Raw genomic sequence first — 228,206 nt, 5'->3', positions numbered from 1 at the left:
TATCATGTCGAGCTACATTCTCCAATGATAAAATCTGGATCATTACTGAAGCTGATCGATCAGTGACCACGATATTACTGCCTAGTGACTATTGATCAAAGCTAGTATTGCAAATGAACCGTAAAGCCTAAAAACTTTACGGTATTTTTTATTGATTAATTTATGGATTAATATCTATTTATCATAATGAATACTTTTTTAGTTATCTGTAAAATTTGCTTTTTAGGATACTTATAAAGATGCAGCTAATATGTTTTAACTTTAAAAAATCTAGGGGAAATTGATGATTAATTCTTGGCATGTAGCAACAGCAGCAGAAGCAATAGCGGCTGCCCAATTTGCCCGTTGTGGATGGGATGTGTCTGTTCAATATGGAGCTAATCAACCAGAATATGATTTATTAATCGATAATAAAAAGTATGAAAATTCTTTAAAAATCTCTGTAAAGGGAAGTAAAGATGGCAGTTGGGGATTAACACAATCATTTCTTAAAGAAGCAAACTATCATGCAGCAGTAGACGCATGGTCAGCAAAGCACTCTACTCGAACTATTTTTTGTTTAGTCCAGTTTAAAGGCACTGATTTAACTGATATGCCAAGAATTTACTTAGCTACTCCAGAGCAAATAGCCGCTAGATTAAAAGCAACCGCAAATAATAGAGGAGATACTATTCTTTATGAAAATCATGTGTGGACTAAAAGAGCACACGGTTGGGGATCAACAGAAGTGATTCCTGATGAATGGAAGTTTACTGAAGAACGTCTAGACTGGATTGCTAAATATATCGATCAATTAAAAGAAAACCATACGGCAGAAAACTCATAATCTTAGTTATAAAATGTAAGACCACAACTAGTACCGCAAAATGAACCGTAAAGCTTTTGGGCTTTACGGTTATTTTTTGCTTTTTTAAGGGTGGGTAAGGTTTAATGCTTTTCCCTTATAGAGTTTTTCAGGGTCTACTAGTCCGAATGAATTCACATAAAAAGATAAAAAATAAATTAAAAAAACAATTGAACTGCTCTTTATAATTATTAATTCTAATAAAAGTGATTATTTTTTACTCTTATTGTTTTTAGATATTTCAAGAATTCTGTTGATCTGTTACTTCACTTTTAAATTTTTCACTAAAACTCCTGGGCCAAATAGGTTTAAATTATTTTCTCCTAGATGTCCTTGCTTAAGCTATGTTTTAAAAAAATAATCTTTAAAAATCATTTATATATAAAAGTCAACACCCCCCATTTTGATTAAATTTTATTCGCCTTTTAATTTGAAAATAAATTAAGTAAGCTCTGCCTCATCCTTACAGAAACCTGAATTCTTCGAAATAAATTGGAGCCTAAAAATGCTTAATTATGGTAGTACAAATCGAACAAAATTTACTGATTCTAATATGGAACAATTACTAGATTTTAACGGATGTTTAGCTAAAAGCTTTATTTATGGAGTTGATGGATATACAGATCCAGAAAAAACCCCAATTGGAGCATATAAAATTTTTACTATTTCTGAAGTAGATGAAATAAGCCAACCTAGAGGAATATTGTTCGATCCTGAAAAATATAGTTTGGATGAACTTAATAAAAATTTTGCTTTTCAGATGAAAATATTTTCAGAGGCTTATAACTTCGATATGGGATATTACTATTCGAAAAAAAATGGATTGTGGAGAAATTTTGAGCAAATTAATGATTGGCAGAATTCAGATTGTATGGACTATCTGCATGATATTTTCTCTACTCTAGAAATTAATACAGTGCTTTTAGTTTTTTCTAAAAAATTAGAAAAGAACAAGTACTCTGATTTAGGTTTTTATGTATTAGATAAGCAAGGAAAAACGATTGGATATTATGCTCTTAGAGTAGTTACTGCTAAAACCCCGAAAGAAGATGATGAAGATATTATTTTAACTACATTAAATGAAATATCTTCATTAGATGATTAATTACTAATGATCTAAATCACTTAATCTATGGCCAGCATGCACCCATAGAAATTTGAATTTATATCAAGACTATATTCTTAAATTAAACCCTGATCTTAAATTAATTTCAGGTAAATATTATATTTCTTGAAATACTCAATCGCATAAATCCTATTTAATTTCAAATAAATTTTATATTTGAAAAGGTTTTTTGCGCCCAAAATTTTATGGAGCAGACATGAAAACACACCATCGGCTAGTTACCCCGAACTATGCTTTGCTAAACCCTAATGAAATTTCCATTCCTGAAGGAAAGTCAAAAGTTGAATTATCTATTCCTGAAGCAAAAGGGCTGAAACTAGTTAAATCCAGGCAGAGTTTAACCTATTTCTTAAGGTACGTTTTTAAAGGGAAAAAGGAATCTAAAGTACTTGGTAAACATCCTGATCTTTCAATAGATGAGGCTATTCTGTTAGCACAGCGTTATCAAGCGCAGCTTTCAAAAGGTATCAATCCTTTTCTAGAAATGCAAAAGAAGGCTGCATTACCTACATTTCATGAGTTCTTTGAAAAGTACTATTTACCATATGCAAAACAGAATAAAAAGTCTTGGAAAGATGATCAGTCAAGATTTATGAATCATCTTCTATCGATTTTAGGTGCAGTCAAAATTGACCAAGTGACATCGGCAATGCTTACTGATGCTCTAACACAGGTTAAGGAAAGTGGCTGCAAAAATGCAACAGTCAATCGGACACGTGCACTCATGAGCTCAATCTTAAAGATGGCAGTTGAGCGCGAATTGATTGATCAAAATCCCATGATGCGTGTCAAAAAATATGTCGAGAAAAATCAGATTGAGCGTTATTTAAGTGAGGAGGAACTCAAACGCCTAATGCTTGTTCTCGCAAATGCTAATAAGTATGGAATTCAGAATCACATCATCATAGGAATTGTCGAAATGCTTTTATTGACTGGTGCACGCAAGAGTGAGGTTCTTCATCTCAAATGGACTGAACTTGATCAAAGCAATTGGATCTGGAAGCTGAATGAGAATAAATCTGGCAGACCCCGCGTGATTCAACTGAATACAGAAGCTCAGCGGATTATTCGCAGAATGCCACGAAAATATGAATATGTATTTGCCAATCCACAAACAGGTTTGTCTTATAACGACATTCGTAAAACTTTCCAAAAGATTTTGGATGCAGCAGATATTCAGGAATTTCGGATTCATGATTTACGCCATAACTTTGCAAGTATGGCGGTTAACAATGGATGTGATATCTATGTTATACAACATTTATTGGGTCATGCCTCACCGATCACAACACAACGCTATGCTCACTTACGGCAGGATACATTGCGTAATGCTTCTGAACTCCTAGCCAATCGCATTAATAGTGCTCGTCCAGACTCAACAATCTAACACTATCTAATTCAACACTTTCTAAAAAGGCATATGTATTTGCATATGCCTAGGACTTTGTCATGCAAAAAAATCAACTTTTACTTCAAAATGATCAATATTTATCAGATATCAAACTTCAGATTGCGGCCAATCAAACGACTTTAATTATTGCACCTACAGGAGTTGGTAAAACAACTTTTACAATGGAGGATTTACATCGACAGTTTGACATGGTTTTAATGGTGGTACCTACTCAAGCGAAAGTCGCTGAACTTCAGAACGAATACAGCGACTCATCTAACAAAAAGCTATACCAATTTTTCTTTGCCAATCAGAACCCTGATGAATCGATTCGTACCCACAAGGGTGTCATCGTAGCGACATACGATAAATTTGAAAAAATTTATAAATTAATGAGTCAACAGCACAAAGATAAAACTCTTGTAGTACTTGATGAATGTCATAAGGCCTATTCAATCGGCAGCTTCCGTGATGAAGCCATTAACCCGATTATTTTTTCATTACAGAAACGAGAAATACCAAATATTTTATTATTAACAGCGACTTTTACAGATGAGTTGTTTGCACCACTGAATATTCATCTTGATCATATCGTGCAGATTGAACGTACAAAAGCTATCCAACGCCATATTTCGGTAAGGTATTTAAAGAATGGAGATCACTATAGCCATATTGCATTTCTGGAAAAGAAAATCTTGCAGGTCAGAAAGCACAATAAAGACTTTTGTGGACCTATTAAACCTAAAACGATTTTGGTCAGAATTAATTCACGAGAGAAATGTGAACGAGCAAAACGCTATTTTTCAACGAAGCACGGCTGTAAATGCTTAGTAGTCCATAGCAAGAGCAAAAATAACCAAGAGATCAGTGATATCTTTGAAAATCAGAAAATTCCTGCTGGTATTGATATTGTATTCACAACATCAATTATGGATGAAGCTGTAAACCTCAATAATCCTGACTTTGAAATGGATAGTGTTTGTATTATAGGTAAACAAGCGCATGTCGAAGAACTAGTACAATTTTTAGGGAGATTGCGCACAGCTAATGTACCCTGTGAATTGTTACTGCATACAGAAATGAATAATGCAGCAATTGATATCAAGAAATGTCATAGTAAGCACTTAAAAAGAATGCAAAATTATATTCTACGTGTTTCAAAAGTTGCCGAATCAATGTCAGCTTTGATGCATGACTTTTCACTTGATTTCCTTGGTCAAATAGAGAACAAGGAAAAGCAAAGTATTTATGACAAAATCAAGAAACTGAATGAGAGCTTTAATGATTTTATTGGCTGTAAATTATTTACGGCCTATCGAGGCAAAGCTGAACAGAATATCGCGAGTTTGGTTGCTACTTTGTACCGAATGGATGCTGCATACTGCTATTCTAATTATAGTTACTTCGCAAAAAGGATTCGGGATTTTTTACCGAATTGTATTCTAAAATTCGTGATTGATACGATGACAGTAACTCCACCTTATATCAAGGAGTTTTGTGATGATGAAAAAGAGAGTGATCAAAAGGCATATGATGAGAGTATTGATGAAGGGTTAGCTTTTTTTCTAAATCACTTTAGAACATTTCATAACGCTGATATCAGTACGCTTAAAGACATCTCAGATAAGTTCATTAAGGAAAAATCCAATACGGAAGACTATTTAGAATCAGCCGTTTTATGTGAATCTCCTCAATACCCTGACCAAATGGTGACAGTTGTTGAGGATACTATTTACTTGGCTCAGCATATTTCTAATTTGCATGATATAAAGGCGATTTTGCAAGCTAGAGACACAAGACGAGTTATCGTTGCTGGTGATGCTTACGCAGGTAATGTATTTATTCAAACTTTGGTGCAAAACTTTTATACACGAAAGTCGGACAAGTGTTTTTCTGGTAAGTATCGATTAAAAGGAGCACAAGCCGCTTCACTTTTGCAAAGTACTATCAAAAAAGTGCATAAGTGCACACATATCCCGATGCAAAGTATTATCAAACAATATTTGATAAAAGGGATGAAATACAATGATGAAACTGATAAGTATGAAATTGCCGAAAGTAAGGCACTGAATTATTTGTCCAATTATTTTGAGGTACAGGATAAGAACAGAAATAAGCCTGAACGACGTTATCTAGAGTTTCATGGTATTGCTGTAGGTGGATATGAATATATTTCTCTTAAGTATTGGCAGACAGATTCCGTGCAAAAAAAGAGTGTTTTTACATTAGGTAAGGATAAGTACGATAGTTACACTGGCAAAAAGAAACCCCTGGAAGTCAGTATAGAAAAGATTTTTGCAGCATAAATTGCTCGCCCATAACGTGCTCACAATTCCCATTTTCTCAGCTTTCGTGGTTTCTTTTATGACTCAATCTGAAAAAATGGGAAGTTCTTATCACTATAGAATTGTGATGGGGGAAAACTTCACTAGTGAGGCAGAATCATGGACTGTGTTACGCAGCATGGGTTAGTTGTAACTTCTAGAGGGGGAGTTTTCTTTTTTTTGGAAAATTTAGTGGGGTGTACTATTAACTAGCTATAGATGATTCATTGATTTTAGCTGAGCCTAATAGGGAATATTAGGGAGCCATTCAAGTCTTTTTATAGAATTAAATTCCATCGAAAAGCATTATAAAACAGGGTGTTATTTAGTATAATAATTGTGCTATTCAAAAATAGTCATCTTATTCATTTATCGTAGAAGAATATTCATGAAGAAAACGATTGTAATAATTTCAGCAGTTTTAGCTCTTATTATTGTTGCTTGTGTGGCCTTTTATTTAGGTAAATCTAGCGATCAAAATGATGGAAAAAATGCGAAAAAAGATTTAATACCTTATGTGATATCAAGAGATGGGCGATTGGTCGTATATGGGTTTAATTATGACCCAACAAAATCCAAATCGGAACAAGAAAAAAATTCAAAATTAATAGTTGAATTAAAGGAGATAGATCTAGTAGTTGATTGTACAGATCCTAATTTAATCAAAGATGAAAAAAGTAGTACTTCAAATTGCCAAGCTGGCTATAAGCTTAAGATGAAAGGTTCTTTAGGGGTGGATTCTATCGAGTTTTTAGATAAAGATGGAAAAGTAATCTTCGATGGGGCTACTGAATTATCTCCAGAACTGAAGGCATTAATGACTTTATCATTAGCTAATCAAATTAAAGAGGAACAAGCTGCTCAAGATCAGACTTCAAAAAATGAAAAAGTTGTAGAAACACCAAAGAATGAAAAAGTTATTGAATCTACAAAAGACGAAAGCTCAAATTATGGAGATCTTTTATTCTCAGATAATTCAAAACAATTAAGTCTTTATAAAAATTCAAAAGGTTATACGATCGTTAGTAAGAGTCTTTCAAAGGGAGCTGTGAATTGCGGTACAGTGAGTGGAGTGCGTGCTTCAGGTGGAATAGAGATTTCTTGTGAAGATGATAAGTTTACGTTTATTCAAATTGATCCTGATGGTCAATACTTCTTGAGCAATGATAGCGGCCTAGATTTGCAAGGAAAGTTTCCTAATTACGATGATTCAAAGATTGATTTTTAATACTCGCAATTGAATTGCTCGTAGCTAATACAGATAGATTTCCTACTTTCAGTAGTAGGGAATCTTTATTTCCTATTTTCAGTATTTCCTTTACCAACTTCAAACCTTGCGGTCAGTTCCTTTGTTCACAAAGCTATCAAGGTCTTTGCGGTCTATTAAAAACTTATTACATTTCTGCGGTCTATTTTTGCGGTACTTGCCGCAGTTGCGGTACATTTGCGGTTTTCACCTGTTTTTTTGTTAGATGTACACTTTATTTTTCTTATACTTAGAAATGAATGATAATTGTTATCTTGATATAGAGTTTTAGTATTTAATCATTTTTCAAATACTTAGGTGATTTATGGGCGGTCTTATTGATTTTATTGATGTTTTGTTATGGGTAGAAATATAAAATATTGATATTTAATAATAAAAAATCTACTGTTGTTTTCCCTCATAATCCGTTGGTCCCGTGTTCAAGTCACGGTGGGCCCACCATATATATCAACCACTTAGGTGTATTAATCCTAAGTGGTTTTTTTATAGTTAATTTCTTGTAAGCACTATGTAAGCAATAAAAAAATCAGAAAGCTTACATACTTATAATGTTGTCTTGTCATTGAATTTCATTTCGAAGGTTTTAATTCTGACTTATGACCATCTGAATCAATTTCATATTTCCTAAATGTCTTTTTAATATAGAGATTGGCTAAGGCAAGTTTGGTCTCTATGAGGGCTTATTTGGTGAATCCGTTACTCATTTTTTTTCTCGTTTATAATTGGCGGGCTTGTAATATTAGTGTTCTGGAAAATATTATTAAAAGATATTTACTATAAGATCTGTAGGTCTATAGGAGGTAAAGAGACAGAGGCTGAAATTGTTTATTACTTAGACTCTCTTATTAAAGTTCAATATCAACCGCTATTTTTTATGCAATTGCGTTTCAACATCGATGGAAATGAAACTATTACTGATAAATTTAAAGTTATCATGAGAAAAGGTGATGCTGCAAAATATGCTGTTGGAAAAAGAGTAAAAATCAAATATGACCTTAAAAATATTGAAAATGTCATAATACTAAATGTAATTGAAGATCTATAAATAAGCTTATGTCTAAAATTTCAGTGACTATTCATCATTATTTAAATTTTTCAAGTTATAAATTCATGTTAAAAACTAACGGAGATTTATGCAATTTATCGCATAAAGCCTCGTTTTATCTAGTATAAGTAGTTGAATATTATAAAGAATTTATAAATTAGCAGATTTCACTTTATCTGGTAAAGCTCGCCAAACAAAGACAGAGAGAATTAAAAACATCACACCTGAAATAGTGAGCACTTTACTATGTGAATGAATAAAAGCGTCTGAAGCTGCTTGTTTAAGCTCTTGCATCAACGCTGGGTCCAAATGTCGAAGCAGTGAGATCGCTTCACCAATTGAAGAGCTTGCTTCAGTAAGCATATTTGCAGGTAGCGTCTCTGGTAAAACAATGGATTGTGCATAGAATAATGATAGTAATAATCCAAAAATAGCAACTCCCAAACCAACCCCGAGCTCATAAGCCATACCCTCAATCGCCCCAGCTGCGGTTGCTTTTTCAGGGGAAACTGCAGACATAATGGCTGCTGTAGAAGACAATAATGCAATTTCAACACTGATACCCATCAACACCATCCATACCCAAGCTTGAATATAATGTGTACCAAAATCGGTCATGGCTAAACCAAAGAAACATACAGCACACATCAACATGCCTACTGTCGCTACAGGACGTAAACCGTAATGATTCATCAGAACACTGGTGAAAGGCCCACCAATACTGATAGCAATCATAAACGGTAAAATAAAGAGACCCGCTTCAAGCGGTGTATAGCCATACACAAACTGTAATTCTTGAGAAAGCAATAATTCAAAACCTACCAGTGCAATCATGGCGACCATTGCCATCACAATACTGGTTGAGATGACAGGATTCTTAAACAAGCTAAAGTCAATCATCGGTTGAACTGCACGGAGTTGATGCCGAACGAAGCCTACCAATAAGCATAATCCAACAGCAAAAACCAACACTATCCAAAAACTAAAAGCGTAGATCGAGGTTTTAATCGAATAGATCAGCATTAAAATAGCGATCACTAAGATCAGTGCTTGTAACAGGTTCAAAGGCTGTTTGGTTTGTACTGTTTGTTTTGGGACCAGCCATAAAGTCAATATGAGTACAAGAATAATAATAGGAACATTAATGAGGAATACCGTACCCCATGAAAAGTGTTCCAATATAAAGCCACCTAAAAGCGGACCAAAAGCAGCACCACCACCGCCAACGGTTCCCCAAACTCCTAAAGCGTAATTTCGCTGTTTTTCATCTAAGAAGGTGTTTCGAACACCAGCCAAAGTTGCAGGTAAAATCATGGCTGCCCCGACACCTAAAAAGGCTCTGGCTGCAATCAACATATAGGCTGAATTTGCACAGGCCGCCATCAATGACGCTACACCAAAAATACTTGCGCCAATTAACATCAGACGTTTAAAGCCAATTCGATCTCCCAACGCGCCCATTGGCAGAATTAGTCCAGCCATAATCAGCGAATAAATATCGATGACCCATAACATTTCACTGGCAGACAAAGAGAGGGTTGAACTCAATGTCGGGATCGCAACGTGGAGTACTGTTGCATCAATCGAAACAGGTAAATAAATGAGTACGATGATTGCCAAAATCACCCATTTGCGAGACATAAAACACCTAATTAAAGTTGGACACTTGTTCAAGTTTGCTTATTATAAACATACTTGAACAAGTGTCCAACTTTGTTTAAGATCTGTTTTGTAAACTCTGTTGAATGCAAATTAATGAACTATTTAAACCGTGAACAGCGTCGTACGATGATTTTGGATGCAGCAAAACGCGTGGCACTACTAGATGGACTTAATGGTTTGACTGTGCGTAGGATTGCCGCTGAAGCCCAAGTTTCGACAGGGCAAGTGCATCATCATTTTCAATCAAGCTCACACTTAAAAGCTGAAGTATTTATTGAGTTGATGAATCAGCTCGATCAAGTGGAAGATCAAATCACAACCAATAGTAGCCTTGAACGCCTATTTTTATTGCTCGGCATTGAAAATATTGAACAAACACAACCTTATTTACGTTTATGGAATGAGGCTGAGATTTTAATTGATCAAGATCTGGAAATTAAAAAAGCTTATAACGTGACAATGGAACAATGGCATAACTCTTTAGTGACTACGATTGAGCAGGGAATTACTCAGCAAGAATTTAAAGTTTCTACAGCAAGTTCTAGTCAAGACATTGCATGGCGTTTGATTGCTTTTGTCTGCGGTTTAGAAGGGATCTATCAACTCGGTTTAAAGGGCTTAGATCAGCATTCCTTTAAGCACCATGTTGAAATGGTACTTAAAATGGAACTGTTTCAATAAAAGAAAGTTCCAGCGCGATGTTTCATTGTTTAAGACATTTAGTCTTCGTATCCCATGAGCTTTTGTTTAATCCACATTAGTCCAGCACGTGGGAGAATATGTACCTCGTGCTTTGTCGAGAGAGTCATACCTGCTAAATCATCTAATTCGTATCTCTATTTTTAGTATCGGGCTCTAAGATAGTTTGAAAATAAAAAGTCACGGGACGTTCAGTGGTGACTTGCCGTTGCTCAAATTCGGTAAGCTGCTGGATACTTTAAAGTGCAGCATGAGTTACTCAATTTTTTCTACAAAGCTTTCATTTCAAATGTAACCATATAAGTATTTAAATACATAATGATTATAATGAAAATTATTGATTTTAAATAATTTATATGTGGAAGGCTTTAAGCGGTTTGGATAGTCTAACTGCATTATGATGTCGTAAAATGCTAAGTGAATGTCGTCTTATGTAAAGTGTCGTTCTATTGAGTGTTGTAGTTTTGATGTGTGATTAATCACTGAATAAAAATATAGCATGGATAGAAAAATGACGTCGAATAAAGCAATACGATTCTATGGATCGGGTGTTCCTGAAGTAATGCGCTACGAAGATATAGAAGTAGGAAAGCCAGCCGCAGGGCAAGTTCTTCTACGTCATGTGGCAGTAGGACTAAATTATGCTGACACCTATTTCCGTGATGGTACATACCAAATTCCACTGCCAAATGGTATGGGCGTAGAGGCTTCTGGTGTGATTGAGGCTGTAGGTGAGGGGGTTACCGACTTTCAAGTGGGCGACCGTGTCACTTATACCGGCTTTTTAAATACCTTAGGTGCTTACAGCACGTCACGATTAATTGACGCAAATGTTCTTATCAAACTTCCTGAAGGTATCTCATGTGAAACTGCGGCTGCAATGACCATGCGTGGTTTGACGTCTGCCTATCTCATGCGTCGTATTTATGATTTTAAAAAGGATGACACAATTTTATTGCATGCCGCGGCAGGTGGTGTGGGTCTAATCGTTTCACAGTGGGCGAAGTTACTGGGTTTAACCGTAATTGGTACAACGTCATCTGACAAAAAAGCGGCGATTGCAAAAGCTTATGGTTGTGACCATGTCATTAACTATAGCCATGAAAATGTGGCGGAGCGCGTGCGCGAATTAACGCATGGCGTTGGTGTCAATGTGGTTTTTGACAGCGTAGGTAAAGACACCTTTATGTCGTCATTAGATTCGTTAAAGCGTTGCGGTTTAATGGTGTGCGTGGGTACGGCATCAGGGCCGATTCCAGACTTCAATCCAGTGCTGCTTGCTATGAAAGGCTCGCTTTATATCACCCGCCCAGCGCTAGCAGATTACATTGCTGACCCTGCTGAAAAGCAAGCTTTGGCCAATGAGCTGTTTGACCATGTCGCAAGTGGTCGAATCAAAATTGAAATTAATCAACGTTATGAACTTAAAGATGCCGTACAAGCACACCGTGATTTAGAGGCACGTAAAACAACGGGTTCATCTATTTTCGTTATTTAAGTTTGTTATTAGAAAGGATTTCTTATGCAAATTGAACAATTAAGCTGCAATATTGGCGCAGAGCTCAGCGGCATAAATTTGGCAGATGCGATTCACGATCAAGATTTATTTACTGAAATTCGCTCACATCTGCTTAAGCATCGAGTGTTGTTTTTACGAGATCAAAATTTAACCCGTGCGGAACATGTAGCATTTGCAGAACGTTTTGGGCAGTTGGAAGACCATCCAGCGGTAGGGAGTCACCCAGACCACCCAGGTTTGGTGCAAATTTATAAAAGCCCAGATAGTCCGATCGATCGCTATGAAAATGCGTGGCATAGCGATGCCAGCTGGCGTGAAATTCCCCCAATGGGTTGCGTATTACGTTGTGTCGAAGCGCCACAGGTCGGTGGAGACACCATGTGGACCAATATGATTTTGGCTTATGAAAACTTACCCGAAGAGATCAAAGCTAAAATTGATGGTTTACGTGCACGTCATAGTATCGAAGCCAGCTTCGGTGCAGCAATGCCAATTGAAAAGCGTTTAGCTTTGAAAGCGCAGTTCCCCGATGCCGAGCATCCAGTAGTACGTACTCACCCAGAAACAGGTGAAAAAATCCTGTATGTGAATGCATTTACCACTCATTTTACCAACTACCACACCAAAGAGCGCGTTCGTTTTGGGCAAGATGCCAATCCAGGTGCAGCGGATTTACTACGCTATCTCATTTCACAGGCCTCCATTCCAGAGTATCAAGTTCGTTGGCGCTGGAAGCCTAACAGCATTGCCATTTGGGATAACCGTAGCACACAGCATTATGCCGTGATGGACTATCCTGCATGCCACCGTAAAATGGAACGCGCGGGTATTATTGGCGACCAGACTTACTAAGTCTGAACATTAAAACATTTAATTAAATTCACAATTTGAACAATATAAAGGGAGATGCACATGCAATTCTTTGATGATTCTTTGCACCCAGAAAACATGGATAAAGTGGTTATTACAGTTGCGCCTTATGGCCCAGAGTGGATGCCAGAGGATTTTCCAGAAGATATTCCTGTCACGATGGACGAACAAATTCAAAAAGCAGTGGAGTGCTATGAGGCGGGTGCAACCGTGCTGCACTTGCATGTACGTGAACTGGATGGCAAAGGCTCAAAGCGTTTGTCTAAGTTTAATGAGCTAATTGCAGGCGTGCGTGAAGCGGTACCTGACATGATTATTCAGGTTGGTGGTTCAATTTCATTTGCACCTGAAAGCGATGGTGAAGCTGCACTTTGGCTCAGTGATGATACGCGTCATATGTTGGCAGAACTGACCCCAAAACCTGATCAGGTGACGGTTGCAGTGAACACCACGCAAATGAATATTATGGAGCTTTTGTACCCAGAGTATTTAAAAGGTACGTCACTTGAGCATCCTGCCATTCAAGAAGCCTATGCAGAAATGACCGTACCTGCGGGACCTGCATGGTTGACTGAACACTTAAAGCGTCTAACTCAAAATGGCATTCAGCCGCACTTCCAGTTAACCGGTATGCACGGCTTAGAAACCTTAGAGCGTATGGTGCGTAAAGGCTTATACATGGGGCCGCTGAACCTGACGTGGATTGGCATTGGTGGTGGTTTTGATGGCCCGAATCCATTTAACTTCTTCAACTTCATTCACCGTGTTCCAGATGGCTGCACCTTAACCTCAGAGTCATTACTGAAAAATGTTCTGCCATTTAACACCATGTCTATGGCTATGGGTTTGCATGCACGTGTGGGGAATGAAGATACGATTATTGATCACCGTGGTCAGCGTTTTGGTTCAGTGCAGCAAATTGAGCAAACCGTTCGTATTGCCCATGAGCTTGGTCGTGAAGTGGCTTCAGGCAAAGAAGCGCGTGAGATTTACCGCATTGGTGTGCAGTACAACAGTATTGAAGAAACCTTACTGGCCAATGGTATGGCACCGAACCGTAAAGCGGGCCAAAAAGGTGTTCCGCAACGTATTCATGAAGTGGCATCTGACCAAGATTCATACGAAATGAATCGTAAAGTCGGTTAATAAGTCACGATTAAAACAAGTAAATGAACATAAGCCGAGTCAAATGGAATGTTGACTCGGACTGAGTAAAAAGATGATTGTGCTGCGGATCAAGTACAATTTTTATGAAGAATGAGAATTAGAACGTATAAGAAACACAAGGAGGTCGTATGGGCGCGCATCAATATGCCAGTTCTACAGATGGTTTAGATACATCGATTGACGTACCACGTAAGTATGCGTGGTTGGTTTTTGCTTTAACTTTTGGCTTGCTCATCTCTGACTATATGTCACGCCAAGTGCTGAATGCGGTCTTTCCTTTGATCAAAAGTGAGTGGACGCTGAGCGATAGCCAGCTGGGTTTACTCAGTGGCATTGTGGCTTTAATGGTGGGCTTATTGACGTTGCCTTTATCCATTTTGGCAGACCGATTTGGCAAGGTGAAAAGCTTAACACTTATGGCCGTGCTATGGAGTTTAGCCACTTTAGGTTGCGCTGTTGCGGAAAACTATGAACAAATGTTCATGGCTCGTTTTATGGTCGGCGTGGGTGAAGCAGCGTATGGCAGTGTCGGTATTGCAGTCGTGGTTGCGGTTTTCCCACGCGATATGCGTGCCACTTTAGCCAGTGCTTTTATGGCGGGTGGCGTGTTCGGTTCATTTCTAGGCATGGCACTGGGTGGTGTGATGGCCGAGCATTTTGGTTGGCGCTGGGCATTTGCAGGCATGGCTGTATTTGGGCTGATTTTGGCCTTTTTATATCCAGTCATTGTGAAAGAAACAAAAATTGGCAAGACTTGCCGTCAACTTCGCGCAGAACAAAAACACGATAAATCGACCAACCCATTACGTTCTATTTATTCCAGTCGCTCAGTCATTGCGACTTATATTGGCAGTGGTTTGCAGTTGTTTGTGGGTGGCACGGTGATCGTTTGGTTCCCGAGTTATCTCAACCGTTACTACGGTATGAGCACTGACAAAGCTGGCTTAATTGCAGCACTTATCGTACTCAGTAGTGCGGTTGGCACCATTCTTTGCGGTATGTTATGTGACCGCTTAGGTCGAGATCGCCCCGTTCGCAAAGTCACTCTAGCCATCGCATTTTGCTTGATTGGCTGTGTGTTGTTATCCATTGCATTTGCAATGCCCGCGGGCAATTCACAGTTACTGATGATCTGCCTTGGGATGTTCATTGCGCTTGGCACCAATGGTCCATCGAGCGCTATGGTCGCAAACCTCACACATAACTCGGTTCATAGTACTGCTTTTGCGACATTAACCTTAGCCAACAATTTCCTAGGTCTAGCTTTGGGGCCTTTAGTGGTCGGCAAAGTTTCAGACCTGATTGGACTACATAGTGCGTTTCAACTCATGCCGCTGATGAGCATTGCAGCTGCGGCGGTATTTTTCTACGCAAAACAACATTATGTACGCGATGTTGCCCGTTTTAATGCGCAGGCAATACCGCGGAATATTCAACACAACCCAGCATTAGATACGGATGATAAGTGATGACTCATGAAATCAATATTGAAGTTTTTTTTGATTTTATTTGCCCGTGGTGCATGATCGGGAAACGTCAGTTACAGGTCGCAATAGAAAAATTACGATATAGCCATCCCGACGTCATTGTGAAACTTCAGTGGAAGGGTGTGCAGCTTTTGCCACATATTCCTGTGGATGGCATTCCTTTTAATGCATTTTATTTACAAAGATTGGGCAGTATGACTGCTGTCCGCATGCGCCAATCACAAGTTCGTGAGGCGGCTAAAGCGGTTTCAATTGATCTCGACTTTGACCGTATTCCACGTATGCCAAATACAGCCAAAGCACATAGTTTTTATGCAAATGCAAACAAAATATGTGATGCAGCCCAGAGTGATCGACTGCTCGAAGGGCTATATTCAGCCTATTTTCATCATTCAGAAAATATTAGTGACACTGAGGTGTTGCGTAAAATTGCCACTTATTGTGGTTTTTCTGAAGAGCTGATTGATGCACTTTTACAGAAACCGCATATGCCATTTTTTAATGGTGATACGGGAGGGAAAGGCGTGCCGTATTTTGTTTTTGATCGTAGCTTTGCTATGGTCGGTGCCCGTCCTGCGCATGAACTTTATAAAGCCATGCTTGATGCTCTGGTCGAACGGAGAGAAATAGCATGACAACACATTTTGAAGTCCCTCAAGCCAAAGTTCCTGCTTTAGGGGAACGCTGCTTCTTGCAAGTTGGTGCTAAAACATTGGCTTTGTTTAACGTTGCGCATCAGCTATATGCCATTGATGACAGTTGCCCACACCAAGGTGCGTCCTTATGTGGCGGCAAGTTAGAAGGAAAAGTCATCCAATGTTGTGCGCACGGGCTGCGTTTTGACTTGGCCAGTGGCTATCTACTCAATTCCACGAAACTCCGTGTTGCGTCTTATCCTGTACAGAAGGTTGGTGATCAGGTGTTGATCATGCTAGATAGCGGAGAACAGTATGAATAGTTCAAGCCAATTTAGCCTCAGCTATGCAGATAATATTCGTCAAAAAGTCCAAACTTTGGCACCTGGTTTTAGTATCAGCTTGGTGGCAGCGGCAGCGGCAAGTTTTTTATCGGAACACTATGGTGCTCCTGTCATGCTGTTTGCCTTATTACTGGGTATGGGGCTGAGTTTTTTGTCGGTTGAAGGCCGTTGTAAAGCAGGCATTGAGTTCACCGCACGAACGGTAATGCGCATCGGTATTGCGCTGCTCGGAATGCGGATTACTTTAGCGCAAATCACCGCATTGGGTTGGCAGCCTATTGCACTAGTGATTACCTTAATTATTGTCACGATTTCAGTTTCAATTGTCGTTGCCAAGTTAATAGGCTTTCAAAAACTATTTGGTATGCTGACAGGCGGAGCAACGGCCATTTGTGGTGCTTCGGCTGCACTGGCTTTATCGGTTGCTTTACCGAACCATCCACAAAAAGAAAAGGCGACATTATTTACGGTGATTGGCGTTTCGGCGCTGTCGACCATTGCCATGATTGTGTATCCGATGATTGCAGAATGGTTGGCTTTATCACCAACCGAAGCAGGGGTGTTCTTAGGCGCAACCATTCATGATGTTGCTCAGGTGGTCGGTGCGGGCTATAGCATGTCGACTGAAACTGGCGATACCGCAACGGTGGTAAAACTAATGCGTGTAGCGATGTTATTGCCTGTAATTATTTGTGCAGCCATGATTACACGCATGCAAGGTGTAGAGTCTACGGGACCGCGTCCGCCATTATTACCATGGTTTGCTGTTGGATTTTTAATTTTGGCCTGTGTAAACAGTACAGGCTGGGTGCCTGTGGTGGTTCAAGGTGGTATGAATGAGTTGTCGCGCTGGTGTTTGATTATTTCCATCAGTGCGTTGGGTATGAAAACACAGTTTAAAGAACTCGCGACAGTGGGTATCAAACCGATCTTATTGATGGTGGGAGAGAGTATTTTCCTTGTGGTCTTGGTACTTTTGTTGATGCATTGGATGTTCTAATGACGTTATAACATTGAGCTACTCCGTACGTTATTTGCCAGTCAGTGATTGCAGCGCACTGACTGGCAAAATGCTATGTATTACACGGACTTTTAAATGATTAAAGCTGATTCATTCAAATAGAATGAATCAGCTTTAATTTGAAATAGATCTATTTCATGCATTTATTAATGCGTAGCGCCCTTATGGTCATTTCTCCAAGCTAGGGGTGAAACGCCAAACTGACCAATAAACCAACGGGTGAAAGAGCTTGGCATAGAATAGCCCAAGATGTCTGAGACTTGTCCAAGGGAGTAGTTCATATTTTGCAGATAGCGGAAAACTAAAGCCCGACGCACATCGTTGGTTAAAATACTAAAACTGGTTTGAGAGGCTTCTAATCTGCGCTGTAAGGTCCGGACATTGATCCCATGTAAATTCGCCACTTGATCAATGGTGGCACGCCCCATAGGTAAAAGGAGATAAATACTTTTTCGAATATCGAAAATGATGGAGGATTCATTTTCATTTTGCAGCAGATCAATATCAAGATAGCGCTTCGCATGATCTGCCATGGCTGTATTGGCTTGCGGGTTGGCTTTATCTAGCTCTGCTACAGTACAAACAATGCCATTAAATTCACTGCCAAACTCTAAAGCACAACCAAAAACACGCTGGTGAATAGCCAAGTTTTGTGGTGCGCTATGGGTGAAATGTACACCCAGAGGTCGCCACTTTTGAGAAAGCAACATGGCACAAAAACGATGGGTCACACCCAAAGCCAATTCAATGGCTTGGCGGCTGTATTCGGTCGATGCGCCAACAACTTCCAAATGAATAATCACCGTATTCCCAGCTTCTTCAATATACATCTCGAGCGCATTATTGATGAAGTTTCTATACATAACAATGGTTTGTAGAGCATCGCGTAAAGTGTGCTGATAACTTAACAGTAGACTCAATTCACCAAAGTCGGCAATTTGACGCTGTTCCGCCATAAGCAGCCCGAATACTTCACAGCCGCTTATTTCAGCAGATTGTTCTAACAGAGCGATAGCTTTGTCGACAGGGATACGTTGTTTCGGGTCATTGAGCTGCGCAGGATTAAGCCCTGCATTAGAAAGCAAATAATAAGGATTGAAATTGAATTGTTGGCTAACATTCAAATAATTTTTGAGTACAGCCGTATGGGCAAGTGGAATCACTTTAAGCTCCCTATTTTTACTTCAGTCATCCTGACTGAACTTATTTTTAAGCAATATCCAGTACTATAAAAGTATCAGTTTCCGCACTTAAATAGTGCATTATTTTGATTAAAATAGGCTTTATTTTATCAAGAAACCATTCAGATTTAAAAATGACTAATTCCTATATCGAATAAGAATTAGCCTTTAAATAAAATGCGATAGCTTGAGCCTCAAACGAGAGCATTTTCAGAGATTGATTTGGGTAGGCAAAATGACCTGCCTGAGATGATCAAAATCTGAATGCGATGTTTCATTTGAGGTGTTCAGTATTTTCTACCACTTAGAAACGATAGCCAACTCCGACATAAGTCACTAATGGGTCGAGATCAATCTTGGTGGTGGACTTAATTAATTGTCGGCCTGTAGAGGTGTCGGTGACAGTCACAGTTGCGACGTTATTAAAGTTAGGCATATAGCTGAGTGAACCTGTACTAAACCAACGGTCGGTAAAGTCATAGGTAAAACCTGCAGTCAGCACAGGTGCAAAGGCATCACTGGTTTTGACTTTCACCTCAGGAGTAGCCGTAGAGCTGCCTTTGCCGCCATGTAGTGCTTCACCTGCGCGGTCATTCAAAATATTGTCAATCATGTAGCCCGCTTGGATGAGATCTTCTTCGACACCACCGTTGAGCTTTAATTTATTGAAATGTCCATATACCACGCCCGCGCCTACAAATGGGCGGAATTTATTTTTCCCCGAAGTGCCGAAGTGATATTTTGCTGTCACTGCAGGTGTCCACGCAGTTACTTCAGCTACCGTGCCATGTGCACCAAGGTCTGTAATTAAAGTGTCTTTGAGCAGCTCTAAACCATCAAAATAGGTAGGTGGTGTATGTGCAGGTAGGTGAGATGAATTCGAAGTGGATAAAGCCGTTGCACGAATTTCACCTACACCTTTGACATCGACTTTAGGAGGAATTCCTCCCACTAGCTCTAAAGAGACATTGTCATTAACAAAATAGCTTAAAGTTAGACCCAAGGTATCGGTATCATCAATTTCCATACCACCATCAGCGGTATAGTCCGAAATGCCCGTGATATCAGCTCTAGCACCATTCATAAAACCATCAGGCACTTTATAGTTTGGATCTTTCTGACTATTTCTGACAAAGGCATCAAACATGATTTTGCCCATTCCTGTCAGCTCTTTGCTGTTGATTGCATATTTGGCAAGATCAGTCCCATATAAAGATCCAACCCCATAACTGCCGCCTTCTTCAACGTTAGTGGTAACATGGGTAGAATTGGCCTTCCCCTGAGGCATGACATGCATCCAGCCTGCACTGACTGCCCAGCGTTTAAAGTTTGTAGAATCCGCATAAGCAAAATTTACTGACAATAGGCATGCAAAAGGCACGACTATTTTACAGATTTGACTCATTTTAATTTCCTTTTCATTTGCTATTTTTTTTATGGTTTCAGCGGATCCTTTCTGAAACGCAAGCGTATTATTGAGGCAGTTATTTTTTTAAGCAATCGGCAAAATTTGAAGAAAAACATGAAATGTGTTGCATAAATTAAACTAAAATCTTTACTTATATTATTAAAATCAAATATTTAAAATGTTTATGTGGTGTATTCTAAAATGTTATAGATTTGATGATTTGTCATCAAATGAAAAGCAAATGTCGCCCTATGTATATCGAAATGGCGACCATCCCTCTATGTTGGATATAACAATGCGCCGCATTGCTTAAAAAGCATTAGGCTTAAATAGGTGTATCCATGGAAAAAATATTTACACAGGCAACAGTCCTCATTATTCCGGGTTTGCGTGATCATGTTGCTGCACATTGGCAAACATTGCTTGAGGCGAAACTCGTAAAAGTTCGCGCCGTCCCGCCAGCAGAAACGGATAAATTGAATTGCGCAAACCGCGTTGCTCGCATTGAAGCAGAGCTGAAAAAAATCGATGGACCGGTTATTTTGGTGGCACATAGTGCAGGTGTGTTGATGACTGTGCATTGGGCTGCGTTGCATCAGCATGATATTCAAGGGGCTTTGCTGGTTACACCACCTGACTTAGCGGAAAGCTGGCCTGAGCATTATCCAAGTCCTGAGATTCTTAAAAGCGAAGGATGGAGTCCATTACCGACGCAGAAACTGCCATTTCCAAGCATTGTGGTGGCGAGTACCAATGACCATTTAGCGCAATATCAAGCCGTTGAAGCAATGGCAGAAACATGGGGCAGTCAGTTGGTCAATGCAGGTGCTGTAGGGCATTTGAACCCAGCAGCAGGTTTTGGCGATTGGCCGCAGGCGGAACAATTAATCTTGCAGTTGGATGCTTTGTCCATAGAGCAAGTTTCCTAGTCGAGAGACAGACTTCACCTTTGAATTTCAATCTCGAAAACTCAATCCATGCAAATGACCTAAAGACTAATTTGCATGACCAAAAGACAAATTTGAACATTTTAAAACAGTTAATTTAAATCCCGAGCCAAAGGATGGCTTTACAGAATAAATAGAGATATGGAGAGAAGATGTTGAATTTAGTGAAACGTTATTTGTGGCATATGAAGGTGTAATCGCCAGTAATTTTTAGCGTTTGTATTGAAATAAATCACAGTATTTAAAAATAAATCATATCGATATGGAGATGATATGGTCGGTCAATTTGTGTCTTTAAACAGACAAAATCATCATATTTCATTGATGAAAAAAACGGTTCTTTGTTTAAGCCTTGCTTTGGTGATCTCGGAAGTTTCAGCGGCGAGTTTTGAATTAAACGATGAATGGAAGTTTGAAACCAAAACCGCACTTAGCTTTGGGACAAACTGGAGTACCCAAGAGGCGTCTAGTTCACTGGTGTATAAACCCGATGCAAATCATATTGGAAAAGAGGGTTCCAGTATCGATGTTAATGGTGATGATGGGCACGTCAACTTTAATAAAGGCGATGTAATTTCACAAGTGGTGAAAGGCTTTACCGAGCTGAACTTAAAAGGAAAACAGCAGGGTGCAGTGGTCAGTGCGAAGTATTGGTATGACCATGCTTATGAAACAGGTGAAGGCGATTTAAAAGCTTTTGATGATTCAGCATGGCCCCGACTAGCGAAATTCAAAGGCATCGACCTGTGGGATGCCTATGTTTGGAAAAACTTTGCTTTAGATAATGGGCAAAGTGCCAATATTAAACTGGGCAAACATACCTTGCAGTGGGGCAAATCACAGTTCTTCCAAAATGGACTTAATAGTGTCAGTGCTTTTGATTATGCTGCGATGAATCGTCCCGGTGGTGATGCAAGAGAACGCGTGATTCCAACCGAAATGTTTTCCTTTGAAGCTGGGATCAATGAAAACTTAAAATTTGGCGGTTTCTACCAGTTTAGGTTTAGACCATCTGTAGTCGATGGCTGTGGGACATTCTTTGCCATTTCAGACTTTGTGCCAGAAAACTGTGGGCCGATCGTCATTACTGTGATGCCGGGCGATAAACTTACCGATACGGCTTTAGATGCCAAATCTTATATCCCGCGTAGTGAAAGTCGTTATGCCAAAGACAGCGGACAGTATGGTTTTTCCTTAAAGCAAACGTTGCCCAAGTTAAACAATGCTGAGCTTGGGCTGTATTTTGCAAATTATCATAATCGAACCGCGAATTTTGACGGGACGGCTGTCACTGCGGCAGGGCCAGCAAACTTTAGTACTGCGCAGTTTTTCTCGATCTATCCTGAAGACATCAAAATGTATGGACTTAGCTTAGCAGGCAAAATCGGTACGACCTCTGTGTTTAGTGAGTTAACTCATAAACCCAACCAGCCTTTGCAGTTTAATGGTACAGATATTGTCTATGCACAAGTCTTAGACAAAAATACGCCACTAACAGATGCAGGAACATCGGCAGAGTTTGGGCAATATTTACAAGGTTATGCCCGTGCGCCCGTGACCCAATTTTCACTTGGTGCTGGTAATAGTCTAGCAAATGTCCTCGGAGCCAATACCTTTACTTGGGCTGCCGAATTGGCGGTGAATCATATTGGTGAGATTGGAAATCACCGTTTTGGTCGTGTCGGCGCTTTTGGACGTAGCGAGTTGTCATCGGGTGCGTATGATCCAGAAACCAAAGCCAACCAATGTACTCCTTATGGAACAGCACATCTGTCGAATGATGAAATTGACCGTTTAAATGAACGCTTTTGTAATACAGAAGGCTTTTTTACAGAATGGTCATATGGATACCGTTTGCGCGGTGCTTTAGTCTATAAAGATTTGCTGCCTGCAACCGTGATTACGCCGAGTGTGTTGTTCCGCCATGATGTCGATGGTTTTAGCCAAAACTTTCAGGAAGGTCAAATGAGTGTTGCCGCAGCGGTTTCTGCCACATACCGCCAACGATATACCGCAGAAATGGCCTATACCAGTTTCTTTGGTTCAAATGACTTCAGTACCATCGATGACCGAGATTTTGCTTCGCTCGCATTCAAAGTAAATTTTTAAAAAGAGCTAGGATGTTTATTTGAAAGTGAATATTTGGCTCATCTGAAGCATGGTCTAAACAGGCCATGCTTTCGTTGTATTTGCACCGGATTGCATTGCAATCCAAATTTTGAAAGCATGTTTGAAGTATTAAATATTCAAAATGAAGAGGCATATCAGACAGTCATGTGCTGAATATATCGACATATATAGAGGGAACGATGCACAGCATTGATTTAACACGACAACCACAGTCCAATCCCATTGGTATTTTGAACCTGATTGCCAACTATTTAGAAGAACATAGTTTCGATGCACGTACTGTATTTGAACATTTTGGGATTCAGCGAGAAGATTTAAAGAACAATTTATTGCCAATTTCTCTACAAACACAGGGCAGTATTTTTCAAGCCGTTGAAGCATTAACAGGCTGTGATCATTTGGGTTTAGTGATTGGGAAAAAAGCACAATTTTCAAATATTGGGCCATTACGTTTTCTGGTGCTGAATGCCGCGACCATGCGGGATGCTATGCAGAGCCTCTTTCAATACGGCAGTATGTGGTACAGAGGGCAAAAGTTAGATTTGAAAGAAGATGATGGCTATGCACGTATTTGCATGCATATCGATGGTGATATTCCTGGAAAAGAACAATATCAAACTGCTTATTTGGTTGCGATGGTGTCTATTATCGAACTGATTTTGGGGAAATCTTGGCGTCCAGCCTTGGTACGTATTTCATATCCAAAGCCGAAGTGTGCGCACTTGTATGAAAAAGCATTTGGCTGCCCTGTGTGGTTCAGTCAGTCACAGCACGAAATTTTATTTCCGCAGGAACAACTGGATCAAAAAAGAGCAGGGCATGACCATCAGTTAGATCAATTTTTGCGTCAGCATTTGTCTGAACTACAAAGCTATGATCGTGTCGATATGATTGGTCAGATTTGTAAAATTATTGAGGAATTATTGCCGCATCGAAGTTGTAATGTCGAACGTGTGGCTGAATATTTTTCGATTCACCGTTTTACTTTGTACCGTTATTTAAATAAACATCAGACCAGTTTTGAAGCCTTGCTTGAAGCGACACGCAAGAAAATTGCAGCGGAGTTACTTAAAAACAAAAAACTCATGATTATTGAAGTGGCCAATCAAGTGGGGTATGACGATCAAGCCAATTTCACTCGCGCATTTAAGCGTTGGTATGGCATTACCCCCGGACGTTGGAGACGGATGAATCTGCATGCTTAAAGTGTGCAGATAAAACTCAGCCTGTATATCTCAAACCATGTCTTTGTCATTTGATCAGTGTTTAAAATCATTCAATCTGTCCACATTTGCATTATCTCATTAAATTCCTCATAAGACGTCTTTTCTTGAATTCTCTAGAGTGTACCTCTATTCCAACTTGACCTTACGCAACGTATTTTTCATTCAAGCTTTAAAAAATTATATGAAATCAGGTGCATGTCTCTCAGATTCGTTTTGAGTTAATTATCACTTTTTATAATATTGAATATTTGTATAAATAATTAATTAAAACAATAAATTAGAAGATTTAAGTTTTTTGTGCATAAGTGACCAAATGACTAAATAACGCAACCAAATGACAAAATGAAGATGGAAAAAGACAGTATTTTAAAAAACAAATGACCAAGACCGATCATATGCGGATCTTAAAAAATAAGTCTAAAAAAGATTTTTAAAAAGGAAGTTTCTGATGATTGGAAATATGATGTTTCAACCTTTGTTGATTAGCAGCCTGATTGAACATGCTGCTCGTTATCATGCAGATACAGCCATTATCTCCAAAAATACTGATGGGTCGATGCTGCATACAGACTGGGGACAAATTGCTAAAAACTCAAAGCGCTTTGCCAATGTATTACAGTCATTTGGTTTTGCGGTCAGCGACCGTGTGGCCACCATTGCATGGAATAATCATCGTCACTTAGAAACATGGTACGGCATATCCGGCAGTGGGTTGGTTTGTCACACCATTAACCCACGACTTTTTCCTGAGCAGCTCAGTTATATTATCAATGATGCAAATGATAGGGCTTTGATTTTTGATAAAACCTTTCTAAATCTAGTGTTATCAATTAAATCATCCATTCCTTATGTAGAGCATTTTATCTGCCTCGATGCTTATGATGAAGACATTCAAAAAGCTTTACCTGAAGTGCTGTTTTATGATGAGTTAATTGCACATCAAAGTGAACATTTTGAGTGGCCTGAACTGGATGAAACTAAAGCCAGTTCACTGTGTTATACCTCGGGTACGACAGGAAATCCCAAAGGTGTTTTATACAGTCATCGTTCTACTATTTTGCATAGTTACGCAACCTGTTTGCCCGATTCATTTAATTTTTCAGCACAAGATTGCATTTTGCCTGTTGTTCCTATGTTCCATGTCAACGCATGGGGGACACCGTATGCAGCGGCTATGGTCGGTTGCAGTATGGTGCTACCGGGGCCAATGTTAGATGGCGCAAGTTTGGTTCAGCTGATTGATCAATACAAAGTGACAACAGCTTTAGGTGTACCAACTATTTGGCAAGGACTGCTTACAGCAGCAAAACAATCAGGCAGCAAGTTAGACAGCTTAAAACGTAATGTGGTCGGCGGCGCGGCTTGCCCACCGTCAATGCTCAAAACGTTTAAAGATGATTTTCAGTGCGAAACCATTCACGCATGGGGCATGACGGAAACCAGTCCTTTGGGTGTGGTAAATCAACTCAAGGCCAAACATTTGCAGTTGGATGACTCGGCGCAATCGAGCTTACGTTATGCACAAGGCCGGCCACCGTTTGGGGTCAGCATTCGAATTTGTGATGCTGAAAAGGGTAGTACCGAATTGGCTACTGATGGACAAACTACAGGGCATTTGCAAATTAAAGGGCACTGGATTGTAGAGTCTTATTTTGATCAATTTAGCAATGCACTCACCGCAGATGGCTGGTTCGATACGGGTGATATGGCAACCATTAATCCAGATGGCTATATGGTCATCAGTGACCGTTCTAAAGATTTGATCAAATCGGGCGGAGAGTGGATTTCCTCAGTTGAACTGGAAAATATTGCCATCGCACACCCTGAAATCGACATGGTGGCAGTCATTGCTGCAACCCATCCAAAATGGGATGAAAGACCTATTCTCATCGCGAAAAAGACCGCAGTCAGTCAGGTATCAGAAGCTGAACTTTTAGATTATTACACGGGCAAAATTGCAAAATGGCAAATCCCCGATCGCGTGGTTTTTGTCGATAGCATACCTGTTGGCGGCACAGGAAAAGTCCTGAAAAAAGATTTACGAGCAAGTTATGGCTCAATTTTACTCGCAGTGGAATAAACAACACTTCACATTCATTCATAATGCTTCAAGGAAAGGAAGATGACAGAACAAAGATCTGCAGGCTTAAGATTTAGACAAGCACTGGAAGTGGAAAAACCATTACAAATTATCGGTACAGTCAATGCTTATGCAGCAATGATGGCGAAACAGGTGGGCTACAAGGCCATCTACCTTTCGGGTGCTGGTGTAGCCAACTACTCTTATGGATTGCCTGACTTAGGCATGACCAGTCTGGATAATGTTTTGGAAGATGTACGCCGCATTACCGAACGAGTAGACACCCCGTTACTGGTCGATATCGACACGGGTTGGGGTGGGGCATTTAACATTGCCCGCACTGTGAAACAAATGATTGCCGCAGGTGCAGCCGCAGTTCACATCGAAGACCAAGTGGCACAAAAACGCTGTGGCCACCGTCCAAACAAAGAAATCGTCACCCAACAAGAAATGGTCGACCGCGTAAAAGCCGCAGTTGATGCCAAAACTGATGCAAACTTTGTGGTGATGGCACGTACTGATGCCCTACAAAAAGAAGGCCTACAAGCGGTAATTGATCGTGCCTGTGCTTGTGTAGAAGCCGGTGCCGATGCGATCTTTGCTGAAGCAATGACTGACATTACCATGTACAAAACCGTCTGTGATGCAGTCGGTGTCCCTGTACTAGCCAACATCACTGAATTTGGCGATACCCCATACTACACCAAAGAACAACTGGCAGAACAAGGCATCTCGATGGTGCTGTACCCACTGTCACCGACCCGTGCCATGCAAAAGGCAGCACTGGAAGTCATGCATGCCATTCGCAATGATGGTACCCAAGTTAACGTCCTCGACAAAATGCAACAGCGCAAAGAACTCTACGAATTTCTGGATTATCACACCTTTGAAAACACATTAGACAAGCTGTTTAAACAGGAGAATTAAAAATGGCTGAAGGAAAAGTCCTCACAGGCGCAGGATTGCGCGGACAAGTCGCAGGAAAGACAGCACTATCAACCGTAGGCAAAAGCGGGGCAGGTTTAACCTACCGTGGTTATGACGTCCAAGACCTCGCTGAAAACTGCCAATTCGAAGAAGTGGCTTACCTGATCTTCTTTGGTGAACTACCCACAGCAGAACAGCTCACCGCCTATAAAGCTAAACTTAAATCACTGCGCCAACTGCCACAAGCACTCAAAGAAGTACTTGAGCGTATCCCAGCAGATTCACACCCAATGGATGTGATGCGCACGGGCGTATCGATGCTGGGCAACCTAGAAACAGAACAATCTTTTGCCGAACAACAAGATGTTGCAGACCGCATTCTTGCAACCCTTCCAGCAATCATTTGCTACTGGTACCGTTTTAGCCATGATGGCGTACGCATTGAAGAAAACACCGATGACGATTCAATCGGTGCTCAATTCCTACACCTGCTTCGTGGTGAAAAGCCAAATGAACTGCATGAACAAGTGATGAACGTATCACTGATCCTGTATGCAGAGCATGAATTCAACGCATCGACCTTCACCGCACGTGTATGCGCATCAACCTTATCGGATATGCATTCATGCATTACCGGTGCAATTGGTTCACTGCGTGGTCCATTACACGGTGGAGCAAACGAAGCAGCGATGGAAATGATTGAAAACTGGACGTCACCTGAAGAAGCTGAGCGAGAAATGCTGGGCAAACTGGAACGTAAAGAAAAGATCATGGGCTTTGGACATGCAATCTACAAAGACAATGATCCACGTAATGGCATCATCAAAATTTGGTCAGAGCGCTTAGCGAAAGATGTCGGTGACACGGTTCTTTATCCAGTTTCAGTACGTTGTGAAGAAGTGATGTGGCGTGAAAAGAAATTATTCTGTAACGCAGACTTCTTCCATGCATCGGCTTACCACTTCATGGATATTGCGACCAAACTCTTCACACCAATCTTCGTGATGAGCCGTGTGACAGGTTGGGCAGCGCATGTGATGGAACAACGTGCGGACAACCGTATTATTCGCCCAAGTGCGGACTATACGGGGCCTGAGCTACGTAAAGTAGTGCCGATTGAGGAGCGTGCTGCCGCATAACGCGATAACACATGATCTAAATAAGGTCTCATTTTTATAATTTGAGATCTTATTTTTTATCGGGTGAGAAGTATCGGATCTTCAATGCTATAACCTGTTTCAAAAGGAATCCCGAGATATTGAACAGTCACCAGCGCTTTTTGTTGATTAGGAACTTTATAACTTTGCGAAATGCGCAGCCCATTTTTATAGTCCACCGCCTTGTGTACGGGACTTTTCAAATTGCTGTATTTCACTTGATATTGATAGCTAAACTTCGGGATGGAGATTTTAGGATCATACCAAGAGGGTTCTTTTGAAGTCTTTTTACTAATGACTTGAATTTTAACCTGTTTGGGTGGAACCGGCGTTAAAGCTTTGAGTCGTTTTTTTATTTTTGCAATGTCACGGTCAAACTTTTGACTGTCTTGATCATAGTCAATTTTTTGAGTTTTTGGATTGATATATAAAGACTTTACTTCAATCAGTTTGGAGGGTGTTTTGCTGTTGAGTTGATAATAATACAATTGTGGCAAACGACCACGACCATCTAAATAATGTCGCATCACATAAATTTTTTGATCAGCTTGGTCGAGTCCTAAAATTTCAATATTTTGTGGTCCACCTACAGTTGCAAAACTGTGGCTTGAAAAAAATAAGGTGCTGAAAAGTAGAGGATGGATTATTTTCATCATCATGAGGCGCTTCACATTTTTATTGATTATGGTTCAGTTTAAAGGTTCTAAATGTAGAAAAATCAAATTTAGTGTAAAGATTTAAGCATTTTGAACACGTTCAATGACCATTTGAGCTACGTTTTTCGTAAGTTGATCAAGTCGCTCGAGCGCACTGCCCAGTAGTAAATAATGGTAAGTACTTAAACTGTTTTGATAATGAATGGCAATATAAAAGGTGCCTTCAGGTTTTTCAGGCGTCGCACTTCCACCAGGTTTGAGTAGCCCCGTACAAGAGACAATAATATCGGCATAACGAAATAGTTGATGACCGTGAAGCGCCATAGCTTCAGTGACTTCAATTGACTCCGCTGTATATTGCTGAATAAGTGCAGGATCAATCTTTAAAATTTCACATTTGATACTGGGGTCATAACTCACCAGTCCACCGAGTAAAATGTCAGCTCCGCTATGCTTATAAATCGAAAATTGACTGGATAGATAACCTGAACTGGCACTTTCGATAAAGGCAATGGTCAATTTTTTCTGTTCTAGGAGGTTGCAGCATTGCTTGAGTACTTGCACGACTTTAGCCTCCCGATGTCCATTATTTTGATTTGTTTGACAGCTTAGTCATAAACACGGTACACACCGACAAAACGATTACATGCTTTACTTTCACTTTTTACAGAAAGAATGGCTTTTTGAAAGTTGAACTGGTAGTGACAGTTGTTTTCATTATCGGTAATTTTTTGTTTCTGATCGGGTGTGGTATAGGCCAAAAAAGAAATGGTTTGGGTTTCTATGCGGTTATTGGGGCTACGATATGCAATACCTTCGATCTTAATTTTATCTTTAGAGAGCTGATGCACTTGTAGGTGCACAGGTTGTTTGGCAATGACCCCATGTTCAAACTTTAAATAGTGTTGCGTCAAACTTTGATTTAATGATGTGTAGAAGTTCAGATCATCAATTCGGAAGTCCATCTGCTGCTGATAGCATGCTAAGGATTTACACTGCTGTAGGCGGCTTAGCCATAGCTGATGGGTATCGACCAATAAACGCTGAGGCGCATCACTGATTAAAAAAGCAGTCATGGATTGCGTGTCTAATTTTTGTCGAATATCTTTGAATTGATCGCTACAGATCTTTTTAAGGCTAGATGAAGTCGGATCATCACAGTCAATGACTTGAGCATAACTAAAGCTGGTACAAAGACAACTTAGACACACTAAAATACTAAATTTTTTCATAAGTTTTATGTCGGTTTTCAACAGCATGATCGCTTATACTTTCACTATGTTGCGCTGCTTGTAACTATAGCGAAAGAGAAAGCGTGAATACAAGATTTCAATCATTTATTTCTTAAAGGAAACTGAGCATGGTTGCACATATTCGAATTGGACAGGGACTTGATGTACATGCTTTTGAAGAGGGTGAATTTGTCACACTGGCAGGTATTCAAATTCCACATACACACGGCTTAAAAGCACATTCAGATGGTGATGTGGTTTTGCATGCTTTAACAGATGCATTATTGGGTGCGTTGGCTTTAGGCGATATTGGTCAGCATTTTCCCGATACCGATCCTCGCTTTAAAGGAGCAGACAGTCGAGTATTACTCAAACATGTCTATCAGCTTATTTTAGATCGTGGTTATCAGTTGAATAATGCCGATATTACTGTGGCATGTGAACGTCCGAAGTTGGCGCCGCATAATTTAGCGATGCGCCAAAGCATTGCAGACGTTCTCGATGTTGAAATCACGCAGATTAGCATCAAAGCAACGACCACGGAAAAACTGGGCTTTACGGGTCGTCAGGAAGGTATTTTATCTACAGCGACAGTGCTGATTTCTCACGCAAAATGATCAGGATTGATCATAGCCAGCTTTAATTCTTGTGTTGCTTTACGACCTTGAAGTTGTAAGGCAACAGCATGCGTCAAACCTGTCCATGTGTCATTTGGTTCCCAAATTTGATGCATGGCCTCATGTGCGGTTGGCATATCAATATTCATATAATATTGACGATATAAATACATCAAACTACTGACGCGATAATTTTCTGAACAATGAACCCAAATAGTTTGTTCTTGTACCAAATGATCAATCATATCTAAGACCAATAAGCATTGATCATCAGAGGGTGTATCCCATGAAATCGGCACATGTATATAGTTTAAACCGAGCTCTAAACAGATTTGATCTTCATTCGCTAAATAGTTATTGCTATTACTGAGCGCAAGATTGATGACTGTGTTTACGCCATATTCTTTAATTTGCTGTAATTGCTCAGCAGTCGGTTGTCCAGAAGTAAACAAATGCTCGTGGATAAATTGAAAGTTAAGTGTTTGGCTTAAGTGTGTTTCAATAGCGTTCATAATTATTTCTTAATCTTAGAATGAAAAACGCCATCCGAAGATGGCGTTTTAAAAACTTAACGGTTCGGTAAAACGTCTTTGAGTGCTTCGTGCATCTCTAGTAATACCTTTTCTGTGGTATCCCAGTCAATACAACCATCGGTTACTGACTTGCCGTATTCAAGATCGCATAGGTTTTCAGGAATTTCCTGACGACCACCTTTAAGGTGACTTTCAACCATAATGCCGATAATAGATTTATTTCCATCAATAATTTGTTCGGTAATATTTTTCAGAACAAGCGGTTGAAGGAACGGGTCTTTGTTCGAGTTTGCATGACTGGTGTCAATCATGATTTTGGTGCTGACTTTCGCTTTAGCCAATGCTGCTTCTGCTTCTGCTACAGAACCAGCGTCGTAGTTTGGCTTGCCATTACCACCACGAAGTACCACGTGTGCATACGGGTTACCCGAAGTACGAATCACAGACACTTGGCCTTGGTTGTTTAAGCCCAAGAAGTGGTGACCATGTTTCACCGACTGCATGGCATTGGTTGCAACAGTTAAACCACCATCTGTACCATTTTTGAAACCTACAGGTGAAGAAAGACCAGAAGACATTTCACGGTGTGTTTGGCTTTCAGTGGTACGTGCACCAATCGCTGACCAAGAGATTAAGTCTTGGTAGTATTGTGGTGAGTTTGGATCAAGGGCTTCGGTCGCGCACGGTAAGCCTTTTTCATTTAACTCAACCAAAAGTTTACGGCCAATGCGTAAACCTTTTTCAATATTGAATGAGTCATTCATGTCAGGGTCATTGATCAGACCTTTCCAACCCACAGTGGTACGTGGTTTTTCAAAATAAACACGCATTACGACATAGATTGAGTCTTTAATTTTATCGCTTAAAACTTTTAAACGGTCTGCGTATTCGTGAGCAGCAACTGGGTCATGAATTGAACATGGGCCAATCACCACAAAAATGCGTTTGTCTTTACCATCTAAAATATTGCGAATCGTTTCACGACCGTGAAGTACAGTTTGATATGCAGACTCAGTGAGAGGCAATTCAGTTTTTAATTCCGCTGGGGTAACTAGCGGATGAATGCTTTGTAAATTCACGTCATCGATGTCGTTTTGGGTAATAGAGTTTGACTGTAGAGTATTCATTGCCGTCACTGGTTCGATCGTATTAAGTTGCTTTATGAGCTGAATATAACACGGTTTAGCTGATAAAAGGTTATAAAAAAGTCGAATGAATCTTTGAAAAAAAAGTGATGAATCTTAGGTTTATTTTAAATCAGAATGCCTACACAGAGGCATTCTTAACTGTTGAAATTTGAACGACTTGAGCAGTTTCGGCTGGCTTCACAGGTTTAGCTTTGATCGGATTCAACATGAAGTTCACACCCAGCGCAAACAGGGTAATACCCAACACTTTACGAATGATTTTTTCAGGAAGGCGTGAACTAATCAGTGTTCCAATAATAATTGCTGGAATAGACCCCACCAATAACCACATAAGGAGGTTGAAGTCGACATTGCCTGAAGTCATGTGACCCATACCTGCAACGAACGTAAGTAACACCGCATGCACAACATCAGAACCAATAATACGAATCATTGGTAGGTTGGGGAACATAATGACCAAAGCCATGATTCCGAAAGCACCTGCACCAACTGATGACAGTGTCACGAAGACCCCAAGAACCACACCCATCATCACAATGTACTTACGTTTATTGCTGGTTTGAAGCTGAACTTTTTCTAAGTCTTCAGTCATGTCTGGGAGTTCATCTTTACGTAATTTGTTGAAAAATTTTTCAATTTGATTACGGAAGACAATCGATAAACCTGTAATGGTCAACATGAAGCCTAAAACCATGGTGAGCACGGCTTTGTAGTGGGTAGATTGGCTCAAATAGTTGTCGAGTACCCAGTGTGTTGCAAAGGAAGCAGGAATACTGCCAATTGCAAGCCAAAGCACAATCGGCCACACAATATTTAGTTTTTTGGCATGTACAAATGAACCACAGAATTTTGAAATTGCGGCATAGAGCAAGTCTGTACCAATGGCAATGTGAGGTTCAATTCTGAAAAGGCTGATGAGGATCGGCGTCATTAATGAACCACCACCCACGCCAGTAATTCCCACACAAAAACCGACTAAAACACCTGCGAGAATAAATTCGAGTGGACCAAACATTGTTATATGCCAAAATATCAAAAAACGTGCATATCTTATGACGTTTTCATATAAGTCGTTGTCTTGATTGTTGATTTACTTATTCCAAAAAGAGATATAGGAGTTATTATTTGAGCTGTATACGTGCTTTTATTTTTAAGCCTACAATTGTCAGCAACCACCATAGATTGAGACCTATGAGTGTTCGTAGAACATAAAGAGGGGCTAGCTGATGCTTTTTCCATTGCTCAAAATTCGCTGCGGTCGAGCCATAGGTCATATCTAATTGCTGCTGACGTGGATCAGCTAATGTGATCTGATGAATAAACACCTCCTTTTTTGCATTTTTTAGATTCCAAAAAATACGCTCCAAATAGTAAAGTTCGACCTGCTTTGCCGTAAATTGGTGACGATGTGAGGACTGGTCACATAATGTTTGAATAGGTTCTCCCATCAATGCGCAGTTTGCGATCCATAAATGATGTTGTTGTTTAAATTTCAACGTGCTGATTCGTCCTTTACCAACTTCAACGGTCATTTGAACAAAGGTTTTACTTTGAGTCTGAGAGGGGATCCAACTGCTCGGGAAATAAATACAAGTAGGTTGAAAATGAGGGAGATATAAAGTGTCCAGCCAAAATGATGCTTCGACCAACTGCAGAGCTGTTGAAAGGGGGATGATTTCTTGTTGTAACCAATCTAAAGTTGAGCGCAATGTTTGTACCGTGAAAAGAGGTTTAAAAGTGCTTATTATTGAGCGTGTTATAACTAAAAAATCACGATGCTTCAACTTAAATGATTTTGATTAGGCTCTAAAATTCTGTTGCAATGGTTCTGGTTCATATATTTATATACACCTTTATATTTGGCTCATGAACCAAATATAAAGGCATGTGAGTTGAAGTGTAAGTTGTTATTTAAATTGAGTTTTTTTTGGTTTTAAGTCGTTGATGCTCAGAATCAGTATAAAAAGTATCGGGGTTGCAAATACAAATAAGCTGACACTCCCCACACCGCGGCCCGTGAATTGAATCAATAAAGTTAATGCCGTGGCCAGTACACCAAAAGCCAGATATCGGCAGATTTGATAATGTTCCGCACACTTGGCCCAACGTGACTTTTGAGTTTTAGGGCGCTGCTTATCGCTCACCAGAAATAACACATAGCACGCGAAAGTGATGAGAAGTCCTACAATCAGGTAGATCATGAGTTGGACTCCTGAATCGTAGGGTTGACATATTTTTTCTGAATTTTTTGTACAGCTTTTTGTTGAATGGGCTGAACTTTTTGATGTAAGAAAATAGCCAATATCGCAAGGATGAAGACCATAAGATCAACTCGCAAGAATAACCAATATTCATTTAAGTCATGCACATATTGGTGACTGATTAAATAGTAAAGATTGAAAATAGGCAAAGATACAGCCAGTAAAATGAAGACCTTCAATTGAGTTTTCCAAAGGTGTTGCTGTGGAGTGAGCAATGCAATGACTAAACTAAGTAACCAAGTGCCGAAAAATGCGTAAATTTCGTAGTTGGGTTGACCAGCTTCTAACTGAAGTAAACGGTTTGCACAAAGATAACTGAGCATAGCAATCGGCAAGCCAATGATGGCAGCCGTATTTAGGCGGTTAACCACATAATGTCCAAAGTGGAAACTTTGTTTCTTATTTTGCAGCTGACGTTTTAAGCTCCAGAGTAAAAGCCCAGATGCAATCATGGCACAGCCTGAAAGCCCTGAGAAAAATAACGCAAAGCGTAATAGAGGCTGCGCAAAGTGTGCCATATGTAAACCATACACTCCATTATTGAGCGTGGCAATTGCACTATTATTCCGAGTGTCACCGAGCAGGGCACCAGATTCGCCGTTAAAGCTGAGTTGGGCTTGGTTTCGCGTGATGCTTCGGTCAGTTGACTCAACCAAGTTCACTTGAGCGATATTGGTATTGGGGTGTTTGACCGTAATATTGCCAATTTCTGTTTTACCCCAACGCTGCTCAGATTGTTGTATGAAGTATTCAATTGGTCGCATCGTAGCAGGTGTCGGTTTAGCCTCAGAGCTGATGCTAATATTTCTAATTTCATCAAAATATTGGAACGGTTGCTCTGGGTAAAGTTTCTTCATGCCATTGGGAAGAATGAGATAAAAGAAAATGGCTAAACCAGTGAATGTAATGGTCAGAAAAAAGGGTAAAGCAATGACAGAGGTAACATTGTGAAAGTCTAGATACGAGCGTTGACCCTTGAAGGCTCTAAGGGTAAAGAATTCGGTGAATATCTTTTTGTGTGTGATGATGCCTGAAATGAGGATGATTAACATTAAGAAGGCAGCAATCGTGACTAATAGCCTACCGATAAAATAGGGCACACCATACAGCTGATAGTGAAAGCCATAGAAAAACTCACCGCCTTGGGTTGCAGATAAGGTGACTTCTTTACCCGTGTTCGCATCCAAAGTCTTATTTTCGTAGCCACCATCGGCCTTTTGCCAGTAGATTTTATTAACAGGTGAACTCGGACTAGCCACGCCGATATACCAACTTTGCGCATCTGCGGCATTTTTTTGTAAGTATTGATATGCCGACTCCATCGCTGTGTCTTGTTTGAGTTGCATGGTGGCAAATTGAGGTTGCATCCACAAATTTATTTCATGACGATAATAGGTCGCAGCACCTGTTAAAAATATGGCAAATAATAACCACCCCAGTGTTAGTCCAAGCCAAGAGTGTAGCCATGCCATTGATTGGCGAACAGATTTTTGCATGGTTTAACCTACGAACTTCAGCAATAGAAAAAAGCAAAGGGAAAGCGAAATGGTTGAAGCGCTTAACTTTTTCAGGGATTGAACACAAAAGCTTACAATGACAAAAATGGTAAAGAAAATAAGAGATAGAAAAGCCGCCAAATAAATGGATTCTGCTTTAGCTAAGTGAGGGTAAAAACTGAGTGTAAGCAGTTCTGATAACATGAATGTACATAAATAGCCTAAGCCAAATGCGATCAAAAACCGGAACATAACGGTTATAGGGTATTTAAGCTGACTTAGGGGCATAAAGATCACATGAATGAAGTCATAAAGGGGGCTTAACGTTGTACTCACTAAGCATTGAACCTAAATTTAATATTTAAGCAAAACACAATCATCTCTATTATGCGTATGAGCAATCTACGTAGCCAAAATACTAGTATGAAGCAGCGTAAGTTGAGCAACAGAGTGCACATAAATTAACGATAATGATTCTCAGTAATTTTATGTTCTAATAGGCATCTTATGCAATATTTAAATGATCGAAAATTGAAATTAACTCGACTTTTTTTGTGCTCTTCATATGAATCAAATAGGTCACTCATTTTATATCTAGACCATAAAATAGAAAGACTCGACCAATACCCATCCCAAAAGACGCTATGTTATGATGCATGGGTTGAGAAATAAGGAATAATGCTTTGCAAAATCGGAAACTTAAAATTGGAATCGTAGTGGGTGAAGTATCGGGTGATACTTTAGGTGCTAAACTTATTCGCAGTTTTCGTGAGCAAGGAATTGATGCAGAATTTGAGGGTATTGGTGGCCCGCAAATGATTGCAGAGGGTTTCAAGAGCTTTTATCCGATGGATATTTTGTCTGTCATGGGGCTAGTTGAGGTTCTTAAAGACATTAAAAAGCTTTTTGCTGTGCGTGATGGACTGGTAGAGAAGTGGACAGCCCATCCTGTCGATGTGTTTATTGGGATTGATGCGCCAGACTTTAATCTGCGCCTTTCAAAAAGTTTAAAGCAAAAACAACTGCCAATAAAAACCGTGCAGTATGTTAGTCCTTCCGTTTGGGCATGGCGTCAGGGACGGGTTCATGGCATCAAAGCTTCTATTGATTTGGTACTGTGTTTATTTCCGTTTGAAAAAGCATTTTATAAAAAATGGGATGTTCCTGCTGCTTTTGTAGGACACCCCCTGGCGAGCCAATTGCCTTTGGAAAACCCAATTTTACAAGCCAAAGAAGAACTGGGTTTAGATCTGACCCAAAAGCATATTGCCTTATTGCCGGGAAGTCGACGTGGTGAAATTGAAAAGCTCGGTCCACTGGTTTTAGATGCTGCAAAATTGCTCTACGCCAAATATCCAAACTATCGCTTTGTGATACCTGCTATCAACGATGCACGTAAGCAACAAATCGAAGCTTTGCTTGCCCAGTATCCAAAAGAACTGGTCGATCAAATTGACTTACTTGAAAACTCAGGTACTGAGTCGAAGATCGGGCGCCAAGTTATGAATGCAGCCAATATTGTAGCTTTGGCTTCAGGTACAGCAACTTTAGAAGCTATGCTGTTACACCGACCAATGGTGACCTTCTATAAGTTGAACTGGCTCACTTATCATGTGGTGAAATTCTTGATCAAGATTCAATATTATTCATTGCCGAATATTATTGCAGGCAAGAAAGTGATACAAGAATTAATCCAAAAAGATGCAACACCTGAGAAATTGGCAGCTGAAATTGAAAAATTAATGAATATAGAAACAGCACAGATTCAAGCCATGCAGCACATTACCATGCATAAACAGTTACTTGCAGGCAATAGTGAAAACCCTGTTGAGGTGATTTTAAATATTTTAGATTAATTTTTTTAAAACATAGTAAAAGTGCAGTGAGAAACAACCCAAACGTATTTGGGTTGTTTCTCTTTACTTTAAGGTTTTAGTCCAACAGCTTTGGCACGTGCAGCATGTAACTTTTTATAACTGTCAATTAAACGTAAGTGACGGTCTAAACCTTCAAGCTTCATACTGGTTTCTGTTAAACCATAGAAACGAATACGACCTTCAACTGTGCCTATTACCGCATCCATACGTTCATCACCGAACATACGGCGGAAGTTGGCTTCATACTCTTCCAGTTCCATGTCGTCATCCAACATTACTTCGAGTACGACATTCATGCATTGGTAGAACAGACCACGTTCAACGGTATTGGTGTTGTATTGTAAGAATGCTTCAACCAAGTCTTTCACTTCCTCAAACTGCTCTAATGCAAGATAGATCAATAGTTTAAGTTCAAGCAGAGTCAATTGCCCCCATTCGGTATTGTCATCAAACTCAATCCCGATCAAAGTCTTGATTTCAGTATAGTCGTCTAGCTCACATTCTTCCAAACGTTCAACCAGCGCTTCGAGTTGTTCGTTGTCTAAACGGTGTAAGTTGAGGATGTCTTCACGGTAAAGCAGTGCTTTGTTGGTGTTATCCCAAACCAAGTCTTCAACCAAGTAAATTTCTGAGTAACCCGGTACCAAGATACGGCACGCCGTTGCACCTAAATGTTGGTAAATGGCCATATAGACTTCTTTGCCCATATTTTCCAAAATACCGAACAGTGCATCAGCTTCATCAGCATTTGAGTTTTGACCTTGATTGGTAAAGTCCCACTCGACAAAGTCATAGTCCGATTTGGCACTAAAGAAACGCCATGAAACCACACCACTTGAGTCAATGAAGTGCTCAACAAAGTTATTGGGTTCAGTGACCGCATTTGAGCTAAATGTTGGGCGAGGTAAGTCGTTCAGACCTTCAAAACTACGACCTTGCAGTAGCTCAGTTAAGCTACGCTCAAGCGCAACTTCAAAGCTTGGGTGTGCACCGAAAGAGGCGAATACACCGCCTGTACGTGGGTTCATTAAAGTCACACACATTACAGGGTATTGACCGCCTAGAGAGGCATCTTTCACCAGTACAGGGAAACCTTGCTCTTCTAAACCTTGAATACCTGCTAAAATGCTAGGATATTTCGCTAAAACCTCTTGTGGTACATCTGGCAGGGTCAGTTCACCTTCCAAAATTTCACGTTTTACCGCACGCTCAAAAATTTCAGACAAACACTGTACTTGTGCTTCAGCTAAGGTGTTTCCTGCACTCATCCCGTTACTAAGGTATAAGTTTTCAATCAAGTTTGATGGGAAGTAAACCACCTCAGCATCAGACTGGCGAACAAAAGGTAAAGCGCAAATACCGCGCTCAGTTTTCCCTGAGTTGGTGTCGTATAAATGCGTACCTAACAGTTCTTCTTCAGGGTCATAAATTTCAAGGGTGTACTCATCCAGAACGCCTTCTGGCATTTCACCATTTGGGCCTGGCATGAACCATTTTTCATCTGGATAGTGCACAAACTCGGCATTGGCAATGTCTTCACCCCAGAACTGGTCGTTATAGAAGAAGTTACAGTTCAGACGTTCAATGAACTCACCCAGCGCAGAAGCTAAAGCACTTTCTTTGCTTGACCCTTTACCGTTGGTAAAACACATTGGCGATTGAGCATCACGAATATGTAAAGACCATACATTCGGTACAATGTTACGCCAAGAGGCAATCTCAATTTTCATGCCTAGACCAGCCAAAATACCTGACATATTGGCAATGGTTTCTTCTAAAGGCAGGTCTTTACCCGCAATGATGGTACTGGTTTCGGATGCAAGGCTTGGAATAAGCAGGGCTTGAGCGTCAGCATCAATGCTTTCTACTTCTTCAATAATAAACTCAGGGCCTGTTTGAATTACTTTCTTAACCGTACAACGGTCGATAGAGCGCAAAATACCTTGGCGATCTTTTTCTGAAATGTCTGCAGGGAGTTCAACTTGAATTTTGAAAATTTGTTTATAGCGGTTTTCAGGGTCAACAATGTTGTTTTGAGACAAGCGAATGTTGTCGGTTGGAATGTCACGTGCTAAACAATACACTTTGACAAAATAAGCTGCGCAAAGCGCAGAAGATGCTAAAAAATAGTCAAATGGACCGGGTGCAGAGCCATCACCTTTGTAGCGAATCGGTTGATCGGCAATGACTGTAAAATCGTCGAACTTCGCTTCTTGGCGAAGATTATCGAGATAATTAACCTTGATTTCCATGCTGGCACCTAAATTTTCTTATATGTCAGCATGGACATACAAGAGATAAAATATTGAAAAATAAGCCGAATCACGGATGAATATTGGACTTAAAAAAGTGTGGCTAGAGCGAAAAAGAACAAACAAGCAGTGGTTTGAAGCCATCTCTAGCAAGGATGCGGGATATTATAGTGTGATTTTCACAAGATGCTAATCTTTGTCTGCAAGTTCAGGGTATTTATCTCGACGGACAAAGACATAAGCTGAGAGAAGATTGCTATTAAACCATTACGGATGAGTATTTTCAGTTGGGTTTGGATTATTTCTATATTGGCTTGGGCTCATTTGATACTGTCGTTTAAAGCTTTGGCTAAAAGCCGTTTCTGAGTTGTATCCGACCCGATGTGCAATTTGCTGAATGGTTCCTTGTCCATTACGTAAGTATTGGGCAGCTAAACGCAGACGATGTTGTTGCAAATAAGCCAAAGGGCTAGTGCCTAAAATTTGGCTAAACAATGTGGCAAATTTAGAACGTGACATACAACACTGTTCTGCAAGGGACTCAACTGTCCAAGGCTGTGAAGGTTCCGCATGAATTTTTGCAAGTGCATTGGATAGTTCAGGATGAGATAAAGCACTCAGCCAATTGTTCGAGTCTTGCAGCGCATCAATATAATCACGCACACATTCAATTAATAAAATACTCACCAAATGATCCAAAATTTTGTCACGACCCGGGCGTATGCGTTGGACTTCTAGAGCGAGAAACTGCAGCCCAATTTGCAACCATTCAGGAACCGTGCTGAGATCTTTGTGTTGAAGGTGAATAAACGCGGGTAAGGCCTGTACCAACGGACGCGCCATAATAGGGTCCATATGTGCATGTAAGGCCAAGATCACGGTTTCTTGTTGTGTCGCATCACTACCAAAAGAGACTTCTTTGTGTTGGTTTTGGGCAAATAAGTCAGAAATATCGAATACTTCCAATAGTTGGTCGGTGGTTGAGGATCGACACTCATGACTTGGCCCTGAAGGGAGTAAGATCAAGTCTCCGACTTCAGCAACAATAATTTGTTTAGAATCTAAACAAATGGTGAATTGTCCTTGAAGTACCGCATAGGCCATCATGGTGGATTGTTCTGTGTAGCGAAAAGCCCACTCACCATGCGGTTTAAGGTAGAGGTACTCAGATTGGTTGAGGTGTATATCTTCAAAAATTTTACTTAAAGCATCCATACTTTACGGTTTCTAGTCTTTATTTCTTAGGCTTAATATTTGATTTAGGGTCAATTTTAGTCATTTCAGGCCAAGGACGATTACACTGTTTTCTTGGACGTTAGCAACTGTTCTTTATGACCCATTTCTAGAAATATAAAGGCATAACAAGAAAATTGGAAGAATGGTAATGAATGCATCAGTGAAAATGACGAATTCTAGCGTGGTCGTCAAAAATGCAGCAGGGATCGATAAAAAGCGTTTTGGCTGGTTATTGAGTCCTGGGCTTCCTGTGATTGGCATGGGCATTTTAGCGGGCTATCATTTTGGTCCGAAACCCACCAAGAAAATATTCGCTTTGGGTGGGCCGCTGTTACTGCATGTCATTATTCCAGCGGTAGATGGTCTGGTCGGTGCGGATGAAAACAACCCTTCAGATGATGAAATTAAGGTCTTGGTGAATGACCCGTACTATGATCGTATTGTGAAATTGTTCATTCCGCTACAAATGGCAGCCAATTTGTTTGCAGGTTATGTGGTGACTCGCCAAAATGTATCGATGCTCGACCAAATATTATTGGGCATTTCCATGGGGGCAATTAATGGAGTAGCGGTAAATACAGCACATGAGCTGTGCCATCGTCCTAAAAAATCAGATCATTATTGGTCACATATGACTTTAGCGCCGTTGGTCTACAACCATTTCCGCATTGAGCACCCTTATGGGCATCATAAACGTGCTGCAACGCCAGAAGATCCTGCTTCATCGAAAATGGGCGAGACTTTTTATGAGTTTTGGCCGCGTACCGTTTTCGGTGGGTTGAAGTCGGCTGTTGAAATTGAACATAAACGCCTAAAACGAAAAGGACTGTCTTTCTTCTCCAAAGAAAATGAACTGTTTCATGGGTGGGCAATGAGTGCTGGCTTTCATGCAACCATGTTGAAGTTGTTTGGTAAAAAAGTGATGCCATATCTGGCGACACAAGCATTTTATGGCGTGAGTCTGTTTGAAATTATTAATTATATCGAACACTATGGTTTAAAGCGTAGCCAAAAAGAAGATGGCAGCTATGCGCGAACCATGCCAGAACACAGCTGGAATAATAACAACATTGTGACTAACTTATTCTTATACCAGTTACAACGCCATTCAGATCATCATGCCTATCCAACCCGCCCATTTCAGGCCTTAAGGCATTTTGATGAAGCCCCTGAGCTACCGAGTGGTTATGCCACCATGTTAATTCCAGCATTAATTCCAAAGCTGTGGTTTAAAATGATGGATCAACGAGTGTTTGATCACTACGAAGGTGATTTGACCAAAGCCAATATTTTGCCAAAGCGCCGTGCTCAAATCTTTAAGAAATTTGGATTAGGTGCTGACTAAACTGTGATATTTCAGCGATAACAAGCTGAATACATAGTTGACATCGAACTTACAGTCATTGATTCGTTGAGTGCCTGTAAGTTCGATGATCATGATAGGCGTACCGCTAAACTTTCTTTTTGAATAGGCATATAATGCCGAGTATGTAGTGAAAATATTGAACAGAAATGACACCTGCAACCAAACTTTTAAAAGCCAATAAAATCGATTTTTCTATTCATGAATATGAACATGATGCCAATGCAAAAAGCTTCGGGCTTGAAGCTGCGGAAAAATTAAATCTACGTGTCGAAGAAGTATTTAAAACACTGTTGGTGACCGATGAAAAAAACTATTTTGTTGCGATTCTTCCTGTACACCATCAGTTAAACTTGAAAAAAGTTGCACATGCAGTGGGCGCAAAAAAACTAAAAATGTCCGACCCTAAAGATGCAGAACGACTGACAGGTTATTTGGTCGGTGGGATTAGTCCTGTTGGACAGAAAAAAAGGTTAAAAACCGTGATAGACCAAAGCGCAGTACAGTTGGAAAAACTCTATGTCAGTGGGGGGAAGCGCGGCTTAGATATCGGTTTAAAACCACAGGATTTAGCAAAAGTACTTTCAGCCACTTTTGCAGATGTACTGGATGAATAAAGAACAGTGATGTCTTCACTGCTTCATCCCTATTTGATTTAAGCGTTGAGCTCTTTTGAGTATTAATTCGAGCACAAATGAAAGCCCATTCAGGGGACTGAATGGGCTTTTCCTTATGAAATATAGGGAAATTTTATAGTTCGAATCAATTATAAATTCATAAACTATCATTTAAAGCTATGGTGTAATTTCGTATAGGCTTTATTAGAAAAACTGATTAAATTTTTAAAAGTATTAAAAAACAATAATATATGTTGGTGTAGTGCGTATATTTCCAAAACTAAACAAAATTGCAAAGATAAATGATAATAATTACCATTAATATGCTTTTGCAGCGTTGGCCAACGTGAACACCTTTAAGAAACATAATTACATGAAATGAGCTTGGAATAAGCTTTAAAAAGAGGAAATGGTCAGATGAAAGAGCTAGCCAATCGCTTGGCGATGCAGCATCTTGTCAATGCATACTCACAAGAAACAAGCAAGGCGAGCTTGTTTGAGAAGTATCAACAAAATTCAACTCAACTCGCGTTTAGCCAAGGTTTGACGCTGTTATCTTTGCCGCTTAGTTTAATCCAAGCACAGCTTTTTGTTCCATTAAGCTATGTCAGTCGTGTTGGGCGACATCGTATTGCGGCTTTACCGCAAATTTTTCAAAAAGGCCAAAAGCTTAACTTTAGCGCAGCAGCCATGGTCAGTTTGCTACTAGAAGAGTTAGTGCAACAATCCGAAGGCCATGTCGATGCAGCATCCTTGGTTGAGCGTTGGATTCAAAGTCGTGATGCATTACAACAGTTTTTAAATATTCGGGCAGAAGATTTTGATGCGCTCGTACAGGTTGAGCAAGGTTTCATAGAGTCTGAACAGGCATTGATTTTAGGTCATAGCATGCATCCTGCACCGAAAAGCCGAACAGGTTTTGTCCATGAGGACTGGCAAAAATATTCACCAGAAGCTTGTGGTCAGACCCAGCTGCATTATTGGCTGGTGGCACCGGAATATATTGCAGAAGGAACAGCGCTTGAGCAGGCTTTTTCAATACAACTTAAACAAGAAATCAAATGGCATTTGTCTGAATCGGAACTTGAAACCTTAGCTGCATATGCACATTACAAACTGCTACCACTGCATCCATGGCAAGCCCGCTATTTACAAAGCAAAGTATGGTTTAAAAGTTTAAAGGCTAAACTAAAAATCATCGATTTGGGCGAAAAAGCATGGATATTTTCACCAACCACTTCTGTACGTACTTTGGCGAGTTTTAACGCGTCGTGGATGCTGAAACCATCGCTTTCAGTGATGATTACCAACTCTATCCGCGTCAATTTAGCAAAAGAATGTCACCGCGGTGAAATGACGCATCGGCTTTGGCACAGTGAGTTAGGGCAAAGTATTTTAAAACAATGTCCAAGCCTAAAAGCGGTGAATGATCCGGCGTGGATTGCTCTTCAGTTGGATGGTGAAATCATCGATGAAACGATTTGTATTGTGCGTGATCAGCCTTTTATTCCCGAACAGCAAGTCACGTGTATTGCTTCATTGTGTCAGGATCATCCCGTAGAAGAACGTAATCGTTTTAATGCATTATTTGATCAAATTGCTTCTCAACAAAAGTTAAATGATAAAGCACAAATCGCTCATGATTGGTTTAAGACCTTTTTAAACATCAGTCTGAGCCCACTCATGTACGTCTACCATCGTTATGGTATGGCCTTTGAGTCACATCAGCAAAATGTCTTGGTTGAATTGAAAGATGGCTGGCCACAGTGGCTATGGCTACGGGACAATCAAGGTTTTTATTATATCGAAGAATTCGCAGATGAAATTTTACAACAATTTCCAGAACTGAATGATAAAGCCCATGCGGTAGGTTCAAAGGCTTTTGTCGATGAGCGCTTTAGTTATTATTTCTTTGGCAATACCTTGTTTGGCATCATCAATGCCATCGGTGCAACAGGTTTTGTTAGTGAGCAAGATTTACTGTCTGTTTTACAGCAACACCTCTTTGACCTGTTGAAGCAATATCCAGAGAGTAGTTTGATTCAAAGTCTGTTGTATCAACCGACGCTGCCTTATAAGGGTAACTTACTGACCCGTTTATATGAACTGGATGAATTGATTGCACCCGTTGAAAATCAGTCTGTCTATATTCAGTTAGCCAATCCGCTGTATATCAAACAAGAGGATGCTCTCTATGCTTGATTTTATTGCGATTGGCCTTGGGCCATTTAACTTAAGCCTAGCCAGTTTGTTACATGAAAAGACTGAACTGCACTATTTGTTTTTTGAAAAAAAAGCGCAGTTCGACTGGCATGCAGGTATGCAACTTCCCAATACGGTCTTACAAGTTCCATTCATGGCGGATTTGGTGTCGATGGTCGATCCGACCAGTCCGTTAAGTTTTTTGAATTACCTAAAATCACAGCAGCGCTTATATAAGTTCTACTTCCTTGAGCAGCCTCATATTCCGCGCCGTGAATATAACCATTATTGCCAATGGGTGGCGGATCAACTGGGTCATATACAGTACCAATCGACGGTGAAGGCCATTTATGCCAAAAGCGAAGGTTTTGAGGTGGTGGTTGAGCAAGGCGGGCGTTTTATTCGTTACTTGTGTCGAAACTTGGTGATTGGTTCGGGAAACCAGCCTTATCTACCTGAATGTCTGCGTAAGTTACAACAGCAAGTCCCTGAAAAATGTATTCATTCGGCAGATTACTTAACCCATAAAAAAGACAAGCTCAAAGGTAATGTCGTAGTTTTAGGTTCAGGTCAGTCTTCTGCTGAAGTCTTTTTAGATTTGTTCGATCAGCAGTATCAACATGACTGTGTAGCAACGGCTAACTTTAAGTTGCATTGGCTGACGCGTTCCAATGGCTTTTTCCCGATGGAATATGCACCTTTGGGCTTGGAACATTTTAGTCCGAACTATACCCAACATTTTTATAGACTTTCAGAAACACAAAAAGCAGCGCAGTTGAAAGATCAAAGCTTGCTGTACAAAGGTATTAGTGCCAAAACCATACGTGAGATTTACCAAAAACTTTACCACCGTAGTATTGCCTCTGCTGCACAAGCAACACATTTGCATGCACAAATTCAGTTGCTTGATGCTGAGTTACTGGAAAGTCAGCAGATTCGCTTGAGCCTTGAACATACCGTAACCGAGCAACGTTTTTATATGGATGTTGATTTTGTAGTGGCATCTACAGGTTATTACAGCCCTGAGTTTTCATTTTTAAAATACTTAAAGCCCTTGATTACAACAGATCAAGCGGGGCGTTGGAAAGTGAGCCAAGACTATCGCTTGCAGCATACAGGAATGGGTGAAATTTATGTGCAAAACCAAGAAATGCACAGTCATGGCGTAGGTACACCAGATTTAGGTTTAGGCGCTTTTCGTGCTGCGACCATTGCCAATCAACTACTGGGTTATCAGCTTTATGAGCTGGACAGTAATGAACAGACCTTTCAGCATTTCAGCGCTGAGCAGAACCCTGAAATGTATGTGCAGAATGACACATCTATTACACGAACAGCAGTTTTAGCACCATCGATTCCCAAATCAAAAAATATTGAGCAGCGCAAAATACAAACAGGGTCACATCCCTCTATGCAGCCTTATACATTCGAGAAAATCATATGAGCTTTGCACAACTTCAAGTGAATCAGAAACAGTGGCGCTTGGCAGGACAGCGTTTAATTGAAATGGCGATTGCTGAATTTTTATATGAAGAAATTATTCAAGTAAGCCATTTAAAGGACAATCGTTATCAGCTCATGTTGGATGATCAAACCTATACTTTTAAAGCACAAAACTATTTATTGGGACATTGGCAGATTGAGGAGGGTTCAGTACGCGAATTGAGCACGGTTGAAGACCAGCCTGCATGGAACTTACATACTTTTATTCGCGCCTTTTCAAATCAAACTGAAGTTAAGCCTTTTACTAAGGCGTATTTGATCAAAGAAATGAACAATACATGGTTAGCTGAGGCACATTTATTTGATGAAAGTCGTTTAAGCAGTGAAGCAGCATTGACGGCATCGCATCATGAAATTGAAGGTATGCTCCGTGGTCATCCGTGGTTGATTATGAGCAAAGGTCGTATGGGTTTTGGTTATGACGACTACTTAAGTGCCGCTCCAGAACTTTCGCCAACGGTCAAAGTGCTGTGGCTCGCGGTGCATCGTGATTTGGCAGAGTTCCGTTCTACCGAGGAGTGGCAAGCAGGGAGACTTTATCAATATGAGTTGGATGCAGAAGAGTTAGAGAGTTTTGAACAACAGTTACATGAGAGAGGCTGCTCTTGTCATGACTATTTCCTTATTCCAGTACATGCATGGCAGTGGCATCAATGGTTAGTGCCAACCTATGCCAATGAAATCGTGGATCAGCGCATTATTGAACTAGGCGTTGGGCAAGATGACTATGTACCTATGCAGTCGATTCGCACACTTTGCAATATCAGTCAGCCTGAGCGTCATTATGTCAAATTACCTGTCAGTATCTTCAATACTGCGGTGTATCGTGGGTTGCCGTCTAAACGAAACTTAGCAGCTCCAGCCGTCACAGCTTGGTTAAAGCAGATTCAATCTCAAGATTCAGACTTGAAACAGTCAGGCGTTGCATTCTTAGGTGAAGTTGCAACTTTGACTATTCATCAGCCTTGTTTTGATCAGATTGAAGGTGCGCCGTATCAGTTTAAAGAACTGTTTGGATGTTTGTGGCGTGAAAGTGTAGATCCAGTGATTGGAACAGGTGAACAGGCACTTTCTCAAGCGGCTTTATTACATCGAGATATCAATGGCCAGTCAATATTAGCTGTGTTGATTCAGGCGTCGGGTTTGAGTCCATTACAGTGGTTAAAACGCTTTGCCGAAGTATCTGTTACTCCACTCTTAATCTGCTTGTACAAATATGGCTTGGCTTTTTCTCCACATGGGGAAAATACCATGCTTATTCATGCCAATGGCGTACCGCAGAAAATGGTGCTGAAAGACTTTATTGATGATGTCAATTTGGTTGATGAAGACTTTCCAGAATTGGCCAGTTTACCTATTGAAGGGCAAATTTTACTGCGTCATCCTGCGCATGAACTCAGCCATTTTATTTTCACTGGGCTATTTATGGTGCATTACCGTTATATCTGTAATGTATTTTTACAAGACTACCCTGAGCATAGCGAAGTTGAATTTTGGCAAACCATTTCATCGGTCATTGATGCTTTTCATCAGGCGCATCCAGAGTTGGCAGAACGCATTGAAAAATTTGCCATGTTTAGAGCCGAATTTGAAAAAATTTGTTTAAACCGAGTGCGCCTATTTACCACCAGTTATAACGATGAGGCAGAACGTCCTGTCCCTGTATTTTTAGATCCAATTGCCAATCCTGTCAGCCCTGAAACTTTAAAACGATGGTTAGAGCAGGTATCTAAGTCAACTGACGATACAACCACAAAGCGTATTGCATCATAAAAAACCAAAAAATTTAGCAGACTACCACATGAAAACACTTTCACAGCAACTTCCCGATTTTTACGAATATTATGAGAATGAGACGCAATTTTACTTGCGCCAAGTACAGTATCCGCAGGACTTAGTACAGTTACATAAATGGATGCATGAACCTCATGTTATTCCACAGTGGCAGCTGAATAAGTCTGAAATTGATCTCGCGGTGTATTTTGAAAAAATGCTGGCCGATGATCATCACCGTTTGTTGATCGTTGGGGTGGATGGACAGGATGTAGGCTATACCGAAATCTATGAAGGTAAGCGTGACCGTCTAGGACGTTATTACGATGGTCATGATTTAGATCTCGGTTGGCACTTACTGTTTGGTGAAAAGTCGGCTTTTGGCAAAGGCTACTTGCGTCCAGTAATGCGGCTATTAGGTTTCTATATTTTTGAAAATGCACCCTCCGACAAAATTGTCGGGGAGCCTGACCATACGGTTAAACCCTATGCCGCAGTGGTCGAAGAAATGTGCTATGAGGCGCAGCGCTTGATCCCGATGCCTGAAAAAACGGCCATGTTGTATTACTGCTTTAAACAAAAATTCTATGAAAAATTTGGAGGGTATTTAACTGATTCAAATGCATTTATGCAAAACCATAACCCACTCAATAGGACTGAGGAACTTACATGAGCTATAGCTCAGAACATATACAAATCATGGACATGCGCTTTTCAGCGCATGTTACTGTCGCCGAATTTGAACAATGGCTCAGCCAAGTCGAACGTTTTTTCTTAAAAAAACAGCACTTTGTTTTGGTCATGCAAACCGATATCGGTACGGAATTTCCTGAGGAATACCGTCAACTGCAAGCGGTTTGGTACAAAAAATACAAACAACTTTTTTTTCAATATTGCTTGGGTCTGGTTCGAATTGCACAAGACCCAACCGATCAACAACGACTGAATACACCTTCACTGCATGCTGCATGGCGGGTGCCTTACTACGTCACACTTGATCATTCTGATGCACTGCAATGGGCAGTGCAGAGGTGGATATGCAAAACCTAAATATACAAAGAGCAACACGCCAAATCTCAGCTTTGAGCTTAGCCGTTGTCATTGTTTTATATCTGGCACATGCCTTGCCTTTGTATTTTTACAATGTGGCATTGCCCGCTATTTTGCGACATCAGGGGGTAGATTTACGTTGGATTGGAATGCTGTCGCTGCTTTATATTCCATGGGCGTTTAAGTTTTTATGGGCACCACTCATCGACCGGCTTTATATCAAAAAGTTAGGTAAACGAAAAACATGGTTGCTCTTTACACAAGTAGCACTGGTACTTGGAGTATTGGCCTTGGCCTTTACCCAGTTCTCTTACGGGCTGGTGGTGTTTGTTGTGATTGGTTTGTGGATTTCAAGCTTTGCGGCGACCCAAGACATTGCCATAGATGGTTATACCGTAGAAACTTTTTCAGCGTCTGATTACCGCCTAGGCAGTATGGCTCAGAGTATAGGAGTCGCTTTGGGGAGTATGTTGGGGGGCGCAGCTACACTGTGGCTCTACCAGTACTATGGCTGGGAAAGTGCATTGGTATGTTTAGCACTTATGACCGCTTTAACGATGTTTGCTGTTTTTTATATTCAAGAAAATACAAACGAACAGACAAATATTGCCAAACAAGCTCCAAGCTTAGTCCGTGCTTTTAAACGCCCTGAAATTTTATCTGCCTTGGCACTGATCCTGTGTTATCGCGTGGTAGAAGCACCGGCAATGGCGATGCTCAATCCAATGCTGATTGACCAAAAATGGACGCTTGCCCAAATTGGGCTACTGATGTCTGTGATTGGAGCAGGTGTTGGTTTGTTGGCTGCTGTGAGTGCCGCATTTTTACTGAAAAAAATTCAGGCTACACAGTTGCTCATTTGGGCGGGGTGGTGCCGAACAGCATTGTATGGGGTGATTGGCGCAGCCATTATTTTGGGTTGGTTAAACCATTGGTATTTGCTCTTGGGGGGATTTGTCATTGTTATGCTTGCGATTCGTTATGTCGCGATGACTTCGTTATATGCCTATTTCATGCAAAGCAGTTCCAAAGAACAGGCAGGCACCGACTTCACCATCTTGGTGTGTTTTGAACTGTTGGTTTATTTCATCGGGGGAGCCGCATCGGGCTTTTTAGCCAAATCACTTGGCTATGGCAATTTTTATGTGGTGTTGGCGGTTGCGTCTGTAGTCAGTGTACTACTGAGCCAATACATCATTGCACGTCATCAAAAAACTCAACAAAAACTGTTGAATCAAGAAATTTAATAAAAGGAAAAAGAAATGAACCGTTTTATGTTACCTATGCAGTTGACTTGTTTAACACTGGCTGTATGTACACAGTTATATGCTCAAGATAACGTTGTAACAAATTCAGCAAGTCAGACGAGCAGTGTTGAGGCCCAACAAAAAGAAACCACACAACTTGCACCGATTGTAGTGACAGCAACCCGCTCTGCAAAGAGTATTGCAGACATTGCGGGGACAGTTTACAGCATTGACCAAGCTGAAATTGAAAAACAGGCCAATGCTGGCAAGAGCATTGCAGATATTTTGGGAACACTGGTTCCATCCCTTACACCGAGTAGCGGAACAACCTCAAACTATGGCATGACCATGCGTGGTCGTGTGGTGCAGTACATGATTGATGGTGTGCCACAAACGGGTTATCGCGATGGTTCGCGCCAATTAAATAGCATTCAACCGTCTATGATTGAACGTATTGAGGTGGTTTCAGGGGCGACCAGTATTTATGGCTCTGGAGCAACAGGCGGGATTATTAATATTATTACTAAACGTGATGGTCAAGACCCAATTAGCTTTGAAACTAAAGTTGGGGTGACGGCGGGTAATAACTTTAAATCAGATGCTATGGCTTATGAAGCATCACAAAGTGTCTTATTTAATCAAGGTGCATTGCAAGGAGCTTTCGGTGCAAGTTATACCACACGCGGTGAAATTCAGGACAGCCATGGTAACCGCATAGGACCTGAGGTTGCGCAGACTGACCGCCAAGATACGGACACATTAGACCTCAATGGTCGTTTGACGTGGAATATTTCAGATGAACAAAGTTTAAGTTTTGGTGCACAATATTTTAAAGATGAACAAGACAGTGAGTATGGACCTGACTATGGTCCAAATTTAGCTTATGTAAAACGAGACCCGACCTATACAGCCAGCCTTGCAGCAGTTAAAGGCATGCAACTTGAGACTCAACCTCAAACTGAACGCTATGCGTTTAATACACAATATGAAAATCAAAATGTATTGGGTCATACCTTAAATGCCGAAGCGTATTATCGTAACGAACAGGCGCGTTGGTTTCCTTCAGCACAAGCCATGGGTGGCGGTTTATACCTCGTTTATCAATCGGAAACAGATATTGATGTGTACGGTGCGCGTGTTGCTTTGCAGAAACAGTTTGATTTAAATGGTCGCAATTTGGGACTCAGCTACGGCATTGATTATGAAAATGAACAAGATGAACAAAATATTCAAATGTATGATAGTGCTGCATTTGTTGCCAGCAACGGTCTAAATTATAAACCTTTTAATTATTATGCTTTTGGACCTGATGTAGAAACAGAAAAGTTGGGTACTTTTGTGCAAACGGACTTTGATGTAACGGATCGTTTAGGTTTAAAAGCAGGGGTACGTTATGAGCGTGTAGAAAGCCAAGTAGAGGAGTCGACGCCGTATATGGAGGCAATTACAGCGGACTTGCAGCCAGGCTACCAAGCCAAAACTTTAAATGGCGGTAAGGTAAAGCATGATGCGGCATTATTTAATTTGGGCGCGGTTTATCACTTAACAGATGCTCAACAAATTTTTGCAAACTTTTCTCAAGGAGCAAATTTACCTGATATTCAACGTATGCTTCGTGATGTACCAGCAAGTTTTACTGTGAATAGTCAAACCATTGATCCAATTAAAGTCAATAACTATGAGCTGGGCTGGCGTGTACAAGCTGCAAATGGTTTAAATGCGAGTGTCACCACTTTCTATAATGACTCAGATAAAAGTCTAAAATTTGGACGTCCCAACTACACGATTGAAGTTCTAGATACGGATGAACGCGTTTATGGTGTTGAAGGAAATCTGTCATATCGACTACAGCCAAATTGGACAGTGGGTGGAACCATGGCCTACACCCGCGGACAATTTAAAAATACCGTAGGAAAGTGGCAAGAGCTAGACGCAATTCGTGTTGCACCACTGAAAGGTACAGCATTTTCTGAGTGGCAGTTTAACAATGACATGAGCCTGCGCGTTCAAGCTCTTGCTATCGGTGGTACAGATAAAGCCAAAAAAGATGCTGAAAAATACGGTTCAACGGTTCCTGCTGAAATTAAAGGCTTTGCAACGATGGATGTGATTGCCAATGCAAAAGCTGGTCCTGGTACTGTGGGCTTTGGTGTGTATAACGTTTGGAATACGGACTACAAATCAGTCTATAGTCAATCGGTGGAGTCAGTTTATGGTGCTATTTCAAGCTTAGCTGCTCAAGGTCGAACCTATGGTTTGAGCTACACATTAAAATATTAATTGCATAACCAGAAGAGGTAGCGTTCAGCTACCTCTTTGCTTTGTAATCTCGCCTTAAGAAATGGTTTAAATAATAAAATGAATAGCAATAACAAAATCTTTATTGCAGGCAGCCTTGCCAATGGCGCTTGTTTTTCGATGATTTTACCTTTACTTGCACCGTTTATTCGGCAACTGGCGCTGACGGAACTGCAAGGTGGAGCGTTGGTTTCGGCTGGTGCTTTGGTGATGGCCATCTCAGCTATTTATATTTCTAAACAAACTCAAAAATTCAGCATTTATCAATTGTTAAGTATCGGTTTTATCGGTATGGCGATCACTTGGGGCTTATTTGCGGCGGTACTCAGCTATGGACTGAGTTATGCCATTTCATTTGCTGTTTTGTTTAGTTTACTCATATTGACACGTGCCAGCACTGGCTTTTTTATGGCGATGCCACAGATTGCGCTGCAAAGTTATGTCATGACGGCTTTTCAAAGTGAGCAGGAACGTAGTCAGAATATGGCGAAGTTTGGCGCGCTGAACAGCTTAGGCGTGGTGATTGGTCCTTTAGCGACGACATTATTACTGACATGGAGTATGTTGACACCGTTATGGGGCGCAGTGGCTATTTTAACGGGTATGGCGGCTTGGATTGTACTGGCCTTTCAAGGGAAGCAAGCATCACAGACACAAGAACGGGATGAAACCACGGCTAAATTACAAGACGTGTCTACAGAAAAGCTGCAATGGTCAAAGTTAGGGATTTGGTTATTGCTGGGCTTTAGCTTATATGTCGCTATTGTCACCCTGAATTTAACCGCTGGTTTTTATATCCAAGATCGATTCCATTTCGATACCTACCAGAGTGCAATGTATTTTTCTCAGTGTTCATTGATTGTGGGGATAGCGCTCGTTTTGATGCAATTAGCGATTTCAAAATGGTTTAAGTGGTCGATTAAACAATTGCTTTGGGTCGGTCTTGTGACTATGGTTTTGGGTTTAATACTTTCACTGAGCGCCAGTCAGATTTGGACTTTCCAAGCGGCTTATATTTTTTACGGAATCGCCGTGGCTTGTTTAATCCCAGCTTTTACGACGGGGGCAGCCCAAACCGCACCAACCACGCTACAAACTAAAATTGCCAGTTTATGTACAGCTACGCAAGCACTGAGTTTCGTTTTTGCACCGTTGTTAAGTACAGGCTTATATCAGTGGAATCAACATTTACCCTATTATTTTTTATTGGCATTGATGATGGGGCTAATACTGTACTTTAGCTTTAAACACATACAAGTCAACAAGGATCTCAGTAGTGTGGCATGAGATCCTTATCCAGGATGTTTAACCAAGAAGATAAACGACAGCGTGAATTAAACTTGGGCCAAACAGCACCATGAAAATACCTGCCAAAACCATACTGAGACAGGCCGCGACACCTTCTTCTTTATGACGTCTGAAAGCAGTGCTGGTACCAAAACCATGTGCGGCACTACCCAATGATGCACCTTGAGCAAATTTAGAATCCAGTTTTAGAACAAGTAATACGGTGTTAGCCAAGAGCCCACCAACAATACCCGTAATCACAGTAAATAAAATCACCAGCTCGACTGAGCCTCCGACGGCTTGCGTGACTTCCATGGCAAAAGGGGTAGAGATAGAGCGGCTCATCAGACTGTAACTGGTCACAGCATCAAAATGGAATAAACGTGCCAAGTAAAAAGAGCTGACTACGCCAACCAACATACCCACGATAATGCCTAAAGCAATCGAAAAAGCATGCTGCTGAATGACTTTGCGATATTCATAGATCGGGATGGCAAATGCGACCGTTGCAGGACCTAACATCCAGACTAACCATTTGCTGTAGTACATATAGTTGTCATATTGGATGTTGAAAAACACCAGACACAAAATAATCAGACAGGGAATAAAAACCGCTGGTGAGAGCAATACATAAGGATGTTTTTGATAAAACTTTTTACCCCAAAGATAGGCCAGTACAGTCCCGATAAAACAGATCAAGGCAACGAAATGAATATGCATGATTGTTCCTTAAATTTGACTTTTCAACTGATGTGACTGCTTGGGCTTTTTTTGAAACTTGGCTTCAATCTTAAAGCCCAAGAAAACACAGTATGCAGTGCAGGTCATCACGCAAATGGTCCCAAGGACAATAGATAAAACGAGTTGCCAACCTTGGGTAAGAAAAAGATGTTTATATTTGATTAAGCCAATAATACAAGGAATAAAAAACAACAACAGTTCAGCTAAAAGTAAATCCGAACCCGACTTAATCCAGTCCAGCTTAAATAGACCCGCTAACAGAGAAATAAGTAAAAGCGTTAGACCCACGACCCCACCTGATATCGGTAAAGACAGGGCGACTTGTATCAGCGTTCCGATATACCAAATCCCAATCAGTAAACCTACTTGAAGAGTAGAACGATAAGGCAATTTGAACGAACGCATTGGAAGGCCACAGAGTATAAGTTGTTGGTGTTATTTTAAGTTTGACCTGATCGTGTAATTATGAATAATAAAATAATAATTATGCTTAATTGGAATAATTTTGGATTTTAAAGCGCTAAAAATATTTGTGCAACTGGTGAAAAGTCACAGTTTTAGTCTTGCTGCGGAGGAACTATCTGTGACTCAACCCACTATTAGTAAATCTTTAAAACAATTAGAAGACGAGATAGGACTGCCTCTATTTCATAAAGGTGAAGCAGGGCGAAAGCGAGAAGTCAAACTGACCTATATGGGAGAACAAGTCTATCTGCATGCCCTGCAGATTTTGCAGCAGGAGCAACAGATCTTTGAAGCAGCAGACCAAATTCGTGGGTTGAAACAAGGTGTGTTGAGATTGGGTTTGCCACCTTTAGGCTCAGTATTGTTGAGTTCCTTAATCGTTAAATTTCACAAATTGTATCCCAACATTGAATTGAACTTTTTAGAAGTCGGTGCGACAGGCATTGAAGAAGCCATTTTGGCCAAAAAAATCGACGTTGGGATTCTATTGGGCGAGTTAAAACCCAGCATTCAAGGCATTCAAATTATCGATTCACCGTTGTGTTTGCTTTCCAACTACGATTCACAGTGGAGAAAGCGCGATGTGGTGCAGTTTGCTGAACTTAAAGAAGAATCCTTTTTACTGTATGCAGACACCTTTACTTTAAACCATGTGATTCTAGATGCGGCGATGGCGGCTGGTTTTGAACCCAAAGTGTTATGCAAAAGTAGCCAGTGGGACTTTATTGCCAAAATGGTCGAGTCAGGTGTCGGTATTGCTTTATTGCCGCAAATTTATTGTGAGCAGTTAGATCGCGCAAAATTCAGTGTCAGTTTAGTGGAACAACCTAGCTTACGTTGGAACTTAAATATGGCATGGAATTCAACCGTGGTGATGAATCCTGCAACACGTGCGTGGTTATCGATCATTGATGAATATAAAGATCAAATTCATTTTTAGAAGTTTCATCTTCAGACACGCTTTATTAAAAAATGATCACTTTGGTTACGTTTTGATTATCTAAAATTACCTTTTGATTACAAAAAAATGTCTAAATACCAATTTATTGATCAATAATTAAACAAATATGTTTCATAAAATCAGATCAGAGTCTCTGTGCCCGATTTTTGTATAGTCTAAGTGCAAACATAAAAACGGAGGCTAAATGTTTAAATTTAAGAATGATATTGTGCATGGTGCGCTTTTTGACATGGATGGAACAATGTTTGATACCGAACGTTTACGGTTTCAAACCTTGAAACAGGCATCCAAAGAGCTGATTGGGGTTGAGTTTTCAGATGCCTACCTTATGGCATGTTTAGGCTTAAGTGCAAGAAGTGCGGAGGCCTTGGCGCAAAAGCAATATGGACAGGAAGTTCCTTATGCCGAGATTCGTAAGCGGGCAGATGAATTAGAATTAGAAACAGTGCGCCAATATGGTGTGCCGATTAAAAAAGGTTTGGTACAAGTTCTAGAACGCTTACGTAAAGCAGGATTACGTATGGCTGTGGCGACCTCTAGTCGAAGAGCGATTGCTGAAGAGTATTTAATCAATGCCAATGTTTATAAGTTTTTTGATGTTTTGGTCTGTGGTGATGAGGTTGAAAAGGGGAAACCACATCCTGAAATTTTCTTAAGTGCAGCGCAAAAACTAAATCTTGAACCAGCGCAGTGTTTTATGTTTGAAGACTCTGAAAATGGTATCCGCTCGGCACGTGATGCTGGGGGCATCTGTGTACTGTTTAAAGATATTAAAGAACCCAATGCAAGCATGTTGGCACATACCAATTATTATTTTGAAAATATGTATGACTATCTAACGGAATTAGATATCTACAGCTCACATCTGGAAATGCCTAATTTACAAGAAAGCTTTCCCCAAACTTTAAATCAACTGACCGTGGGAATTCATGGATTTGGTGCCATTGGCGGAGGCTATATTGCACAAATCCTGTCGCATTGGGATGGCTATACGCGTCCTAAAAAAATCTATGCATCTACCCGAAACAGTTTATACCGTTCAGCTGTAAACGCTTTTGGGGCGTATTGTATTCGCTATGGGCAAGTGTCTTATGATGAGCGTATTGAAAATATGCATATTATTGATGCTGAAGACTTACAGCAGATGCATGCCATGTATGTCGAGTCGAGTTTAATTGCGATTTGTCTAGCTGAAAATGCTTTAGCCAGTGAAGCAGCGACCATTGCACAGGGCCTCTATGCACGCTATCTGGCGCAAGATGAGCAAGTTCAAACTCCACTGACGCTGTTAATTATCTTAAATAAAATTGGTGCCAAGCAGTTGGTTCTAGAGCAGGTACGTAAAGCATTGGTAGAGTTAACAGACCATGCTGTTGCCGACTTTATTTTAGAGCAGCACTATTTCTGCGATACGGTAGTCAACCGTATGGTGTCTAAGCTGAGCGATAAAAATCTATATCGTCAACTGTGCATTAAATACAATATTTTTAAGCAATATCAACTTGATGATGAGAGTAATCAAATTGAAGTTGAAGATGTTAGTAAACTCAGTGCAGAACAAGAACGCCGTGCCAGTGAGTATGTAGAAGATTTAAGACAAAATTTTCAACCGAGTCATATTTTACAGCATATGGATTTAATCCTTTTCAATGCTGAAATGGATATGCCGGTCTACGTGGAAAACAAAAGTCCCTTACTCAGTAAAATGCGTCAAATGATCTTGGTAGATCAAATTTCAGATATTCAGCTCATTAAAAACCGTTTATGGAATGGCGTACATGCCATGACTGCGTGGTATGCGAGCCTACTCGGGCATCAGACCATTGGCGTAGCGATGGGCGACCCGCGAGTGCAGTATTATGTTGAAAAACTGCTTGCAGAAGTGACGCAAGGTCTGGCGCATTATCTGCCAAAACGCAAAAATGATTTAACGCGTTTAGCCCGAAGTTTTGATCAATCTTGCCAGTATGCCTATAAAGACCCATGTAGTCGGGTTGGGCGTGATCCACTGCGTAAGTTGAGTGCATTTGAACGTGTATTTTCATCGGTAGCGTATAATGTCTCGCATGGATTTTCTTTTGAAGCGCTATTAAGTGGTGCGATCTTTGGCTATTTGTATTTGATGGAAGAAGAGGAACAGCCCATAGATGTGTTGTTAGGGCATTTGAAGCAACAACTTCAACAGATGAACCTGTCAAAAGCGCACAAAAAAGCGCTGTATTATGTCATTCAAAAACGTCTCAATGAATATCAAAAAGGTGAGCTGGGAATGGAAGATTTTATGATCCCTGACCAACCCCAAAATACTGAAATGAGCTGTGCTTAAGCCTTCATGACGTTCAGATGTCTTTGAGCCGACTAAAATGTGAAAACATCATAAGAAAAGCTGGGTAAAAAGAGCTTTTCTTATGGTCTTAAATCTTTTAACGTTAGACCTAAGAGAGACTTGGTTTTTTTTACAATGAAATGGGATGAGATCGGGGAACAACCGTGTTCAATTGCACGAACGCTGTCGGTGATTGGCGATCGGTGGACGATGTTGATTTTACGAAATGCATTCTTGGGTGCACGCCGTTTTGAAAGTTTTCAACAAAACTTAGGTGTCACTCGTCATGTGCTTTCTGAGCGTTTAAAGCGTTTGGTTGAACATGATATTTTGGAGAAAAGACCCTATACAGATCGCCAAGAGCGCTTTGAATATTGTCTGACTGAAAAAGGTTTGGCTTTATACCCAGTACTGATGTCCATGGCAATATGGGCCGATCAATGGATGGACGAAGGCTTAGGTCGTCCCGTGCAATTTATTCATAAAACCTGTGGGCATAGCATTCAGCCACATTTGGTTTGTAACGAATGTGGTGATACTATACATGCCAAAGACATCAAAGCGATACCGACACAGGTTTATGTCGATGCTTTTGCTGTTCAATCAGACGTTAAACAAGCTTAAGTTTATAAACAGTTTGCAGGTTTTGGCACGCCTGCCAAACGACTCAGATGGCGCGCTACAAGCCCAGTATTAAACTTTTCTTGCAGTATGGCATTATTGATGTCTGCACTGACTGTTTTCATTAAAAACTTAATCAGCGGACGTGTTGCAGGTGAGTGTCCAAACTGTTGGTAAAACTGACGTACTGCCATGAGGATTTCAAAGTGCCAATCGGTCAATTCAAGCTCTAAAGATTTTGCTAACTCTTTTGCAACCTCTTGATTCCAAATGGTGTAATCAACCAAATGACCATCTTGGTCTAATTCTAAATTCATCTAAACACTCAAAATTATTTTAAACTGATACAACGACTATGGTTTAAGCATAGCTCAGCAAACCTAGCATAGCTGATGGTTTCTAGGTTACTCGAATGGATAGCAGCAATATTTTCAGCATCCTGTTCAAGCACAAATACACAAGCTAGCTGCTGAATAAAAGTATGCTGTATATACAGGGCTGCATCACCCATTAAAACCACATCATCCCCTGATTGATATAGGTTTTGTAATTTACTCAGCGCTTGTTCCGTCGCGGAAAATGGAGACTGCACGAGATAAAGTGTTTTGCTCATAGTTGTTTCCTTACCAATATAATACATGGGCAAACTGTTGTATTAAATTGGCATTAAGTTCAACACATTCAATTTCTTGCTCTGTTTGTTGAACAAAGGCAGAAGCTTGATTCTTAGTTTCAATCCAAATTGGGCTCAGGTCATAAAACTCAAAGCTATCAACCATGTTGGAAGCCAGTTTAAAAGCATGCTTTAAGGGTTCAAATGACTGAGCATTGTTTAATAAGCTGAGTGCCGCATCTTGTAATAAGACTTTGACTTCACAGCCAAAAGTCGCAAGAACCATCGTTGCAGACAGGCTTTCATGCACCTGCAAAGAGTTCAAATTGGCTTGGGTTAAAATAACCAGTACAGATTTCACACAATATACCTTTTAAAAGCAACAAATTCTTGAAAACTTAGCACTTAGAATTGAATTAAGCGCTCTGCAGACTGAACGGCATCGGCCAGTTCCCCTAGGCCTACCAAGTCAAAACCTGTAGCAAGATTATGCTGTGCTAACTGATGACGCTGTGCATTTTCGGCATCGGTAATTCCTCGGGCCAAAGCTGCACTTACACAAACAGGCAGGCGAATGGCGAGTTTTTGCCACTCAGAACATAGATTCCGTTGGTCGTCAGGTACCCATTGCAGGGCATTGGCAACTTGAACAGCATCTTGGTAGAAAAACACTCGAAAGGGTTCATTTTTCGTATGCAGTGCTTGCGCTAAACCTAGAGCATGCCATGCATGAATTGAACTCGGTGCGGAGGTAATTAGTAATAAAGTACTCATCAAACTTCACTAGAGGAATGTCCAAACCTTGCTTGGTACATTCGGACTTCATAATAAAAAGGTAGTATACAATGATTTTAGGTGGTATCTATAAAATTTCACATCAAATACAAAAACAAATCAATAATAAGTAATTAAAAAACAGTATCTTACGAATAGATTAAAACATACGTCAGATGGAATCACATTTTAAAAACGCACAAAATACCCCGTATTTTCTTTCCTTTTACTACATTCTCGATAGAATAAAAGGCAATCTGCACCAAATCTACACCAAGAAAAATGAAGCTTCCGAAACCAATACAACGTGGGTCAACTTGGCGTATCACTGTTACTTTTGATAAGCAGCGATACTCAGTGACCAGAGATACTGCAAAAGAATGCGAGCACTGGGCATCAATTAAACTGCTGGAGCTTAAAACAGGTAAGGCTGATTTAGAACAAGGAATAAAGCCAGCATACCCATTTCGGCAATTATGCGATAAGTACTATCAAGAGCATGGCAGACACATGCGATCTGCTAGAACAATTATGCTCAAGATTAAAAACCTTGATCGCATTGCACCCAATGTTGCCGATAAGTCTATCTATGATTTTAAACCCAGCGATATTGTTGAGTGGCGAAATAAACGAAAAAAAGAAGTCAAAGTATCAACTTTAAGAAATGAGCATGCTATCTATTCGGCTGTTTTCACTTATGCCTTGAAAGAGCTTTTTTTAATTGAGTCGAATGTTTGGCAAACTGTGCCGATGCCAAGTAAGGAAAAATCACGAAATCAGCGGATTATGCCTGAACAGCAAGAAGTATTGCTTAAAGCGCTGGATTGGGATGGTGTATCTACACCTGAGAAGTCAAAGCACTATGTAGCATGGGCATTTCTATTTGCGCTTGAAACAGCAATGCGACAAGGCGAAATACTGGCAATGCGTAGGTCCGACTTGAGAGATGGTTTTGTACATCTGCCAATGACTAAAAATGGCGAGTCTCGAAACGTACCGTTATCGAAAGAAGCAAAGCGCCTGCTTTCATTATTACCTTTGGATAGCAATGTTCTGGTACCGATCGACAAGGATATATGTTGTGCAACTTGGGTGAGGGCTAAAAAAAGAGCGAATCTACCTCACATCAATTTCCACGATTCACGACATGAAGCAATCACAAGAATGGTTAAGGTTCGGAAATTACCAGTTGAGGTTTTAGCAAAGATCACCGGGCATAAAACGATTGGGATATTAATTAACACTTACTACAATCCAGACGCTCAGGACCTAGTTGAAATGTTTAATGACAGCGAGAGCTAATTAGCTCTCGGTCTGCCTCTTTTATTTTTTGTTGTGAGTATGCCGTGTGCTAGGCGAGGGTTGTACAAGCATTTGCCTTGTGTGCCTTGATTAATAGATGCAAGGCGCTCACGGATAGTTGTCGTTGATAGATTATATTTTTCCGCTAATTTAGCAGCAGATACTAATTCCATCTCAACTTCTTTCAGTTCTTTGACAATGCCACCACCGATGTTTTGTCCAAGCATAACTTGTGGTGGGGAATCTGACTCAATAGTGATTGTGTATTTTAAAGCTCCCATCATGATTCCCCTTTGGGTGGCTCTGGTAATAACGCCCAGTGTGTAATTAACTCTTGAACAAAAGCGCAGCCATCAATTGGGCAAGCAAAGCCAAAAGGGTGTTTATATTCAGCAGTTAGCTGTTCACTCGCAATAAAGATTTGATAACGACCATCAATGCGAGGTGATTGTTTCGTGTAATCAATCCATTCAATCATTTTCACCACCTAATTGGCCGCACTAAGTACGGCCTTATCTGATTAATTACCGAAAAGCTCTGATTCGCGTTTTTGCGCAGCATTAGTAATGCGTTGCTGGTCAGGATCAGACTGTTCCTCATACATTGGATCAATAAAGATGTTGTTAATTTCATCTTGGTTTTTAGCAGCTTCAATTTCAGCAATCGCTTTATCTACCCAAGGGGTATCGTCTGTATCAAACATGGATAGTTGATTTTCTAAAAACTGTTTACGTGCTGCATAAACGTTAAGCACATCGTTCATGTGATCGGGTGTAAGGTTCGGCTTATTGTCTCGAATGGTCTTTGCAACAGCTTCCAGTTCAGTAATATTTTGTGCATTACCGATTTGGATTTTTAAACCGCCAATGATCTGATCTGACTTAATCTCGTTTACTGCTGGAGCTTGTTGAGCTTCTTTTTTTTGAGCAACTAATTTTTCAGCTTCTTTTTGCAGTCTTTGCAATTCGCTAACACTTAAGTTTTCTTCCGATTGAGTTGGTTCAGGCTCATTTGTTTTAAATTCTGCTAGACGTTTAGCTATTGCCTCATGAAGCGGGGCACGCTGTTCGGCAGACCAAGCATTTGTATATTTAACTAATGCACTAACCTCATTTGCTGTCTTTGCTACTTTAGAGCGTTCGATAAGATCTGCGAGCAGTGTCTGATACTTTTCATCCTCTTCCGTAATTACAGCTTTTCTAGTTTGTGCGCGTGGTTTTTTCTCTTGTGCCGGTTCGTCTACTGGTGGTGCTTCTTCCTTTTCAGGCTCAGGCTTTTTTGCAGGAACATCAACATCAGTAACTTTGTATTTATCAGCATTGGCTTTCCATAGCTTGATCAATTCATTGCGTTCTGATTCATCAGATAAGGCATAAATGCTGCTTTCCAGTTCTTCTAGGCTATCCAACGACTTAGCTTTTAAAATTAATCCTTTAATGTGCTTAAAGTCAGATGCATTAATTACTTTTGATTCCGCTTCTGGTGTTACATCAATAATGCGGTCCTGTTCTTCCTCAGCTGAGCGCAAACCCATCAGCAATTCAGGTGCATAGACACGGCCAAAGAATGAAGCAGCACGGTAGCGAAGCATTTGCTCTGACATTGTTTGCCATTTGCTACCTTCTTTGGTGTACCAACCCTCCTTAACAGCCATCTCAATTGTGATTTTTGATGACTCTAAGCGTTCACCAGTTTCACGTTCGATAGCCCAGGCTACACAGCTAAAATCATGAATTTTGACAGTTTTAGATATTTTCTTTGGTTTGCGGTTTTCCCAAACAGTTTCCACGCATTCAACTTCTTTTTCGCCCAAATCTTCCAATTCAAAACGAAGGGCAGAGAAACGTCCGCTGCTATTAATACCAGCCATAATGAACTGAGATGACCAAGATGGGCGACCATTCACCAGATAAAGGTTTTGCATAACCATGAGTGGATCAGCACCCATGCGATTAGACATATTTAGAGCGATTACACAGTTAGATAAACCATTTGGGTTTGGTTCTTCGCGCCATAACTGGTTGCCATATTCATCTTTACCAGCTTTCTTTTGAATTGTTGCGCGGTACTGTTCCGGCACCAGTGTTGAGCTGGACAGCATTTTTGCAATACGTTGAGACAGTTCAAAAGCCTCAAGGTTTAAAAGGCCAACTGATTGGTTTGAGTTCGACATTTGAGTTTGAGCAGTCATTTTTAAAATTCCTAATTAGTTAAAATCGTTTTCTAAAGCTTGTTTAGTCATGTATTGCGGGAGGAATAAATCTTCCATTTCGAGTGAGTAGCCGTCCCATTCATTGATAAGAAGAGACTCAGCCAGTAATTCTTTTGATTTGTTGTATCGAGACTCACCAACACTTAAAAATAGGTCTGCTGCCTTGTACTGCTTGACGTTATGCGGAATTGAACTTTCAGCAACTAACAGGATAAAAGGCGGTTTATCTTCTGTTTGGTAGTACTGCTGGAAGCCTTCACGGTACATAACTGCAGAAAGGTCATAACCAAAGTCAGAACACTTTTTAGAGAAAGCATGTGCACGTGCATCGGTTGTAGTCTTTAAATCCAAGATCAAGCCATTTGGAAAAGCCTTACAGGGTGCAATGTGCCAATCAGGACGAATACGAAGTTCTAAGCCATAGATTGGATCGGTAAAGAATATGCTTGCTTCAGGCATACCGTAGTTGTTCTGCATGTCTGCATAAGAACTGAGTTTCTGTAGGTTGGCCACAATACGTTTTGCACCTTCAACCTGTTCAGCATCAACTAAAATTTTGCCTTGATTGGCCTGTTCCCAAGCTAAAGCCTCTTCTTTACCAACCTTTGTACGACGGTCAAACTTAGGCGCGATGATGAACTCATGTTCAAACTGTTCAGGCTCTAAAAACAGGGTGTGTGCCAGTGTTCCAAAGCTCATAGCTGTTTTAGTTTCGCGTTCAACTTCTTTCGCAATGTTGTTTGAGTAGAAGTGAGCACTAGAACGCAGCATGTCTTTTAACTGGCTAGAGCTAAACTCAGGGCGTGAGTGGTATTCCTCATTGCTCATTTTTTCAATGAGTGATGCAGTCGGTAAGTCTACAAATGCATTCATCTGATTAGCTCCTTAAAACGGCTTGCCAGTTGTGAGTTTGAAAATTAAGTGTTCTGCTGTACAAGCGGTGCTAGGCATTAAACCAGGATGCTTTTCATTAATTGCATCAACTAGCATCTGCTTGATTTTGTCTTTAGTTTCGACATCATCCTTTTCACGCTCTGCAATCATTGCATCAGCAAATCGGTATGTAGCTTCAGCAATTACAAAGTCCGCGTTACCTGTTTTCATTCCAAGGTTTGCAAGTAGGCCTTGTAAGGCTGCCATTGCAAATTGATCTCTTAAATCCATGAGCTCAGCCTCCAAAAACCAATGAAACAAATAGTGAAATACCCAACCAACCTAAGAGGACAAGCACAAAGAAGATGAAAGCTTCAATAGCATTCGCCTTGATAATGGCTAAACGAGGGGTACGCATTTCTGCAGGAGTGGGGTGCTGGTAAAGCACAGGCTTTGTATTGCTTTCGTTTTTAACGAAAGTCGGTGTTTGACTATGGGATGCTGTTTGTTTCATACTTATCTCGCTCTTTGAGTAAGCTCGCTAGATTTCCAGTCCCTGCGGGCTTTTTTGTGGGTACGAGACAAATATCGCATTAACGATAGTTTTATGTCAATAGAGATAATTATAAATATCGCAAAAAAGATAAATATGATTTAATAGATAAAATAAAACCCACCGTAGTGGTGGGTTGGGTGGAGTTTGTTATGAGTGAAAAAAAAGAAATTGCGATTATCCCAAAAGGCTCTTATGTAAGCATTATGGGTTGTCGGTTCACATTGCTTGAAGATACTCAAGTGGAGGCGAACCAAACCAACTTAGACTACATACTCAAAGATCAGGAAAACTTTGACAAAGGCATAGGCGTTGTTGGTGATATGCCTAGTTCCCAACATTCGTAGCTTTCTGCAACCAATTAGGAACAGTCTCTGGCAAATTTACATATGACCATTCTCTAATATCTAACTTCAAAACAAGTATGGAGTCGTCATTGTCGGCAAAACCGTGTAAAGCCATTCGAATCTGCGTTGCAGTCAAAGAGGATTGAATAACATATTGAGATAACGTACATTTTACATAGCGGTTGCTCGATACTTTTACAATCCCTTCTTGAAACTTCGCATAATCTTTCTTCTTATTTAAGTCATATGTAACTGTATAAAAAGCCATATTTTCCTCCACCCGATCTGTACTAAAGGACTGCGTCGGGTTCGCAGTTTTTTTACTAGTAAGACTTACAAAGTGCACCTGTATATCTGTAGTTGGTTACAAATCCATTAATTAGTTTAAATTCGAGTTTGCAATCAACTCCATAAGAACCACCAGTAGTATTGGTGTAAACAGTATTGCCTGATACCGTTGAAACACTGTTTCTCGGCAATGTAATTGTGTCACTCTGGTAATATTCTAAAATCTCAAAAGATTCGGATTTATATTCTTTGGCTGGTATACCCATTTCATCAATAAGTTGTTCTTTTGATAAACCTTTTTTGGCTTCCATTCTTTTCTCAAAATTCCCTGTAGTCGCACAGCCCGCAAACAATGCAGAAAATATAAGGGCGAATAATGTTTTTTTGTTCACTACCAACTCTCCATGGATTGCCAAGACCATGCCCAACCGATAACTTCAAACTGCTGGTCTATGATTTCTTGTGCTGTTAATCGTTCTTCTGGGTATTCAACGGTATTGTCACTCACAATTCGGACACCGCCTAAAGGTAACTGGTAAAGTCTTTTAAACTTAAATAGACCACCATGACAGATAGCAAATACTTTCCCATCTTTAATTTGAGTTCGACCTAGATCCACATAGACAATGTCTTTATCTTTTATTGTTGGAAGCATTGAATGGCCGCTTGCAGGGAATGCAGCGCAATTACTTCTACTAATATTGCGTTCTAATAGAGGCTGTTTTTTGACTTTAAGTGTTTTGGCATCTCTTTCAAGCACTTCACCAAATGAACCAAACCCACAAGATATTGGAAGTTCATCATAAAACTTAATTTCTATTTCATCTTCACTCGTTTCTGAGTTTTTGCCCACTTTATCTAGAATAGGCAGAGCATCTTCACCCAAAAGTAAATATTGGGGATTCGTGCCTAATGCAGATGCAATTGCCTGCATATTTGCAGCAGAAGTGCTTTTTTTATCATTCTCTAAATCTGAAATCGTAGATTGACCAACGCTAGCTTTTTTAGCTAATGCAGGCTGCGACATTCCTAGTGATCTACGCAATGCTCGTATGCGATTTCCTACCGACATAAAGATGACCTCTTTTTATTTATCGCTATTGTGATGCAAAACAATATCGCAATGGCGGTTGATTTTTGTTGATTAAATATCGCAATAAAGATAAATTATCAGAACTACGATATTTTAAAGGTTATGGCTATGACTAACTGGAGCCAATTAATTAGTGATCTTCAAGACAAGAAAAAAGGAAATATGACGCAAATGGAAATTGCTAAACGAGTTCCATGTTCTCAGAACTACATTAGCGACCTTAAAACAGGTAAGAAGGGCAAGCGCATCTCGCATGACATAGCAGAAGGTTTGAAGAAGTTGCATGAACAAATCATTCATCCAGCAGCGTAACGGTGAGTCCATGTCTGAAAAACTCACCGAGAGCATCACTTTTAAATGCACGCATGAAGAAAAGCGTAATTTAGAAGCTATCGCTAAGTCTGAAAACAAAACCTTATCTGAGCATTTAAGGGGTTTAGGCATATCGAATATCTCTGCAATTCGGGAACGCTTAAATAATCTCGCATCACTCATGCGTCTGACCACAGATACCGTAGACACATCTTTTGAACTTCAAGCCCCTCCACGCTTTATCGATGTCACACCAAAACCACAGGCACAAAAAAAAGCCCAATTGCTCGAACAATTGGACTTTCTTGCCGTTCACTCCGAAAAGTAAACGAGGTTGGAAACCGATGTTGAATTTAACACGAAGAGTGGGGGCTGTGAAGATATGAATACTGCACAAGTTATTCCATTTCAAAAGCCACCACAGCCAAAGCAAGAGGCTGGAAAAAGCATGTATAGCGATAAGTTTGTACAAGGCTATGTAATGTCTAGCCGATTGTACCGAAAGGAGGTCTGGCCGTTTCTAAGTGATGCGGCTAGAAATGTATATGAGCAGCTTGAAAACTGGATCAATGGACAGTTAAAGGAAACTGACCACATAAGTCACAGACAAATCCAAGGTGGGGAGCTAAAAGGCTCTAACAAGCTCAGTTCCGCTACAGTCTCATCTGGATTAAAGGAACTAATTTGGTTTGAAGTAGTAACTGTTATTGAGAAAAATAATCGGATTGGCAATAAATATAGAATTAATGAAGTATCACTGGTTGAGTATTTTGAGCAGTTCAGTGCTTTAGAAATTAAAGCACTGCGCTTTAGTAATGAAAGCGCTTCAATTAGTGAAGCGCTTCAATTAGTGAAGCGCCAGCCCATCAGTAACGAAAGCGCCAGCGCTTCAGGTAGTGGTGCATCAATAGATATTCCTTTAGATTCTTTAGAATTTAAAAAAAGAACTTCCTCTGTGGATAACTCAGAAACAGAAATCTTTAACGATTCTGTCGAATACCACGAGGACAATAAAAATCTGTACAGCTTGAGAGAGCTTGCAGGTGTCTACACGATTCAAACTGATCTTGCTGACCAAGCAAAACGGATCAATCCAAAACTTGATGATTCAAAAATTCTGAGTGAGTTAAAAAACTTTGCACAGTGGTCTACCAGTCGAGAAAAAACCACGGCGCAAGGTTGGATGAATTATTGGATTTACCGTATTCAAAAACTTTCAACGACCAAAGCGAAATCTTCAAAACCGAAAAGCAAAGGCTTGTCAGATGCACAACTGAATTACTTCGTTTCAGAGCTGTGCAATTACCAAAGCTTCAAATCAAAGCACTCAAACGTCGGTGAATCTCAAAAAGCATTCGAAACCCGGATTAGCTCAAACATCCGTAAACCTGAATACGCAGATACCTATGGTCCATATCTGCATGAGCTTGGTTTTGTGGTTGATCTAGGGGCAAGCCTATGAACTCTCAAAGCAAACCTGTAGGGGCAACTCACTACGAAGCAGACGGCACAGTTTGGAAAAACGAAAAAGGACTTTGGATGTTTTGGCGTGAGGGCTGGGGATGGTGTCAGTACGTTGGTAAGGCCAGTCATGCATTCCTGAATAAATTAACTGAAATCGGGGCTTAATCATGAGAATGAGCGAAAGAGAGCTAGAACTTCATTTAAAACGCCATGAAAAGCGAAAAAATCAAGCCTTGTTGCGATTTAAAACCGAAAATGATGCAAAGGTACGTGAAGCAAACAAACAAGTCTTAGACGCGATTACAGAGCCAAATACGAAAGGAGAGGGAAAAGTAATTTTAAAGTGTGAAATTCCATCTACACCACCATCGGTAAACAATTATTGGGTGGGTACTGGACGTACATGCAAAGTTAGTGACCGTGGTCGTGATTTTCATGACCTCGTCGCTATGACTATCCCTCAATTAAACACCATGGCACGTCTAAAACTAGATGTGACTTTTCACTTTCCCAATAAACAACGCCGTGACATCGACAATTTCTTAAAAGCGACCATCGATAGCCTAGTGAAATGCGGCTTGTGCGTAGACGACGAACAATTCGATGAATTAAGCGTAAAGCGCGGTGAAGTCATCAAAGGCGGTCTTATAAAAATTATAGTTTTGGAGCTTCAAAAATGAGTGATTTAGTTGTTGATTCTATAGTGTTTGCACAGTCTCCTCGCGCGCGCACGCGTTTCATCAATCAGCGTACGAAAAAGAAGGTCAAAGAATTTCTAGTCAAACGCCGTGGATATAAGCGTCCAGACTTCAACCGAATGATCTTGGATTTAGGCCGTTTGAAATGGACACACGAGAAGATTGCAGACGTGTTGCCAGTGTCTAGCGCTTCTACCGTCTCAGAATGGGCTAGAGGCGGTATTCCGAACTATGACAATGGGGATGCACTGATTGAGCTTTGGCGTTCAGAGACAGGTATTCAGCGCTTTCCACGTGATGGAGAGTGGGCAACGTACAAGTACAAGATCGGGCAGTTGGATATGTTTGATGATTGGGACGAGTTGGACGGTGTTATTGAGCAGTTGGATAACAGCTAAAAAATCCAATACGTTTGTATGTTGATGATTTTTTGAGTATAAAGCTTTTAATAATTTAAAAAGGTATTCCATTTCATGAATCAAATAGACGTACTCTTAACCAATTTGAATATTGCTAAGGAATATAGATTAACCTCTCCTGGTAATATATCTGCCCAAGCAGGTTGGGCAAAAGTTACGGGTATAAAAGAAAATATTCCATTGCTAAGAAGAATGAATGAGCTAACAAATATTGCTTTAAAACTTGACGCTGATTTTAAATTAGAAAATGAAATTGATGGTGAGGAGCATGAGAGTGATTGGGTAAGTGAAGTAATTAGCGGTCTTAGTTTGTATGGAAGTTTTGTAAGTAACATTGATCAAATACACAATCATACTTTCACTATTATTCGAAAGAGTGTCCGAAACTGGAACCATGGCTATACAGTACAATCTAAATTAGATGAAGCAAAAATTAAGGAGTTTCTTAGTACGTTAATTGAGGAACGAAATTCAATTCTTTTTGATGATACGTTAACATACGAATTAAAAAAAATCCTATTGAAAGAAATAGATAAATTAATATATTCATTAGAAAATTTTTCAATTATGGGTGAAGAGTTTTTAAAAGAAGCTGTTACTGATTTTTACTCAGAAGCATTTTTTAATAAAGATGTACAGCAGTTTTATCGGGACAGACCAAGTTTTAAAGATGTAATTGATGCAATTTCAGCGTGCATTACAATTGGTCCTTTTGCAGCTCAAACTGGTATTTTATTACTGGGTCTAGCTTCAGATGTTGTTACAAAAATTAGTTTATGAAATTTGTCATAAGTTTAGCTCAGTTTAGAACAACTGAGCTTTTTTAATATAATTAAATTTAGATCTAGGCTGCATAAATATATGTTTGAGTATTTTGTTAATTTTTCGACATGGGCTGAGGGTAACTCAGGGCAGATTCAGATTGTGATTGCTGCGGTTGCTATTTGGTATGTACTCAAACAAATAAAAATATCCAACAATCAGACTAATTTATCGTTAGATCAGACCAAAATATCAATTGCACAAATGGATAAGTTGAATAATGAGAGGCTATTCGAGCTTAGGTTAAGATTAAAAATAAGAATAGGCGATCATTCTAAGACTTTAATGGAGTTGCAAGATGCTACTAATGATCTAAGCTCACGACTCCTAGCTCTTTCAATAGATACAAAGGAAAATCACCCTGAAAGTTTTGATGTTATAGAAGATATGATTAAGTGTTGGAGAGAATCTTCAATACAATCAGCGTGGGATATCATTAAAGAAAAGATGCAGGAAAATAGAGAATATTTAAAGAAGATTGCCACAACAAAAGATATATCTTTAATGGAAGAAATTTTAGATAAAGTTGAACAAAACCAAGTGATTTATCAATCTAAAATGCATGAAATTAGGAGTCTTGATGCGCATGTAACCAAAGTTTGGATGCCAATGAATATGGGGATATCTGAAGCGTTGAGACGCATGTATAATTTTGAGTAAATCACCCAACAAACCGATACACGAAACCCCGCACATTAGCCCTATCAACCAATGATGGGGCTTTTTTATGGCTACTACACCACGCAAGACACAAACACCAGGTGCAAAAAAAGAAACAACGACCACGGCGCAGACCTCAACAGATGAAGTAATGGATGCTGTGCTGGGGAAAGCTGATGCTGTTAAAGAAGCACCAGAGAAGCCTCAAACCGCAGAAGATGTACTTGCAGAAATCCTCAGCGGTGAGGATTTAGGCGAAACCCAAGAGGGTCAAGATCCAACAGTTGAAGCACCTGAGGGTTTCATTTCTTTAGAGCAATTTGATGCTGTTGCTGCACAACTTGCCATTAAAGAAGAAGAACTAAAAGGCGTAACGGCTGAGCTTGTTGCTGCACGTAAGCAAGTCGTCAAGCTTACTGGCGGTCAAACACAGCAACCAACAACCCAAGCAGTAACACCAGTCCGTAAAAAGCCTGTACTTACCGCTAAAGGCTGGTCAGTGGAGGATTAACCATGTGCGGAAAACCAAAAATCGTTCAACAAGATCCTGAGGGTGATGCACTTAAAGCTGCTGAAAAAGCGACTGCTGAAGCAAATGCTAAACGTGCTGGTCGACGTACTGCAAATACAGACAGCCGAAGTGTTCTTGGTTCCAAAACTGAAAGCAAAACAACTCTAGGCGGTGGTGGCTAATGGAAAATGACGCTCGTATTTATTGTGCTCGCTTAGGTCAGCTTAAATCTGCGCGTGCGTTACATGAATCACATTGGGCAGAATGCTACCGATACGGAGCACCTGAGCGTCAACAAAGCTTTAGTGGTTCAGATGTGAAGAATCAGCGCGAGACTGAACGTGCTGATCTGTACGATTCAACAGCGGCAGACTCGGTTCAAGTGCTTGTTTCAATGATCATGAACGGCGTAACACCTGCGAACTCTATTTGGTTCAAAGCTCAACCTGATGGCATTGACGATCTTGCAGAGCTTACAGAGGGTGAACGCTGGCTAGAGGATGTCTGCCAATTTATGTGGCGCAATATCCATGCATCAAACTTTGACAGCGAGAACTTCGATACGCTCACAGACGTTGTAACGGCTGGTTGGGGCGTGATGTATGTCGATATTGACCGTGTGGCGCAGGGCGGTTATGTCTTTGAATCATGGCCTATAGGTTCGTGCTTCATTGGTTCAACTCGCGCAGATGGCTTGATTGATACGATTTATCGTGAACATGAAATGACGGCTCAAACCATGGTGAATACATACGGTGAGAGCAATTGTCATCACTCAGTCGTATCAGTAGCAACAGAGAGTCCAGACACAAAGTTCAAGTTATTACACGTCATTCAACCACGTAAACAAACAGGTGCAGGGCAGATCAATAAAGCTATGCCTTTTGCCTCGTATCACATCGATATCAGCAATAAGCAGATGTTAAAAGAATCGGGGTATCACGAGTTCCCTTGTTCTGTACCACGTTTGCGTAAATTGCCAGGTTCTGTTTATGGCAATGGTCAAATGTCTTTGGCTTTACCTGACGCCAAAACAGCAAATGAACTTGTCAAAAACACTGTACGTGCTGCTGATCTACAAATCGGTGGATTGTGGATAGCACAAGATGATGGCGTCTTAAATCCTCATACGGTTCGCATTGGTCCACGTAAAGTTATTGTTGCTAATAGTGTTGATTCTATGAAGCGCTTGGATGATGGAACAAATTTCCAAATTGCAGATTACCTTCTGACCAGTCTACAAGGCGGTATTCGTCGCAAGCTCATGGCTGATCAATTGCCACCAATCGGCACCAGTCAAATGACGGCAACAGAGATTAATACCCGTGTTGAAATGATCCGCCAGTTGTTAGGACCTATGTATGGTCGTCTACAAGCTGAGTATCTACGCAGTATTTTAGATCGCTGTTTCGGACTGGCATTGCGTGATAACGCTTTAGGTGATGCACCTGAAGAACTTTGGGGTCGCAATCTTTCATTCAAGTTTGTGTCACCACTGGCACGTAGTCAGCGCATGGAAGAAGTCTACGCAACTGAGCAATACATTATGAGTCTTTCAAGCATTGCTCAAGTCGATCAAACCATTCTCGATAACGTCGATTTTGATGCTGTTGCGGTGCTCACAGGAACAGGGCGCGGCGTCCCTCAAACCATTATGCGTACAGCTGATGAAGTTCAACAGCTACGCCAAGCACGTCAAAAAGCACAGGAAGAACAAGCACAGGCACAACAGCAGGCGGCAATGATGGATAAGGCTGGTGATGCTATTGCAAAGGGTATGGGTAATCAAATGGCTCAGATGCCAACTGAGGTGATGCAATGATCTTAATTATCGCCGTGTTAGCCATTTTTTTATTGATTGCATGCGTAGCGCTTTGGTCATCCTACCAAGAGCGAAACATGCTCAAACAGCAGCTTAGAGATGAACAAGAAGCTAAAGCTAAGTTACTTCCAAAAGATGAGTCTAAAGATCCTGAAGTTGAAACAGGTATCCAGGTCAAACGGCGCTATTACCGTCCAGTGACAGCGGAAACCTACCGTAATTTATTTGATCTAGATGTAAATGGGGTGCGAGTTTTAGAGCATCTGACATCACTTTTCTGCAAATCAACATACGTGCGCGGTGGTCAAGACGCTGAGCGCGAGTCTTGCTTTAGAGCAGGCGAACGAAATGTTGTGGAATTCATTATTAAGCAAGTCAATCGTGCGAACGATCCGAACTATAAGGAAGAAACCCAGAGTAGCGAATGGGTTGAACAGTTTAATAAACGCACTAATCCAAACAACTATTGATCAAAGGAATAACACATGACTGAACAAGCAAACCAAGCTGAGACGAATCAAGAGCAGCAAAATCAAAACTCTATGATGGGTGGTCAAGACCATCATCAAGAAAATAACACTGCTGCAGATGATCAAAATCAAGGTGGTCAAGAAAATCTGCAAATCGGTGCACCTGAAACAATCGATGGTTATGAGGTCAATGTAGAAGGCTTTAATTATGACGATTTTAAAGCCATTCCTGAAAACCAAGAGTTCTTAGAGCGTGCGCGTGAAGCTGGTCTAAGTAGTGAGCATTTAGGCTTTCTACTTGAGGAGTATAACCAACTTATTCCAAGCCTTATGGAAGGTAATGCAGCACTAGACAATGAAGCGTGTATTACAGCAATGAAAGAAACGTGGGGTGGGGAAACAGATGCTAATTTTGGATTTGCACGAGCAGCTGCAAACAATGCAATTCAGAACGGCATTTTGACAGCGGAAGAAGTGAATAGCCCTGAGTTTGGTAACAATCCACTTGTCTTGAAAATGGCGGCTTATTTCGGCTCACAGCTCCAAGAAGATTCACCCCCTGCTAACACCCAACAAAGCGGTGCATTAGATGTTCAATCATTGATTGCATCAGAGGCATACATGAATGAACGTCATCCTGACCACAAGCGCGTATATGCCCAAGTTGAAAAACACTTTGCAAAGGCAAACACATAAGGGGTATAGCTAATGGCTACAGTGAACCAAAATAAAATTACAGCAGCGTTTGTACAGCAGTTTCATAACACTTATGAAGTTGCTGCAATGCAAAACGAATCACGCTTGCTTAAGACTTCGGTAAATCGCGGAGCGATTGAGGGTGAATCATTCACCATTAATGATATGGGGCAAGTTGAAATGCAGCCTTCTGGTGAGCGTTTCGGAGACACTAATTGGCAAATTCCAGATACTGGTGTTCGTACTGCCTTAATGTCTGATTTTGACTGCTTCATTCCAATTGAAAATCGTGATTTACCTAAGCTTAAAGCAACACCAAATGATAAATACATGAAGAACTTAATCAGTGCGCGTAACCGTAAAACTGATGACATTATTTATCAAGCCTTGGTTGGTGGTGTAACACGCACTACGGTCAATGATGCGGGTGTGAAATCTGTTGCAACGGTTAATTTACCAGTAGGTCAAATCATTCTTTCAGCGTTCGGCACATTGAAAGAAAAACTTGCCAAAGCTAAATCGCTTTTTCGTAAGAATGAAGTTGATGAGCATAACGGCGAGACACTTTACATCCTCTACACATCAACAATGTTGGAAGATATTTTGGGTGATACCACTTTAACTTCGGCCGACTACATGGCGGGTAAGATGCTGCAAGAAGGTGGTGTAGGTGGAAAATGGATGGGCTTCAACTGGATTCCATACGAAAAGTTAAACCAAGGTGCTACTGCAGGTGAATTGCGTACAGTGGCTTATTGTGGATCAGCTGTCCATTTTGGTGATGCTCCAATTACTGGGTTTGATATTTCGACTCGTCCAGACAAGAAAAACATCAAACAAGTTGGTGGCGTCCATTCATTTGGTGCAGGCCGTGCAAACGAATTAAAAGTAGTCGCAATTGACTTTACTGCATAAGTCGTAGCTTTGGCCTCACGCTTTACGAGCAGGGCGTGAGGTCTTTTTTAATAACTTAGAATGAGAAAATGACCATGAGTAATACAGAGCATCAAATTGAAAAAGAAATTCAAGACAAAGGATTAAATGCGCCACGCTTAACCCCTGAGATCATTGATTCAAAAATTGTAGGCGTTGAATATATTTTAACTCGTGATGTTTGTAAGCGTGATAATGGTGTTGAAATTTTTGATGCACCCGAACCACTTCAAACTTTAACTTTTTGCATTTTGACTTTAGAAAATGGCTTTACTGTTACAGGTGAGTCGGCATGTGCAAGCCCTGAAAATTTCGATGCTGAAATTGGTAAAAAGGTTGCCTACCAAAATGCACGTGAAAAGATTTGGCTGCTTGAAGGTTATTTACTTAAACAGCGCTTAAAAGAACAGTCTGATTCAATTTAAATCGAACTCTAACACCCAACAAACCCACTCTTAAAAGCCCTCAAGATCATTAAAACTTGAGGGCTTTTTCTATGACAACAACATCAATATCCATCTGCAATGAAGCGCTGAGCATGATTGGTGCTAAAGCAATTCAATCCTTTGAGGACAATACAGAAAACGCACGGCGTTGTGCTTCGATTTATGACTCTACACGCCGTGGTTTATTGCGTATGCATCCTTGGTCATTCGCCAAGAAACGTGCACAGCTTGCACCAGTGAGCACCCATCCTGCGTTTGGATACAGCAATGCATTCCCGTTGCCTAAAGATTTTTTGCGTCTATACGATTCAGGCCAGCATGAATACGAAATGGAAGGTCGCCACATTCTGGCCAACACACATCTAATCAACTTGGTTTATGTCCGTGATGAAGATAACGAAGAGCTTTGGGATTCTTTATTTTCTGAGTGCATGGCGCTGTATTTGGTAAGCAAGCTGGCAAAGCCCATTACGGGAAGCAATGCAGAAGCTGATAGCGCATGGCAGAAACTACAGAATATGCTGAAACAAGCACGTGCTATCAATGGTCAAGAACGACCTGCGCAAGACTTTGCAGCAGAGTACACGCCCCATTTGATAGGGGTACGCTACTAATGAAACAGGTCATCACTAAAAATAACTTTAGTGCTGGGGAGCTATCACCAACACTGTATACACGCACAGACATTCAACAGTATGGCAATGGTGTTAAGACCTTAAAAAATGTGATTCCACTTGTTGAAGGTGGTGTGCGTAAAAGACCAGGCACACTGTTTTTATCGGAACAGTTAAATGCAGTACGACTCATTCCATTTGTGGTCAATTCAGACAATGCATTTCTAATTGTTTTTAAGCCGAATTTAGTCGAGATTGTTAATCCGAAAACACTAGAAGTACTTGAAAGTATTGTTTCTCCATACACAGAGACACAGATACATGACATCCAGTTTGTACAATACCGGTATGAAATGTATCTCACGCATAGTGAAGTGCCTGTACATCGACTGCTATGTGATACAGCCTTTGATAACTGGCAGTTAAATCAGTTTGTTTACACCCATTTGCCGACCGACTCTGAAAATGCACGGTTTCCATTCCGAAAAGGAAAGCCCTCAGGTAAAGACATTGGTGCACTGGTATCTTTCACACTGAGCTCATATAACAACTGGGTGAGTACACAGGCTTATTTAGCAGCAGATGTAGTTATTTATGCTGGTAATTACTATCAGGCATTACGTGACAATACAGACAAGCAACCGAATGAAAGTGAACTAGATTGGGCACAGGTTACTGGTGAAGTCGGGGCTACATTCACGGCTGCTGATATTGGCAATTTGATTGAAGTGAATGGAGGGATTATTAAGATCACTCAATTTATTAATGCCGATCATGTAAACGGAGAAATCCTTAAAAAATTAGATGCTGACATCACAGCAATTGAACGTTCTTGGGCAATTTTGCCGCCAGCATTTAACGCTATGAATGGGTATCCAAGATGTTGCACATTCTTTAAACAGCGCTTAGTTCTATCGAACACTAAAAAAGCACCGAATAAGGTGTGGTTTAGTGCTGTCGGTGGCAATGGTAATTTTCTCGAGACTACAGAAGATGGGGATGCATTCAGCATTGTGTCTGCATCTGGCCTATCAAACAGTATCTTATTCTTAGAAGCTCAGCGCGGGGTAGTGTGTTTAACCTCAGGTGGTGAGTACATGATCGACTCGGACGGCGCATTAACTCCTACCACAGTAAACATCAATGAACACAGTGCATACGGTGCGTATCCTGTAACCCGACCTGAACGTGTGGGCAATGAGCTGCTATTTGTACAGCGTGGTGGTGAACGTGTACGGGCTTTAACCTATCGCTATGAAGTGGATGGTTTGGTATCACCTGAAGTCAGCTCCCTTTCTTCGCATATTGGAGAACAGCACGGCGGGGTCAATGAAATCTCCTACATGCAAGAACCTGAAAGTTTAGTGTGGCTTGTATTAGGCGATGGCAAAGTGGCCACAATTACTTTTAACCGTGATCAAGAGGTTTTGGCATGGGCACAGCACGACTTTAGCGGTGAAGTGATTAGCATGTGTTCTATCCCTACACAACTTGGTTCAGACCGTACATTTATGTTGGTGAAGCGATCAGATACCACGTGTCTTGAGGAAGTGTCTTTTAGTGCTTATGTGGACTCAGAACGCACATTGGTCGTGGATAGCGGACAAGTCGAAAAACCTAATCTACTTGATGAGGTTGTGGCATATCACCAAGGGGATGACTTTATTTATCAGACCAACTTTGAGGAGGATGGGGAACACTTAGTTGTGGGTGATGAACTAAACGGTGAAGGCATCAAAGTCGGTCAGCCGATTCACTGCAAAGTTGAGCTATTCCCACCTGAATTGAATCAAGCACCACTGTCTAGCATGTTGCATAAAGCTAAGGTCGACCGTACAGCATTCTTTTTTAACAACACCATTGCACCCGAGCTCAACGGTGAAATGATTGAGATTTTCACCTATGACGATAACCCACTTGCACCACGAAAGCCGCATACAGGCTATCACTTGGAAGAAGGTGGATCATGGGAGGATCTTCATAGAATCCCTTTAGTAATAACACACAACAAACCGCTGCCGTTTCACTTGCAAGCTATCACTATGCAGTTATCAATTAACGAGAAATAACCATGCGAGTGCGTACAGCTAAGCTTCCCGATGTGCCTGCTTTGGTTGCATTGGGGCAAGAATTTATTAAAGAAGCGCCCAACTATCATAATCGTCCATACATGGCCGATAAGGCAGCAGAGCATTTCACTCATTTAATTAATGGCGGCGGTGTGATTTTCATCGTTGAGCAAGATCTAGAAATCATGGGCGGTTTTGCAGGGCGTATCGGTGGTGACTGGTTCAATAACACCAAAATTGCCTTTGATGATGTGATGTATGTAAAGCCTGAATTTCGCAAAACAAGCGCAGCTTATGTACTCACTCAAACGTTCATTGGTTGGGCGGCTGCTATGGGTGTGAACCGAATCCAGTGCGGTACCACGACTGGTGTTGAATCTCGTGCTTGTATTCGACTCTATGAGCATTTCGGTTTTACACAATACGGCACTGTTTTGGATATGGAGCTATAAGCATGAATGATGTTATTCCAGTAGAAGAAAATATCTTAAAGCGAATTTTGGAAAACCGTGAACATCGAACTTACATCGAGGTTGTAAAGAGCATCCAAAATGTGATGCTAAAAGGTATTAGTGAAAACCATATTGATGAAGTAAAGCCACCAGTAATTCATCACTTTGGACCAGATATTTACATGCGACAAATGGATGCCAAAGCAGGTACTTTAGTGGTTAGTAAGATGCATAGTACCGAGCATTTTAATATTTTGCTTAAAGGTGCGGTTTCCTTAATCACAGAAGATGGGATTAAGGATGTCTACGCAGGTCAAATTATGCTTTCAAAGGCAGGGACTAAACGTATTGGCTATTTTCATGAAGATAGTTCGTGGCTCACGATTCATCCGACTAATGAGACAGACGTAGACCAGTTGGAAAAAGATATAACAATTCCAGAGGAAGAAATTGACGAATTTCTTGAGAGTATCGGCTACTCACATAAGGAGTTTATCGCATGAGTGTTGCTTATGTCGCTGCTGCGGCAGCAGTCGCAAGTGCCGCAATTACAGGTTATTCGAGTTATCAGAATAACAAAGCTGCAGGTGAACAAGCCGAAGCGGATGCGGATGCGCAAAAAGCTCGTGGTCGTTTGGAAGCAGAGCGCATCCGAAAGGAGAAAGAAAAAACCCAATCCGCTGCACGTGCTGCTTTGGCTCAGAATGGACTGGATGTGAATGAAGGCACTGCACTTGTGATCAATGATGAAATTGAACAGGCAGCAAATTACGATGCAAATATGGCTGAAGTTACAGGCTATAACTCCTCACAGCGATTGAAAGCACAAGCCAGCCAATTTAAAAACAATGCGAATACGGCAGCCGCTACAGGTGTTTTAAATACCGTTTCTGCGGGTGCTAGTGGCTACAGTGCTCTTACCCAGCAGACAAATAAAACGCAAGGTTCGACAAGTGGGGGGTGGAAATAATGCCAAGAATCCCGATGGGTAATTTTGGTAAAGCAATGCCAGAAGTTCAACGTATTGCTGTACCTCAAAACAACTTAGATCAGCTTGGTTCTGCAATTGGTAATCTTGGAAGTTCTGTACATGGTGCAGCTCAGGAAATCGATAAGCAAAAACAAGAGGCTGAGCTCAGTGCCAAACGCCTCGAGCTGTTCAACAACGACTTAGCCAAGCAAGAAGCGAAAGTTAAGCTTGATGACATCATGACCACTGAAATGAATGAGCAAGTTACGCTTGTGAAAAACGGTGTATCTAATGGTGATTACAATGCCAAGGCTGGGCAAGATGCTTTAAACAAATGGTCAGAAGATCGATACAAGCAAATTGAATCGGAACTCCCTGAGTTTGCGCGTCCAGATTTAAACAATTATTGGCGTGACAATGTGAACCGTCAGGCTTCAGGTTTATTGCCGTTGCAACTTCGTGCCGACCTGCAAAAGGGTGTTGTTCTAGCAGATCGCTACGGTGACATAGCTTCACGTTATGACCGTAAGCAAGGACGTGCATATTTAGAAACCAATCTCGCAAGTTTGAATCTACCTGCAGCGGATGTACAAGCACGGGTAAATGCCTTTGAATCAGGTCAAGACATTCTCGAAATTGAGGGTGCTATTTCCAGTGCTGTAGAGAATAAAGATACCAATTCATTGCACCAGTTGATTACCAAAATGGATAACGGTGGCTTTGGTTATACCGATGGTCAGACATTACAGCAAAAGAAAAATCAGGTTTTAAGCCGTATTGATGCAATTGATACCCAAGTACGAGTTGAAGAAAACAAGCGCAATTCAGAAGCAACCAAGCTTTTGAATGACTATAAAGCCAACGTACTAACAGGCCGTGCTCAAGATTCAGAATATGAGAGTAATGTGAGTAAGGCTGTAGCGGGAACGGAAAGCGAAACTGAGTTTAAATTTCTTCAACAGCAGTCAGTAAATTTTCAGCGTTTTGCCAATAAATCTACATCTGAACAGCAAAGATTGATTAACGAACAAAAAGCCAAAATGAAAAATACACCATCTGCTAATGCTGCAGATGAAGAGAAGATTTTGAATGCCTATGAGGATATTTATAAATCCAAGCTACAGACGGCTAAAACCAACCCTAATCAGGTTGTTCGTGAAGCGGGCTTGCAAGTGCATAGCTTAGGTGGGAACACGCTTAAAACGAATCCTAGTGAATGGATTGATGGTGCGGTGGATAACGGTATTAGTCAGTTATCTTTAAAAGATGCCAATATCACTTTAAAGCCCATTTCTGAGGAAGATTTGCCCGAAGCAAAGAAAGCCTTTGATGGTATGGGGGTCAATGAAAAGCTTAATTTTATTAGTGGTCTAATCTCTAAATCCAAAGGACATCCAAGAGGCGCAAGCATTTGGGGTTCGGTGTTGGGTCAGTTAGGTTCAGGGGATCAAAACTATGTAGCTGCTGGCCTTGCTGATATGAATAAATTTCAAAGTACTGAGGGACGTAAGCTTTCAACCTCCATCGTCAACGGCACACAAATTCTAAAAAACAAACAGCTCATCATGCCTAAGGATGCAGACTTAAAATCAGCATTTAACAACTATGTGGGCAATACCGTATCAGGTACGAGTGCTAATAATGCTTATAACGTATTCCGTGCAGTGTATGCCGATACCATGGAGGCACGAAATTTACAGCATGACAAAGCAGACGAGCTGCCGAATAAAGAGGTGCTGAAATTTGCTTTAAGTTTTGCAACAGGCGGTGTTCATCAACAGTCAGGAACACTTAAAAATTATATGGGTGGAAAGCTAGAGGATTGGAAAGTAGCTATGCCTTACGGAATGACCGATGACGCTTTTGAAAGTCGTCTCGATGCTGGTTATGCATCATTGGCCAAGCACACAGGCATGACCGAGGCAGAGCTTAAAACCTTACGTTTACGACAATCACCAGTGCGTAGCAAAAAGGGTGAAATTCAATACGATTTACTTAATGAGCGTGGAAACCCGTTGCAGATTGATGGTGTTAATTGGCGAATCATGATTAATGGAGCGACTAAATAATGAACTGGCTCAGTGAAATCGATGATAGCGAACAGCAATCTATCAATCAAATGAATGCAGGCGGTTTGGGTAAAGCACCAAAGCAACCTAAAAAAGAAGTAGGCTTATTTGATGGTGCTGCAACTGCTATTCCTCGTGGTGTGGCTGCGGGTGCGGTCAAGGTCTATGACACGGCTAAGAAACCTTTTGAGCGTGTTGCTGATCATTTGCAGTACTCCATTGATGATGTGCGAAATGGCGGCCTAGATGGGGCATTAGATGTACGTGAAAAATCATTTTCAGATGTACATGAAGAAAAGAACAAAGACCGCCGTGATGCTTTAGTGATGCAAGTTGAAGAACTTCAAGATGCGCCGAACTCAGGATTGGTCGGTAATATGCTTTTTGGTATTTCTGATATGGGTACACGTGTTTTGGCAGGTGCTCCACTTGGACCAGTGGGGGCAGCGCTGACAACTGGTGTAACCGAGGTGAATTACAGCCGTGAAGATTTAATTCAAAAAGGTGTTGATGAAGATACCGCAACTACAGCAGCCCTGATCGATGGTGGAGTTGCAGCGGCATCCACAGTACTTCCTTTAAGCTATGGTTTTAAAGGCACGGGTGGCGTTATTAAGGACGCAGCTCTATCAGTGGGTGGTGCAACAGCATTATCAACTGCGGGCCAATACGCAAGCGGTCAGGTGCTTGAGTCTGAGGGCTATGATAAACAGGCCAAAAAGTATGAAATCACTGGTGAATCAGTTGCTACCGATGTGGTTTTGAATACGCTTATGTTTGGTGGTGCACGTGGGGCAAGTCATTATTTAAATCGTACACCTGAGCAAGTGGAAGCTGACACAACGAAGGTGCAATCTGCTTTGGTTGCGAATGAGGTTGAATTTGATAATGCAGCTTCACCTGTTAAGCCATCGAATCCAGTGCAGACCAATAATCATTTCAAGAATATGGATGAGGCGCAAACCAATTTGCGTTTAGGTCGACCAGTCAACGTACAGCACAGCGTTAAGGGTGAGGAAAAGCAAAAGCCTGTTAATTATGATTCTATGGCTTTACCAAGTAACGCTAAGACTATTGCCCGCAAAGCCCAACAAGAGGGAGTGGATCCATCTGTAGCGCTAACCATTAGTCATATAGAAACTGGTGGCTCATTTAGTCATACAGCTAAAAATCCTACATCTTCAGCTCATGGATTGTTTCAGGTCATCGACAAGACGTGGAAAGGTCAGGGCGGTGGTGATCGAAATAATGTTGATGAGCAGATTCGAATGGGGTTGAAGCATATAAAAAATGCTAATGCATCTATGCGCAAAAGCTTAGGCCGTGAACCTGTAGCACATGAGCAATATTTAGGTCATTTACTTGGTGCGGGTGGAGCATCTACCGTATTAAAATCTGATCCAAATGCAAAGCTGATAGACGTTGTGCGTCAGTACGATTCAAAAAATGCAAATGCAATTGTAAATAACAACGGCATGAAAGGGCTAACGGTAGGTGAAGCCATTGGAAAATGGCGTAATAAATGGAATAGCTTAAGCTCTCGTTATGGTGGTAATGGTACAAGTACTGCAATGGGCATGGATGGTTCAAGTTATGACTTTGCATACGAGGTTAAATCTTTAGGTGAGTTGATTGCGTCTAATGATGCGGCTTATGGAGTAAACCCACTTTACCCAGCCGATCTACAACCACGTGACCGAACCCGCGAAGCATCACGCCAACAGATTGAGAATATGGCAGATGACTTAAAGCCTGAGTGGTTGGGAGAATCTGCAAAGCTTTCAGACGGTGCACCAATTATCGGCGTGGACAATGTTGTTGAATCAGGCAATGGTCGTACGCTGGCAATCAATCGTGCATATGAAACAGGCAAGGCAGACAACTATCGAGCTTATATTGAAAAGTATGCTGCTGAAAAAGGTTGGGATATTTCAGGGATTGATCGGCCTGTATTAGTCCGTACACGCTTAACAGATACTGACCGTGTGCAATTCACCAAGTTAGCAAATGAAGCCGATGTGGCGCAGTACAGTGCGTCTGAGCGTGCAACCAGTGACGTAGATCGTTTGCCTGATGCTTCATTACTGAAGATCAATAATGACGGTTCTATCAACTTAGATGGTTCGATGGACTTTATTCGCGGATTTGTAAATTCACTCCCGGAGTCCGAAAAGCCCAATATTTTGACCGATGATGGACGTTTGTCACAGGGCGGGAAACAACGGATTGAATCGGCAATTATGCAGAGTGCTTACGATGATTCTAGTCTTGTTACGAGACTATATGAAAACATCGACGATGATAGCAAAACCGTTTTAAATGCATTGCTTCGTGCGGCTCCCCAGTTGGCACAATTGGGTTCTTTGGTGAAACAAGGTGGGCGACATGCCAACACACTGGCAAAGGATTTATCACAAGCAGCTCAAAAGCTCAGTGACTTAAAGGCCAATGGTCAAACTGTAGATGATTATTTAAACCAAATTCAGCTCATCGATGATGGACTAAGTAATGGAGCGAAACAGTTTTTAAATGTGTTTGATACCAATAAACGCAGTTCTAAAGCCATTTCGGACAATATCCAAGGTGAGATTGATCACATCGATTCACTTGGTGATCCGCGTCAAGGCTCATTATTTGGTGATGGTCCTGAAGAGTCAGCGGCACTTGATATCATCATGCAAAACCCTGATCAGCATATCAGTGTGACCCGTTATGATCCTGACGGTAATCCCGAAGAAATCACTATGACTTTACGTGAAAGGCTGGATGAATTGGAAGCTGAAGCTAAACAAGCGCAGCAAGATACTTTAGCGGCTCAGACGGCTATTAGTTGTGCTTTACAGTTTGGAGAGTAAGTAGGATTTATTTTTCAATTGCATATGACTTTTATCCGCTAAAACTTCATGTATATTTGGTGAATGTTTAAAAAAGAAATTAAGGTAAATATGAGCAAAGAATTAAATTTTGATTGGGATAAGTGGGTATCTAAAGCTAGCTATGAAGAGGTAATTAAGGAAAGACCATATCCTGTATTGACTAGGCTTGTGCCTACATCTTTGTGCCCAGCAGATGAGGATTTCTTGTACATTAATTCAATTGATGAAGTTTTAAATCTAAACGATAAAGATACAGCTAAACGTTGCTTGAAAACTATTGTGAGCAGTTATTTAAGTCGATTGGACCACAATAATGGCTTTGGAATTGATGCCCTTGTGCTAACCCAGAGGGAGTATGATTTTGAAGTGTTATGTTTACTCTTAACAGATCGGTTTGATGATATCCATGAATATTTTGATGGCGATTATGAACAAACTATTTTTGAGCCTAAAGAGTTATTCAAAGAAATATTAAATAAGATTAAAGCTTAAAAATAATACACAACAAAACAAACCTTAAAAAATGCTCAGATGGTGAAAAATTATCTGGGCATTTTTTATGAAAGACCAATGCAAAGCAGCCGTAGCAAAAGCCTTAGGCAAAGAATCATTAAACCAACAAGAAGCACAATTGATCGAACAGCGCATCATTGATGCTAAAAAAGCTATAGCGCGCAAAGACATTCAGGCGTGGCGCAATTTATCTGATTCTGAAAAGCTCACTAAAGCAGGTGAGTTCGTTGCTCAGGATATTCAAGACCAACTCAAACGAAAGCACGCCATAGCAGCGCGTGACATCCTGACTCAAAGTAAAAACCTTTCTGCTTTGGATCACCCAACACTGTCATCCAGTGAAGTTGTAGACCGTCTGGTTGCACCGCATGGTGACATGTCGGGTATTCAATCTATCGACTCAAAAGCACGCGGCATTGCAGCTATTTATCGCGGTGAACTTGTAGATTTTTACACCAATATTAAAGGTGGAATAGGTGTATTCACCGATAAAGAATTAGTAGGCAATATCGTACGTGAGCGTTTTGGTGACAACACAGGTGATCCAGTTGCTAAAAAGATTAGTGATAAAATGGGTAATGTTTTTGAAGATATGCGTCAGCGTTTTAATCGGTCAGGTGGAGATATTGGAAATTTAGGTGATAAATTTGGATTACCGCAAACACATGATCTTGCCAAGATTGTAAAAGCAGGTAAAGAAGAGTGGTTAAAAGACGTTCTTCCTGATCAGGATAGAAGCATGTTTGTACATGAAGACGGCCGTTTATATTCTGATGAAGAGATTAAGGCACTTTTAGATTATTCATATGACTCACTTGCAAGCAATGGTGCCAATAAAACGGAAATTGGTCGTCAATCTGCTGGTGGTGTTTCAAGCAAAGTAACATCTAAGCATAACGAAAGCCGGGTACTGCATTTTAAGGATGCAGATGCGTGGTTGAGATATCAAAATAAATATGGTGGTCTGCCATTGGTTGACCTTGTAGAAACCCATATTAATGGCCTTTCTAAAGATATTGCCTTGGTAGAAAATTTAGGCAGTAATCCAAAAAATGCCATGCGTATTTTGATGGATGCAGCAGAACAAAAAGACTGGCTAAAAGGTGTTGATGCGAGCACCACAGGAAAGACACGTAAACGCGCACAGACGATGTTTGATGAGTTTATGGGTGCGAATACACCTGAAAGTGAAGTACTTGCTAATTTAGGCTTAGCATATCGATCTATGAACGTGGCATCGATGCTTGGCGGTACAACTTTATCAAGCTTCACTGATCAGGCCATGATTAAGAAAACTGCAAATATTCATAATATTGCTTGGCGTAAGACTTTTGGTGAGTTAATTAGTCAGATAAACCCTAAAAATAAAGAAGATCGAGAGCTAGCACATAGCTTAGGTTTAGCAACAGAGGAAATGCTAGGTTCAATCGCACGGTGGTCGGATGATGGTCTAACTTCTGTCAGCGGCAAGAGCCAAAAGCTTGCACGGGTATCGAGCGCCGTAGCATCTCAAGTTATGCGTGTGTCTGGTCTCAATGCACTTACAGCCGCTTCAAAAGTTGGTTTTACTAAAATGCTCATGGAAAAATACGGACGTTTGAGCCGATCTAAAGCATGGGCAGAGCTGAGCGAGTTAGATAGGGAACTCATGCAAAAAACAGGACTGAGTGAGCGCGTTTGGGATGTTATGCGTTTAGCTGAACCTGTTGTCGATCGCAAAGGCAATCAGTTGATGTCTGCACGCTCTATCTATGAAATACCTGATGAAAAGTTATTGGCCTTTGGTGATCCGCAAAGGGTGCGTGATGAAGTGGCTTCAAGCTTTCAAGCACACTTACTGGATGAACAAGGCATGGCAGTTGTTGAGGCTGGATTGCGTGAAAGAACGTTCATGAGCGCAGGACAAAAGAAAGGAACTGTTACAGGCGAAATCTTTAAATCTATGCTGCAGTTTAAATCGTTCCCAGCAGCATTTCTTATGCGCCATGGTAGCCGTGCTATGAGTCAACCAACCAAAATGAGTAAGGCAGGCTATGGGATTTCAATTTTTGCTATGACTACATTGTTAGGTGCTTTGGTTGTCCAACTTAAAGAACTAGCAAATGGTAATGACCCACAAACGATGTGGGATAGTGATGATCCGCAGAAGACAATGAACTTTTTAACTCGATCAGCAGTGCAAGGCGGTGGCTTATCAATACTTGGCGATATCCTTGTGGCGGGTACTGACACCAGTGGGCGTAGCGCTTCTGATTTTATGGTTGGTCCTTTTGGCTCAGATGCTAAAGCAGTGCTTGGTCTTACAGTAGGTAACTTCACTCAGTATTACGAGGGTAAGGATACGAATGCAGCCAATGAAGCTTTCAAACTTTTTAAAAACAAAATACCGGCACAAAACCTTTGGTACACCAAAGCCGCTACTAACCGAATGATTTTTGATGAAATGCAAGATATGATTGCACCCGGTTATAGAGAAAAGCTTTTGCGAAAAGCTGAGCGTGAACAAGATCGTACGCGCTTTTGGGGAGACGATTTAGGTGATATTCAAGCACCTGATTTTGAGAGGGTCGTAGAGTGAAAAAAGAACTACTAATATTTGTTTTGACATCAATGATTTCATCATATTCATTTTCAAATGAGACAATACTTATTCCACCCGAATATAAGGATTCTTGGAGAGATGGAGTACAGGCTTATAAAATAGATAGGGATTTTTTTAACAATACTGCGCAAGTAGTTTTTATGTACGTTCCCAGTCTAAATATTAGAGAAGATTCATGGTTTACAAATTGTTTTTATAGTGACTACATGGGAATTAACTTATTTTCTTGTGTAACTCAAAATAAAAAATTTACTGTTTTAACTAATGACAACGGGACATCTGTAGTATTTAATTTAGATGAGTCTCGATCAAAATCAAGAGATTATAAAATTAATTATAAAATAGATAACTCACCTATTCAAACCTTTGACAATCCATCATTGTTACCGGGCAATAGTACAGATCATTTAATCTCAAACTTAATTGCAGGAAAAAAACTTACATATTCATGGAAAAATCCAACTGGTTTCTCTAGCGAAACGATAAATTTATTAGGGTTTAAAGAGTCTATGGAATTTGCTACTAAAATGTTAAAACTTAATAGTAAATAACTTACCCAACAAACCACAATTTATCCCCCTGTATATATCACTTATATAGGGGGATTTTTTATGCGTGATGATCAAGTAGAACGAATTAAACTGCTTTCAGAGGAAATAGCAGATGACATGGTGAAAACTGCTGTCATGGCAATGGGTATTGGTCTTGGCTCAAATCAGGAGCGCGGGAATAAGGGGTTTATGTATAAGATCGTTAAGGATCAGGCGGGTGTCATGGCTACGCTTCAGCGAATTTTGGACATTAAATCAGGAGCAATTCCACCAATTAGTGCAACAAAAGCAACTCAGGAAAAGCACGAACAAAATTTAATTAAAAAAGCAGAAGCTGATGCCGCGAAACTTAAACAGCGTATGAGCTAATGACTAAACCGAAGATCAGCTTTTTAGCGTTCTTCCTACTTTGGGCTGAGCTACAGGGTTGGAAGATACCCACTTTTCATATTCAAGTCTGTATTTTCCTTGAGGAGTTTTATCTCAATGGGCGTACAGGCTTGCTCATGCTTCCGCGTGGACACTCCAAATCGTCCATATTGGACGTATTTAATGCGTGGGTGATTTACTGCTGGCCTAGCACTCAAATCTTGCATCAAGGCACTACGGATGCAGATGCTTATAAGTGTTCAAAAGGTACACGTGATGTTCTTGAAAGACATCCTTTATGTATTGGGAATCCTAATGTTGCTATTCGCCAAGGCGAGGTTGAACGTTGGTTTGTAGAAGGCACTCCAGACGTTCGTTACGGCACCATGCTGGCAAAAGGCATCTTGTCGGGTGTTACAGGACATCGTGCGCACTTCATCCAAAACGATGACGTTGAGACACCACAGACCACGGCAAACCCTGAGCAAAGAGAGAAGCTACCTAAAAAGCTATCTGAACAAACGCACATTGCTATTCCTGGTGCAAAACGGCTTTGGATCGGCACACCACACACCCATGATTCGCTTTATGAAAAAATTAAGAAGCAGCGAAAAGTTAGTAAGCTGATTCTTAAAATGTTTGAGCATGAGAAACGTGTTGGGGACAGTGTCAAAGGTCAAAAGGTATTACTCGACTTTGAACCAGTGCATGCATTCTCAGGCATTGGTGTAGGTGCGAAATATCTAAGAAAGGGTGAAAACTACGAATGTAGAAAATTAAAGAATGCTTGGGAAGTAACCTTTTTAGAATCAAATTACATTGTCGATTTTTATTCAAAGGGGATTTGGGAGGAACGTTTCACACCTGAAGAAATGGAATTTCGGCGTGAGGAATGTAAAACCCTAAATGAATGGGATTCACAGTATCAGATGCATGCCAAGCCGATTGGTGATGTTCGTCTTGATCCTGACAAAATCCTTGCCTATGACTGTGAGCCAGTGCTGAGACGTGCGAATGGTCAATACCTCATGATGTTGGGTGAACGTCGTATCGTGGGTATGTCGGCGAAATGGGACCCATCTAGCGGCAAGCTTAAATCTGATATTTCATCTGTAGCTTTATTCTTACATGACGATTTAGGTACGAAGTATTGGCATCGATCAATTGCTTTAACTGGTCCCGATATTATTACAAATGATGATGGTGAAATAGTCGGGGGGCAAGTTTGGCAACTTTGTGATCTCGTTGAAAAATACTATGTTCCTAAAATTGTGATTGAAACCAATGGTATCGGTGGTTTTGCTGGATCTTCACTCAAGGCAGCTTTGAAGAAGAGAAAGCTGCGTTGTGCTGTCGAAGAAAGGCCTTCAACATTGAATAAAAATAAACGAATTCTAGATGCTCTTGAGGGTCCATTAATGTCTGGGCTTTTATGGGCGCATATATCAGTACTTGTTACGACTGGTGTGAACGGTGACGAAGAAGATTCTGCAGTTGCGAAGCAAATGCGGGAATGGAACCCTGCGGTTTCAAGCCAACCTGATGACTACTTAGACTCAGCAGCGGGTGCAATTACTGATCAACCTGAACGTGTCGGAAAAATACACAGAACTAATGAAGTGAATGAGCGTCCTAATTGGAGAACAGACGGTGGTGTTGCAGAAGCCACCTTAGATTTTAACGATTAGGGGGCAACTATGGCAGTCCAAGAACAAACGCCATATATCGAACACGTTGCAAATGGTGTAACTACATCATTTGCTTTGGGTTTTGTGTGCGATTCAGCAGATAATCTGGTAGTTACTATAAATGATTTACCAACAAATGTTGGTGATTGGTCTTTTAGTGATGGGAATGTCGTTTTTCAATACCCTCCATTATTAGATTCATTAATTAAAATTTGGCGTAATTCTCCGTTGGCCAGAAGTACGACATTTAAAACTTATGACAACTCACTTAATCCCAATTCGCTGAATTTTGACTTAGACAAGATTTGGCTAGTGATGCAGGAATTGAATAGTAATCGAGAACTATTAAAAAAAATAATCCTCGAACAGATTGAGTTACAAGGTTTAACACTAGATCAGCTTTTAGAGTTGAATGAAGATTTCTTTCAACGACTATCTAATCTGAATTCTGATAAAAATTGGGATGCTGCATTTATTGCATATGATGGTGGAAACCAAGAACAATTTAATGATACTCAAAAATCAAAAAATGAAACTTTCGAAAACAGTATTGAAAGCATGGCTACATTAGAAATAACAAAAGATATAGCGCAAAAAAAACTCATTCCAGATTTGTTTTTACCAAATTTTGGCAATTCAAAAAAAGCCATGGTTCGTCGTGCTCAATATACTATTACTGATGGCTCTACAGTTGGTTCTCGTTATTGGATTGTTGTTTCTAAAGCAGGAAGCCCAAATAATCACTTATTGTTTGAGTTAAGACGCGGTGTACTTACTTCTACAGGATCATTGGGTGGAGCTGCGGAGTTTCTGCGAGTGACATCAATTTATGATGGCGGGCCGGCATGGGTAGGGAAACATGCGAATAGTGCTGTTAGCGATCCAACTCATTGGGCCGAAGTTGAATATACTCCATCTGGCTATACAGAACGATTATCGCATTCAGTCACTCCGAATGTTGATCTTCACAAATATTATGCTGTGCAAGGCGTAGCGCTTAATGAATTTATTTCATTTAACGCACAATTTGATAGTGCGGGAAAAGCCAATCTGCAATTCCTATGTACTGCGGGTTCAAGCGGTCAAGTTGAGCTTTATATTGATGATGTACTGAAAGAAACAATCTCTCTTACTGCTGCAACTGCTGCAATTTATAGACATGCACTTAAAGCCGCTCCGGGCTTTCATACAATAAAAGTTGTTCGGAAAGCTCTTGGTTCAGTAAGTGTTTTTGGATGCAACTATTCGTCTATTACAGATGGTGAGTTTACCTCTGCTGCTGATGGCCTTGTTTTTTGGCATAACAATCAATTATATACTTCATCTGAAGGTGCAAGTGATTATGCGATCGTCGAAGAAACTACAGGTCTACTGGGTGGCTCTCTACATGGTGGTGAAACCTTACAGAAGCAAATATTTAATATTGATGGTGTCTATGGCGATCCTCTTGCAGCTATTCGTGTTTTTAGCAATCTGGAAATTCGCCAAGAAACAACTATTGATTGGGGTTCAGGAAAAATTCTGAAAAATGTAAATAGCCATATCTTCAATCAAAATGGAGGGTATCAGTTTGATAATACATTTATTAATAAAGTAAGTAGTAAGACATTCTATACTGCAATGCATACAACTCCCGAATCATTCACAAAAGTAATTTCACCTAATTTCGTGAACTTATCATTAGAAGCGGATGGGTTTAAATATTTAAATCGCTCTAACACTGTTGTTCAAGAAGACTCTACAACAAGCAAGCGCATCTATACTCAGACGACAATTTTCAATGAAGAAAACAATGTCTATGGTGCTCCGACAGTACGAAAAGTCACAGGGAGCTACAATAAACTTTATTATGGTGCGGCAATTTCAAACCCCGTAGCACTTGAATTAGGTGATTTCTCAGTAAGCACAAGAAAGATATTCACTTAACACTCAACAAACTTCTATTACCCCTGACCTTTAATTAGATCAGGGGTTTTTTATTACCAAAAATTAGGGGGCGAAATGTCTGAAACAACAGGGCAAGCAATTGCCGAAGCGAGTGCGGGAGTTACGTCGATTTCAACCAAAGCGACAGTTGGGGGATCAATAGCGGGGTTATCGGGGAAGTTTTTGGGATTAGACCCTGTTACCGCCTTTGGTTTGGCAATAGCCCTTATTGGTCTATTGGTCAGCTTCATGAGTTTTTTAGTTACCTGGTACTACAAGCGCCAAGAAAATAAGCGTGCAGATCAACTCCATCAAATTGCGCTACGAAAAGCGAATGGTGAATGCAATGTCGAATAAAACCAAGATAGCTGTAACCATGGCAACCGTGATTAGTTTGGGCGGTGTGGCGTGGACACAAAGCCGTGAAGGGACTGTACTCAAGCCTTATTACGATAGTGTCAAAGTAGCAACCATCGGAACTGGGACAACGGTCTATCCAAACGGCAAAACTGTCAAAATCACTGATCCGCCAATTACCAAGAAACAAGCAGCTGAATATCTACAATTCCACATGAACAAGGACGCCAAGATTTTCAACAAAACGCTTGTTGGTATTCCGCTTTCTCAAGCTGAGTATGACTTATATATGGACTTCACATACCAGTTTGGCACTGGCGCATGGTCGCAGTCTTCCATGCTTCGTAACTTGAAATCACGCAACTATGTGCAAGCCTGTAAGTCGTTATTGAAGTGGAAGTATGCAGCAAAGCGCGATTGTTCAATCCGTTCAAATAACTGCTATGGCGTTTGGACACGACAGCAAGCGCGCTATGACAAATGCATGGGAGAAAACTAGATGCCCTTACTTTTACTGATTTGGAATAACAAGCGCTGGACTTTAATCATTGTGCTTTTGATCTATGGATTCTTTCAAACATGGCAATCCAATTCACTGGCTGGTGATTTGAACAAGGCTAAGGCTGATTGCAAAACTAAGGTGCAGCAAGAAGTCGATAAGGCCGTGAAGCCTTATAAGGACGCAGAGCAGAAAGCACAAGAACGAGCACAGAAAGCAGGTGAGGACTATGAACAAACCAAAGAAACCGAACGAGTCAAAACAGAAACGATTACACGTGAAGTGCAAAAGATCATTGAGCGTCCTGTTTATCTCAACACTTGTTTCGATGCTGCTGGGGTGTCAGCAGTCAATGCCGCTGGTAATACCGCCGAACCTGAAAGCGCGATGCCCTGATTTGCAAACACTTGAATCGGGGCAGGGAAAAGACATTCTGCCGATTATGATCGATGATCGCCGCAAGTATGTAGATTGCCAACAGCGCCACTCAGCAGTAATTTCGATAGTTGATAAAAAGCCCTCTAAGTGAGGGCTCTTATTACAATCCTTTAAAAAGTCGACTTCTTATTAAGGCCGCTCCTGCAGCCCCGATCATGTCTTGGAATGTTGAATATTCAGATATACTAGCAATGAATGTATTTAATTCTTCGTCAGGAATAGCCTCAAATTCCTCAAGCGTTTCAAATTTGAAACCGCCTTTTTCAAACAATTCATTTAAGTCATTAAAGGGGGTATTGCTCTGTATAAATGAATCATTCAAAATCTCAGTTAGAGAAACACCACCAGAACCCTGTAAAGCTTTAGCATTATTAGTTAATTTCTTTAAACCACTTAAATCTGATTCTATTTTCATTCTCGTTTTTAAACCTTTTAATATAAAATGAATGATTAATATCGCTCATTAATTAATCTTTTTAAAGACCTAGAATTGATAACATCGAAATAAAGAAGCAGTCATTTATTTTCTAACAACCTTAGCACCTTTCCAAAACTCCCCACGTCGACGCACTAAAAATGAACTTGCAATACTTTCAGCATGAAATACTTTGGCATCGTCCTTATCATCGACCCAAAACCATTCAGGTTGATAAACTTGTTGGATATCTGAAAAGTCATCGTATTCCAGTATTTCTTGTGTTGCATCTCTATAGGCAAGCCACTTGCCATCTTTTGTGATGTAGGCCATTGCATACCCCTCAAAGCACAAACTTCATAATTTATTCAATAATCTTTTTCTTTTCATAAACAATATACAGTACATAGGTATAACTGTAACACATGCAATATTCCGAACCTATAATATGGTGGTATAGTGCTCTTGCAGATTGACCGACTCAAGAGAATTTTGAGTCGGTTTTTGCGTTTAATATCTGTGGATAACTCATTTGTAACACCAAAAATACACCAATGAGATGCAACTTTCTGATTATTATAAGGAGTATCTATACAATGATTTTAGTGACTGGTGGTTTAGGCTTTATAGGCTCTCATATTGCTTTGAGCTTTATGGCGCATGGGCAAGAGGTCATTATTGTAGACAATTTATCCAATGCGAACTTACAAACTCTTGAACGATTAGAATTTATTAGTGGCATGTACTTGCCTTTTGTCAAAATTGATATACGAAATACGCCTGCTTTAAACAAAGTTTTTGAGCAGTATTCCATCGATGCGGTGGTGCATGCTGCAAGTTTTAAATCGCTTGAAGAATCTGTACTGAAGCCTTTGGAATACTATAACGATAATGTCAGTTGTATCATGAGTTTACTGCGTGCCATGCAGCGCACAGGTGTCCGAACTTTGGTTCATCTTTCAAGTCTTGCGGTCTATGGTGAATCCAGCCTACATTTAGAAGAAGATTTAGAACTGAATTACGGCTATCCAAACCCGTATATCAAATCGCAGCAAATGGTCGAAGAAATTATTCGAGATACAGCAAAAACGGATAATGAATGGAAAATTGCAATTTTAAGAATGGGCAATGTTGCTGGTGCATTTGAAAATGCGATGCTCGGAGAACTGTTCCCGCCTTTACCGAAAAATATTATTCCACTGTTGATGCAAGTCGCTGCAAAACAGCGTGATCATATTGAACTTAGAAAAAGTGCACAAACCACAGATCATACCGTAGAGCGTAGTTTTTTACATATACTCGATGCCTGTGATGCGATTGCTGCTTCGTTACAATGGTTAAGTACTCAACAGTTTGCTTGTGATGCTTTTAATATTGCAGGTCAAAGTGTGTCGATACAGCAGTTGGTTGAAAAAGTTGAAAATGTGACGCAAAGTGATATTGCTACAGTCGATGTGAAGGATTCGAACATCGTGGAATTAGATCAGGTCGCAGCCGAGTGTAGTAAAGCGAAAAACGTTTTACACTGGCAAGCGAAGCGCAGTTTAGAACAAACCCTTGAAGATGGATGGCGTTTCTACCGACAAAGTCTAGATGGTCGTTAATTAATTTAATGATAACAATTATCATTTACATATTTTTGCTTAATCATTAAGATAAGGAAAACAAGCGCAAAATAATCATTTTGCAATTCACTTAAAAAGGAAGAGGTTAAAATGCAAACACGTATTGAACATGACACGATGGGCGAAGTTGAAGTACCGAGTGAAGCACTTTGGGGTGCTCAAACTCAGCGTAGTTTGCAAAACTTTAAAATTGGTAGTGAACGTCTACCACGTCCAATGATTCGTGCCATGGGCTTAGTGAAAAAAGCAGCAGCATTGACCAATGCTGAGCTCAACCAAATTCCACAAGAATTGGCGCAATACATCGTCGGTGCTGCGGATGAAGTGATTGCAGGGCAGTGGGATAGTCAGTTTCCTTTGGTGGTATGGCAAACTGGTTCAGGCACACAAAGCAACATGAACTGTAATGAAGTGATTGCCAATATCGCCAATCAGAAACTTGGCAATCCCTTAGGTGCACAAAAACCTGTACACCCGAACGATCACGTGAACCGTGCTCAGTCGACCAATGACTCCTTCCCAACGGCGATTCATGTCGCAGCAAGTATTCAGATCAATGAATTACTGATTCCTGCGGTGACACAGCTTCGAGATACTTTAGAGGCAAAGTCTCAAGCATTTGCTGACATCGTCAAAATTGGCCGAACTCATTTACAAGATGCGACACCCTTAACCTTAGGCCAAGAATTTAGCGGGTATGTTTCTCAGCTCGATCACGGCTTAAAGCGTTTACAACAAGCACTTTCAGGCTTGTATGAGCTGCCTTTAGGTGGAACCGCTGTAGGTACAGGATTGAATGCTCATCCTGATTATGCAGAAAAATCAGCGGAGCAACTGGCACAGTTGACAGGACTGCCTTTTGTGACTGCACCAAATAAATTTGAAGCATTGGCTGGGCGTGATGCAGCAGTGTTTGCTTCAGGCGCATTAAAAACGCTTGCGGTAAGCTTGAACAAAATAGCCAATGACATTCGCTGGTTGGCAAGTGGTCCACGTTGTGGTTTTGGCGAGTTACGTATTCCTGAAAATGAGCCAGGCTCAAGTATTATGCCGGGGAAAGTGAACCCGACTCAAAGTGAAGCGATGACCATGGTGGTGGCTCAAGTCTTAGGCAATGACACCACGATTAATGTTGCGGGTGCATCGGGTAACTTTGAGTTGAATGTATTCATGCCAGTGATTGCGTTTAATTTGTTGCAGTCGATTCAGCTTTTGGGTGACGCATGTAATAGCTTTAATGATCACTGTGCAGTGGGTATTGAGCCAAACCGCGAAAAAATTGACCACTTCTTACATGACTCATTGATGTTAGTTACGGCTTTAAACCCAGTGATTGGCTATGAAAATGCAGCGAAAGTTGCCAAAACAGCGTATAAAGAAGGCAAAACCCTAAAACAAGTGGCTGTGGAGTTGAACTTGGTCACTGCTGAGCAGTTTGATGAAGTGGTACGTCCAGAGCAAATGATTTCCCCAAATGTAAAATAGCCCTTGACCCAGATGCTCAACTAAAGAGCAAATGAAAATCAGCGGTTTTTATCTTTGGGCGAAGTCGGTACAATGGTCGACTAAAGATAAACTGCTGATGAGTTACCATGCTTGATATTTATTTGACAGATGTTCAGAAAAACGTGCAATTTAACGATTATCCGGGTGAACATCCAGTTAAATTTGTTTTAAATTTCAAAAAGATTTTCCCAAGTGTTATGGAGTTATTGCTTCCTGTACTACCTGAAAATGAAAATCTTGAAGAAATGACATGGGAATCAACCACGACTGACTTTGAACTTTTCAAACTGTTGTTGAGTGGTTGGGGCGTGATTGAATTACGCTTAAACGCGATCAAACAGTTTAAAGATAAAGATTTTGCAGATGCTCTAGTGAAACGTGCACAACAAAAGCGCAAAGACTTTGCAAAAGCACAGCAACAGTTGAAAACAGTTGAACTTGATTATTTATTTATGCATGAGATTCATGCATTGATCGATGCAGAATTGGTTGAACTGGGTGAAAAGTTCTATTTACCCGTTCTTCGTGACTTATGGAAAAATAAAATTCCAACTCAAGTCTTAGAAGCCAAATTTTAAGTCATTCAAAAAATCCTCCAAATGGAGGATTTTTTATATCGATAGCAAAACTATGTATTTGCGAGCATAAGAAAGTATTTAAACTGCATCTAAAGCACTAAATTTTATTATTTGGTCAAATATTGGAATTAATATTGCTTGATACATTGCGTCATCATTCACCGTATAGTCTTAAGGATTTTATAATATGTCAAATCAGTTCATCGACTTAATCACAAAGCGTCGTACCATTTATGCCATTGGTAAAAAGGTCGAGCACAGCCCTGAATTTTTAACTGATTTGATTCAAACTGCCATTAAACAAAGCCCATCATCGTTCAATTCACAGTCATCTCGGGCGGTAATTTTATTTAATGCGGAACATGAAAAGTTCTGGACTTTTGTGGCTGAAAAACTGAAGTCTTATGCTAAAGATGCAGAAAGCGAGGCTAAAACAACGACAAAAATGGCCAGTTTTGCAGCAGGTATAGGTACAGTTTTATTTTTTGAAGATTTAGATGTAATTCAGAACCTACAAGAGCAATTTCCATCTTATGCTGAAAATTTCCCAGTATGGGCAGAGCATTCAACTGCAATAGCACAGTTTGCAACTTGGACTGCATTACATACCTTAGGTTTAGGTGCATCTTTACAGCATTACAATCCAATTGTAGATGAAGAAGTCCATGCTGAGTGGAATGTGCCTGCAAGTTGGAAACTGCGTGCACAACTGGTCTTCGGCTCGGTTGAGGGGGAAGCTAAAGAAAAAGGCTTTGTGGATGATGCTGTACGCTTTAAAGTCTTCAAATAATCAATCAAAAAGCTGCTTCATATGGAGCGGCTTTTTAGACTTAGTTTTTACAGATCGGCTACTTCTTCATTTTTCGGTAGTCACTCGGGCGAATAGGGCGAGTGCCGCGCCATAAACCTTTCTTATGTTTTTTCGCATGACTTTGTAAAGCATTCATATGTTTCAAATGCTTTTTATCCTTAATATAGTCCTCATAGACCCATGCTGCACCACGTTTGACCATTTCTTCATTCATACTTCTCCGAAAACGGTAGATTTCACCTACACAGCGACCATAACGGTCAATGTCTGTAATGCGAACACGAACCACTTTCCGATAAACCATTTTTTTGATTAAGCGTTTTGATTCAGGCCCATAGCTTTGAGTCGACTCAGGCGCATCAATATAGGCAAAGCGTAATTTGGTTTCAGAGCGTCGAAAGTTAAAGCGATAACATGTCAGTGTATCACCATCACTTATAGCCGTAATTCGACACCAATAGGTTTTACCTTTTTTAAAAGGATGGAGAAATTGGCTGAGAGCATTTTGTATTTTATAAAAAGTAAATACCAGTATCAGGCAAAGGACGAAGCCAATACCGATGAGCCAGCTATTGGACAGGTGATCAAACATAGAGGAGATCAATAGAAAATAAAAATATCAAAAAGACATTGTATGGCAGATACGCTATTTAAAATGCTTTAAGTGATCTCAAGTGTTTATTTTTCATAAGAAAGTAGATGTTTAATTAAACAAGTAAACAGGAACAAAGTTCTGGCGAAATAAAAAAAGCAAATAGCTAGTTTATTTAGAAATAGCCTAAGCAAATTTATGAGATATAAAAATAGCCTAAGCAAAAATTTTATAAATTTCACTCCTTAAAAAATGGTGTCTTTTATTTTCCATTAAATTTTTATGCCAATAAATTCCAATATTCATTTGCGGCAGTTTCACAGGAACATCAAAAATATTGAGTAAAGGGGAAACATGTAAATGGCTCAAAATATTTTGAGGAATCGTTAAAATTGCATTTGGATATTGCTCTAAAATTTGTAGCGCAGTGGAATAGTGCTGACAACGCAAAAAAACCTGTCTAGACAGTTGCTTACGATTTAAATGAACATCTTCAACCAAAACACCAGTACGCCGCGAAGATACACCAATATGCGGTGCAGCCAAATACAATTCAGCATTGATTTGCTCGAGCTGAGTACAAGCCACAAACTGGTCTTTGACTAAGCTCTCAAATTGAATTTTATCGCCAAAATTTTGTTCCAAATCAATCACAAAATCAATTTGTTGAGAAACTAAATCGGCATCTACTGTTTTACGGTCCAGCTTACTACTCATGAACTGAATACTTAATCCAAGTTTCTGAAAGTGAGCGACTAACTTTGGGAAAACAATTGGTTCGATTTCATCATGAATCGCAATTTTTAGGCTTTGAACCATGTTCGGGTCGAAGCTTTGCTGCTGCATAGAAATACTTTGGATTGCAATTAAAGCATTTTTAATAATCAGATAATTTTGTTCTGCAAAAGGTGTTGGAAGCATTTGGCTGCCAGAGCGAACAAATAAATCATCCTTTAAATGGCTACGTAGACGCTGCAAGGCATGACTGGCAGCAGACTGCGTAATCGACAAGATTTGAGCTGCTTTTGAAATACTTTTTTGCTCATAAATTGCAATAAAAAGCGGGTATAAATTGATATCGATGCGATGAAAAAGGCCCATATCAATGGGTGACTTACTATGAATGTTGTTCATGCTGATCTATAAAATAAAATCATTTTGTTCATATTAGTTTTCAGGTTATGTTGATGTAAAGCGAAAATATCAAAATAGATCGAAGGAAGTAGCCATGTTTGAACTCTCAGCACGTGCTCAAGATTATGTAGAACGTACCAAACAATTTATTCAAAACGAAATTGAGCCTATCGAAACTGACTTTTGGCATGAGGTACATGAACTGAACCAAGGTGGTGACTGGACCAAATGGCGGTGGCCCGCACAACTTGAAACGCTAAAAGCCAAAGCAAAAGCTGCGGGTTTATGGAATATGTTTTTGCCTTGTCCTGAATTGGGTCAAGGTCTATCGGTTCAAGAGTATGCTCATATTGCAGAACTCACAGGTCGTAGTCTTCTTGCGCCGACCGTATTTAACTCTAATGCGCCTGACAGTGGGAACATGGAAGTATTGTGGCGTTATGGCTCTGAAGCTCAAAAGCAAGAGTGGCTTACGCAGCTTTTAGATGGAAAAATTCGCTCTGTTTTCTGCATGACAGAACCAGCTGTTGCTTCATCCGATGCGACCAATATGCAAGCAACAGCCGTGATCGAAGGCGATGAAATTGTGTTAAATGGCCGTAAATGGTGGTCTTCAGGCTTAGGTGACCCCAATGCCAAAATTATTATTTTTATGGCACATACACCAGATGAAACCAAAGATCGCCACCATCAACACTCGATGGTTTTAGTGCCTGTTGAAACGGCTGGAGTCAAAATAGAACGAATGTTACCAGTCTTTGGTGACTACGATGCACCCCATGGTCACGGTGAAATTAGCTTTAGTAATGTTCGTGTTCCTGTTTCCAACTTTATTGGTGGTGCAGGTCAAGGTTTTGAAATTGCCCAAGGTCGTTTAGGCCCGGGTCGTATTCATCACTGTATGCGCTGCATTGGTGCTGCGGAAAAATCTTTAGAGTTGATGATCGATCGTGGTATGAGTCGTACTGCATTTGGCAAAGAAATTTTAAAATTAGGTGGGAACCTAGAGCGCGTGGCTGATGCACGTGTTGCAATTGATCAAGCACGTTTATTAACCTTGTATGCTGCGTATAAAATGGATACTTTAGGGAATATGGCAGCGTTAACTGAAATCTCTGCCATTAAAGTCGTTGCGCCAAGTGTGCTTGAAAAAGTGGTCGATATGGCGATTCAAATTCACGGCGGAGCAGGTGTGTCGCGTGATACGCCTTTGACAGGTTTCTTCGCTCAAGCACGTTCACTACGATTGGCCGATGGGCCAGATGAAGTCCATAAAGGCATGATTGCAAAACTAGAACTGGCAAAACGCGGCTATAGTACGCGTCGTAAAAAATAATAGAGGAGAAGATCATCTCTTTAATTCATCGTGTTGAAATAAGAATAGATGATCTTCTAAGTTATAAAGAAAAGATTGATAGTTTGGGAAAAAAGAATGTCAGCGATTGATGTAGGTGGAACAGTTCGGGCGGGTGAAGAACTGGATGCTGTAGCCGTAGAAAACTGGCTCAAAGCACAAGGTGTCGATCTACAAGGGCAGGTTGAAGTCACGCAATACTCAGGCGGTGCGTCTAACTGGACGTATAGATTGAAATACGACAATGTCGATCTAATTCTACGCCGCCCCCCCAAAGGTACCAAAGCTAAATCTGCACATGACATGGCACGTGAATATCATGTGCAAAAGAATTTAACCCCTTTTTATCCTGTACTTCCCGAAATGGTTGCATTGTGTCAGGACGAATCGGTTCTTGGCTGTGACTTCTACGTGATGAAACGTGTAGAAGGCATTATTCCACGTGCCAACTTACCGAGAGAGCTAGATTTTAAAGAAGCCCAAGTTCGTGAGTTGTGTATCAATGTGATTGATAAACTGATCGAACTTCATCAAGTGCCATACCAAGGCACAGAACTTGAGAACCTTGGTAAAGGTGATGGTTACTGTCGTCGTCAAGTGGAAGGTTGGGACGCTCGTTTTGAAAAAGCCAAAACCATTAATGTCCCTTCATTTAAATATGTGCGAAAGTGGCTGAAAGATAATATTCCAGCAGACTCAAAAACCTGTGTAATTCATAACGATTGGCGGTTTGATAATGTCATTTTAGATCCGAATCATCCGACGCAAATTATTGGCGTTTTAGATTGGGAAATGGCAACGCTTGGCGATCCACTGATGGACTTAGGTTCGGCTTTGGCATATTGGGTTGAAGAATCGGATAGTGCACTTTTTAAAGCCACACGTCGTCAACCGACAAATCTTAAAGGCATGTTCACACGTAAAGAAGTGGTCGATTATTATTTAGAAAAAACGGGTTTAGACGTCGAGAATTGGACCTTTTATGAAGTCTTTGGCATTTTCCGTTTAGCCGTGATTGCCCAACAAATTTATTATCGCTATCACCATAAACAGACCAATAACCCTGCCTTCAAAGATTTTTGGATTTTGATTCATGCTCTCCATATTCGCGCACTTAAATTGATTGGTTTACAGAAAATTGAAGCCAATGAAGTTGCTCAAAAATACATTGTTAAAATGAAGGAAATATTAGGCAAATGACCACTATTTATTTCATTCGCCACGGGCAAGCATCTTTTGGTGCAGAAAGTTATGATCAACTCTCTCACAATGGTGAACTCCAAGCCAAAATTTTGGGTCAATATTTTGATCAGATCTTAAAAGAAGCGCCTATGGTGGTGTCAGGCTCCATGCAGCGACATCAGCAAACGGCATGTATTTCTTTGGCTGAATGCTTTCCTGAAGTAGATGTCTTAACAAATTCTGCATGGAATGAGTTCAATCATCAGCAAGTCTTTGCTCATTACGAACCGCGTTTTAACGAGCCACATTTACTCAAAGCCGATGTGGCTAAAGAGTCGAACCCACGTGCATATTTGGCCAAGATATTTGAAGGGGCAATTGAACGCTGGACAGGTGGCGACTATCACCATGAATACGATGAATCATGGCCTGAGTTTAAAAGTCGAATTGAAGTCGCTTTACAAGATTTGTGTGATGAATTGGCTCAAAGCAAACCGCGCTATGCTGTGGTGTTTACTTCAGGCGGTGTAATTTCAGTGGTTGCAGGTAAGCTGTTAGGTTTAAGTCCAAATAAAACTTTTGCGCTAAATTGGGCTATTGCCAATAGCAGCATGACCACATTACGACTGGTGGGGAATGAACCGCAGCTTTTAAGTCTCAATGAACATCATTTTATTAAAGCCGAAAACTCAAACTTACTGACATGGATCTAAGGACAGGATTAAGACATGGCTAAAACAATTTTAATTACAGGGGCAAGTTCTGGCATTGGTGCAGGTATGGCGCGCGAATTTGCACAAAAAGGCTATAACTTGGCAATTTGTGCAAGACGCATAGATCGCCTTGAAAGCCTAAAAGAGGAACTTGAGAGCAAGTACGGCATAAAAGTCATCCCTAAAGTTTTAGATGTGACCAATTACGATCAAGTGTTTGAAGTCTTTCGTGCATTTAAACAAGAATTTGGCCATTTAGACCGTGTGATTGTAAATGCTGGAATTGGAGATGGACGTCGAATTGGTAAAGGCAGTTTTGCGATTAATAAAGCCACGGTTGAAACCAACTTTATTTCAGCTCTAGCGCAGTGTGAAGCTGCAGTTGAAATTTTCCGTGAGAAAAATGCAGGGCATTTGGTTGTTATCTCGTCTATGAGTGCAGTCCGCGGTATGCCAAAACATTTGACAGCGTACGGTGCAAGTAAAGCGGGTGTTGCACATTTGGCCGAAGGTATTCGTGCAGAACTTCTCAATACCCCAATCAAAGTTACCACGATTTTCCCTGGCTATATTCGTACAGAAATCAATGAGGGTGCAAAACCACTACCTTTTGAAGTGGATGAAAAAACAGGTTCACGACTGTTGGCAGCAGAAATTGAAAAAGCCCCTGTAAAAGCCTATGTCCCTAAATGGCCGTGGTTACCACTAGGTTTAGCAATGAAAATTTTACCGCTGAAATTGGTCAATAAACTGGGCTAATGATTGAAATAAAAAGACTATCAATCAGCCTTTTTATTTTTAACTATGTGAGTGCCTTCTAAACATACGTTGCTGTTTACAGATGATTATTTGAGTGCATTCATGAGTTGGTCATAAACCCGAGGTAGCATTGAAGAAAAAGGTGATTAAGATGTCCACACAATTCGACTTTGTTTCAGTTAGAAAAAAGCCCAATGTCCATTTTGGTGGGCGCTCAATTAGCCATGTTATTCAATGTGAAGATGGTTCACAAAAGACCCTTGGCGTTATTTTGCCTACAGATCAACCACTGACTTTTGAAACGCATGTCGCGGAGCATATTGAAATTGTTTCAGGTCAATGCCAAGTTAAAATTGGGCTACAGACTGAAATGAGGCTGTATCATGCAGGTGAAAGTTTTGATGTTCCTGCCAACAGCCGCTTTAGTATGATGGCAAGTGAAGTCGTAGATTATATTTGTCACTTGGAAAAATAGCCGAAGACAAAGACTAAAAATGGCTAGAATAACATTAACTCTTGTAACTTTATGATTATATGTATTTTTTATCATTAACTTTGAAGCAATATTTCTGAAGACTATTTAAGTCAGTGTATAGACGCAATTCAACGTATACTATTTTCATCTCTCAGCTAGCTTAGACCCAGTCACTGAATATGCGATTAAAAATTTATACGCTGGCTTTGATTCCAGTCATTCTTTTTCAAGGTTATGCCGTCAAAAAAAATACACCAAGATTGGCTGAACCCGAAGGAGAGCGCATTGGACAAAAGGGCGTGGGTAAGTCGCTTGCTTTGCTCATTTTGGGGGATTCAGCAGCGGCAGGTGTCGGTGTAAATGCTCAAGATGATGCGTTATTGGGTTCAATTTTAAAAGAACTGTCATCTGAATTTAGTATTCAATTTTATTTACACGCAACGACGGGATTCACCACAGATCAGGTCATTCAGTCCATCCAAATGCTTGAGACACAGCATTTTGATGTCATCATTACTTCTGTGGGCGTAAATGACATTACAAAATTCACATCGCCGCAGGCTTGGATCGCAAAACAGAAGCAGCTTTATGACATACTCAAACATAAGTTTAGTCCACAACTAACGATTGCATCTGGTGTCCCCCCGATGGATCAGTTTCCCGCACTTCCAAACCCACTTGCATGGTTGTTCGGTCAATATGCTAAAGCGATGAACTTAGAATTAGGCCAATTTGTCGCACAGCACAATCAGATGGAGTGGATAGAGTACGATCTAAAGAAGTTTTTGGCTTTAAACTTAGCTATGGCCAAAGACGGTTTCCACCCCAGCAAAGAAATTTATCAGTATTGGGGTAAACAAGTGGCTGAAAAAATACGCCAATCTTTTTAAAATGCAATAAAGACAAATTTTTTATAGCTTATGACACATTCAGTTGAAATTGAAAAACATCCACTTGAACCGTTCCTGCCATCTAATGCCAAATTATTGATGCTGGGCAGCTTTCCACCGCCCAAGGCCCGCTGGAAAATGGACTTTTACTATCCAAATTTTCAAAATGATATGTGGAAAATATTTGGCTTGTGTTTTTTCCAAGATAAAAATTATTTTCTCAATATCGAGCAGAAGACATTTAAAGAACAACAGATCCGTACATTTTTAAATGAACGGGGCATTGCGATTTTTGATACGGCCTATGAAGTGATTCGCCAAAAGGGCAATGCTTCAGATAAGTTTTTGCACATTATTACCCCAACCAATGTGCAACATTTACTTGAACAAATGCCCAGATGTCATAGTGTGATGACCACGGGCGATAAAGCCACTGATACGCTTATGCTGTCTATGCCTACAGGTACGTTAAAACCACAAATTGGCATGAAGTCCGAGACACATTTTGCTGGGCGAGACCTGAGGCTTTATCGGATGCCATCTTCTTCTCGTGCCTATCCTTTGGCTTTAGAGAAAAAAGCCGAAGCTTATTACAACTTATTTTCTGAAATAGGCTTACTTTAGGTTACTATTTGGATTATCCACATGACTGAATATTCCAGCCATTCGTAGATGGTTGGTCTGCTTTAGTCTTCGTACTCAACATAGTCCCAGAGATTAAGCCGCGCTTTAATCTGTTTACGTAGTTGTGGCAGCATAGGAAATAATGTTCCATCAATCCATAGGCTGAGTGCACCTGCCGAAAGTGGCTGTTGCGATTCATCGATCAATTGTGCACCTTTCACCAAAACAAAAGTCTCTTCGCTTGCAGCTGTTTCGATCCCTTTAAACTGAACCAAAAGTTCATGGCCTGTATCTTGGATTAGCCACTCCAGTTCAATTTGGATATTTTGATTGGATTTTAAAACGACTTGCCCTTCAACCATGTCATTGTCACTCAAGCAGTCATGCTCAACACGCACTTTACTTAGAAACCATTCTTGTCGAGCAAGATCTTCTAGTGTTTTGTAAGGGGTTAAAATATTACTGAGATTAAACTGACGACTTAAATCAAAAAATTGCATTACTAAACTTTGTAAAGGGGAAATAAAAAAGAAGGGCTGCATGTTAAATCAAAGTGTCTACTGAGTAAAACCTTTCAAGCCCTTGAATGAATTTAGGTATCAGATCCAATTATTCTGTTCGAGTCTTATATTCAACGGTGTTTATTAAAAATAGCAATAGATAAAGTATTTTTAAGCTGAGCCTAAAAAACAAAGCACTCAGCCTAAACAGAAAGCTATCATACATTAGAGAATATGGATAACGTCATTCACCTGTAATTACATCATCCATTCAATGGGTAGGTATGACACGGCTTTCATCATAAAACGCTGAAATTTTGTAGTTTCGGGTTCTTTTTGATGTTCAATGACAGTTCCATCTTTTTGATGTTCAAGCCAAATGATATCGCCTTGAGGATTAAGCTTTAACTCATATGCAATATGCGGGAGAAATTCATCTAACTTGTGTGAGATTGCATTTTGCAATTGATCTGACTCCACCACTAAGCCGACTTCTGTATTTAAATGGGCTGAGCGTGGGTCAAAGTTAAACGAACCGACAAAGACTTTTCCGTCTATATCAAAAAATTTGGCATGGAGCCGTGAGGAACTTCGACCTTTAGCTGGAATCACATGCCCAGTTGCTACTTCATACCATGTGTATTTTTCTCGTTCGATATAGGGTTTAAATTCATATAATTTGACGCCATTTTCGAGTAAGCCACGGCGATATTTTTTATAAAATGCATGCACAATGGCAACATCATTAGCTAATAACGAATTGGTTAAGACCCGAACTCGAGTTCCATTTTTTGCCAAATTGGAAAGGTAGTCAGCACCTGCTGTGGTTGGAACAAAATATGCGGAGACCAACTCCATATGCTTTTCAGGCTTGCCCATCAAATCGAACATTTGTTTGACAATGATTTCATCAGGCTTTGCTTCGCCGCGAATTTTATTGGGAGAATCGGCAATGAAATGAGCCTTTGCCCAGTTAACAGGATGTTTAGTTAGTTCTGAATCGACTTGTATCCGAGCCAAATCAATTTTCCGTTCAATCACATTTTTATCTAAGGCATCCGCTTCATAGTGCTGTTTTAATTGAGCCAGTTCTTCTTTTGTTCCACGACCCACTAATTGGGGAATTGTATAACTGAGATCATCATTCCAGAATTTTAGAAATACACTGTTAGCATGTTCTACAGCTTTCCCATAAAACAAAATGTCCAAATCGGTAAATTGGAATTTTTCACTGGCATCAAAGTATTCACTGCTGATGTTACGACCACCAGTTACCGCAATTGCACCATCAGCAATGATCAGTTTGTTATGCATACGATGGTTAATATGATTGAAGCGAAAAGCATAATCAATCACACGTAAATGACGGTATTTGTAAGGGTTAAATAATTTGATTTCAAAATTGGGGTGAGCGCTCAGTTTTTTGAGAGTTTCATCAAGTGCCGTGCCGTTTTGGTCATCAATTAATAAACGTACTTTCACCCCACGATCCGCAGCATTCAGCAGTTCGTGCAACATCATATGGCCTATAAAGTCATCTCCCCAAATATAGTATTGGACATCTAGACTGTGCTTGGCCTCTCGTATCAAGTGTAAGCGTGAGGCAATGCTCATAAATGCTTCGTCCAACGCCAAATAAGCCGTAAGTCCCTGTTTTTGCTGTGCAGATACATCTTGACCCTTGAGCCAATGTTCTGCATATACCTCTACAGGGGCTGAAGGCTTAGCCTGATTGGGGGCGAGCTGGCATCCCGCGAGTGTTAAAACGGTGCTCAGCAAAATCAGGGGTCGACAATGAGTTGGTATCGCCATATTTCTTTTAAAGACCTAATTTTTATAAGTTATATATTTCACATGTTATAGGTTGAAACAGAGAATAAAAAGCGGTTACTGTAGCGCATCTGTTAAAGACCTGTTAAGGATAGCGAAAATGAAATCACGTGCAGCTGTTGCCTTTGGACCTGGACAACCTCTGGAAATTGTAGAAATTGATGTTGCTCCACCGCAAAAAGGTGAAGTTTTAGTCAAGATTACCCATACAGGTGTATGCCATACCGACGCATTTACTTTATCTGGTGATGATCCTGAAGGTGTTTTTCCAGCAGTTTTAGGTCATGAAGGTGCGGGTATCGTAGTTCAGGTCGGTGAAGGTGTAACCAGCGTTCAGCCGGGTGATCATGTTATTCCACTGTATACGGCTGAGTGTGGCGAGTGTTTATTCTGCCAGTCAGGCAAGACCAATCTATGTGTTGCAGTTCGAGCTACGCAGGGCAAAGGTCTGATGCCAGATGGTACAACGCGTTTTTCTTATAATGGACAACCGATTTATCACTACATGGGCTGTTCAACCTTTTCTGAATATACCGTTGTCGCAGAAGTGTCTTTGGCTAAAATCAATCCAGAGGCTAACCCTGAACACGTCTGTCTATTGGGTTGCGGCGTGACCACTGGTTTAGGTGCAGTCAAAAATACAGCTAAAGTACAAGAGGGTGATACCGTTGCAGTCTTTGGTTTAGGCGGTATTGGTCTAGCTGTTGTACAAGGTGCAAAAAAAGCCAAAGCCAGCCGTATTATTGCGGTTGATACGAACCCTGACAAATATAAATTAGCAGCAGAATTCGGAGCAACTGATTTTGTAAACCCAAAAGATCATGACCGTCCTGTACAAGAAGTCATTGTTGAAATGACTGGTTGGGGGGTTGATCACTCATTTGAATGTATTGGTAACACCAATGTCATGCGCTCAGCACTTGAATGTGCACACCGTGGTTGGGGGCAGTCGGTGATTATTGGTGTGGCAGGTGCAGGCCAAGAGATTTCAACGCGTCCATTCCAACTGGTCACTGGCCGTACCTGGAAAGGGACAGCTTTTGGCGGTGTAAAAGGTCGTTCACAACTGCCAGGTATGGTTGAAGAAGCAATGACTGGCGACATTCGTTTAGCTCCATTTGTTACGCATACCATGGGTCTCGACAAAATCAATGAAGCCTTTGACTTAATGCATGATGGGAAATCAATCCGTACTGTGATTCATTTTGAAGACTAATTCGCTGTAATATGTTTAAAAAACCAAGCTGCGGCTTGGTTTTTTGTTTTTGATTAGAAGAAAAGTGAATTGGCAAAACCGTTCATGTTGTTAAACAAAAATGATAAAAAATGTCAATTCGTTAGATTTTGTCCTTTTATGACATAGTCGAAAATAGGTTCTCACCTTATCTTGATGTCTCAATAATGCACACTTGTATAAAAATAAACTAAAGCAGAGGGTGACTATGGGAAAGCATGTTGAATACCGTCCTGAATGGGTGCGTGAAGATTTCATCGATTTTCTGGCTGAAAAAGTCAATCCGCTATGGGCATGGAAAAAAGCCAAAGCGCGGATTGTTGCAAAACATCACTTGTCAGATGACTTCCTGTACATGCAGTTACAGCCAAATCATCATTTTAAAGCAACCGACTATCAAGCTGGGCAAAGTATCTTAGTGACAGTACTCATTGCTGGTGTACGTTGGCAGCGCAGCTATTCGATTGTCGAGATTTTAGAAAATGGCAATCTTGTGATTGCTGTCAAACAACAGGGCAAAGTCTCAAATGCGCTCACTCAACAGCCTGTAAAAAGTGTAGTTGAAATTTCCCAAACGCAGGGCGAATTTGTTTTGAAAACTCAGCCTCACTCTGCACTGATGATTGCCTCGGGAAGTGGTATTACCGCAATTTACGCATTGATTAAGGCTGTATTAAAACGCCCACAAACAGTTTCCAATATCGATTTAATTTACTTTACGCGGGATGATAGCTTTCATGCAGAACTGCAACAACTTACTGAACATTATCCGCAGTTTAAATACCATCATGTCAATACACGGACTCATAAACAACATCTGAGCCAAGAGTTGCTTAGCCAAAAGATTGAAGGTTTTGAACAACGTGAATGCTATGCTTGTGGTGCTACCAATATGATGCAAAGCCTGACAGAAATTTATCAGGCTTTAGACCTAGTTGACCATCTCCATACCGAATACTTTCAAATTGTTGTCGATCATACTCAGAGCGCTCAACTGGTCACGTTTCAACGTTCGCAGCAACAGTTTCAAGCTCAAAGTAATTTATTAGACAGTGCAGAACAGGCGGGTTTACGTCCCGCGCATGGCTGCCGTATGGGCATTTGTAATACTTGTTCATGTACCAAAGTTCAGGGTGTGGTGCGGAATCTGCTCACAGGCGAGCTTGATCAAAACAATAACACACAAATTAAATTATGCATTTCACAGGCGGTTAGTCCTGTTGTGATCAACCTTTAAGAAGGTATAGATATGAATCTTCCCGTTTATTTTAGTGAAAGCAGTAAATCCAAATATTTAAGTGCTGCACAAATTGAAGAGTTTGGTGCGAAAGTTGAAGCGATCCGTCGTGAAGTGATGGAAAACCTCAATGAAAAAGATGCTCAGTATATTTACAAAATCCGAAATTTTGTGCGTTATAGCGAAATAAGCGCACGTGCAATGCTGATGTTTGCAGGATGGCTGCCTCCAGTATGGCTTTTGGGCACAGGTTTATTAGGGGTATCTAAAATCGTAGAAAATATGGAGCTTGGGCATAATGTCATGCATGGTCAGTTTGACTGGTTAAATGACCCGAGTCTCAATGGGACAAATTATGACTGGGATACTATGGCCACAGGCCCCGACTGGAAACATACGCATAATTATATCCACCATACCTACACCAATATTGTTGGTATGGATCATGATGTCGGCTATGGCTTAGTCCGTGTGAGCAATGCACAGGTCTGGGAACCTCGCTTTTTGTTGAATCTACCTTTAGCTGCACAATTGATGGTGTTTTTTGAGTGGTATGTTGGTATACAAAATCTGCATATAGAGGATGTGGTCGCCTATAAAACAAAAACTTGGCGCGAAGTTTGGGCAGAGTCATATGATTTTAGGCAGAAAATGAAACGCCAAGTGATTAAGGACTATGTCTTTTTCCCAATCATTGCTGGGCCAAATGCACTGCCAGTTTTTGCAGGAAATGCGGTAGCCAATGTTATTCGTAGTTTATGGGCATCCGCGGTGATTTTTAATGGTCACTTTACCGAAGACGCTGAAAACTTTGAAATGGACAATATCGACAATGAAAAACGGGCCGAGTGGTATCTGCGCCAAATTAGAGGCTCAAGTAATTTTAGTGGGACACAGGGCTTACATATTTTAAGCGGGAACTTGAGTCATCAAATCGAACATCATCTTTTCCCAGACATGCCAGCCAATCGCTATGCACAAGTCGCGCCCAAAATTAAAGCATTGTGTGCAGAGTATGGAATTCATTACAATGAAGCGAGTTTTATCAAACAGTTTTCATCTGTTTGGGTGAAATTGGCTAAATACTCGCTGCCAAATGAATGTTATGAAAAAAGTGACCCTACACAGTCTTTTCTGAAACACAATCTGAGTTTATTGAAAAAAAGAATCTTTAAATCATAGCTCACTAGTATGTACCAGAGCAGAAACATTATTGGATAATATTTACCAATCAGGCTTCTGCTTTTTTTTGCACAAAAGTAGGGCGTAAACCCCCTCTATATGATGTCTTTGTGTAAGTATGATTAAATTTAATCATTATGTGAATAGTCGGTATTTACTTAAAATAAATTATTGTTAATATTAGTTTTTCACTGAAAGTTGTTTAGCTTTGCAGTGTTGCTCAAATGAATGCTCATTTGCTATTAAAAACAGCTCTCAGTTATTTGTCTAATTTGTGTAATAGTTGCAATTTTTCATTGGTATACGCTTATATAAGTTGTATATGATGCATATTGTGATGGTAATCACGCAACGTCATTATACTTATTATTTACTTTTTGTTTTTTTATTGTTTTTCATGACTTTGCTTGATTTCTTTTTTAAACAATATGTCTGGTTATGGACTAAACCAGCAAGTTTAAGTTGCAGATAATTATTATGTCGCGAATCCATTCACAGCCTAAGAATAAATCTAAAAATATTGCTTATGATCAACAGGCAGGAAAGCGTTCTACTTTAAAAAAAGACCACCATCTGATTGATACTATTCCTCAGCTTTTTTGGATTCATAATGACGTCTGCAAATATATAAATTTACCCTTACGTCAGTATGTGGGAGGAATGGATTTATCCGCAGATAGCTTCAATTTGGTCGAATATATTCATCCAGAAGATGTGCCAGCATTAGATGAATTTTTGCATCAACCGATAATTGCCGAGCTCACATTTGAAAAAACCTGCCGTATTCGTAATCATCAGGGCCAGTATCATTGGTTCTTAGTCCAAGGTGAAATGGATCGCTCTACGGCTGGATTTCAACTGAGTTGCACTGATATTCATCAGGGCATGAAAATTTATATCGAGTCTTTGGCGCTGTTACGTGCCCATTCGGATATGTTAAATGCCAGTGTAGACTGCATTATTGTGGTTGAGCCAGATGGTACGGTCACACATATGAATAAGTCTGCATGTGTCATGTTATTAGGAAGTGCAGATGTTAAAGACTTTGGTATGTCTTGGGTCGAACTTTTGCCTCCTGCTGTGCGTAAAAAAGCCAAAAAAGCATTGCATGATGCGGGCCAAGGCCAAATTTCGCGTTTTAATGGCACGAGTTTATCGGACGGTAAAGTTTATTATTGGGATAATGTTCTGACACCTGTACTTGATGTTGACGGAAAAACCCAGAGTATTTTATGTGTTTCACGTGATATCACGCTGCAATATCTGACCGAAAAAAAATTAAAACAAGGCAGTGAACGTGATGAATTAACCGGTTTAAATAACCGGCGTGCGTTTAAAGAAAAAATCAGAAAACTGTATAACAGCGCACGTGATAAAAAACAAAAGTTAGCCGTCATGCTGATGGATTTAGATCACTTTAAAACTATCAATGACACACTGGGTTATGCTGCAGGCGACCACCTTCTGAGAATTTTATCGAAACGCTTAAAACAAATTCTAGAAGGACGTGCTTTCTTGGCTCGTCTTGGTGGGGATGAGTTTGGTGTGATTGTTCCGCATGTGCAAGATATAGGTGAGCTCAATCAAATTGCCCAGCAGATTTTGCAACAGCTCGAGATTCCCATCACATTTTCAGGGAACTACATCAATGGTGGCATGAGCATTGGATGTGGCCTCTATCCAGATGATGCTAATGACCTCAGTGAGCTACTCAAGTGTGCCGACACAGCCCTTAATGATGTTAAAGCACAAGGGCGCGGTGGTATGCGCATGTTTGATCAGGATATGTTTAATGCGGTACGGGAGCAATCGGAACAACTTAATTGTGCACATCAAATTATCCGTAATGTTGCCATCGAGGCTTTCTTTCAACCGAAAGTCTGTTTAGATTCAGAAAGAATTATCGGTTATGAAGCGCTATTACGCTGGCGTGATGATCAAAATAACATTCAAAGCCCTGCACGAATCGCAGCAGCTTTTAATGATTATGAGTTATCCAGCCGTATTGGTGAGATTATGCAGCATCAGGTTTTCAAGCAGATTACTGAATGGCGGGCAAAAGGCTTACAGATTGTACCCATTTCAATTAATGCAGCACCTGTTGAGTTTATGCGTGATAATTTTGCAGAGATCTTTTTAAAACGTCTCAAAGCCTACCGCATCCCCTCGAAATTTGTTGAAATCGAGGTTACTGAATATCATTTGGCTGAACGCGGCTATGAATACGTGGTTCGCGCCTTAAAAAAACTCAAAGCAAATGGTGTGCGAATAGCACTGGATGATTTTGGTACAGGGCATTCTTCTCTGACTCATTTACGTGACTATCCTGTTGATATTATTAAAGTTGACTGCTCTTTTGTACAACGTTTAAGTGATGATAAATCGATTTATGCCATTGTCGAAGGGTTAGCCAAACTTGGCCCGATTTTATCAATGGATATCGTTGCTGAAGGGATTGAAACTGAAACGCAATTGCAACTTTTAAGAGATATGGGCTGTCATATTGGGCAAGGCTATCTGTTTAGTCCGCCTGTTTGTGCTCAGCAGGCAGAAATGCAGTTGCTAAAATTACACTAGGTATGGCTCTATAGAGTGTTCGTTCTCATGAACTCAAATATGATGAGGCAATTGAGCTAAAGGCGAAGACAGCAACTTAAACAGGGTGGAACTGAATTTTTGCATAAAAAAGTGTTGTAAAAGCAAAAAAATCAGCGTATTTTAAATTTCAGATAACATATTTTTGAAGATATAAAAATGTTAAAGCAACCTGTAATTTCTAACGCAAATTATTACTTTTGGCAATTTAGATAATTGCCTGAACGCGTTCGGGCATCAAAAGGTTGCCCACCTAGTTAATACCTGATCGGCAACCCTGGTCAGGTTTTTTTATATCTGCTGTTTTAATAAATTTTGGAGTACTTCATGAAAACAACTAACTATTCATACTTTAGCAACTTTTATTGGTTTTACTTTAGTCAATTTATGACTTTAGCCCAGCAATCCATTAGACCCATAACGCTCAAATAAAAGATCGGACTGAAGACCACAGTCCAAAGGATACAAACCAATGAATGCTCTAAATACTGCACTACAAAGTCCTCAAACGACAGTTCAAGAAACACTTTTAAGTTTGCCACAGCAACTCAAAGCACAGTTGCCACTTTCAGCGCCATTAAAACTACAAATTGCTGAACAGCGTCAAACCATTCAAAATATATTAGAAGGCAAAGACCATCGTTTAATGGTCATTACTGGCCCGTGTTCCATTCATGACCCTATTGCGGTTTTAGAATACGCTGAAAAATTAAAACAACTACAAGCCAAAGTTTCAGATCAGATTTTCTTCGTGATGCGTGCTTATATTGAAAAACCACGGACTACAGTGGGTTGGAAAGGTTTTCTATACGATCCTCTACTCGATGGATCCTCCAATATGCAGTTGGGATTAGAGCAGTCTCGAGCATTGTATTTAGCGATTCTTGACATGGGCCTACCGATTGCTACAGAAATTTTAAGCCCAATGGCGACTGCTTATTTCGATGATCTGTTGGCATGGGGAGCCATCGGTGCGCGTACCAGCGAGTCGCAGATTCACCGTGAAATTTCGAGTCATATGCCGTTCAGCATTGGTTTCAAAAATGGTACAGATGGTTCAATTCAAATTGCACTGGATGCGATTCAGTCTGCATCAAACCCTCACCAGTTCATGGGAATTGGGCAGCAAGGCATGGCATGTATGCTTCAGTCGCAAGGAAATCCAAAGCCACACTTGATTTTACGTGGTGCAAACTCAGGGCCTAACTATGCTTTAGCAGATATTCGTCATATGCAAGGTAAAGTCAAAGGTGAATTACCCGCGTTGGTTATAGACTGTAGTCATGGTAACAGTAGTAAAAATCCACTTAATCAACCCGATGTACTGCGTAGCATTGTTGCAGAACGTACGCAAAGCAATGTGTGTGGTGTCATGCTTGAAAGTCACTTGGTTGATGGTAATCAGAAAATTTCAGATGACATGGTCTATGGTCAGTCTGTTACCGATGGCTGTTTAGGGTGGGAAAAAACCGAGCAAGTACTTTTAGAGGTTGCCGATACATTACGCAGCCACGCTGTTCAACGTAGTGCTTAATCAACGCAGCCAAAAAGACCTTTCAATGAAAGGTCTTTTTTTGTGATGCAGTTCAATAAATGAAGATAATAAATTGAAAAATAAGCTAAAAGTTATTTATCAAACGATAAATTAGGTTGAGCTAGAGCATAAACTTATGCAAAATCAGAAGCCTGAAACAACACGATAAAAATTGTATTTTGAATAAAAGAAATGCTTTTTAAAATCAGCTATTTGCACTAATTTTTAGAGAACACTATGTATTCTGCAGAACTTTTAGAAGAAGCCCGTCGGATGATGTTTCACATGCTCAGCAAAGTGGTTGAGTATGGTGGCTCAGACTTATTTATATCTGCAGACTTTCCGCCAAGTATTAAGCATCAGGGCCTTATGAAGCCATTGGGTCAACAAAATTTGCCATCTGATCAGACTAAGCTCTTTGCTTATAGCTTAATGAACGAAAAGCAACGATTGGAGTTCGAAACTGAGCTGGAGTGTAATTTTGCAATTAGCGTTCCCAATGTTTCGCGTTTTCGTGTCAATGTTTTTCAGCAGCAACTGCATGTGGGGATGGTGATTCGTACGATTACCGCGGAAATTCCTAACTTCACTAAGCTACAACTTCCAACGTCTTTAAAAGACGTGATTATGGAAAAACGTGGTTTAGTATTGGTCGTTGGGGGTACAGGGTCGGGTAAATCTACGTCTTTGGCGGCCATGATTGATCATCGAAATGAAAACTCGGCAGGGCATATTATTACGGTTGAAGATCCTGTGGAGTATGTACATAAACATAAGAAATCGATGATTACTCATCGGGAAGTGGGTGTGGACTGTCATTCTTGGCACAATGCTTTGAAAAATACTCTGCGCCAAGCACCCGATGTCATTTTAATTGGTGAGATTCGTGACACGGAGACTATGGAGCATGCTATAGCTTTTGCAGAAACAGGCCACTTATGCCTCGGGACACTGCATGCCAATAATGCAAATCAGGCTTTAGATCGTATTATTAACTTTTTCCCAGATGAACGTCGCAATCAACTTTTGATGGACTTATCTTCTAATATGAAGGCGATTATTTCACAGCGTTTGGTGCGAACTGAAGATGGGCGTGGTCGCCGAGCAGCAGTAGAAATCATGCTCAATACACCCTTGATGTCAGACTTGATACTTAAAGGGAATTTCCACGAACTTAAAGAAGTGATGTCGAAGTCACGAGAGTTAGGCATGCAGACTTTTGATCAGGCTTTGTTTGATTTATACAATCAAGGTGCAATTGCTTATGAAGAGGCGCTACGAAATGCAGACTCGGTCAATGAATTACGTCTACAGATTAAGTTAAAGAGTAGTCGTGCCAACCCGCAGTTAAGCTCAAATAGTGCTTTGTCTTTTGATCAAGCGGTTGCTGAAAAAGCCAAAGACGCTGAAGAAGAGAAGGCCGACGCCTAATTTTCTGAGTCCGTATGTTCATTGCTATGCGCATACGGACTGATATTTTAAGCGGTTTTCTTTCTATTCGCGATAACGGCATAGAACAATAAACTTAAAATGGTTGTCAGTGCACAGAATAAATAGGTGAAGCTATAACCTTGCTTAGAAATGAGTAGACCCAACAATACAGAGCCAAGAGCAATACCTAAGTCATACATGGTAAAGAACGTGGAGGTCGCATGGCCAATCCGATGCTTTTCCGCACCTTGAATAGCTAAAGTTTGTAGACAAGGCTGTGCAGAACCAAAGCCCATGCCAACGCATACTGCCGCAACCAATAAACCCGTCAGAGATTGAATCTGACTGAGACTCACAAGTCCTAAGCTAAATAATATAATCGCTGGGTAAATCACATAGCTCGCTCCGCGACGGTCATAAATTTTGCCTGTAATCGGGCGTAGACTCATCATGGAAATCGCAAAGACGATAAAAAACAAGCTCGCGTAGTTCAGCAGATGTTTAGACTCTGCATAAGTTGAAATGAACGACATAATACTGGCATAGGAAAAAGAAACGATCATACCCATAATTGAAATATTCAAGGCTTTAGTTTCAACAAAGTCATGGATACTGAGCTTGCGCTTCACGGGTGGTGTCAATTTTTGAGTGGTCTGCTGAATTGGGATAAAGAAGCAAAACAAGAAACCGAGACAGACACTAAACGCTAAAATTCCTGCGACCATTGGATAGGATACAGACTGGATCAGGGTTAAACCGAGGAATGGCCCAAGTACAATCCCCAGATTAATCGACATGACAAAATAGCTCATGCCTTCGCCTTTACGTTTTTCTGGAATAAACTCATTGACGATAGGTACGGCAACTGTGGTGACGATACTGAACCAAATGCCATGTAGAAAACGAATCAGTAACAACAGGTGTAAATTATCAGCAAACAAATAAGCCAAGGAAAACAAACAAAATAGGGCTTCCGCGATAAAAAGCGTTTTCTTATTTCCCAGTTTTTCAATAATGAGTCCGCTAAAAGGGCGAACTGCGATAGACGATGCCATGAACAAAGTCATGGCTAAGCCTGCTTGTGCAAGGCTTCCACCCAAATCATTCAAAATATAGATTGGGAGGATTGAGGTCTGCGCAAAGTAAAAGATGAACAAAAACAGATTGTTCGCTAAACAAAGAATAAAAGACTTATTCCATAGCGAAGATGTATTAAGAGCAGACATGCAGAACCTTTGGTCCGAAGATGAGGCCACAGGGCGTGAGCTGTTGCTATTATTTTATGTAGAAGCTAGGTCACGGCTGTGAAATTAGAACAATCAAATTATAAGATAATGCACGTGAAAAGTATAATTATAGTAATAAATGCTGATATTTAAGCGATTTGAAAATAAAAATATTAAGTTAATTTATCAAAATAAGAGAATAATTGCAAAAAAAAAATCAGTCCGCAGACTGATTTTTTGAGCCGTAAATATGAATACTAGGCTTATAGACCTGCTTCATAGGCTGTGCTTGAAAGGAGTTGTTCTACATCTGCGATATTGTCTGGTTTGATTTTATAAATCCAACCTTTGCCGTAGGGGTCATCATTGACGAAGTCAGGATCATCTTCCAGATTGGCATTGATTTCTACCACGGTGCCAGAAACCGGTGCATGAATATCAGAAGCCGTTTTTACAGATTCAACCACACCCGCTTGTTCGCCCGCAGTGATTTGTTGACCAACTTCTGGTGTTTCAACATAGACTAAATCGCCTAAAGCATCCTGTGCATGGTCTGAAATACCAGTTACAACAAGATCACCTTCAATACGCACCCATTCATGTGTACTTGCATACTTCAATTCTGAAGGATGATTCATGAATAACTCCTTAAAATACAAAAATCATTTTTCGCATGATTTATACATGCTTTTCTATCAAAACAAAAGATCTATAAATACGGATCTTTACGCCAATTACTCGGGCTGCGTCCACTCCAACGCTTAAATGCTCGGCTGAAATTTGCCACATCACTATATCCCAGTTCATCCGCGATTTGCTCTAAGCTATAGTCTGTACGTGACAAAAGTGACGTGGCATGACGGTAACGCACTTCATCCACAATGGTTGAAAAAGACGTGCTTTCAGCAGCCAATTGGCGCTTCAGTGTTCGATCAGACATGTGTAAGAGGTCAGCCACATGCTCGATGCTTAAATAGTGTTGTTCTGAGCGCGTTAAAATGTCACGAACACGCATCGATAATCTTCGGCGTTCGCCCATAGCTGAGAGCTCAGCTTCACATTGATTAATGGCTATTTGGCTTGCAAGTGGGTCAGCATTGACCATTTTAAAGCCGAGATAATGCTTATCAAAACTCAAAAGTAAATGTGGTTGATCAAAGCGAACACTATGGTTAGGTAGCTTTGCACGATAGCGATCAAAGCCTTCGGGTTCTGGAAAATCGAAATCAATTTCCCCAGCCAGATTTTCAATGCCAGTGAGCGCCTTACTCATCGAAACAATGCCAAAAATAATACTGATCGCAATATCGGTACGCAACGGTTCTATATCGACATCACAGCGTAATTGTAAAGTCGCTTTTTCGCCAAAGGTGGAAAAGAAAAGCTGCAAAAAAGGCATGCGCAGTTGAATAAAGCGGTTAGCAAGTACCAAGGCTTCGCCAATATCATGAGTTGTCATAATGGCATAGCCAATGAAGCCATGAATTGAAATACGCATTTGCGTGCCTAGATGGTAGCCAAGCGTGGGCTCACCAGTGAGACGGCTGGCCAACTTCACAAGTTCATTGGCAGTATGAACAGGTATGCGAAAGTCAGGCTCTGCGAGTTGTTCGCTCGTGAGTTGAAAAGGGGAAAATAGGGTCTCTGCGTTATAGCCCCAACGAGAGACAACATCTAACAACAATAAGCCATAAACACCAGGAATTCCTTGATCTTGGCGAAGTGAAACTGTTTTCATGCGCGATCCATTGCATTTTTCTTTCTTTTCTGACTGAAGTTATATTGGCATGAATATTTCAAATTCATGGAGCATATTGTTGGACAATATGTTCCGAGCCTATAGCAATTCAGTATCCTTTACATTTTTGATTTAGTGGAACGATATTATAAATATCATAAATTTCTGAGCAAAAATATAAGACTCTCGATAAAAATCAAGGCTCAGCAAATGATGCTAAAAGTTAAGTAAAATCTTTTCAAAATCAGCACGCTAAAATCATTGATGATAATGATCTAAGCGTGCTGAGGACGGGAAGTAAAATTAGGCTTCTTTCTTTTTAATTGGATGTTGTTCCGTTAAAAATCCACCTGTTTGACGCTGCCAAAGGTGCGCATAGATACCATTTTTTTGAATCAGCTCTTCATGTGTCCCTTGTTCTGCAATACGACCTTCATCAAGCACAATCAAACGATCCATTTGAGCAATGGTTGAAAGACGGTGAGCAATCGCAATCACCGTTTTATCTTGCATTAAGTCATCAAGGCTAGATTGAATTGCAGCTTCAACTTCTGAGTCTAGGGCACTGGTGGCTTCATCTAAAATTAAGATTGGTGCATCTTTCAAGAACACACGAGCAATGGCGATACGCTGGCGTTGGCCACCTGAAAGTTTCACTCCACGTTCACCAACATAGGCTTCATAACCTGATTTACCACGTAAGTCAGTCAGCTGAGGAATAAACTCTTCGGCTTTGGCTTTACGTACAGCAGCATACATTTCTTCATCACTGGCATTGGGACGGCCATATTTGATATTTTCTGCGACACTACGGTGTAGCAGGGAGGTGTCTTGAGTCACTAAGGCAATATTACGACGTAAACTGTCTTGGGTGACATCTTCAATATTCTGTCCATCAATTAAAATTTCACCCTGTTTCAATTGATAAAAATGCAGCAATAGTTGAATCAGTGTTGATTTCCCTGCACCAGAGCGACCAACGATCCCAATTTTTTCACCAGCTCGGATGCGTAGGTTTAAATTGTCGATGACATTTTTACTGTTGTACGCAAAAGTTACGTCTTTAAATTCAATCATGCCTTGTTTAACTTCAAGGTCTTTGGCATCAGGTTTGTCTTGAATCGTGATCGAACGACCGAGGGTTTTCATGCCGTCTTGAATGGTGCCGACACTTTCAAAAAGTGCTGAGGTTTGCCACATGATAAATTCAGCAATACTGCTCAGTTTTAAAATCATAGCCGTTGCAGCAGCAATAACACCGAGTTCAACTCGCCCATTCATCCATAACCAAACTGCAGTGCCCAATACACCCGCGTAAAGCACTATGTTTAAAAATAGGATGCTGATTTCATATTTAGCACCTAAACGCATTTGTTTATAGACGGTGACCATGAACTCTTGCATCGAGGCTTTGGCATATAAAGTTTCACGTCCTGCATGAGCAAAAAGTTTCACTGTTTGAATATTGGTATAGGCATCGGTAACGCGGCCAGTCATTACAGCTCGGGCATCAGCCTGTTCATTTGAAACTTTGCTCAAACGTGGGATGAAGTAATACGCTGCGCAGATAAACAAAGCCAACCAAACTAGTAAAGGTAATATGAGGAGCGGAGAAATAGCGGCGAGCACCAGATTGACCGTGACAAAATAAATTAGCACATAAGCCAACATGTCACCCAAAATAACCCAAAACTCACGTATTGCCAGTGCGGTTTGCATGACTTTTGCGGAGAGTCGTCCTGCAAAATCATTGTGAAAAAAGTCGAGACTTTGCTTCAGCAGTAAATTATGAAAGCGCCAGCGCAGACGCATCGGAAAAGTGCTAAATAATATTTGATGTTTAATAATCGACTGTAAACTGGCAAATAAAATATTGGCCAATAAAATACAGAATAACAGGACTAAATTTGAACCATGTTCTGCTAAAAATGTTTCTGGCTGGCTTTTACTGAGCCAGTTTACTAAGTCACCAATTTTGGCATAAAACAAGGCTTCAAAGCTGGCAGCACCGGCCGTGAATAAAATCAAAATCAGCAAATAGCCACGCACACCTTTAGCGGCCTGCCATACAAACGGAAAGAACGTGGTCGGTAAAGGTTGGTTTAAACCTTCTTCTGGATAGGGATCAACACGTTTTTCAAACCATTTGAACATGAATAAAACCTTCTAAAAATAAGTCATTTATGAGGTAATGACTTGTTTTATAAATAAGTAGAATTTGAAAATTTTAGCATGAAAAGACCTTAGTGGTCTGTGTAAATTGAGAGAGACTAAACGTTGTTGTAGCAGTATTGATAGCAAGAAATGCAGATGAATAGATATAAAAGTCTGATATAGAGAAGAGTGATAAAAGGGAATCCAAGCAAATGAATCCCCCAAGATGCTTAAAGCATTAGTTTGCTTGAGTTTCTGATGTCGCAACCGCATCAGATGCAGCAGCTTCTGAAGCAGGTGTTGCATTTTCAGTTGCAACAGCAGCTTGAGTGGTTTCTACAGCTTGAGTTTCTGCTGCAAAAGAAGATGTCGCTGCTACAGCTAAAAGGGCAGCACATAAAGATTTATTTAAAGTATTCATTTTAGAAAGTCTTACAAAGTGAAAAGGAGTGGCTAATTTAATGAAGAGAAAAGGTTGATATTGTGATATTGCGGTATGTTTCATGTAAATAATCACATAATTAACTTACATAATACACAACGTAAATAACACAGTTGTTGAGAAACTAATGTTATGTATTTTTATAATTTTTATTCTAGAGTGGGTAATTTAGAACGTATATTAAAATGCCTATTCTGCGTTTTTAAGACCTTAGTATGCTAAAACTAGAGTGGTTTTAGCATACCAAAGTGAAAAAATTACGGGTTTGATAGTGCGATTTGCATGTCATACCCCGATGGTGCTTGGTAAACTTTGAGACCAAATTCGGGAAGAATGGCGATTAAATGATCGAAAATATCCGACTGAATCGCTTCATAGTCTTTCCATGCAATTTGATTGCTAAATGCATAAATTTCCAGTGGCAAACCTTTTTCAGTCGGTTGTAGCTGACGCACGATTAAAGACTGATGTTTTGAAATGTTCGGATGCTGATTAAGGTACAGCTCAACATACGCACGGAAGGTCCCAATATTGGTTAAACGTCGCTGATTACAAGGAGATGTATTGCTCAATTTCTGATTAAACTCAACCAGCTCTGTACTTTTGTGATCCAGATATTGGTCTAATAATAAGAACTCTTTAAGTTTGCTTTGTTCTGCTTCAGACATAAAGTGAACGCTACTTTGGTCAATATAAAGTGAGCGTTTGATACGACGTACGCCTGCCTGTGACATACCACGCCAGTTTTTAAAAGTATCAGTGACCAATTTGTTGGTTGGAATCGTGGTAAAGGTTTTATCAAAGTTTTGTACGGTGATGGTATGTAATGACATATCAATGACATCACCGTCTGCATTCAGGGATGGCATTTCAATCCAATCTCCAATACGGACCATGTCATAGGATGAAATCTGAACAGAAGCCACCAAAGACAAAATGGTGTTTTGGAAGACCAACATCAGCACTGCTGCCATAGCACCGAAGCCCGCTAGCAAGGTGAAGACATCTTTTTTCAGGAAAGTTCCTAAGATCATCAAACCACAAACGATGAAAATAATCAGTTTGATTAGCTGTAAATAGCCTTTAATGGGTTTATTTCTAGACTTCGGATTGCGTTGATAAACCAAATTGAAGATATTCAGTAATTCACCAATCGCGAGCGCAATGGTTAAGAAAATAAAGGCCTGTGCCGCCATTTGGACAAAGCTGACCATTTTCGCAGACAGGTGAGGAACGGTAACGATACCATTCATAATGACGATTGCTGGGACAATGTTCGCAATTCGACGAATCACACTATGCTGCGACATGATGTCGTGATTGGCAAATTTTAGCTTAGTGATGAGATGCCGAATACCACGAACGACAACATGCTTGGCAATAATATACGCTAGTATAGCCACTAAAATGAGTATGCAGAATCCTGTCAGCATTTCGATCCAAGGATACTGATCTGACCAGTCTTTTAAACTCTGTATGAAATGAAAATTATCCAAAATGCGATCTTCTTTTGATTAAAACACTGCAAATAGTGTAATCAGCTATACGAATTAAGCAAATTGTGTCACTAAGTTTATACATGTTATCAACGACTTGTTTATTTACTCTCTTAGATTCAGCTTTTAAATCATTATTTGGATGTCGTGAAGTATAGCTCGTTGATGGTCGCGGGATATGTCAGATCAGTGGAATGGTAAATTAGTTTTATAATGAACTAGGAAAAAAGAAGCTTCCTATATGGAAGCTTCTGATGGTTCAAATTACCACATGAGATCATCAGGGATCACATACGCAGCGTATGGATCTTCCTCATCGGTGACTGCTTCATTTTTCTCTGAGGTATTTACGATAATAAAGCCTTCAAGTTTGGCATTAATACGATCAGCTAAAGCTTTAGGTAAGAAGGCATAACTTTCATGATCACGTGCAATCACGAGGCTACCAGCAACCAAGGCATTATAAATTTGTTGATTGATATATTGTTTTTTGATTTTGCCATCGTCAATAAACTGATAGGCCACGTCACCATCGGTATCCCTAATTTTATGCTGCGTGATCATTTGAATGATCGTCGCTTTGAGCTCTTTTTCTTGCAATATCGCTTTCTTTTCAAGTTCAATGGCTTGATCTTTGGCCTGTTTTTGCTCTTTGTCTTGTGCAATTTTTGCCTTGATCTCAGCTTCACTGCTTTGACCTGTTCTTTGCTCATGCACTGCTTGTTTAGAAAGTTTTTTGGCCTTTTTGTTGTCAACTAAACCGGCTTTGAGTAACTGAGCCTGTAATGCATTTTTTACCATAGCGAATTCCACAACTGCGTTTAAAAACGACGATAACGAAAGTAAATGATCCAATATACAACACTAAGGATCAAGCTTAATGCTGTTGGAACTAAAAAAGAATTGAGTTTTAAATAGGGATACATCCAACTTGCACAGAGTCCGCCGATCAAAAAGCCACTTAAAATCAAAAGATGTAAAACTACACGTCGACGCTCAACCACAAGTCCGCGCACACGATAACCAAGCGCTAAACCGAGATCGGTAAGGACACCTGATAAATGTGTAGTGCGAATGATGGTGCCTTTATAATGGCTCACCATGGCATTTTGGACACCCATTGCGACGCAGGCCCAGAGTAAAGCATAACGTGGAAAATAAGGCAGAAAGAACCAACACAGAAAAATAAAAAAAGCCACTAAACTAAGTGGTACGCCATAGCGGCGTCCCAATCGAAAGTGACTATTTCCCAGAATTACACCGCTATAAAATGAACCGATGACATAGCAGACAGTTACTAATAGCAAATATAAAATGCTTTCGGGTTGCCAATGTACAAGCGACATCGCCAAAACACTTACATTTCCAGTCATATGAGAGACGGACTGGTGTAAAACAGTCACCAGTCCTAAGACATTAATCATTCCTGCATTGACTGCAAGAAAGAATGCCCCCAGTTGAATCCAAAGTGGTAAGTGTTGAAATGGCATAACTTAAAAAAAGAAATAATATACTGATTCTACAATATATTATTTTGAAGCGCGGTCAACTGCTGCAGTAAATAATACGTCAGTTGATGAGTTCAATGCGGTTTCAGTAGAGTCCTGTAGTACGCTAATCACCATACCAATTGCAACGACTTGCATTGAAATATCAGATGAAATACCAAATAGGCCACACGCCACTGGAATCAAGAGTAGAGAACCACCCGCAACACCTGAAGCACCACATGCTGAAACTGTTGCAAGCACAGATAAAATCATCATGGTGGTAAAGTCAACATTAAGACCTAGCGTATTCACTGCTGCCAGTGTAAGCACAGTAATAGTCACTGAGGCGCCGGCCATGTTAATGGTCGCACCGAGTGGAATGGCTACACTCGCTGTAGATTCAGCAACACCCAAACGTTTTGCAAGATCTAAGTTCACAGGAATGTTCGCAGCAGAACTACGCGTGAAGAAAGCAGTGATACCACTTTCACGTAAACATTGAAATACCAATGGATACGGATTGCTACGTGTTACCACAGCAACCATAAGCGGGTTGATGACTAAGGCAACGAAAGCCATTGTGCCGAGTAAGACGGCCAATAAATGTGCATAGCTTGCTAATGTGCTTAAACCTGTTTCTGCAAAGGTTACCGCCACTAGACCGAAAATACCGATAGGTGCAAAGTTAATCACCAAACGAATCACGCTATTTACTGCGTGTGCAGTATCATTGAGTAAGTCTTTGGTTGAGTCTTTGGCATGACGGAATGCAGCACCCAAGGCCACAGCCCACGCTAAAATACCAATGAAGTTTGCTTCACTAATGGCAGTTACAGGGTTAGCAATAAAGCTCAACAGCAGGTTCTTAAAGATTTCAATCAAGCTACTTGGTGGTTGTAAGTCAGTATTTGCAGGTAAATTTAAGAACAACGTACTTGGGAAAGCGATGCTGACAGCAACTGCTGAAAAAGCAGCCAGTAGCATACCCACGGCATACATGATGATGATAGGACGTAGATTCGCACTATGACCTACTTTAAAATTTGCAATAGAAGCAAGAACCAAGACAAATACAAGTACAGGCGCGACAGATTTTAACGCTTTAATAAATAAGTCGCCTAGCAGGCTCAAATAAGGTGCAACGCCTGGGAAAACAAGGGCTACACCAATACCCAAAATAATGGCAATAATAATTCGAGTAACTAGACTCATTCGCGCTAAAACAGAAAACATAGAGGCGCCTTGTTGAAATTACGAGGACAAAATACGGATTTTAAGTGCGCCATTTTATACCTAATTTGCTAACTGACTGAAAAATATTTAAATATAAAAATTAAGTTATTGTAATTCCAGTTTTTATTATTCATTTTAATTCATAAAAACGACATATTTAATGGATTTTTATCATAAATGCCTGCTTGATATTTCTCACTATATTGAAAAAGTGCAAGCAGACATTCGGTCTCTTATGAAGTTTTAAGCAGCTGAGGTGAAAGGGTCTGAATGGCTTGATAATGGGTTAAAAAGACATTCCCACTCAAATGTTTCAATAGTTTTGAGCTTTGCAGTCGATCCATCACAGGGCCTTTAACTTCGGACAAATGCAGCTGAATGTTTTGCTTGGCCAATTCTAGATTAATATCTTCCAGCATTTCTAAAGCACTCAAGTCGATACTACTCACACTGGAGCAATTAATCACCACATGGGCTAACTCAGGTTGTTGGCTCACGGCATTGATCAGTTCACCTTTCAATATGTTGGCATTTAAGAAGGTTAGGCTTTCATCTATACGCATTGACAGTACTTGTGCCGTCGTCTGAACTTGATGGCGTTCAACATTGCGAAAATGTTGCGTCCCCTCGACCAAGCCAATCACAGCAATATGTGGCCGGCTAATCCGCCAAAGCAACAAAATAAAGGTTGAGATCATGCCAATGATCAGGCCAGTTGAAATATCGATACAGACAACACCAAAAAAGGTAATCCACATCGCGATACCATCTGCTTTGGAATACTTCCATGCTTCGATGAAGGGTTTAAAGTCTACAAGTTTCCATATCGAGACGATAATCGTTGCAGCCAGAATGGCTAAAGGAAGGTCCTGAAAGAAACCTGTAAAGTATAAGCTCACTACAATAATCAACAGCGAAGAGAGCACACCAGCCATAGGGGTCTGAGCGCCTGCATCTGCATTAACGACAGTACGAGAAAGGCTGCCTGTTACAGGAAAGGCCGAACTGAAACCTGCACTGATATTGGCTAACCCCAAAGCGATAAGTTCTTGGTTGCTGTTGAGTTGACTTCGGTTTTGTAAAGCAGTGGCTTGAGCAATGGAAAGTGATTCAACAAAACTGATCATCGCGATCATGGTTGCACCTGGCAAAAGTTGCAGAACTAAAGTCCAGTTCCAATACGGCATATCGAGTGGAGGCATACCAGATGGAATGATTCCGACGGTTTTGATTCCAAGCGTTTGCAGCTGGAAAAAATAGACCAAGGCAATCGAGGCAACCACTAAAAATAAAGGAATAGTACGCGAAAGTAATACGGTCGATCCGAACCAACCTTTTAAGGCATTAGTATTCAGCAACTTTGGTACATAAATTAAAAATGCAATTGCACACAGTCCGAACAGAAGTGTACCTATGTGAGTCAAACTGATGTATTGCCAAACACTAACCACAAACTCTGGGATGTTATTGGCTTTTAAGGGCAGATCGACAATAAACTTCAACTGACCCAACGCAATCAGCAAAGCAGATGCAATAATGAAACTTTTGATGACGGGGTGGCTAATCAGTTGGATGAGGAAACCAAACCGAAATAAACCCAACAGCAGGGAAATGATACCGACCATTAGGGCTAATAAACATGCCGCTTGTATATAAACAGGTGAACCAACTTCAAACATCGAGTTCAAAGTCGCAAAGGTCATCATCGAAATGATGGCAACAGGGCCAATAGAAAGAGTCGGGCTGCCACCAATGATGGCATAAATAATCATTGGGATAATGCTGGCATATAACCCAGTGATTGGCGGTAAGCCTGCCAACATGGCATAGGCCATGCCTTGAGGAACCAACATGGCAATGACGATAAAAGATGCAAGTAAATCTGACTTAAACGTAGGCGTGTCATAGTGCTTGAGCCATTGCCATGCGGGTAGATAATGGCTTAGACGACGATTCCAATCAGACATAAAAAAATCTAAATCACAAATATAGATATATTATGCATAAAAAATGCTAAGAAGTCTTAGCATTCATTTTCATAGTACAGAAAATATAGTAGTGATTTGGTTTAGAGACGTGGTTTTGGGCAGTACAAGCTATACAAAGTATTTAAAACTTCAATCATGCGTTCATCTTTAATGGAGTAATAAATTTGCTTACCATCACGGCGCGTATTTACCACATCACTTTTACGTAACATCATTAATTGTTGCGAAAGAGTCGGCTGTTTGATGTCGGTAATTTCTTCAATTTGAGAAACATTAAGTTCTTGTTGCGACAAATGACACAAAATTAATAAACGATCAGTATTGGCTAGAGATTTTAAAATACTTACAACAACTTCAGCAGAGTCGCGCATAGACGTTATTTCAAGTCCTGTGTTCATTTAAAACCTACTCATAAAACAAAACAACTGTGCGCTTAGTATAAAACCAAGCCGTTCATAATGCTGTCTTTTCAAGTCCAATATGCATGGCTTTTAGTGAAATAAAATATTAGATAAAGTTATATATACTGAATATTTACATCAAAATTAGTTATTCAAAATATCACTTAAGTTCTCGATATTTATATAATTTAAGCCGATTTTTTAAATCAAAAACTCATTCTTTATGATTATTTATAATAAGCTTTGAATATTTTATCATATAGAGAGCATTAAAATCATAATTACAGAGTTTTTTAAAAATATCATTATAAATTTAAAAAATACAAACATTTATTAAAAGGCATAATTATTGCTTGATAATATTTTTGACCAAAAAGTAAACTTTGAGATGAATGTACAAATTTTTCCATCCCATATAGAAGATGCTGAATATGTGGTTTTGTCATCAGGTTTAGGTGGACATGCGCAGTTTTGGCAGCCACAAATTCAAGACATACAAACCAAATTTCATGTCCTAACTTACGATCAAGAAGGTTGCCATGGCGACAGTACATTATTAAAACCAGATTATTGCATACGCGATTTGGGGCAGCAGCTTTTGCTGATTTTAAAGCAACAACATATTCAACGCTTTCATTTTATCGGTCATGCACTAGGTGGTTTTATTGGTGCGGAGTTGGCATCCTTATGCCAATCGACCGAGTATCAGATGTTATCAATCTCGATTTTAAATGGTTGGGACACGTTAGATGCGCATACCTATAAATGCTTTGAAACCCGAATTAATCTTTTAACATGTGCAGGCACTGAGGCTTATGTCAAAGCACAGGCCTTGTTTTTATATCCGCCAGCTTGGATTTCAGCAAATATAGAAAGTATTCAAAAGCAAGAACAGTTTCAAATTCAAAACTTTCCACCGCATGAAAATGTATTGCGACGGCTGAGTGCTTTAATGAACTTTCAACTGAGCGAGGAGATACGAGCCGCTTTGCAGAATATACCGATGCATTTGATTGCAAACCAAGATGATTTCCTTGTGCCTTACCAACGCTCACAAAACCTAAAACAGTTGTTTCCGCATGCACAGTTGACTCTTTTAAAGCAGGGCGCTCATGCAGCGACTGTAACCGAAACAGTACTGATGAATAAGGAAATGTTGGGCTTTTTAACCGTACAGGAAAGTTCAGTTTAGATTATCGATTGTTTAATTTGGCTTTATAAAGTGAAGGTGTATAGGTTTTAAAATCTATACACCTTTTTTATTTAGGCTAAAAATATAAAAACTCTAGTTTGGATCATTTACCGCACAATCATTGATCACGCCTCACAGAGATAGTGCATAAAATAATAAATAATTTTACTTTTTGGTAAAAAATAAAATTAAGTAAAATTATTTAATATATTGAAAAATAATAATAAATAATAGTTGGCATGGCTTGTGCAAATATATTTTTATCAAACTAAAGGTTAAAAGTCTTGCTGTATTTAGCCTTTGATGTTCTGCAAATAATGAAATAAGTGTAGAGGATGAACGAGATGAAAATAGGTGTATTTTGCCCGATTGGAAATAATGGCTGGCTGCTTTCTGAAACCGCGCCACAGTACATGCCTTCATTTGAACTAAATAAAAAAATTGTTCAACGTGCTGAGTATTATGGTTTTGACTTTGCTTTGTCGATGATCAAACTGCGTGGCTTTGGCGGGAAAACAGAGTTTTGGGATCATAACCTAGAAACATTTACCTTGATGGCTGGGCTCGCTGCGGTGACCAGTAAAATCCAAATCTATGCAACAGCAGCGACGTTGGTGATGCCGCCTGCAATTGTGGCACGTATGGCATCAACGATTGATTCCATTTCAAATGGTCGTTTTGGTTTAAATGTCGTGACAGGCTGGCAAGCACCCGAATATACGCAAATGGGGATGTGGCCAGGAGATGAGTATTTTGCACAGCGCTATGAATATCTTTCTGAATATGTGGAAATTTTGCGTGAACTCTGGGCGACAGGTCGTTCAGATTTTAAAGGAGAGCATTTTACTATGCAGGACTGCCGTGTGAGCCCACGTCCACAAGCAGATATGAAAATTATTTGTGCGGGCCAGTCTGATACAGGGCTTGAGTTTTCTGCCAAATATGCCGATTACAACTTTGTTTTCGGTAAAGGGCTGAATACACCGACAGCTTATGCAGAAATCAATGAGCGCTTAAAACAGCAAACCGATAAAACAGGGCGTGATGTACAAACTTATGTGTTGTTTATGGTGATTGCTGCAGAAACTGATGAAGAGGCGCATGCGAAATGGCAAACATATAATGCTGGTGCGGATATGGAGGCGATTAATTGGCTAATGAACCAAGGGGGTAAAGATACCAAATCTGGAACAGATACTAATATTCGCCAAATGGCATCTTCGGTTTCGCCTGTGAATATCAATATGGGGACTTTAGTCGGTTCTTTTGAACATGTTGCACAAATGTTGGATGAAATTGGTGAAATTCAGGGGACTGAAGGTATTTTGCTTACCTTTGATGATTTTGTACAAGGGGTCGAAGACTTTGGTCAGCGTATACAACCTTTGATGAAATGCCGTGAACATATCGTGGTTGAAGCGGATGCACCACGCGTTGTTTTGGAGAAAAGCGCATGAATGACTCTATAGTCTGTACAGAATTTACTAAACAAAGTCTGCAAGCAAAAACATTAAAAGCAGAACCTGAACATATTGCTTTAGCACCTGAGCACACGGCATTGATTGTGATTGATATGCAAAATGCCTATACCTCAGTAGGAGGCTATTTGGACTTGGCCGGGTTTGATGTATCTAAAACCAAACCTGTGGTTGAAAACATTCAAAAAACCATTACTGCTGCACATGCAGCTGGCATTCAGGTGATTTACTTTAAAAATGGTTGGGATGACCAGTACCGTGAAGCAGGAGGGAGTGATTCACCAAACTTCCATAAGTCGAATGCTTTAAAAACCATGCGCAAAAATCCAGAGCTGCAGGGAAAACTACTGGCAAAAGGTGGTTGGGATTTTGAGTTGATTGATGCACTCAAGCCTGAGCCACAAGATTTAGTCATAGAAAAGCCTCGCTATAGTGGATTCTTTAATACTGCGTTGGACAGTATGTTGCGGGTGCGAGGAATCCGAAATTTAGTTTTTGTCGGTATTGCGACCAATGTCTGTGTCGAGTCGACTTTAAGGGATGGTTTTTTCTTGGAGTATTTTGGGGTCGCTCTTAAGGATGCGTGCTATCAAGCTGGGCCTATCGAGGTGCAAGAAGCAAGTCTCTATAACATCAAAACCTTTTTTGGTTGGGTGTCTGATACACAAAGTTTTGTGAATACCTTTCAAACTTCAAGCAGTCAAACACTGGCAAAAACAGCATAAGTCATACATACGAAAGATAGAGGAAACCTCATGCCTAAAGAAATTATTGTGCCTGAAGGCACAGCGAAACCACTTGCACCATTTGTACCTGCAACTAAGGCTGACAATATCGTTTATGTATCAGGCACCTTGGCCTTTGATGAACACAACAACGTTGTTCACGTTGGTGATGCAGCAGCACAGACTCGACATATTTTAGAAACCATTAAACGAGTCCTTGCAACCGCAGGTGGCACAATGGATGACGTCACTTTTAATCATGTTTTTGTGAAAGATTGGGCCGATTATGGCGCGATTAATGCTGTATATGCCGAGTATTTTCCAAACGATAAACCTGCACGCTATTGCGTACAGACTGGACTGGTCAAGCCAGAGGCTTTGGTTGAAATCGCTTCGGTTGCACATGTGGCTTAAGTGGAATAATCAAATTTTAATGCTCTGATATACGATTTTTTTAGGGCATGGAGAATACGATGAATGCAAAACTGATGAATCAAGATCAAGTTGAAACCTTGCTGAATCATAAAGCACCAGAGGCAATGGGTGAGGCAATGTTGGATCAACACACATTTCGTCAAGGTATGGCGAATCTAGGAGCTGCTGTCAATGTGATTACAACAGATGGGGGGGCGGGTCAGGCAGGCTTTACTGCATCGGCAGTATGCAGTGTGACCGATACACCGCCAACGTTGTTGGTGTGTTTAAACCGTTCAGCCTCTGTGTTTGAGACATTTAAAAGCAATCAAGTGTTATGTGTAAACACGTTGTCGAGTCAGCAACAACATTTATCTAATTTGTTTGGGGGGAAAACTCCAATGCCTGAACGTTTTGCTCAGGGCACATGGTCCACACTTTTGACCAATGCACCTGTATTGGAGGATGCCTTGGTGAGCTTTGATTGTGAAGTGGTACAAACTATGTCTGTAGGCAGTCACGATGTGTTGTTTTGTCAAGTCAAAGCCATGAAGCAAAGTTATGGACTAAATGCGCTGATGTATTTTAACCGTGGTTATTGTGAGCCATTACCAATGTGCTAATTCAAAAAATCCTACTTTTACAAGGAGGGGAAACCCATGCAAACAAAAGAATCGTGGTTTCCAAAATTTAAGCCTTATCAAGGTGATTTAGATACAACGCCTGTGCAAACAGATGAATACTTACCCGCAGGAAAAAGCATTATTTTGGGGTTGCAACATGCTTTTGCCATGTTCGGCGCAACCGTACTCGCCCCATTGTTGATGGGCTTTGATCCGAATCTAACGATCTTCATTACAGGCATTGGTACGATACTCTTCTTCCTCATGACCGGTGGACGTATGCCAAGTTATTTGGGGTCCAGCTTTGCCTTCATTGGAGCAGTGGTTGCAGTTACGGGTTATACAGGTGTTGGAGCAAACCCAAATCTTTCTTTAGCACTGGGTGGAACCATTGCATGTGGGGTGCTGTACGCGTTAATCGGTTTAGTTGTGATACGTACTGGTACGGCATGGATTGAAAAGTTGATGCCACCTATTGTGACAGGTGCCATCGTGATGATTATTGGTCTACACCTTGCACCAGTTGCGATCAAAAGTGTGTCAGCCAATCAGTTTGACTCTTGGATGGCATTAATCACGATTATTTGTATCAGTGTCATTGCTGTATTTACCAAAGGTATGGTGCGCCGTTTACTGCTACTTTTAGGCTTAGTTGCATCGTATTTTATTTATTTTTTACTCACTAATGTCATGGGTTTTGGCACTGCAATTGACTTTGCAAAAGTCGGTCAAGCAGCATGGTTTGGTTTACCAACTTTCCACAGCCCAACCTTTGATATAAACGCCATGATGTTGATTGCACCCGTTGCGATTATTTTGGTGGCTGAAAACTTAGGACATTTCAAAGCTGTGTCGGCGATGACTGGGAAAAATTTGTCTCCTTATATGGGACGCGGTTTCTTTGCAGATGGGGTATGTACCACACTGTCTGCTTCAGTTGGTGGCACAGGGATGACCACCTATGCTGAAAACATTGGGGTGATGGCAGTTACTAAAGTTTATTCAACCACAATCTTTGTTTTTGCAGGTGTATTTGCGATTTTACTGGGGCTTTCGCCTAAGTTTGGCGCAGTGATTAGTACAATTCCCGTTGCACTTTTGGGTGGTGCATCCATTGTGGTTTTTGGTTTGATTACCGTTGCTGGCGCAAAAATTTGGGTCGATAACAAAATTGATTTCACTAAGAACAGTACTTTAATGATTGGGGCCGTGTGTCTGATTATGGGAACTGGTAATTACAGCTTACAAATAGGAAGTTTTGACCTTGGTGGTATTGGCACTGCCACACTAGCAGCCATTCTGCTTAATCTTTTCTTGAACCGAGGCAGTGAAAAAGAGCAAGTCGTAGAAAAGTCGGACGATCAAATCAATAGCACTATTGCTCACAGTTAGGAGTACGTTTTGAGTCTGAATATTGCATTTATAGGACTTGGGGCAATGGGTTGGCACATGGCCTCCCATTTGCCAAAACTGGGTCATCCTGTTTGGGTGTGGAATCGCACAGCGGAAAAAGCGTCTGCACATGCGGAAACTTTTGGTACTTTGCAGGTTGAACTTCAACAAGCGATGCAAGCCGATGTGATATTTTCATGCTTACCGACCAGTGCAGATGTTGAAGTGTTAATTGCGTTACATCCACCCAAATTTGGAAGTTTATGGGTGGATTGTACCAGTGGAGTGCCTGAGTCTGCGCAGCGAATTTCCACTGATTTGGCAGCACGTGGTGTAACTTACTTAGATGCACCTGTTTCGGGTCAAACCATTGGTGCTGAACGCGGTACTTTGACGGTTATGGTGGGTGGTAATATCGCTGGATTTGAAAGGGCAAAACCTATTATTCAGGCATTTGCAGGGCTGATTGAATACGTTGGGGAAAGTGGTGCAGGCTTTGCGGTTAAGGCGGTGAACAATACGCTCATGGCAACGCATTTATGGGCACTGTCTGAAGGCATGTCTATTTTGAAGCATCAAGGCGTTGACTTAGCTGGCGCATTGAGTTGTATTAATCAGTCCAGTGGTAACAGTACCATGTCTGAAACGGTGATGGCGCAAAAAGTTTTGAGCCGCACTTTTCAAAAAACATTTGCTTTAAACCTGTTGCAAAAAGACATTGGTATTGCGATGGATCTGGCCGAAGAAGGACAGATGAAAACACCTGTTTTTCAAGTGACACAAGAACTGTTCTTAAAAATAGATCGAGAACAGGCTGCACAAGTAGATTTTAGCGCGGCCGTTACACAGTTAGAAAAGTGGAATAGTGTAAGGCTCGTTTAAGCTGGTCGCGTGGTAGAAAAGCATGGGAAAACTCATGCTTTTCTGTTTAAGTGATTTATTTATCAAATAAAAACATAAGCCCGACCAAATGTCAGTTTGCATTTAAAAATCAGGGTATGATAATGAGTGGATCATTAAAAACAACATAGGAAACATTGGTATGAGTACTGACTCAGCTTTTCCAACGCCTAATAATTTAGGGATAGCGGTTTATAGTAATAATGCAGAAGCGATTGGTAACACACCATTGGTTCGTATTAACCGAATTATACAAAGTCCAGCCACCGTTTTAGCCAAAGTTGAAAGCCGTAACCCTGCATTTTCAGTAAAATGTCGTATTGGGGCTGCGCTGATTGCGGATGGGGAAGCACGCGGTGTGCTGAAAGCGGGAATGCACATTGTCGAACCAACCAGTGGCAATACAGGCATTGCTTTGGCATTTGTTGCTGCTGCAAAAGGTTATGCGTTAACCCTGACTATGCCATCAAGCATGAGTATCGAACGTCGTAAAGTGATGAAAGCTTTGGGCGCGAACTTGGTTCTCACCGACCCTGCAAAAGGGATGCGCGGTGCGGTAGAAGAAGCACAGCGTTTGTTGGATGAAAATCCAGACACTTATTTTTTGCCACAACAGTTTGAAAACCCAGCAAACCCAGCTATTCATGAAGCAACCACTGGCCCAGAAATTTGGGACGCAACAGGTGGTAAAGTTGATATTTTAGTTGCAGGTGTTGGGACGGGCGGTACGATTTCAGGGATTTCAAGTTATTTTGAAAAAGTAAAAAAACAAGCCCTGTATTCAGTTGCGGTAGAACCTGCTGAATCGCCGATTATTGGTCAAACCAAACGTGGCGAAGCTTTGACGCCTGGACCACATAAAATTCAGGGCATTGGCGCTAACTTTATTCCTAAAAACTTAGACCTCGACTTGGTCGATGAAGTGATGCCAATTGATGCTGCTACAGCAATTGATTGGGCGCGTAAAACAGCAAGCCAAGAAGGTATTTTGGTGGGTATTTCAAGTGGTGCCGCGATGGCAGCAGCAGCTGAACTTGCTGCACGCCCTGAAAATGCAGGTAAAACCATTGTAGTGATTTTACCTGATGGTGGTGAACGTTATTTATCTTCAGTCTTGTTTGAAGATATTTCCGCAGACTAATTAAATATATGAAAAAAAGCTAAACATAAAATGTTTAGCTTTTTTTATACCGTTTAGAAGCTTAAAGGTCTGCGTGTGAAATTTTATCAGGTGTCATGAGGGCTTGGTTGACGTACAGTTTAATCAGACGCTCACGAGAACCGATTGATTTTTGATAATGCGTTGAATTGAGTAACAATGACGCACCGTAGGTCACTGTCCATACATAAGATAAATAGTCACGAATGGACATTGCGCTGTCTAAAGACTTTAAGTAGTCAGAAGTCATGTCTTTAATTTCGATAATACGTTGCTCACGTATTTGATAGAGCTTCTCAAAAAGTTCTTTGAGTTTACGTTCGTTATTGGTTAAACGTTCTTCAATAACGTGCAGTAAAATCGTACGGTTCGAGTTCAACATATTATAAAGCATGTATTCGGAAACATACGTTTTAATATCATTGTTATGCTTTTGAGAAATTTCTAGCAGGCGAGTTTCATTCAAGATAATCAGCTCTAAATAAAGTTGATTTTTACTTTTGAAATGCTTGTAGATCGTACCCTTCGCAATATCGAGTTCCGTTGCTAATTCGCTTAAGGTGATGTCTTGATTATTGTCTAATAATAAAGTCTCAGCCATGGCTAAAATTTTCTCTTTGCGTAATAGAAAATTTTGTTGGCGTACTGAAGTCATTGGCTTATTCCAGTGTATTCCATGAGAACTATAGAGAGGCTATTGAACTTGGTTGAAAATGAAAATTCAACTAAGGTCTTGGATATTACTACAATCGTTTTAAAAATATCCACTTGTTCAACAATAGAAATAAATTCAGGAACATTTTCGAATTTCGTTGTCAATAAATTTGATCTCTAGAGATCAAATTTGGTCCATTGCATTCCTTTTTCGTGATTTTTACACTATTGTCAGTATAGCCACTGTGTTCTTAGAGACGAGAACCTTTAGTGCTAAAGCCTCGAATGCAGTGTGGGTTGATAAATGGATCATCTATCGTATGGATCGATGTCTTATTCACGTGTGTTTGTTTTAATGTCTTTATAGATGACTCGCTTTGAGACGGTAGCACTATGAAAAACATTAAAATAAGATCTGAAACGATTAACCCCTTTGTAATATGAAAAAATAGATAGGGAATGTTTTTAAGTCACTTATTTGGCTTAAAGCAAATAAACCGCAAAAAAGGATGAGATAGAAAATGATTGTTATTGTAGACGGTGTACGTACAGCGATGGGTGGTTTTCAAGGTTCACTGGCGAGCTGTACCGCACCTGAACTTGGTGCGGTGACAATTAAAGAAGTGTTAAACCGTTCTGGCTTACAGCCGACCGATGTGGATGAAGTGATCTTTGGTTGTGTACTTCCAGCAGGTTTAAAACAAGGCCCTGCACGTCAAGCAATGCGTATGGCAGGTCTACCTGACTCAACGGGTGCAACAACCATCAATAAAATTTGTGGCTCTGGTATGAAAGCCGTCATGCAAGCGGCTGATGCGATTAAAGCGGGTTCAGCTGAGATTGTAGTGGCAGGTGGTATGGAGTCGATGTCAAATGCGCCGTACTTACTTGAAAAAGCACGCGCGGGTTACCGTATAGGGCATGGTAAAACAACCGATCACATGTTCCAAGAAGGTTTAGAGGATGCGGAAACAGGTCTGTCGATGGGTGTACTTGCTCAAGAAATGGCAGATAAAAAAGGCTATACCCGTGAGCAGCAGGATCAGTATGCCATTGGCTCTTTAAATAAAGCCGTTGCTGCGATTCAAGGTGGTTTTTTTAAAGATGAAATCGTGCCTGTGACGGTGAGTAGCCGTAAAGGCGATGTTGTGGTTGATCAGGATGAACAACCGCTCAATGCCAAAGTGGATAAAATTCCAACTTTACGTCCGGCATTTAAAAAAGATGGCACGATTACCGCGGCAAATTCGAGTTCTATTTCGGATGGTGCTTCGGCATTGGTTGTAACTTCATCCGAAGTTGCTGACGCACGTGGTCTTAAGCCATTGGCAAAAGTTGTGGCTTATGCAAGTAATTCCCAGCATCCATCTGAGTTCACCATTGCCCCTGTAGGTGCCATTGAGAAAGTTTTAGCTAAAGCAGGCTGGTCTGCGAGTGATGTGGATCTGTGGGAAGTTAATGAAGCGTTTGCGATGGTCACAATGCTTGCAATTGATGGTTTTCATTTAGACCCTGCAAAAGTCAATGTGAATGGTGGCGCTTGTGCACTTGGTCATCCATTGGGTTCATCTGGTTCACGTATTATCGTGACTTTACTGCATGCCTTGAAACGTACTGGTGGGAAAAAGGGTGTAGCTGCTTTATGTATTGGTGGTGGTGAGGCGACTGCTATTGCCGTCGAGCTGCTGGACTAAAACTGTAAATATTCTTAGCTATGCCTGTGAAGAAAATGATTTAAATAGCTATAATTCGGCATGGTTGATTTCATCAAAGGTTCGATTGATTCGGGCCTTTTTTGTTGTGTAAAATACATCAAGATCATGCGACATAACTTTTCAGGGAAAGCATCGATTGTTCAGTACAGCTAAAGGTCTAATTAATGTGCTTTGATTGCTGAAACGTCTGATATTAGACCTAGAGGTTTATAAAAGTAAGTTTTGAGCATTGGATCATCGCTATAATGAGTAGATGATGGATCGTCTACCATCACCATACATATAAGGAACATTTTTTTCGTGTTTGAACTGGACTGTAAATTACTCAGTATCTTTTTTTACGTTTATAAGTTTAAAAGTGTGTCACTGGCGGCTGATCATTTAGAAATGAGTCAACCGACGGTGAGTAACATTCTGAATAAAATTCGCCAACATTATAATGATCCGCTATTTTTGCGGATTGGCAATGAAATGGTACCAACTGAACTGTCGAAACAGTTATTTCCATTGGTCAGTGAGGCTTTAAACAAGGTTGAAATCATCAATAACTTTACAATTGATTTCGACCAAGCCACTTCACAGCAACAGTTTTCTTTGGCCATGACCGATGTTTCGCATTTGGTGCTGTTGCCGAAAATTTCGCAATACTTAAAGAAACATGCGCCGCATATTCGTCTGAATATTCGTCCAATCACCTCTGAAACCAGTTATCAGATGGCAAATGGTGAGATTGATTTGGCGCTGGGTTTTTTACCACAATTGGAAAATGGCTTTTATCAACAGCAACTGTTCGAACAGTATTATGTGGTGATTGCCGCCAAAGATCATCCGCGTTTGACAGGTGACAGTATCAGCACAGCGCAGTACTTGGCTGAGTCACATATCGATATTGATGCGGGCATGGGGCATTACCATATTGAAAACGAACTGCTTAATTTAGAACTAAAACGTGACATTTTAATGCGTTTACCGAGCTATTTGGGCGTCGGCTTGGTGGTACAAGAAACCGATGCGATTGCGACAGTTCCGTATTATTTGAGTGAAGTGCTGCTTTCACGTGGCAATTTAAAAATCTTTAATGCACCAATTGCCTTCCCAAGTTATGGGGTGAAGCAGTATTGGCATATGTCTTGTCATCACAAAACCAGTCATCAGTGGCTGCGTCACATGTTCCATGAAATTTTAATGAAGTAATTCTTAAAGTTTGATGCTTTTTAGTGCGCATAGCAAAAATATGCGTGCTTGAAATCTAAAGTGCCCATTTATTGCTCATAAATAGTATTACGAAGTTTAAAAATCGTAATACTAAATTGGCACAGCCTTTGCATCGTCTAATCTGAAAGAGTGATCTAGGGTTCCGATACATATCTATTTTATGTATGTCAGCGACCGAGAGTTCACGGTTCGAAAGAGCTACACGGAGGGATAAAAGCCCGGGAGGTAAACAGTTACGATTTAGGCAGAGGCGCATGAGCACAATAACTTATCACGACGATAACGCACTATGGACTGAACTTTTACCGGGTGGGCATCACTGGTCTGGGCGTATTCAACGCGGCACTGTTTTACAGTTTAAAGCCTTGGGGGCACAAGCCAACGTTTCACTTTTCTGTGTCAACAGCGAAGACAAGGTTGAACGCTTTAATATGCCCGATAGCTTAAAGGCACAGCATACGGCATTTTTAAGTACAGGACATGTGTTGTATTCGGACTTAGGTCGGGTTATGGCCTCAATTGTTCACGATGATCATGGTTGGAATGATGCCCTGTGTGGTCCAAGTCGCACAGAACAGATCCAAAAACAATTTGGCACTCAAACTTTCCAAGATACACGAAATGAGATGTTTCGAAGTGGACGCGACAGCCTGTTACTTGAAATGACCAAGTTCTCATTAGGTCAAGCCGACCTGTCAGCTACGGTCAACCTATTCTCTAAAGTTCGCCCTGATGATGCAGGCAACTTATCTTATATCGATGTAGACAATACCCATCAAACTATTGAACTGCGTTTTGAGATGGACTGTCTGGTGTTCTTATCTGCTGCGCCACATGGTTTGAGTCAAGCAACAAAGTATCAACCTGCCGATATTCAAATGCGCTTATTCAAAGCCTCCGCTTTAGCAGTACACGATGTCTGTCGTGATTCATGCCCACAAAACCAACGCGGTTTTCAAAACAACGCACGTTATTACGCATTTGATGCTGCTTAAGCCCGAGGAGAATACGCATGACCAGTTTACAAGCATTTAATCAAACCATTTTAAATGAAGTCTGTCCAGCGGGTGAGGCATGGATGTGTGAAGTCCAGAAAGGGCAGTATTTCCGCATTATTGACCTCGAAGGCAACCAAGCAGTCGATACTTTATTGATTTCTGCGAGCAATCCTGAAGAACGTTACAGCGCAACCGATACTCTAGCCATTAATCAGCAGATTTATTTAGAAAAAGGCACAGCTCTATATACCAACTATGGCAACAAAATCGCCACGATCCATGATGATAACTGTGGTCGCCATGACACCTTAGGCGGTGCTTGTTCATGTGAAAGTAACACCGTACGTTATGCACACGACACATTTCCGATGCACAGTTGCCGTAATAACTTTATGACAGCTTTAGCTTTGCACCCTATCGCAAAAAAGCATGGACTAAATGTCCGTCATATTGGGCCGAATATTAACTTCTTTATGAATGTACCCGTGAGTAGTGATGGGCATCTCAAGTTTGATGATGGAATATCGGCGCCGGGTAAATATGTTGAAATTCAAGCAGAGATGGATCTCATCGTGCTGATTTCTAACTGCCCACAACTGAACAACCCCTGTAATGCCTATAACCCGACCAAAATTCAACTGATTGTACGTAACGGCAAGGAGTAATCAGCATGTTTAAAAAAGTTCTCATTGCCAACCGTGGTGCAATTGCCTGCCGAGTAATTCGTACATTAAAGAATTTAGGCATTCAGTCTGTTGTGGTGTATTCAGAAGCAGATCGTGATTCCTTGCATGTGACTTTGGCTGATGAAGCGGTATTTATTGGTGATAGCCCAGCCAGTCAAAGTTATTTAAATATTGAAAAAATCTTACAGGTCGCGAAAGAAGCAGGTGCTGAAGCTATTCATCCGGGCTATGGTTTCCTGTCTGAAAATGCGGAGTTTTGTGATTTGTGTGAGTCACAGGGCATTGTGTTTTTAGGGCCAAATTCTGCACAAATGTGTAGTTTTGGCTTAAAGCATACTGCGCGTGAACTAGCCATTCAGGCGAACGTGCCATTGTTACCGGGTAGCCAACTTTTAGCAGATGAAGCGGAAGCACTGGTGGAGGCGAATCGTATAGGCTATCCCGTGATGCTGAAAAGTACCGCAGGTGGTGGCGGTATTGGTATGCGTTTGGTGTGGAATGAAGCAGAGCTTAAAGATGCTTATGCAACGGTATCTTATTTGGCACAAGCTAACTTTAAAGATGCAGGCTTGTATTTAGAAAAGTTTGTGGAAAATGCGCGTCATATTGAAGTCCAAATTTTTGGTGATGGCCAAGGTTTGGTTTTGGCTTTGGGAGAGCGGGACTGTTCAGTACAGCGCCGTAACCAGAAAGTAATCGAGGAGACCCCGGCACCGCATTTAAATAATGAACAACGTGCTTATATTCAAGGTGTTGCGGTTCAACTGATGCAGTCAGTGAATTACCGTTCGGCAGGTACGGTTGAATTTGTGATGGATACTGACACCCAGCAATTCTATTTCTTAGAGGTGAATACACGTCTACAAGTTGAACATGGCGTGACTGAACAAGTGTTTGGTGTAGACCTTGTGGAATGGATGGTCACTTTAGGTAGCGGTGACTGGACTGCACCAACAGATACACTTGCACCTAAAGGCCATTCGATCCAAGTCCGTTTATACGCTGAAGATCCAATTAAGAACTTTCAACCCAGTGCTGGCTTACTGACCTATGTCGAGTTTGACCCGCAGGCCCGTAATGAAACATGGGTGGAAACAGGTTCAAATGTGTCTTCCTTTTATGATCCGATGATTGCCAAAATCATTGTGACCCGCGAGAACCGTGAAAGTGCAATTCAGGCCATGAGCGATACTTTGGCAAAAACCTCAGTGGCAGGAATTGAAACCAATCTTGAGTATTTACAAAATATTATTGCCGGTGAAGTGTTTACAGCGGGGACACAGACTACACGTTTCTTAAATACTTTTGAGTGGAAAACCCAAAAAATTGAGGTATTACAGTCCGGTATTCAAACGTCAATACAAGACGTCACAGGTCGTTTGGGTTACTGGGATGTTGGAGTGCCACCATCGGGTGCAATTGATCCTTTATCTTTAAATGTAGCCAATCAACTATTGGGGAATCTATTTAATACCGCAGGGCTAGAATGTACATTGCAAGGTCCAACTTTAAAATTTCATTGTGACAGCCAAATCGTGATTACGGGTGGCGACATGCTTGCAACATTGGATGGTGTCGACGTTGCCATGTGGCAGACCCTTAATGTTAAAAAAGGGCAAATTTTGAAAACAGGTAAAATCACCACAGGTTGTCGCAGTTATATTGGCATTAAAGGCGGGTTCAATGTACCTGCCTACTTAGGCTCGCAAGCGACTTTTACTTTAGGTCAGTTCGGTGGTCATGCAGGACGTAATTTACTCATTGGAGATATGTTGCCCATTACGGCTTATACCTCGATAGAAACTGTTGCACTGAGTACAGTGCAAGTGCCGAGCTTTAGTCAGACTTGGAACATTGCAGTGATGTATGGACCGCATGGAGCGCCTGACTTTTTCACCAAACGAGATATTGAGCGCTTCTTTGAGCAAGAATTTGAAATTCACTTTAACTCAAGTCGTACAGGCATTCGTTTAGTCGGTGAAAAACCTGAATGGGCGCGTACCGATGGTGGTGAAGCAGGGCTGCACCCTTCGAATATTCATGATAATGCTTATGCCATTGGCGCGATTGACTTCACTGGAGATATGCCAATTATTTTAGGACCCGATGGTCCAAGCTTGGGCGGTTTCGTTTGTCCAGCGGTGGTGGTTAGCTCAGAACTATGGAAAATTGGTCAGCTTAAAGCGGGCGATAAAGTTAAATTTATCCCAATTTCTTATGATCAAGCACAAGTATTAAATCAAAAATATAGCGCAGCGTTAACCGCAGATACGACTGAAAATGTAGAATTTTCTCCAAGCTTTCATGCTGAAATAGAGACCTTATCAGATGCCGTTTTAGCGACATTAAAAGGTGAGGACGCTAGACCTGATGTAAGCTATCGTCCCGCAGGTAATAGTTATCTGTTGGTTGAATATGGAGAGTTGGTTTTAGATCTCAATTTACGCTTCCGTATTCATGCTTTAATGCAATGGGTTAAAGACCAAAGTATCGAAGGGATTATAGACTTAACACCGGGTATTCGTTCGCTGCAAATTCATTTTGATTCATTGGTGCTAGATCAAAAACATTTATTATGCCTTTTACAGCAAGCAGAAAGTGAATTGCCTGATGTGACAGCAATGGAAGTGCCTTCGCGCACAGTCTATTTGCCTTTGGCTTGGGAGGACTCACAAACTCAGTTGGCGACTGAACGTTATATGCAAACAGTCCGTCCAGATGCGCCGTGGTGTCCTGACAATATTGAGTTTATTCGTCGTATCAATGGTCTAGACTCAAAGCAAGCAGTGAAGGATATCGTATTCAGCACCAATTATTTGGTGATGGGTTTGGGAGATGTGTACTTGGGTGCACCTGTGGCAACGCCGCTGGACCCACGTCATCGTTTAGTAACTACCAAATATAATCCTGCACGTACATGGACGCCTGAAAATGCAGTCGGTATTGGTGGCGCGTATATGTGTGTCTATGGCATGGAAGGCCCGGGCGGTTATCAGTTTGTTGGACGTACAACCCAAATGTGGAGTCGTTACCGCAAAAACCCCGACTTTGAACAGGATAAGCCATGGCTACTGCGCTTCTTTGATCAAATTAAATTTTACGAAGTGTCTGAAACAGAACTGATGCAAATGCGGGAAGACTTTAAAGCGGGGCGCTTAAAGCTTCGTGTAGAAGATGGGGTTTTAAATTTAAAAGAATATAATGACTTCCTCATTGAAAATGCAGCATCCATTTCGAGTTTTAAAGCGGTACAGCAAGCGAACTTTGAAGAGGAACGCCGTCGCTGGCATGAGGCTGGTTTGGCTGAATATGTTTCTGAAAGCCTAGATGCTGTTTTAGATGACAGTGAAATTCAAATTCCTGAAGGTGGCTGTGCAGTCGAGTCGCACATGCCGGGTTCTATTTGGAAAATTGAATGTTCCTCTGGAGACATTGTGGAAGAAGGGGCAACTTTGGCCGTGATTGAAGCCATGAAAATTGAAATTCCCATTATTGCACCTGAGCGGATGAAGGTTGAAGCCATTACCATTGAAAAAGGGCAAACGGTAAAAACAGGTCAGGTGCTGTTTACACTGGCACCTGTAGCCTAAATTCAAATACCAAGAAATACAAAAAAGACTGCTTAAGCGGTCTTTTTTCGATTCTGAAAGGAGAATTTATCTAGTGCTGACAATAAATCGTTTTGTTAAATCGAGATTGCAACCCATAACAAAAAATAGATTGTTATGAAATGGTTATAAAATGATGTTTTGAATCAAAATATGCTAATTTAGTGAGACGCTTAAAAACATTATGGCTTGTATGAAAAAAACATTACTCGGCATGTTATTCATGTTAACTTCATCAGTGCTTATGGCAAATACGCCAAGTCAGCCTGAGGATACTCAAGCATCAAATCAAAATAATATTCGTGTAACGACACGCCCTGAAATTGTGGGCTTATGGGGAATGGAAATTCCAAATAATCGTAAATGCGTTGAATACTATAATTTTAAAAGTAATAGTGATGTTGTGATTAAAAGTGGGGAAGAATGGTCTACGGGAATTTATGATTACCAGCCATCAACCGACAAAAATGTGCAATTACCTGCTTTGATTTTACAAGTCAAATTTGATAATAACCAAGTGGATTGTTCTGGGTCTCAAGAAGATCAGACTGGTGAAATGTCTCAGTATTTTGTGAAATGGCAAAGTCCATCGACCATTAATTTTTGTGCCAATGATAAAGCACAACAATGCTTTGCAACGCTACGTCGTGTACTGCCTTAATGAATTCTTTTATAAATAAAAAACCGCGATAAATCGCGGTTTTTTATTTAAGGATCAAGACAATTATTTATCTTGATTTCCTTCAATTTGCTTTAATAAATGCTTTTCAAGGTAGTGAATATCCATCGCTTGTTCACAGAATTTTTCATCTTGAAGAATCAAATCTTTATGCAATGGAATATTGGTTTTAATACCGGTCAGAATCATTTCATCAAGCGCTTGGCGCATTCGAGCAAGTGATGTTTTACGATCCTTACCATGTGCGATCAGCTTTGCAATCATCGAGTCATAGTATGGCGGAATGCTATAGCCTTGATAGATATGTGAATCAAGACGAATACCTGCACCACCTGGCACATAAAAATTCTCAATTTTACCCGGTGAAGGTAAGAAGGTCGTTGGATCTTCAGCATTGATACGGCATTCAATCGCATGACCTTTGACTTCAACTTGATCTTGTTCAATTTCAAGACCTAAGCCACCAGCAATGCGGAGCTGTTGTTCAATAATGTCGATACCTGTCACCATTTCAGTTACAGGGTGCTCAACTTGAACACGTGTATTCATCTCAATAAAGAAGAATTCACCATCTTCAAACAAGAACTCGAATGTACCTGCACCGCGGTACTGCATTAATTTACAAGCATTTACGCAAGCTTCTAAAATGTCAGCACGTGCTTGTTCAGGTAAATTTGGCGCTGGCGCTTCTTCTAACACTTTCTGATGGCGACGCTGTAAAGAACAATCGCGGTCATAGAGGTGAATCGCGTGGCCATTACCGTCAGCAAGAACTTGAACTTCAACGTGACGAGGTTTTTGTAGGAAACGCTCCATATACACCGTGTCATCGCCAAACCACATTTCAGCATCACGTTGTGCAGCTTGAACGGATTCGAGCAGGGTATCGACACGTTCTACAATACGCATACCACGACCACCACCACCAGAAGCAGCTTTCACGATCAATGGGAAACCAATTTCTTTAGCTTCAGCCAGCGCATTTTGCGGTGTAACCGCATTTGCAGAACCCGGTACGGTTGGAACACCTGCTTTACGCATTGCTGTAATCGCAGAAACTTTGTTACCCATCAAACGGATGTGTTCAGGGCGTGGTCCAATAAAAATGAAACCTGAGTTTTCTACAATTTCAGCAAATTCAGCATTTTCTGATAAGAAGCCATAACCTGGGTGAATGGCATCTGCACCTGAAATTTCAGCTGCTGTAATAATGGCAGGAATATTCAAGTAGCTTTCGCTGCTCGCACCTGGTCCAATACATACTGCTTCGTCTACAAAACGTAGGTGCATTAAGTCTTTGTCGGCATCTGAATAGATCCCTACAGTCTTAATCCCTAAAGTTTTGCAGGCACGGGTGATGCGAAGGGCAATTTCACCACGGTTTGCAATTAAAACTTTTTGCAACATTATAAGTCCCCGTCTATTACGCGCGGTAGCGGAATAATGGTTGACCGAATTGGATCACTTCGCCGTTTTTCACTAAAATTTCTTCAACCACGCCGCTTTGCGTTGCTTCAATCGGGTTCATGATTTTCATTGCTTCGATAATACCAAGTGTTTCACCAGCAGTGATGGTTTGACCGACTTTAACAAATGGCGCTTCACCTGGGCTTGGAGCCGCGTAAAACACACCAACCATTGGAGATGTTTCTACAGCACCACGTGGTGTTTTAGCCGCTGGAGCTTGAGCAACAGGAGCCGCCATAGCAACAGGAGCACCAGCTGCAACAACTGGACTACGACGAGTCAGCGCAATCGATTGATCGCCTTCTTTAACTTCAATCGCTTGTAAGTCAGATTCAATCATCAGGTCGATGAGTTTCTTGATTTTACGAATATCCATGTGACAGTATTCCTAATTATGATTGCATAGAGGGTTGAATTTTAGTGAGAGCGTAATTGAGCGCAGCGCTATAACCTTGAGCACCTAAGCCACAAATAACGCCAACGGCTTTATCTGATAAATATGAATGATGTCTAAACGCTTCGCGCGCATGAACATTCGATAAATGAACTTCAATAAATGGGATGGCTACACCAAGCAGGGCATCACGTAGAGCAACAGAGGTATGCGTGAGTGCAGCTGGATTAATAATAATAAATTGGACGCCATCCGCTTGAGCTTGATGAATACGGTCGACAATGGCACCTTCCCAATTACTTTGAAAAGTGTCGAGAGAAATTGAAGCATTTTCAGCTTGTGCAATGAGTTGCTGATTGATGTCGTTCAGCGTTAGAGAACCATATACTTCTGGTTCGCGCTTTCCTAGCAAATTTAGATTCGGTCCATGAATAACCAAAATGGTCGAACTCATTTAGCTTGCTCCATTTATAAATTGCAATAAATCTTTGCAAGATGGCTGCAAAGTTTGCGTATTATGGCATAAAGTTCTACATTTTTTTTATAGTTTGTTTGAATTGACGTAGATGCTTAGTGCCAAACTTCGGCAATATAATGTAAATTTTGCAAGGAATTGGCAATGTTAAAAGATTACAAATTTTCGGATTATTACTCTTTTTTACATTGTAAGCCAAATTGACCAAAAGCAGCAGATTTGTTTTCGTTTTGTGCCACAGGTACAACTCAAGTCTTGAAAAGAGGGCAGCTCAGACTTCTTAGTCGGTAGCTCACTCTGCATCAGATCTAGATCAATTCTTATATGGCTAAACTGTATATCAAAATAAAACTGAAGTCTGATATGGTTTGTATCTGTAGATGATCTGATCAATTTATTCTAGCTATTTTGGCTGGCTTGACGACCATGATCAATTCAGTTGCTAAGCTTTATTGGATCAACATTGAACTGGAAAATATCACTTTCATCAATTAAAACATTAACTTGTTACATTAAAGTGTAGATGGACGCTTTTGTCTGTTGTTAACATCTATTTAGCTGACGTCATTAACTTTTAGCAAAAAACTGAAAAACTTGAAACAGTAAGAGGAAAACTCAGGTTTCTAAGGGGCTTTTCAGCATCCTCCTTGCTGATAAATTTTCCGTTAAATAAGCAAAAGACTGTAGAAAAATTGCTGAGTAGCAGATTGTATTGGAAAAATATCCTCCTATTGCGTATGGGCATTTGCTGAGCGAGAAGATTTTATAAAACAAAACGATTGGCTATTTTGCTCATTTTAACTGGGTAGATTCGGCTTTACATGATGGGATCTAGTGAGTTTAGGATTGGCAATAAGTGAAATTCCGAAGATATGATTTTGAAATCATAATAATTTTAGTTTGTTTTATATACAATTTTTGAGTTTTAATGATTTTAAGATGAAAAACAGAATGAGCTAAAGCCATCATCTTTTTAATGCTGAGTTTTACGCATTCTTACCTCTTTATTTAAATAGATAAAAAAACAGCCCATGTTGGGCTGTTTTGCGTTCAGATCTAGATCATTAAGCAATAAAGTCTAAGATGGCCTGATTGAAGGCTTTGGGCTGTTCGATATTTGAAATATGAGAGGCATCGATTTCAAATAGGGCACTACTTCGGATGTGATTCACCATGTACTGTGCATCTGAGACTGTTGTTACGGGGTCTTTACGCCCTGCAATAACAAGTAAAGGCACGTAAATACTTTCGAGTTTTTCACGTAAATCCGCTTTAGCCAAAGCTTCACAACAACTCGCATAACCTTCTGGGCTGCCAGCACCTAAGTCGTTTGAAAGCGCTGCTACAGTTGCTGCGTTGCTTTGGATAAAGGGTTCGGTAAACCAACGGTTTGCAGCCGTCGATGCAATGGGTTCTAAACCTTGGGTGCGTACTAATGATGCGCGATCATTCCATGCTTGTTCAGTGCCAATTTTGGCAGAGGTATTACATACAATGGCACGGTGAAAACGTTCAGGTTTATGAATGATTAACCACTGACCTGTAAGTCCGCCCATTGAGATACCGCAAAAAATGGCTTTCTCAATGTTTAAATGATCCAGTAAATGGATCAGGTCTAGACCAAGTTGTTCAATATCATAAGGCCCTTGAGGTGCGGAAGACTGACCATGCCCGCGAGTGTCATAGCAAATCACAAAATAGTTTTTCTGGAAAAAAGTAATTTGTGGTTTCCACATGTTGAAGTTTGTGCCTAGCGAGTTTGAAAAAACGATCGCGGGATTTTTGGGGTCACCAAAGGTCTGATAGTGAATTTCGGCATTGTTTGAAGTAAACCTTGGCATATGCTTTTCCTTAATTCATTAAAAATTTTGAGTGTTTCCACTGTTGTTATCAACAAAAAGTGTTATGAGCAGAAACACCACGTCAGATCATAAGAAGGGTTAAACCCGCTGAATAATCATTGCAATGCCTTGGCCGACCCCAATACACATTGAACATAAGGCATAGGTTCCACCCGTTTGTTCTAACTGGTTTAAAGCCGTGGTGACTAAACGTGCACCCGATGCACCCAGTGGATGACCAATCGCAATTGCACCACCGTTTGGATTCACTTGTGTGGTGTCATCTGCCAGACCTAGGTCACGGGTAACGGCCAGTGCTTGTGCAGCAAAAGCTTCATTCAGCTCAATCACATCCATCTGCTCTAATGTCAGATTGGCTTGTTTCAGTAACTTTTTGATGGCAGGTGCAGGTGCAAAGCCCATAATGCGAGGTTCAACCCCCACAGCTGTAGATGCAATAATCTTGGCACGGGGTTTAAGTTGGTACTGCTCAATCACTGCTTCTGAAGCGATCAGTACAGCAGCCGCACCGTCATTGATGCCTGATGCGTTTCCTGCAGTGACGGTGCCTTCTGCTGTCACGACTGGCTTCAGTTTTGCCAAAGCTTCCAAGGTGGTCGATGCACGTGGATGTTCATCCGTGTCGACCACAATCGGATCACCCTTACGCTGTGGAATATTCACAGGGATGATTTCATGCGTAAAAAAGCCTTGAGCTTGCGCGGTTGCGGTGCGCTGTTGACTCGCCAAGGCAAACTGGTCTTGATCTGCGCGATCAATATTAAATTGTTGTGCCACGTTCTCCGCGGTTTGCGGCATGGTGTCTACACCATACATCGCTTTGAGCTTAGGATTGATAAAACGCCAGCCCATAGTGGTATCTTCAATCTTCTGACTACGGCCATACGGGGTTTCTGATTTGCCCATGACAAAAGGTGCACGAGACATACTTTCGACGCCACCTGCAATGATCAGATCGGCTTCACCTGCTTTAATCGCACGCGCTGCCATGGCAATCGCATCGAGTGATGAGCCACATAAGCGATTCACTGTCGTGGCAGGAACTTCAACGGGTAAGCCTGCAAGGAGTGCTGACATACGCCCCACATTACGGTTATCTTCACCCGCTTGGTTGGCACAACCATAAATCACGTCATCGACTTGGGTCCAATCTACACTTGGATTACGTTGCATTAAGGCTTGAATTGGCACTGCACCCAAGTCATCGGCACGGATCGGAGCGAGTCCACCTGCATAACGTCCGAATGGAGTACGAATGGCATCGATAATATATGCGTCTTTCATGTTTAATCTTGTCCTTTAAAACGGGACTCTGCTGATAGATCAACTGTATCTATTCACGACGGAGTCTTATCGTGTTCAGTCAAATAGCAGTAACTCATTCTCGTCCCTTTTTTAAAAAAGTGACCAAAAACTTTGTCATCAACAAAACCTGTTCACTCACAGCAATTTTCCACTGCTGTTGCAAAAACAATATTTTTAAAGCGCTCGACAGGTTGTTGATGACTATAAGCTCTAGCAAATTTTTCTGAAATTTACTGTGTCGCATCCACTAAAGTTGCACCCGTCATGGCCTGCAATTCTACAAAGCTTAGACCGTCGACTTTTTCAATCACTTTTAAACCGTCTGCGGTGACATCAATCACACACAGGTCGGTATAAATACGATCGACACACTTCAAACCTGTTGCGGGATAGCTCAATTCAGCTACGATCTTTGGTTCACCTTGTTTGGTCACATGGTCGGTGGTGATAAAGACTTTCTTGGCACCGACAGCTAAGTCCATTGCACCGCCGACCGCAGGAATTGCATCAGGGGCACCCGTGTGCCAATTGGCCAAGTCACCATTAGCTGCCACTTGAAAGGCACCCAAGACTGCAATATCTAAGTGACCACCACGCATCATGGCAAAAGAGTCTCCATGATGGAAAAAGGCACCGCCTTCGAGCATAGTCACATATTCTTTACCCGCATTGATCAACTCAGGATCTTCCTGACCTTTTTCAGGTGGTGGACCAAAAGCCAATAAGCCATTTTCAGAATGTAAGAAAACGTCTTTGTCTGAAGGCAGGTAGCTGGCAATCTTGGTCGGTAAGCCAATCCCAAGATTGACATACGCACCATCTGGAATATCTTGTGCCACACGTTCTGCAATTTGGTTACGGCTGAGTTTTTGATAGCTCATGATGTTCTCCCGATTACACAGCAACTGGTTCAGGTTGAACCTGCACCACGTGTTGAACAAAAATACCTGCGGTGATGATGTGCTCAGGGTCTAACTCACCCAGTTCAACCACTTCAGAGACTTGCGCAATGGTTACACCCGCAGCCATGGCCATGATCGGGCCGAAGTTACGTGCCGATTTACGGTAGACCAAATTGCCCCAACGGTCGCCTTGCTGCGCTTTAATCAGAGCAAAGTCAGCTTTGATTGGATATTCCAGTACATAATCTTTACCGTCGATGTGACGGGTTTCTTTGCCTTCGGCCAATAAGGTACCGTAGCCTGTTGGGGTGAAGACTGCACCGAGTCCCATACCTGCGGCTTGAATACGACAGGCCAAATTGCCTTGCGGCACCAGTTCCAATTCGATTTTTCCTGCACGATAGAGTTCATCGAAGACCCAAGAGTCGGACTGACGTGGGAACGAACAGATGACTTTTTTCACGGCACCTGCTTTGAGTAACTTGGCTAAACCATAGTCACCATTGCCTGCATTGTTACTGACGATGGCCAGGTCTTTGATGCCAAGTTGAATTAAGCCATCAATCAGTTCAGCAGGTTGTCCTGCTGTACCAAAACCACCGATCATGATGGTTGAGCCATCCTTTATTTGCGAAAGTGCTTCTGTTAAAGAAGCTGAACTTTTATCAATCATAATATTGTCCTAGGTACAGCGTACCTATTAACTTTTGGAACTTGGATTGGAGCTTGGAGTTGAAGCTAAAGCTGAAACGTCAGGGCTACGTTTGGTTAAAATCAGATACGCAGTTAAACCAATGATGATGCCCCAAAAAACGGAACTTAGACCCAAAAAGTGCATACCTGAAGCTGTAGCTAAAAAAGTAATGAGGGCAGAATCTCGTTGAGATTCATCTTTCATTGCTACAGCGATATTGGTTGAAATAGCACCCAATAAGGCCAAGCCAGCCAAAGCGGCAACAAGCTCTTTTGGCAGCAAGCTGAAGAGCAGAACGATACTGCCTGCAAACAAACCACCTAAAATATAAAAAATACCGTTGGCAACGCCTGCGATATAACGCTTTTCTTTTAACTCATGCGCATCTTTGCCCATACACAGTGCAGCCGTAATCGACGCTAAAACTATGGTGATACCGCCGACACATGCAACAGCTAAAGACGCAATACTGGTGGTGGTGATAATTGGCTTGGCAGGCATGTCATAACCGCTCAGTTTCATGATGGCCATACCCGGTAAAAACTGTCCTGTCAGACTGACTAAAATCAGAGGCAGGGCAAGGTTTAAGGTGGAGTGCCAAGTCCATGCAGGGCTGATGAACTGGGGAATAGCAAGTTGGACATCTAAGCTCACCGCATTCATTTCACCAAGCCCAAAGCTCAAGGCCACACCTGAAAGCAGTACCCAAAGCATGCTATAACGTGGTGAAATTCGTTTTGCGACTAAAAAGACAAACAGCATGCTAAACACAATAATCGGCATACTGTTAGTTGCACTAAACAGACCTAAACCAAACTGAAATAATATTCCTGCCATCATCCCCGCGGCTACCGACTGCGGAATCCATTTCAATAATTTATCGAAGTAACCACTAATACCAATAAGAAAAATTACCACAGCAGAGGTGATGTAAGCGGCTACAGCTTCATTCAGGCTAATATTCGGGAACAGGGTGACCAATAAAGCGGTACCCGGTGCAGACCATGCGGTAATTACAGGGACTTTGAACTTAATGGAAAGAAAGATCCCTGCCACGGCTGCCCCAATAGAAATACCCCAAATCCATGAAATCATCATGGTCGGGGAAACCTGAGCTTGTTGCGCAGCCTGAAAGAAGATAATGAGTGGTCCTGAATAGGATATCAGCACCGCCAAAAATCCTGCGACAGTGGCTGAAATAGACCAATCTTCTTTCAAAGTTTTAAACAGGGTAGCCATTCATTTGCCTCCATGCAGACATGATCCTGTATATAAAGTTTTGTGGCGATCAATTAGCCTTGATCGCCACCGCCGACAGGAACAACTGTACCTGTCATATATGACGAATCATCTGAAGCAAGGAATACAATCGCATTCACTTGTTCTTGAATCGTGCCATAACGGTTCATAAAACTACGATCAATAGTTTGATCGACCACTTGTTGCATCCACGACTTTTCATTTTCAGACAGTGGATTTGTATTACGCGGTACTTTGCGTGGTGGCGCTTCGGTTCCACCTGTAGCGACTGCATTCACTCGGATCCCATCTTTAGCATGTTCAAAAGCCAGCGATGCAGTAAGGGCGTTGACCCCACCTTTGGAAGCCGAATAAGGCACACGGTTAATGCCACGAGTAGCTATAGAAGACACATTTACAATCGTACCTTTCTGATTTTTAATCATTTCAGGTAAAACAGCACGACAACACCACAGCGTTGGAAATAATGAACGATTTACTTCTTTGATGATTTCTTCTTCAGAAAACTCTTCAAAGGGTTTCATCCAAATTGCACCGCCGACGTTGTTGATGAGTACATCGACACGACCATAGACCTCAAGCGCTTTTTCAACAACACTTTGTGCACCTGCGAAGGTTTCAAGATTAGCTTTGACTATTATTGCATCACCTTGTTTTGCTTCAATTTCTGCTAATGTTTCATCGACATAGTCAGATAAGTCGGCTAAAACAACTTGCGCACCTTCATCCGCCACTTGGAGTGCAACACCGCGACCAATGCCTTGAGCGGCACCAGTCACAATCACTACTTTGTTTAAAAATCTTTGACGATCAGACATGATAAGTGGCCCCAATCAGTTTGCAGAGAATTTTTCAAACAGGAAGTTTGCAGGTTTTACGCCTTCGCTATCTAACCAACCACGAACAGCATCAACCATAGGGACAGGACCACAGAGGTAGACATCAACATCACCGCCATTGAGCCATTCATTGTCAATGTGCCCAGTCACATAACCTTTACGCTCATGCGCAGAGTCTGGACTTGCAACCACAGTACGGTATTCAAACCATGGAAGTTTGGCTTGGAGGGCATTTAGCTGTTCTAAAGCAACCAAGTCGAAGTCATTGGTGACACCAAACACCAAACGAACAGGGTGTTCAGCGCCTTTTTCTTCTAAAATCTGTAGCATAGACATAAAAGGGGCAATACCTGTACCGCCTGCAAGCATGACAACAGGACGAACCACACTACGCAGGTAGAAGCTACCAAAGGGACCAGTAAAAGTCATTTTGTCGCCCGCTTTGGCAGCACTGCTTAAAAAACTACTCATTTTACCATTCGGCACATTACGGACCACAAAGCCAGTTAAACGGTTGCCAGGTTTCGAGCTAAATGAATAGGAACGAGTTTCTGCTGTCTCTGGGATGCCGACGTTGACATATTGACCAGCAAGGAAGTGAATGTCAGGTTGACCTTCATCAAGCTGAATATCAAAAGTAATGGTCGATTCTGATAAGTTTTCAACAGCGACTAAAGTGCCTTGGTACTGGTGAATTTCGGTTTTGCAGACTTCAGATGAAGCTTGAATTTGGAATACGGCATCCGAGCTTGGACGGCATTGGCAAGCCAAAATATAGCCTTGTTCCGCTTCTTCCGGTGTTAACGCATCTTCAATATACGTCTCTTCAGGCATGTCATAACTACCAGATTCGCAAAAAGCGCGGCAAGTCCCACATGCACCATCACGGCAGTCTAGCGGAATGTTAATTTTTTGGCGGTAAGCGGCATCTGATAAAGACTCACCTTGAGTCACGGTAATAAAACGCGTTACGCCATCTTCAAATTGAAGTGCAACATTGTGGTTTGACATGGCTGAATATCCTTTAAAAACGTTGAAACTTGGAACTCTCAGCCAAAACTCCATTTGGCTGAAAGCATACTAAGGATGTATGACTAAAACTTAGAGGTGATAAACATCAATCACTTGGTTGATATAATCGTTTTTCAGTACCACGTATTTACTTAAAATTTGTGGTTTTTCACCTGAAAAATCGATTTCATAACGCGACATACCAAAGTAGCTATAACTGGTTTTGTAGCGGAAGCTCAGCGTATTCCAGTTAAAACGGACGGTGACTTTATCGCCATCACGCTCAATCACTTCGATATTGTTCACATTGTGACAAGTACGTGTGTCTGGCATGGTCGCAGAAGAGCGTTCAGTTTTAATGCGGAACACACGGTCTTCTAGACCTTGGCGGTCTGGGTAGTAAATCAGTGAAATTTCAGACTGCGGATCCGTAGTCAGGGTATCGTCGTCATCCCATGCAGGCATCCAAAAGGATGCAGATGGGGCATAACATGCGAGCCAATCATCCCATTGTTCATCATCTAAAAAGCGCGCTTCTTGATATAGAAACTGACTGATTTGTTCGATGCTAACGGTATTCAGTGTTGTAGGAGCATTCATGCAACTTCTCCTTGTTCATTTGCAGTTTCAACAGCCAGTGCTTTTTCGTTGGCAATTGCAATTTTCATCATGTCTAACCAGTGTTGGTGTTGAGCAAGGTAGAGGCCTTCATCTTCAGTTTTGACACCTGAAAGCTTTGGTTTTAGACCAATTTCATTGGCAGCATCATCTGGGCCATGAATCCAATGTTTTGAACCGCGGCACATATCATTCCATTCCAGTTCAATGCCTGCGTAGCCCGCTTGGCATGCACGGAATTCTTCTAAATCATCTGGTGTTGCCATGCCTGAGGCATTGAAGAAGTCTTCGTACTGGCGAATACGGCGTGTACGTGCTTCCGCGTTTTCACCTACTGGCGCAATACAGTAAATAGTCACTTCGGTTTTATTGACTGAAATTGGGCGCAGTACACGAATTTGCGAACCGAACTGATCCATCAAATATACGTTTGGATAAAGACAAAGGTTACGTGAGCGCTCAATCATCCACTTCGACATTGCTTCGCCAAATTTTTCAGAGTATTCGTCGGCTTTCGGGAAGTTTGGACGGTCTTCTGGATTTGCCCATTGTGTCCAAAGCAGCATGTGACCATTGTCAAAACCGTATGAACCACCCCCTTGTTTACCCCAAGCGCCTGCGCTCATGGCACGGATGTTGTCACCCGCTTGTTTTTCTTTTCGTTGTTGAGTGGTCGCTGCATAGTTCCAGTGCACCGCAGAAACGTGATAACCATCTGCGCCATTTTCTGCAGTTAGTTTCCAGTTGCCTTCATAGGTGTAGGTAGATGCGCCACGTAAAACTTCAAGACCTTGCTCAGACTGATCCACAATCATGTCAATGATTTTGCTAGTTTCGCCTAAGTATTCTTCTAAAGAGGGAACATCCGGATTTAAGCTACCAAACAAGAAACCTTTGTAGTTGCCGAAACGTGCGACTTTTTTCAGATCATGTGAACCTTCGTGGTTAAAACAATCTGAATAACCTGCGTCTGCTGGATCTTTAACTTTTAAAAGTTTGCCAGAGTTGTTAAATGTCCAACCGTGGAAAGGGCATGTATAGGTTGCTTTATTGCCACGTTTATTACGACAAAGCTGTGCACCACGGTGTGAACAGGCATTGATCATGGCATTGAGTTCACCATTACGGTTACGTGCAATCAGAATAGGCTGACGGCCAATATACGTCGTGTAATAGTCATTGTTATTTGGAATTTGGCTTTCATGTGCCAAGTAAACCCAGTTACCCTCGAAGATATACTTCATTTCTAGGTCAAAAAGGGCTTGATCAGTAAACACTGAACGATGAAGTTTGAATTCGCCTGTTTCAAAGTTGTCGACAAGTAATTCATCGATACGATCGAGATGGCTAGTATTAATAACTGGGATACGTGGCATGTCCGTTCTCCGACTTTCCAAAAGTGAGGAAGTCCCCGAAATGCGACTTTGCAGTGGCTATTTCGGTTCCAAGGGTAATTAAGCGCTAGCGCGACGACGTTCAACTTCAGTTGATGGTGCAGCCGCTTGATCTTTCACCAGTTCAACATTGAATTGAATGTGTTTGAATGGACCTGTTAAACCGCGGCGTGCAATTTCAGCTTCGTCGGTAATATCGACAGCGGTAGCCACCAAGCCTTCACGTGTTGCAAATGCAAAGTCATCCCACAGGTATTGGTCACCCTCAATGTTAAATTGCGTAGTTAACTTACGGTAGCCTGGTGCAGAGACGAAGTAATGTACATGTGAAGGGCGGTTGCCATGACGACCTAGCTTGTTCAATACAAATTGAGTTGTCCCTTCTGGTGGGCAACCATAACCGACAGGCATCGTGGTGAGAGCAACGTATTTACCATCTTGGTCACTCATGATTGAACGACGTAGATTGAAGTCTGATTGTGACTTATCGAAGAAAGAGTAGTTGCCTAAGCTATTGGCATGCCACACTTCAACTTTTGCACCTTCAATAATCTGACCATCAGTGTCAGTCACTGTCCCTTCAATAATTAAAGTCGGAATTTTGCCTTCTTCAGAACCATCGTCCATACGTGCAAAACCAACCGATTCAGGTGCGCCAGCCACGTATAAAGGACCTTCGATGGTACGTGGTGTTCCGCCTGTAATGCCTGCTTTGGCATCGGCTTCATCTGCACGTAAGTCAAGATAGTGCTCAAGACCCAGCCCTGCCGCAAGTAAACCGAGTTCGTTGGCTTGGCCTGCATCCGTAAAGTATTCAAGACCTTTCCAAACTTCAGTTTGGCTCAAATCTAAGTCTTCAATCGCTTGGAATAAGTCACCCAATAGGCGAACCACAATTTGTTGAGTACGTGCGTCTACAGAACCTGTTGCTGTATCCACATTCATTGTTTTGACTAATGCATCAATCTGTTGACGATTCATACTATTGCTCCTTAAGTATGTTTGCTGTGTGGTGGCTAGCTTTATTGATTTCTTTAAAAGCTTAGCTGCCACGTTCCTTGTTAATATCCTTCACTGGATCGTAGATTAGATGTCAGTGATTCAGCTGTTTCTATTCGACCATTTAATTAACGATCATCTTCGCGAATAGACGATGGATGTCGGTTTAACGGCATCACTTCAATATTCATATACGGGTACAGGGGTAAACCTTGCAAAATATTGTGTAGCTCTTCATTGTTGTCTACATCAAAAATGCTGATGTTTGAGTACTGACCTGTAATGCGCCAAATATGTCGCCATTTGCCTTGAGCTTGTAGCTCTTGCGAATATGCTTTTTCGACTGCTTTAATTTCACTGGCAGTTTCAGCAGGCATATCCAGTGGAATGTTTACATCCATACGTACGTGAAAAAGCATGTATAACTCCTAAACGGTTAAGACGTCGCTTAAGCGCGGCGCAGCTGATCAATCTTGTTTTCATCCAGTTCAATACCGAGTCCTTTGCCTTGGGGTAAGTGCAAAGCGAAGTCAGTGTATTGAAGTGGGGTTTTTAAAATATCTTGGGTTAACAGCAGTGGACCGAATAACTCGGTGCCATAAGCTAAATTTTCAAAGGTCGAGAACAAATGTGCCGAAGCAATTGTGCCGACTGCACCTTCAAGCATGGTTCCGCCATACAAATCTATGCCTGCTAAGTTGGCAATCTTCGCGACTTCATGACCTTCAATTAGTCCACCAGACTGAGCCACTTTCACTGCAAAAACAGAGGCCGCATTGGTTTTGGCTAAACGGTAAGCTGAGCTTGGTCCCATGAGCGATTCATCCGCCATGATGGCAAGATCAAAACGTCGTGTTAAACGCTGCATCGCATCAATGTTGTCGATTGCACAGGGTTGTTCAATCAGGTCAACACCACCATTTTGTAGGAGTTGAATACCCTTAATCGCATCTAGCTCAGACCATGCACGGTTCACATCGACACGGATAGAAATGTCTGAACCCAGCGCTTGTTTAATCGCAAGAACATGTTCAACATCTTCTTCTACACGGCGTGAACCGATTTTAAGTTTGAAAATATTGTGGCGTTTCGCCTCAATCATTTTTCGGCCTTCAGCAATATCTTTTTCAGTGTCACCAGATGCCAATACCCAAAGTACAGGTAAGCTGTCACGTAAGCGGCCACCCAATACTTCAGAAAGGGGTAAATCTAAACGTTGCGCTTGGATGTCGAGTAGAGCCGTTTGAATTGCACATTTGGCAAAACGGTTACCATTAATATTCTTTTTCAAAGCACACATAGTTTGTGCGATGTTTTGAGCTTTAAGGGACTTCAATAAAGGTGCAAAATAAGTTTCAATATTGGTCTTAATGCTTTCTGGACTTTCTTCACCGTAGCCCAGTCCGCCAATTGTTGTCGCTTCACCCCAACCGACAAAGCCATCTTCAGTGCTGATTTTCACCAAGACAAGCGTTTGCGTTTGCATAGTCGCTACCGCCATTTTGTGTGGGCGAATAGTGGGGATTTCGACGAGTAAGGTTTCTATAGATTTATACATCTTAACTCTGCGCAGCCTTGCGTTGTGTACCTGATTTGATATACCTTAAAAGAATAAATATGAACTGTCGAAGATCAAATTAGCATTTTAATATATCTTAAAGGTATAAATAGTCATGGAATTGAGACACCTCCGCTACTACGTAGCTGTTGTAGAAGAGCAGAGTTTTACCAAAGCTGCTGAAAAACTATTCATTGCACAGCCTCCTTTAAGCCGCCAGATACAAAATCTAGAGGCTGAATTGGGGGTGCAATTATTTGAACGTGGCAGCCGTCCACTCAAGACCACGGAAGCAGGACAATTCTTCTATCAACACGCTGTTAAACTTTTGTCTAATGCCGAAGAAGTCAAAGCCATGACACAGCGTGTAGGCTTGGTTGAAAAAACGGTGACTATGGGCTTTGTAGGTTCATTGTTATATGGTTTATTGCCTAAAATTGTGTATTTATTTCGCCAACAGCAGCCACATTTAAAAATCGAATTGATCGAAATGAGTACCAAGGATCAAATTCAGGCCTTAAAAGAAGGGCGGATTGATGTTGGTTTTGGACGCTTACGCATTTCCGATCCTGCTGTGCGTCGGGTTTTACTGCGTGAAGAACCGTTGATGTTAGCGGCACATTCTAGTCATCCTTTGACGGCGCAAAAACAAGGCGTGTATTTAGCTGATTTGGTTGATCAAAACTTATTTCTTTATCCAAGTCACCCCAAGCCAAATTTTTCTACTCAAGTCCAAGGGCTGTTTTCAGAATATGGACTAGAACCTAAACACTTAAAAGAAGTTCGTGAAATACAGTTGGCACTAGGGTTGGTTGCAGCCGGAGAAGGAATTTGTGTGGTTCCAGAAAGTGCACGAACCATTCAACTTCCACATTTGAACTATATTCCAATCTTGGATGATGCAGCGACCAGTCCCATTTTTCTAGCCATTCGTTCCATGGATGAAAGCGAGGACATTCGTTCATTATTTGATTGTATTTATCAGGTCTATGACCTTGAAGCGATCAAATATGACCGCGCATTTATCTAAGCTTAGGGATTTAAATTTCACGATACTTTTAACGTCTACATTTTAAAACGAGCCATTTCAGCCATCCTTGGGGATGGCTTTTTTTATAGTCATTTTCGCTTGGTTTTGCTTATTTTCTGCCTCTCACTGAAATTATGGCTTATATAAGCTATTTATTTAAAACAATAAAAACCTTAACCGACCTTAAAGGTATAAATATAGAGTTATTCGGTTTTGGACAAGAAAGCTACTTTTGCTGCAATGTGCACAGCAACAAACATTCGCAAGCAGGAGGCTTAAAGTGAATACAAATCCAGTTAACATCAACACGGTGGTCGATGAAGCCAAATTTACGCCCTTTCATTGGAGTGTACTCATTTGGTGTCTACTGATTATTATTTTTGACGGTTATGATTTAGTCATCTATGGCGTGGCGTTGCCACTTCTAATGCAAGAGTGGGGACTCAGTGCAGTACAAGCAGGCTTACTTGCGAGTACAGCTTTGTTTGGCATGATGTTCGGTGCAATGAGCTTTGGGACGTTGTCTGACAAATTGGGCCGTAAAAAGACCATTATGATTTGTGTGGCTATTTTTAGTGGCTTCACCTTTCTAGGCGCATTTGCAAACAATCCTATCGAGTTTGGGATGTTACGTTTTCTTGCGGGACTTGGCATTGGCGGGGTGATGCCAAACGTGGTCGCACTCATGACTGAATATGCTCCGAAGCGTATTCGTAGCACACTCGTTGCGGTTATGTTCAGTGGTTATGCTATTGGTGGCATGACCTCAGCTTTATTGGGTGCATGGTTGGTAACAGACTATGGTTGGAAAATCATGTTCTATATCGCCATCATTCCATTTCTGGCTTTACCGATTCTTTGGAAGTTTTTACCTGAGTCTTTAATGTTCCTGACTAAAAAGGGTGAAACTGAAAAAGTCCGTGAAATTGTGCAAAAAATTGCACCGGAGCAAGCCATTCAGCCTGAAACGACATTTAAGCTCAATGAACCTGTTGCAGGTGATGACGCTCCATTAAAGGCATTGTTCCAACAAGGCCGTACCTTTAGCACCATGATGTTTTGGGTGGCATTCTTTATGTGCTTACTCATGGTCTATGCGCTTGGAAGCTGGTTACCAAAACTAATGATTCAAGCAGGTTATTCGCTTGGTGCAAGTATGATTTTCTTATTTGCTTTAAATATTGGCGGTATGGTGGGAGCGATTGGCGGTGGTGCGCTCGCAGACCGTTTCCACTTAAAACCTGTTTTAACAACCATGTTCACCGTGGGTGCTATTGCGCTGATTCTACTTGGTTTCAACAGTCCACAAATGGTGCTGTACGGTTTAATTGCAATTGCAGGTGCAGCAACTATTGGTTCACAAATTCTACTGTATACCTTTGTCGCACAGTTCTATCCAACTGCTGTGCGCTCTACAGGTATGGGCTGGGCTTCAGGCATTGGACGCATTGGCGCAATTGTTGGACCTGTATTAACAGGTGCATTGTTAACTTTTGAGTTGCCACATCAAATGAATTTTCTCGTGATTGCGATACCTGGTGTAATTGCGGCTTTGGCAGTGTTTATGGTCAACTTGAAAGTGTCTGTAGATGGTGAAAAAACCAAATTAAAACAAGTGTTTGATGCAGTTAAATAGACAGCCAATTAAATAATACTGAACCCATGAGTCTAGTGCATTAGTAGTAGGCTCATTTCAAAAACTGTATGAACTGTTAAAATCAATTTGCTTTTTATAAGTTGTTTTTTAACGCGATTTTTAATGCGATAAAAAGTTTCATTTTAAAGTATTAAAAGAAATGCATTGCGTTAGAAAACAGCGATGAAAAAGAGAGCTAAATATTAAAGAGTAAAAGTCAGGACAGACTTAAATACACAGGACCCGTGTTAAATGAAACAATTTAAGAAGAACGTTTTAGTTGTCACTTTATCCATGTTAAGTAGTGCAGCATTACATGCACAAACCAATACAACGGCAGAGATTGAGCAACTTAGAAATGAAATTAATGCGTTAAAACAAATGCTTCAACAGAATACGCAGCAACAACAGCAGCAAGCTGTTCAATTGAGCGCTGTTGAACGTCAAGTGTTGACGACGCCAAAAACGGTTGAAAAAACGGGTTTAGGTTTGACCAAAGGTGGGGCAGAGTTCAACTTATACGGTAATGTTCGAATGGACGCATCGTATCAAGCTGAAGGTGGTGCTCGTGATATGCCCTATAACCAAATCAATAGTGTACCTTTAGAAGGAAATGCTGAAAATAGCGATCGTTTAAGATCAACCCTTTCAGCAACGCGATTAGGTTTGGACTTTAAAGCGCCAGTCGCCGATCAGAACTTAAATGCCAAAATTGAGGTCGACTTTTTAGGCGGTACAAACCTTGATAATTTACGTATTCGTCATGCGTATTTAAACTATGGTAACTGGCTAATTGGTCAAACGTGGTCAAACTTTGCGACTCCAGACTATATCCCTGAAACGATTGATGCTTTGGCTTATGTGGGTGCTTCAATTAAACGTACACCTCAAGTGCGTTATACCCATAAATTCACGCCAAATACTAACTTAGTCGCGGCAGTGGAAGACCCGAAAGATGCCAGCATGAGTCAACGTATGCCTGCATTTACAGGACGACTAAATCATAAGTTTAATGATGCACTTTCAGTTAGTGGACGTGCAATGGCGCATGAAAAACGCATTCAAAATCAAGAAGAGTGGGCGTATGGCGTAGGTGTTGGTGCCAAATTTGACATCACCCCTGTGACTTCTGTGAAAGCGGACTACTACCATGTCAAAGGTGATAGCAGCTTTGTTTCCTTTACAAACCCTGGCGTAGTTGCAACAGGCACAAGTATTGAACAAAGTGAATTTGACTCAATTACTGTCGGTTTAACACAGAAGTTTAATGACAAATTACGTGGCACTTTGGCTTATGGTTATATGACTTTTGATAAAAATCAGGACTACCTTGATGCTGTAGCTGATGATACCAAAATCAATAAAAACTTATGGCAAGCATGGGGTAATTTATTCTATAGCCCAGTTCAGCCTGTTAGCCTTGGCGTAGAGTATGTCTACGGTGAGCGTGAAGCGTTTGCACCTGCGGCAAATGGTAGTAAAAAAGGTGAAGACAACCGTGTGAACTTGGTTGCGATTTATAACTTCTAATACTTGAAGTGATAACCGGTTTTCACTTTGATATGTATAGAACGAAGTGAAATTTCACATAGAAGTCGAAGGATAACTCTTTCGGCTTTTTATGTCTTGCTGTTTAATTTACTGGATACTCAGTTTTGAGAAAATGTTGCACATGTAATGCAATAGTCGAAGTTCCATCAGAACTTAAGTTATTTGTCACATAAGAATAAGTCATGAAAATAAAGCACATGTGTTGCCATCAACGGGTTACATTAGGTGAGGTAAGTAACTGTATATAGAGTAATTGATGACAATAACATGGATTCTTTTTACGCTTATGGCCGCTTTCATGCAGGCTTGGCGCAACGCTTTTCAAAAGCAACTCAGTACTACTGTAGATGTTTATGGAGTGACTCTAGCGCGGTTCATCTTTGCTTTACCTTTAGCACTGCTTTACATCAGTTGTCTTTACCATTTCCAACCTGTGACAGATTCCGTCCATTTCAATCTCCGTTTTGCTATCTATGTGCTTATTGCGGCGTTGAGCCAAATTGCAGCAACAGCATTGATGGTTCAGCTTTTTAAGCAAAAAAATTATGCAATTGGAGTGGGTCTTGCTAAAAGTGAAGCAGTACTTGCTGCGATTATTGCTGTGGTCTTTTTATCTGATCATTTAAGCCTTTTAGGCTGGTTTGGGGTTGTCGTGGGAGGCTTCGCAGTTTTTTTAATGTCCAAAGGGCGGGAATTTTCTGATTTTTCCATACAAACCTTATGTGTAGGTATCGGTAGTGGTTTATGTTTTGCCATTACCTCGCTCTTGGTACGTGAGGCAAGTTTAGAGCTAACAAATTTACCATTTATTCACCGTGCTGCTTGGGTGCTCTTAATGGTGATTGGGACACAGTGCTTTTTACTTTTAATGTATTTGGGTATATTTCGCCGTGCAACATTATGGGCCATGTGGCAGCGTATTGGACTTACATTTCGTGTCAGCTTATGTAGTTTTTTGGCGTCACTGGGTTGGTTTAGTGCCATGAGTATGCAGTCCGTGCCCATTGTAAAAACCTTGGGGCAGGTCGAGATTATTTTTAGTATGTTGATTTCAGCCTACTTCTTTAAAGAAAAGCTGGCACGTGCTGAACATCTCGGTATTGTATTGGTAGTGATTGCAGCATTTTTAGTGATTTGGGCTTAAAGTCTGATCTTTACACAGCCCACGTCATTCATTTGTAATGACATTAACCATCCAAAATGTAATGTAACTGCCGTTTTACTAGTCTTCAACTCAAAAAAATAGAGACTAAACCCATGTCTAGGTTTAATCTCCAAAGTGTGTTTTTCTCGTGAGATTTAATTCTGTGGCCAAAATTTAGATGTTGATATTAGCAACAAGCTTCAGATTTTTACTGAAGAAGGTAGTTTTGATCTGCACCGACAAAGAAAATCACACCTATACAAAAAAGCCCACAGTAAATCGCAAACCAGATAATCATATTTTTAAAAGCTTTATCTGAAATTGAACTATCTGCATATTTTGCTGGTTTTTTTGAGTCTAGATCTTTCATGGTTAGGGCACTCAACTGAGGTGATGAGTACATTATGCAAAGCAAAAGGCTGATCAAACAGATACAAAAACAAGATTAAAAAAATATAACAGATGAAGCAGAATTGCTTAGGGCTGTTATAGTCTAAAGCCTGTGTGACACACTATGTAGATATCAGTAACTTGTTTTCAGAGTCCTATCACTTAAAAATAACAAGAAACTTAAAAATGATCTTATATTTAAAATACCACTCATGAATTTTATACATACTGGATCATTAGAAATGATCATTTCATTCATGACTGAAATTTTTGTACATTAACTAAAATAGGCCTTGTCTGCGTAGAACAAAGTACTTGACCCTTCAGCATGGCGTTTAAGTTTAGAACGATATTTAAAGAGCATTATGAAAAATTTTGAAAATAAAGTGGCTGCGATCACAGGTGCAGGTTCAGGCATTGGGCAGCAGTTGGCGATTCAACTGGCTAAACAAGGTACACATTTGGCACTCAGTGATCTAAATGAACAAGGTTTGGCGGAAACCTTAAACCACATCAAAGATTATCCTGTTTCAGTCACGCTTACAAAACTAGATGTTTCAGACCGTAAGGCAGTAGAGGATTGGGCAAAGCAGTGTGAGCAGGATTTTGGGCAGGTCAATTTAGTTTTTAATAATGCAGGGGTCGCGTTGGCGAGTACTGTTGAAGGCTTAAGCTATGAAGATGCCGAGTGGATTTTCAACATCAACTTTTGGGGAGTGGTGTATGGAACCAAAGCTTTTTTACCCTACTTAAAACAAAGTGGCTCTGGGCATATTGTGAATATTTCAAGCTTATTTGGACTCACGGCTCAACCCACTCAGAGTGCCTATAATGCGACAAAATTTGCTGTCCGTGGTTTTACCGAGGCACTACGTCAAGAGTTAGATTTACAAGACTGTGGCGTTAGTGCAACTTGTGTTCATCCTGGTGGTATACGTACTAATATTGCCAATAGTGCTCGAATGAGTGACAGTATTCGTGCGCTGGGTATGAACCCAGAGCGTGCCAGCCGTTCTTTCAATAAAATGCTTAAAACCCCGCCAGATGTAGCAGCACAGGCCATTTTAAAGGCTGTGAAAAAAGATGAGCGCCGTGTCTTAATTGGAACAGATGCCAAAATTATCGATCTGGTACAGCGTATTACACCAACAGGCTATACACAGGCCATGAACTTTTTGACAGGTAAAAAACGCCGAAAATAAAGACGTATTCACATGAAAGATGATTTTATTGTTTTAACCGAGTATGCTGAATCGAGTAATTTTTAAATTAAAAAAAGCTTCGATTTCAATGCTGAAGCATTCCGTTAAATAAAATGATAAGGAGTCCTACATGAGTGGTTCTCATAACCATGATCACAGTCATGTTGAAGTGACTGCAAAAAATGCAAAAAAATTAACCATTGCACTTGCTCTGACGTTTACCTTCTTAATTGTGGAAGTGGTTGCAGGATTTATCACGCAAAGTTTGGCTTTATTGTCCGATGCAGCGCATATGTTTACCGATGCCGCTGCTTTAGCGATTGCTTTAGCAGCCATCAAAATTGGGCAAAAACCTGCCGATGATAAACGTACTTTTGGCTATCAACGGTTTGAAATTTTGGCAGCTTTGTTTAATGCCATGATGTTGTTTGTGGTAGCCATTTACATTTTATATGAAGCCTATCAGCGTTTTAGTCAGCCACCTGAAATTCAAAGCTTGGGCATGTTGGTTGTTGCTGTTTTGGGTCTAATCATTAACCTGATTTCAATGAAGATTTTGGTGTCGAGCAGTCAAGACAGCTTAAATGTGAAAGGGGCTTATCTTGAAGTGCTGAGTGATGCCTTGGGTTCTGTGGGCGTGATCATTGGCGCACTGGTGATTTATTTCACAGGTTGGATGTGGGTAGATACCGTTATTGCGGTGTTGATCGGCTTTTGGGTCCTACCTCGAACTTGGGTGCTACTGAAACAAAGTATCAATATTTTGCTCGAAGGAGTGCCAAGTGAAATTGATATCGAATCTTTACGCAATGACTTGCTGGCTTTAGAGGGTGTACAAGGCATTCATCAGCTTAAAGTTTGGGCCATTACCTCTAAAAATGTGCATTTAACAGCGCATTTGATTGCCCCTGATGTAGATCAAAGAGCTTTATACCACCAAGCCGTGGAGTTATTGGGGCATGAGCATGGGATTACGCAAGTGACTTTACAGATTGAAGAAGATGAATGCCATCCACACCCACACGAACATAGTCATTAAAAAGACTTGACCTTAGACTTAGTCTAGGCTTTACAATAGCGTCACTTTATTTTAGTACGACATTATGCGTTCTACCACGTGGATTAGCGTCTTAGTTGCTTTATTCATGTTCCAAAGTCTTTGGAACGTGGCGGCAGCTTTTTGCGTCCATGAAGAACAAAAAGCTCAAGTCGTGACACAACAAAGTTTTCATTTTGGCCACCATCAAACCACCTTGTGTGTGTCTGATGATAAGCCACACCAGCAAAGCAGTGTTGATGACCATACTCAAACGGCAAATGATCAGTTTGAATTGGGTGAAGACCATCAAGATCATTTGCCCTCAATGGCTCATTTGATTATTCCGAAAGAAAAAAACTATCAACTGCCACTCACGGTTGAAGTTCGTGAGCGTCCGCAGTTTTTTTGGCACAATGCCTATCAAGCCCCTGATTTATTGGGGCAACATCCTCCTCCTGAACTTTCCCCGCTAATGGTGGGGTAGCCTAAAACATTTCCCACCACTTCTTCTAAAAATTAGTGGGAAAAAGCATGTCGAATCAATTTAAGGCGTTTATACGCCAAGCCCTTGCTGTGGGCATAACAACAGCCGCGATGCAATGGAGTTTTGCCGAACCGATCAAGACTTTGGATGAAGCTTTAGCAAAAGTAGAGCGCTATCAAAACCAAAGTGACATTGGGCAACAGCGTCAAAGCATTACAGAGCTGAACATCAAAAACAGTGGCCTATGGCAAAATCCTAGCTTAAATATCAATCAAGATGGTTTTGGTTCAAATACTGATCAAGAGCTCAGTATTGCCATCAGTCAGCCCTTAGATGTGTTTGGACAGCGTAAGCTCAATCAAAAACTCGCAGAAACAGCGCACCAACAAGGGCAGTTACAGCAACAACTGTGGACAGCACAAAGCCAATTAGTGGTGAAATTTGCATGGTCTCAGTTGGCTTTGGCACAAGTTGAAAAATCGCTGTACGCAGCACAACTCAAAGTCAGTCAAAACAATTTAGACAGTGCCAAAAAACGTTATCAGGCGGGCAGTATTGCTTTGGTTGACTATGAACGTGCTCAAATCGAAAGTTTAGATATACAGCGCTTATACCAACAAGCAGTACTGGCAGAACAAGTCGCACAGCGTCAACTCTCAAACCTTTGGGGTGAAACCAAAGCCGATCTTCAACTCAATGCGGCCTCAATGCCATGGCCAGATCAAAGCGATGCCACAGTACAGCGCTATATTGCTGAAGGTTTGTTGGAAAATCTATATGCCCTGAATATTCAACAATCCAATTTAAGCATTGAAAGTTTAAAAGTGCAGGCACGTCCCAATCCGACCTTAAATGTCGGCATGAAACGGAGTCAAGCACCGAATGAAAGCAGTGATACCACATTAGGTGTCGGCGTGGATATTCCACTGAATATTTTTAACCGTCAGCAATACAGCATTCCGATGGTCCAGCGCCAGCAAAGCTTGTTGAATCAGCAGCAACAGCGCGAGTTAAAACAGCAGATTTTAGATATCGCCAATGCCATGCATGAGCTCAAAGGACTAAAACAGCAGTTCAGTTCGATGAGCCAACAAACCACTTTGGCAGAACAAGTTCAAGTACGTACGTTGCAAGGTTTTAAAGCGGGGAAGCTGTCCATTACCGACATTCAACAAGCCAACTCGCAACTGCAAAGCATACGCCTTGGGCAGTTGCAGTTATTACGTCAAGCTTGGCAGACTGCTTTGAGCGCAGAAGCCCTTAGCCTAGGTACTAGCTACGAACAGATCAGTAGTTCAGATGCTTATAGCCAAATCAGTAAAAATTCAATCGCACAAATACAAGACCTCATCCTTGGCGGAGCACAATAATATGCAACTAAAAAACCAATTTGGAAAAATATCACAGCCATTGATGATTGGGCTTTTGCTTCTAGTAACACTCCTTATTGCTATAGGAATTTGGTTTAGCTCAAAAGATAAAACCACCGATGAACATGCGCATGCCGAACATGAAGAATCTGAACACGCGGATGAGTCCGAGGCAGAAAAAGGACATGCCGAGGAAGGTGAAATTCAACTGACGGCACAGCAACTGACAGAGCAAGGCATTCAAATCGCTTCAGCTCAACAAGGTGTGGTGTCTCAAGTCACCGTTCTACCCGGAAAGCTTGTGGTTAATACCGATCAGCAAGCTCATATTTCGCCAAACTTGGGTGGGCATGTGGAACAGGTGAATGTTGAGCTTGGTCAAAACGTACAAAAAGGACAAACCTTAGCTGTATTGTCTGTCCCTGAACTGATCGATCAACAGGCCAATTTGCGGATGGCACAAGCCAGTTTGGATTTGGCACGTCAAGATTATCAACGTGAACAGCAGTTATGGTCACAGGGCATTTCTGCCAAGCAAGACTACCAACGGGCAGAAAATGCTTACCGACAAGCGCAGATTACTGTGCAATCGGTGCAAAGTCGCTTAAACGCCCTAGGGGCAACAGGTGGAGTAAATGGTCGTTTTGCCATCAAAGCCCCCATTTCAGGTGTGATTAGCCAAAAAGATATCGTGGTGGGTGAAAACGTACAATTGGCCGATCAGCTTTTTGTGATTGAACAATTTAAAGAGTTATGGCTTGAGTTTAATCTGCCTGCTCAGTACTCAGGTCAGTTACAAGCCAATCAGAGTCTGACATTTAAGCCGAATGCTTCTGAGCAAAAATATGAAGCCGTCATCCAAAGCTTAACTTCTCAAGCCGATGCGCAAACAGGACGTTTGGTGGTACGTGCTAAATTAAAAAGCCAAGCGGCTGAACTACGTCCAAATGTTTTAGTGAATATCTTTTTAGACAATACCAGTTCAAAAACAGTGCTTCGCGTCCATAAAAGTGCTATTCAAAACATTGAAGGTCAAACTTCGGTATTTGTGGTCGACGCTGAACAAAAAGGACAAGTGCATTTGAAAGCGCAGCCTGTTCAACTTGGGCAAGCTTCAAATGACGCTCAATGGGTGGAAGTGATTTCAGGCCTAACAGCAGGACAACGCTATGTCAGTCAAGGCAGCTTTGTCCTTAAGTCTGAACTAGAAAAAGGCGAGGCTGATCATGCACACTAATCATGATTTACCCAAGCCTGAGGGTTTGTTTGAACGAATTATTCAGTTCTCTATTCAAAATGCAATTTGGGTCATGCTCTTTGTCTGTACATGGATTGCGGTCGGAGTTTATAGCTATCAAAAACTGCCGATCGACGCAGTGCCCGATATTACCAATACGCAAGTACAAATTAATACCCAAGCCAATGGTTTTACCGCACTGGAGGTTGAGCAGCGGATTACCTATCCGATTGAAACTGCAATGGCTGGTATTCCAGATTTACAGCTGACTCGTTCGATTTCACGCTATGGTTTGTCCCAAGTTACTATTGTATTTGAGGATGGTACAGACATCTATTGGGCACGTCAGCAGATTAATCAGCGGGTACAAGAGGTCAAAGCAGATTTACCTAGCGATGTTTCCCCAACCATGTCACCAGTTTCGACGGGTTTAGGTGAAATTTATCAATGGGTCATTAAAGCCGAACCGAGTGCAAAAAAAGCCGATGGTACAACTTATAGCGCGATGGACTTGCGGGAGATCCAAGATTGGATCGTTCGTCCACAATTGCAACGTGTTGCGGGGGTGGCCGAGGTCAACAGTATTGGTGGGTTTAACAAAACCTATGTGGTTGCTCCCGACTTAAACCGTATGCAACAGTTAAATATTTCCTTAAGCCAACTGCAAACCGCTTTACAGGAAAATAATGAAAACCGTGGAGCGGGTTATATTGAGGAAAATGGTCAGCAACTCACAGTGCGTGTTCCGGGGACACTCAACAGTCTTGCAGACATTGAAAATACAACGGTTGCCAGCCCAAATGGGAACCCCATTCGTGTCGCGGATATTGCACAGGTTTCAATTGATCATGACCTCCGAACAGGAGGCGCAACCTATAACGGCGAAGAAGCTGTACTCGGCATCGCTATGATGATGATGGGGGAAAATAGTCGAACGGTGTCTAAAGCTGTAGATGCCAAAATTCAAGAGGTGCAAAGTAGTTTACCGCAAGGTGTCACAATAGAAACGGTTTATGACCGCACGACCTTGGTGGAAAAAGCCATTAAAACGGTGCAAAAGAACTTGGTTGAAGGCGCAATCTTGGTGATTGTGATCCTCTTTTTATTCTTAGGTAATATTCGTGCTGCGTTAATTACAGCCTGTGTGATTCCACTGTCTATGCTATTTACTTTAACGGGTATGGCACAGCAGAACATCAGTGCCAACCTAATGAGTTTAGGGGCATTGGATTTCGGTATTATTGTCGACGGTGCAGTGGTGATTGTTGAAAACTGTATTCGCCGTTTAGCCCATGCACAACAACTGCTCAAACGACCGTTAACTCAGTCGGAACGTTTTAAAGAAGTGTTTTTGGCTGCGCGCCAAGCCCGCCGTCCACTCATTTTTGGTCAGCTGATTATTTTAGTGGTGTATTTACCGATTTTTGCACTGACGGGTGTAGAAGCAAAAATGTTCCACCCAATGGCTTTGACTGTTGTACTTGCACTCGTTGCGGCCATTATTTTGTCGATCAGCTTTGTACCTGCGGCTGTTGCACTTTTTGTCAAAGGTGACATCAAAGAAACTGAAAGCCGTTGGATGCTGTGGCTAAAAGAGCGATATGAGCGAGTATTGGACTGTGCCTATCAGTATAAAGCAGTGGTTTTGACCTTCGCATTGTGCTTATTGATGTTGACGGGATTACTTGCAACGCGTATCGGCAGTGAGTTTGCACCACAACTGAGTGAAGGTGACTTTGCTGTACAGCAACTGCGCTCTCCAAGCACAGGCTTAGAAGAATCGCTTCGTATTCAGGAAAATACGGAAAAGCTACTTCTGAAGAAATTCCCTGAAATACATGCTATTTTTGCGCGAACAGGCACAGCTGAAGTGGCGACCGATGTAATGCCTCCAAATATTTCAGATGGTTATGTCATGCTGAAACCCCGTGATGCATGGCCAAATCCAAAAGAATCACTCGATGAACTGCGTAGCCGTATGCAGGCCTATTTAGCTACATTGCCCGGGAACAACAGTGAGTTTTCTCAGCCAATTGAACTGCGTTTCAATGAGTTAATATCGGGTGTACGTAGTGATGTCGGTGTCAAAATCTTTGGCGATGACATGCAAGTGTTAAATGCGGAAGCTGAAAAAATCAGTAAATTGATTCAACAGGTTTCAGGCAGTACCGCCGTTAAAGTTGAACAAACGTCGGGTTTACCTTTGCTCAATGTGGAAATTGATAAAAGCTTGGCGGCTCAATACGGCCTAAGTGTCAAAACCATACAAGACTATGTGTCAGCAAGCATTGGCGGACAAAATGTCAGTGAAATTTTACAGGGCGACCGCCGTTTTGACTTTGTGATTCGACTCAGTGAGCAAGATCGTAGTGTCAATGGGATTGTGCAACTGCCAATACAGCTTCCAAATGGTGGCAGCATTCTGCTCACCGATATTGCCACTGTAAAAATGATGGATGGCATTAACCAAGTCAGCCGTGAAAATGGCAAACGTCGTGTGATTGTCACGGCGAATGTGGAAGGGCGTGATTTGGGCTCTTTTGTCACAGAAGTACAAAGTCAGCTTAAGCAGTATCCTCTACCAAGTGGTTACTGGATTGAATATGGTGGTCAGTTTGAAAATCTGGCCTCGGCACAGGCTCGAATGCAGATTGTGATTCCACTGGCGTTACTGACGATCTTTATTTTGCTGATGGCCGTTTTCCATAACGTCAAAGAAAGCTTGCTTGTGTTCACTGGTGTTCCATTTGCCTTAACTGGTGGTGTGCTTTTCTTGTGGTTAAGAGACATTCCTTTGTCAATGTCGGCGGGTATTGGTTTCATTGCCTTGTCTGGGGTTGCCGTCTTAAATGGTTTGGTCATGCTGACCTTCATTAAAGAGCTAAGAGAGCAATACCGCTTACATGAAGCCGTTTGGCAGGGAGCGATTTTGCGATTAAGGCCTGTTTTAATGACCGCTTGTGTAGCGTCTTTAGGTTTTGTTCCCATGGCGCTTGCTACGGGCACAGGGGCAGAGGTCCAACGTCCACTGGCGACCGTAGTGATTGGTGGAATTATTTCTTCGACGTTATTGACCTTGGTGCTATTGCCAGTGTTGTATCGTTGGATGAATGCAAAAAAAGAAACGAAAGTTTAATCCTTTAATCCACTGAAGCATGGGGAGGCAAAATAGTCTCCTCATGCTTTTATATAGTACTTGATATCGGTCTGATCGCTTTTGGGCGTTTAAAATGGCAAATCTGTTATAGTCTGTTATATTTTTTTCACAAAGAACTGTATCTGTCCTTTCGTATAGGAAACCTTAGAATAATGAATATAGATAGAGCGTTGAGGTATTGAAAATGAACTTTTTACTGAAGAAAAATAGAGCTTGGTTTGTATTCTTTATCATTACTTTATATTCGTTTCTTGGATTTTTTCTTGGATTTATCATTTGGGAATACTTTTTGAAGTAAGTACATAGTAAGGCTAAAGAAAACTAAGGCAGCTAATACTTCAAAAACTAATCAGAATCTTAATTTTCTGACTACCAGACTCGACTCATAACGAGACAAGTCTGGTTGTTTAAACCTTAAAACTTCCATTGTACCGAGATAGATGCATTTAACGGGTCGCCAGGTTGAATCCACATATCGCTATAGCTTGCAACATAGTACGTTTCGTCTAAGAGATTGTGCACATTGAACTGATAACGTAGCTGATCTGTTGGCGCATAATAAGCATTTAGATTCAACAACGTGTACTCAGGTAAGTTGAAGCCATTATCTGTACTGTGTCCACTACGTTTGCCCACATAGATTGCCGTTGCACCGAGCCCAACTTTGTCTGCATTAGCAAGGTTCCATTCATAGTTGCTGCTAACAGAACCACTATGTTTTGGTACATTGCTGAGTCGTGAACCTTTAGCAAGACTCTGGTCTTTTTCCACTTGAGCGTCTGTATAGCTATAATTGGCACGTATAGAGAATTGATCATTGAGCTGTGTCTCTAGATCGAGCTCTAGCCCCTTACTTGAGACTTCTCCAGCGGTGATTTGATAGTTACTATCTGCTGGATCTGTGGTTAGAACATTCTCTTTATCCATTTTAAAGAGGGCTAAGCTCAGCAAACTCTGTGGGGTAATCCGATATTTCCCACCAATCTCATAGCTTTTGCCTTTTTCAGGATTAAACACATCGCCGTTTCGGTCTATGCCACTGTTGAGCGCAAAGGATTCTCCATAGTTGGCGTACCATGACCAACGATCATTCAGTCGGTAGTTTAAACCCAAGCGTGGACTGGTTTGTTGTAAATCCTTTTTATTAGATGTACCTGCAAGTTTATTTTGAAAGTCTTGGGTGACGTGATCAAAGCGCGCTCCAAACAGCACACTCCATTGATCATTGAGGAAAATTTGATCTTGTAGATTCAGTGCAAAATAGCGTTGCTGTTCTTCGGTGTTAATGAAAAGTGGAAGCTCGGGTAAGTATTGTCCATAAATAGGATCATAGATATCAATGCTATTTGGCACGCTACTGCTGTGGTTTCGACGCAGTTGTAATTGACGGTACTTCATCTGCCCAAGTTCAGTGCTCAAAAGTACTTCATGACGGACCCAGTCTTGTTGTATGGTCCCAAGAACTTCAGTTTGAAAGAGAATGTCATCACTTTTATTGTCACGGTAGCGACGCTGGCGCTCTAATGTCTGTCCATCACTTTGAATACGACGAGGTTCACTGGAAAAGCCTTTGAGCTGAGTATCTTTCACACTGAGAGCATTATTCATTTTCCAGTCATCATTAAACTGATGTGCAAGTCGAAGCTGATAGAAATGATCTTTTTGAATATGGTCACCATCATCAGGTTCGCCTGTAAATGTTTTAGGGTCCATCACAAATTGTTTTTGATAACTACTTACACCACGGTCGAAGGTTCCATCTTGTCGGGTAAATTCACTGTCAAAATCTAACTGGGTTGAATCTGAAATTTTCCATGTGAGTTGGGGGGAGAAAAACCAACGCTCACTCTGCACATGATCACGAAAACTTTGGTTATCTTCATGTGCGACCGCAATACGATAAGCCACAGTATCACTGATTGGGGCAGTATGTTCAAAACTAGCACGGTATTTTTCTAAACTATTGGCACGTAAATTAACTTCTGAAGAACTTTCCCATTCAGGCTTTTTAGTGTTGATATTCAGTAGACCGCCGGCTTCCCCGCGGCCATAGAGCGCAGCCATTGGGCCTTTTAAAAAGTCGAGGGATTCAATATTCACCATATCTCGCGGAGCACTGAGTCCACGGTTGACACTAAGGCCATTTCTTATGATTTGTGCCCCAATATTGGGGTCTGTACTAAAACCTCTAAATGAAAAGTTATCCCAAAAGCCGCCACCATAATTGGTTTGACTATAGACCCCGCTCACTTGTGTTAATGCATCGTCAATACGTTGCACATCTTGTTGCTGAATTAACGCTTTGGATAACACACTTCGACTAAATGGCACGTCTAATATGTCATGGGAAAACTTAGTCATTGCTGTGCTTTGTTGAAGCCTTTCATCCTCAGTTTCGGCTTGTAATTGGATGGTCTGGAGTACTTCTGTTGAAGTTTCGGCCCAAGTGAAAGAACTCAGCAGGCTTAAATATATGCTTGAGGAAAAAAGAGAGAATTTATTCATCATGAAGGAGAGTAGTTTAAATTTGTATTGTTATGTTATAACATTTTAATGAGTTTGTAGTTAAAAAATCACTCTAAAATTGAAAAATGTCTTAAAAAAATGAAATAAATCAACCTAAGCTTTTAGGTTCCAATCCACAATACACTGTTTCAAGTCAGCTAAAGTCCCAATACCATATGCTGTATCAAATACGACTGAAGATATGGAACGCAGATCAACGTTATAATTTAAAAGCAGGTGGTTAAACTATAAACTCAATTTCTAAATCTTCACACTGAAAGCTATCGCCAAATAATTTAAAAAAAGCTGAGATATGTTGAATAATGTGCTTGTTCATTCTACAAAAATTGTGAATACTCATGCCGCAAAATTCAGGCTGTAAATTTATCTTTTGGGGTTAGCAACGACTGTGAAAACGTATCCATTTTCTCGTTTACAAAAAGCATTATTGGCGGTTGGTTCATTTTCATGTCTAGGGCTGAACTCGGTATGGGTACATGCGGCAGAAGAGAGTGATGTGGAACAACTTGCAACCATTACAACCACTGCTCAAACTGAACAACTGGCTTATTATCAACCCAAAGTTAATTTGCCTGGGTTTGGTCAGCAAAACCTTGCAGCCATTCCTGCATCTATTCACACCGTTACTGCTGAACTGATCGCAGATCAACATGCGAAAACACTGAGCGATGTGGTAAAGAACGATGCGTCCGTTGGGGATGGCTATGCACCCATTGGTTACTATGCAAACTTTGTGATGCGTGGATTTAGCTTAAATGCGGGATCAAGTTATTTACTGAACGGTAATTTGCTACGCGGTGAGCAAAATGTAGCGCTTGAAAATAAAGAGCAAGTTGAAATCCTAAAAGGCATGAGTGCGATTCAAAGTGGGATGTCAACGCCGGGCGGTGTGGTGAACTATGTGAGCAAACGCCCCAAAGATGTCCAATCTTTAACCATCGAAGCAGACAGTCATGGCGGCAGCCGTGTGGCGACTGACCTTGGTGGATGGTTTGGTGACAATCAACAGTTTGGTTATCGTGTGAATGCAGCTTATGAAGACATTCACCCCTATGTTGAACATGCCGATGGAAAACGTTTGTTTGGTTCCTTGGCTTTAGACTGGAAAATTTCAGATCGTTCAAAACTCGAATTTGATCTTGAATCACAGCGTCAAAAACAGCGTTCGGTACCAGGTTATCAGCTACTTGATGGTAAAACTGTACCGACAGGAGTGAAATGGGATCGTTTACTGGGCTATCAAAGCTGGAGCAAACCTGTCACAAATGAAAGTCTAAATACGAGTCTGAAATACAGCTATCAAATCAATGATAACTGGAGCGGCAATATGTCTGCTTCGCAAAGTCGTGTAGTTGTAGATGATTACTCAGCCTTTGCTTGGGGGTGTTACAGCAGTGTGTGTCAAACTTCTGGTCTAGGTAATAGTTTTGACCAAAATGGGAACTATGACATTTATGACTTCCGCAGCCCAGATGATAGCTATTTAACCAATCAATTTAAAACAGGCTTGAACGGGAAGTTTAACACTGGAGCATGGCAACATAACCTGAGTTTAGAGCTATCCCATGCTTATAAACGCCATACTCAATATGATGCTATATACTTACCAGTAGTTAAGGACTCTGAATCTACAGGAAATATTTATGATGATCCTATTAGCTATACGCCTACGGATAAAGCCTTAGGTAATCATTACAAATCGTTAGATAGTCAACAAACGGCTCTCAATGTGTTGGATCAAATTGAATTTAATGATGCTTGGTCAGTTTTGTTGGGTGGTAAACTTTTACATTTAAATGAAAGTGCCTATTCTGCAGATGGCAACAGTATTCGTGACACCGACTTTAATCGTTTCTTGCCACAGCTTGCGTTAATGTATCAGCCTTGGCAGAACACTCATCTGTATGCTTCGTATGCAAAAGGAATCAGCGACGGCAGTCAAGCGCCTGCATATACAGATAACGCTTATGTTACCTTAGCACCAAGACGCTCAACTCAATATGAGTTAGGTCTTAAACAGCAATGGCAAGAGCTACTGTTTACTGCCGCTTTGTTTGACTTAACACAAGATCATCAATATACCAACTTAGACAATTACTATGTCACCGATGGTGAACAGCATAATCTAGGTTTAGAATTGGGCTTGCAAGGTCGCGTTGCTGAAAATCTAGATATGACATCGACTTTGGCACTGACCCGTTCACGTTTGGAAGATATACAGGTAGATGTTTATAAAGGGCATCAAACTCAAAACGTACCAACGGTTCATTTTGCCAGTCATGTGTCTTATCAAATGCCTCAAATAGAAGGTTTACGTTTACTCGCAGGTATGCAATACAGCAGCAGTAAATATGCCAACAAAACAGGGACGGTTAAAGTTTCAGGTTATACCGTATTCGATGCGGGTGCAGCTTATAACTTCCGTACTTATGGTTATGACAATATGCTTCGCCTGAATGTGGACAACCTGTTCAATAAAAAATACTGGCGAGATGCAGGCAGCTTCTTCGGGGATGACTATTTATTTCTGGGCACACCGCGTACAGCACAATTTTCATGGACTGTGAACTTCTAATAAATAGTTTTAAATAAAAAAGGCATATTGAATAATATGCCTTTTTTATTTTTACTAGCTTGTTATGAAAAATAGTGACGAAATAACGCAGCTGAAATAATTCCAGCAGCAATTGCAACTAACGGCTTTTTCACAAGTAACATGACTAATAAAGTAGTTCCTAAAGCCAAACGTGCACCGTTATCTCCCTCAACTACAATAGGTGCTAAAAGTGCAACCAATACGGAACCAGACATAGCGGTAATAAACCGTTGAACCGTATCACTGATAGGGACATACGACATAATAAACACGCCGCCCCAACGAGTCACAAGAGTGACTATGGTCATAATTAGAATAATGGTCAATGGGTATGCGGTACTTAGCTCGATATTCATATTTTTTTCTCTTTCCAAAGTAGGCCAATCCCCCCCCCAGCAAGTGCACCGATAACAACATGGCTATTTTTGGGTAGATACCAATACGCCAATAATGAAATACAGGCCGATGCGATCCAAATTAAAACAATACGAATATCCTTTTTCCCACCAATCACCATTGCTAATAAAAAGCAAGACATAACCATATCGAGACCAAAAGCATTTGGGTTTTGAATGCTATTGCCAAAATACAACCCAAGCCATGTGCCAATAATCCATGCTAGCCAAAGGGCCAAACCGCCGCCGAATAACAACCCAAATCCAGATTGACCGCGGTTAAAGGCTTGCAAAGATAGCGCCCAGTTTGCATCGGAAATCACCAAAAGGATGCTATATCTTTTCATTGGAGAAAGATGGCGCAACCAAGGATAAAGCGAAGCGCCCATTAATAAGTGACGTGCATTAATAAAAAAGACGGTAATAATGAGAGGAAATAGAGAAATTTTTTCTCCCCATAACTCTAAAGTGGCAAACTGAGATGCTCCCGCAAACACCAAAGTACTCATTAACAGACTAGAGTCATTACTTAGGCCTGTATGTGTCGAAGCAAGTCCAAAGGCAGCACCAAAAATAACAACGAAAAGTGAAATTGGTAGTAGGTTTTTAAAACCAGACCAAATATCTGAAGAATTGAGGCTATAAAGCGCTTGAGTTGTATTACTCAAAAGAATTTCCTTTTCATTATTGGTTGAGTATTCACACGAAATTATTATTTGCAAAGTAAAATAGATACGTTGCAGCATATGTCATATATAAATTATGCGCTCAATAACGAAAAATGAAAAACGCATAAAACTCAAGTATACTATTCGAAAAACGAATACAAGTAGATTGGCTTGAACTTAAAAGACCTGCAAATAGATTGGTTAAAATGTTTTGTAACTGTGGTAGACATGGGAACTCTGTCGCAGGCAGCTCCTGAACTTTATCGCTCACAGTCTGCGGTCAGCATGCAACTCAAAAAATTAGAAGAAGCGCTACAGTGCCAACTTTTAATTCGATCACATAGACAAATTGAGTTAACCGCAGAAGGGCAACTTCTTTTAGGCTATGCTAGACGAATTTTAGATTTGCACCATGAAACACAACAAGCTTTTCATAAAGATGAACTGGTGGGCCGAATTCGACTTGGTGTCCCCGATGAGTATGCCGCTCAATACCTCACACCAGTTTTGAAACGTTTCGCCCCACGTTATGGTGGCGTTGAAATTGAACTTTATTGCGAGCAATCTACGTCTTTGATTCCACGCATAGAAAGAGGTGACTTAGATTTAGCGCTTATTTCACGTGATGATTCACGGCAGGGCACATTATTGTTCCATGAACCAATGGTTTGGGTGGGTTCAGCCCAGTTTGATATTTGGAAAAATGACCCTTTGCCTGTAGCCGTCTATGAAAGTACCAGTTTGGCAAAACGTAGCGCGATTCACTCTCTAGCTTTACAAGGACGCCGTTACAAAGTTGTGTACCATAGTTCAAGTTTAGTCGGGCAAATTGCGGCTGTTGAAAGTGGCCTCGCTGTGGCTGTACTGGCCAAATGTAGTGTACCTGCACATTTGGATATTTTAGGCGCTGAACATGGTTTAGGCCCGTTAGAACCAATGGAAGTTGCTATCTTTCGTAGTCGTGCCTCACAGGGTTCAAAGGCAGTCAATCATCTATATGAGCTATTGATCAAAACCTTAAGACAAGCAACGATTTATTAAAATACAAAACCTCAAATTTTGTAGATTAAAGCCTGTGTTTTACTCAGTCGCCAATATCATCGTGATGACTTAGACGCTCGAACTTGGTTTATCAACGAATTCCAAGAGCTGTTCAAATCGCTTTAATATCAAGTTTTATATCACTCACAGTCAAAATATCAGCCATTCATAGCTGCTGAGTGATTGCATAGGTCAGATCATTCATGATGAACCTAATGGATCGCATTTAAGAAATGTGATCGACAAAAAATACAATTTCTAGATCTATACAATCCGATCTTTTTCCAGTAATTTTACTATGGTATGAAAAATGCTAAGAATAAAATGACTCAAAAAGGATGACCTATGAAAAAAACGATTTCAGCTTTGACACTCAGTTTAAGCCTATTACTCCCATGTGCAGCATTTGCCAAAAATAATGTCGTTGTTGTCGCTACTGGTGGAACGATTGCAGGTGCTGGAGCAAGCTCTACCAATAGTGCAACCTATACTGCGGCAAAAGTTCCTGTGGATGCATTATTAAATGCGGTTCCCCAGATTCAAAACCTTGCCAATGTGACTGGTGTGCAGGCAATGCAAGTTGCATCAGAAAGCATTACGGATAAAGAATTATTATCCCTTGCACGGCAAGTCAATGACTTACTTAAAAAGCCTGATGTGAATGGTGTCGTGATTACACATGGAACAGACACACTAGAAGAAACAGCTTTCTTTTTAAATTTAGTGATTCATTCAGACAAGCCGATTGTATTGGTCGGGTCAATGCGTCCAAGTACTGCACTTTCTGCTGATGGCCCGTTGAACCTTTATAGTGCGGTTGCACTTGCTGCCGATGATAGTGCAAAAGGTAAAGGAACTTTTGTGCTCATGAATGACGATATTTTTGCAGCACGAGATGTTTCAAAAACAATTAATATCCATATCAATGCATTTATGAGTCAATGGGGTGCACTCGGGACCTTAGTCGAAGGAAAACCATATTGGTTCAGAAACACAGCGAAACGTCATAATAAGAGCTCAGAATTTAATATTGAAAATATTAAAGGTGATAGCTTACCGCTAGTACAAATTGTTTACGGTTCAGGCAATATGTTGCCGGATGCATACACGGCTTATGCTAAAGCAGGGGCAAAAGCCATTATTCACGCAGGTACAGGCAATGGTTCCGTAGCTAATTATATTGTCCCAACATTAACAGACTTACAAAAACAAGGTGTGCAGATTATTCGTTCATCTCGCGTACCTCAAGGTTTTGTTCTTAGAAATGCAGAACAACCAGATGACAAATATGGTTGGGTCGTCGCACATGATCTTAACCCGCAAAAAGCTAAATTACTTGCTGCACTTGCTTTAACGAAAACAAAAGATGCCAAGGAAATTCAACGCATTTTTTGGGATTACTAAAATCAATAATTGTGAACTTGAGTAGTAATGCTTTTCAGCTAAGCACCTTAAAAACTTAAGGTGCTTTTTACCGTCTATAAATAGATCAAATTCATCGACTCTATATCGAATAAATATTTAACAAATCAATAGCAATCTATACTCGCCATCTTTTTCAACAGGCGCTCTATGTACACAAGGTAAGACCTGTTGTGTAGGATGATCTACCGCCAGTCGCCAAAGATTCCCTAAGCATAAATTCACAGGTTTAGCGTTGGATTTAGCTTGATAATGCAAATCAAAGAAATAATCCTCTAAGAAATTTTCAAATTCCGCTTCTGGGCCATCATGTAGTTCTTTGAGTTTTTCTCTGACCTCGGGAATCAAAACTTTTTGTTCTACTTGATCATTGGGCACGATATCACTTGCAGCGCCGTGGTAGGTACATAAGAAAGTATCTGTTTCTATGGGTGAACGATCTATATGAAACGAATATACATCTGTTGAAATAAAGTCTAGCTCGTCATCACGTTCATAACATTTTAGTAAATTAAGTGTAGGGGATGCACCGAAATCAGTTAAGAGCTGAATATCACTTAAGAGAATATCCCTTGCTAAATTTCCTTGTTCTGAGAGTTGTAGCGCTAAAAGATCTTCAATAGAAACTTCTGTAATATTTTCTTTTAACTCAAGTTTAGCCACAATTTCTTTAAAATCACCAATCAAATCCCTATGCCAGCAAAGTGCATTCATTTCTCCTTGAAATTTGGAGTTTACAAGTTCAGAGAAAGAGGAAACAACTTCAATTTGAGGGATGTCAGAAAACTGATTTTTCATAGCAGACTTAATATTAAACCATATGCAATATTATACGTTTAGTTTGATCATAAGAATAATTAATGAAGCAAGGCAATTTTCGAAACTTTAAGTATTTCATCAAAAACTTATGTCATTGATAAGGGGGGAAATGCATATAATTGTGCAGAATGACTAGTTTTGAGAAAAATATGGCTGTTGATAAAGATAAATATAAGGCGCTTTATGAATATCAAAAGGCTCAGTTTGATGATGAAAAAACGAGGTATTCAAAATTAGAAGATAAAGCCACTAAATATCTAACTTCTTTAACTATTGTAATATCTGCCTATATATTAATTGTTGGAAAATTTATTGGAGCTTCTAATACGATCTTTTGTTTGACATATGCCTTAATTATTTTTTTTATTGTTTTAACTTTTCTTTCTTTTTGTAGTGCATGGTTTTCTATTTTTAACAGTTTAAAGCTTCAAGAAGTTAAAAAAATGCCTTCAGATCATCGTCTAATTGAGTATTTTCTTGATAATGAGCTGCCAACAATTTATTGGGATCTTGCGGAAAAATATGATGAAGCCATTAAGTGGTATCGTAATAAAAATCATGATAAAACTTTATTAATGCAACAGGGATATAATGAAATTATTCATTCAGGAATATTCTTTGTTATTTCTATATTTTTTATATTTTTAACTAAGGTAGTTTAACGTGACAAAGTCGATTAACTCTAATTCAACAGATAATACAGCCCAACCTCTTAAACAAGATAGACCTGTTAAGGTTAAAGGACCTGACTTGACACTTATTCTGGAAGATGCTTCTGGGAAGTCATATAAGACTCCCAATGGTAAAAAGTAATTTTAGTATTAAACAATGTAGGGTTGATCATGACGAAGTCTAGTAACAATAGCCAACAAAATAGTGGTACTCAACAATCGTCTGCCAAACCAGAAAGACCTGTAAAAGTTTCAGGTCCTAAGTTAGTTGGTGGAGCTCTTGATGGTGGATCAAAGGATTGGTTTGATAAGCTTAATAGCAATAAAAAATAGCTCACAAAAGAGTCCACGTTATCTAATGGTGCACTCTTGTCTAAAATTTGGGACTCTTAGCAAAGTAAAAAGTCGTTGATATATAAAATTGAGTAGCTGAACATGATCAATACAACCTGAGTTTGATCATGTATCAGCCACTTATTTAAACCTATTTCCTTTACTCATGTTCTTTGCGAAGACTCAATGAAAGCTCATCCCAACGTTGTATTGCTGTATCCATCGCTTGCATTTTGACATGACCAAAACCACGTACATCTGCTGGTAATTGTGCGATTTGCTCAGCAACAGACAAGTCATAACTTTCAGGTGTAGAACTGATGGCTTTGACAAATGCGATATAACGATCACGCCACGCATGTTCTTTTTGACGCTCTTGCTGCAAAGCAAATGGATCAAGGAATGTTTCTCTGAGCCACTGTAGGCGAGCAAGAATAATCATCGGAATACGCATCCAATATCCGAAAGCACGTTTGCGAATGGCGCCATGAGCGCCCAAAGCTGGCGGTGCTAAGTGATAGGTTAAACGTAAACCTTGACCAAACTGGGTTTCAATTGATTGTTTAAAGCTTTTCCCTGTGAGTAAGCGTGCAACTTCATATTCATCTTTATACGCCATGACCCTATAGAGCTGTGTCGCAATGGTTCCAGCGAGTTCTTCTGGTAATACTTTGGCAGCTTGTTCAGCAAGATTTCGATACTGATTTGCATAGTCTTGATTCCAATACTCGACCAGACGAGCTGAACGATCTTTAATGAGTTCAACCAACGTGGTTGGTTTACGCGTTGTTGGTATGGTTGCAATAATGCGTTTGGCTAAGTCAGGGTCACTCATCAAATGGCACCCGATACGGAAAGCTTCAAGGTTTTTTTCAGTAGCCGTACCGTTGAGGTGAATTGCCTTTTCAATACTTTCGCGTTTAAGTGGTATCTGACCTGCTTGCCAAGCCATGCCAAGTAAGATTTGATTTGCAAAGATTGCATCACCTAAAACTTGTGTGGCAATACGTGTTACAGGTAAAGATGTGAGTTTTCCTTGAGTCGTTCGACCACGAAGTCGGTGAATCAAATCTGTAATTGGCGCATACCAATCACGAGATTGAAGGAAATCAGAAGTAGGGGAGCTATCTTCATTCACGATGACAACAGCATCCGCTTTTAAACGAGAAAGTGCAGCATTACTGCCTGCAACAATCGCATCTGCACCAATTAAAACATCACATTGTCCCGCAGGGATTTTGGTTGCGGAGATTTGCTCATCTTCTGTAGCGAGTTGTATGTAGGAATAAACTGTACCACCTTTTTGAGCAAGTCCAGCCATATCCATGATACGTGCAGCTTTACCCTCCAAATGAGCAGCCATTCCCAATAAAGCGCCTGCTGTCACCACACCTGTACCGCCAACACCACCAACCATGATCCGAATGGGTTGTTGATCTAGTTCTGGAAGGATTGGTTTTTCTGGCCAGCCAGCTTCTATACCTTTGAATATTTCTGGACGTTTCATATCGCGGGTATGGACTGTGACAAAACTTGGACAAAAACCATCCACACAAGAGAAGTCTTTGTTGCAACTGCTTTGATTAATTTGACGTTTAGTTCCTAATATGGTTTCAACAGGTTCGATAGATAAGCAGTTCGATTGTTTAGAACAGTCACCGCAACCTTCACAAATCTCACTATTGATAAAAATTCGTTCTGCAATATCAGGATAGGCATTGCGTTTACGACGGCGACGTTTTTCACTGGCACAGGTTTGAACATAAATTAACGCCGTAACGCCAGAAATCTCACGTAATTTGCGTTGGACATCATCTAGCTCATTTCTGTGGTAAATTTCGACATGAGCAGCAATACCTTCTTCGGCATGAATCAGCTCAGGTTCATCCGTGACGATGACTTGTTTTGTGATGCCTTCAGCATCGAGTTGTCGTGTTAATTGTGCCACGCTGAGATGACCATCGACATGTTGTCCACCTGTCATTGCCACTGCGTCGTTATAGAGAATTTTGTAGGTCATATTGAGTTTTGCAGCGATCGCTTGACGTATGGCAAGATAACCTGAATGAAAATAGGTTCCATCACCTAGATTGGCAAAAATATGCTTTTCATTGGTGAAATGTGAAGCACCAGCCCAACTCACACCTTCACCGCCCATTTGCGTGAACGTTTCTGTTTCATGATTTTGTAACACGGCAATATAATGACAACCGATCCCGCCCAGTGCACGACTGCCTTCGGGTAACTTAGTTGACGAGTTGTGAGGGCAGCCACTACAAAAGAAAGGTTTACGTTCTGCAATATCCAGAACACGCCGTGATTCATGTTCTGCTTTTTGTAGCAACTCAACTCTATTTTCAATCTGTGTTTTTAAACTTTCTGGAAGATCTAATTTTAAGAATCGAGCTGCCAACATTTTTGCAATAGGTTCAGGTTGGAACTCATAGTGACCAATCAAGGGTGCTTCATCAATCGATGTACTCCATTCACCTTTTCCATCACTTGCTTTACCGATGATACGAGGGCGTTTGCCATCAGGAAGCGCATAGAGTTCATCTTTAATTTGAGCTTCAAGAATCGGGCGTTTTTCTTCAACAACAATCAGTTCTGCTAAACCTTCAGCAAATTCACGCAAACCTTGCGGTTCTAAAGGCCAAATTAATGCTACTTGATACACTCTCAGTCCGAGCTGTTGAGCCGTTTCACCTTCAATTCCGAGAATACGTAATGCTTCAATCGTATCTAAATAACCTTTACCACTGGCTGCAATACCAATACGCGCATCAGGACAATGCCATGTCACTTGATTCAGTTGATTTTCACGTGCATAAGCCAATACAGCGGGCAAGCGATATTGATAAAGACGTTCTTCTTGTTGAATGCCGTGATCTGGCCAACGAATGTTGACACCATCTTCAGGCATTTGAACATTTTTGGGTAAAACAGGAGTGACTCGATCTAAATCCACATGAACAGAAGCCGAAGTTTCAACGATTTCACTGACTAACTTCATCGACGTCCATACGCCCGCAAAGCGTGACATGGCGACCGCATGTGCGCCTAAATCCAGAATTTGTTGTATTGAAGTCGGGTAAAATATTGGAATGCCACAACCAATCATCACGTGTTCTGACTGGTGTGGAATACTTGACGATTTACAAGAGTGGTCATCACCAAAGAAGGCAACCACACCACCTCGTTCTGATGTTCCTGCAAGATTGGCATGACGCAGAACATCTCCAGAACGATCTACCCCCGGGCCTTTGCCATACCACCAAGACGTTACACCATCATATTTACCTTGCCCTGCGAGATTGGCTTGTTGGGTACCCCAAATTGCAGTAGCAGCGAGATCTTCATTTACACCGGGTTGAAAAACAACATGTTGGTCTTTGAGTATGCCTTCAACTTGCCAGAGAAAATTATCATAATTTCCGACAGGGGAACCACGATAACCTGAAATAAAACCAGCAGTATGATAACCGTTTAAAGTATCCCGCCGTGTTTGCGCGAGTGGTAAACGCACCATAGCCTGAATACCTGTCATATAAGCAGTACCGTCATCACTGAGATATTTATCTTCAAGTGACACATCCTTGGTTGGAATTTTATTTGGGGTAAATTTTGTCGCTATATTCATTTATATCTCCTTTGAATTTTGTAGATCGAGCTACTTTCTTTTCTCAACATCCCGTTGAATATTTGGAGTAAATGACATACTCGAAAAAAGATTGATCAGTTCAACTTAAGACAATGAAACTGTTCAATGTATGTACATTAATGTCATTGTGGGTGATCCAGACTGGTGCAACAATGCGTAATTAAGAAAAACATATTTACGTTATGCGCAAAAATCTTGAGGGTGGATTACTCCATGCAATGCATGCTTTCCTAAAAGTCATTGATAGTGGAAGCTTTACCGCTGCCGCAGAGCAGATGGAACTGACAACAGCGCAAGTGTCTCGACTCATTAGCGAGTTAGAAGGGCGTTTAGGTACAAAATTACTACAACGATCGACCAGACAGCATGCGTTGACCGATATTGGTGCAGCTTATGCAGAGCAATGTCGTCAAGTACTCGCAATGGTGGAAGAGGCTGAAGCTCAAGCCATGGGAATGGCAAGCAAACCGCAGGGCAAGTTACGTGTTTTGAGTATGGCCAGTTTTGGTCATCATTATGTATCTCCGATGCTAGCCGAGTTCTGTCAAACCTATCCCGAGCTTACGGTTGAATACCGTACTTCGCAGAATGTACCAGACCTTTTAGCCAAAGGAATTGATGTCAGTTTATATCTCACTGAATCTTTGGCCGACTCAAGATTTGTAGCTCGTCGCATTGGGACAATATTTTCATTACTCTGCGCATCGCCAGCCTATTTAGAAAAATATGGCGAACCAAAATCATTAGATGATCTACAAAAACACGCATGTTTAAAATTGGTGAATCCATCTATTACACCGCAATGGCATCTAGTCAGTGAAAACAGTTGTTCATATCAAATCGATATTACAGGGCAGTTGATTGCTGACACACCAGAACTATTATTAGACATGGTGCAACAAGATATGGGTATCGCATTACTTCCAACTTTTGCTGTGATTGAGGCTATACGTACTGGGCGATTGCGCCGTGTTTTAGCAGATTGGAGATCACCTGATATTGGTGTTTATACTTTACTCCCATCACGTCATTTTATTGATGCTAAAACAAGAGCATGGTTAACCTGGGTTGAGCAGCATATTTCGCCTAAAATTCAGAGTGATACAGAGTATTTTTTATAATGCATGCAGTGTCCATAATCTTCAATTTATTCTTTCACTTCTTGTTGTATCCATCCAACAAATTTTTCAATAAGTGGTGAGTTTTCCTGACTAGAATGTATTAAATAATAAGCTCGCTTTTTTTCTAGTTTTTTAGTCGAAACCATAACTAATTCCTTTTTTTGTAATTCTTTTTTGATAAGCATTTGTGGAATTAACGCCATTCCCATACCATGATTAGCAGCAACGGCTAACATTGAAAATAATTCATGACGTTGACCATGGTTAGGGTTAGGGTGCTTTATTGGATGGAGATTAAACCATTCCTCCCAAATATGAGGTCTTGTCGTTTGTTGTAACAACGGAAGTTCTATTAATTGTTGTGCACTTAAATCAAAGCTATTGATATTAATCATCGTAGCATCAGGAAAATAGTGTATAATTAAGCTAGGTGCGCATACGGCAACCACATCTTCATGCATTAAAAAGTGGCTACATGTGCCAGGACATTGTTCAACCTGTTGAGGTGTACCTGCATAAATAGCAGCATCTAGAATATGGTCATTAAATAAAAAAGGTCGTGTACTAGTTTCTAAATGGACAGTAATTTCAGGATAAAGTTGATTAAAGGTTTGTAACTTTGGCAACAACCAGCGTGTAGCAAATGTAGGCACTACCCCGAGTTTTAAAGTACCTCCTTGTCCTTTGTGCGCAATAACATCTAGTGTGGTCTGTTCTAATCCCTTTAGATAGGGCGTAATACTTTTGAAATATTGCTGGCCTACATATGTTAGTTCTACTCCATGGCGTGTTCGAGTAAATAAAGGAACATCTAAATAGTTTTCTAGTTGTTGTATTTGTCTCGAAACAGCACTTTGAGTTAAAAATAGTTCTTGTGATGCATGCGTATAGCTAGCATGACGTGCTGCCGATTCAAAACATAAAAGTGCTTGCAAAGAAGGAATTTTGCGACGCATATATCATCCTTGAAAATATTAAGATATCAATAAATTACATATCATTATGTTATGACTATACAACTTAAGTATAAAAACCTTCAATCATCCTGATAATTTAAGTTTAAGAATTTTAAATTAAATAAAGTATGCGGAAAATGCATAACTGCATGCATATTTATTGTTTGAAAGAAAGACTATTCACGCATACAGTCAATCCAAGAATAATACAACACATGGACTTAAAGGTTGGTGAGGACACTATGAATCAAATGGTAAATTCTAAGAAAGTAAGTAAATCAAATTTTAACTGGCAAGACCCGTTCCTAATAGAACAGCAACTCAGTTCAGAAGAGCGCATGATTCGTGATGCAGCAGCTGCTTACTGTCAAGACAAGTTGATGCCAAGGGTATTAGAGCAGTTCCGCCATGAAAAAACTGATCCTGCTATTTTTCGTGAAATGGGTGAATTAGGATTGCTAGGTCCAACTATTCCTGAACAGTACGGTGGTGCTGGTTTAAATTATGTCAGCTATGGTTTGATTGCACGTGAAGTCGAGCGAGTCGATTCAGGTTATCGTTCAATGGCCAGTGTACAAAGTTCACTGGTCATGGTGCCGATTTATGAATTTGGTTCTGAAGAGCAAAAACAGAAGTATTTACCAAAATTAGCCACAGGAAAATATATTGGCTGTTTCGGCCTGACTGAACCTGATCATGGTTCGGATCCGGGCAGCATGATTACCCGTGCCAAAAAAGTCGATGGTGGCTACCGCTTAACTGGCGCAAAAATGTGGATTACCAATAGTCCGATAGCAGATGTATTCGTGATCTGGGCCAAGGAAGTATCCTCTGAGGGGAAAGTCGGTGATATTCGCGGATTTATCTTGGAAAAAGGCTGGGAAGGACTTTCAGCGCCTGCGATTCATGGCAAGGTCGGCTTACGCGCATCGATCACTGGTGAAATTGTAATGGATAACGTGTTTGTACCGGAAGAGAATGCATTTCCAGAAGTACGTGGCTTAAAAGGTCCATTTACCTGTCTGAACAGTGCGCGTTACGGGATTGCTTGGGGGGTCATGGGCGCAGCAGAGTTCTGCTGGCATACGGCACATCAATACACTATGGATCGTAAACAGTTTGGCCGACCACTTGCTGCTAATCAGTTGATCCAGAAAAAACTGGCCGATATGCAAACTGAAATTGCACTCGGTTTACAGGTAGTTTTACGTTTTGGTCGTATGAAAGATGAAGGTATTGCATCAGTCGAAGGTACATCTTTAATTAAGCGTAATAACTGTGGTAAAGCCCTAGATATTGCACGTCTGGCACGTGACATGATGGGTGGTAATGGGATCTCTGATGAGTTTGGCGTAGCACGGCATTTGGTTAATCTGGAAGTAGTTAATACCTATGAAGGTACCCATGATGTGCATGCGTTAATTTTAGGACGCGCACAAACCGGAATTGCCGCTTTCGGTAACTAATTTAGTTTTTCAATTCAGGATGTTTATTTATAGGCATCCTTGAGACTTTTTTGTCTCAAAAAAATCAACAATTAACTTAAATTAAAGGATTCATCGTGAAACATTCTTGTAAATCTGTGCGTTTGCAAGCTTAAAGTTCAAATGGAACGATAGAAAAATAATAAAGAACCTAAGGCAAATGTAGAGAAATAATAGGACTGCCGATGACTCATTTGGGAAAATGAGGGATATGGAAATGAATAATGATATACAAGCCGAAGCAGGATCGCTCAGCAGAAAATTACCATCTAATATAGGTACAGTGTGCCGTATTCATAAAAACACCTGGAAAATTGCATTTGTTTTTGCATTTATTTCTCTGGTAATTGATGGTGTCGACATCATGCTGTTGTCATTCAGCTTAACCAGTTTAAAGGCTGAGTTCGGTCTAACTTCATTTCAAGCCGGTATGCTGGGAAGTTCATCACTAGCAGGGATGGCGCTTGGTGGAATTACAGGTGGATGGGCATGTGACAAATTCGGTCGTGTCAAAACTATCGCCTGGTCTGTGGTTTTCTTTTCAATTATGACCTGTATTCTAGGCTTCACTCAAAGTTATGAGCAGTTCATGATTTTGCGGTTTATTGGTGCATTTGGATTAGGTTCGTTATACATGGCGTGTAATACGCTGATGGCTGAATATGTACCAACAAAATATCGCACCACCGTTTTAGGCACATTACAGACAGGTCAAACCATTGGTTATATTGTGGCGACGTTGTTGGCGGGCGCAATTATTCCTGACCATGGCTGGCGTATGTTGTTTTATGTCACGATTGTTCCAGCAGCATTTGCACTTATTTTCATGCGTTTTGTACCTGAACCTGCATCTTGGCAGGAAGCAAAAATAGAACAATTTAAACGTAAAGAATTGAAAATTGAGCCTACAGCTGAAGCAATCACTGCAAAGGCTCCCTCTGAAAGTGTGTATAAACGTATTTTTGGCCATACTCAGCACCGCAAAATGTTTTGCTGTGGATGACTACGGCTGCTTTCTTACAGTTTGGTTACTACGGTGTCAATAACTGGATGCCAACCTATTTAGAAACAGAACTGAATATGAACTTCAAAGCTTTAACAGGCTATATGGTAGGTGCATATACAGCAATGATTCTAGGGAAAATTATTGCAGGCTATGCCGCAGATAAATTGGGTCGTCGGGTAACTTTTGTCTTTGGTACAGTTGCGACAGCCGCATTTTTACCAGTGATTATTTTCTACAATACACCAAGCAATATTGCTTATTTATTAATTACCTTTGGTTTCCTCTATGGAATTCCATACGGTGTAAATGCAACCTATATGGCGGAAACCTTCGCGACCGATGTTCGTGGTACAGCCATTGGCGGTGCGTATAACATGGGACGTTTAGGTGCTGCGATTGCACCTGCTACCATCGGGATTATTGCGGCAGGTGGTTCATTCACTATGGCATTTATTGTAATGGGTACAGCCTACTTTATTGCGGGTGTTATTCCAGGCTTGTTTATCCGTGAACGGCAGTATGATCCACAGCAATCTTCATTAGTGACGGTCACAAATACGGCAGAGAAAACGTCGAGTAGCGTGGAAGTAATCAACAAAACTATTACCGCTAAATAATAAAAATGGCCAGCAGCTTCCTCTGCTGGCTTTTGGAGTAGAACATGGGTGCATTACAAGGAATACGGGTACTGGATTTAAGCCGCGTACTAGCAGGTCCATGGTGTGGACAGATTTTGGCTGATCTAGGTGCTGAAGTGATTAAAATTGAACGTCCAAAAGTGGGAGATGACACCCGTATGTGGGGACCACCGTGGATGCTGGATAATCAGGGTGCTGCCACCCGTGAATCGGGCTATTACCAGTGTACCAACCGCAACAAATATTCAGTTGCTATCGATATTGCAACTGAACAAGGGCAGGAACTGATTCGTGAAATTGCTAAAACTGCCGATGTAGTGATTGAAAACTATAAAGCAGGCTCATTGGAAAAATACGGTTTAGATTATGCATCTTTAAATCAGCTTAATCCAAACTTGGTCTATTGCTCAATTACTGGATTCGGCCAAACTGGACCGCGTGCAGAAGAGCCGGGGTATGACTTTATTATTCAAGGTATGTCCGGATTAATGAGTATTACAGGTGAAAAGGATGAGTTACCCGGTGGCGGTGCACAAAAAGTCGGTGTAGCTGTGGTCGATATTCAAACGGGGCTGTATGCAACCGTTGCCATTCAGGCGGCTTTACTGGCACGCCAACACACTGGTTGTGGGCAATATATCGATTTATCCTTATTAGGCGTACAGGTGGCTACACTGGCCAATCAGGGCATGAATTATTTAACTTCTGGTATTGCTCCAAAGCGCATGGGGAATAATCATCCGAATATTGTTCCTTATCAAACATTCAAAGCCAAAGATAAAGAGTTTATTATCGCCTGTGGCAATGATAAGCAGTTTAAAGATTTGTGCATTGCCATTGAACTTCCTAAATTATTAGAAGATAAAAGGTTTCAACATAATCAGGATCGGGTTAAGCATCGTGATGAATTGATTCCATTGCTGTCAGAGTACTTCTTGACTAAAAATGCACAAGATTGGGTAGCGGCAATTCATGCAGTAAAAGTACCGGTCGGGGTGATTAACTCGATAGAAGATGTACTACATGAACCACAAATTCAGTCTCGGAATATGGTGGTGGATGTTGCACATCCGTTGAATGATCAATTTAAAATGATTGGTTCACCGATAAAGTTATCCAATACACCGGTTGAATATAAGCATGCTGCGCCACAGTTGGGTGAACATACACTAAAGATTTTATTACAGTATAAATCCCGAGAAGAACTCGCTTTTTTACAAGCTAAAGGTGTTATTGATAGTTCAATAAATATTTTACTTGATAATTCGGTTGCTTGAATGTGTATTCAATAGATAAATGTAGCCAATTAAATTTGGCTGCTCCAATTCGTACTCTAATGGAGAACGCTGACCGTTAAAACCTTGTCTGCGTTTTGAATTGTAGAACAGCTCAATATATTCAAAGATATCTGTCCTCGCTTCAGACCTAGTTGTGTAAATTTTCTTTTTAATTCATTCCCGCTTTAATAACTGGAAGAAACTTTCTGCGACATTAACTGCTTCAATTTTGAACTCTTCTGGGTATCTTTTACTGCTCATAAGCACCTTGTTTATTAGCCATTTTATCTAACTTCAAGGTGTCTATAAAATTGTTAACTATTCAGTTCATTCACAATTGAATGACAAGAATGGTTACTTCACAGAATCGCTCGCCAGCAACGTGGCTTCATTTTTCACCATGGATCGCGCTCGTATAAACCATTACCAGATCAAGTCTACTATTAGAGATCTTAAGGCACATGTTTTGTGTACTGTCTGATGTGGATGAGCTCTATATTTGTAGTATTGGAAGAAGCTGCAGCTATTGATCGAGCAAATATTTGCTCATTCAATTTAAATTACCATAAAATGCGCAAATATATTCTCATTTTTTTTATTTTATGATATTTTTGAGAAAATATTTGCTCATTTATATCTATGGAAAAATTAACGATCCAAGCTCTTCTCGATACAGAATGGCTAGATATAGCAGAACTCAAGATATTAGAACCACATAAAGGTTCTGCAAGTGCGAGTGAGTTATCCTACGAATTAGAATATGCCATTTCATATCTAGATAAGAGAGATGAACATGCCTGTAGCTTAGCACTTCCTGTTCAGATTCTCATTCAACATGAATCGAAAGTCTGGTTTAGTTTTTTAGATGATATTGTTCCGTCTGGTGCTGCTCGACGTTATTTAGTGCAATATCTAGGTCTGCAAAAACTTTCGCCAGCAGAACAAGATTTTACTTTATTGGAAAAGGGCACAATTGCTCCTGTAGGGAATCTAAGAGTTAAGGAGTCAGTTCCACCAATAAATCCAGAATCAACATTGCACTTACGCAAGTTCACTACTGATGATGTTACGGAACGAAATGTTGATTTTCTCGAATACGCACAACAAATGGGTGCAATTAGTGGCGGTGCAACTGGTGCAGGTGGTGAGGCTCCAAAACTACTGATTCGCGTATCAAAGGATCAGGAGATTTGGATTGATACCTATCAAAATTCTTTTGATGAACCAGATCAGCATTATCTAGTTAAATTCCCTCGAAATAAGCGTAGTGCAATAGATTGCGACATATTGAGAGCAGAATATCATTTTTATCATGTCCTGAATGAACTTGGATTTACAACAATTGAAACTTCTCAGATGAAGCTGATTGAAGGTCAGAAATACCCTTCGTTATGGCTGCCGAGATTTGACACAGAGTGGCGTAATCAACAATGGCATCGACTCGGGCTTGAGTCGGTTTATTCCGTATTGAATAAAACTCCAGGGAGCCATTTAAATCATTTTGAGGTCATAGACGCGCTTTGTACCTTATTAAAATCAGTGAACAAAAACTTTGATTCTTCGCAATTCGTTTGTGAGTGGTTACAAAGGGATTTGCTGAATATCATTTTTGGTAACTCAGATAATCACGGCCGTAATACGTCATTCTTAAAAAAATCAGGACGAATATTTCTTGCTCCAATTTACGACTTTGCCCCAATGAAAGCCGATCCAGAAGTTGTGATGAGATCAACAACATGGGGAAGTCCGTATGAAGAAGGAGGGGAATACCGCTGGGAAGGTATTAGCCAAAATCTTGCACATTGGTGTGAACCACATATCTCTTTAAGTACATTGAAAACATTGGCGAGCAAACTTATTGGTCTCAAACAGCAATTAATCAATAAAGGTGTTCCCCAAACGATTATAGATATGCCAGGTCTAGGATATGACTTTATTGAAGCCAAATTGAGTCGATGGGAGCTATTATGAAAAAGGAAAATCAGCCACTTGACCGTCAGCAATTGCTCATTGATTTATATACGCAATATTTATTCGGTAAAATTACCTTGGGGCAACTGCTGAGCCACTTGCGCAAAAATGTATTGGGGCTATCTCAAGAAAAATATGCAGCAATGGTTGGAATCAGTCGGCGTACTTTAACCGACATTGAACAGGACAAAGGTCAACTGACTCAGGTCGTATTAGATAAGGTGTTTAAACCACTTGGCTTAAAAGCCGGCCTCGTACCGACACATGAGCATATTGTTCACAAGGTTATTCAGCCATCTAGTGATTAAAAACTTAATATTGAAGCTATTTTGATCATCACATCGATAGGCTGCGCGCGTAGATTTCGGCATAACGTATATTATGTTCATTAGCGTACTCGGCATTGTGAATATAATTTTACTAAGATTCACAATGTCGAGCTGTAGCACCAACTGAGGTTGCGTAGGCTACATTCTTGGATATGCTATTTAACATAAAATTACGTTATGCGACATCGAGTTAGCGATAGCTTATCTTTTGCAATAGCTTCACTTGAAATCATAGCTTTATATAAAAAAACAGGGAGACCGTCTTCCTTATCTTCGGCCCTTAATTCTTTTGTTCCATCGCGATATTCAAAGATAGCAATAGGGTAATTGTCTTGATCTGCAATGTAAAAACGTCTGTCTTTAACCACCAATTTGTATTCTTCAAATTGATGTTGAAGTAGTCGCATAAACTTACTTTCATTATGAGAAAGTAAGTTTAACTGTCTGATTCTATCTGCATCACTTGCATAACGCATTTTTTCACGCTGTCTTTCGTTATAGCTCAAATAGACATTTCGTTTTTGCTGCTTAATTACTTTCTCTTTTGGCTCTTTCGAGTCTCTCCAGAGATAGCCAACTATAAACCCTAAAATTAGGCAGAATAATCCAATAGCCACAATTTTATTTCCCGAAGAGAAGGGCGATTAATTCGCCCTTTTTTATTTATAAATCTAATAGTCTGGATCGACATAGATAATCAGTCTTTTTTTAGTACTTCTTCACGATATTTCATTACGTCTGAAGTCTTAATATCTTTTAGATGCTTTCTTATAAGTGTATGAAGAACATCAGATTCTTTTATGCGGGATTTCGTTTCAATCATCATATTTAAAGTAAGTTCCTGAAGCATTTCTTCCTCTTCATCTCGAATTCTAACTGTAGTGGACATTTCAGTGCTCCATGTGATTTGTAATTTATATCGTATTACATGTTATTTTGTAACATCTAACATGTTATTTTACAGTCAAATGTAACTTGTGACAAATTACAAATTACAAATGACTAAAGAACAAGCCTTCGAGACAGTTGCAAAGATAATTTTTGACCGTGGTTGTCAATTAATTATTGGGGGAAATCCTGCTTACGAAACCGAAAAGGTTCTTTTTCATATTGAAATGTGCATGACAGAGTGGGGCTACCGTTCTGCCAAAGTTGCTGAATACTGCGATTCAATAAAACAAGAAAACGACTTAATGCGTTCAATGGGGATCAACTAATGCCTGAATTAAATTGGTCACTTAACCGAAACTACATTAACGAAATTGATCTGCCTGAGAACAAAAAACAATCGAATACAGCGAGTTTACAGTGGGGATTGAAAACCCCCTCTAATAAGATGGGGGAAAAGCTTAATCAGCCGTCACGCATGGACACTGCGGATTGGGATTTAGAGCTGCCATTCGCCCGCGAAAACCCTGTGCCATACATGCACATGATTTCAACATCATCAGGCGCTAAGCCAGTTCAATGTCGTTTACCTGCGGATAATGAAATTGCCGTAGTGGACTGGGTGAATTTCACTATTGGAATTGAAACAGTAGGGGATCGCTTCCTAAATACGGAAGATTCGACCGATGAAAATCGTTGGATGAATACAATAATCGCATTCGATGAACATTTAGAGCATATCTTTGGATTTTCGACCACAAGCCAAAATAAAAGCGGTCGTAACTTCTACAAACAATCTTACGTTCTTGGTCAAGATATGGGTTTGGTCTGCATTGGTGGCCAACGAAATACCATCCTAGTGATGCTTTCAGGTAAAGGCTGTGCCTTTGCTGACTCAGGTTGGGAAAAACGTCTATATACATTCCTGACCAATATTGCCAAACGTGCAAAGTTAACCCGTATCGACTTAGCTCATGATGACTTTGATGGCAAGCATATCAATGTTGATTGGGGTAATTATCAAGACGATATCGGCGGTTTCCAATGTGGAAATCGTGCTCCAAATATTGAATATAAAGGCAATTGAAAACGTCCAAATGGTCGCGGTCGTACCTTAAATATTGGTAGTCGTGAATCGGGTAAATATCTGCGTTTGTATGAAAAAGGCAGGGCAGAGGGTGATCCTGACGACAACTGGCAACGATGTGAAGTTGAGTTCAAGGCTGTAGACCGTATTTTGCCTTTCGATATGTTGCTTGCTCCGTCTGAGTATTTACTTTCGGCTTATCCATGCTTTGAAGACATTGCACCGCATATTCAGCCTGCACGTATTGAAACACTTAAAAAGAATTCGACCATTACTGCAAAGGCAGCAATTGCGACGCTCAAACGGCAGTAGGGCAAATATATCAATTTCTTTAAGCAGATTTTTGAACCTGAAGAACTGATCAATCTAATTTCACACACAGACCAATTTGCTTATCCAAAGCGGTTGGATCACGTCTTAATGACAGCAATGAGGATGTAAAAAATGCAATTTAAAACACCAGTAACAATCGTTGGCGCTAAACCTGTTGATTTCAAAGATGACAAAACAGGTCGTCATTATGACTACGTGACCTTGTATGTCGAAATGCCTTTGGATCAGTCACAGGGTAAAAACTGGGGCAATGCAATTGAGGTATTCAAATGGTTAGACCATACAAATATCGAAAAATTAAAAACACTTAAAGCACCGCTTAAATGCGAAATGCTTGTTGAAGCAGTTTCAACGGGTAAAGAGACAAATTTGGTCTGCCTAGATGTCTATCTACCACAGGCTAAACCTGCATGAACATTAAATTCGTGCTGTTTGGAACCGACATCAGCGAATGTCCCAAATGCTTCAATTTAATGCACAAAAACAACATGCCTTTTCACTTATCCAAGTGCCAAGGCTAAGGATTTTAAGAAATGGCATACGAGTGCAAAACATTACAAACACAAGATGATTTGCCCGTATGTACAGAATGGCAGGAGGCTAGCTTTCTGCCAACTTTAACTAACGCTGATAGAGACATCATTCTTCAGTGGGCGATTGGAATATATGCGCTGATCTGGTCGTCGAAAAAAATATTGCGCTTTTTTGGAGGATAGTTATGAAAACTATTATCAATAAAAAGAAAGTCGGCACATACGGTGTAGGTGCTGTTTTATCAACCTCTGTACTAGCAACTAATGCAAATGCTGCTCTTGATGTAGCTGCTGCTCTTGCTGGTAACTCAACCGAAGACAACATTGGTCTTGTAGTAGCTTTCATGCTTGGTGTTGCAGTCCTCATTTGGGGTTCACGTAAAGTTGTCGGTTTCTTCAGCAAGTGATTTTGGAGCCAAGAAAATGACAGAAAGCGATTTGAATTGGATCATTTTAGTTGTTGTTTTCTTGGCTTTTTACCGCCTTTTTTAAAGAAATTAAATATTTGAGGGTTCAGATGAAAGCATTTAAATATTTAGTTTTTTTATTTCTATTCCCATCCATTGCTAATGCTTTTTTTTATGCTCAAGGATATAAGTCACAAACATCAACAAGCAGCTTTACAGCTACATGCCAAGCACTTGTAGCGCATTTTAATAGCACTCTCAGTAATGGTGGTTCATTCACTTATTCACTCACAACAGCGACAAAGAACAATTGTTCAATTACAAGAAGTGATGGTGGAAAACTCAATAATCCAGTTTTATCAGAAGCTGTTGATTGTCCTAGTGCTACATCAGTTGATTTGAAAGTACCTACTAGTTCAGGTTCATACGTTTGCACCAACCAGTGCCAATATAAATTAAGAGCCTGTGTTGATGTTGATTTTGAAGCGGGCATGACTTGTACTGCTATTTCTACGGGGCAGGAATGTGGACAACCTAAACCTACTGACACGAATCCTACACCTCCAGTTACTCAAGACCCTACAAACCCAACTGATAAACCTGAAGAACAAACCATTTTTGAAAACATTATGAATGTTATTGGGGACAAGCTTGATTCTATTAAAGACGCTATTACTGCAGGAAATCAAAATCAGGGTGGCAGTGACACTGGTGGATCAAACGGTGGTACAGGTGATGTCAATGTTAATGTCGACATGTCAGAAACCAATGCCAAGATAGATGAAACGAATTCATTAATTGATGAATTAACCAAATGGCTTGAGGGTGAAGACTTAGGAGATGACATATTTGGCGACCAAGATCCACCTGAGAAAGAAATTACCCCCCAAACATTTGACACAAATATTTTTACAAGTCGTGCTCAATGTCCATCAGAGATGACCATTCGTATTCCTCAGTTCAATTTTAATAAATCATTTTCCTTTGATGAATGGTGTGACAACTTAGAGTTTTTCGGCTCATTAATTTTAATTATTTCTTATTTATTTGGCGCGTACATCATAGTGAGTAAATCCTAATGCCTGCTATTTTAATCACGATTTTAGCTGCCTTTGCATCTTCATTAGTTGCCAAATTAATGCTTGGAGCAGGGCTAGCTTTCCTTTCCTATACTTTTATCAATGATCTTGTTATGCAAGCTCAAGCCCAAATGTTAGGCCTATACCAAAATATACCCGCAAACATTATGGGTGTTTTAGGCATTCTAAAAATCCCCTAAGCATTGTCTGTTGTCATGTCATCAATTGGTACTGCTGCATTTATCAAATCATCAAAATTGGCAATCGGAAAAGCTTAACGATAAGCGAAGCAGGAGGAGGGAGCGACGACGTCCTGAGCGTTCGTTAGCTTTCGAGAGGCAATTATTATGGCTATATTAATTTCAGCACCAATCAGGACAGGTAAGACCCTTAAATGTATTCAGATCATATTTGAATACTTAAACGAGGGTAGACCTGTTTATACAAATATTGTTGGTATTAAAATACCAGGTGTCTTTCACATCAATTCATCTCTACACAATCCTTTCGACTGGCGCGATCTTCCTAACGATGCTGTATTAGTTTATGACGAAGCACATGAACATCCTGCTTTTTCAGAAAAAGACCTATTAAAAAACTTGGCAATACCTGAATTTGAGGAACAAATTGCACAAGTTGAAAAAGCCGAAATGACTGAAACAATGAGAAAAAACAAACTTTCTCAACTTCAAACAGCCTATGCAAAAGCTCTTAGGAAACGTAAAGAGGAAATTTTAGATATTGGATTTACCATGTCTATGCATGGACACTTTGGTATTGAAATCGTCCTTATTACTCAAAAGCCTACAAAGCTAAATTCTGACGTTTTGGGTAATGTCACACTTCACTATGTTATGCGTCGTAAATACGGACGTGATGAGGCTGTTATTTGGACATTCGGTGAAGCACAGACAACATGGGGTAAATCTATTGCTGAATCAGCACTAGATAAGCAATTTTGGCGTTATCCAAAGCATCTATACAAATTTTATGTTTCGTCTGAAAAGCATAATGTTAAAAAATACTTTCCCAAGAAGTATTTGCTAATTGCTTGTATACCTGTTGTTTTATTTGGCTATTCATTTATGACTGCCAGTAAGACTGGTTTCTTCGGTATTTTGGGTGATGGTTCAAATCAAGCAGAAGCAGCAGAGATTCAGCAAGCAGAAATTGTTCAATTATCGGCTAATGATCCTACAAAGATTGCGCTTGATAAAAAGAATGCTGAACTTATGGGCTTAACCTATGAACAATATCTAGACTTGCAGAATCCCCAAGTTCAAGACCAAAAAAATTTAGCATTAAACCAAAATTCTATCGATCAAATTGCAAACCAATACAAACCTGATAATCCATTTGATTATTCATACATGACACCAGCACCAGTGACGGCTCATCGAGTATTTTCAGGTTGTATGAATGGTGTTGCTTATGACACACAAGGCACAATCTTGCATGATGCACCTAAAGACTTATGTAAACGTGTAATGGCAGGTGATAGACCGTTTAATCCATATAAACAGCCTGAACAGGTGATCGCTTATGACTATGCAACTCCTAAAGAAAACCCTCAAATATCTAATAATGCAAATCCTCAGGAAGTTGTTGAACCGATACCTTTAGATCAAAAACCTAGCCGTATAATTACTGGAGCACATTCATTATGATTCGACTCTATTTACAGCTTATTTTTTGGATTTTATTAGCTTTCTTAGCTTTTTATTATCTCTATATTGTCCTAAGTCTTAATGGCTCATTAAAACTTTTTGATTGATATATTTATTCTCTAAAGCATCTAAATATAACTACAGATTTCACATTTTTATCTTTTAAGTTGCGAATAATTAAAGCTTTTGTTTTTTCTCCATGGACTTCCTTATCACATATCTTAGTGCTATTGGATTTCGATAAAACTTTGATTTTTTGTGTTATTGGGTTGTATTCAAGTTTATAAGTTGGATATGTGAACTTTAATTCAGTTGCAAATGTACTAGTTGAGATTAGGCTTATTAGTAAGATTCTTTTCATTTTAGCTATCTCTTATATTTGCAGAACGAGTGTCTACGAGTGATTCGAGGGCTTGATTTATGATTTACTTCTCCTTGATTACAAGCTCCCATTTAGATTACAACGGTAAGGCTAGAGCGTCCGTAGGCGCGAACTGACAACATAGGCATAAATAAGATGCCGGTAAAGATTGGATATACAACAATGAATGTTCTTGAACTTTGGTTTGTTGCTTCATTATTTGCTTTAACTTTTTGGCTTTTTTACGATGCCTAGCAGACACATTTACAAGACTGTTAGCTATGACAGATCAAAGGGCGTTTTAACCAAGGCTGACTATGTGTACATGCGTGATCTACTGGAAACCGTGCTAGAACAACTGCAAAATTCAGAATTAGACAACGATAAAGAAATAGATCAGCTCAAACAGTTTTTTATAAAGTTAGATCATCACATTGATAGACTGCGCGCGTAGATTTCGGCATAACGTATATTATGTTCATTAGCGTACTCGGCATCGTGAATATAATTTTACTGAGATTCACGATGTCGAGCTGTAGCACCAACTGAGGTTGCGTAGGCTACAGTCTTGGATATGCTATTTAACTTATGTTCACCTAGAATCTAGTTCACAATTAAATTTATGTTTAATAAACAATAAATTTAATTACTTAGCGCACTAAAGTGATAACTTATAAAATATTTGGTTCATGAACCTAGCTATGAATGCATATTTTCCTACTAAAAAGGTTTTAGGAAAAGGCTAAATTTGTCTAGGAGAGTAGTGGCAGTCCACCACTAATTAAAAGGTGTCTACAAAATCAGTGGCTATTCAAAGTGTCCAAATTGGGGACGATGTAAAGTAGTACAGATGGTAAAAATCTGCCTAATGTAATCAGAATAAGGCTAACTTTATTTTTCGTTCTCATCATGGTTGGGCAATAATATGGACTTTCAATTAAAAAATGCCAAGTTGGTTTGAGTCAGCACAACTTGGCTAAACTGAAGATTACTTCAAGTTTTTAGTAAAGAAGTCAGTTAATTTGTTAAAAGGGATAACATCAACTCGATCATATAGATCAACGTGTCCTGCACCCTTAACGTAGTACAACTCTTTAGGCTCACCAGCACGTTTATAGGCATCTTCACTAAACTCTTTGGAATGCGCTTGATCACCAGTAATAAAAAGCATTGGGCGAGGTGAGATGGTTTCTATGTCATTAAATGGATAGAAATTCACAAATCTAACTTCACTGGTTAAAGCTCTATTTTGAGTTTGTTCCAAAGTCTGGCCCGTAGGAATTGCTGCTCCGCGTGGTGTTCGATAAAAGTTATGAAATTCACTTACAATAGGATCGCTATTGGCATCGACTGTTTTAGGTAAATAGTTTATCCATTGTTTACCTTTACCTTGAAACTCTGAGTAACGTTGTTCTGCTGCTGTTTCTAACATTTTCTTACGTTGCTCAAGCGTCTGGGAGTGATTTAAACCGTTACGTGTTACCGCACCCATGTCGTACATTGCAACAGTCGCAATGGCTTTTAAACGAGGATCTAATTTTGCTGCACTAATCGCAAAGCTACCGCTACCACAAATACCTAATACGCCAATACGATTACGATCAATAAAGGTTTGACTGCCTAAATAATCTACCGCAGCATTAAAGGCTTCTGTATAGAGTTCAGGGGCAACTAAGTTGCGAGGTTGTCCCTCACTTTCGCCCCAGAAAGGTAAATCAATTGCTAAAGTGATAAAGCCTTGCTCTGCCAATTTCTGTGCATAAAGCATTGAGCTTTGTTCTTTCACCGCTCCCATTGGATGTCCCACAATAATTGCAGGAGCTTTAGTATTCTTATTTAAATTTTTAGGAATCAATAAATTACCGATAACATTCATGTTGTATTGATTTTTAAACGTAACTTTTTGAATCGTGACCTGACTACTTTGATAGAAGTTATCTGCATCTTTTGGCATATCTGCCGCCATTGTTGAAGTTGAAGAAAATAAACCCATTGTGGCAATGAGGGTCGCTGTTAGAGTTGCATTACGGAATTTCTTTATATGTGATTGCATGATTCCAGCTTCCTGTAAAAAGATGATTCATAAATTTAGGGATTGAAAGGAGTTTATCTATTCTTTCTAAGAAGTATTAGCCTAAAAAAACAGCATAGACTTATGATTTATATTCATTAATTGGGTGGTGGGTATTTTAAGTAATTGAAAATAATGTATTTAAATAAAAATTATTTGATTTTTTAAAAGTGTAAATACTAAAAACTGCGAAAAATACGATGTTTATACTATTATGATTCATGAATTATATACATAACTCTATTCGGCTTAAGCTACTTATTCCAGTTGAACCTTATTTTTATAATTGCTACTCCAATTTCGAGTAGAGATAGTCAATGCTTAACCCTGAAGAAAAAGAAAGCCTCGTAGAAGCTCCTGCCTACTGGAGTGGGGTTTTTGCAATGACCTTATGTGTTTTTGCCTTGATTGCATCAGAGTTTATGCCAGTGAGTTTACTGACACCGATTGCAACAGATCTTCATATTACAGAAGGTTTGGCTGGACAGGGAATTGCAATTTCAGGTGCTTTTGCTGTGATCACAAGTTTGACGATTTCTCGCTTAGCAGGAGATATGAATCGTAAAACACTTTTGTTAGTTTTAACGGCCATTATGGCAGTTTCAGGTGCAATCGTGGCATTGGCGCAAAACTATACAATTTATATGCTAGGTCGTGCGTTGATTGGTTTGGTGATTGGTGGTTTTTGGTCGATGTCAGTCGCAATGGCAATGCGATTAGTACCAAGCTCACAAGTTCCTAAAGCATTAGCAATTTTTAACAGTGGTAATGCCTTGGCAATGGTGATTGCTGCTCCTTTAGGAAGTTATCTAGGCTCAATCATTGGTTGGCGTGGTGCATTTTTATGCTTAGTTCCTGTGGCTATCATCGCTTTTATTTGGCAATGGTTGAGTTTACCTTCAATGCCAGCTACTTCTCGTCAAACAGAAAAGCAATCATCCATTTTGGGGTTATTGCGTAATCCAGTCGTTATGATGGGTATGTTAGCGATCAGTTTATTTTTCATGGGACAGTTTTCTCTTTATACCTATGTACGACCATTTTTAGAAACCATAACCCGAGTTGATATTTCGACCTTGTCACTTATTTTACTAGGTATTGGGATTATGGGATTTATTGGCACTGCCGTAATTAATACGTTCTTGAAGCGTCGTTTTTATGCAACTTTGATCGTTATTCCTATCATGATGGCTGTTATCGCATTGTCACTCGTATTTTTTGGAACTTGGACGATGGTCGTTGCAGTATTACTGTGCATATGGGGGTTCTTAGCAACAGCAGCGCCTGTGGGATGGTGGGGATGGTTAGCACGTACCTTGCCCAATGATGCAGAAGCGGGTGGCGGTTTAATGGCAGCGGTGATTCAACTTGCAATTGCTTTAGGTTCAACACTGGGTGGAATTTTATTTGACCATAGTGGTTATCAGATAACTTTTGTAGCCAGCGCGCTTATTTTGGTTATTTCTTCTATTTTAGTATCACGTTTGACGACAAAGTAATTCAATTAAATCGGAAATTCATAAACGGATATGAATAAAGAAATAAGCATTGTCACGAGCAGAATGTTGGATTAGAGCTTATATATTTCTTTTAATAATGAACGTGGTGAGGGAATATGCCATGTTCAAATCTCTTATAGTTTTTAAGAATAATAGATTTTTTATTTTTAACTTCAATTATTTGTGCGAAGCATAAAAGATTATAGAAATACGAAAATGTATGAGCAAGGAGCTAAAATGGGATAGAGTCATGAATAGGATTAATAAATCATACGTTTCTAAGTGGTATTATTTCAATATTAACACTTAAATTACTGAACCATAGAGGATCTATATGATTACAAAAGAGAACTATAATGATCTATATGCCTTTCTGATGGTGACTCGTGAAGGTAGTTTTACTAAAGCCGCAGGTAAGCTAGGTGTTTCCCAGTCTGCTTTGAGCCATACCATTCGTGGACTAGAAGAGCGTTTAGGGATGTTGTTGCTCACTCGGACTACACGTAGCGTTTCTCCAACAGAGGCTGGTGACAAGCTAAGACAGACGATTGGAGCAAGTTTTGATCATATAGATAATGAATTATCATTACTGTCGAAACTAAGAGATACACCAGCGGGAAATGTAAGAATAAATGCAAGTCATCATGCTATCCGTTATGTGCTATTACCGAAATTAAAGCAATTAACGCAGTTTTATCCAGATATCAATATTGAGCTAACTGCAAATAATGGCATGGTTGATATTGTAGCGGAACGTTTTGATGCAGGGGTTCGTTTTGGTAGTCGGGTAGCGGAAGGAATGATCGCTGTTCGGATTAGTACAGATGTCAGAATGGTTGTGGTGGCATCGCCTGAATATCTTGCGCTAAAGGGCATCCCAGAAAAACCACAAGATTTGATTCAACATAACTGTATTGGCTATCGATTGTCTACTCAAGGTGGATTATATCAATGGGAATTCTTGGTTGAAGGCATTGAAACTAAAATTAAAGTTTCTGGGCAATGGGTCTTTAATGATTCTGAGCTTATTGCTGATGCAGTATTAGCTGGAGAAGGCATTGCTTACATTCCTGAAGAGCTTATTCAGGACAATTTATTACAAGGGCAATTAATAAAAGTATTGGATGAGTATGCAATAGCCTACCCAGGATTTCATTTGTATTATCCTCATCGTAGACAGCAGTCACCAGCTTTGAAACTTGTTATTGATACATTAAGAATAAATTAAATCATTGTTGGTGGCACATTAAGCTCATGGGAGTTCTGGCTATTTCTTTACGAAATGAGACCTTGAGGAAAACTTGTTTAACTGAAGCAAATATAAAAGTGCATTACAAATTTGACTGAGAATAGAACCTCATTTAATCTATATCAGAATTAATGAACAAAATGGAAGGTATTATTTATTTAACTTATGTTTACCTAAAATCTAGTTTATAAATTATTTTTACAATATATTTATTAATTTCAATATTTTGAATAAAAGTAATAGGAATTTATTAAAAATGAGTTCATGAACTCGTAGAATTTTTAAGTACATTTATATAAAAGGCTAAGTTCTCCCAGCAAAGAAATAGATGCCGTTTAGATAAAATTTTCAATCAAATAATCTTATTGTTGATATTTCTAGTCACATAGTCTATTTTCATTATATGAATTATTCTTCTTTACCCAAAAGACCACGTGGTCGACCAACCAAACACGGTTGTAACTATGCAGACACCAAAGAAGTGTTAATCCGCCGAGGTATCGAGTTACTGACCGAACGTGGAATGAATGCTATGAGCTTGGACGATCTCATGAAATCAGTTCAAGTTCCTAAAGGGTCTTTCTACCATTATTTTGCAAATAAAGAGGCTTTTATTTTAGAAGTCTTAGATGCTTATGAGCTTTATTTTGTGAAGAGATTGAATAAGTTTTTAAGTCAAACTGATCTTTTCCCACTAGAAAGGCTGCAAAATTTTGTAAAAGATGCGGGTGAAAAACTGCAAAAATATGATTTTAAACGAGGTTGTATTTTGGGTAACTTAGGACAAGAAGTTTCGTATTTGCCATCAGAGATCATTGCCCGAATTGAAAGTATTTTTAAAGTATGGGAGAAATTGGTTTCTGATTGCCTACATCAGTCAAATTCACAATATAGCGTAACTGATTGTGATGAAGCTGCTTATCAATTTTGGATTGGATGGGAAGGCGCAGTTCTTAGAGCACGTTTGGTCAAATCAATAAGTCCTTTAGATGCGTTTTATCGTTTGTTTACTTTAGCTGTAGAACAACAAAATCACGTAAAAAGTTAATTAAAAAATAAATGCAGATGTCTGCATTTATTTTTTAATTAATTCTAGACAAGTAGTCTAATTAAATAGCGAGGAAGTTCTATGTACAAAGGTATCGTAATTACTAAAGATGAAGCAGGTTACACATCACAAATTACTGAGATTGCATCAAAGCCTTTACAAGAAGAAGAGGTTAGAGTTGAAGTCAAATATTCAACTTTGAATTATAAAGATGCTTTAGCAATTACAGGGCGTTCACCTGTGGTTCGTAGTTTTCCGTTAACACCAGGTATAGATTTTTCAGGTGTTGTAATTGAATCAAAACATCCAGCATGGAAAGAAAGAGATGAAGTTCTACTGAATGGTTGGGGAGTGGGTGAAAAGTATTTTGGAGGGCTAGCCGAGCAAGTCACTGTTTCTGGTGATTGGCTCATACAAAAACCTTCTGCTTTTTCTTTTAAAGATACGATGGTTATTGGTACAGCAGGTTATACCGCAATGTTGTGTGTCATGGCTTTACAAAAACATGGTATTAAACCAAGTGATGGAAAAATTTTAGTGACAGGTGCAAATGGTGGAGTAGGTAGTATTGCCATTATTATTTTGAATTATCTTGGTTATGAGATTACAGCTTCAACTGGTCGACCTCAAGAGTCAGAATATTTAACCTATCTAGGTGCGAGTGAAATTATTGATCGTATTGAATTATCTTCCCCAGGAAAGCCATTAAACAAAGAAGTTTGGGCTGGCGTGATTGATACTGTTGGAAGCCATACTTTAGCCAATGCATGTGCTAGTACAAAATATCGTGGTGCAGTTGCTGCGTGTGGTTTGGCAGGCGGAATGGATTTTCCAGCAACAGTTGCTCCATTTATTCTAAGAGGGATTACCTTATATGGAATTGATAGCGTGATGGCACCAATCGAATTAAGAAAAGAAGCATGGGAACGTTTGGCTACAGAATTAGATCAAACAAAATTAGAAACAGTAACTACTGAAATTCAGTTAACAGATGCTTTAAATATTTCAAATGAAATTTTAGATGGAAAAATTCGAGGTAGAGTTGTTGTACAGATATAGTTCAACAAAATGAGTTGTGGGACTGTTCTAAATTTTGTGTAAGTACTTAATTTTCATTTATCCTACTGAGGATAATAAAAAGAGGTACTTCACATGGATGAAGCTACAATCAAAAGTATGACAGCTGAATTAGCTAAAGGTTTAAAAACTCCTGAAGATTTAAACCAAATGACAGCCATATTTAAATGTATTAGTTTAGCAATGAATTGTTTTACGATTCAGTTCGATGATCGATTAAAAGATCATTTATAAAAAATGGGACTTACACAAAATAATTTACAGGCTCGTAGAAACATGAAAATACATTCTTTTGGTGAACACAATAACATTACTTTATCTAATAATTGTATTGAAGTTCGAGGTGCACGTGAGCATAACCTTAAGGATGTAGATGTTTCTATCCCAAGAAATGCACTTGTTGTTTTCTCAGGTGTATCGGGTTCAGGAAAATCATCACTTGCTTTTGGAACTATTTTTGCTGAAGCACAAAGAAGATATTTCGAATCTGTTGCACCTTATGCAAGACGCTTAATAGATCAGGCCGGAGTACCAGATGTTGATGCTATTGATGGTCTACCACCAGCAGTAGCATTGCAACAACAACGTGGTGCAAGTAATACCCGTTCTTCTGTTGGAAGTGTAACAACTTTATCAAGTCTCGTGCGAATGATTTATTCGCGTGCTGGTGCATATCCTGCCGATCAGCCAATGTTATATGCCGAGGACTTTTCACCGAACACTCCTCAAGGTGCTTGTCCTACCTGTCATGGTTTAGGTCACATTTATGAAGTTACAGAATCGACAATGGTTCCTGACCCAACACTCAGTATTCGTGAGAGAGCTATCGCATCATGGCCACCTGCTTGGCACGGGCAAAACTTACGCGATATCCTAGTAACCCTAGGGTATGATGTTGATCGACCATGGAAAGATTTACCGCAATCGGATAGAGACTGGATTTTATTTACTGAAGAAACCCCAACAGTTCCTGTCTATGCTGGTTTAAGCCCCGCTGAGACTCAATCTGCACTTAAACGTAAACTAGAACCCAGCTATATGGGCACTTTCACTGGTGCTCGTCGCTATGTCCTTCATACTTTTGCTAATACCCAAAGTACGTTGATGAAAAAACGTGTTTCACGTTTTATGGAAGGAAAAATATGCCCTTCCTGTCATGGTAAACGCCTTAAACCAGAAGCCTTATCTATTACCTTTGCTGGAGTAGATATTGGTGAGTTTATGCAACTTTCTTTGGATAAGTTAACTTGCCTGCTTGAGCCCATTGTTCTTGGCAATTTCGACGCTCATGATGCTGGAGAAAAGACTAATAATAAAGTAACCCAACTTGATAGATCTGAACGAGCAACAACAGGTAGAGCTGTGCATTCTGTATCTCCAGATGTAAGACGTACGTCAGCACTTTCAGATGAAAAGAAAATTGCTGCCCAGCGTTTAGCAAATGGTGTGGTGGGGCGTTTAAATCAATTACGCCAGTTAGGTCTTGGTTATCTAACATTAGATAGAGCCACACCGACTCTTTCAGCGGGAGAGTTACAACGTTTGCGTTTAGCAACACAATTAAGTTCTATGCTATTTGGTGTAGTTTATGTACTGGATGAACCGTCTGCTGGATTACACCCTTCAGATAGTCAGTCATTATATGATTCTCTCGATAAATTAAGAGACGCTGGAAACTCCGTATTTGTTGTAGAGCATGATTTAGAGCTCATGCGTCGTGCTCAATGGTTAGTGGATGTTGGACCAGATGCAGGAGAGCAAGGTGGTAATATTTTATATAGTGGAGTACCTCAGGGTTTAAGTGAGATTTCAGCTTCACGTACTGCAAGTTATTTATTTAATAAAATCCCAGTTACTCAAAGTTATGGACGTACACCCTCTGGTTGGCTTGAACTTAACAATATTTACCGACATAACCTGCATAATATTGATGCTCGTATACCTCTTGGTGTACTTACAGCAGTTACAGGTATTTCAGGTTCAGGTAAATCTAGTCTCGTTTCTCAAGCTTTACCCGAGTTAGTACTTTCATATTTAGGCAATGAATCTGAAACTGAAAACAATAATGAAAATAATCCTTTAAATGAAGGAATGTTGGTTACCGAGGTTACACAGGGTTCTCTGGCTGGTGATGTGGAGGCTATACAGCGTCTGGTACAGGTTGATCAAAAACCAATTGGCCGTACTCCACGTTCTAATCTGGCAACTTATACGGGTTTATTTGATCATGTTAGAAAGTTATTTGCTGGGACTCCTGAAGCTCGCCAAGCTCATTATGATGCTGGACGTTTTTCGTTTAATGTGGCTAAAGGGCGATGTGAAACTTGTGAAGGTGAAGGCTTTGTCAGTGTAGAATTATTGTTTATGCCAAGTGTATATGCCCCTTGTCCGACATGTCATGGTGCTCGATATAATGATGACACTCTGAAAATTCGCTGGAATGGACGTAATATTGCTGAAGTATTAGGAATGACCGTCAATGAAGCACGTGATTTTTTTGATGGAGAGGTCTCGATTGCTCGTTCACTACAATTATTAAAGGAAATTGGCCTTGGTTATTTACGTTTAGGGCAACCAGCGACTGAACTATCTGGTGGAGAAGCGCAACGTATTAAATTGGCGACCGAGCTACAACGCAATCAGCGTGGAAATACACTGTATATACTTGATGAGCCAACTACAGGTTTGCATCCATCAGATGTAGATCGATTGTTAGTTCAATTGCAGCGATTAGTCGATGCGGGTAATACCGTGGTTATGATTGAGCATGATATGCGTGCCGTTGCACAAGCAGATTGGGTGATTGATGTGGGACCAGGTGCTGGAAATGCTGGTGGGAATATTGTTGTGGCAGGAACACCAAAACAAATAACAGAAAATCAAGATAGCCGTACTGCTCCATATTTAGTTAATGAGTTAGTGAGTCGTGATACTAAACGTTGATATTGCGAGTGAGTAGAATAAAGACTTAAATTAAAATCCTGTAAAATCAATCAGATATTTTTTTGTTTTAGGTGGTGTGTGAGCATGAAATCTAAAAGTTTTTTTTCAACTAAGGGCTTTGTTGCACAACCCTATCTGTAACGTTTTTTTCAGCGATATAATTTTCAAATGAAGAAGCCTACACACAAAATCTACCGCACAACCAATTGGCCCGCATATAACCGAGCACTCATGAGTCGAGGAAATATTGCCATTTGGTTTGATCCTGCTACGCAATGATATACGCCATCAAAAGGCAAACAAGGGCGAAATCAAATCTACTCCGACGCAGCCATCCAATGCTGCTTAATGATTAAATCTTTATTTCGTCTGTCTTTACGTATTGTCACTGGCTTTGTGCAAAGTCTGATTAAACTTTGCGGATTAAATTGGACACCACCAGATTACACCACGCTTTGTAGAAGACAAAAGCATATTGATATTGCAATCAGTTACCAAAAAAGTAGCGATGGGCTGCATCTACTCATGGACTCTACAGGGATGAAGTTTCTAGGTGAGGGCGAATGGAAACGCAAGAAACATGGACCTGAATATCGTCGCCAATGGCGTAAACTACATATTGGGGCGAATTCAAACATGAGGTGCGACAGTTTCAAAAGTCTTATGATAATCAATAAGCTGAGCAAATTTCTCTAATGGTGTAAGCCAATCTAACGCTTTTCTAGGACGAATATTCAGTGACATGGCAACTTGATTTAAATAATGCTGATCTGCCTGGTTTAAATCAATCCCTTTAGGTAAATATTGCCTAATTAAACCATTCATATTTTCGCATGTGCCTTTTTGCCAGGGGGAATGTGGGTCACAGAAATATACATCTATGCCTAAATCTTCTTCGAGTATTTTATGTTCTGACATCTCATGTCCACAGTCATAGGTCAACGTTTTACGCAGTTCTGCAGGTAAATATTTCAGAGCTTCAGCTAAAGCCTTGCGCACTGATTCTGCCTTTGCATCAGGTAATGTTGCCAAGATACAGAGCCGTGTATTTCGTTCAGTAGGTGTTGCTATCGAACTTTTATTGTCTTTACCTTTAATTAAATCGGCTTCCCAATGACCCGGTATTTTTCTTTCTTGAACTTCGGCTGGGCGCTTATGAATAGTTTTAATATCCTGTAATATAGAATCTTTTTTAGATTCACCGTTAGCTTTTCGCTTTTTATTTTCATGACGCAGACAGGATAATAAGTCTTTTTTCAACTCACCCTTTGGTAATGCTCGTATCGTTGAATAAATCGTTGTATGGCTTACATTCATTGTTTGATCCAAATCAGGAAATGTCTTTAAACGCTTTGCTATTTGCTGAGGAGAACCATAAACAACGGATCGCTTCAACAATAAATTTCCAGAGGATTGAATCGATTTTGAGTTTTCTGTGACCACGTCTACGTCTAGCAAAGGTGTTATCAGAAGCATATCGAGTTTGATAAACGTCATTGATGCTATTTCTTTTAAGCTCACGATAGATCGTACTAGGATGTCTTTTAATGAGTTCAGCAAATTTTCTGGCTGAAAAGCCTTCTTTTCTTGACTCAAGCATTAATGCAGTACGATCTTCAAAGTTAAGATGATGGTATGACAATTTTATATACTCCATAAACCTTTTAAATTAATTAGGTGGTTTATGTCGCACTTCAAGTTTTACTCTGCCCTCAGGAAATCCTGTTTGATAACGCTAAAACGATCATGATTGAACGGGATGCCTATCAGGAGGGGCAGCATAAATGGAACCCCAAACTGCTCGATTGCGCCAAGAAGTACAGCTTTCGTCCTCGCGTATGTAAGCCCTACCGTGCACAGACCAAAGGCAAAGTTGAACGCTTTAATGGATACCTCAAATCAAGCTTTATTGTGCCATTGAAAGCAAGCCTGAAGACTTCGGGTTTACTGTTAGATGTTGATGTCGCCAATGCCCACATTGGCCGGTGGCTGCATGAAACCGCCAATCAGCGGATTCATGCCACCACGCAAGAAAAACCGGCTGTTCGACTGCAACAGGAGCAGCAAAAATTTACGCCATTACCGCAATCAGATACAGGTTCCAGCACTGTACCTGTTGCAGCAGCAGAGCATGTCATGCCCTACGAGAGTTTGCAGCATCCCTTATCGGTATATGACCAGTTGCTGGGAGTTTCCTGATGAATCTGCAATACGACCGTATAGAGCAGCTTTGCCAAAAGCTCAATCTGCCTGCCATCGCATCACAATGGTCACATCATGCGCAACAAACATTAGGTCAGGATGGAAGTTATGCCGACTTTGTTGAAGCCATGCTGATGCATGAATATGCTGCCAGGCAACAGCGCAGTCAGCAGGTACTGATGAAACTCTCAGGCCTGCCTCAAGTCAAAACCCTGGAAGGTTACGATTTTAATTATGGACTGGGTGCTCCCAAATCACAGGTGGTCGAGTTGTTCAACCTGAGCTTTATCCCGAGAGCAGAAAATGTGGTGTTTCTTGGTGCTAGCGGTGTAGGGAAAACGCATTTATCCATGGCATTAGGCTATAAGGCCATCATGAACAATGTCAAAACCAAGTTTATTACCGCCGCCGATCTCATGCTGCAACTCAGTACAGCCTATCAGCAAGGTAAATTGAAAACTTATATGCAACGCGTGATACTCGCCCCGAAATTACTGATTATCGATGAAATTGGTTATTTACCGTTTGGACGTGAAGAAGCGAATCTATTCTTTAACGTGATTGCCAAGGGTTATGAAAAAGCCAGTACGATATTGACGAGTAACTTACCCTTTAGCCAATGGTCCAAATCCTTTGCAGATGATGTCACGTTGACCGCTGCGATGTTAGATCGGTTATTGCATCACTGTCATGTGGTACAAATATCGGGTGAGAGTTATCGTTTGAAGATAAAAAAGAATAGGGATTCAACCTCAGGTTGAAACTTAATACGAAATCAAGGGGGGCTATTTTACTTTGCCATTTGTAAGGTAAAAGGGGGGGCAATTTTAGAATGCCGTTGACAACGGCAAAGCTGTAGTAATGGCATAGATACACCTTGCAGCGACAAACTAGGTGTCAAAGCTGGGTAAGTGAATTACTAGACTTCACTGTATTTAGTTCTCAATTTTAAATTTTATTAAAGGAAGTATGAAAATCATACTTCCTTTTCAATCTGCTTCACAATAAAACTTTAGAGTTGAAGCAACAGATCAAATCTAAATCAGATTTGAAAAATAATTACGGTGGATACTGTCCTGTGGTAATAACTCTAATAAACGCTGTACCGCATCAATTCGGTCATGTGTTTGCCCAATAATTCTTAATAATTGATCGATATCCTTTATTTGATAGATCAACTGGCTTAAACGGGCATCAAAACAATGTCTCCAAGTGCTGAGTAAAGGGCTTTCTGATTTAGAGAGAAAGCTACCTTTATATAGCGAGAATGTACTGGAAATAAGATTTGCATTTAATGATTGTTCAGCACTTAAAAAATCACACTGGACTTCACAGCTAAGCCTATAAATCCGAGGCTCAATTGAATGAGGTAATAGGCTACGAAGTTGTGAAAGCTCAGCCTTTAGGGTTTTTAAGCTGACACTACGCTCACCATAAAGGGCATAGTGTAACTCTTCTAAACCAATGCCATGGGGGTGCAAAGCTAAAATGCAAAGTATTTCAATTTGACGGTGACTCAAGTTCAAGGTATGCCCATTAAATTGAACCCAAGGTGAGCCTAGCGCCTTAATGTATAAAAAATTCTGCTGTTCAAACTTTATGGCTCGTTGTATTAAATCCGCACAGCGTTCAACTGCAAGCAGCCCCAAAGGAGTATGTTTTTTATATTTTGTGGAAAGGTTAATAATGCCATGAAATTGCCCTGATGTCGGATCCCAGATCGGCGCGGCATAACAAACCCAATCTCGAACACTGTCCATTTGGTTTTCATGAGAATAGACACAACTTGATATTTGGCTGTTTAAAGTCATACCTATCGCATTGGTCCCAACAGCCTGTGTAGACCAATGCCCACCCTCAATAAAATGAACCTGTTCGGCAGAAGAAAGCATTACAGAACTACTCCATGTCCATAAGAGAGTACCTTGATGATCTGTGAGACCAATCGCCATATCTGAATCATCAGCTATTTTGAGTAAGTCGGCATAATTATGTTGGATAGAGCGGCGAAATAAAGAAGTTTTATCTTCTGGAGGTAAGGCTAAAACAGGAGCGGCATGAACAGTATGTTGATTAATTAAATGGGTTGTTTGCAGATTTTTTGCAGATGCGGTATTGAACAGGTTCATATCATATTCCTTTATGATCAGACTGTAATATTTTTAAATTTTAGAAATGAGTTTCCAAATTTATAGTCATTTACGTCATTTCTTCTTGCTTCAATTTTAAATGCTTTTATCTTTGCTTGGTTAAATCATATCTTTTGGCTTTACCAGTCCTTGAGTTACTTTAAAAGTGTTCTTATGAGCTGAAAATGGCTATTTCCATCTGAAATGTTAATAAACGTAAATAGGATGAAAATTCATTCGCTCATGTAAGGGCTAGGCACAGCTTCACCATGATACTGACGGTCTGCAAAATAACTTGATCGTACTAATGGCGCACTCCAAATATTTTTAAACGCTAAGCGCTCTCCATGTGTTTGATAATGCTTAAACTCTTGCAACGTAACAAAACGATGAATTGGCGCATGAGATTTAGATGGCTGTAAGTATTGACCGATTGTGACATAGTCCACTTGATAATCTTTCAAATCATTTAATAACACAATAACCTCAGCCTCGACTTCTCCTAAACCGACCATCAAACCACATTTCGTTGGAATTTCAGAACAGTAGTGTTTAAATTTTTTGAGTAAATCCAATGAGTGCTTATAGTCAGCGCCTGGTCGCATGGCTTTATACAGACGTGGAACGGTTTCAATATTATGATTAAAAACATCGGGTGGGTTTTGGCTCAGAATCTTCAGGGCAATATCTGCACGACCACGAAAATCAGGAACCAAAATTTCTATCAGAGTTTCTGGACTGGTTTGACGAATTTCTCGAATGCAATCTGCAAAATGCTGTGCGCCACCATCTTTTAAGTCGTCTCGATCAACAGAAGTAATCACGACATACTTTAAGTTTAGATTCTTGACTGTTTCAGCCAGATGCTTTGGCTCATTAGGATCTAGGATATTAGGACGACCATGTGCGACATCACAGAATGGACAGCGGCGAGTACAAATATCTCCCATGATCATAAACGTTGCAGTCCCTCCGCTAAAGCATTGTGGCAAATTAGGGCAGGCCGCTTCTTCACAAACCGTATGTAGTTTCTGTTGTCGTAATAAATCCTTAATGATTTGAACTTCCTCAGGTTGACTAATTTTAGTCCGAATCCATTCTGGCTTTTTCGGTGTCGTTTCTGTTGGAACAACTTTAATTGGAATACGCGCCATTTTTTCAGCGCCACGTAGCTTTTTTCCAGTTAATACTGTGTTATTTAAATCCATTACAAACACTCCATCGTTTAAAATAATTAATATAGATCCCGATATTAAATAAGCTCTTTTAGGTGCTTTAATAATATTAAAACAGTGCAAAAAACTTATCATATAAAATAAAGGTTGGTTAAAGGTTTGTTTTCATATGTGATTGAACTATTGTAAAATTTTAAAAAATTTTTAAGTTCATAACCTTCTGTTTTTTAATATTTTTCCCATCTCTTAATGCATTATATTTTTTAGTCTAATATGAAATTAAATAAAAATATATTTATATAAATATACGGTTTAAAAATCCAACCATTAATTTTTGGATTTTCTTTTAAGCGTAGTTAATAAGGAACAAAGATATGCAATTAACGGAAGAGCAATTGCTAGCAGCATACAAAAGAATGCGCGACATTCGTGAATTTGAGGATCGACTTCACGATGAAAATAATACAGGTGATATTCCCGGTTTCATCCATTTATATAGCGGTGAGGAAGCTATTGCCGTAGGGATCTGTGAAAATTTAACAGACAAGGACTTCATTACATCAACGCATCGTGGTCATGGACATTGTATTGCTAAGGGCTGTGACATTCACGCCATGATGTTAGAAATTTTTGGCAAAGATGATGGTTTGTGTCGTGGTAAAGGCGGCTCAATGCACATTGCGGACTTAGATAAAGGCATGCTTGGTGCAAACGGTATTGTGGGTGGTGGTCCACCTTTAGCGATTGGTGCTGCTTTAAGTGCCAAAACACTCAAGAATGGGGGTATTGGTCTGTCATTTACCGGTGATGGCGGGTCAAATCAGGGCTTAACTTTTGAAGCCATTAATATGGCTGTCGTGTTAAAGCTCCCTGTCATTTTTGTTTTTGAAAATAACGGTTTTGGTGAAGGTACTGCACATGACTATGCCGTAGGCAGTAAAGACATTGCAGGTCGAGCGGCAGGTTTTGGCTTACCTGCTGAAAAAGTAGATGGAACAGACTTTTTTGCTGTGTATGAAGTTGCACAAAAAGCCATTGAACGTGCCCGCTGTGGTGAAGGTCCGAGTGTGATTGAAACGGTAACCAACCGTTTTTATGGACATTTTGAAGGTGATCCGGGGCTTATTCGTTCCAAAGAAGAACTGGATTATGTCAAAGAACATAAAGACCCATTGAAAATATTCCGTGAAAAAGTCAAGGATAAAATTGACGAAGCCAAACTGGATGCGATTGATGCCCAGTCTAAAGCCAATGTAGACGATGCCGTTGCAAAAGCACGCGCAGCTAAGTACCCAGAAGTCTCTCAGTTACTTACTGATGTTTACGTCTCTTACTAAAGGAATAGTAGAAAAATGCCAAATAAAAGTTATCGAAACGCGATTAAAGAAGCAATTGAATTAGAAATGCGCCGAGATCCGAGTGTCATTGTGGTCGGTGAAGATGTTCGTGGTGGGCATGGTGGCAAAAATACCGATGACAATAAACTGGAAGGTTTTGGCGGTGTACTTGGTGTAACCAAAGGCTTATGGACTGAATTTGGTTCTGAGCGAGTCATTGACACCCCGATTACAGAATCGGCGATTATTGGTATGGCGGCAGGTGCTGCTGCAACGGGTTTAAGACCTGTGGCAGATTTAATGTTCATGGATTTTTACGGCGTGTGTTATGACATGCTGTATAACCAAGCGGCTAAATTCCGCTATATGTTTGGTGGCAAAGCCAAAGCGCCACTCGTTGTACGAGGCATGATCGGTGCAGGTTTTTCCGCAGCAGCGCAGCATTCTCAGTCGCCATATAACGTGTTTGCCTCAGTGCCTGGTTTAAAAGTGGTGGTGCCTTCAAGTGCCTATGATGTGAAAGGGTTGTTGATTCAAGCCATTCGAGATGATGACCCAGTAGTATTTTGTGAACACAAATTGTTGTATGACATTAAGGGCGAAGTGCCAGATGAAGCCTACACTATTCCTTTTGGTGTCGCAAATTACACCCGTGAAGGCACTGATATTACCATTATTGCCTTAAGCTTGATGGTGCATCGTGCCAATGAAGTTGCGGATAAGCTCGCAAAAGAAGGCATTTCGGTTGAAGTGGTTGACCCTCGAACCATTTCTCCATTAGACGAAGATGGCATTTTAGAATCAGTGGCGTCAACAGGTCGCGTAGTGATTGTAGATGAATCTGCGGCGCGTTGCGGTTTCGGACATGATGTGGCTGCACTCATTGCACAGAAAGGCTTTCATTATCTTAAAGCACCAATCGAGTTAGTCACTCCACCACATTCACCCGTACCATTTTCACCAGTATTAGAAAAAGAATGGCTACCCAGTGTAGAACGCATCGAACAGGCTGTACGTAAGACGTTGGAGGCTTAGGATGAGCGAAATTAAAACTTTAGAAATCCCAAAATGGGGTTTGTCCATGGAAGAGGGTACGATTGCCCAATGGCTGATTGAGGAAGGTACGCAATTTAGTAAAGGACAGGAAATTTGTGAAATTGAAACCACAAAAATCGTCAATGTTCTTGAAGCACCTTTTGATGGCTTGCTACGCAAAATTATTGCTAAAGATGGTGACACTCTGGTCGTAGGTGGAGTTATTGCAATTTGTGCAGACGCTCAAGTTTCAGATACAGAAGTTGAAGCATTTGCACAGTCCTTAGGTGGAACACCTGCTGTAACAGAAAATAAAGCGGTAGCAGCGGTTCCTGAAAAAGTAGCTGTAGCTCAAGTTGAAACCAAAGTGCAAGCTGCTCCTAAACAGAACAGTGTTGGTAATGGATCAAAAGCGGTGACTCAGGGCGGATATTCTATTCCTGCTGCGTTACAAGGCTACCAACAAAGCGATGATATTTTTGCAACGCCACATGCCTTGAAATTGGCTGAAAAGCATAATGTAAACTTGTCTCAGATTACGGGTTCTGGACGTGAAGGTCGTATTAGTGTTCAAGATATTCAGACCGCAGTTCAAGCTGCTGGTGGTTCTTGGCCAGATGTGCGTCATCAAGCCAATACCAAAGCCGCGAAATCTAAAGCAGATGATAGTGATGTTCTAGCGACACCTGTTGCCCGCCGTTTGGCAAGACAATGGGGCATTAATTTGCATGATTGTCGTGCATCGGGTTCACGTGGACGAGTCTGTAAGGAAGATGTTGAAGCTGTATATCAACGTGAAAACCCTGTACAAGCTCAACATGCTGATCATGCGCATCCAGCAGAGTCCGCAAAATTCACTACTGTAGCTATGAATGGTATGCGTAAAGCAATTGCTTCGCGCTTACAGGCTGCGAAACGCAATGCACCACATTTTCGCTTAACGATAGACTTAAATGTTGAGTCGGTTCAGGCTTTGCGTCAGCAAATTAACAGTACCGTACCGCAAGTCAAGCTGTCCATTAACGATATGCTGATTAAAGCTGCTGCTGCCGCACTGATCAAAGTTCCACAGGTCAATGTTCAGTTTGATGAAGAAAATCAGCAGATTTTACAGTTTGAACAGGCTGATATTTCGGTTGCTGTGGCCATCGAAAATGGACTGATCACGCCAATTATTAAATCAGCGAACCGTAAATCTTTGGCGCAAATTTCCAATGATATGCGCGATCTGGCGATACGTGCCAAAACTGGAAAACTAGCACCTGATGAGTTTCAAGGTGGCAGTTTCAGTATTTCCAATTTGGGAATGCTGGGTATTCAACAGTTTGATGCCATTATTAACCCACCTCAAGGTGCAATTCTGGCCTTAGGTGCAGCAGAGAAACGTGCTGTCATCGAAAATGATGAGATTGTTGTTCGTGAAATGGTGACTGCAACATTGTCTTGTGATCATCGTGTCATTGATGGTGCGTTGGGTGCTCAATTCTTATCGGCATTGAAGCAGTTTGTCGAAAACCCTGCATTAATTTTGGTGTAGGAGGAATAGCCATGTCAGATACACAATTTGATCTTGTGGTTATTGGTGCTGGTCCTGGAGGATATGTCGCTGCGATTCGCGCAGCGCAACTGGGATTAAAAACAGCAATTGTTGAAAAACAACACTTAGGCGGAGTGTGTCTTAATTGGGGATGCATTCCAACCAAGGCATTATTGAGCGGGGCTGCGCTTGCGCAGCAGTTCAAACATGCAGAGCAGTTTGGCTTTACTCTTAACGCGGTTGATTTTGACATTCAAAAACTGGTCCATCATAGCAGACAGGTTTCTGAGCAACTGGTACAAGGTATCGGTCAATTATTGAAAAAGAATCAAATCACTGTTTTTAATGCAGCAGCCCAATTTATTGCCAAAGAGCATTTAGAGCTTACAGATGCGAATGGTCAAAAACAGCAGATTTCTGCACTGCATATTATTGTCGCAACAGGTGCACGTGCGGCCAATTTGCCTCATATTCCTGTAGATGGCCATCAGGTCTGGAGTTATAAAGAGGCTTTAGTTCCAGACCAATTACCAAAATCTTTACTGGTCATTGGTTCGGGTGCTATAGGCAGTGAGTTTGCAAGCCTATACCAAGACTTAGGCTGCCAAGTCACCTTGGTTGATATTGCAAAGCAGATTCTCCCTAGCGAAGACATTGAAGTTGCGAAGTATGTACAAAAGCAATTTGAACAGCAGGGTATGCAGGTTTTAACCGAAGCGACTGTAAAAAAAATAGAAACTGATCAGGCTCAAGTACATTGTCATATTGAAACTGCCACAGGTGTGCAAATAATTACTGTTGAAAAGGTGCTTTCAGCTATTGGCGTGAAACCGAATGCTGAAAATCTTGGCCTAGAAGCTTTGGGAATTGAATTTGAGAATGGTTTTATTAAAGTCGACTCATGGTGTAAAACCAATGTAGTGGGCATTTATGCAATTGGTGATGTCGCAGGCGCACCGTGTTTGGCACACAAAGCCAGTCATGAAGCCATTCTTTGTGTGGAGAAAATTGCAGGCCTAAGTCATGTACATGCTTTAGATCGTACACAAATTCCGGGCTGTATCTTTACCCATCCGCAAGTGGCCAGTATTGGTTTGACAGAACAGAAAGCGAAAGCTGCGGGCTTGAATATCAATGTGGGTAAGTTTCCTTTACAAGCGAATGGTAAAGCATTGGCTTTGGGCGATAGCGCAGGATTTGTTAAAACCATTTTTAGTCAGGAAACAGGTGAATTGTTGGGTGCTCACATGGTTGGACATGAAGTCACCGAACACATTCAAGGGTTTGCCAT

General features: G+C 40.6%; 210 protein-coding genes, 7 pseudogenes and 1 riboswitch (1 of these 218 only partly in view). Of the genes and pseudogenes, 141 read left to right on the top strand and 76 right to left on the bottom strand.

Translation table 11 applies throughout. The features are described from left to right. Window positions 1-283 precede the first annotated feature (283 nt). The 6 genes from F946_RS05620 to F946_RS05595 all read left to right on the top strand — a co-directional run bounded on the left by F946_RS05620 (window position 284) and on the right by F946_RS05595 (window position 7,996). Complete coding sequence (locus F946_RS05620; protein WP_004980039.1) at window positions 284-826, top strand: hypothetical protein; 543 nt, start codon at window positions 284-286, stop codon at window positions 824-826. 523 nt (window positions 827-1,349) lie between these two features. Next, entirely contained in the window at window positions 1,350-1,949 is a 600-nt protein-coding gene (locus F946_RS05615) for a hypothetical protein (protein WP_004980038.1), read from the top strand. Window positions 1,950-2,166: 217 nt separating this feature from the next. Next, a complete protein-coding gene (locus tag F946_RS05610) occupies window positions 2,167-3,357 on the top strand; it encodes a site-specific integrase (protein ID WP_004980037.1) in 1,191 nt (396 codons plus the stop codon). Between the two features lie 62 nt (window positions 3,358-3,419). After that, a complete protein-coding gene (locus F946_RS05605; protein WP_004980036.1) occupies window positions 3,420-5,666 on the top strand; it encodes a DEAD/DEAH box helicase in 2,247 nt (748 codons plus the stop codon). 406 nt (window positions 5,667-6,072) lie between these two features. Then, window positions 6,073-6,912 (top strand): hypothetical protein, encoded by an 840-nt coding sequence (locus F946_RS05600; protein WP_004980031.1) that lies wholly within the window; start codon window positions 6,073-6,075, stop codon window positions 6,910-6,912. A gap of 781 nt (window positions 6,913-7,693) precedes the next feature. Continuing rightward, entirely contained in the window at window positions 7,694-7,996 is a 303-nt protein-coding gene (locus F946_RS05595) for a hypothetical protein (protein ID WP_004980030.1), read from the top strand. A 150-nt stretch (window positions 7,997-8,146) separates the two neighbouring features. On the opposite strand, the gene F946_RS05590 is transcribed toward F946_RS05595, so the two are convergent. Next, window positions 8,147-9,637 carry a SmvA family efflux MFS transporter gene (locus F946_RS05590; RefSeq protein ID WP_004980029.1) on the bottom strand — a complete coding sequence of 497 codons (1,491 nt, stop codon included), beginning with the start codon at window positions 9,635-9,637 and terminating at the stop codon, window positions 8,147-8,149. Window positions 9,638-9,751: 114 nt separating this feature from the next. On the opposite strand from F946_RS05590, the gene F946_RS05585 reads away from it, so the two are divergent. From F946_RS05585 to F946_RS05550, 8 genes are all read left to right on the top strand, one after another. Further along, window positions 9,752-10,339 carry a TetR family transcriptional regulator gene (locus F946_RS05585; protein WP_004980028.1) on the top strand — a complete coding sequence of 196 codons (588 nt, stop codon included), beginning with the start codon at window positions 9,752-9,754 and terminating at the stop codon, window positions 10,337-10,339. 529 nt (window positions 10,340-10,868) lie between these two features. Further along, window positions 10,869-11,855, top strand: a complete 987-nt coding sequence (locus F946_RS05580; RefSeq protein WP_004980026.1) for a quinone oxidoreductase family protein — start codon at window positions 10,869-10,871, stop codon at window positions 11,853-11,855. Window positions 11,856-11,879: 24 nt separating this feature from the next. Then, window positions 11,880-12,728, top strand: coding sequence for a TauD/TfdA dioxygenase family protein (locus tag F946_RS05575; protein ID WP_004980025.1), 849 nt, complete (start codon window positions 11,880-11,882; stop codon window positions 12,726-12,728). 60 nt (window positions 12,729-12,788) lie between these two features. Continuing rightward, the gene (locus tag F946_RS05570; RefSeq protein WP_004980022.1) at window positions 12,789-13,892 is read left to right on the top strand and encodes a beta-keto acid cleavage family enzyme; all 1,104 of its coding nucleotides are present in this window, start codon (window positions 12,789-12,791) and stop codon (window positions 13,890-13,892) included. Between the two features lie 149 nt (window positions 13,893-14,041). Beyond that, window positions 14,042-15,382, top strand: a complete 1,341-nt coding sequence (locus tag F946_RS05565; protein ID WP_004980020.1) for an MFS transporter — start codon at window positions 14,042-14,044, stop codon at window positions 15,380-15,382. Continuing rightward, window positions 15,382-16,035 (top strand): DsbA family oxidoreductase, encoded by a 654-nt coding sequence (locus tag F946_RS05560; protein WP_004980018.1) that lies wholly within the window; start codon window positions 15,382-15,384, stop codon window positions 16,033-16,035. Before F946_RS05565 ends, F946_RS05560 begins: the two co-directional genes overlap by 1 nt. Beyond that, the gene (locus tag F946_RS05555) at window positions 16,032-16,358 is read left to right on the top strand and encodes a Rieske (2Fe-2S) protein (protein ID WP_004980017.1); all 327 of its coding nucleotides are present in this window, start codon (window positions 16,032-16,034) and stop codon (window positions 16,356-16,358) included. Before F946_RS05560 ends, F946_RS05555 begins: the two co-directional genes overlap by 4 nt. Then, window positions 16,351-17,379, top strand: coding sequence for a YeiH family protein (locus F946_RS05550; protein WP_004980015.1), 1,029 nt, complete (start codon window positions 16,351-16,353; stop codon window positions 17,377-17,379). The genes F946_RS05555 and F946_RS05550 overlap by 8 nt, the downstream gene beginning before the upstream one ends. 167 nt (window positions 17,380-17,546) lie before the next feature. Here the strand turns inward: F946_RS05550 and F946_RS05545 are convergent, their stop codons facing one another. Both F946_RS05545 and F946_RS05540 read right to left on the bottom strand, forming a co-directional pair. Beyond that, the gene (locus F946_RS05545) at window positions 17,547-18,563 is read right to left on the bottom strand and encodes an AraC family transcriptional regulator (RefSeq protein WP_004980013.1); all 1,017 of its coding nucleotides are present in this window, start codon (window positions 18,561-18,563) and stop codon (window positions 17,547-17,549) included. A 322-nt stretch (window positions 18,564-18,885) separates the two neighbouring features. Beyond that, window positions 18,886-19,986: an OmpW/AlkL family protein gene (locus F946_RS05540; protein WP_004980011.1), complete on the bottom strand. Its 1,101-nt coding sequence runs from the start codon at window positions 19,984-19,986 to the stop codon at window positions 18,886-18,888. A 344-nt stretch (window positions 19,987-20,330) separates the two neighbouring features. Here F946_RS05540 and F946_RS05535 point away from each other — a divergent pair, with 344 nt between their 5' ends. From F946_RS05535 to prpC, 6 genes are all read left to right on the top strand, one after another. After that, window positions 20,331-20,918, top strand: coding sequence for an RBBP9/YdeN family alpha/beta hydrolase (locus tag F946_RS05535; RefSeq protein WP_004980010.1), 588 nt, complete (start codon window positions 20,331-20,333; stop codon window positions 20,916-20,918). Between the two features lie 291 nt (window positions 20,919-21,209). Next, window positions 21,210-23,045, top strand: coding sequence for a DUF1302 domain-containing protein (locus F946_RS05530; RefSeq protein WP_004980005.1), 1,836 nt, complete (start codon window positions 21,210-21,212; stop codon window positions 23,043-23,045). A 200-nt stretch (window positions 23,046-23,245) separates the two neighbouring features. Next, window positions 23,246-24,271 (top strand): AraC family transcriptional regulator, encoded by a 1,026-nt coding sequence (locus F946_RS05525; protein ID WP_004980004.1) that lies wholly within the window; start codon window positions 23,246-23,248, stop codon window positions 24,269-24,271. Window positions 24,272-24,740: 469 nt separating this feature from the next. Next, the gene (locus tag F946_RS05520; protein ID WP_004980001.1) at window positions 24,741-26,372 is read left to right on the top strand and encodes a long-chain-fatty-acid--CoA ligase; all 1,632 of its coding nucleotides are present in this window, start codon (window positions 24,741-24,743) and stop codon (window positions 26,370-26,372) included. A gap of 42 nt (window positions 26,373-26,414) precedes the next feature. Continuing rightward, a complete protein-coding gene (prpB, locus tag F946_RS05515; RefSeq protein ID WP_004696708.1) occupies window positions 26,415-27,299 on the top strand; it encodes a methylisocitrate lyase in 885 nt (294 codons plus the stop codon). Between the two features lie 2 nt (window positions 27,300-27,301). Next, window positions 27,302-28,438 (top strand): bifunctional 2-methylcitrate synthase/citrate synthase, encoded by a 1,137-nt coding sequence (gene prpC, locus F946_RS05510; RefSeq protein WP_004980000.1) that lies wholly within the window; start codon window positions 27,302-27,304, stop codon window positions 28,436-28,438. Window positions 28,439-28,494: 56 nt separating this feature from the next. On the opposite strand, the gene F946_RS05505 is transcribed toward prpC, so the two are convergent. The 3 genes from F946_RS05505 to F946_RS05495 all read right to left on the bottom strand — a co-directional run bounded on the left by F946_RS05505 (window position 28,495) and on the right by F946_RS05495 (window position 30,371). Further along, window positions 28,495-29,115, bottom strand: coding sequence for a hypothetical protein (locus F946_RS05505; RefSeq protein ID WP_004979999.1), 621 nt, complete (start codon window positions 29,113-29,115; stop codon window positions 28,495-28,497). A gap of 78 nt (window positions 29,116-29,193) precedes the next feature. Further along, the gene (locus F946_RS05500; RefSeq protein ID WP_004979998.1) at window positions 29,194-29,676 is read right to left on the bottom strand and encodes a CinA family protein; all 483 of its coding nucleotides are present in this window, start codon (window positions 29,674-29,676) and stop codon (window positions 29,194-29,196) included. Between the two features lie 44 nt (window positions 29,677-29,720). Beyond that, window positions 29,721-30,371, bottom strand: a complete 651-nt coding sequence (locus F946_RS05495; RefSeq protein ID WP_035326460.1) for an A1S_1983 family putative colistin resistance protein — start codon at window positions 30,369-30,371, stop codon at window positions 29,721-29,723. Window positions 30,372-30,472: 101 nt separating this feature from the next. Here F946_RS05495 and ispF point away from each other — a divergent pair, with 101 nt between their 5' ends. Continuing rightward, window positions 30,473-30,961 (top strand): 2-C-methyl-D-erythritol 2,4-cyclodiphosphate synthase, encoded by a 489-nt coding sequence (gene ispF, locus F946_RS05490; RefSeq protein WP_004979990.1) that lies wholly within the window; start codon window positions 30,473-30,475, stop codon window positions 30,959-30,961. Here the strand turns inward: ispF and F946_RS05485 are convergent. The 6 genes from F946_RS05485 to F946_RS05460 all read right to left on the bottom strand — a co-directional run bounded on the left by F946_RS05485 (window position 30,949) and on the right by F946_RS05460 (window position 36,399). After that, on the bottom strand, window positions 30,949-31,473 hold the full coding sequence (locus tag F946_RS05485) for a protein tyrosine phosphatase family protein (RefSeq protein WP_004693352.1): 525 nt from the start codon (window positions 31,471-31,473) through the stop codon (window positions 30,949-30,951). The two genes, ispF and F946_RS05485, sit on opposite strands and share 13 nt — an antisense overlap. Window positions 31,474-31,529: 56 nt before the next feature. Then, window positions 31,530-32,621, bottom strand: a complete 1,092-nt coding sequence (locus F946_RS05480; RefSeq protein ID WP_004693350.1) for a 3-deoxy-7-phosphoheptulonate synthase — start codon at window positions 32,619-32,621, stop codon at window positions 31,530-31,532. Window positions 32,622-32,760: 139 nt separating this feature from the next. After that, entirely contained in the window at window positions 32,761-33,657 is an 897-nt protein-coding gene (locus F946_RS05475; RefSeq protein WP_004979988.1) for a sulfite exporter TauE/SafE family protein, read from the bottom strand. A gap of 106 nt (window positions 33,658-33,763) precedes the next feature. Then, entirely contained in the window at window positions 33,764-34,426 is a 663-nt protein-coding gene (locus tag F946_RS17365) for a hypothetical protein (protein WP_228128101.1), read from the bottom strand. A 123-nt stretch (window positions 34,427-34,549) separates the two neighbouring features. Next, entirely contained in the window at window positions 34,550-34,843 is a 294-nt protein-coding gene (locus F946_RS05465) for a hypothetical protein (RefSeq protein ID WP_004979986.1), read from the bottom strand. Then, on the bottom strand, window positions 34,840-36,399 hold the full coding sequence (locus F946_RS05460; protein WP_004979984.1) for a PepSY-associated TM helix domain-containing protein: 1,560 nt from the start codon (window positions 36,397-36,399) through the stop codon (window positions 34,840-34,842). The genes F946_RS05465 and F946_RS05460 overlap by 4 nt, the downstream gene beginning before the upstream one ends. Window positions 36,400-37,082: 683 nt before the next feature. On the opposite strand from F946_RS05460, the gene lpxB reads away from it, so the two are divergent. Further along, entirely contained in the window at window positions 37,083-38,255 is a 1,173-nt protein-coding gene (gene lpxB / locus F946_RS05455) for a lipid-A-disaccharide synthase (protein ID WP_004979982.1), read from the top strand. Window positions 38,256-38,323: 68 nt separating this feature from the next. Here lpxB and F946_RS05450 read toward each other — a convergent pair whose 3' ends face one another. Both F946_RS05450 and F946_RS05445 read right to left on the bottom strand, forming a co-directional pair. After that, on the bottom strand, window positions 38,324-40,528 hold the full coding sequence (locus F946_RS05450; RefSeq protein ID WP_004979980.1) for an OsmC domain/YcaO domain-containing protein: 2,205 nt from the start codon (window positions 40,526-40,528) through the stop codon (window positions 38,324-38,326). 267 nt (window positions 40,529-40,795) lie between these two features. Then, complete coding sequence (locus tag F946_RS05445; protein ID WP_004979973.1) at window positions 40,796-41,743, bottom strand: helix-turn-helix transcriptional regulator; 948 nt, start codon at window positions 41,741-41,743, stop codon at window positions 40,796-40,798. 169 nt (window positions 41,744-41,912) lie between these two features. Between F946_RS05445 and F946_RS05440 the strand changes: the two genes are divergently transcribed. From F946_RS05440 to F946_RS05395, 10 genes are all read left to right on the top strand, one after another. Further along, complete coding sequence (locus F946_RS05440) at window positions 41,913-43,109, top strand: alkane 1-monooxygenase (RefSeq protein WP_004979972.1); 1,197 nt, start codon at window positions 41,913-41,915, stop codon at window positions 43,107-43,109. A gap of 167 nt (window positions 43,110-43,276) precedes the next feature. After that, window positions 43,277-43,744 carry a Cys-tRNA(Pro) deacylase gene (gene ybaK, locus F946_RS05435; RefSeq protein ID WP_004979971.1) on the top strand — a complete coding sequence of 156 codons (468 nt, stop codon included), beginning with the start codon at window positions 43,277-43,279 and terminating at the stop codon, window positions 43,742-43,744. A 417-nt stretch (window positions 43,745-44,161) separates the two neighbouring features. Beyond that, window positions 44,162-45,946, top strand: coding sequence for an IucA/IucC family protein (locus tag F946_RS05430; RefSeq protein WP_004979970.1), 1,785 nt, complete (start codon window positions 44,162-44,164; stop codon window positions 45,944-45,946). Further along, complete coding sequence (locus F946_RS05425) at window positions 45,939-47,390, top strand: lysine N(6)-hydroxylase/L-ornithine N(5)-oxygenase family protein (protein ID WP_004979968.1); 1,452 nt, start codon at window positions 45,939-45,941, stop codon at window positions 47,388-47,390. Before F946_RS05430 ends, F946_RS05425 begins: the two co-directional genes overlap by 8 nt. Then, the gene (locus tag F946_RS05420) at window positions 47,387-49,222 is read left to right on the top strand and encodes an IucA/IucC family protein (protein ID WP_004979965.1); all 1,836 of its coding nucleotides are present in this window, start codon (window positions 47,387-47,389) and stop codon (window positions 49,220-49,222) included. The genes F946_RS05425 and F946_RS05420 overlap by 4 nt, the downstream gene beginning before the upstream one ends. A 28-nt stretch (window positions 49,223-49,250) precedes the next feature. Beyond that, window positions 49,251-49,895: a GNAT family N-acetyltransferase gene (locus F946_RS05415; RefSeq protein ID WP_004979962.1), complete on the top strand. Its 645-nt coding sequence runs from the start codon at window positions 49,251-49,253 to the stop codon at window positions 49,893-49,895. Beyond that, a complete protein-coding gene (locus F946_RS05410; RefSeq protein WP_004979960.1) occupies window positions 49,892-50,272 on the top strand; it encodes a hypothetical protein in 381 nt (126 codons plus the stop codon). The genes F946_RS05415 and F946_RS05410 overlap by 4 nt, the downstream gene beginning before the upstream one ends. Beyond that, the gene (locus tag F946_RS05405; protein WP_004979957.1) at window positions 50,260-51,519 is read left to right on the top strand and encodes an MFS transporter; all 1,260 of its coding nucleotides are present in this window, start codon (window positions 50,260-50,262) and stop codon (window positions 51,517-51,519) included. Before F946_RS05410 ends, F946_RS05405 begins: the two co-directional genes overlap by 13 nt. A 15-nt stretch (window positions 51,520-51,534) precedes the next feature. After that, window positions 51,535-53,799 carry a TonB-dependent receptor gene (locus F946_RS05400; RefSeq protein ID WP_004979954.1) on the top strand — a complete coding sequence of 755 codons (2,265 nt, stop codon included), beginning with the start codon at window positions 51,535-51,537 and terminating at the stop codon, window positions 53,797-53,799. Between the two features lie 78 nt (window positions 53,800-53,877). Then, complete coding sequence (locus tag F946_RS05395; protein WP_004979953.1) at window positions 53,878-55,104, top strand: MFS transporter; 1,227 nt, start codon at window positions 53,878-53,880, stop codon at window positions 55,102-55,104. A gap of 18 nt (window positions 55,105-55,122) precedes the next feature. Here the strand turns inward: F946_RS05395 and F946_RS05390 are convergent, their stop codons facing one another. Together F946_RS05390 and F946_RS05385 are read right to left on the bottom strand one after the other, a co-directional pair. After that, window positions 55,123-55,824 (bottom strand): LrgB family protein, encoded by a 702-nt coding sequence (locus F946_RS05390; RefSeq protein WP_004979952.1) that lies wholly within the window; start codon window positions 55,822-55,824, stop codon window positions 55,123-55,125. A gap of 9 nt (window positions 55,825-55,833) precedes the next feature. Beyond that, a complete protein-coding gene (locus F946_RS05385) occupies window positions 55,834-56,250 on the bottom strand; it encodes a CidA/LrgA family protein (protein WP_004979951.1) in 417 nt (138 codons plus the stop codon). 100 nt (window positions 56,251-56,350) lie between these two features. Between F946_RS05385 and F946_RS05380 the strand changes: the two genes are divergently transcribed. The 3 genes from F946_RS05380 to F946_RS05370 all read left to right on the top strand — a co-directional run bounded on the left by F946_RS05380 (window position 56,351) and on the right by F946_RS05370 (window position 60,221). Further along, on the top strand, window positions 56,351-57,250 hold the full coding sequence (locus F946_RS05380) for a LysR family transcriptional regulator (protein WP_004693316.1): 900 nt from the start codon (window positions 56,351-56,353) through the stop codon (window positions 57,248-57,250). A gap of 205 nt (window positions 57,251-57,455) precedes the next feature. Further along, window positions 57,456-59,597 carry a bifunctional mannitol-1-phosphate dehydrogenase/phosphatase gene (gene mtlD / locus F946_RS05375; protein WP_004979949.1) on the top strand — a complete coding sequence of 714 codons (2,142 nt, stop codon included), beginning with the start codon at window positions 57,456-57,458 and terminating at the stop codon, window positions 59,595-59,597. Between the two features lie 135 nt (window positions 59,598-59,732). Next, complete coding sequence (locus F946_RS05370; RefSeq protein WP_004979946.1) at window positions 59,733-60,221, top strand: winged helix-turn-helix transcriptional regulator; 489 nt, start codon at window positions 59,733-59,735, stop codon at window positions 60,219-60,221. A gap of 2 nt (window positions 60,222-60,223) precedes the next feature. Here the strand turns inward: F946_RS05370 and F946_RS05365 are convergent, their stop codons facing one another. Genes F946_RS05365 through tusD form a run of 4 tightly spaced genes read right to left on the bottom strand, consistent with a single transcriptional unit; the run spans window position 60,224 to window position 61,605 of the window. Beyond that, window positions 60,224-60,535 carry a TusE/DsrC/DsvC family sulfur relay protein gene (locus F946_RS05365; RefSeq protein WP_004979945.1) on the bottom strand — a complete coding sequence of 104 codons (312 nt, stop codon included), beginning with the start codon at window positions 60,533-60,535 and terminating at the stop codon, window positions 60,224-60,226. A gap of 14 nt (window positions 60,536-60,549) precedes the next feature. Then, window positions 60,550-60,831 (bottom strand): DsrH/TusB family sulfur metabolism protein, encoded by a 282-nt coding sequence (locus F946_RS05360; protein ID WP_004979943.1) that lies wholly within the window; start codon window positions 60,829-60,831, stop codon window positions 60,550-60,552. Between the two features lie 10 nt (window positions 60,832-60,841). Next, window positions 60,842-61,192 (bottom strand): hypothetical protein, encoded by a 351-nt coding sequence (locus F946_RS05355; RefSeq protein WP_004979941.1) that lies wholly within the window; start codon window positions 61,190-61,192, stop codon window positions 60,842-60,844. A gap of 44 nt (window positions 61,193-61,236) precedes the next feature. Next, window positions 61,237-61,605 carry a sulfurtransferase complex subunit TusD gene (tusD, locus tag F946_RS05350; RefSeq protein WP_004979940.1) on the bottom strand — a complete coding sequence of 123 codons (369 nt, stop codon included), beginning with the start codon at window positions 61,603-61,605 and terminating at the stop codon, window positions 61,237-61,239. 282 nt (window positions 61,606-61,887) lie between these two features. On the opposite strand from tusD, the gene F946_RS05345 reads away from it, so the two are divergent. Then, window positions 61,888-62,907: a tyrosine-type recombinase/integrase gene (locus tag F946_RS05345; protein WP_035326457.1), complete on the top strand. Its 1,020-nt coding sequence runs from the start codon at window positions 61,888-61,890 to the stop codon at window positions 62,905-62,907. Here the strand turns inward: F946_RS05345 and F946_RS05340 are convergent. The 6 genes from F946_RS05340 to F946_RS05315 are packed head-to-tail and all read right to left on the bottom strand — an operon-like array spanning window position 62,904 to window position 66,506. After that, window positions 62,904-63,188: a helix-turn-helix domain-containing protein gene (locus tag F946_RS05340; RefSeq protein ID WP_035326456.1), complete on the bottom strand. Its 285-nt coding sequence runs from the start codon at window positions 63,186-63,188 to the stop codon at window positions 62,904-62,906. The two genes, F946_RS05345 and F946_RS05340, sit on opposite strands and share 4 nt — an antisense overlap. After that, window positions 63,188-63,385 carry a hypothetical protein gene (locus F946_RS05335; RefSeq protein WP_004979933.1) on the bottom strand — a complete coding sequence of 66 codons (198 nt, stop codon included), beginning with the start codon at window positions 63,383-63,385 and terminating at the stop codon, window positions 63,188-63,190. The genes F946_RS05340 and F946_RS05335 overlap by 1 nt, the downstream gene beginning before the upstream one ends. Window positions 63,386-63,427: 42 nt before the next feature. After that, entirely contained in the window at window positions 63,428-65,098 is a 1,671-nt protein-coding gene (locus F946_RS05330) for a hypothetical protein (protein ID WP_004979931.1), read from the bottom strand. Between the two features lie 15 nt (window positions 65,099-65,113). Then, window positions 65,114-65,992, bottom strand: a complete 879-nt coding sequence (locus F946_RS05325; protein ID WP_004979930.1) for a PD-(D/E)XK nuclease-like domain-containing protein — start codon at window positions 65,990-65,992, stop codon at window positions 65,114-65,116. Between the two features lie 12 nt (window positions 65,993-66,004). Continuing rightward, a complete protein-coding gene (locus tag F946_RS05320; protein WP_004979926.1) occupies window positions 66,005-66,283 on the bottom strand; it encodes a hypothetical protein in 279 nt (92 codons plus the stop codon). 4 nt (window positions 66,284-66,287) lie between these two features. Further along, window positions 66,288-66,506: a hypothetical protein gene (locus tag F946_RS05315; RefSeq protein WP_004979923.1), complete on the bottom strand. Its 219-nt coding sequence runs from the start codon at window positions 66,504-66,506 to the stop codon at window positions 66,288-66,290. A gap of 191 nt (window positions 66,507-66,697) precedes the next feature. On the opposite strand from F946_RS05315, the gene F946_RS05310 reads away from it, so the two are divergent. Further along, complete coding sequence (locus F946_RS05310) at window positions 66,698-66,892, top strand: hypothetical protein (protein WP_004979921.1); 195 nt, start codon at window positions 66,698-66,700, stop codon at window positions 66,890-66,892. Here F946_RS05310 and F946_RS05305 read toward each other — a convergent pair. The 3 genes from F946_RS05305 to F946_RS05295 are packed head-to-tail and all read right to left on the bottom strand — an operon-like array spanning window position 66,873 to window position 68,252. Beyond that, window positions 66,873-67,160 (bottom strand): hypothetical protein, encoded by a 288-nt coding sequence (locus tag F946_RS05305; RefSeq protein WP_004979918.1) that lies wholly within the window; start codon window positions 67,158-67,160, stop codon window positions 66,873-66,875. The two genes, F946_RS05310 and F946_RS05305, sit on opposite strands and share 20 nt — an antisense overlap. 55 nt (window positions 67,161-67,215) lie before the next feature. Continuing rightward, entirely contained in the window at window positions 67,216-67,572 is a 357-nt protein-coding gene (locus F946_RS05300; RefSeq protein WP_004979917.1) for a hypothetical protein, read from the bottom strand. After that, window positions 67,572-68,252, bottom strand: coding sequence for an XRE family transcriptional regulator (locus F946_RS05295; protein ID WP_004979916.1), 681 nt, complete (start codon window positions 68,250-68,252; stop codon window positions 67,572-67,574). The genes F946_RS05300 and F946_RS05295 overlap by 1 nt, the downstream gene beginning before the upstream one ends. A 129-nt stretch (window positions 68,253-68,381) precedes the next feature. On the opposite strand from F946_RS05295, the gene F946_RS05290 reads away from it, so the two are divergent. The 31 genes from F946_RS05290 (at window position 68,382) to F946_RS05145 (ending at window position 95,477) form a co-directional block, all read left to right on the top strand. Next, the gene (locus F946_RS05290) at window positions 68,382-68,585 is read left to right on the top strand and encodes a helix-turn-helix domain-containing protein (protein ID WP_004979915.1); all 204 of its coding nucleotides are present in this window, start codon (window positions 68,382-68,384) and stop codon (window positions 68,583-68,585) included. Between the two features lie 10 nt (window positions 68,586-68,595). After that, window positions 68,596-68,913 (top strand): hypothetical protein, encoded by a 318-nt coding sequence (locus F946_RS05285; RefSeq protein ID WP_035326825.1) that lies wholly within the window; start codon window positions 68,596-68,598, stop codon window positions 68,911-68,913. A gap of 54 nt (window positions 68,914-68,967) precedes the next feature. After that, window positions 68,968-70,047: a hypothetical protein gene (locus F946_RS05280; RefSeq protein ID WP_004979913.1), complete on the top strand. Its 1,080-nt coding sequence runs from the start codon at window positions 68,968-68,970 to the stop codon at window positions 70,045-70,047. After that, window positions 70,044-70,214, top strand: coding sequence for a hypothetical protein (locus F946_RS17240; protein WP_004979912.1), 171 nt, complete (start codon window positions 70,044-70,046; stop codon window positions 70,212-70,214). The genes F946_RS05280 and F946_RS17240 overlap by 4 nt, the downstream gene beginning before the upstream one ends. Before the next feature lie 2 nt (window positions 70,215-70,216). Next, window positions 70,217-70,729 (top strand): RusA family crossover junction endodeoxyribonuclease, encoded by a 513-nt coding sequence (locus F946_RS05275; RefSeq protein WP_004979911.1) that lies wholly within the window; start codon window positions 70,217-70,219, stop codon window positions 70,727-70,729. Continuing rightward, on the top strand, window positions 70,726-71,145 hold the full coding sequence (locus tag F946_RS05270; protein WP_004979909.1) for a hypothetical protein: 420 nt from the start codon (window positions 70,726-70,728) through the stop codon (window positions 71,143-71,145). The genes F946_RS05275 and F946_RS05270 overlap by 4 nt, the downstream gene beginning before the upstream one ends. Window positions 71,146-71,220: 75 nt before the next feature. Next, a complete protein-coding gene (locus F946_RS05265) occupies window positions 71,221-71,946 on the top strand; it encodes a DUF1744 domain-containing protein (RefSeq protein WP_004979908.1) in 726 nt (241 codons plus the stop codon). Between the two features lie 81 nt (window positions 71,947-72,027). Continuing rightward, window positions 72,028-72,648 (top strand): hypothetical protein, encoded by a 621-nt coding sequence (locus F946_RS16870; RefSeq protein ID WP_004979906.1) that lies wholly within the window; start codon window positions 72,028-72,030, stop codon window positions 72,646-72,648. A gap of 67 nt (window positions 72,649-72,715) precedes the next feature. Beyond that, entirely contained in the window at window positions 72,716-73,159 is a 444-nt protein-coding gene (locus F946_RS05255) for a hypothetical protein (RefSeq protein WP_004979903.1), read from the top strand. Between the two features lie 2 nt (window positions 73,160-73,161). Next, on the top strand, window positions 73,162-73,341 hold the full coding sequence (locus F946_RS05250; RefSeq protein WP_004979902.1) for a hypothetical protein: 180 nt from the start codon (window positions 73,162-73,164) through the stop codon (window positions 73,339-73,341). Further along, complete coding sequence (locus tag F946_RS05245) at window positions 73,341-74,981, top strand: portal protein (RefSeq protein WP_004979897.1); 1,641 nt, start codon at window positions 73,341-73,343, stop codon at window positions 74,979-74,981. The genes F946_RS05250 and F946_RS05245 overlap by 1 nt, the downstream gene beginning before the upstream one ends. Beyond that, window positions 74,978-75,451, top strand: a complete 474-nt coding sequence (locus F946_RS16865; RefSeq protein WP_004979895.1) for a Bbp19 family protein — start codon at window positions 74,978-74,980, stop codon at window positions 75,449-75,451. The genes F946_RS05245 and F946_RS16865 overlap by 4 nt, the downstream gene beginning before the upstream one ends. A gap of 15 nt (window positions 75,452-75,466) precedes the next feature. Further along, window positions 75,467-76,147, top strand: a complete 681-nt coding sequence (locus F946_RS05235; RefSeq protein ID WP_004979893.1) for a hypothetical protein — start codon at window positions 75,467-75,469, stop codon at window positions 76,145-76,147. 12 nt (window positions 76,148-76,159) lie between these two features. Beyond that, a complete protein-coding gene (locus F946_RS05230) occupies window positions 76,160-77,062 on the top strand; it encodes a phage capsid protein (RefSeq protein ID WP_004979887.1) in 903 nt (300 codons plus the stop codon). A gap of 74 nt (window positions 77,063-77,136) precedes the next feature. Continuing rightward, window positions 77,137-77,505 carry a Gp49 family protein gene (locus F946_RS05225; protein ID WP_004979884.1) on the top strand — a complete coding sequence of 123 codons (369 nt, stop codon included), beginning with the start codon at window positions 77,137-77,139 and terminating at the stop codon, window positions 77,503-77,505. Window positions 77,506-77,576: 71 nt separating this feature from the next. Next, on the top strand, window positions 77,577-78,140 hold the full coding sequence (locus F946_RS05220) for a phage connector family protein (protein ID WP_004979882.1): 564 nt from the start codon (window positions 77,577-77,579) through the stop codon (window positions 78,138-78,140). Next, window positions 78,140-80,209 carry a phage tail protein gene (locus tag F946_RS05215; protein ID WP_004979881.1) on the top strand — a complete coding sequence of 690 codons (2,070 nt, stop codon included), beginning with the start codon at window positions 78,140-78,142 and terminating at the stop codon, window positions 80,207-80,209. Before F946_RS05220 ends, F946_RS05215 begins: the two co-directional genes overlap by 1 nt. A gap of 2 nt (window positions 80,210-80,211) precedes the next feature. Further along, the gene (locus F946_RS05210; protein WP_004979879.1) at window positions 80,212-80,661 is read left to right on the top strand and encodes a GNAT family N-acetyltransferase; all 450 of its coding nucleotides are present in this window, start codon (window positions 80,212-80,214) and stop codon (window positions 80,659-80,661) included. Between the two features lie 2 nt (window positions 80,662-80,663). Continuing rightward, window positions 80,664-81,164: a hypothetical protein gene (locus F946_RS05205; protein ID WP_004979878.1), complete on the top strand. Its 501-nt coding sequence runs from the start codon at window positions 80,664-80,666 to the stop codon at window positions 81,162-81,164. Then, a complete protein-coding gene (locus F946_RS05200; RefSeq protein WP_004979877.1) occupies window positions 81,161-81,631 on the top strand; it encodes a hypothetical protein in 471 nt (156 codons plus the stop codon). The genes F946_RS05205 and F946_RS05200 overlap by 4 nt, the downstream gene beginning before the upstream one ends. Continuing rightward, window positions 81,631-83,700, top strand: a complete 2,070-nt coding sequence (locus F946_RS05195) for a hypothetical protein (protein WP_004979876.1) — start codon at window positions 81,631-81,633, stop codon at window positions 83,698-83,700. Before F946_RS05200 ends, F946_RS05195 begins: the two co-directional genes overlap by 1 nt. Continuing rightward, window positions 83,700-86,555: a hypothetical protein gene (locus F946_RS05190; RefSeq protein WP_004979875.1), complete on the top strand. Its 2,856-nt coding sequence runs from the start codon at window positions 83,700-83,702 to the stop codon at window positions 86,553-86,555. The genes F946_RS05195 and F946_RS05190 overlap by 1 nt, the downstream gene beginning before the upstream one ends. Window positions 86,556-86,618: 63 nt before the next feature. Then, complete coding sequence (locus F946_RS05185; protein ID WP_228128100.1) at window positions 86,619-87,068, top strand: hypothetical protein; 450 nt, start codon at window positions 86,619-86,621, stop codon at window positions 87,066-87,068. A 67-nt stretch (window positions 87,069-87,135) separates the two neighbouring features. Next, window positions 87,136-89,667: a hypothetical protein gene (locus F946_RS05180; RefSeq protein ID WP_004979873.1), complete on the top strand. Its 2,532-nt coding sequence runs from the start codon at window positions 87,136-87,138 to the stop codon at window positions 89,665-89,667. Further along, entirely contained in the window at window positions 89,664-90,242 is a 579-nt protein-coding gene (locus tag F946_RS05175; protein ID WP_004979871.1) for a hypothetical protein, read from the top strand. Before F946_RS05180 ends, F946_RS05175 begins: the two co-directional genes overlap by 4 nt. 60 nt (window positions 90,243-90,302) lie before the next feature. Then, a complete protein-coding gene (locus tag F946_RS05170; protein ID WP_004979869.1) occupies window positions 90,303-90,611 on the top strand; it encodes a hypothetical protein in 309 nt (102 codons plus the stop codon). Next, window positions 90,611-92,299, top strand: coding sequence for a phage terminase large subunit (terL, locus tag F946_RS05165; RefSeq protein ID WP_004979866.1), 1,689 nt, complete (start codon window positions 90,611-90,613; stop codon window positions 92,297-92,299). Before F946_RS05170 ends, terL begins: the two co-directional genes overlap by 1 nt. Window positions 92,300-92,308: 9 nt before the next feature. Continuing rightward, on the top strand, window positions 92,309-94,225 hold the full coding sequence (locus F946_RS05160; RefSeq protein ID WP_004979864.1) for a hypothetical protein: 1,917 nt from the start codon (window positions 92,309-92,311) through the stop codon (window positions 94,223-94,225). A 75-nt stretch (window positions 94,226-94,300) separates the two neighbouring features. Beyond that, a complete protein-coding gene (locus F946_RS05155; protein ID WP_004979861.1) occupies window positions 94,301-94,582 on the top strand; it encodes a holin in 282 nt (93 codons plus the stop codon). Further along, window positions 94,572-95,081: a lysozyme gene (locus F946_RS05150; RefSeq protein WP_035326449.1), complete on the top strand. Its 510-nt coding sequence runs from the start codon at window positions 94,572-94,574 to the stop codon at window positions 95,079-95,081. Before F946_RS05155 ends, F946_RS05150 begins: the two co-directional genes overlap by 11 nt. Then, window positions 95,082-95,477 (top strand): hypothetical protein, encoded by a 396-nt coding sequence (locus tag F946_RS05145; protein WP_004979858.1) that lies wholly within the window; start codon window positions 95,082-95,084, stop codon window positions 95,475-95,477. A gap of 142 nt (window positions 95,478-95,619) precedes the next feature. Here the strand turns inward: F946_RS05145 and F946_RS05140 are convergent, their stop codons facing one another. Together F946_RS05140 and F946_RS05135 are read right to left on the bottom strand one after the other, a co-directional pair. Continuing rightward, a complete protein-coding gene (locus F946_RS05140) occupies window positions 95,620-95,934 on the bottom strand; it encodes a hypothetical protein (protein ID WP_004979856.1) in 315 nt (104 codons plus the stop codon). Window positions 95,935-96,039: 105 nt separating this feature from the next. After that, window positions 96,040-96,267, bottom strand: a complete 228-nt coding sequence (locus F946_RS05135; RefSeq protein ID WP_004979854.1) for a hypothetical protein — start codon at window positions 96,265-96,267, stop codon at window positions 96,040-96,042. Between the two features lie 263 nt (window positions 96,268-96,530). Between F946_RS05135 and F946_RS05130 the strand changes: the two genes are divergently transcribed. From F946_RS05130 to F946_RS05115, 4 genes are all read left to right on the top strand, one after another. Next, entirely contained in the window at window positions 96,531-97,538 is a 1,008-nt protein-coding gene (locus F946_RS05130; protein WP_004979853.1) for an NAD-dependent epimerase/dehydratase family protein, read from the top strand. Between the two features lie 111 nt (window positions 97,539-97,649). Then, a complete protein-coding gene (gene fumC, locus F946_RS05125) occupies window positions 97,650-99,044 on the top strand; it encodes a class II fumarate hydratase (RefSeq protein ID WP_004979849.1) in 1,395 nt (464 codons plus the stop codon). 107 nt (window positions 99,045-99,151) lie between these two features. Further along, on the top strand, window positions 99,152-99,643 hold the full coding sequence (locus tag F946_RS05120; RefSeq protein WP_004693302.1) for a hypothetical protein: 492 nt from the start codon (window positions 99,152-99,154) through the stop codon (window positions 99,641-99,643). Between the two features lie 187 nt (window positions 99,644-99,830). Beyond that, the gene (locus tag F946_RS05115) at window positions 99,831-100,433 is read left to right on the top strand and encodes a nitroreductase family protein (RefSeq protein WP_004979848.1); all 603 of its coding nucleotides are present in this window, start codon (window positions 99,831-99,833) and stop codon (window positions 100,431-100,433) included. 58 nt (window positions 100,434-100,491) lie between these two features. On the opposite strand, the gene F946_RS05110 is transcribed toward F946_RS05115, so the two are convergent. Further along, complete coding sequence (locus F946_RS05110; RefSeq protein ID WP_004979847.1) at window positions 100,492-101,046, bottom strand: thermonuclease family protein; 555 nt, start codon at window positions 101,044-101,046, stop codon at window positions 100,492-100,494. Window positions 101,047-101,262: 216 nt separating this feature from the next. Next, the gene (locus F946_RS05105) at window positions 101,263-102,180 is read right to left on the bottom strand and encodes a LysR family transcriptional regulator (RefSeq protein WP_004979846.1); all 918 of its coding nucleotides are present in this window, start codon (window positions 102,178-102,180) and stop codon (window positions 101,263-101,265) included. Between the two features lie 94 nt (window positions 102,181-102,274). On the opposite strand from F946_RS05105, the gene F946_RS05100 reads away from it, so the two are divergent. From F946_RS05100 to F946_RS05070, 7 genes are all read left to right on the top strand, one after another. Next, entirely contained in the window at window positions 102,275-103,516 is a 1,242-nt protein-coding gene (locus F946_RS05100; protein ID WP_004979845.1) for an acyl-CoA dehydrogenase family protein, read from the top strand. Between the two features lie 96 nt (window positions 103,517-103,612). Beyond that, window positions 103,613-104,734 (top strand): phosphotransferase family protein, encoded by a 1,122-nt coding sequence (locus tag F946_RS05095; RefSeq protein ID WP_004979843.1) that lies wholly within the window; start codon window positions 103,613-103,615, stop codon window positions 104,732-104,734. Then, window positions 104,731-105,429: a histidine phosphatase family protein gene (locus F946_RS05090; protein WP_004979841.1), complete on the top strand. Its 699-nt coding sequence runs from the start codon at window positions 104,731-104,733 to the stop codon at window positions 105,427-105,429. The genes F946_RS05095 and F946_RS05090 overlap by 4 nt, the downstream gene beginning before the upstream one ends. 15 nt (window positions 105,430-105,444) lie before the next feature. Then, window positions 105,445-106,188 carry an SDR family oxidoreductase gene (locus tag F946_RS05085; RefSeq protein ID WP_004979839.1) on the top strand — a complete coding sequence of 248 codons (744 nt, stop codon included), beginning with the start codon at window positions 105,445-105,447 and terminating at the stop codon, window positions 106,186-106,188. A 151-nt stretch (window positions 106,189-106,339) separates the two neighbouring features. Beyond that, a complete protein-coding gene (locus F946_RS05080) occupies window positions 106,340-106,663 on the top strand; it encodes a pyrimidine/purine nucleoside phosphorylase (RefSeq protein ID WP_004693265.1) in 324 nt (107 codons plus the stop codon). A 179-nt stretch (window positions 106,664-106,842) separates the two neighbouring features. Continuing rightward, complete coding sequence (locus F946_RS05075) at window positions 106,843-107,553, top strand: SGNH/GDSL hydrolase family protein (protein ID WP_004979832.1); 711 nt, start codon at window positions 106,843-106,845, stop codon at window positions 107,551-107,553. A 30-nt stretch (window positions 107,554-107,583) separates the two neighbouring features. Continuing rightward, complete coding sequence (locus F946_RS05070) at window positions 107,584-108,177, top strand: uracil-DNA glycosylase family protein (protein ID WP_004979831.1); 594 nt, start codon at window positions 107,584-107,586, stop codon at window positions 108,175-108,177. A gap of 62 nt (window positions 108,178-108,239) precedes the next feature. On the opposite strand, the gene F946_RS05065 is transcribed toward F946_RS05070, so the two are convergent. Together F946_RS05065 and F946_RS05060 are read right to left on the bottom strand one after the other, a co-directional pair. Continuing rightward, entirely contained in the window at window positions 108,240-108,677 is a 438-nt protein-coding gene (locus F946_RS05065; protein WP_035326816.1) for a hypothetical protein, read from the bottom strand. Window positions 108,678-108,935: 258 nt separating this feature from the next. Further along, window positions 108,936-110,489 (bottom strand): phospholipase D family protein, encoded by a 1,554-nt coding sequence (locus F946_RS05060; RefSeq protein ID WP_004979829.1) that lies wholly within the window; start codon window positions 110,487-110,489, stop codon window positions 108,936-108,938. A gap of 118 nt (window positions 110,490-110,607) precedes the next feature. Here F946_RS05060 and F946_RS05055 point away from each other — a divergent pair, with 118 nt between their 5' ends. From F946_RS05055 to F946_RS05030, 6 genes are all read left to right on the top strand, one after another. Next, window positions 110,608-111,723: an S-(hydroxymethyl)glutathione dehydrogenase/class III alcohol dehydrogenase gene (locus F946_RS05055; RefSeq protein WP_004693257.1), complete on the top strand. Its 1,116-nt coding sequence runs from the start codon at window positions 110,608-110,610 to the stop codon at window positions 111,721-111,723. Window positions 111,724-111,949: 226 nt separating this feature from the next. Further along, window positions 111,950-112,978 carry a flavin reductase family protein gene (locus F946_RS05050; protein ID WP_004979821.1) on the top strand — a complete coding sequence of 343 codons (1,029 nt, stop codon included), beginning with the start codon at window positions 111,950-111,952 and terminating at the stop codon, window positions 112,976-112,978. A 12-nt stretch (window positions 112,979-112,990) separates the two neighbouring features. After that, on the top strand, window positions 112,991-114,160 hold the full coding sequence (locus F946_RS05045; protein WP_004979818.1) for a fatty acid desaturase family protein: 1,170 nt from the start codon (window positions 112,991-112,993) through the stop codon (window positions 114,158-114,160). A gap of 477 nt (window positions 114,161-114,637) precedes the next feature. Further along, entirely contained in the window at window positions 114,638-116,737 is a 2,100-nt protein-coding gene (locus F946_RS05040; RefSeq protein ID WP_004979816.1) for an EAL domain-containing protein, read from the top strand. A 490-nt stretch (window positions 116,738-117,227) separates the two neighbouring features. Then, the gene (locus F946_RS05035; protein WP_004979815.1) at window positions 117,228-118,289 is read left to right on the top strand and encodes a 3-deoxy-7-phosphoheptulonate synthase; all 1,062 of its coding nucleotides are present in this window, start codon (window positions 117,228-117,230) and stop codon (window positions 118,287-118,289) included. A 237-nt stretch (window positions 118,290-118,526) separates the two neighbouring features. Beyond that, window positions 118,527-119,720 carry a PilT/PilU family type 4a pilus ATPase gene (locus tag F946_RS05030; RefSeq protein ID WP_004979812.1) on the top strand — a complete coding sequence of 398 codons (1,194 nt, stop codon included), beginning with the start codon at window positions 118,527-118,529 and terminating at the stop codon, window positions 119,718-119,720. A gap of 47 nt (window positions 119,721-119,767) precedes the next feature. Here the strand turns inward: F946_RS05030 and F946_RS05025 are convergent, their stop codons facing one another. The 11 genes from F946_RS05025 to F946_RS04975 all read right to left on the bottom strand — a co-directional run bounded on the left by F946_RS05025 (window position 119,768) and on the right by F946_RS04975 (window position 131,885). Further along, window positions 119,768-120,946 carry an MFS transporter gene (locus tag F946_RS05025; protein ID WP_004979810.1) on the bottom strand — a complete coding sequence of 393 codons (1,179 nt, stop codon included), beginning with the start codon at window positions 120,944-120,946 and terminating at the stop codon, window positions 119,768-119,770. 263 nt (window positions 120,947-121,209) lie between these two features. After that, window positions 121,210-121,584 carry a glycine cleavage system protein GcvH gene (gene gcvH, locus F946_RS05020; RefSeq protein WP_004693240.1) on the bottom strand — a complete coding sequence of 125 codons (375 nt, stop codon included), beginning with the start codon at window positions 121,582-121,584 and terminating at the stop codon, window positions 121,210-121,212. 71 nt (window positions 121,585-121,655) lie between these two features. After that, window positions 121,656-122,684 (bottom strand): AraC family transcriptional regulator, encoded by a 1,029-nt coding sequence (locus F946_RS05015; protein ID WP_004979806.1) that lies wholly within the window; start codon window positions 122,682-122,684, stop codon window positions 121,656-121,658. Window positions 122,685-122,987: 303 nt separating this feature from the next. Then, window positions 122,988-124,838 (bottom strand): ABC transporter ATP-binding protein, encoded by a 1,851-nt coding sequence (locus tag F946_RS05010; protein WP_004979804.1) that lies wholly within the window; start codon window positions 124,836-124,838, stop codon window positions 122,988-122,990. Window positions 124,839-125,076: 238 nt separating this feature from the next. Further along, complete coding sequence (locus F946_RS17235) at window positions 125,077-125,259, bottom strand: hypothetical protein (RefSeq protein ID WP_162494659.1); 183 nt, start codon at window positions 125,257-125,259, stop codon at window positions 125,077-125,079. Window positions 125,260-125,537: 278 nt separating this feature from the next. Next, on the bottom strand, window positions 125,538-126,776 hold the full coding sequence (locus F946_RS05000) for a mechanosensitive ion channel family protein (protein WP_026056495.1): 1,239 nt from the start codon (window positions 126,774-126,776) through the stop codon (window positions 125,538-125,540). Window positions 126,777-127,040: 264 nt separating this feature from the next. Next, complete coding sequence (locus F946_RS04995; protein WP_004979801.1) at window positions 127,041-127,577, bottom strand: DUF2058 domain-containing protein; 537 nt, start codon at window positions 127,575-127,577, stop codon at window positions 127,041-127,043. A gap of 20 nt (window positions 127,578-127,597) precedes the next feature. Next, a complete protein-coding gene (locus tag F946_RS04990) occupies window positions 127,598-128,266 on the bottom strand; it encodes a YoaK family protein (protein WP_004979799.1) in 669 nt (222 codons plus the stop codon). Window positions 128,267-128,305: 39 nt separating this feature from the next. Further along, window positions 128,306-129,499 (bottom strand): serine/threonine transporter SstT, encoded by a 1,194-nt coding sequence (gene sstT, locus F946_RS04985; protein WP_004979798.1) that lies wholly within the window; start codon window positions 129,497-129,499, stop codon window positions 128,306-128,308. 233 nt (window positions 129,500-129,732) lie between these two features. Continuing rightward, window positions 129,733-131,466 (bottom strand): SulP family inorganic anion transporter, encoded by a 1,734-nt coding sequence (locus F946_RS04980; RefSeq protein ID WP_004979796.1) that lies wholly within the window; start codon window positions 131,464-131,466, stop codon window positions 129,733-129,735. Between the two features lie 101 nt (window positions 131,467-131,567). After that, on the bottom strand, window positions 131,568-131,885 hold the full coding sequence (locus F946_RS04975) for an ArsR/SmtB family transcription factor (protein ID WP_004693230.1): 318 nt from the start codon (window positions 131,883-131,885) through the stop codon (window positions 131,568-131,570). 391 nt (window positions 131,886-132,276) lie between these two features. Between F946_RS04975 and rutD the strand changes: the two genes are divergently transcribed. From rutD to cysK, 8 genes are all read left to right on the top strand, one after another. Continuing rightward, entirely contained in the window at window positions 132,277-133,080 is an 804-nt protein-coding gene (gene rutD, locus F946_RS04970) for a pyrimidine utilization protein D (RefSeq protein ID WP_035326813.1), read from the top strand. Between the two features lie 344 nt (window positions 133,081-133,424). Further along, entirely contained in the window at window positions 133,425-134,537 is a 1,113-nt protein-coding gene (gene rutA / locus F946_RS04965; RefSeq protein WP_004979789.1) for a pyrimidine utilization protein A, read from the top strand. Then, complete coding sequence (rutB, locus tag F946_RS04960; RefSeq protein WP_004979785.1) at window positions 134,534-135,283, top strand: pyrimidine utilization protein B; 750 nt, start codon at window positions 134,534-134,536, stop codon at window positions 135,281-135,283. Before rutA ends, rutB begins: the two co-directional genes overlap by 4 nt. Before the next feature lie 30 nt (window positions 135,284-135,313). Further along, window positions 135,314-135,697: a pyrimidine utilization protein C gene (gene rutC, locus F946_RS04955; protein ID WP_004979782.1), complete on the top strand. Its 384-nt coding sequence runs from the start codon at window positions 135,314-135,316 to the stop codon at window positions 135,695-135,697. Between the two features lie 125 nt (window positions 135,698-135,822). Then, window positions 135,823-136,320, top strand: coding sequence for an NADH-dependent FMN reductase RutF (gene rutF / locus F946_RS04950; protein ID WP_228128112.1), 498 nt, complete (start codon window positions 135,823-135,825; stop codon window positions 136,318-136,320). Window positions 136,321-136,356: 36 nt separating this feature from the next. Beyond that, window positions 136,357-137,712: a pyrimidine utilization transport protein G gene (rutG, locus tag F946_RS04945; protein ID WP_004979776.1), complete on the top strand. Its 1,356-nt coding sequence runs from the start codon at window positions 136,357-136,359 to the stop codon at window positions 137,710-137,712. A 45-nt stretch (window positions 137,713-137,757) separates the two neighbouring features. Further along, complete coding sequence (locus F946_RS04940; protein WP_004979771.1) at window positions 137,758-138,594, top strand: NAD(P)-dependent oxidoreductase; 837 nt, start codon at window positions 137,758-137,760, stop codon at window positions 138,592-138,594. 160 nt (window positions 138,595-138,754) lie between these two features. Next, entirely contained in the window at window positions 138,755-139,753 is a 999-nt protein-coding gene (gene cysK, locus F946_RS04935) for a cysteine synthase A (protein ID WP_004979769.1), read from the top strand. Window positions 139,754-139,814: 61 nt separating this feature from the next. Here cysK and F946_RS04930 read toward each other — a convergent pair whose 3' ends face one another. Continuing rightward, a complete protein-coding gene (locus F946_RS04930) occupies window positions 139,815-140,426 on the bottom strand; it encodes a TetR/AcrR family transcriptional regulator (protein WP_004979767.1) in 612 nt (203 codons plus the stop codon). Between the two features lie 520 nt (window positions 140,427-140,946). Between F946_RS04930 and F946_RS04925 the strand changes: the two genes are divergently transcribed. The 6 genes from F946_RS04925 (at window position 140,947) to F946_RS04900 (ending at window position 149,308) form a co-directional block, all read left to right on the top strand. After that, entirely contained in the window at window positions 140,947-142,119 is a 1,173-nt protein-coding gene (locus F946_RS04925) for a thiolase family protein (RefSeq protein ID WP_004979766.1), read from the top strand. A 321-nt stretch (window positions 142,120-142,440) separates the two neighbouring features. Then, on the top strand, window positions 142,441-143,334 hold the full coding sequence (locus F946_RS04920) for a LysR family transcriptional regulator (RefSeq protein WP_004979763.1): 894 nt from the start codon (window positions 142,441-142,443) through the stop codon (window positions 143,332-143,334). Between the two features lie 144 nt (window positions 143,335-143,478). Beyond that, window positions 143,479-143,582: riboswitch (guanidine-I (ykkC/yxkD leader) on the top strand. Between the two features lie 27 nt (window positions 143,583-143,609). Then, window positions 143,610-144,350 carry an urea amidolyase associated protein UAAP1 gene (locus tag F946_RS04915; RefSeq protein ID WP_004979759.1) on the top strand — a complete coding sequence of 247 codons (741 nt, stop codon included), beginning with the start codon at window positions 143,610-143,612 and terminating at the stop codon, window positions 144,348-144,350. Window positions 144,351-144,367: 17 nt separating this feature from the next. Next, the gene (locus F946_RS04910) at window positions 144,368-145,018 is read left to right on the top strand and encodes an urea amidolyase associated protein UAAP2 (RefSeq protein WP_004979758.1); all 651 of its coding nucleotides are present in this window, start codon (window positions 144,368-144,370) and stop codon (window positions 145,016-145,018) included. 5 nt (window positions 145,019-145,023) lie between these two features. Then, the gene (uca, locus tag F946_RS04905; RefSeq protein WP_004979757.1) at window positions 145,024-148,629 is read left to right on the top strand and encodes an urea carboxylase; all 3,606 of its coding nucleotides are present in this window, start codon (window positions 145,024-145,026) and stop codon (window positions 148,627-148,629) included. A gap of 241 nt (window positions 148,630-148,870) precedes the next feature. Then, a complete protein-coding gene (locus tag F946_RS04900) occupies window positions 148,871-149,308 on the top strand; it encodes a hypothetical protein (protein ID WP_224216854.1) in 438 nt (145 codons plus the stop codon). A 63-nt stretch (window positions 149,309-149,371) separates the two neighbouring features. On the opposite strand, the gene accC is transcribed toward F946_RS04900, so the two are convergent. The 15 genes from accC to F946_RS04825 form a co-directional block, all read right to left on the bottom strand. Beyond that, on the bottom strand, window positions 149,372-150,733 hold the full coding sequence (gene accC, locus F946_RS04895; protein WP_004979754.1) for an acetyl-CoA carboxylase biotin carboxylase subunit: 1,362 nt from the start codon (window positions 150,731-150,733) through the stop codon (window positions 149,372-149,374). Between the two features lie 16 nt (window positions 150,734-150,749). After that, on the bottom strand, window positions 150,750-151,169 hold the full coding sequence (accB, locus tag F946_RS04890) for an acetyl-CoA carboxylase biotin carboxyl carrier protein (RefSeq protein ID WP_004979753.1): 420 nt from the start codon (window positions 151,167-151,169) through the stop codon (window positions 150,750-150,752). Window positions 151,170-151,185: 16 nt separating this feature from the next. Then, a complete protein-coding gene (aroQ, locus tag F946_RS04885) occupies window positions 151,186-151,641 on the bottom strand; it encodes a type II 3-dehydroquinate dehydratase (protein ID WP_004979752.1) in 456 nt (151 codons plus the stop codon). Between the two features lie 1,085 nt (window positions 151,642-152,726). After that, entirely contained in the window at window positions 152,727-153,503 is a 777-nt protein-coding gene (gene pcaD, locus F946_RS04880; RefSeq protein ID WP_004979751.1) for a 3-oxoadipate enol-lactonase, read from the bottom strand. Between the two features lie 99 nt (window positions 153,504-153,602). Continuing rightward, a complete protein-coding gene (pcaF, locus tag F946_RS04875; RefSeq protein ID WP_004979750.1) occupies window positions 153,603-154,808 on the bottom strand; it encodes a 3-oxoadipyl-CoA thiolase in 1,206 nt (401 codons plus the stop codon). A 251-nt stretch (window positions 154,809-155,059) separates the two neighbouring features. Beyond that, entirely contained in the window at window positions 155,060-155,710 is a 651-nt protein-coding gene (locus F946_RS04870) for a 3-oxoacid CoA-transferase subunit B (RefSeq protein WP_004979749.1), read from the bottom strand. Window positions 155,711-155,723: 13 nt separating this feature from the next. After that, window positions 155,724-156,404: a 3-oxoacid CoA-transferase subunit A gene (locus F946_RS04865; protein WP_004979740.1), complete on the bottom strand. Its 681-nt coding sequence runs from the start codon at window positions 156,402-156,404 to the stop codon at window positions 155,724-155,726. Window positions 156,405-156,431: 27 nt separating this feature from the next. Further along, on the bottom strand, window positions 156,432-157,664 hold the full coding sequence (gene benE, locus F946_RS04860) for a benzoate/H(+) symporter BenE (RefSeq protein ID WP_004979738.1): 1,233 nt from the start codon (window positions 157,662-157,664) through the stop codon (window positions 156,432-156,434). A gap of 53 nt (window positions 157,665-157,717) precedes the next feature. Next, entirely contained in the window at window positions 157,718-158,503 is a 786-nt protein-coding gene (gene benD, locus F946_RS04855; protein ID WP_004979736.1) for a benzoate diol dehydrogenase BenD, read from the bottom strand. Between the two features lie 15 nt (window positions 158,504-158,518). Continuing rightward, window positions 158,519-159,535 carry a benzoate 1,2-dioxygenase electron transfer component BenC gene (benC, locus tag F946_RS04850; protein ID WP_004979734.1) on the bottom strand — a complete coding sequence of 339 codons (1,017 nt, stop codon included), beginning with the start codon at window positions 159,533-159,535 and terminating at the stop codon, window positions 158,519-158,521. Window positions 159,536-159,625: 90 nt separating this feature from the next. Beyond that, on the bottom strand, window positions 159,626-160,135 hold the full coding sequence (gene benB / locus F946_RS04845; protein ID WP_004979732.1) for a benzoate 1,2-dioxygenase small subunit: 510 nt from the start codon (window positions 160,133-160,135) through the stop codon (window positions 159,626-159,628). Further along, on the bottom strand, window positions 160,132-161,529 hold the full coding sequence (gene benA, locus F946_RS04840; protein WP_004693190.1) for a benzoate 1,2-dioxygenase large subunit: 1,398 nt from the start codon (window positions 161,527-161,529) through the stop codon (window positions 160,132-160,134). The genes benB and benA overlap by 4 nt, the downstream gene beginning before the upstream one ends. Before the next feature lie 78 nt (window positions 161,530-161,607). Beyond that, on the bottom strand, window positions 161,608-162,528 hold the full coding sequence (gene catA / locus F946_RS04835; RefSeq protein ID WP_004979728.1) for a catechol 1,2-dioxygenase: 921 nt from the start codon (window positions 162,526-162,528) through the stop codon (window positions 161,608-161,610). Window positions 162,529-162,674: 146 nt separating this feature from the next. Then, window positions 162,675-162,965, bottom strand: coding sequence for a muconolactone Delta-isomerase (gene catC / locus F946_RS04830; protein WP_004979726.1), 291 nt, complete (start codon window positions 162,963-162,965; stop codon window positions 162,675-162,677). Between the two features lie 29 nt (window positions 162,966-162,994). Beyond that, entirely contained in the window at window positions 162,995-164,104 is a 1,110-nt protein-coding gene (locus tag F946_RS04825) for a muconate/chloromuconate family cycloisomerase (protein WP_004979723.1), read from the bottom strand. A 115-nt stretch (window positions 164,105-164,219) separates the two neighbouring features. On the opposite strand from F946_RS04825, the gene F946_RS04820 reads away from it, so the two are divergent. The 4 genes from F946_RS04820 to F946_RS04805 all read left to right on the top strand — a co-directional run bounded on the left by F946_RS04820 (window position 164,220) and on the right by F946_RS04805 (window position 169,465). Then, window positions 164,220-165,134, top strand: coding sequence for a LysR family transcriptional regulator (locus tag F946_RS04820; RefSeq protein WP_004979722.1), 915 nt, complete (start codon window positions 164,220-164,222; stop codon window positions 165,132-165,134). Window positions 165,135-165,414: 280 nt separating this feature from the next. Then, complete coding sequence (locus F946_RS04815) at window positions 165,415-166,770, top strand: MFS transporter (protein ID WP_004979720.1); 1,356 nt, start codon at window positions 165,415-165,417, stop codon at window positions 166,768-166,770. Between the two features lie 252 nt (window positions 166,771-167,022). Continuing rightward, the gene (locus F946_RS04810) at window positions 167,023-168,300 is read left to right on the top strand and encodes a DcaP family trimeric outer membrane transporter (RefSeq protein WP_004979717.1); all 1,278 of its coding nucleotides are present in this window, start codon (window positions 167,023-167,025) and stop codon (window positions 168,298-168,300) included. A 277-nt stretch (window positions 168,301-168,577) separates the two neighbouring features. Beyond that, window positions 168,578-169,465: a DMT family transporter gene (locus tag F946_RS04805; RefSeq protein ID WP_004979715.1), complete on the top strand. Its 888-nt coding sequence runs from the start codon at window positions 168,578-168,580 to the stop codon at window positions 169,463-169,465. 208 nt (window positions 169,466-169,673) lie between these two features. On the opposite strand, the gene F946_RS17230 is transcribed toward F946_RS04805, so the two are convergent. Then, a complete protein-coding gene (locus tag F946_RS17230) occupies window positions 169,674-169,835 on the bottom strand; it encodes a hypothetical protein (RefSeq protein WP_004979714.1) in 162 nt (53 codons plus the stop codon). 385 nt (window positions 169,836-170,220) lie between these two features. Between F946_RS17230 and F946_RS04795 the strand changes: the two genes are divergently transcribed. From F946_RS04795 to F946_RS17160, 7 genes are all read left to right on the top strand, one after another. Then, entirely contained in the window at window positions 170,221-171,057 is an 837-nt protein-coding gene (locus F946_RS04795; protein ID WP_004979713.1) for an SDR family NAD(P)-dependent oxidoreductase, read from the top strand. A gap of 130 nt (window positions 171,058-171,187) precedes the next feature. Further along, window positions 171,188-172,096, top strand: a complete 909-nt coding sequence (locus F946_RS04790) for a cation diffusion facilitator family transporter (protein WP_004979705.1) — start codon at window positions 171,188-171,190, stop codon at window positions 172,094-172,096. A 64-nt stretch (window positions 172,097-172,160) separates the two neighbouring features. Next, complete coding sequence (locus F946_RS04785; RefSeq protein ID WP_004979703.1) at window positions 172,161-172,580, top strand: cation efflux protein, CzcI-like; 420 nt, start codon at window positions 172,161-172,163, stop codon at window positions 172,578-172,580. A 47-nt stretch (window positions 172,581-172,627) separates the two neighbouring features. After that, window positions 172,628-173,950, top strand: coding sequence for a TolC family protein (locus F946_RS04780; protein ID WP_004979702.1), 1,323 nt, complete (start codon window positions 172,628-172,630; stop codon window positions 173,948-173,950). Between the two features lies 1 nt (window position 173,951). Further along, complete coding sequence (locus F946_RS04775) at window positions 173,952-175,187, top strand: efflux RND transporter periplasmic adaptor subunit (protein WP_004979701.1); 1,236 nt, start codon at window positions 173,952-173,954, stop codon at window positions 175,185-175,187. Next, the gene (locus F946_RS04770) at window positions 175,177-178,323 is read left to right on the top strand and encodes an efflux RND transporter permease subunit (RefSeq protein WP_004979700.1); all 3,147 of its coding nucleotides are present in this window, start codon (window positions 175,177-175,179) and stop codon (window positions 178,321-178,323) included. The genes F946_RS04775 and F946_RS04770 overlap by 11 nt, the downstream gene beginning before the upstream one ends. A 205-nt stretch (window positions 178,324-178,528) precedes the next feature. After that, on the top strand, window positions 178,529-178,642 hold the full coding sequence (locus F946_RS17160) for a hypothetical protein (protein WP_010326689.1): 114 nt from the start codon (window positions 178,529-178,531) through the stop codon (window positions 178,640-178,642). A 116-nt stretch (window positions 178,643-178,758) separates the two neighbouring features. On the opposite strand, the gene F946_RS04765 is transcribed toward F946_RS17160, so the two are convergent. Next, window positions 178,759-180,852 carry a TonB-dependent receptor gene (locus F946_RS04765; RefSeq protein WP_004979699.1) on the bottom strand — a complete coding sequence of 698 codons (2,094 nt, stop codon included), beginning with the start codon at window positions 180,850-180,852 and terminating at the stop codon, window positions 178,759-178,761. Window positions 180,853-181,258: 406 nt separating this feature from the next. Here F946_RS04765 and F946_RS04760 point away from each other — a divergent pair, with 406 nt between their 5' ends. Beyond that, complete coding sequence (locus F946_RS04760) at window positions 181,259-183,445, top strand: TonB-dependent siderophore receptor (RefSeq protein ID WP_004979698.1); 2,187 nt, start codon at window positions 181,259-181,261, stop codon at window positions 183,443-183,445. 62 nt (window positions 183,446-183,507) lie between these two features. Here F946_RS04760 and F946_RS04755 read toward each other — a convergent pair whose 3' ends face one another. Continuing rightward, window positions 183,508-183,822, bottom strand: a complete 315-nt coding sequence (locus tag F946_RS04755) for an AzlD family protein (protein WP_004979686.1) — start codon at window positions 183,820-183,822, stop codon at window positions 183,508-183,510. Further along, complete coding sequence (locus tag F946_RS04750; RefSeq protein WP_035326810.1) at window positions 183,819-184,529, bottom strand: AzlC family ABC transporter permease; 711 nt, start codon at window positions 184,527-184,529, stop codon at window positions 183,819-183,821. The genes F946_RS04755 and F946_RS04750 overlap by 4 nt, the downstream gene beginning before the upstream one ends. 171 nt (window positions 184,530-184,700) lie before the next feature. Between F946_RS04750 and F946_RS04745 the strand changes: the two genes are divergently transcribed. Both F946_RS04745 and F946_RS04740 read left to right on the top strand, forming a co-directional pair. After that, the gene (locus F946_RS04745) at window positions 184,701-185,570 is read left to right on the top strand and encodes a LysR family transcriptional regulator (protein WP_004979681.1); all 870 of its coding nucleotides are present in this window, start codon (window positions 184,701-184,703) and stop codon (window positions 185,568-185,570) included. 345 nt (window positions 185,571-185,915) lie between these two features. Then, window positions 185,916-186,974, top strand: coding sequence for an asparaginase (locus F946_RS04740; RefSeq protein ID WP_004979679.1), 1,059 nt, complete (start codon window positions 185,916-185,918; stop codon window positions 186,972-186,974). Window positions 186,975-187,091: 117 nt separating this feature from the next. Here the strand turns inward: F946_RS04740 and F946_RS04735 are convergent, their stop codons facing one another. Beyond that, window positions 187,092-187,790 (bottom strand): DUF1826 domain-containing protein, encoded by a 699-nt coding sequence (locus tag F946_RS04735; RefSeq protein ID WP_004979677.1) that lies wholly within the window; start codon window positions 187,788-187,790, stop codon window positions 187,092-187,094. A gap of 170 nt (window positions 187,791-187,960) precedes the next feature. Here F946_RS04735 and F946_RS04730 point away from each other — a divergent pair, with 170 nt between their 5' ends. Together F946_RS04730 and F946_RS17155 are read left to right on the top strand one after the other, a co-directional pair. Further along, the gene (locus F946_RS04730) at window positions 187,961-188,473 is read left to right on the top strand and encodes a hypothetical protein (RefSeq protein ID WP_004979675.1); all 513 of its coding nucleotides are present in this window, start codon (window positions 187,961-187,963) and stop codon (window positions 188,471-188,473) included. Window positions 188,474-188,653: 180 nt separating this feature from the next. Beyond that, on the top strand, window positions 188,654-188,815 hold the full coding sequence (locus F946_RS17155) for a hypothetical protein (RefSeq protein WP_004979673.1): 162 nt from the start codon (window positions 188,654-188,656) through the stop codon (window positions 188,813-188,815). A 160-nt stretch (window positions 188,816-188,975) separates the two neighbouring features. Here the strand turns inward: F946_RS17155 and F946_RS04725 are convergent, their stop codons facing one another. Beyond that, the gene (locus tag F946_RS04725) at window positions 188,976-192,455 is read right to left on the bottom strand and encodes an indolepyruvate ferredoxin oxidoreductase family protein (RefSeq protein ID WP_004979671.1); all 3,480 of its coding nucleotides are present in this window, start codon (window positions 192,453-192,455) and stop codon (window positions 188,976-188,978) included. A gap of 203 nt (window positions 192,456-192,658) precedes the next feature. On the opposite strand from F946_RS04725, the gene F946_RS04720 reads away from it, so the two are divergent. Beyond that, entirely contained in the window at window positions 192,659-193,597 is a 939-nt protein-coding gene (locus F946_RS04720; protein WP_004979669.1) for a LysR family transcriptional regulator, read from the top strand. 26 nt (window positions 193,598-193,623) lie between these two features. Here the strand turns inward: F946_RS04720 and F946_RS04715 are convergent, their stop codons facing one another. After that, window positions 193,624-194,553 (bottom strand): LysR substrate-binding domain-containing protein, encoded by a 930-nt coding sequence (locus F946_RS04715; protein WP_004979667.1) that lies wholly within the window; start codon window positions 194,551-194,553, stop codon window positions 193,624-193,626. Between the two features lie 242 nt (window positions 194,554-194,795). On the opposite strand from F946_RS04715, the gene F946_RS04710 reads away from it, so the two are divergent. From F946_RS04710 to F946_RS04700, 3 genes and pseudogenes are all read left to right on the top strand, one after another. Beyond that, window positions 194,796-196,019 (top strand): acyl-CoA dehydrogenase, encoded by a 1,224-nt coding sequence (locus F946_RS04710; protein ID WP_004979665.1) that lies wholly within the window; start codon window positions 194,796-194,798, stop codon window positions 196,017-196,019. A gap of 235 nt (window positions 196,020-196,254) precedes the next feature. Then, window positions 196,255-197,660: pseudogene (locus F946_RS04705) on the top strand (MFS transporter). A 44-nt stretch (window positions 197,661-197,704) separates the two neighbouring features. Continuing rightward, entirely contained in the window at window positions 197,705-198,958 is a 1,254-nt protein-coding gene (locus tag F946_RS04700; protein WP_004979659.1) for a CaiB/BaiF CoA transferase family protein, read from the top strand. Here the strand turns inward: F946_RS04700 and F946_RS16980 are convergent. Further along, window positions 198,935-199,171 (bottom strand): annotated as a pseudogene (locus tag F946_RS16980) (IS3 family transposase); the annotation flags it as partial. The gene F946_RS04700 and the pseudogene F946_RS16980 sit on opposite strands and share 24 nt — an antisense overlap. Window positions 199,172-199,597: 426 nt before the next feature. On the opposite strand from F946_RS16980, the gene F946_RS04695 reads away from it, so the two are divergent. Then, window positions 199,598-200,929, top strand: coding sequence for a type II toxin-antitoxin system HipA family toxin (locus F946_RS04695; RefSeq protein ID WP_004979657.1), 1,332 nt, complete (start codon window positions 199,598-199,600; stop codon window positions 200,927-200,929). Then, window positions 200,914-201,237: a helix-turn-helix domain-containing protein gene (locus F946_RS04690; RefSeq protein WP_080632290.1), complete on the top strand. Its 324-nt coding sequence runs from the start codon at window positions 200,914-200,916 to the stop codon at window positions 201,235-201,237. The genes F946_RS04695 and F946_RS04690 overlap by 16 nt, the downstream gene beginning before the upstream one ends. Window positions 201,238-201,428: 191 nt before the next feature. Here F946_RS04690 and F946_RS04685 read toward each other — a convergent pair whose 3' ends face one another. Together F946_RS04685 and F946_RS04680 are read right to left on the bottom strand one after the other, a co-directional pair. Continuing rightward, window positions 201,429-201,875, bottom strand: a complete 447-nt coding sequence (locus F946_RS04685) for a hypothetical protein (RefSeq protein ID WP_004979653.1) — start codon at window positions 201,873-201,875, stop codon at window positions 201,429-201,431. Between the two features lie 80 nt (window positions 201,876-201,955). Beyond that, window positions 201,956-202,147 (bottom strand): hypothetical protein, encoded by a 192-nt coding sequence (locus tag F946_RS04680; protein ID WP_004979651.1) that lies wholly within the window; start codon window positions 202,145-202,147, stop codon window positions 201,956-201,958. 109 nt (window positions 202,148-202,256) lie between these two features. Between F946_RS04680 and F946_RS04675 the strand changes: the two genes are divergently transcribed. From F946_RS04675 to F946_RS04640, 7 genes and pseudogenes are all read left to right on the top strand, one after another. Then, window positions 202,257-202,475, top strand: a complete 219-nt coding sequence (locus F946_RS04675; protein WP_035326439.1) for a hypothetical protein — start codon at window positions 202,257-202,259, stop codon at window positions 202,473-202,475. A 50-nt stretch (window positions 202,476-202,525) separates the two neighbouring features. After that, window positions 202,526-203,674, top strand: a pseudogene (locus F946_RS04670) (replication initiation factor domain-containing protein). A gap of 3 nt (window positions 203,675-203,677) precedes the next feature. Beyond that, entirely contained in the window at window positions 203,678-203,980 is a 303-nt protein-coding gene (locus F946_RS04665) for a hypothetical protein (RefSeq protein ID WP_004979641.1), read from the top strand. Window positions 203,981-204,284: 304 nt separating this feature from the next. Further along, a complete protein-coding gene (locus tag F946_RS04655; protein ID WP_004979638.1) occupies window positions 204,285-204,506 on the top strand; it encodes a hypothetical protein in 222 nt (73 codons plus the stop codon). Window positions 204,507-204,556: 50 nt separating this feature from the next. Continuing rightward, the gene (locus F946_RS04650) at window positions 204,557-205,585 is read left to right on the top strand and encodes a virulence factor TspB C-terminal domain-related protein (protein ID WP_228128099.1); all 1,029 of its coding nucleotides are present in this window, start codon (window positions 204,557-204,559) and stop codon (window positions 205,583-205,585) included. Then, on the top strand, window positions 205,585-205,785 hold the full coding sequence (locus tag F946_RS04645) for a DUF2523 family protein (RefSeq protein WP_004979636.1): 201 nt from the start codon (window positions 205,585-205,587) through the stop codon (window positions 205,783-205,785). Before F946_RS04650 ends, F946_RS04645 begins: the two co-directional genes overlap by 1 nt. A 147-nt stretch (window positions 205,786-205,932) precedes the next feature. Continuing rightward, window positions 205,933-207,252, top strand: a complete 1,320-nt coding sequence (locus tag F946_RS04640; RefSeq protein ID WP_004979634.1) for a zonular occludens toxin domain-containing protein — start codon at window positions 205,933-205,935, stop codon at window positions 207,250-207,252. A gap of 1,349 nt (window positions 207,253-208,601) precedes the next feature. Here F946_RS04640 and F946_RS04625 read toward each other — a convergent pair. After that, complete coding sequence (locus tag F946_RS04625; RefSeq protein ID WP_004979631.1) at window positions 208,602-209,666, bottom strand: alpha/beta hydrolase; 1,065 nt, start codon at window positions 209,664-209,666, stop codon at window positions 208,602-208,604. A gap of 335 nt (window positions 209,667-210,001) precedes the next feature. Between F946_RS04625 and F946_RS04620 the strand changes: the two genes are divergently transcribed. The 7 genes and pseudogenes from F946_RS04620 to F946_RS16975 all read left to right on the top strand — a co-directional run. After that, the gene (locus tag F946_RS04620) at window positions 210,002-211,183 is read left to right on the top strand and encodes an MFS transporter (RefSeq protein ID WP_004979628.1); all 1,182 of its coding nucleotides are present in this window, start codon (window positions 210,002-210,004) and stop codon (window positions 211,181-211,183) included. 334 nt (window positions 211,184-211,517) lie between these two features. Beyond that, window positions 211,518-212,411: a LysR family transcriptional regulator gene (locus F946_RS04615; RefSeq protein ID WP_004979627.1), complete on the top strand. Its 894-nt coding sequence runs from the start codon at window positions 211,518-211,520 to the stop codon at window positions 212,409-212,411. A 424-nt stretch (window positions 212,412-212,835) separates the two neighbouring features. Then, window positions 212,836-213,480, top strand: coding sequence for a TetR/AcrR family transcriptional regulator (locus F946_RS04610; protein ID WP_004979625.1), 645 nt, complete (start codon window positions 212,836-212,838; stop codon window positions 213,478-213,480). Window positions 213,481-213,561: 81 nt separating this feature from the next. After that, window positions 213,562-214,539 (top strand): acrylyl-CoA reductase (NADPH), encoded by a 978-nt coding sequence (acuI, locus tag F946_RS04605; RefSeq protein WP_004979621.1) that lies wholly within the window; start codon window positions 213,562-213,564, stop codon window positions 214,537-214,539. A 93-nt stretch (window positions 214,540-214,632) separates the two neighbouring features. After that, window positions 214,633-214,791: a hypothetical protein gene (locus tag F946_RS17150; protein ID WP_004979619.1), complete on the top strand. Its 159-nt coding sequence runs from the start codon at window positions 214,633-214,635 to the stop codon at window positions 214,789-214,791. A gap of 42 nt (window positions 214,792-214,833) precedes the next feature. Beyond that, window positions 214,834-217,500: an excinuclease ABC subunit UvrA gene (locus tag F946_RS04600; protein WP_004979617.1), complete on the top strand. Its 2,667-nt coding sequence runs from the start codon at window positions 214,834-214,836 to the stop codon at window positions 217,498-217,500. 168 nt (window positions 217,501-217,668) lie between these two features. Beyond that, window positions 217,669-218,133: pseudogene (locus F946_RS16975) on the top strand (IS5 family transposase); the annotation flags it as partial. On the opposite strand, the pseudogene F946_RS04595 reads toward F946_RS16975, so the two are convergent. Further along, a pseudogene (locus tag F946_RS04595) lies at window positions 218,131-219,157 on the bottom strand (IS30 family transposase). The pseudogenes F946_RS16975 and F946_RS04595 overlap by 3 nt on opposite strands. A 53-nt stretch (window positions 219,158-219,210) precedes the next feature. Between F946_RS04595 and istA the strand changes: the two are divergent. Together istA and istB are read left to right on the top strand one after the other, a co-directional pair. Next, a pseudogene (istA, locus tag F946_RS04590) lies at window positions 219,211-219,699 on the top strand (IS21-like element ISAba8 family transposase); the annotation flags it as partial. Then, window positions 219,699-220,470: pseudogene (gene istB / locus F946_RS04585) on the top strand (IS21-like element ISAba8 family helper ATPase IstB). The pseudogenes istA and istB, both read left to right, overlap by 1 nt. Before the next feature lie 269 nt (window positions 220,471-220,739). Here istB and F946_RS04580 read toward each other — a convergent pair. After that, the gene (locus F946_RS04580; RefSeq protein WP_004979611.1) at window positions 220,740-221,831 is read right to left on the bottom strand and encodes a sigma-54-dependent transcriptional regulator family protein; all 1,092 of its coding nucleotides are present in this window, start codon (window positions 221,829-221,831) and stop codon (window positions 220,740-220,742) included. 233 nt (window positions 221,832-222,064) lie between these two features. Continuing rightward, entirely contained in the window at window positions 222,065-223,039 is a 975-nt protein-coding gene (gene lipA / locus F946_RS04575; protein ID WP_004979608.1) for a lipoyl synthase, read from the bottom strand. A gap of 341 nt (window positions 223,040-223,380) precedes the next feature. Here lipA and F946_RS04570 point away from each other — a divergent pair, with 341 nt between their 5' ends. The 4 genes in view from F946_RS04570 to lpdA are tightly spaced (at most 15 nt apart) and all read left to right on the top strand, a layout consistent with a single transcriptional unit that may run on beyond the window. Then, complete coding sequence (locus tag F946_RS04570; protein WP_004979607.1) at window positions 223,381-224,343, top strand: thiamine pyrophosphate-dependent dehydrogenase E1 component subunit alpha; 963 nt, start codon at window positions 223,381-223,383, stop codon at window positions 224,341-224,343. Window positions 224,344-224,358: 15 nt separating this feature from the next. Further along, complete coding sequence (locus F946_RS04565; RefSeq protein ID WP_004979604.1) at window positions 224,359-225,378, top strand: alpha-ketoacid dehydrogenase subunit beta; 1,020 nt, start codon at window positions 224,359-224,361, stop codon at window positions 225,376-225,378. A 1-nt stretch (window position 225,379) separates the two neighbouring features. Then, entirely contained in the window at window positions 225,380-226,915 is a 1,536-nt protein-coding gene (locus F946_RS04560; protein WP_004979603.1) for a 2-oxo acid dehydrogenase subunit E2, read from the top strand. A gap of 11 nt (window positions 226,916-226,926) precedes the next feature. After that, window positions 226,927-228,206, top strand: partial view of a dihydrolipoyl dehydrogenase gene (lpdA, locus tag F946_RS04555; protein ID WP_004979602.1) — the 5' portion only. Its footprint extends 121 nt past the window's final position; the window shows 1,280 of its 1,401 coding nt (coding positions 1-1,280); it begins with the start codon at window positions 226,927-226,929; its stop codon lies off the right edge, out of view.

This window comes from Acinetobacter johnsonii ANC 3681 (assembly GCF_000368805.1).
Lineage (GTDB): Bacteria > Pseudomonadota > Gammaproteobacteria > Pseudomonadales > Moraxellaceae > Acinetobacter > Acinetobacter johnsonii.
Note: the sequence above shows the minus strand (reverse complement) of the source record. Positions and strands in the feature narration are given on the sequence as shown.

Excerpts from the sequence above, each read along its gene's own strand:
- F946_RS05620 (WP_004980039.1), top strand. The coding sequence starts at position 284 with ATGATTAATTCTTGGCATGTAGCAACAGCAGCAGAAGCAATAGCGGCT.
- F946_RS05615 (WP_004980038.1), top strand. The coding sequence starts at position 1,350 with ATGCTTAATTATGGTAGTACAAATCGAACAAAATTTACTGATTCTAAT.
- F946_RS05610 (WP_004980037.1), top strand. The coding sequence starts at position 2,167 with ATGAAAACACACCATCGGCTAGTTACCCCGAACTATGCTTTGCTAAAC.
- F946_RS05605 (WP_004980036.1), top strand. The coding sequence starts at position 3,420 with ATGCAAAAAAATCAACTTTTACTTCAAAATGATCAATATTTATCAGAT.
- F946_RS05600 (WP_004980031.1), top strand. The coding sequence starts at position 6,073 with ATGAAGAAAACGATTGTAATAATTTCAGCAGTTTTAGCTCTTATTATT.
- F946_RS05590 (WP_004980029.1), bottom strand. The coding sequence starts at position 9,637 with ATGTCTCGCAAATGGGTGATTTTGGCAATCATCGTACTCATTTATTTA.
- F946_RS05585 (WP_004980028.1), top strand. The coding sequence starts at position 9,752 with ATGAACTATTTAAACCGTGAACAGCGTCGTACGATGATTTTGGATGCA.
- F946_RS05580 (WP_004980026.1), top strand. The coding sequence starts at position 10,869 with ATGACGTCGAATAAAGCAATACGATTCTATGGATCGGGTGTTCCTGAA.
- F946_RS05575 (WP_004980025.1), top strand. The coding sequence starts at position 11,880 with ATGCAAATTGAACAATTAAGCTGCAATATTGGCGCAGAGCTCAGCGGC.
- F946_RS05570 (WP_004980022.1), top strand. The coding sequence starts at position 12,789 with ATGCAATTCTTTGATGATTCTTTGCACCCAGAAAACATGGATAAAGTG.
- F946_RS05565 (WP_004980020.1), top strand. The coding sequence starts at position 14,042 with ATGGGCGCGCATCAATATGCCAGTTCTACAGATGGTTTAGATACATCG.
- F946_RS05560 (WP_004980018.1), top strand. The coding sequence starts at position 15,382 with ATGACTCATGAAATCAATATTGAAGTTTTTTTTGATTTTATTTGCCCG.
- F946_RS05555 (WP_004980017.1), top strand. The coding sequence starts at position 16,032 with ATGACAACACATTTTGAAGTCCCTCAAGCCAAAGTTCCTGCTTTAGGG.
- F946_RS05550 (WP_004980015.1), top strand. The coding sequence starts at position 16,351 with ATGAATAGTTCAAGCCAATTTAGCCTCAGCTATGCAGATAATATTCGT.
- F946_RS05540 (WP_004980011.1), bottom strand. The coding sequence starts at position 19,986 with ATGAGTCAAATCTGTAAAATAGTCGTGCCTTTTGCATGCCTATTGTCA.
- F946_RS05535 (WP_004980010.1), top strand. The coding sequence starts at position 20,331 with ATGGAAAAAATATTTACACAGGCAACAGTCCTCATTATTCCGGGTTTG.
- F946_RS05530 (WP_004980005.1), top strand. The coding sequence starts at position 21,210 with ATGGTCGGTCAATTTGTGTCTTTAAACAGACAAAATCATCATATTTCA.
- F946_RS05525 (WP_004980004.1), top strand. The coding sequence starts at position 23,246 with ATGCACAGCATTGATTTAACACGACAACCACAGTCCAATCCCATTGGT.
- F946_RS05520 (WP_004980001.1), top strand. The coding sequence starts at position 24,741 with ATGATTGGAAATATGATGTTTCAACCTTTGTTGATTAGCAGCCTGATT.
- prpB (WP_004696708.1), top strand. The coding sequence starts at position 26,415 with ATGACAGAACAAAGATCTGCAGGCTTAAGATTTAGACAAGCACTGGAA.
- prpC (WP_004980000.1), top strand. The coding sequence starts at position 27,302 with ATGGCTGAAGGAAAAGTCCTCACAGGCGCAGGATTGCGCGGACAAGTC.
- F946_RS05505 (WP_004979999.1), bottom strand. The coding sequence starts at position 29,115 with ATGATGATGAAAATAATCCATCCTCTACTTTTCAGCACCTTATTTTTT.
- F946_RS05495 (WP_035326460.1), bottom strand. The coding sequence starts at position 30,371 with ATGCTGTTGAAAACCGACATAAAACTTATGAAAAAATTTAGTATTTTA.
- ispF (WP_004979990.1), top strand. The coding sequence starts at position 30,473 with ATGGTTGCACATATTCGAATTGGACAGGGACTTGATGTACATGCTTTT.
- F946_RS05485 (WP_004693352.1), bottom strand. The coding sequence starts at position 31,473 with ATGAACGCTATTGAAACACACTTAAGCCAAACACTTAACTTTCAATTT.
- F946_RS05480 (WP_004693350.1), bottom strand. The coding sequence starts at position 32,621 with ATGAATACTCTACAGTCAAACTCTATTACCCAAAACGACATCGATGAC.
- F946_RS05475 (WP_004979988.1), bottom strand. The coding sequence starts at position 33,657 with ATGTTTGGTCCACTCGAATTTATTCTCGCAGGTGTTTTAGTCGGTTTT.
- F946_RS05465 (WP_004979986.1), bottom strand. The coding sequence starts at position 34,843 with ATGATCTACCTGATTGTAGGACTTCTCATCACTTTCGCGTGCTATGTG.
- F946_RS05460 (WP_004979984.1), bottom strand. The coding sequence starts at position 36,399 with ATGCAAAAATCTGTTCGCCAATCAATGGCATGGCTACACTCTTGGCTT.
- F946_RS05450 (WP_004979980.1), bottom strand. The coding sequence starts at position 40,528 with ATGGAAATCAAGGTTAATTATCTCGATAATCTTCGCCAAGAAGCGAAG.
- F946_RS05445 (WP_004979973.1), bottom strand. The coding sequence starts at position 41,743 with ATGGATGCTTTAAGTAAAATTTTTGAAGATATACACCTCAACCAATCT.
- F946_RS05440 (WP_004979972.1), top strand. The coding sequence starts at position 41,913 with ATGAATGCATCAGTGAAAATGACGAATTCTAGCGTGGTCGTCAAAAAT.
- ybaK (WP_004979971.1), top strand. The coding sequence starts at position 43,277 with ATGACACCTGCAACCAAACTTTTAAAAGCCAATAAAATCGATTTTTCT.
- F946_RS05430 (WP_004979970.1), top strand. The coding sequence starts at position 44,162 with ATGAAAGAGCTAGCCAATCGCTTGGCGATGCAGCATCTTGTCAATGCA.
- F946_RS05425 (WP_004979968.1), top strand. The coding sequence starts at position 45,939 with ATGCTTGATTTTATTGCGATTGGCCTTGGGCCATTTAACTTAAGCCTA.
- F946_RS05420 (WP_004979965.1), top strand. The coding sequence starts at position 47,387 with ATGAGCTTTGCACAACTTCAAGTGAATCAGAAACAGTGGCGCTTGGCA.
- F946_RS05415 (WP_004979962.1), top strand. The coding sequence starts at position 49,251 with ATGAAAACACTTTCACAGCAACTTCCCGATTTTTACGAATATTATGAG.
- F946_RS05410 (WP_004979960.1), top strand. The coding sequence starts at position 49,892 with ATGAGCTATAGCTCAGAACATATACAAATCATGGACATGCGCTTTTCA.
- F946_RS05405 (WP_004979957.1), top strand. The coding sequence starts at position 50,260 with ATGCAAAACCTAAATATACAAAGAGCAACACGCCAAATCTCAGCTTTG.
- F946_RS05400 (WP_004979954.1), top strand. The coding sequence starts at position 51,535 with ATGAACCGTTTTATGTTACCTATGCAGTTGACTTGTTTAACACTGGCT.
- F946_RS05395 (WP_004979953.1), top strand. The coding sequence starts at position 53,878 with ATGAATAGCAATAACAAAATCTTTATTGCAGGCAGCCTTGCCAATGGC.
- F946_RS05390 (WP_004979952.1), bottom strand. The coding sequence starts at position 55,824 with ATGCATATTCATTTCGTTGCCTTGATCTGTTTTATCGGGACTGTACTG.
- F946_RS05385 (WP_004979951.1), bottom strand. The coding sequence starts at position 56,250 with ATGCGTTCGTTCAAATTGCCTTATCGTTCTACTCTTCAAGTAGGTTTA.
- mtlD (WP_004979949.1), top strand. The coding sequence starts at position 57,456 with ATGTTTAAATTTAAGAATGATATTGTGCATGGTGCGCTTTTTGACATG.
- F946_RS05370 (WP_004979946.1), top strand. The coding sequence starts at position 59,733 with ATGAAATGGGATGAGATCGGGGAACAACCGTGTTCAATTGCACGAACG.
- F946_RS05365 (WP_004979945.1), bottom strand. The coding sequence starts at position 60,535 with ATGAATTTAGAATTAGACCAAGATGGTCATTTGGTTGATTACACCATT.
- F946_RS05360 (WP_004979943.1), bottom strand. The coding sequence starts at position 60,831 with ATGAGCAAAACACTTTATCTCGTGCAGTCTCCATTTTCCGCGACGGAA.
- tusD (WP_004979940.1), bottom strand. The coding sequence starts at position 61,605 with ATGAGTACTTTATTACTAATTACCTCCGCACCGAGTTCAATTCATGCA.
- F946_RS05345 (WP_035326457.1), top strand. The coding sequence starts at position 61,888 with ATGAAGCTTCCGAAACCAATACAACGTGGGTCAACTTGGCGTATCACT.
- F946_RS05340 (WP_035326456.1), bottom strand. The coding sequence starts at position 63,188 with ATGGGAGCTTTAAAATACACAATCACTATTGAGTCAGATTCCCCACCA.
- F946_RS05335 (WP_004979933.1), bottom strand. The coding sequence starts at position 63,385 with ATGATTGAATGGATTGATTACACGAAACAATCACCTCGCATTGATGGT.
- F946_RS05330 (WP_004979931.1), bottom strand. The coding sequence starts at position 65,098 with ATGACTGCTCAAACTCAAATGTCGAACTCAAACCAATCAGTTGGCCTT.
- F946_RS05325 (WP_004979930.1), bottom strand. The coding sequence starts at position 65,992 with ATGAATGCATTTGTAGACTTACCGACTGCATCACTCATTGAAAAAATG.
- F946_RS05320 (WP_004979926.1), bottom strand. The coding sequence starts at position 66,283 with ATGGATTTAAGAGATCAATTTGCAATGGCAGCCTTACAAGGCCTACTT.
- F946_RS05315 (WP_004979923.1), bottom strand. The coding sequence starts at position 66,506 with ATGAAACAAACAGCATCCCATAGTCAAACACCGACTTTCGTTAAAAAC.
- F946_RS05310 (WP_004979921.1), top strand. The coding sequence starts at position 66,698 with ATGAGTGAAAAAAAAGAAATTGCGATTATCCCAAAAGGCTCTTATGTA.
- F946_RS05305 (WP_004979918.1), bottom strand. The coding sequence starts at position 67,160 with ATGGCTTTTTATACAGTTACATATGACTTAAATAAGAAGAAAGATTAT.
- F946_RS05295 (WP_004979916.1), bottom strand. The coding sequence starts at position 68,252 with ATGTCGGTAGGAAATCGCATACGAGCATTGCGTAGATCACTAGGAATG.
- F946_RS05290 (WP_004979915.1), top strand. The coding sequence starts at position 68,382 with ATGACTAACTGGAGCCAATTAATTAGTGATCTTCAAGACAAGAAAAAA.
- F946_RS05285 (WP_035326825.1), top strand. The coding sequence starts at position 68,596 with ATGTCTGAAAAACTCACCGAGAGCATCACTTTTAAATGCACGCATGAA.
- F946_RS05280 (WP_004979913.1), top strand. The coding sequence starts at position 68,968 with ATGAATACTGCACAAGTTATTCCATTTCAAAAGCCACCACAGCCAAAG.
- F946_RS17240 (WP_004979912.1), top strand. The coding sequence starts at position 70,044 with ATGAACTCTCAAAGCAAACCTGTAGGGGCAACTCACTACGAAGCAGAC.
- F946_RS05275 (WP_004979911.1), top strand. The coding sequence starts at position 70,217 with ATGAGAATGAGCGAAAGAGAGCTAGAACTTCATTTAAAACGCCATGAA.
- F946_RS05270 (WP_004979909.1), top strand. The coding sequence starts at position 70,726 with ATGAGTGATTTAGTTGTTGATTCTATAGTGTTTGCACAGTCTCCTCGC.
- F946_RS05265 (WP_004979908.1), top strand. The coding sequence starts at position 71,221 with ATGAATCAAATAGACGTACTCTTAACCAATTTGAATATTGCTAAGGAA.
- F946_RS16870 (WP_004979906.1), top strand. The coding sequence starts at position 72,028 with ATGTTTGAGTATTTTGTTAATTTTTCGACATGGGCTGAGGGTAACTCA.
- F946_RS05255 (WP_004979903.1), top strand. The coding sequence starts at position 72,716 with ATGGCTACTACACCACGCAAGACACAAACACCAGGTGCAAAAAAAGAA.
- F946_RS05250 (WP_004979902.1), top strand. The coding sequence starts at position 73,162 with ATGTGCGGAAAACCAAAAATCGTTCAACAAGATCCTGAGGGTGATGCA.
- F946_RS05245 (WP_004979897.1), top strand. The coding sequence starts at position 73,341 with ATGGAAAATGACGCTCGTATTTATTGTGCTCGCTTAGGTCAGCTTAAA.
- F946_RS16865 (WP_004979895.1), top strand. The coding sequence starts at position 74,978 with ATGATCTTAATTATCGCCGTGTTAGCCATTTTTTTATTGATTGCATGC.
- F946_RS05235 (WP_004979893.1), top strand. The coding sequence starts at position 75,467 with ATGACTGAACAAGCAAACCAAGCTGAGACGAATCAAGAGCAGCAAAAT.
- F946_RS05230 (WP_004979887.1), top strand. The coding sequence starts at position 76,160 with ATGGCTACAGTGAACCAAAATAAAATTACAGCAGCGTTTGTACAGCAG.
- F946_RS05225 (WP_004979884.1), top strand. The coding sequence starts at position 77,137 with ATGAGTAATACAGAGCATCAAATTGAAAAAGAAATTCAAGACAAAGGA.
- F946_RS05220 (WP_004979882.1), top strand. The coding sequence starts at position 77,577 with ATGACAACAACATCAATATCCATCTGCAATGAAGCGCTGAGCATGATT.
- F946_RS05215 (WP_004979881.1), top strand. The coding sequence starts at position 78,140 with ATGAAACAGGTCATCACTAAAAATAACTTTAGTGCTGGGGAGCTATCA.
- F946_RS05210 (WP_004979879.1), top strand. The coding sequence starts at position 80,212 with ATGCGAGTGCGTACAGCTAAGCTTCCCGATGTGCCTGCTTTGGTTGCA.
- F946_RS05205 (WP_004979878.1), top strand. The coding sequence starts at position 80,664 with ATGAATGATGTTATTCCAGTAGAAGAAAATATCTTAAAGCGAATTTTG.
- F946_RS05200 (WP_004979877.1), top strand. The coding sequence starts at position 81,161 with ATGAGTGTTGCTTATGTCGCTGCTGCGGCAGCAGTCGCAAGTGCCGCA.
- F946_RS05195 (WP_004979876.1), top strand. The coding sequence starts at position 81,631 with ATGCCAAGAATCCCGATGGGTAATTTTGGTAAAGCAATGCCAGAAGTT.
- F946_RS05190 (WP_004979875.1), top strand. The coding sequence starts at position 83,700 with ATGAACTGGCTCAGTGAAATCGATGATAGCGAACAGCAATCTATCAAT.
- F946_RS05185 (WP_228128100.1), top strand. The coding sequence starts at position 86,619 with ATGTTTAAAAAAGAAATTAAGGTAAATATGAGCAAAGAATTAAATTTT.
- F946_RS05180 (WP_004979873.1), top strand. The coding sequence starts at position 87,136 with ATGAAAGACCAATGCAAAGCAGCCGTAGCAAAAGCCTTAGGCAAAGAA.
- F946_RS05170 (WP_004979869.1), top strand. The coding sequence starts at position 90,303 with ATGCGTGATGATCAAGTAGAACGAATTAAACTGCTTTCAGAGGAAATA.
- terL (WP_004979866.1), top strand. The coding sequence starts at position 90,611 with ATGACTAAACCGAAGATCAGCTTTTTAGCGTTCTTCCTACTTTGGGCT.
- F946_RS05160 (WP_004979864.1), top strand. The coding sequence starts at position 92,309 with ATGGCAGTCCAAGAACAAACGCCATATATCGAACACGTTGCAAATGGT.
- F946_RS05155 (WP_004979861.1), top strand. The coding sequence starts at position 94,301 with ATGTCTGAAACAACAGGGCAAGCAATTGCCGAAGCGAGTGCGGGAGTT.
- F946_RS05150 (WP_035326449.1), top strand. The coding sequence starts at position 94,572 with ATGTCGAATAAAACCAAGATAGCTGTAACCATGGCAACCGTGATTAGT.
- F946_RS05145 (WP_004979858.1), top strand. The coding sequence starts at position 95,082 with ATGCCCTTACTTTTACTGATTTGGAATAACAAGCGCTGGACTTTAATC.
- F946_RS05140 (WP_004979856.1), bottom strand. The coding sequence starts at position 95,934 with ATGAAAATAGAATCAGATTTAAGTGGTTTAAAGAAATTAACTAATAAT.
- F946_RS05135 (WP_004979854.1), bottom strand. The coding sequence starts at position 96,267 with ATGGCCTACATCACAAAAGATGGCAAGTGGCTTGCCTATAGAGATGCA.
- F946_RS05130 (WP_004979853.1), top strand. The coding sequence starts at position 96,531 with ATGATTTTAGTGACTGGTGGTTTAGGCTTTATAGGCTCTCATATTGCT.
- fumC (WP_004979849.1), top strand. The coding sequence starts at position 97,650 with ATGCAAACACGTATTGAACATGACACGATGGGCGAAGTTGAAGTACCG.
- F946_RS05120 (WP_004693302.1), top strand. The coding sequence starts at position 99,152 with ATGCTTGATATTTATTTGACAGATGTTCAGAAAAACGTGCAATTTAAC.
- F946_RS05115 (WP_004979848.1), top strand. The coding sequence starts at position 99,831 with ATGTCAAATCAGTTCATCGACTTAATCACAAAGCGTCGTACCATTTAT.
- F946_RS05110 (WP_004979847.1), bottom strand. The coding sequence starts at position 101,046 with ATGTTTGATCACCTGTCCAATAGCTGGCTCATCGGTATTGGCTTCGTC.
- F946_RS05105 (WP_004979846.1), bottom strand. The coding sequence starts at position 102,180 with ATGAACAACATTCATAGTAAGTCACCCATTGATATGGGCCTTTTTCAT.
- F946_RS05100 (WP_004979845.1), top strand. The coding sequence starts at position 102,275 with ATGTTTGAACTCTCAGCACGTGCTCAAGATTATGTAGAACGTACCAAA.
- F946_RS05095 (WP_004979843.1), top strand. The coding sequence starts at position 103,613 with ATGTCAGCGATTGATGTAGGTGGAACAGTTCGGGCGGGTGAAGAACTG.
- F946_RS05090 (WP_004979841.1), top strand. The coding sequence starts at position 104,731 with ATGACCACTATTTATTTCATTCGCCACGGGCAAGCATCTTTTGGTGCA.
- F946_RS05085 (WP_004979839.1), top strand. The coding sequence starts at position 105,445 with ATGGCTAAAACAATTTTAATTACAGGGGCAAGTTCTGGCATTGGTGCA.
- F946_RS05080 (WP_004693265.1), top strand. The coding sequence starts at position 106,340 with ATGTCCACACAATTCGACTTTGTTTCAGTTAGAAAAAAGCCCAATGTC.
- F946_RS05075 (WP_004979832.1), top strand. The coding sequence starts at position 106,843 with ATGCGATTAAAAATTTATACGCTGGCTTTGATTCCAGTCATTCTTTTT.
- F946_RS05070 (WP_004979831.1), top strand. The coding sequence starts at position 107,584 with ATGACACATTCAGTTGAAATTGAAAAACATCCACTTGAACCGTTCCTG.
- F946_RS05065 (WP_035326816.1), bottom strand. The coding sequence starts at position 108,677 with ATGCAATTTTTTGATTTAAGTCGTCAGTTTAATCTCAGTAATATTTTA.
- F946_RS05060 (WP_004979829.1), bottom strand. The coding sequence starts at position 110,489 with ATGGCGATACCAACTCATTGTCGACCCCTGATTTTGCTGAGCACCGTT.
- F946_RS05055 (WP_004693257.1), top strand. The coding sequence starts at position 110,608 with ATGAAATCACGTGCAGCTGTTGCCTTTGGACCTGGACAACCTCTGGAA.
- F946_RS05050 (WP_004979821.1), top strand. The coding sequence starts at position 111,950 with ATGGGAAAGCATGTTGAATACCGTCCTGAATGGGTGCGTGAAGATTTC.
- F946_RS05045 (WP_004979818.1), top strand. The coding sequence starts at position 112,991 with ATGAATCTTCCCGTTTATTTTAGTGAAAGCAGTAAATCCAAATATTTA.
- F946_RS05040 (WP_004979816.1), top strand. The coding sequence starts at position 114,638 with ATGTCGCGAATCCATTCACAGCCTAAGAATAAATCTAAAAATATTGCT.
- F946_RS05035 (WP_004979815.1), top strand. The coding sequence starts at position 117,228 with ATGAATGCTCTAAATACTGCACTACAAAGTCCTCAAACGACAGTTCAA.
- F946_RS05030 (WP_004979812.1), top strand. The coding sequence starts at position 118,527 with ATGTATTCTGCAGAACTTTTAGAAGAAGCCCGTCGGATGATGTTTCAC.
- F946_RS05025 (WP_004979810.1), bottom strand. The coding sequence starts at position 120,946 with ATGTCTGCTCTTAATACATCTTCGCTATGGAATAAGTCTTTTATTCTT.
- gcvH (WP_004693240.1), bottom strand. The coding sequence starts at position 121,584 with ATGAATCATCCTTCAGAATTGAAGTATGCAAGTACACATGAATGGGTG.
- F946_RS05015 (WP_004979806.1), bottom strand. The coding sequence starts at position 122,684 with ATGAAAACAGTTTCACTTCGCCAAGATCAAGGAATTCCTGGTGTTTAT.
- F946_RS05010 (WP_004979804.1), bottom strand. The coding sequence starts at position 124,838 with ATGTTCAAATGGTTTGAAAAACGTGTTGATCCCTATCCAGAAGAAGGT.
- F946_RS17235 (WP_162494659.1), bottom strand. The coding sequence starts at position 125,259 with ATGAATACTTTAAATAAATCTTTATGTGCTGCCCTTTTAGCTGTAGCA.
- F946_RS04995 (WP_004979801.1), bottom strand. The coding sequence starts at position 127,577 with ATGGTAAAAAATGCATTACAGGCTCAGTTACTCAAAGCCGGTTTAGTT.
- F946_RS04990 (WP_004979799.1), bottom strand. The coding sequence starts at position 128,266 with ATGCCATTTCAACACTTACCACTTTGGATTCAACTGGGGGCATTCTTT.
- sstT (WP_004979798.1), bottom strand. The coding sequence starts at position 129,499 with ATGTTTTCTGTTTTAGCGCGAATGAGTCTAGTTACTCGAATTATTATT.
- F946_RS04980 (WP_004979796.1), bottom strand. The coding sequence starts at position 131,466 with ATGTCTGATTGGAATCGTCGTCTAAGCCATTATCTACCCGCATGGCAA.
- F946_RS04975 (WP_004693230.1), bottom strand. The coding sequence starts at position 131,885 with ATGAACACAGGACTTGAAATAACGTCTATGCGCGACTCTGCTGAAGTT.
- rutD (WP_035326813.1), top strand. The coding sequence starts at position 132,277 with ATGAATGTACAAATTTTTCCATCCCATATAGAAGATGCTGAATATGTG.
- rutA (WP_004979789.1), top strand. The coding sequence starts at position 133,425 with ATGAAAATAGGTGTATTTTGCCCGATTGGAAATAATGGCTGGCTGCTT.
- rutB (WP_004979785.1), top strand. The coding sequence starts at position 134,534 with ATGAATGACTCTATAGTCTGTACAGAATTTACTAAACAAAGTCTGCAA.
- rutC (WP_004979782.1), top strand. The coding sequence starts at position 135,314 with ATGCCTAAAGAAATTATTGTGCCTGAAGGCACAGCGAAACCACTTGCA.
- rutF (WP_228128112.1), top strand. The coding sequence starts at position 135,823 with ATGGGTGAGGCAATGTTGGATCAACACACATTTCGTCAAGGTATGGCG.
- rutG (WP_004979776.1), top strand. The coding sequence starts at position 136,357 with ATGCAAACAAAAGAATCGTGGTTTCCAAAATTTAAGCCTTATCAAGGT.
- F946_RS04940 (WP_004979771.1), top strand. The coding sequence starts at position 137,758 with ATGGGTTGGCACATGGCCTCCCATTTGCCAAAACTGGGTCATCCTGTT.
- cysK (WP_004979769.1), top strand. The coding sequence starts at position 138,755 with ATGAGTACTGACTCAGCTTTTCCAACGCCTAATAATTTAGGGATAGCG.
- F946_RS04930 (WP_004979767.1), bottom strand. The coding sequence starts at position 140,426 with ATGACTTCAGTACGCCAACAAAATTTTCTATTACGCAAAGAGAAAATT.
- F946_RS04925 (WP_004979766.1), top strand. The coding sequence starts at position 140,947 with ATGATTGTTATTGTAGACGGTGTACGTACAGCGATGGGTGGTTTTCAA.
- F946_RS04915 (WP_004979759.1), top strand. The coding sequence starts at position 143,610 with ATGAGCACAATAACTTATCACGACGATAACGCACTATGGACTGAACTT.
- F946_RS04910 (WP_004979758.1), top strand. The coding sequence starts at position 144,368 with ATGACCAGTTTACAAGCATTTAATCAAACCATTTTAAATGAAGTCTGT.
- uca (WP_004979757.1), top strand. The coding sequence starts at position 145,024 with ATGTTTAAAAAAGTTCTCATTGCCAACCGTGGTGCAATTGCCTGCCGA.
- F946_RS04900 (WP_224216854.1), top strand. The coding sequence starts at position 148,871 with ATGTTAACTTCATCAGTGCTTATGGCAAATACGCCAAGTCAGCCTGAG.
- accC (WP_004979754.1), bottom strand. The coding sequence starts at position 150,733 with ATGTTGCAAAAAGTTTTAATTGCAAACCGTGGTGAAATTGCCCTTCGC.
- accB (WP_004979753.1), bottom strand. The coding sequence starts at position 151,169 with ATGGATATTCGTAAAATCAAGAAACTCATCGACCTGATGATTGAATCT.
- aroQ (WP_004979752.1), bottom strand. The coding sequence starts at position 151,641 with ATGAGTTCGACCATTTTGGTTATTCATGGACCGAATCTAAATTTGCTA.
- pcaD (WP_004979751.1), bottom strand. The coding sequence starts at position 153,503 with ATGCCAAGGTTTACTTCAAACAATGCCGAAATTCACTATCAGACCTTT.
- pcaF (WP_004979750.1), bottom strand. The coding sequence starts at position 154,808 with ATGAAAGACGCATATATTATCGATGCCATTCGTACTCCATTCGGACGT.
- F946_RS04870 (WP_004979749.1), bottom strand. The coding sequence starts at position 155,710 with ATGAGCTATCAAAAACTCAGCCGTAACCAAATTGCAGAACGTGTGGCA.
- F946_RS04865 (WP_004979740.1), bottom strand. The coding sequence starts at position 156,404 with ATGATTGATAAAAGTTCAGCTTCTTTAACAGAAGCACTTTCGCAAATA.
- benE (WP_004979738.1), bottom strand. The coding sequence starts at position 157,664 with ATGGCTACCCTGTTTAAAACTTTGAAAGAAGATTGGTCTATTTCAGCC.
- benD (WP_004979736.1), bottom strand. The coding sequence starts at position 158,503 with ATGTCTGATCGTCAAAGATTTTTAAACAAAGTAGTGATTGTGACTGGT.
- benC (WP_004979734.1), bottom strand. The coding sequence starts at position 159,535 with ATGTCAAACCACAATGTTGCACTTCAATTTGAAGATGGCGTAACGCGT.
- benB (WP_004979732.1), bottom strand. The coding sequence starts at position 160,135 with ATGAATGCTCCTACAACACTGAATACCGTTAGCATCGAACAAATCAGT.
- benA (WP_004693190.1), bottom strand. The coding sequence starts at position 161,529 with ATGCCACGTATCCCAGTTATTAATACTAGCCATCTCGATCGTATCGAT.
- catA (WP_004979728.1), bottom strand. The coding sequence starts at position 162,528 with ATGAATCGTCAACAGATTGATGCATTAGTCAAAACAATGAATGTGGAT.
- catC (WP_004979726.1), bottom strand. The coding sequence starts at position 162,965 with ATGCTTTTTCACGTACGTATGGATGTAAACATTCCACTGGATATGCCT.
- F946_RS04825 (WP_004979723.1), bottom strand. The coding sequence starts at position 164,104 with ATGTATAAATCTATAGAAACCTTACTCGTCGAAATCCCCACTATTCGC.
- F946_RS04820 (WP_004979722.1), top strand. The coding sequence starts at position 164,220 with ATGGAATTGAGACACCTCCGCTACTACGTAGCTGTTGTAGAAGAGCAG.
- F946_RS04810 (WP_004979717.1), top strand. The coding sequence starts at position 167,023 with ATGAAACAATTTAAGAAGAACGTTTTAGTTGTCACTTTATCCATGTTA.
- F946_RS04805 (WP_004979715.1), top strand. The coding sequence starts at position 168,578 with ATGACAATAACATGGATTCTTTTTACGCTTATGGCCGCTTTCATGCAG.
- F946_RS17230 (WP_004979714.1), bottom strand. The coding sequence starts at position 169,835 with ATGAAAGATCTAGACTCAAAAAAACCAGCAAAATATGCAGATAGTTCA.
- F946_RS04795 (WP_004979713.1), top strand. The coding sequence starts at position 170,221 with ATGAAAAATTTTGAAAATAAAGTGGCTGCGATCACAGGTGCAGGTTCA.
- F946_RS04790 (WP_004979705.1), top strand. The coding sequence starts at position 171,188 with ATGAGTGGTTCTCATAACCATGATCACAGTCATGTTGAAGTGACTGCA.
- F946_RS04785 (WP_004979703.1), top strand. The coding sequence starts at position 172,161 with ATGCGTTCTACCACGTGGATTAGCGTCTTAGTTGCTTTATTCATGTTC.
- F946_RS04780 (WP_004979702.1), top strand. The coding sequence starts at position 172,628 with ATGTCGAATCAATTTAAGGCGTTTATACGCCAAGCCCTTGCTGTGGGC.
- F946_RS04775 (WP_004979701.1), top strand. The coding sequence starts at position 173,952 with ATGCAACTAAAAAACCAATTTGGAAAAATATCACAGCCATTGATGATT.
- F946_RS04770 (WP_004979700.1), top strand. The coding sequence starts at position 175,177 with ATGCACACTAATCATGATTTACCCAAGCCTGAGGGTTTGTTTGAACGA.
- F946_RS17160 (WP_010326689.1), top strand. The coding sequence starts at position 178,529 with ATGAACTTTTTACTGAAGAAAAATAGAGCTTGGTTTGTATTCTTTATC.
- F946_RS04765 (WP_004979699.1), bottom strand. The coding sequence starts at position 180,852 with ATGATGAATAAATTCTCTCTTTTTTCCTCAAGCATATATTTAAGCCTG.
- F946_RS04755 (WP_004979686.1), bottom strand. The coding sequence starts at position 183,822 with ATGAATATCGAGCTAAGTACCGCATACCCATTGACCATTATTCTAATT.
- F946_RS04740 (WP_004979679.1), top strand. The coding sequence starts at position 185,916 with ATGAAAAAAACGATTTCAGCTTTGACACTCAGTTTAAGCCTATTACTC.
- F946_RS04735 (WP_004979677.1), bottom strand. The coding sequence starts at position 187,790 with ATGAAAAATCAGTTTTCTGACATCCCTCAAATTGAAGTTGTTTCCTCT.
- F946_RS04730 (WP_004979675.1), top strand. The coding sequence starts at position 187,961 with ATGGCTGTTGATAAAGATAAATATAAGGCGCTTTATGAATATCAAAAG.
- F946_RS17155 (WP_004979673.1), top strand. The coding sequence starts at position 188,654 with ATGACGAAGTCTAGTAACAATAGCCAACAAAATAGTGGTACTCAACAA.
- F946_RS04725 (WP_004979671.1), bottom strand. The coding sequence starts at position 192,455 with ATGAATATAGCGACAAAATTTACCCCAAATAAAATTCCAACCAAGGAT.
- F946_RS04720 (WP_004979669.1), top strand. The coding sequence starts at position 192,659 with ATGCGCAAAAATCTTGAGGGTGGATTACTCCATGCAATGCATGCTTTC.
- F946_RS04715 (WP_004979667.1), bottom strand. The coding sequence starts at position 194,553 with ATGCGTCGCAAAATTCCTTCTTTGCAAGCACTTTTATGTTTTGAATCG.
- F946_RS04710 (WP_004979665.1), top strand. The coding sequence starts at position 194,796 with ATGAATCAAATGGTAAATTCTAAGAAAGTAAGTAAATCAAATTTTAAC.
- F946_RS04700 (WP_004979659.1), top strand. The coding sequence starts at position 197,705 with ATGGGTGCATTACAAGGAATACGGGTACTGGATTTAAGCCGCGTACTA.
- F946_RS04695 (WP_004979657.1), top strand. The coding sequence starts at position 199,598 with ATGGAAAAATTAACGATCCAAGCTCTTCTCGATACAGAATGGCTAGAT.
- F946_RS04690 (WP_080632290.1), top strand. The coding sequence starts at position 200,914 with ATGGGAGCTATTATGAAAAAGGAAAATCAGCCACTTGACCGTCAGCAA.
- F946_RS04680 (WP_004979651.1), bottom strand. The coding sequence starts at position 202,147 with ATGTCCACTACAGTTAGAATTCGAGATGAAGAGGAAGAAATGCTTCAG.
- F946_RS04675 (WP_035326439.1), top strand. The coding sequence starts at position 202,257 with ATGACTAAAGAACAAGCCTTCGAGACAGTTGCAAAGATAATTTTTGAC.
- F946_RS04665 (WP_004979641.1), top strand. The coding sequence starts at position 203,678 with ATGCAATTTAAAACACCAGTAACAATCGTTGGCGCTAAACCTGTTGAT.
- F946_RS04655 (WP_004979638.1), top strand. The coding sequence starts at position 204,285 with ATGAAAACTATTATCAATAAAAAGAAAGTCGGCACATACGGTGTAGGT.
- F946_RS04645 (WP_004979636.1), top strand. The coding sequence starts at position 205,585 with ATGCCTGCTATTTTAATCACGATTTTAGCTGCCTTTGCATCTTCATTA.
- F946_RS04640 (WP_004979634.1), top strand. The coding sequence starts at position 205,933 with ATGGCTATATTAATTTCAGCACCAATCAGGACAGGTAAGACCCTTAAA.
- F946_RS04625 (WP_004979631.1), bottom strand. The coding sequence starts at position 209,666 with ATGCAATCACATATAAAGAAATTCCGTAATGCAACTCTAACAGCGACC.
- F946_RS04620 (WP_004979628.1), top strand. The coding sequence starts at position 210,002 with ATGCTTAACCCTGAAGAAAAAGAAAGCCTCGTAGAAGCTCCTGCCTAC.
- F946_RS04615 (WP_004979627.1), top strand. The coding sequence starts at position 211,518 with ATGATTACAAAAGAGAACTATAATGATCTATATGCCTTTCTGATGGTG.
- F946_RS04610 (WP_004979625.1), top strand. The coding sequence starts at position 212,836 with ATGAATTATTCTTCTTTACCCAAAAGACCACGTGGTCGACCAACCAAA.
- acuI (WP_004979621.1), top strand. The coding sequence starts at position 213,562 with ATGTACAAAGGTATCGTAATTACTAAAGATGAAGCAGGTTACACATCA.
- F946_RS17150 (WP_004979619.1), top strand. The coding sequence starts at position 214,633 with ATGGATGAAGCTACAATCAAAAGTATGACAGCTGAATTAGCTAAAGGT.
- F946_RS04600 (WP_004979617.1), top strand. The coding sequence starts at position 214,834 with ATGAAAATACATTCTTTTGGTGAACACAATAACATTACTTTATCTAAT.
- F946_RS04580 (WP_004979611.1), bottom strand. The coding sequence starts at position 221,831 with ATGAACCTGTTCAATACCGCATCTGCAAAAAATCTGCAAACAACCCAT.
- lipA (WP_004979608.1), bottom strand. The coding sequence starts at position 223,039 with ATGGATTTAAATAACACAGTATTAACTGGAAAAAAGCTACGTGGCGCT.
- F946_RS04570 (WP_004979607.1), top strand. The coding sequence starts at position 223,381 with ATGCAATTAACGGAAGAGCAATTGCTAGCAGCATACAAAAGAATGCGC.
- F946_RS04565 (WP_004979604.1), top strand. The coding sequence starts at position 224,359 with ATGCCAAATAAAAGTTATCGAAACGCGATTAAAGAAGCAATTGAATTA.
- F946_RS04560 (WP_004979603.1), top strand. The coding sequence starts at position 225,380 with ATGAGCGAAATTAAAACTTTAGAAATCCCAAAATGGGGTTTGTCCATG.